At 53.7% G+C, this 225,665-nt stretch carries 238 protein-coding genes, 1 tRNA gene, 1 other RNA gene and 1 pseudogene (2 of these 241 only partly in view); 163 read left to right on the top strand and 78 right to left on the bottom strand.

Features of this window, described 5'->3' with window-relative positions; genetic code table 11:
- Both JMG82_RS08415 and JMG82_RS08420 read right to left on the bottom strand, forming a co-directional pair.
- Nucleotides 1-252, bottom strand: the 5' portion of a protein-coding gene (locus JMG82_RS08415) for an endonuclease III domain-containing protein (protein ID WP_201352307.1). 402 nt of this gene lie to the left of the window's left edge; the window shows 252 of its 654 coding nt (coding positions 1-252); its start codon is at nt 250-252; the stop codon falls past the left edge of the window.
- Between the two features lie 5 nt (nt 253-257).
- Nucleotides 258-1,754 carry a SulP family inorganic anion transporter gene (locus JMG82_RS08420; RefSeq protein ID WP_201352308.1) on the bottom strand — a complete coding sequence of 499 codons (1,497 nt, stop codon included), beginning with the start codon at nt 1,752-1,754 and terminating at the stop codon, nt 258-260.
- A 203-nt stretch (nt 1,755-1,957) separates the two neighbouring features.
- On the opposite strand from JMG82_RS08420, the gene JMG82_RS08425 reads away from it, so the two are divergent.
- A complete protein-coding gene (locus JMG82_RS08425; protein ID WP_201352309.1) occupies nt 1,958-3,145 on the top strand; it encodes a NifS family cysteine desulfurase in 1,188 nt (395 codons plus the stop codon).
- 16 nt (nt 3,146-3,161) lie between these two features.
- Nucleotides 3,162-4,145 carry an iron-sulfur cluster assembly scaffold protein gene (locus JMG82_RS08430; RefSeq protein ID WP_201352310.1) on the top strand — a complete coding sequence of 328 codons (984 nt, stop codon included), beginning with the start codon at nt 3,162-3,164 and terminating at the stop codon, nt 4,143-4,145.
- A gap of 216 nt (nt 4,146-4,361) precedes the next feature.
- Here the strand turns inward: JMG82_RS08430 and JMG82_RS08435 are convergent, their stop codons facing one another.
- The 7 genes from JMG82_RS08435 to rdgB form a co-directional block, all read right to left on the bottom strand.
- Entirely contained in the window at nt 4,362-5,474 is a 1,113-nt protein-coding gene (locus tag JMG82_RS08435) for a linear amide C-N hydrolase (protein WP_201352311.1), read from the bottom strand.
- Nucleotides 5,471-7,387 carry an amidohydrolase gene (locus JMG82_RS08440; protein ID WP_201352312.1) on the bottom strand — a complete coding sequence of 639 codons (1,917 nt, stop codon included), beginning with the start codon at nt 7,385-7,387 and terminating at the stop codon, nt 5,471-5,473. The genes JMG82_RS08435 and JMG82_RS08440 overlap by 4 nt, the downstream gene beginning before the upstream one ends.
- 46 nt (nt 7,388-7,433) lie before the next feature.
- Entirely contained in the window at nt 7,434-9,857 is a 2,424-nt protein-coding gene (locus JMG82_RS08445) for a mechanosensitive ion channel family protein (protein WP_201352313.1), read from the bottom strand.
- A gap of 61 nt (nt 9,858-9,918) precedes the next feature.
- On the bottom strand, nt 9,919-10,470 hold the full coding sequence (locus JMG82_RS08450; RefSeq protein ID WP_201352314.1) for a YceI family protein: 552 nt from the start codon (nt 10,468-10,470) through the stop codon (nt 9,919-9,921).
- 32 nt (nt 10,471-10,502) lie between these two features.
- Entirely contained in the window at nt 10,503-12,137 is a 1,635-nt protein-coding gene (locus tag JMG82_RS08455) for a hypothetical protein (RefSeq protein WP_201352315.1), read from the bottom strand.
- 85 nt (nt 12,138-12,222) lie between these two features.
- On the bottom strand, nt 12,223-14,085 hold the full coding sequence (ciaB, locus tag JMG82_RS08460) for an invasion protein CiaB (protein ID WP_236579120.1): 1,863 nt from the start codon (nt 14,083-14,085) through the stop codon (nt 12,223-12,225).
- Between the two features lie 131 nt (nt 14,086-14,216).
- Entirely contained in the window at nt 14,217-14,816 is a 600-nt protein-coding gene (gene rdgB / locus JMG82_RS08465) for an RdgB/HAM1 family non-canonical purine NTP pyrophosphatase (protein ID WP_201352316.1), read from the bottom strand.
- Between the two features lie 66 nt (nt 14,817-14,882).
- Here rdgB and JMG82_RS08470 point away from each other — a divergent pair, with 66 nt between their 5' ends.
- Nucleotides 14,883-16,214 carry an MFS transporter gene (locus JMG82_RS08470; RefSeq protein WP_346727039.1) on the top strand — a complete coding sequence of 444 codons (1,332 nt, stop codon included), beginning with the start codon at nt 14,883-14,885 and terminating at the stop codon, nt 16,212-16,214.
- A gap of 47 nt (nt 16,215-16,261) precedes the next feature.
- Here the strand turns inward: JMG82_RS08470 and JMG82_RS08475 are convergent, their stop codons facing one another.
- The 3 genes from JMG82_RS08475 to JMG82_RS08485 all read right to left on the bottom strand — a co-directional run bounded on the left by JMG82_RS08475 (nt 16,262) and on the right by JMG82_RS08485 (nt 18,272).
- The gene (locus tag JMG82_RS08475) at nt 16,262-17,470 is read right to left on the bottom strand and encodes a molybdopterin molybdotransferase MoeA (protein ID WP_201352317.1); all 1,209 of its coding nucleotides are present in this window, start codon (nt 17,468-17,470) and stop codon (nt 16,262-16,264) included.
- Between the two features lie 123 nt (nt 17,471-17,593).
- Nucleotides 17,594-18,040 carry a molybdopterin synthase catalytic subunit gene (locus JMG82_RS08480; RefSeq protein ID WP_201352318.1) on the bottom strand — a complete coding sequence of 149 codons (447 nt, stop codon included), beginning with the start codon at nt 18,038-18,040 and terminating at the stop codon, nt 17,594-17,596.
- A 4-nt stretch (nt 18,041-18,044) separates the two neighbouring features.
- Nucleotides 18,045-18,272: a MoaD/ThiS family protein gene (locus JMG82_RS08485; protein ID WP_201352319.1), complete on the bottom strand. Its 228-nt coding sequence runs from the start codon at nt 18,270-18,272 to the stop codon at nt 18,045-18,047.
- A gap of 152 nt (nt 18,273-18,424) precedes the next feature.
- Here JMG82_RS08485 and JMG82_RS08490 point away from each other — a divergent pair, with 152 nt between their 5' ends.
- The 4 genes from JMG82_RS08490 (at nt 18,425) to JMG82_RS08505 (ending at nt 25,414) form a co-directional block, all read left to right on the top strand.
- Complete coding sequence (locus JMG82_RS08490; protein WP_201352320.1) at nt 18,425-19,087, top strand: MqnA/MqnD/SBP family protein; 663 nt, start codon at nt 18,425-18,427, stop codon at nt 19,085-19,087.
- Nucleotides 19,088-19,149: 62 nt separating this feature from the next.
- Complete coding sequence (locus JMG82_RS08495) at nt 19,150-20,067, top strand: cytochrome-c peroxidase (RefSeq protein WP_236579121.1); 918 nt, start codon at nt 19,150-19,152, stop codon at nt 20,065-20,067.
- Nucleotide 20,068: 1 nt separating this feature from the next.
- The gene (locus JMG82_RS08500; protein ID WP_201352322.1) at nt 20,069-22,180 is read left to right on the top strand and encodes an EAL domain-containing protein; all 2,112 of its coding nucleotides are present in this window, start codon (nt 20,069-20,071) and stop codon (nt 22,178-22,180) included.
- 24 nt (nt 22,181-22,204) lie between these two features.
- Entirely contained in the window at nt 22,205-25,414 is a 3,210-nt protein-coding gene (locus JMG82_RS08505) for an NAD-glutamate dehydrogenase domain-containing protein (protein WP_201352323.1), read from the top strand.
- Between the two features lie 24 nt (nt 25,415-25,438).
- On the opposite strand, the gene gltX is transcribed toward JMG82_RS08505, so the two are convergent.
- The gene (gltX, locus tag JMG82_RS08510; RefSeq protein WP_201352324.1) at nt 25,439-26,830 is read right to left on the bottom strand and encodes a glutamate--tRNA ligase; all 1,392 of its coding nucleotides are present in this window, start codon (nt 26,828-26,830) and stop codon (nt 25,439-25,441) included.
- Nucleotides 26,831-26,951: 121 nt separating this feature from the next.
- Here gltX and JMG82_RS08515 point away from each other — a divergent pair, with 121 nt between their 5' ends.
- Complete coding sequence (locus JMG82_RS08515; RefSeq protein ID WP_201352325.1) at nt 26,952-27,794, top strand: peptidylprolyl isomerase; 843 nt, start codon at nt 26,952-26,954, stop codon at nt 27,792-27,794.
- A 96-nt stretch (nt 27,795-27,890) separates the two neighbouring features.
- Here JMG82_RS08515 and JMG82_RS08520 read toward each other — a convergent pair whose 3' ends face one another.
- Together JMG82_RS08520 and accB are read right to left on the bottom strand one after the other, a co-directional pair.
- Nucleotides 27,891-29,228, bottom strand: coding sequence for an acetyl-CoA carboxylase biotin carboxylase subunit (locus JMG82_RS08520; protein ID WP_201352326.1), 1,338 nt, complete (start codon nt 29,226-29,228; stop codon nt 27,891-27,893).
- Between the two features lies 1 nt (nt 29,229).
- Nucleotides 29,230-29,688 carry an acetyl-CoA carboxylase biotin carboxyl carrier protein gene (accB, locus tag JMG82_RS08525; RefSeq protein ID WP_201352327.1) on the bottom strand — a complete coding sequence of 153 codons (459 nt, stop codon included), beginning with the start codon at nt 29,686-29,688 and terminating at the stop codon, nt 29,230-29,232.
- Between the two features lie 64 nt (nt 29,689-29,752).
- Between accB and dcd the strand changes: the two genes are divergently transcribed.
- Both dcd and JMG82_RS08535 read left to right on the top strand, forming a co-directional pair.
- Nucleotides 29,753-30,319 (top strand): dCTP deaminase, encoded by a 567-nt coding sequence (gene dcd, locus JMG82_RS08530; RefSeq protein WP_201352328.1) that lies wholly within the window; start codon nt 29,753-29,755, stop codon nt 30,317-30,319.
- Nucleotides 30,316-30,822: a c-type cytochrome gene (locus tag JMG82_RS08535; protein ID WP_201352329.1), complete on the top strand. Its 507-nt coding sequence runs from the start codon at nt 30,316-30,318 to the stop codon at nt 30,820-30,822. The genes dcd and JMG82_RS08535 overlap by 4 nt, the downstream gene beginning before the upstream one ends.
- Here JMG82_RS08535 and JMG82_RS08540 read toward each other — a convergent pair.
- The 5 genes from JMG82_RS08540 to JMG82_RS08560 all read right to left on the bottom strand — a co-directional run bounded on the left by JMG82_RS08540 (nt 30,810) and on the right by JMG82_RS08560 (nt 36,851).
- The gene (locus JMG82_RS08540; protein WP_201352330.1) at nt 30,810-32,261 is read right to left on the bottom strand and encodes a PD40 domain-containing protein; all 1,452 of its coding nucleotides are present in this window, start codon (nt 32,259-32,261) and stop codon (nt 30,810-30,812) included. The genes JMG82_RS08535 and JMG82_RS08540 overlap by 13 nt on opposite strands.
- Before the next feature lie 38 nt (nt 32,262-32,299).
- Nucleotides 32,300-33,259, bottom strand: a complete 960-nt coding sequence (locus JMG82_RS08545) for a hypothetical protein (protein WP_201352331.1) — start codon at nt 33,257-33,259, stop codon at nt 32,300-32,302.
- Between the two features lie 13 nt (nt 33,260-33,272).
- On the bottom strand, nt 33,273-34,340 hold the full coding sequence (locus JMG82_RS08550) for an OmpA family protein (protein ID WP_201352332.1): 1,068 nt from the start codon (nt 34,338-34,340) through the stop codon (nt 33,273-33,275).
- Between the two features lie 155 nt (nt 34,341-34,495).
- A complete protein-coding gene (asnB, locus tag JMG82_RS08555) occupies nt 34,496-36,277 on the bottom strand; it encodes an asparagine synthase (glutamine-hydrolyzing) (RefSeq protein WP_201352333.1) in 1,782 nt (593 codons plus the stop codon).
- A 1-nt stretch (nt 36,278) separates the two neighbouring features.
- Nucleotides 36,279-36,851, bottom strand: coding sequence for a class I SAM-dependent methyltransferase (locus JMG82_RS08560; protein WP_201352334.1), 573 nt, complete (start codon nt 36,849-36,851; stop codon nt 36,279-36,281).
- Nucleotides 36,852-36,921: 70 nt separating this feature from the next.
- Between JMG82_RS08560 and JMG82_RS08565 the strand changes: the two genes are divergently transcribed.
- The 8 genes from JMG82_RS08565 to JMG82_RS08600 are packed head-to-tail and all read left to right on the top strand — an operon-like array spanning nt 36,922 to nt 45,789.
- Nucleotides 36,922-38,109 (top strand): UDP-N-acetylglucosamine 4,6-dehydratase, encoded by a 1,188-nt coding sequence (locus tag JMG82_RS08565; RefSeq protein WP_201352335.1) that lies wholly within the window; start codon nt 36,922-36,924, stop codon nt 38,107-38,109.
- Between the two features lie 3 nt (nt 38,110-38,112).
- Nucleotides 38,113-39,258 carry a LegC family aminotransferase gene (locus JMG82_RS08570; protein WP_201352336.1) on the top strand — a complete coding sequence of 382 codons (1,146 nt, stop codon included), beginning with the start codon at nt 38,113-38,115 and terminating at the stop codon, nt 39,256-39,258.
- On the top strand, nt 39,255-39,851 hold the full coding sequence (locus JMG82_RS08575) for a PglD-related sugar-binding protein (protein ID WP_201352337.1): 597 nt from the start codon (nt 39,255-39,257) through the stop codon (nt 39,849-39,851). The genes JMG82_RS08570 and JMG82_RS08575 overlap by 4 nt, the downstream gene beginning before the upstream one ends.
- Nucleotides 39,844-40,842 (top strand): N-acetylneuraminate synthase, encoded by a 999-nt coding sequence (neuB, locus tag JMG82_RS08580; protein WP_201352338.1) that lies wholly within the window; start codon nt 39,844-39,846, stop codon nt 40,840-40,842. Before JMG82_RS08575 ends, neuB begins: the two co-directional genes overlap by 8 nt.
- On the top strand, nt 40,839-41,996 hold the full coding sequence (gene neuC / locus JMG82_RS08585; RefSeq protein WP_201352339.1) for a UDP-N-acetylglucosamine 2-epimerase: 1,158 nt from the start codon (nt 40,839-40,841) through the stop codon (nt 41,994-41,996). The genes neuB and neuC overlap by 4 nt, the downstream gene beginning before the upstream one ends.
- Nucleotides 41,993-43,057 carry a nucleotidyltransferase family protein gene (locus tag JMG82_RS08590; protein ID WP_201352340.1) on the top strand — a complete coding sequence of 355 codons (1,065 nt, stop codon included), beginning with the start codon at nt 41,993-41,995 and terminating at the stop codon, nt 43,055-43,057. Before neuC ends, JMG82_RS08590 begins: the two co-directional genes overlap by 4 nt.
- Nucleotides 43,038-43,754 carry an acylneuraminate cytidylyltransferase family protein gene (locus tag JMG82_RS08595; RefSeq protein ID WP_201352341.1) on the top strand — a complete coding sequence of 239 codons (717 nt, stop codon included), beginning with the start codon at nt 43,038-43,040 and terminating at the stop codon, nt 43,752-43,754. Before JMG82_RS08590 ends, JMG82_RS08595 begins: the two co-directional genes overlap by 20 nt.
- Nucleotides 43,755-43,764: 10 nt before the next feature.
- Complete coding sequence (locus JMG82_RS08600; protein ID WP_201352342.1) at nt 43,765-45,789, top strand: motility associated factor glycosyltransferase family protein; 2,025 nt, start codon at nt 43,765-43,767, stop codon at nt 45,787-45,789.
- Nucleotides 45,790-45,880: 91 nt separating this feature from the next.
- Here JMG82_RS08600 and JMG82_RS08605 read toward each other — a convergent pair whose 3' ends face one another.
- Nucleotides 45,881-46,690, bottom strand: coding sequence for a flagellin N-terminal helical domain-containing protein (locus JMG82_RS08605; RefSeq protein WP_201352343.1), 810 nt, complete (start codon nt 46,688-46,690; stop codon nt 45,881-45,883).
- A gap of 125 nt (nt 46,691-46,815) precedes the next feature.
- Nucleotides 46,816-48,183 (bottom strand): flagellar filament capping protein FliD, encoded by a 1,368-nt coding sequence (gene fliD / locus JMG82_RS08610; RefSeq protein ID WP_201352344.1) that lies wholly within the window; start codon nt 48,181-48,183, stop codon nt 46,816-46,818.
- 127 nt (nt 48,184-48,310) lie between these two features.
- Between fliD and topA the strand changes: the two genes are divergently transcribed.
- From topA to JMG82_RS08630, 4 genes are all read left to right on the top strand, one after another.
- Nucleotides 48,311-50,530: a type I DNA topoisomerase gene (topA, locus tag JMG82_RS08615; protein WP_201352345.1), complete on the top strand. Its 2,220-nt coding sequence runs from the start codon at nt 48,311-48,313 to the stop codon at nt 50,528-50,530.
- A gap of 128 nt (nt 50,531-50,658) precedes the next feature.
- Nucleotides 50,659-51,192, top strand: a complete 534-nt coding sequence (locus JMG82_RS08620) for a metallophosphoesterase family protein (protein WP_201352346.1) — start codon at nt 50,659-50,661, stop codon at nt 51,190-51,192.
- Nucleotides 51,185-52,033, top strand: a complete 849-nt coding sequence (locus JMG82_RS08625; protein WP_201352347.1) for a biotin synthase — start codon at nt 51,185-51,187, stop codon at nt 52,031-52,033. Before JMG82_RS08620 ends, JMG82_RS08625 begins: the two co-directional genes overlap by 8 nt.
- On the top strand, nt 52,023-53,225 hold the full coding sequence (locus tag JMG82_RS08630) for a cation:proton antiporter (protein ID WP_201352348.1): 1,203 nt from the start codon (nt 52,023-52,025) through the stop codon (nt 53,223-53,225). The genes JMG82_RS08625 and JMG82_RS08630 overlap by 11 nt, the downstream gene beginning before the upstream one ends.
- A 37-nt stretch (nt 53,226-53,262) precedes the next feature.
- On the opposite strand, the gene JMG82_RS08635 is transcribed toward JMG82_RS08630, so the two are convergent.
- From JMG82_RS08635 to recA, 5 genes are read right to left on the bottom strand one after another with little or no spacing between them, the layout of a single operon-like run.
- Nucleotides 53,263-53,778: a shikimate kinase gene (locus JMG82_RS08635; protein WP_236579123.1), complete on the bottom strand. Its 516-nt coding sequence runs from the start codon at nt 53,776-53,778 to the stop codon at nt 53,263-53,265.
- Nucleotides 53,765-54,457, bottom strand: coding sequence for an AMIN domain-containing protein (locus JMG82_RS08640; protein ID WP_201352350.1), 693 nt, complete (start codon nt 54,455-54,457; stop codon nt 53,765-53,767). Before JMG82_RS08640 ends, JMG82_RS08635 begins: the two co-directional genes overlap by 14 nt.
- The gene (locus JMG82_RS08645; protein WP_201352351.1) at nt 54,454-54,726 is read right to left on the bottom strand and encodes a septum formation initiator; all 273 of its coding nucleotides are present in this window, start codon (nt 54,724-54,726) and stop codon (nt 54,454-54,456) included. Before JMG82_RS08645 ends, JMG82_RS08640 begins: the two co-directional genes overlap by 4 nt.
- Nucleotides 54,726-55,994, bottom strand: coding sequence for a phosphopyruvate hydratase (gene eno, locus JMG82_RS08650; protein WP_201352352.1), 1,269 nt, complete (start codon nt 55,992-55,994; stop codon nt 54,726-54,728). The genes JMG82_RS08645 and eno overlap by 1 nt, the downstream gene beginning before the upstream one ends.
- Before the next feature lie 46 nt (nt 55,995-56,040).
- Entirely contained in the window at nt 56,041-57,090 is a 1,050-nt protein-coding gene (recA, locus tag JMG82_RS08655) for a recombinase RecA (RefSeq protein ID WP_201352353.1), read from the bottom strand.
- Nucleotides 57,091-57,206: 116 nt separating this feature from the next.
- On the opposite strand from recA, the gene JMG82_RS08660 reads away from it, so the two are divergent.
- The 36 genes from JMG82_RS08660 (at nt 57,207) to amrA (ending at nt 85,187) form a co-directional block, all read left to right on the top strand.
- Nucleotides 57,207-58,088 (top strand): menaquinone biosynthesis family protein, encoded by an 882-nt coding sequence (locus JMG82_RS08660; protein ID WP_201352354.1) that lies wholly within the window; start codon nt 57,207-57,209, stop codon nt 58,086-58,088.
- A gap of 186 nt (nt 58,089-58,274) precedes the next feature.
- The gene (gene fliQ, locus JMG82_RS08665; RefSeq protein WP_201352355.1) at nt 58,275-58,541 is read left to right on the top strand and encodes a flagellar biosynthesis protein FliQ; all 267 of its coding nucleotides are present in this window, start codon (nt 58,275-58,277) and stop codon (nt 58,539-58,541) included.
- Nucleotides 58,538-59,320 (top strand): UDP-N-acetylmuramate dehydrogenase, encoded by a 783-nt coding sequence (locus tag JMG82_RS08670; RefSeq protein WP_201352356.1) that lies wholly within the window; start codon nt 58,538-58,540, stop codon nt 59,318-59,320. The genes fliQ and JMG82_RS08670 overlap by 4 nt, the downstream gene beginning before the upstream one ends.
- A gap of 75 nt (nt 59,321-59,395) precedes the next feature.
- On the top strand, nt 59,396-59,911 hold the full coding sequence (locus JMG82_RS08675) for a YeeE/YedE thiosulfate transporter family protein (RefSeq protein WP_201352357.1): 516 nt from the start codon (nt 59,396-59,398) through the stop codon (nt 59,909-59,911).
- Nucleotides 59,904-60,521, top strand: coding sequence for a YeeE/YedE thiosulfate transporter family protein (locus JMG82_RS08680; RefSeq protein WP_201352358.1), 618 nt, complete (start codon nt 59,904-59,906; stop codon nt 60,519-60,521). The genes JMG82_RS08675 and JMG82_RS08680 overlap by 8 nt, the downstream gene beginning before the upstream one ends.
- A 48-nt stretch (nt 60,522-60,569) precedes the next feature.
- On the top strand, nt 60,570-60,959 hold the full coding sequence (locus JMG82_RS08685) for a SpoIIAA family protein (protein WP_201352359.1): 390 nt from the start codon (nt 60,570-60,572) through the stop codon (nt 60,957-60,959).
- Nucleotides 60,935-61,237, top strand: coding sequence for a hypothetical protein (locus JMG82_RS08690; RefSeq protein ID WP_201352360.1), 303 nt, complete (start codon nt 60,935-60,937; stop codon nt 61,235-61,237). Before JMG82_RS08685 ends, JMG82_RS08690 begins: the two co-directional genes overlap by 25 nt.
- Nucleotides 61,238-61,289: 52 nt before the next feature.
- Nucleotides 61,290-62,402 carry a pyridoxal-phosphate-dependent aminotransferase family protein gene (locus tag JMG82_RS08695; protein ID WP_201352361.1) on the top strand — a complete coding sequence of 371 codons (1,113 nt, stop codon included), beginning with the start codon at nt 61,290-61,292 and terminating at the stop codon, nt 62,400-62,402.
- Complete coding sequence (locus JMG82_RS08700) at nt 62,399-63,253, top strand: ATP phosphoribosyltransferase regulatory subunit (RefSeq protein WP_201352362.1); 855 nt, start codon at nt 62,399-62,401, stop codon at nt 63,251-63,253. Before JMG82_RS08695 ends, JMG82_RS08700 begins: the two co-directional genes overlap by 4 nt.
- Before the next feature lie 11 nt (nt 63,254-63,264).
- Complete coding sequence (locus JMG82_RS08705; RefSeq protein ID WP_201354330.1) at nt 63,265-64,518, top strand: adenylosuccinate synthase; 1,254 nt, start codon at nt 63,265-63,267, stop codon at nt 64,516-64,518.
- A 124-nt stretch (nt 64,519-64,642) separates the two neighbouring features.
- Nucleotides 64,643-65,077 (top strand): flagellar FliJ family protein, encoded by a 435-nt coding sequence (locus JMG82_RS08710; protein WP_201352363.1) that lies wholly within the window; start codon nt 64,643-64,645, stop codon nt 65,075-65,077.
- On the top strand, nt 65,077-65,601 hold the full coding sequence (locus JMG82_RS08715; protein WP_201352364.1) for a MotE family protein: 525 nt from the start codon (nt 65,077-65,079) through the stop codon (nt 65,599-65,601). The genes JMG82_RS08710 and JMG82_RS08715 overlap by 1 nt, the downstream gene beginning before the upstream one ends.
- Nucleotides 65,602-65,706: 105 nt before the next feature.
- Entirely contained in the window at nt 65,707-66,258 is a 552-nt protein-coding gene (locus tag JMG82_RS08720; RefSeq protein WP_201352365.1) for a DUF507 family protein, read from the top strand.
- A complete protein-coding gene (gene carA, locus JMG82_RS08725; RefSeq protein WP_201352366.1) occupies nt 66,258-67,394 on the top strand; it encodes a glutamine-hydrolyzing carbamoyl-phosphate synthase small subunit in 1,137 nt (378 codons plus the stop codon). Before JMG82_RS08720 ends, carA begins: the two co-directional genes overlap by 1 nt.
- Before the next feature lie 121 nt (nt 67,395-67,515).
- Entirely contained in the window at nt 67,516-69,546 is a 2,031-nt protein-coding gene (locus JMG82_RS08730; protein WP_201352367.1) for a TonB-dependent receptor, read from the top strand.
- A 218-nt stretch (nt 69,547-69,764) separates the two neighbouring features.
- Nucleotides 69,765-71,228: a cytochrome-c oxidase, cbb3-type subunit I gene (ccoN, locus tag JMG82_RS08735; RefSeq protein WP_201352368.1), complete on the top strand. Its 1,464-nt coding sequence runs from the start codon at nt 69,765-69,767 to the stop codon at nt 71,226-71,228.
- Between the two features lie 11 nt (nt 71,229-71,239).
- Complete coding sequence (gene ccoO, locus JMG82_RS08740; protein WP_201352369.1) at nt 71,240-71,905, top strand: cytochrome-c oxidase, cbb3-type subunit II; 666 nt, start codon at nt 71,240-71,242, stop codon at nt 71,903-71,905.
- Between the two features lie 8 nt (nt 71,906-71,913).
- Nucleotides 71,914-72,141, top strand: a complete 228-nt coding sequence (locus JMG82_RS08745) for a cytochrome c oxidase, cbb3-type, CcoQ subunit (RefSeq protein WP_201352370.1) — start codon at nt 71,914-71,916, stop codon at nt 72,139-72,141.
- On the top strand, nt 72,138-72,962 hold the full coding sequence (locus tag JMG82_RS08750; protein WP_201352371.1) for a cbb3-type cytochrome c oxidase N-terminal domain-containing protein: 825 nt from the start codon (nt 72,138-72,140) through the stop codon (nt 72,960-72,962). The genes JMG82_RS08745 and JMG82_RS08750 overlap by 4 nt, the downstream gene beginning before the upstream one ends.
- Before the next feature lie 10 nt (nt 72,963-72,972).
- On the top strand, nt 72,973-73,233 hold the full coding sequence (locus tag JMG82_RS08755) for a DUF4006 family protein (protein WP_201352372.1): 261 nt from the start codon (nt 72,973-72,975) through the stop codon (nt 73,231-73,233).
- Between the two features lie 13 nt (nt 73,234-73,246).
- Nucleotides 73,247-74,698, top strand: coding sequence for a cytochrome c oxidase accessory protein CcoG (gene ccoG / locus JMG82_RS08760; protein WP_236579124.1), 1,452 nt, complete (start codon nt 73,247-73,249; stop codon nt 74,696-74,698).
- Between the two features lie 237 nt (nt 74,699-74,935).
- A complete protein-coding gene (locus JMG82_RS08765; RefSeq protein WP_201352373.1) occupies nt 74,936-75,448 on the top strand; it encodes a TPM domain-containing protein in 513 nt (170 codons plus the stop codon).
- Complete coding sequence (locus JMG82_RS08770; protein WP_201352374.1) at nt 75,435-75,932, top strand: FixH family protein; 498 nt, start codon at nt 75,435-75,437, stop codon at nt 75,930-75,932. Before JMG82_RS08765 ends, JMG82_RS08770 begins: the two co-directional genes overlap by 14 nt.
- 175 nt (nt 75,933-76,107) lie before the next feature.
- Nucleotides 76,108-76,533 (top strand): 50S ribosomal protein L13, encoded by a 426-nt coding sequence (gene rplM / locus JMG82_RS08775; protein ID WP_201354334.1) that lies wholly within the window; start codon nt 76,108-76,110, stop codon nt 76,531-76,533.
- A 1-nt stretch (nt 76,534) separates the two neighbouring features.
- Entirely contained in the window at nt 76,535-76,924 is a 390-nt protein-coding gene (gene rpsI / locus JMG82_RS08780) for a 30S ribosomal protein S9 (RefSeq protein WP_201352375.1), read from the top strand.
- 34 nt (nt 76,925-76,958) lie between these two features.
- Nucleotides 76,959-77,366 (top strand): rhodanese-like domain-containing protein, encoded by a 408-nt coding sequence (locus tag JMG82_RS08785; protein ID WP_201352376.1) that lies wholly within the window; start codon nt 76,959-76,961, stop codon nt 77,364-77,366.
- Complete coding sequence (locus tag JMG82_RS08790) at nt 77,366-78,865, top strand: peptide-binding protein (RefSeq protein ID WP_201352377.1); 1,500 nt, start codon at nt 77,366-77,368, stop codon at nt 78,863-78,865. Before JMG82_RS08785 ends, JMG82_RS08790 begins: the two co-directional genes overlap by 1 nt.
- Nucleotides 78,862-79,512: an HAD family hydrolase gene (locus JMG82_RS08795; protein ID WP_201352378.1), complete on the top strand. Its 651-nt coding sequence runs from the start codon at nt 78,862-78,864 to the stop codon at nt 79,510-79,512. The genes JMG82_RS08790 and JMG82_RS08795 overlap by 4 nt, the downstream gene beginning before the upstream one ends.
- Nucleotides 79,513-79,608: 96 nt before the next feature.
- Nucleotides 79,609-80,166 (top strand): pyruvate flavodoxin oxidoreductase subunit gamma, encoded by a 558-nt coding sequence (locus JMG82_RS08800; RefSeq protein ID WP_201352379.1) that lies wholly within the window; start codon nt 79,609-79,611, stop codon nt 80,164-80,166.
- A 10-nt stretch (nt 80,167-80,176) separates the two neighbouring features.
- Nucleotides 80,177-80,563: a 4Fe-4S dicluster-binding protein gene (locus tag JMG82_RS08805; RefSeq protein ID WP_201352380.1), complete on the top strand. Its 387-nt coding sequence runs from the start codon at nt 80,177-80,179 to the stop codon at nt 80,561-80,563.
- 12 nt (nt 80,564-80,575) lie between these two features.
- On the top strand, nt 80,576-81,799 hold the full coding sequence (locus JMG82_RS08810) for a 2-oxoacid:ferredoxin oxidoreductase subunit alpha (protein WP_201352381.1): 1,224 nt from the start codon (nt 80,576-80,578) through the stop codon (nt 81,797-81,799).
- Nucleotides 81,800-81,812: 13 nt separating this feature from the next.
- The gene (locus tag JMG82_RS08815) at nt 81,813-82,775 is read left to right on the top strand and encodes a thiamine pyrophosphate-dependent enzyme (protein WP_201352382.1); all 963 of its coding nucleotides are present in this window, start codon (nt 81,813-81,815) and stop codon (nt 82,773-82,775) included.
- 155 nt (nt 82,776-82,930) lie between these two features.
- Nucleotides 82,931-83,446: an S-ribosylhomocysteine lyase gene (gene luxS, locus JMG82_RS08820; RefSeq protein ID WP_201352383.1), complete on the top strand. Its 516-nt coding sequence runs from the start codon at nt 82,931-82,933 to the stop codon at nt 83,444-83,446.
- The gene (locus JMG82_RS08825; RefSeq protein WP_201352384.1) at nt 83,440-83,742 is read left to right on the top strand and encodes a hypothetical protein; all 303 of its coding nucleotides are present in this window, start codon (nt 83,440-83,442) and stop codon (nt 83,740-83,742) included. Before luxS ends, JMG82_RS08825 begins: the two co-directional genes overlap by 7 nt.
- A 60-nt stretch (nt 83,743-83,802) precedes the next feature.
- Nucleotides 83,803-84,576, top strand: coding sequence for a tRNA (5-methylaminomethyl-2-thiouridine)(34)-methyltransferase MnmD (locus tag JMG82_RS08830; protein WP_201352385.1), 774 nt, complete (start codon nt 83,803-83,805; stop codon nt 84,574-84,576).
- Between the two features lie 41 nt (nt 84,577-84,617).
- Nucleotides 84,618-85,187, top strand: a complete 570-nt coding sequence (gene amrA, locus JMG82_RS08835) for an AmmeMemoRadiSam system protein A (protein ID WP_201352386.1) — start codon at nt 84,618-84,620, stop codon at nt 85,185-85,187.
- Nucleotides 85,188-85,292: 105 nt separating this feature from the next.
- Here the strand turns inward: amrA and JMG82_RS08840 are convergent, their stop codons facing one another.
- The 5 genes from JMG82_RS08840 to JMG82_RS08860 all read right to left on the bottom strand — a co-directional run bounded on the left by JMG82_RS08840 (nt 85,293) and on the right by JMG82_RS08860 (nt 88,613).
- A complete protein-coding gene (locus tag JMG82_RS08840; RefSeq protein ID WP_201352387.1) occupies nt 85,293-85,562 on the bottom strand; it encodes an EscU/YscU/HrcU family type III secretion system export apparatus switch protein in 270 nt (89 codons plus the stop codon).
- On the bottom strand, nt 85,556-85,867 hold the full coding sequence (locus tag JMG82_RS08845) for a cupin domain-containing protein (RefSeq protein ID WP_201352388.1): 312 nt from the start codon (nt 85,865-85,867) through the stop codon (nt 85,556-85,558). Before JMG82_RS08845 ends, JMG82_RS08840 begins: the two co-directional genes overlap by 7 nt.
- 1 nt (nt 85,868) lies before the next feature.
- A complete protein-coding gene (thpR, locus tag JMG82_RS08850) occupies nt 85,869-86,369 on the bottom strand; it encodes an RNA 2',3'-cyclic phosphodiesterase (RefSeq protein ID WP_201352389.1) in 501 nt (166 codons plus the stop codon).
- Between the two features lie 90 nt (nt 86,370-86,459).
- Nucleotides 86,460-87,077, bottom strand: a complete 618-nt coding sequence (ribE, locus tag JMG82_RS08855) for a riboflavin synthase (RefSeq protein ID WP_201352390.1) — start codon at nt 87,075-87,077, stop codon at nt 86,460-86,462.
- 9 nt (nt 87,078-87,086) lie between these two features.
- Nucleotides 87,087-88,613 carry a DNA-binding transcriptional response regulator gene (locus tag JMG82_RS08860; RefSeq protein WP_201352391.1) on the bottom strand — a complete coding sequence of 509 codons (1,527 nt, stop codon included), beginning with the start codon at nt 88,611-88,613 and terminating at the stop codon, nt 87,087-87,089.
- 117 nt (nt 88,614-88,730) lie between these two features.
- Here JMG82_RS08860 and mnmG point away from each other — a divergent pair, with 117 nt between their 5' ends.
- From mnmG to JMG82_RS08905, 9 genes are all read left to right on the top strand, one after another.
- Nucleotides 88,731-90,596, top strand: a complete 1,866-nt coding sequence (mnmG, locus tag JMG82_RS08865) for a tRNA uridine-5-carboxymethylaminomethyl(34) synthesis enzyme MnmG (protein ID WP_201352392.1) — start codon at nt 88,731-88,733, stop codon at nt 90,594-90,596.
- 82 nt (nt 90,597-90,678) lie between these two features.
- Nucleotides 90,679-91,554 (top strand): hypothetical protein, encoded by an 876-nt coding sequence (locus JMG82_RS08870; protein WP_201352393.1) that lies wholly within the window; start codon nt 90,679-90,681, stop codon nt 91,552-91,554.
- Nucleotides 91,555-91,623: 69 nt separating this feature from the next.
- Nucleotides 91,624-92,148, top strand: a complete 525-nt coding sequence (gene petA / locus JMG82_RS08875; RefSeq protein ID WP_201352394.1) for a ubiquinol-cytochrome c reductase iron-sulfur subunit — start codon at nt 91,624-91,626, stop codon at nt 92,146-92,148.
- A gap of 12 nt (nt 92,149-92,160) precedes the next feature.
- A complete protein-coding gene (locus JMG82_RS08880; protein WP_201352395.1) occupies nt 92,161-93,375 on the top strand; it encodes a cytochrome b in 1,215 nt (404 codons plus the stop codon).
- Nucleotides 93,376-93,385: 10 nt separating this feature from the next.
- Nucleotides 93,386-94,321, top strand: coding sequence for a c-type cytochrome (locus tag JMG82_RS08885; protein ID WP_201352396.1), 936 nt, complete (start codon nt 93,386-93,388; stop codon nt 94,319-94,321).
- Nucleotides 94,322-94,434: 113 nt separating this feature from the next.
- Entirely contained in the window at nt 94,435-95,400 is a 966-nt protein-coding gene (gene moaA / locus JMG82_RS08890; RefSeq protein ID WP_201352397.1) for a GTP 3',8-cyclase MoaA, read from the top strand.
- A gap of 128 nt (nt 95,401-95,528) precedes the next feature.
- The gene (locus JMG82_RS08895) at nt 95,529-96,284 is read left to right on the top strand and encodes a 7-carboxy-7-deazaguanine synthase QueE (RefSeq protein ID WP_201352398.1); all 756 of its coding nucleotides are present in this window, start codon (nt 95,529-95,531) and stop codon (nt 96,282-96,284) included.
- Nucleotides 96,285-96,294: 10 nt separating this feature from the next.
- Nucleotides 96,295-96,876, top strand: a complete 582-nt coding sequence (locus tag JMG82_RS08900; RefSeq protein WP_201352399.1) for a 6-pyruvoyl trahydropterin synthase family protein — start codon at nt 96,295-96,297, stop codon at nt 96,874-96,876.
- Between the two features lie 70 nt (nt 96,877-96,946).
- Entirely contained in the window at nt 96,947-97,510 is a 564-nt protein-coding gene (locus tag JMG82_RS08905; RefSeq protein WP_236579125.1) for a c-type cytochrome, read from the top strand.
- Here the strand turns inward: JMG82_RS08905 and JMG82_RS08910 are convergent.
- Complete coding sequence (locus tag JMG82_RS08910) at nt 97,500-98,714, bottom strand: molybdopterin molybdotransferase MoeA (RefSeq protein WP_201352400.1); 1,215 nt, start codon at nt 98,712-98,714, stop codon at nt 97,500-97,502. The two genes, JMG82_RS08905 and JMG82_RS08910, sit on opposite strands and share 11 nt — an antisense overlap.
- Nucleotides 98,715-98,787: 73 nt before the next feature.
- Between JMG82_RS08910 and JMG82_RS08915 the strand changes: the two genes are divergently transcribed.
- From JMG82_RS08915 to JMG82_RS08985, 15 genes are read left to right on the top strand one after another with little or no spacing between them, the layout of a single operon-like run.
- Nucleotides 98,788-99,198 (top strand): hypothetical protein, encoded by a 411-nt coding sequence (locus JMG82_RS08915; protein WP_201352401.1) that lies wholly within the window; start codon nt 98,788-98,790, stop codon nt 99,196-99,198.
- Nucleotides 99,199-99,207: 9 nt separating this feature from the next.
- Nucleotides 99,208-99,876, top strand: coding sequence for a 16S rRNA (uracil(1498)-N(3))-methyltransferase (locus tag JMG82_RS08920; protein ID WP_201352402.1), 669 nt, complete (start codon nt 99,208-99,210; stop codon nt 99,874-99,876).
- A gap of 7 nt (nt 99,877-99,883) precedes the next feature.
- Complete coding sequence (locus JMG82_RS08925; RefSeq protein ID WP_201352403.1) at nt 99,884-104,788, top strand: LamG-like jellyroll fold domain-containing protein; 4,905 nt, start codon at nt 99,884-99,886, stop codon at nt 104,786-104,788.
- Nucleotides 104,785-105,426 carry a hypothetical protein gene (locus JMG82_RS08930; RefSeq protein ID WP_201352404.1) on the top strand — a complete coding sequence of 214 codons (642 nt, stop codon included), beginning with the start codon at nt 104,785-104,787 and terminating at the stop codon, nt 105,424-105,426. The genes JMG82_RS08925 and JMG82_RS08930 overlap by 4 nt, the downstream gene beginning before the upstream one ends.
- A complete protein-coding gene (locus JMG82_RS08935; protein WP_201352405.1) occupies nt 105,423-106,358 on the top strand; it encodes a type II secretion system protein in 936 nt (311 codons plus the stop codon). Before JMG82_RS08930 ends, JMG82_RS08935 begins: the two co-directional genes overlap by 4 nt.
- On the top strand, nt 106,358-106,909 hold the full coding sequence (locus JMG82_RS08940; protein WP_201352406.1) for a hypothetical protein: 552 nt from the start codon (nt 106,358-106,360) through the stop codon (nt 106,907-106,909). The genes JMG82_RS08935 and JMG82_RS08940 overlap by 1 nt, the downstream gene beginning before the upstream one ends.
- Nucleotides 106,906-107,376 carry a pilus assembly FimT family protein gene (locus tag JMG82_RS08945; RefSeq protein WP_201352407.1) on the top strand — a complete coding sequence of 157 codons (471 nt, stop codon included), beginning with the start codon at nt 106,906-106,908 and terminating at the stop codon, nt 107,374-107,376. Before JMG82_RS08940 ends, JMG82_RS08945 begins: the two co-directional genes overlap by 4 nt.
- A gap of 18 nt (nt 107,377-107,394) precedes the next feature.
- Complete coding sequence (locus tag JMG82_RS08950) at nt 107,395-108,879, top strand: hypothetical protein (protein ID WP_201352408.1); 1,485 nt, start codon at nt 107,395-107,397, stop codon at nt 108,877-108,879.
- A gap of 2 nt (nt 108,880-108,881) precedes the next feature.
- Complete coding sequence (locus JMG82_RS08955; protein ID WP_201352409.1) at nt 108,882-109,496, top strand: type II secretion system protein GspM; 615 nt, start codon at nt 108,882-108,884, stop codon at nt 109,494-109,496.
- Nucleotides 109,493-109,903 (top strand): hypothetical protein, encoded by a 411-nt coding sequence (locus tag JMG82_RS08960; RefSeq protein WP_201352410.1) that lies wholly within the window; start codon nt 109,493-109,495, stop codon nt 109,901-109,903. Before JMG82_RS08955 ends, JMG82_RS08960 begins: the two co-directional genes overlap by 4 nt.
- Nucleotides 109,900-111,453 carry a type II secretion system protein GspD gene (locus JMG82_RS08965; protein WP_201352411.1) on the top strand — a complete coding sequence of 518 codons (1,554 nt, stop codon included), beginning with the start codon at nt 109,900-109,902 and terminating at the stop codon, nt 111,451-111,453. Before JMG82_RS08960 ends, JMG82_RS08965 begins: the two co-directional genes overlap by 4 nt.
- Complete coding sequence (locus tag JMG82_RS08970; RefSeq protein WP_201352412.1) at nt 111,450-112,250, top strand: ATP-binding protein; 801 nt, start codon at nt 111,450-111,452, stop codon at nt 112,248-112,250. Before JMG82_RS08965 ends, JMG82_RS08970 begins: the two co-directional genes overlap by 4 nt.
- Nucleotides 112,243-113,160, top strand: a complete 918-nt coding sequence (locus JMG82_RS08975; RefSeq protein WP_201352413.1) for a tetratricopeptide repeat protein — start codon at nt 112,243-112,245, stop codon at nt 113,158-113,160. The genes JMG82_RS08970 and JMG82_RS08975 overlap by 8 nt, the downstream gene beginning before the upstream one ends.
- Complete coding sequence (locus JMG82_RS08980; RefSeq protein WP_201352414.1) at nt 113,157-114,827, top strand: GspE/PulE family protein; 1,671 nt, start codon at nt 113,157-113,159, stop codon at nt 114,825-114,827. Before JMG82_RS08975 ends, JMG82_RS08980 begins: the two co-directional genes overlap by 4 nt.
- A 2-nt stretch (nt 114,828-114,829) precedes the next feature.
- On the top strand, nt 114,830-116,071 hold the full coding sequence (locus JMG82_RS08985) for a type II secretion system F family protein (RefSeq protein ID WP_201352415.1): 1,242 nt from the start codon (nt 114,830-114,832) through the stop codon (nt 116,069-116,071).
- A gap of 111 nt (nt 116,072-116,182) precedes the next feature.
- Here the strand turns inward: JMG82_RS08985 and JMG82_RS11815 are convergent, their stop codons facing one another.
- From JMG82_RS11815 to JMG82_RS11825, 3 genes are read right to left on the bottom strand one after another with little or no spacing between them, the layout of a single operon-like run.
- Nucleotides 116,183-116,653 (bottom strand): type II secretion system protein, encoded by a 471-nt coding sequence (locus JMG82_RS11815; protein WP_201352416.1) that lies wholly within the window; start codon nt 116,651-116,653, stop codon nt 116,183-116,185.
- 4 nt (nt 116,654-116,657) lie between these two features.
- Nucleotides 116,658-117,134, bottom strand: a complete 477-nt coding sequence (locus JMG82_RS11820) for a type II secretion system protein (protein ID WP_201352417.1) — start codon at nt 117,132-117,134, stop codon at nt 116,658-116,660.
- A 33-nt stretch (nt 117,135-117,167) separates the two neighbouring features.
- The gene (locus JMG82_RS11825; protein WP_201352418.1) at nt 117,168-117,638 is read right to left on the bottom strand and encodes a type II secretion system protein; all 471 of its coding nucleotides are present in this window, start codon (nt 117,636-117,638) and stop codon (nt 117,168-117,170) included.
- A gap of 226 nt (nt 117,639-117,864) precedes the next feature.
- On the opposite strand from JMG82_RS11825, the gene rpmE reads away from it, so the two are divergent.
- The 15 genes from rpmE to mnmL all read left to right on the top strand — a co-directional run bounded on the left by rpmE (nt 117,865) and on the right by mnmL (nt 131,581).
- A complete protein-coding gene (gene rpmE / locus JMG82_RS09005; protein WP_201352419.1) occupies nt 117,865-118,068 on the top strand; it encodes a 50S ribosomal protein L31 in 204 nt (67 codons plus the stop codon).
- A gap of 93 nt (nt 118,069-118,161) precedes the next feature.
- Nucleotides 118,162-119,025, top strand: coding sequence for a 16S rRNA (cytidine(1402)-2'-O)-methyltransferase (gene rsmI, locus JMG82_RS09010; RefSeq protein ID WP_236579126.1), 864 nt, complete (start codon nt 118,162-118,164; stop codon nt 119,023-119,025).
- Between the two features lie 54 nt (nt 119,026-119,079).
- Nucleotides 119,080-119,763 (top strand): 23S rRNA (guanosine(2251)-2'-O)-methyltransferase RlmB, encoded by a 684-nt coding sequence (rlmB, locus tag JMG82_RS09015; protein ID WP_201352420.1) that lies wholly within the window; start codon nt 119,080-119,082, stop codon nt 119,761-119,763.
- Nucleotides 119,756-120,616 (top strand): hypothetical protein, encoded by an 861-nt coding sequence (locus JMG82_RS09020; protein ID WP_201352421.1) that lies wholly within the window; start codon nt 119,756-119,758, stop codon nt 120,614-120,616. Before rlmB ends, JMG82_RS09020 begins: the two co-directional genes overlap by 8 nt.
- Nucleotides 120,613-121,431, top strand: coding sequence for a hypothetical protein (locus JMG82_RS09025; RefSeq protein ID WP_201352422.1), 819 nt, complete (start codon nt 120,613-120,615; stop codon nt 121,429-121,431). The genes JMG82_RS09020 and JMG82_RS09025 overlap by 4 nt, the downstream gene beginning before the upstream one ends.
- A 25-nt stretch (nt 121,432-121,456) precedes the next feature.
- Nucleotides 121,457-122,674: an LL-diaminopimelate aminotransferase gene (locus JMG82_RS09030; protein ID WP_201352423.1), complete on the top strand. Its 1,218-nt coding sequence runs from the start codon at nt 121,457-121,459 to the stop codon at nt 122,672-122,674.
- A gap of 190 nt (nt 122,675-122,864) precedes the next feature.
- Nucleotides 122,865-124,127: a homoserine dehydrogenase gene (locus tag JMG82_RS09035; protein WP_201352424.1), complete on the top strand. Its 1,263-nt coding sequence runs from the start codon at nt 122,865-122,867 to the stop codon at nt 124,125-124,127.
- Nucleotides 124,128-124,221: 94 nt separating this feature from the next.
- Nucleotides 124,222-126,294 carry a molybdopterin oxidoreductase family protein gene (locus JMG82_RS09040; RefSeq protein ID WP_430408176.1) on the top strand — a complete coding sequence of 691 codons (2,073 nt, stop codon included), beginning with the start codon at nt 124,222-124,224 and terminating at the stop codon, nt 126,292-126,294.
- Nucleotides 126,291-126,617, top strand: a complete 327-nt coding sequence (locus JMG82_RS09045) for a YraN family protein (protein WP_201352425.1) — start codon at nt 126,291-126,293, stop codon at nt 126,615-126,617. The genes JMG82_RS09040 and JMG82_RS09045 overlap by 4 nt, the downstream gene beginning before the upstream one ends.
- Before the next feature lie 73 nt (nt 126,618-126,690).
- Nucleotides 126,691-127,011 (top strand): thioredoxin, encoded by a 321-nt coding sequence (gene trxA, locus JMG82_RS09050; RefSeq protein ID WP_201352426.1) that lies wholly within the window; start codon nt 126,691-126,693, stop codon nt 127,009-127,011.
- Nucleotides 127,012-127,024: 13 nt separating this feature from the next.
- Nucleotides 127,025-127,486, top strand: coding sequence for a hypothetical protein (locus JMG82_RS09055; RefSeq protein ID WP_201352427.1), 462 nt, complete (start codon nt 127,025-127,027; stop codon nt 127,484-127,486).
- A complete protein-coding gene (gene trxB, locus JMG82_RS09060; RefSeq protein ID WP_201354364.1) occupies nt 127,486-128,442 on the top strand; it encodes a thioredoxin-disulfide reductase in 957 nt (318 codons plus the stop codon). Before JMG82_RS09055 ends, trxB begins: the two co-directional genes overlap by 1 nt.
- The gene (gene dapB, locus JMG82_RS09065; protein WP_201352428.1) at nt 128,436-129,203 is read left to right on the top strand and encodes a 4-hydroxy-tetrahydrodipicolinate reductase; all 768 of its coding nucleotides are present in this window, start codon (nt 128,436-128,438) and stop codon (nt 129,201-129,203) included. Before trxB ends, dapB begins: the two co-directional genes overlap by 7 nt.
- A gap of 1 nt (nt 129,204) precedes the next feature.
- Nucleotides 129,205-130,554, top strand: a complete 1,350-nt coding sequence (purF, locus tag JMG82_RS09070; protein ID WP_201352429.1) for an amidophosphoribosyltransferase — start codon at nt 129,205-129,207, stop codon at nt 130,552-130,554.
- Nucleotides 130,555-130,627: 73 nt separating this feature from the next.
- Nucleotides 130,628-131,581: a tRNA modification radical SAM protein MnmL/YtqA gene (mnmL, locus tag JMG82_RS09075; protein ID WP_236579218.1), complete on the top strand. Its 954-nt coding sequence runs from the start codon at nt 130,628-130,630 to the stop codon at nt 131,579-131,581.
- 97 nt (nt 131,582-131,678) lie between these two features.
- Here the strand turns inward: mnmL and JMG82_RS09080 are convergent, their stop codons facing one another.
- The 5 genes from JMG82_RS09080 to JMG82_RS09100 are packed head-to-tail and all read right to left on the bottom strand — an operon-like array spanning nt 131,679 to nt 135,460.
- Nucleotides 131,679-132,224 carry a DUF2393 family protein gene (locus JMG82_RS09080; protein WP_201352431.1) on the bottom strand — a complete coding sequence of 182 codons (546 nt, stop codon included), beginning with the start codon at nt 132,222-132,224 and terminating at the stop codon, nt 131,679-131,681.
- Entirely contained in the window at nt 132,221-132,745 is a 525-nt protein-coding gene (locus JMG82_RS09085) for a DUF2393 family protein (protein WP_236579127.1), read from the bottom strand. Before JMG82_RS09085 ends, JMG82_RS09080 begins: the two co-directional genes overlap by 4 nt.
- Nucleotides 132,738-133,421: a bifunctional phosphoribosyl-AMP cyclohydrolase/phosphoribosyl-ATP diphosphatase HisIE gene (hisIE, locus tag JMG82_RS09090; RefSeq protein ID WP_201352433.1), complete on the bottom strand. Its 684-nt coding sequence runs from the start codon at nt 133,419-133,421 to the stop codon at nt 132,738-132,740. The genes JMG82_RS09085 and hisIE overlap by 8 nt, the downstream gene beginning before the upstream one ends.
- Before the next feature lie 9 nt (nt 133,422-133,430).
- Nucleotides 133,431-134,489 (bottom strand): prohibitin family protein, encoded by a 1,059-nt coding sequence (locus JMG82_RS09095; protein WP_201352434.1) that lies wholly within the window; start codon nt 134,487-134,489, stop codon nt 133,431-133,433.
- Nucleotides 134,490-134,542: 53 nt separating this feature from the next.
- Entirely contained in the window at nt 134,543-135,460 is a 918-nt protein-coding gene (locus tag JMG82_RS09100; protein WP_201352435.1) for a branched-chain amino acid transaminase, read from the bottom strand.
- A gap of 95 nt (nt 135,461-135,555) precedes the next feature.
- On the opposite strand from JMG82_RS09100, the gene JMG82_RS09105 reads away from it, so the two are divergent.
- Both JMG82_RS09105 and JMG82_RS09110 read left to right on the top strand, forming a co-directional pair.
- Entirely contained in the window at nt 135,556-136,974 is a 1,419-nt protein-coding gene (locus tag JMG82_RS09105; protein ID WP_201352436.1) for an aldehyde dehydrogenase family protein, read from the top strand.
- The gene (locus JMG82_RS09110) at nt 136,974-137,441 is read left to right on the top strand and encodes a 2-thiouracil desulfurase family protein (RefSeq protein ID WP_201352437.1); all 468 of its coding nucleotides are present in this window, start codon (nt 136,974-136,976) and stop codon (nt 137,439-137,441) included. Before JMG82_RS09105 ends, JMG82_RS09110 begins: the two co-directional genes overlap by 1 nt.
- Nucleotides 137,442-137,737: 296 nt before the next feature.
- Here the strand turns inward: JMG82_RS09110 and JMG82_RS09115 are convergent, their stop codons facing one another.
- Nucleotides 137,738-137,941 carry a hypothetical protein gene (locus JMG82_RS09115; RefSeq protein WP_201352438.1) on the bottom strand — a complete coding sequence of 68 codons (204 nt, stop codon included), beginning with the start codon at nt 137,939-137,941 and terminating at the stop codon, nt 137,738-137,740.
- A gap of 41 nt (nt 137,942-137,982) precedes the next feature.
- Between JMG82_RS09115 and bcp the strand changes: the two genes are divergently transcribed.
- The 5 genes from bcp to fliR all read left to right on the top strand — a co-directional run bounded on the left by bcp (nt 137,983) and on the right by fliR (nt 142,030).
- Nucleotides 137,983-138,459, top strand: coding sequence for a thioredoxin-dependent thiol peroxidase (bcp, locus tag JMG82_RS09120; RefSeq protein ID WP_201352439.1), 477 nt, complete (start codon nt 137,983-137,985; stop codon nt 138,457-138,459).
- Nucleotides 138,460-138,848: 389 nt separating this feature from the next.
- On the top strand, nt 138,849-139,649 hold the full coding sequence (gene rpsB / locus JMG82_RS09125) for a 30S ribosomal protein S2 (RefSeq protein ID WP_201352440.1): 801 nt from the start codon (nt 138,849-138,851) through the stop codon (nt 139,647-139,649).
- Between the two features lie 3 nt (nt 139,650-139,652).
- The gene (tsf, locus tag JMG82_RS09130; protein ID WP_201352441.1) at nt 139,653-140,576 is read left to right on the top strand and encodes a translation elongation factor Ts; all 924 of its coding nucleotides are present in this window, start codon (nt 139,653-139,655) and stop codon (nt 140,574-140,576) included.
- Nucleotides 140,577-140,582: 6 nt separating this feature from the next.
- A complete protein-coding gene (locus JMG82_RS09135) occupies nt 140,583-141,263 on the top strand; it encodes an ABC transporter ATP-binding protein (protein ID WP_201352442.1) in 681 nt (226 codons plus the stop codon).
- Entirely contained in the window at nt 141,260-142,030 is a 771-nt protein-coding gene (fliR, locus tag JMG82_RS09140) for a flagellar biosynthetic protein FliR (protein WP_201352443.1), read from the top strand. Before JMG82_RS09135 ends, fliR begins: the two co-directional genes overlap by 4 nt.
- Nucleotides 142,031-142,063: 33 nt before the next feature.
- Here the strand turns inward: fliR and JMG82_RS09145 are convergent, their stop codons facing one another.
- Nucleotides 142,064-142,606, bottom strand: coding sequence for a phospholipase D-like domain-containing protein (locus tag JMG82_RS09145; protein WP_201352444.1), 543 nt, complete (start codon nt 142,604-142,606; stop codon nt 142,064-142,066).
- An 84-nt stretch (nt 142,607-142,690) separates the two neighbouring features.
- On the opposite strand from JMG82_RS09145, the gene JMG82_RS09150 reads away from it, so the two are divergent.
- The 4 genes from JMG82_RS09150 to argS all read left to right on the top strand — a co-directional run bounded on the left by JMG82_RS09150 (nt 142,691) and on the right by argS (nt 146,691).
- Nucleotides 142,691-144,157, top strand: a complete 1,467-nt coding sequence (locus JMG82_RS09150) for a hypothetical protein (RefSeq protein ID WP_201352445.1) — start codon at nt 142,691-142,693, stop codon at nt 144,155-144,157.
- A gap of 3 nt (nt 144,158-144,160) precedes the next feature.
- Nucleotides 144,161-144,778: a guanylate kinase gene (gene gmk / locus JMG82_RS09155; RefSeq protein WP_201352446.1), complete on the top strand. Its 618-nt coding sequence runs from the start codon at nt 144,161-144,163 to the stop codon at nt 144,776-144,778.
- Nucleotides 144,779-144,858: 80 nt separating this feature from the next.
- A complete protein-coding gene (locus JMG82_RS09160) occupies nt 144,859-145,098 on the top strand; it encodes a twin-arginine translocase TatA/TatE family subunit (RefSeq protein ID WP_201352447.1) in 240 nt (79 codons plus the stop codon).
- Between the two features lie 6 nt (nt 145,099-145,104).
- The gene (gene argS, locus JMG82_RS09165; protein WP_201352448.1) at nt 145,105-146,691 is read left to right on the top strand and encodes an arginine--tRNA ligase; all 1,587 of its coding nucleotides are present in this window, start codon (nt 145,105-145,107) and stop codon (nt 146,689-146,691) included.
- 115 nt (nt 146,692-146,806) lie between these two features.
- Here the strand turns inward: argS and rsfS are convergent, their stop codons facing one another.
- Both rsfS and nadD read right to left on the bottom strand, forming a co-directional pair.
- Complete coding sequence (gene rsfS / locus JMG82_RS09170; RefSeq protein ID WP_201354377.1) at nt 146,807-147,139, bottom strand: ribosome silencing factor; 333 nt, start codon at nt 147,137-147,139, stop codon at nt 146,807-146,809.
- 27 nt (nt 147,140-147,166) lie between these two features.
- Nucleotides 147,167-147,724, bottom strand: coding sequence for a nicotinate (nicotinamide) nucleotide adenylyltransferase (gene nadD / locus JMG82_RS09175; protein ID WP_201352449.1), 558 nt, complete (start codon nt 147,722-147,724; stop codon nt 147,167-147,169).
- Between the two features lie 87 nt (nt 147,725-147,811).
- Between nadD and gap the strand changes: the two genes are divergently transcribed.
- The 8 genes from gap (at nt 147,812) to JMG82_RS09215 (ending at nt 155,287) form a co-directional block, all read left to right on the top strand.
- Nucleotides 147,812-148,807 (top strand): type I glyceraldehyde-3-phosphate dehydrogenase, encoded by a 996-nt coding sequence (gap, locus tag JMG82_RS09180; protein WP_201352450.1) that lies wholly within the window; start codon nt 147,812-147,814, stop codon nt 148,805-148,807.
- A gap of 67 nt (nt 148,808-148,874) precedes the next feature.
- On the top strand, nt 148,875-150,083 hold the full coding sequence (locus JMG82_RS09185; protein WP_201352451.1) for a phosphoglycerate kinase: 1,209 nt from the start codon (nt 148,875-148,877) through the stop codon (nt 150,081-150,083).
- Nucleotides 150,076-150,804 carry a triose-phosphate isomerase gene (locus tag JMG82_RS09190; protein ID WP_201352452.1) on the top strand — a complete coding sequence of 243 codons (729 nt, stop codon included), beginning with the start codon at nt 150,076-150,078 and terminating at the stop codon, nt 150,802-150,804. The genes JMG82_RS09185 and JMG82_RS09190 overlap by 8 nt, the downstream gene beginning before the upstream one ends.
- Before the next feature lie 34 nt (nt 150,805-150,838).
- Nucleotides 150,839-151,198, top strand: coding sequence for a four helix bundle protein (locus JMG82_RS09195; RefSeq protein ID WP_201352453.1), 360 nt, complete (start codon nt 150,839-150,841; stop codon nt 151,196-151,198).
- Between the two features lie 86 nt (nt 151,199-151,284).
- A complete protein-coding gene (gene fabI / locus JMG82_RS09200; protein WP_201352454.1) occupies nt 151,285-152,115 on the top strand; it encodes an enoyl-ACP reductase FabI in 831 nt (276 codons plus the stop codon).
- A gap of 248 nt (nt 152,116-152,363) precedes the next feature.
- Nucleotides 152,364-153,629, top strand: a complete 1,266-nt coding sequence (locus JMG82_RS09205) for a hypothetical protein (protein WP_201352455.1) — start codon at nt 152,364-152,366, stop codon at nt 153,627-153,629.
- A gap of 109 nt (nt 153,630-153,738) precedes the next feature.
- Entirely contained in the window at nt 153,739-154,281 is a 543-nt protein-coding gene (locus JMG82_RS09210) for a DUF3157 family protein (protein WP_201352456.1), read from the top strand.
- 46 nt (nt 154,282-154,327) lie between these two features.
- Nucleotides 154,328-155,287 carry an ABC transporter permease gene (locus JMG82_RS09215; protein ID WP_201352457.1) on the top strand — a complete coding sequence of 320 codons (960 nt, stop codon included), beginning with the start codon at nt 154,328-154,330 and terminating at the stop codon, nt 155,285-155,287.
- Nucleotides 155,288-155,454: 167 nt separating this feature from the next.
- Here JMG82_RS09215 and nusA read toward each other — a convergent pair whose 3' ends face one another.
- Nucleotides 155,455-156,582: a transcription termination factor NusA gene (nusA, locus tag JMG82_RS09220; protein ID WP_201352458.1), complete on the bottom strand. Its 1,128-nt coding sequence runs from the start codon at nt 156,580-156,582 to the stop codon at nt 155,455-155,457.
- 172 nt (nt 156,583-156,754) lie between these two features.
- On the opposite strand from nusA, the gene JMG82_RS09225 reads away from it, so the two are divergent.
- Genes JMG82_RS09225 through JMG82_RS09255 form a run of 7 tightly spaced genes read left to right on the top strand, consistent with a single transcriptional unit; the run spans nt 156,755 to nt 161,476 of the window.
- Complete coding sequence (locus JMG82_RS09225; RefSeq protein ID WP_201352459.1) at nt 156,755-157,000, top strand: HP0268 family nuclease; 246 nt, start codon at nt 156,755-156,757, stop codon at nt 156,998-157,000.
- Complete coding sequence (gene miaB, locus JMG82_RS09230; protein WP_201352460.1) at nt 157,000-158,307, top strand: tRNA (N6-isopentenyl adenosine(37)-C2)-methylthiotransferase MiaB; 1,308 nt, start codon at nt 157,000-157,002, stop codon at nt 158,305-158,307. Before JMG82_RS09225 ends, miaB begins: the two co-directional genes overlap by 1 nt.
- Nucleotides 158,300-158,926 (top strand): lysophospholipid acyltransferase family protein, encoded by a 627-nt coding sequence (locus JMG82_RS09235; protein WP_201352461.1) that lies wholly within the window; start codon nt 158,300-158,302, stop codon nt 158,924-158,926. Before miaB ends, JMG82_RS09235 begins: the two co-directional genes overlap by 8 nt.
- Entirely contained in the window at nt 158,913-159,377 is a 465-nt protein-coding gene (locus tag JMG82_RS09240; RefSeq protein WP_201352462.1) for a hypothetical protein, read from the top strand. The genes JMG82_RS09235 and JMG82_RS09240 overlap by 14 nt, the downstream gene beginning before the upstream one ends.
- A 38-nt stretch (nt 159,378-159,415) precedes the next feature.
- A complete protein-coding gene (locus JMG82_RS09245) occupies nt 159,416-160,384 on the top strand; it encodes a hypothetical protein (RefSeq protein ID WP_201352463.1) in 969 nt (322 codons plus the stop codon).
- Nucleotide 160,385: 1 nt separating this feature from the next.
- A complete protein-coding gene (locus tag JMG82_RS09250; protein ID WP_201352464.1) occupies nt 160,386-160,913 on the top strand; it encodes a hypothetical protein in 528 nt (175 codons plus the stop codon).
- A complete protein-coding gene (locus tag JMG82_RS09255; RefSeq protein WP_201352465.1) occupies nt 160,910-161,476 on the top strand; it encodes a hypothetical protein in 567 nt (188 codons plus the stop codon). Before JMG82_RS09250 ends, JMG82_RS09255 begins: the two co-directional genes overlap by 4 nt.
- Here the strand turns inward: JMG82_RS09255 and tilS are convergent.
- Together tilS and rimO are read right to left on the bottom strand one after the other, a co-directional pair.
- Nucleotides 161,413-162,420: a tRNA lysidine(34) synthetase TilS gene (gene tilS, locus JMG82_RS09260; RefSeq protein ID WP_201352466.1), complete on the bottom strand. Its 1,008-nt coding sequence runs from the start codon at nt 162,418-162,420 to the stop codon at nt 161,413-161,415. The genes JMG82_RS09255 and tilS overlap by 64 nt on opposite strands.
- Complete coding sequence (gene rimO, locus JMG82_RS09265) at nt 162,413-163,729, bottom strand: 30S ribosomal protein S12 methylthiotransferase RimO (protein ID WP_201352467.1); 1,317 nt, start codon at nt 163,727-163,729, stop codon at nt 162,413-162,415. The genes tilS and rimO overlap by 8 nt, the downstream gene beginning before the upstream one ends.
- Nucleotides 163,730-163,844: 115 nt before the next feature.
- Between rimO and JMG82_RS09270 the strand changes: the two genes are divergently transcribed.
- Both JMG82_RS09270 and JMG82_RS09275 read left to right on the top strand, forming a co-directional pair.
- Nucleotides 163,845-164,573, top strand: a complete 729-nt coding sequence (locus JMG82_RS09270) for a DUF481 domain-containing protein (protein WP_201352468.1) — start codon at nt 163,845-163,847, stop codon at nt 164,571-164,573.
- Nucleotides 164,574-164,583: 10 nt separating this feature from the next.
- Nucleotides 164,584-165,420 (top strand): mechanosensitive ion channel family protein, encoded by an 837-nt coding sequence (locus JMG82_RS09275; RefSeq protein WP_201352469.1) that lies wholly within the window; start codon nt 164,584-164,586, stop codon nt 165,418-165,420.
- A 125-nt stretch (nt 165,421-165,545) separates the two neighbouring features.
- Here the strand turns inward: JMG82_RS09275 and JMG82_RS09280 are convergent.
- The 3 genes from JMG82_RS09280 to mraY all read right to left on the bottom strand — a co-directional run bounded on the left by JMG82_RS09280 (nt 165,546) and on the right by mraY (nt 168,058).
- Nucleotides 165,546-165,621: transfer RNA gene (locus tag JMG82_RS09280), tRNA-Phe, on the bottom strand.
- A gap of 33 nt (nt 165,622-165,654) precedes the next feature.
- A complete protein-coding gene (locus JMG82_RS09285) occupies nt 165,655-166,902 on the bottom strand; it encodes a Mur ligase family protein (protein ID WP_201352470.1) in 1,248 nt (415 codons plus the stop codon).
- Nucleotides 166,903-166,993: 91 nt separating this feature from the next.
- The gene (gene mraY / locus JMG82_RS09290) at nt 166,994-168,058 is read right to left on the bottom strand and encodes a phospho-N-acetylmuramoyl-pentapeptide-transferase (protein ID WP_201352471.1); all 1,065 of its coding nucleotides are present in this window, start codon (nt 168,056-168,058) and stop codon (nt 166,994-166,996) included.
- 114 nt (nt 168,059-168,172) lie between these two features.
- Here mraY and gpmI point away from each other — a divergent pair, with 114 nt between their 5' ends.
- The 5 genes from gpmI to accA all read left to right on the top strand — a co-directional run bounded on the left by gpmI (nt 168,173) and on the right by accA (nt 173,360).
- Nucleotides 168,173-169,648, top strand: coding sequence for a 2,3-bisphosphoglycerate-independent phosphoglycerate mutase (gene gpmI, locus JMG82_RS09295; protein ID WP_201352472.1), 1,476 nt, complete (start codon nt 168,173-168,175; stop codon nt 169,646-169,648).
- 94 nt (nt 169,649-169,742) lie between these two features.
- Nucleotides 169,743-170,489, top strand: a complete 747-nt coding sequence (fabG, locus tag JMG82_RS09300; RefSeq protein ID WP_201352473.1) for a 3-oxoacyl-ACP reductase FabG — start codon at nt 169,743-169,745, stop codon at nt 170,487-170,489.
- A 351-nt stretch (nt 170,490-170,840) separates the two neighbouring features.
- Nucleotides 170,841-171,071, top strand: a complete 231-nt coding sequence (acpP, locus tag JMG82_RS09305) for an acyl carrier protein (RefSeq protein WP_201352474.1) — start codon at nt 170,841-170,843, stop codon at nt 171,069-171,071.
- Nucleotides 171,072-171,190: 119 nt separating this feature from the next.
- The gene (locus JMG82_RS09310) at nt 171,191-172,408 is read left to right on the top strand and encodes a beta-ketoacyl-ACP synthase II (RefSeq protein ID WP_201352475.1); all 1,218 of its coding nucleotides are present in this window, start codon (nt 171,191-171,193) and stop codon (nt 172,406-172,408) included.
- Nucleotide 172,409: 1 nt separating this feature from the next.
- Complete coding sequence (gene accA / locus JMG82_RS09315) at nt 172,410-173,360, top strand: acetyl-CoA carboxylase carboxyl transferase subunit alpha (RefSeq protein ID WP_201352476.1); 951 nt, start codon at nt 172,410-172,412, stop codon at nt 173,358-173,360.
- Between the two features lie 69 nt (nt 173,361-173,429).
- On the opposite strand, the gene JMG82_RS09320 is transcribed toward accA, so the two are convergent.
- From JMG82_RS09320 to rpmB, 3 genes are all read right to left on the bottom strand, one after another.
- Nucleotides 173,430-173,657, bottom strand: a complete 228-nt coding sequence (locus JMG82_RS09320) for an HP1242/YdcH family protein (RefSeq protein ID WP_201352477.1) — start codon at nt 173,655-173,657, stop codon at nt 173,430-173,432.
- Nucleotides 173,658-173,704: 47 nt separating this feature from the next.
- Complete coding sequence (argJ, locus tag JMG82_RS09325; RefSeq protein ID WP_201352478.1) at nt 173,705-174,892, bottom strand: bifunctional glutamate N-acetyltransferase/amino-acid acetyltransferase ArgJ; 1,188 nt, start codon at nt 174,890-174,892, stop codon at nt 173,705-173,707.
- Nucleotides 174,893-174,983: 91 nt separating this feature from the next.
- Nucleotides 174,984-175,175: a 50S ribosomal protein L28 gene (gene rpmB, locus JMG82_RS09330; RefSeq protein WP_201352479.1), complete on the bottom strand. Its 192-nt coding sequence runs from the start codon at nt 175,173-175,175 to the stop codon at nt 174,984-174,986.
- A 178-nt stretch (nt 175,176-175,353) separates the two neighbouring features.
- Here rpmB and JMG82_RS09335 point away from each other — a divergent pair, with 178 nt between their 5' ends.
- From JMG82_RS09335 to JMG82_RS09355, 5 genes are read left to right on the top strand one after another with little or no spacing between them, the layout of a single operon-like run.
- Complete coding sequence (locus JMG82_RS09335; protein ID WP_201352480.1) at nt 175,354-176,151, top strand: HDOD domain-containing protein; 798 nt, start codon at nt 175,354-175,356, stop codon at nt 176,149-176,151.
- Nucleotides 176,148-177,545: a chemotaxis protein CheX gene (locus tag JMG82_RS09340; RefSeq protein WP_201352481.1), complete on the top strand. Its 1,398-nt coding sequence runs from the start codon at nt 176,148-176,150 to the stop codon at nt 177,543-177,545. The genes JMG82_RS09335 and JMG82_RS09340 overlap by 4 nt, the downstream gene beginning before the upstream one ends.
- A 51-nt stretch (nt 177,546-177,596) precedes the next feature.
- Nucleotides 177,597-178,238: a ribulose-phosphate 3-epimerase gene (gene rpe, locus JMG82_RS09345; protein ID WP_201354381.1), complete on the top strand. Its 642-nt coding sequence runs from the start codon at nt 177,597-177,599 to the stop codon at nt 178,236-178,238.
- A 47-nt stretch (nt 178,239-178,285) separates the two neighbouring features.
- Complete coding sequence (locus tag JMG82_RS09350) at nt 178,286-178,909, top strand: phosphoribosylanthranilate isomerase (protein WP_201352482.1); 624 nt, start codon at nt 178,286-178,288, stop codon at nt 178,907-178,909.
- Nucleotides 178,897-179,688, top strand: a complete 792-nt coding sequence (locus tag JMG82_RS09355; protein WP_236579128.1) for a 3'-5' exonuclease — start codon at nt 178,897-178,899, stop codon at nt 179,686-179,688. Before JMG82_RS09350 ends, JMG82_RS09355 begins: the two co-directional genes overlap by 13 nt.
- Before the next feature lie 66 nt (nt 179,689-179,754).
- Here the strand turns inward: JMG82_RS09355 and JMG82_RS09360 are convergent, their stop codons facing one another.
- From JMG82_RS09360 to uvrB, 4 genes are all read right to left on the bottom strand, one after another.
- Nucleotides 179,755-180,939, bottom strand: coding sequence for a dicarboxylate/amino acid:cation symporter (locus JMG82_RS09360; protein ID WP_201352483.1), 1,185 nt, complete (start codon nt 180,937-180,939; stop codon nt 179,755-179,757).
- Nucleotides 180,936-181,553: a trimeric intracellular cation channel family protein gene (locus JMG82_RS09365; RefSeq protein ID WP_201352484.1), complete on the bottom strand. Its 618-nt coding sequence runs from the start codon at nt 181,551-181,553 to the stop codon at nt 180,936-180,938. Before JMG82_RS09365 ends, JMG82_RS09360 begins: the two co-directional genes overlap by 4 nt.
- Nucleotides 181,550-182,086, bottom strand: a complete 537-nt coding sequence (locus JMG82_RS09370) for a gamma carbonic anhydrase family protein (protein ID WP_201352485.1) — start codon at nt 182,084-182,086, stop codon at nt 181,550-181,552. Before JMG82_RS09370 ends, JMG82_RS09365 begins: the two co-directional genes overlap by 4 nt.
- Before the next feature lie 172 nt (nt 182,087-182,258).
- Nucleotides 182,259-184,229, bottom strand: a complete 1,971-nt coding sequence (gene uvrB, locus JMG82_RS09375) for an excinuclease ABC subunit UvrB (RefSeq protein ID WP_201352486.1) — start codon at nt 184,227-184,229, stop codon at nt 182,259-182,261.
- Between the two features lie 71 nt (nt 184,230-184,300).
- On the opposite strand from uvrB, the gene JMG82_RS09380 reads away from it, so the two are divergent.
- From JMG82_RS09380 to JMG82_RS09420, 9 genes are all read left to right on the top strand, one after another.
- Nucleotides 184,301-184,531, top strand: a complete 231-nt coding sequence (locus tag JMG82_RS09380; protein WP_201352487.1) for a hypothetical protein — start codon at nt 184,301-184,303, stop codon at nt 184,529-184,531.
- Nucleotides 184,532-184,539: 8 nt separating this feature from the next.
- Complete coding sequence (locus JMG82_RS09385; RefSeq protein ID WP_201352488.1) at nt 184,540-184,755, top strand: hypothetical protein; 216 nt, start codon at nt 184,540-184,542, stop codon at nt 184,753-184,755.
- An 84-nt stretch (nt 184,756-184,839) separates the two neighbouring features.
- Nucleotides 184,840-185,295, top strand: a complete 456-nt coding sequence (locus JMG82_RS11790) for a type II secretion system protein (RefSeq protein ID WP_269089343.1) — start codon at nt 184,840-184,842, stop codon at nt 185,293-185,295.
- Between the two features lie 119 nt (nt 185,296-185,414).
- A complete protein-coding gene (locus JMG82_RS09395) occupies nt 185,415-185,855 on the top strand; it encodes a type II secretion system protein (RefSeq protein ID WP_430408177.1) in 441 nt (146 codons plus the stop codon).
- Nucleotides 185,842-186,255 carry a prepilin-type N-terminal cleavage/methylation domain-containing protein gene (locus tag JMG82_RS09400; protein ID WP_269089345.1) on the top strand — a complete coding sequence of 138 codons (414 nt, stop codon included), beginning with the start codon at nt 185,842-185,844 and terminating at the stop codon, nt 186,253-186,255. The genes JMG82_RS09395 and JMG82_RS09400 overlap by 14 nt, the downstream gene beginning before the upstream one ends.
- A 20-nt stretch (nt 186,256-186,275) precedes the next feature.
- Complete coding sequence (locus JMG82_RS09405) at nt 186,276-188,111, top strand: primosomal protein N' (protein WP_201352490.1); 1,836 nt, start codon at nt 186,276-186,278, stop codon at nt 188,109-188,111.
- A gap of 20 nt (nt 188,112-188,131) precedes the next feature.
- Nucleotides 188,132-189,199, top strand: coding sequence for a flavodoxin-dependent (E)-4-hydroxy-3-methylbut-2-enyl-diphosphate synthase (gene ispG / locus JMG82_RS09410; protein ID WP_201352491.1), 1,068 nt, complete (start codon nt 188,132-188,134; stop codon nt 189,197-189,199).
- Between the two features lie 28 nt (nt 189,200-189,227).
- Nucleotides 189,228-191,687 (top strand): replicative DNA helicase, encoded by a 2,460-nt coding sequence (gene dnaB, locus JMG82_RS09415; protein ID WP_201352492.1) that lies wholly within the window; start codon nt 189,228-189,230, stop codon nt 191,685-191,687.
- Nucleotides 191,668-192,945, top strand: a complete 1,278-nt coding sequence (locus JMG82_RS09420) for a ComEC/Rec2 family competence protein (RefSeq protein ID WP_201352493.1) — start codon at nt 191,668-191,670, stop codon at nt 192,943-192,945. The genes dnaB and JMG82_RS09420 overlap by 20 nt, the downstream gene beginning before the upstream one ends.
- Here the strand turns inward: JMG82_RS09420 and JMG82_RS09425 are convergent.
- The 3 genes from JMG82_RS09425 to JMG82_RS09435 form a co-directional block, all read right to left on the bottom strand.
- On the bottom strand, nt 192,847-193,743 hold the full coding sequence (locus tag JMG82_RS09425) for a YihY/virulence factor BrkB family protein (RefSeq protein WP_201352494.1): 897 nt from the start codon (nt 193,741-193,743) through the stop codon (nt 192,847-192,849). The two genes, JMG82_RS09420 and JMG82_RS09425, sit on opposite strands and share 99 nt — an antisense overlap.
- A 62-nt stretch (nt 193,744-193,805) precedes the next feature.
- Entirely contained in the window at nt 193,806-195,188 is a 1,383-nt protein-coding gene (gene glcD, locus JMG82_RS09430; RefSeq protein ID WP_201352495.1) for a glycolate oxidase subunit GlcD, read from the bottom strand.
- The gene (locus tag JMG82_RS09435) at nt 195,185-195,907 is read right to left on the bottom strand and encodes a plasminogen-binding N-terminal domain-containing protein (protein WP_201352496.1); all 723 of its coding nucleotides are present in this window, start codon (nt 195,905-195,907) and stop codon (nt 195,185-195,187) included. Before JMG82_RS09435 ends, glcD begins: the two co-directional genes overlap by 4 nt.
- Nucleotides 195,908-196,029: 122 nt before the next feature.
- Between JMG82_RS09435 and JMG82_RS09440 the strand changes: the two genes are divergently transcribed.
- Both JMG82_RS09440 and JMG82_RS09445 read left to right on the top strand, forming a co-directional pair.
- Nucleotides 196,030-197,226 (top strand): peptidoglycan DD-metalloendopeptidase family protein, encoded by a 1,197-nt coding sequence (locus tag JMG82_RS09440; protein ID WP_201352497.1) that lies wholly within the window; start codon nt 196,030-196,032, stop codon nt 197,224-197,226.
- Nucleotides 197,223-197,780 (top strand): NUDIX domain-containing protein, encoded by a 558-nt coding sequence (locus tag JMG82_RS09445; RefSeq protein ID WP_201352498.1) that lies wholly within the window; start codon nt 197,223-197,225, stop codon nt 197,778-197,780. Before JMG82_RS09440 ends, JMG82_RS09445 begins: the two co-directional genes overlap by 4 nt.
- A gap of 48 nt (nt 197,781-197,828) precedes the next feature.
- Here the strand turns inward: JMG82_RS09445 and JMG82_RS09450 are convergent, their stop codons facing one another.
- Nucleotides 197,829-198,701 carry a carbon-nitrogen hydrolase gene (locus tag JMG82_RS09450; RefSeq protein WP_201352499.1) on the bottom strand — a complete coding sequence of 291 codons (873 nt, stop codon included), beginning with the start codon at nt 198,699-198,701 and terminating at the stop codon, nt 197,829-197,831.
- A 203-nt stretch (nt 198,702-198,904) separates the two neighbouring features.
- Here JMG82_RS09450 and JMG82_RS09455 point away from each other — a divergent pair, with 203 nt between their 5' ends.
- The gene (locus JMG82_RS09455) at nt 198,905-199,327 is read left to right on the top strand and encodes a hypothetical protein (protein WP_201352500.1); all 423 of its coding nucleotides are present in this window, start codon (nt 198,905-198,907) and stop codon (nt 199,325-199,327) included.
- Nucleotide 199,328: 1 nt separating this feature from the next.
- Here JMG82_RS09455 and JMG82_RS09460 read toward each other — a convergent pair whose 3' ends face one another.
- Nucleotides 199,329-200,339, bottom strand: coding sequence for an agmatine deiminase family protein (locus JMG82_RS09460; RefSeq protein ID WP_201352501.1), 1,011 nt, complete (start codon nt 200,337-200,339; stop codon nt 199,329-199,331).
- On the bottom strand, nt 200,320-200,535 hold the full coding sequence (locus JMG82_RS09465; RefSeq protein WP_201352502.1) for a hypothetical protein: 216 nt from the start codon (nt 200,533-200,535) through the stop codon (nt 200,320-200,322). Before JMG82_RS09465 ends, JMG82_RS09460 begins: the two co-directional genes overlap by 20 nt.
- Before the next feature lie 30 nt (nt 200,536-200,565).
- Here JMG82_RS09465 and JMG82_RS09470 point away from each other — a divergent pair, with 30 nt between their 5' ends.
- Nucleotides 200,566-201,576: an alanine racemase gene (locus JMG82_RS09470; RefSeq protein WP_201352503.1), complete on the top strand. Its 1,011-nt coding sequence runs from the start codon at nt 200,566-200,568 to the stop codon at nt 201,574-201,576.
- Entirely contained in the window at nt 201,573-202,427 is an 855-nt protein-coding gene (locus tag JMG82_RS09475) for an alpha/beta hydrolase (RefSeq protein ID WP_201352504.1), read from the top strand. Before JMG82_RS09470 ends, JMG82_RS09475 begins: the two co-directional genes overlap by 4 nt.
- Here JMG82_RS09475 and JMG82_RS09480 read toward each other — a convergent pair.
- From JMG82_RS09480 to ribA, 8 genes are all read right to left on the bottom strand, one after another.
- Nucleotides 202,407-203,567 carry a multiheme c-type cytochrome gene (locus tag JMG82_RS09480; protein WP_201352505.1) on the bottom strand — a complete coding sequence of 387 codons (1,161 nt, stop codon included), beginning with the start codon at nt 203,565-203,567 and terminating at the stop codon, nt 202,407-202,409. The genes JMG82_RS09475 and JMG82_RS09480 overlap by 21 nt on opposite strands.
- Nucleotides 203,568-203,694: 127 nt before the next feature.
- Entirely contained in the window at nt 203,695-204,909 is a 1,215-nt protein-coding gene (locus JMG82_RS09485) for an MFS transporter (RefSeq protein ID WP_201352506.1), read from the bottom strand.
- A 65-nt stretch (nt 204,910-204,974) separates the two neighbouring features.
- Nucleotides 204,975-205,880: an anthranilate phosphoribosyltransferase gene (locus tag JMG82_RS09490; RefSeq protein ID WP_201352507.1), complete on the bottom strand. Its 906-nt coding sequence runs from the start codon at nt 205,878-205,880 to the stop codon at nt 204,975-204,977.
- On the bottom strand, nt 205,880-206,737 hold the full coding sequence (gene htpX / locus JMG82_RS09495) for a zinc metalloprotease HtpX (protein WP_201352508.1): 858 nt from the start codon (nt 206,735-206,737) through the stop codon (nt 205,880-205,882). The genes JMG82_RS09490 and htpX overlap by 1 nt, the downstream gene beginning before the upstream one ends.
- A gap of 78 nt (nt 206,738-206,815) precedes the next feature.
- Nucleotides 206,816-207,208: a hypothetical protein gene (locus JMG82_RS09500; protein WP_201352509.1), complete on the bottom strand. Its 393-nt coding sequence runs from the start codon at nt 207,206-207,208 to the stop codon at nt 206,816-206,818.
- Complete coding sequence (locus JMG82_RS09505; RefSeq protein WP_201352510.1) at nt 207,209-207,442, bottom strand: PP0621 family protein; 234 nt, start codon at nt 207,440-207,442, stop codon at nt 207,209-207,211.
- On the bottom strand, nt 207,436-208,029 hold the full coding sequence (rsmG, locus tag JMG82_RS09510) for a 16S rRNA (guanine(527)-N(7))-methyltransferase RsmG (protein ID WP_201352511.1): 594 nt from the start codon (nt 208,027-208,029) through the stop codon (nt 207,436-207,438). Before rsmG ends, JMG82_RS09505 begins: the two co-directional genes overlap by 7 nt.
- Complete coding sequence (gene ribA / locus JMG82_RS09515) at nt 208,026-208,604, bottom strand: GTP cyclohydrolase II (RefSeq protein ID WP_201352512.1); 579 nt, start codon at nt 208,602-208,604, stop codon at nt 208,026-208,028. Before ribA ends, rsmG begins: the two co-directional genes overlap by 4 nt.
- A 105-nt stretch (nt 208,605-208,709) precedes the next feature.
- Between ribA and hemB the strand changes: the two genes are divergently transcribed.
- From hemB to lgt, 8 genes are all read left to right on the top strand, one after another.
- Nucleotides 208,710-209,678, top strand: a complete 969-nt coding sequence (hemB, locus tag JMG82_RS09520) for a porphobilinogen synthase (protein WP_201352513.1) — start codon at nt 208,710-208,712, stop codon at nt 209,676-209,678.
- A 36-nt stretch (nt 209,679-209,714) separates the two neighbouring features.
- Entirely contained in the window at nt 209,715-210,644 is a 930-nt protein-coding gene (gene argF / locus JMG82_RS09525; protein ID WP_201352514.1) for an ornithine carbamoyltransferase, read from the top strand.
- 11 nt (nt 210,645-210,655) lie between these two features.
- Nucleotides 210,656-211,150, top strand: coding sequence for a DUF2603 domain-containing protein (locus JMG82_RS09530; protein ID WP_201352515.1), 495 nt, complete (start codon nt 210,656-210,658; stop codon nt 211,148-211,150).
- A 412-nt stretch (nt 211,151-211,562) separates the two neighbouring features.
- A complete protein-coding gene (locus JMG82_RS09535; RefSeq protein ID WP_201352516.1) occupies nt 211,563-212,774 on the top strand; it encodes a multiheme c-type cytochrome in 1,212 nt (403 codons plus the stop codon).
- A gap of 319 nt (nt 212,775-213,093) precedes the next feature.
- A complete protein-coding gene (gene hemN, locus JMG82_RS09540) occupies nt 213,094-214,467 on the top strand; it encodes an oxygen-independent coproporphyrinogen III oxidase (RefSeq protein WP_201352517.1) in 1,374 nt (457 codons plus the stop codon).
- Between the two features lie 69 nt (nt 214,468-214,536).
- Nucleotides 214,537-215,808 (top strand): (Fe-S)-binding protein, encoded by a 1,272-nt coding sequence (locus JMG82_RS09545; protein WP_201352518.1) that lies wholly within the window; start codon nt 214,537-214,539, stop codon nt 215,806-215,808.
- Nucleotides 215,809-215,811: 3 nt separating this feature from the next.
- Nucleotides 215,812-216,240, top strand: coding sequence for an META domain-containing protein (locus tag JMG82_RS09550; RefSeq protein WP_201352519.1), 429 nt, complete (start codon nt 215,812-215,814; stop codon nt 216,238-216,240).
- Nucleotides 216,241-216,243: 3 nt separating this feature from the next.
- On the top strand, nt 216,244-217,077 hold the full coding sequence (gene lgt / locus JMG82_RS09555; protein WP_201352520.1) for a prolipoprotein diacylglyceryl transferase: 834 nt from the start codon (nt 216,244-216,246) through the stop codon (nt 217,075-217,077).
- On the opposite strand, the gene JMG82_RS09560 is transcribed toward lgt, so the two are convergent.
- From JMG82_RS09560 to panB, 4 genes are all read right to left on the bottom strand, one after another.
- Nucleotides 217,049-217,591: a TlpA family protein disulfide reductase gene (locus JMG82_RS09560; RefSeq protein ID WP_201352521.1), complete on the bottom strand. Its 543-nt coding sequence runs from the start codon at nt 217,589-217,591 to the stop codon at nt 217,049-217,051. The genes lgt and JMG82_RS09560 overlap by 29 nt on opposite strands.
- Nucleotides 217,588-218,673, bottom strand: coding sequence for an AI-2E family transporter (locus JMG82_RS09565; protein WP_201352522.1), 1,086 nt, complete (start codon nt 218,671-218,673; stop codon nt 217,588-217,590). Before JMG82_RS09565 ends, JMG82_RS09560 begins: the two co-directional genes overlap by 4 nt.
- A 16-nt stretch (nt 218,674-218,689) precedes the next feature.
- A complete protein-coding gene (ruvB, locus tag JMG82_RS09570; protein WP_201352523.1) occupies nt 218,690-219,697 on the bottom strand; it encodes a Holliday junction branch migration DNA helicase RuvB in 1,008 nt (335 codons plus the stop codon).
- Nucleotides 219,698-219,872: 175 nt separating this feature from the next.
- The gene (panB, locus tag JMG82_RS09575; protein ID WP_201352524.1) at nt 219,873-220,670 is read right to left on the bottom strand and encodes a 3-methyl-2-oxobutanoate hydroxymethyltransferase; all 798 of its coding nucleotides are present in this window, start codon (nt 220,668-220,670) and stop codon (nt 219,873-219,875) included.
- Nucleotides 220,671-220,751: 81 nt separating this feature from the next.
- Between panB and JMG82_RS09580 the strand changes: the two genes are divergently transcribed.
- The 6 genes and pseudogenes from JMG82_RS09580 (at nt 220,752) to JMG82_RS11890 (ending at nt 224,405) form a co-directional block, all read left to right on the top strand.
- Nucleotides 220,752-221,150, top strand: coding sequence for an Hpt domain-containing protein (locus JMG82_RS09580; protein WP_201352525.1), 399 nt, complete (start codon nt 220,752-220,754; stop codon nt 221,148-221,150).
- A gap of 1 nt (nt 221,151) precedes the next feature.
- Nucleotides 221,152-221,892: a tryptophan synthase subunit alpha gene (trpA, locus tag JMG82_RS09585; protein WP_201352526.1), complete on the top strand. Its 741-nt coding sequence runs from the start codon at nt 221,152-221,154 to the stop codon at nt 221,890-221,892.
- Between the two features lie 32 nt (nt 221,893-221,924).
- Nucleotides 221,925-222,296, top strand: a transfer-messenger RNA (tmRNA) gene (ssrA, locus tag JMG82_RS09590).
- A 309-nt stretch (nt 222,297-222,605) separates the two neighbouring features.
- The gene (gene upp / locus JMG82_RS09595; RefSeq protein WP_201352527.1) at nt 222,606-223,226 is read left to right on the top strand and encodes a uracil phosphoribosyltransferase; all 621 of its coding nucleotides are present in this window, start codon (nt 222,606-222,608) and stop codon (nt 223,224-223,226) included.
- A gap of 414 nt (nt 223,227-223,640) precedes the next feature.
- Nucleotides 223,641-224,000 (top strand): annotated as a pseudogene (locus tag JMG82_RS11885) (methyl-accepting chemotaxis protein); the annotation flags it as partial.
- Between the two features lie 96 nt (nt 224,001-224,096).
- Entirely contained in the window at nt 224,097-224,405 is a 309-nt protein-coding gene (locus tag JMG82_RS11890) for a CZB domain-containing protein (protein WP_430408184.1), read from the top strand.
- Here JMG82_RS11890 and JMG82_RS09605 read toward each other — a convergent pair.
- Together JMG82_RS09605 and JMG82_RS09610 are read right to left on the bottom strand one after the other, a co-directional pair.
- The gene (locus tag JMG82_RS09605; RefSeq protein WP_201352529.1) at nt 224,399-225,388 is read right to left on the bottom strand and encodes an aminodeoxychorismate synthase component I; all 990 of its coding nucleotides are present in this window, start codon (nt 225,386-225,388) and stop codon (nt 224,399-224,401) included. The genes JMG82_RS11890 and JMG82_RS09605 overlap by 7 nt on opposite strands.
- Nucleotides 225,381-225,665: the 3' end of an aspartate carbamoyltransferase catalytic subunit gene (locus tag JMG82_RS09610; RefSeq protein WP_201352530.1), read on the bottom strand. Its footprint extends 597 nt past the window's final position; only the last 285 of its 882 coding nucleotides appear in the window; its start codon lies off the right edge, out of view; its stop codon occupies nt 225,381-225,383. The genes JMG82_RS09605 and JMG82_RS09610 overlap by 8 nt, the downstream gene beginning before the upstream one ends.

The raw sequence follows: 225,665 nt of genomic DNA on the forward strand, positions 1-225,665 counted from the left end.
GGGGTAGATCGCTTTTTCGATCGTCTCTTGCGGGAGGGTGACCATCTTTTCGGGGGTGTCGGCCAAGGCAAAGAGCCGCTCACCGGCCGCCTGGGTCACTTCGTCTTTGGTGCGGAAACTGAGTGTCACCGAAACGGTGACGGTGTAGGGGGTGCGTCGGTAGCCGTAGGCCGTTTTCTTGGCCGGCGCGTCCCATTTGGGATACTCGGTTCTGAGAATTCGCAGAGCTTTGTCGAAATTGTCCCGTGTCATGCTTCTTACCTGCGGTACATTTCGTGGTCCACCGCCACTTTATAGGTGGGGTCGTCCTCTTCCCAGGTGCAGTATTTGCCCGCCGCTTTGAGGAGCTTTTTGCAGTCTTCGCTGAGGTGGCGGATGGTGAGCTTCTTGCCCGCCTCTTCGTAACGCTTCGTGATTTTGTCGATCGCCTCGACGCCGCTGGAATCCATGACGCGGGCCCGCTTGAAGTCCATGACCACCTCGTCCGGGTCGTTGGCTACGTCGAACTGGTCCAGAAATCCCTGGACCGAACCGAAGAAGAGAGGGCCATCGAATTCGTAGATCTTTCTGTCGCCTTCCACGTAGGTGCGGGTATAGACGCGGGCATGCTGCCACGCGAAGACCAGTGCGCTGATGATGACCCCGATGATGACCGCCATCGCCAAGTCGGTGAAGATCGTGACGATGGTGACCGTAATCAGGATGAAGGCATCGGTTTTTGGCATCTTCCGAAGGCGATCGAGACTCGCCCATTCGAAGGTCTCGACGCTGACCATGAACATGATCCCCACCAGCACGGCGATGGGAATCTGTCCGATGAGATCGCTCAGCGAAACGACGAAAAGGATGAGCAGAATGGCCGCCGTCACACCCGAAAGACGCCCCCGCCCGCCGGAGGTGAAGTTGATGATGCTCTGGCCGATCATCGCGCATCCTGCCATGCCGCCGAACATGCCGCAGGCGGCATTACCGGCGCCCAGGGCCACCGCCTCTTTGTTGGCGTTTCCTTTTTCGCCGCTCATTTCATCGAGCACCGAGAGGGTCAGCAGCGATTCGATGAGCCCCACCGCTGCCATAACCGCGGCATAGGGGAGGACAGTCTGAAAGGTTTCAAAGCCAAAGGGCACGTCGGGCCAGTGGAAAGAGGGGAGGTCACCGGCGATGGAGCCCAGGTCCGCCACCCGTTTCGTGTCGAGGTCGAAAATGACGGTCACGGCGCTCAAGACGACAATCGCCACCAACCCGGCCGGGACCGCTTTGGTAAAACGAGGCAGTATGACCATCGTGGCCATCGTGGCGAAGACGAGGATGTACATAATGGGCCCCTCGCCTTCGAACATCGGAAGTTGTGCTAGGGCGATGACGATGGCCAGGCCGTTGACGAAACCAAGGATTGCCGGCTGGGGAACGAGGCGAATGAATTTGGCCAGCCGCAAAAGGCCGAAAGCCACCTGTATGAGCCCTGTCAATATCGTGGCGAAAAAGAGGTACTCGACACCATGGGTCGCGACAAGGGAGACCATGACCACCGCCACACTTCCCGTAGCGCCGCTGATCATACCCGGCTTGCCGCCGAAAAGTGCCGTGACGAGGCCGAGAAGGAATGCCGTATACAGACCTACCAGCGGGGAAACGCCGGCAATGAGCGAAAAGGCGATCGCTTCGGGAACCAGCGCGATGGCGACGACAGCGCCGGAGAGAACGTCGTTTTTAGCGCTGTGCCCCGAATAGGCTTTGAGAAGTTGTGCGAACACGGAAATCCTTTGGGTTGAAAGCTGGGATTATAGGAAAAAGGGTCTTAAAAGTGATTAAGCTTTTTTGTATATAATGAAATCCTCCGAAACAATGTTCTGCGAGTACAATTTCAAATTCAGCAAACCTTAAACAAACTTTATTTAAGATGCAGCAAGTTAATTAAGACTAATTTTGTCCGATTTGGAAATTGGGAGTTATTATCATGATGAAAGTCTATCTCGACAACAATGCCACAACGATGGTGGACCCGGAAGTCAAAGCGGCGATGGACCCGTATTTCACCGAAATTTACGGAAACCCGAATTCATTGCACGATTTCGGTACGGCGTCGCATCCGGCGCTTCGCAGGGCGATGGACCAGATGTATGAAGCGATCGGCGCACGGGACGAGGATGACATCGTGGTCACCTCCTGTGCCACCGAGTCGAACAACTGGGTGCTCAAAGGTGTCTATTTCGATCTGATCAAAAACGGCGACAAGGACCATATCATCACGACCGAAGTGGAGCACCCCTCCATCACGGCCGTGTGCCGATGGCTGGAGGAGCAGGGTGTGCGGGTGACCTATCTGCCGGTCAACAACGACGGTATCGTCGAAGCGCATACGGTACGCGACTTCATTACCGACAAGACGGCGCTCGTTTCGATCATGTGGGCCAACAACGAAACGGGGGCCATCTTTCCTGTCGAACAGATCGCCGAAGTCTGCAAGGAGAAAGGGGTACTGTTCCACACCGACGGGGTTCAGGCGGTCGGCAAAATTCCGGTCGATGTCATCAGGTCGGGCGTCGATTTCATGAGTTTTTCGGCCCACAAGTTCCACGGGCCCAAAGGGGTCGGCGGGCTTTACATTCGCAACGGACACCCGTTGACATCGCTGCTGCATGGGGGAGAGCATATGGGCGGCCGCCGCTCGGGAACGCTGAATGTTCCCGGCATCGTCGGCATGGGCAAGGCGATCGAACTGGCCAACTACTATCTCAAATTCGAAGAGGAGCATGTAAGGCGTCTGCGAGACAAACTCGAAGATGCGATTCTGGAGATTCCCGACATCTACAGTGTGGGACCGCGGGACAACCGCACCCCCAACACGATACTCGTCTCCGTCCGCGGGGTCGAGGGGGAAGCGATGCTGTGGGATCTCAACCGGGCAGGCATCGCGGCGAGTACCGGTAGCGCGTGTGCCAGTGAAGACCTTGAGGCGAATCCGATCATGACGGCGGTGGGCGCCGACAGCGAGCTGGCCCATACGGCCGTGAGACTCAGCCTCAGCCGTTTTACGACCGAAGAGGAGATAGACTATACCATCGAACAGTTCAAAAAGGCGGTCGAGCGTCTGCGTGCCATTTCGAGCACCTACGCCTACATGCCAGAAAATATGAAAGTGTAAAAAAGAGGAGAAGATTATGGCAAAAACAGATTTGATTGGCGGCAGCATCTGGGAAGAGTACAGCCAGAAGGTGCAGGAGTTGATGAACAACCCCAAAAACCAGGGCGAACTGACCGAGGAGGATGCCAAGCGCCTGGGCGGCGAGCTGATCGTCGCCGATTTCGGTGCCGAGAGCTGCGGCGATGCCGTGCGCCTCTACTGGATCGTCGATCCGAAAACCGACAGAATCCTTGACGCGAAATTCAAGAGCTTCGGCTGCGGAACGGCGATCGCCAGTTCCGATACGATGGTGGAGCTCTGCAAAGGCAAGACGGTCGATGAGGCGGTCAAGATCACCAATATCGACGTGGAAAAGGCGATGCGCGACGAGCCGAATACCCCGGCCGTTCCACCGCAGAAGATGCACTGCTCGGTTATGGCCTACGACGTCATCAAGAAGGCGGCATCACTTTATAAAGGGGTGGATATGGAGAGTTTCGAAGACGAGATCATCGTCTGCGAATGTGCCAGGGTGAGCCTGAGCACCATCAAGGAAGTGATCAGACTCAACGACCTTAAAACCGTCGAAGAGATTACCGACTACACCAAAGCGGGAGCATTCTGCAAAAGCTGTATCAAGCCCGGCGGCCACGAAGAGCGTGAATACTATCTGGTGGATATTCTTGCCGACACACGACGCGAGATGGAAGAAGAGAAGCTCAAGGAAGCTGCCGAGAAACAGGCCAGCGGCGAAGAGATTCCTTTCAGCGACATGACGCTGGTTCAGAAGATCAAGGCGATCGACAGCGTCATCGACGAGAGCGTACGGCAGTACCTGATCATGGACGGAGGCAACATGGAAGTGCTCGATGTCAAACAAAACGGCGAGTACACCGATGTCTACATCCGCTATCTGGGAGCCTGCTCCGGATGCGCCAGCTCCACCACCGGTACGCTCTATGCCATCGAGTCTACACTCAAAGAGAAACTCGACCCCAATATCCGCGTTCTTCCCATCTGACGACCGGCAGCCGCTTCTTCGAAAAAAAAGGGGGCTTGTCCCTCCTTTTTCCTCTTTTTATCGAATCCGAACGAGATGTTTCCAAAACCCTTCAACCTTTCGCCGAAGGCGCGAGGCCGTTTTTGGATTGGATCGCGTCGGTTGCGATGCGGAGTCTTGCTGAAAATACCGCTGATACCGTTTCATTTTTTTCCGCATCATGATGGAATTCGCTTTCTATTCGATCGCTTCCGCCGGTGTGATCTCCCGAATCTCCTCTTGGCCGGACATTGGGAACTCGACGATCTTTTTGGCATCCAGATCCATCTTGTTCATATCCACCATGCGGATGCGCTGATCGCCGTAGGTACGGAAATAGAACTTTTTCGCCTTGAGATCGTTTGCGCTGGTCCAGGTGGTGAAATCCGCCATCGGATGCCCCTGTGCATCCGCCTCTTCCCCCTCGCGCATGGCGCCTTTGGGAATATCGAAATTGTTCAATATATGAAACGCTTCCAGTACGGCCTCTTTCCCGGTTTTGGGTTCATAGACTGCCTGGGAAAAAAGAACCGCCCGCACAAAACGCGAAGGCGGAGTGAAATCGCCGGGAATACCATGCAGGCCCGCCCCCATGCCGAAAGGTTTTAATACCACGCCACCCTTGAGTTTCAAAGGTTTCACCGATGTGAGAGAAATATTGATGTAATTGCGAAGATTGGTCATGTGCCAGTCGAAAGAGGGGGAGTTGGCCATCACGCCGAGCGGGTTGTCGTACACGACGACCTTGCCGTCGATAAATTCGATGACCAGGCTTTTGCCCGAAGCGTCATGAACCACGTAGTGGACCGGAGGAGTGAATCCCCAGGCTTTGAGGATGACATCGGAGACGACCACCTTGGCGACATTGTTCTTCACCTCGTCGACGGTGGCGAAATTTTCCAGCAGCCACGATCCAAACTCCCAGGGAGCCAGCGTTTTGGAGGCTTTGGAAGGGCTGTAGGGCATATACCGGACCGATCCCGGGAAATAGAAGGTGCCGACGGCCAGACCCCTTTCGTTGAAGCCGTCGAAAATGAAAGGAAGCCCGACCCCGTTGGCGCCCATGCTGGCATATTTCGTTTTCCATTCAAGCCCACCCTTTCCGTCGGGCGTGGTTCCGGTACGGGGGTAGTTTCTTGGAACGACGATGACATTGGAGTGCAGGTCCCGTGCGAACTCCAGTGTCCGTGCGTGGACCACCGTGCCATCTTTGGCGACCAGCCTGATACCCGTGCAGGCCTGTGCCGCCGTCATTCCCAAGATCAAAAGGGCCACGGCGATCCTTTTCAATGTTCGTGAGTCACGTTTCATCTTTCTTCCTTTTGTGAGATTTGGCGATGCGGTGCCGGTTCGTTGCAATATTTTTCGAAAGCTTCGGCCGTCGGCTTGAGGTGCGCCCGCTGGGCCAGCTCCCACGGTCTTTCGCATTTTTCTGTTTTGCCACACCATCTGTATCCGGCGGAGAGGATGCATCCGTGCGCATCGGCGTCAGCCCCTGTTTTTTGGTGCCCAACGGGCACCATTCTCCCTTTGTGTACCACGGCGTATACTCCAATCTCTTTGAGTTTCATCGGATCGACTTTGAAAGGATTTTGCTCCAGTATGGTGAAGTTGGCGATTTTTCCCACTTCGATGGAGCCCAGACTCTTTTCAAGGTTCAGTGTGCGTGCAGCATTGATCGTGATGGCTTTCATAGCGTCAAAAACGCTGATACGTTGATTTTGGGAGACTTTGCGACCTTCGTCTGTCACGCGGTTGACCGCCACCCACGCCAGGGTGAGCGGCTCAGCGGGTGCCATAGCGAAATCGGAGTGGAATGAGACCGGAATAGCTCTTTCGGTCAGCTCCCGGATGCGAACCAGATTTTCCGCCCGGGCTTTACCGAGACCGACTTTGGAATACTTCTCGGCCAGTGCCCAGAGATAGTAGGGATTGACGGAGGCTTTCACTCCCAAATCCTTTACCTGCTTCGCGATATCGGCATCGAAGTATCCCATATGGTGCAGGGTGAAACGGTGCTCTTTTCTCGGATGCCGTTTCTGGTCCTGGCGGTTGAAATCGAGGACTTTCTGAATGCCTTTGTCCCCGTTGGCGTGCATATGGATTTTGTATCCCCTATCCCAGTAGAAGCTCATCTGCTCCTTCAGCCGTTTGGGGGGTGTCATCCATTCACCCCTGAACGCTTCACTCGTGTAGGGCTGTTTCATCTGCATGGCGAGCGAATAGATGGCGCCGTCGGCAAAGAGTTTCACCTGTCGGGGAAGGAAGGTGATGTTTCGCGTATTGTATTTGGCGGGGAGCTCGCGTATCATCTTTTCGGCTTTTTCGTTGCTGTTGCCCGCCATCGAATAGAGCTGTGTGCCGTTGGGGATGAGATAGCAGTCGTAGGGAGGGTCTTTGGCCATCTCGCTTTTGAGCAGTGTGTACTCCATGTTGAAATCCGAACTGGGAAAGCCGGGCTCGCAGATGGTGGTGATGCCGTTGCGGAGCATCAGTTCGCTCATCATCGCCAGACCTTTTTTGTAGGTCTTGGGATTGAGCAGATGGGGAGCTATTTTGGGAAGGAGTGCCAGCCATCCCCCTTCGTAAAAGTGTCCTTTCTCCCAGTCGACCTGGGGGTTGCCGGCGTAATCGGAGCGTTTGAGACCCAAAAGCCCGATGGCGGCATCGTTGAGAAAGATCTCGTGGAATGAACGGTGGATAACCCCGATCGGCTTGTCGGCGGAGAGCTCGTTGAGCATCTGCCGGTCTATGGGACCATGCCAGAGCGGATGGTACCCCCATACAAAAAACATTTTGCCGCTTTTTGCCTCTTTGTCGACAGAGGACTTGAGCAGCCTGTAGAACGCCTCCGGCGTCTTCGCGGCGGGAGAGATTCCCTGGGGTTTTTTCCACGCGTGGGGGGCGATCGTTTCGTTGGGCAGCATGATGGCAGCGATGGAGGGGTGCAGATGGGGCTCGATGAATCCCGGCATCATCGTTCTGCCCTGCAGGTCGACCTTGTCGACCCTCTCGCCGAACCGTTTTTCCGCCCCGGCTTTTTCCCCGACATAGACGATTTTCCCCTCTTTTTCGACGACCGCCTCCGCGTATAGGGGGCCGCTCTGTGCCATCGTGACGATGTCACCGCCAAAATAGAGTGTGGCGGCTTCCGCGGAAAGAGCCAAGAAACCTGCACCCGACAGCAGGGCCAGTGCGACTTTTGTTTTGAGGGATTTGATCATGCCGATCCTTTTTGCAAATAAACGAACCCTTGCGAATGGTGCTTCATCAAGGCAGTTTCCGGGGGTTTTCGTAGGTGACGCGGCTGTAGGGCACCGGCATTTCGATACCGGCATTCGTTAATGCTTCATAGATGTCGATAGCGGTCTCGCTCTTGATGTCGAGCAGTTTTTCGTCGACCCAGAAATAGACCGTAAATTCCAGGTAGTAGTCGCCATATCCTTCGAAGAGGACCTTGGGTGCCGGCTCCTTGCGGATGCCCGGGTGTTTTTCGATGGCGGAACGGATGATGTCGATCACTCTTTTGGGGCTGTTTCCGAAGGCGACTTTGTAGTGCATTTTGACCCGGCGGCTTTTGGACGACAGCGTCCAGTTGATCACCTCCTTGGTGATGAAGTCGGCGTTGGGGACGATCACTTCCGAGCCGTCATAGGTTTTGATGGTCGTGGCGCGTACGCCAATCTTCTGGACATCGCCGAAAATGCCGTCCACCTCCACGACATCCCCCTGCTGAACGGGCCGCTCGAAGACGAGCAGCAGGCCCGAGACGAAGTTGGCCATGATGTTGCGCAGACCGAAGCCGATACCCACACCGAGCGCCCCGGCGATGATGCTCAGGTCGGTCAGCCGAACACCCAGCACCGTCAGGGCGAAGACGACGCCCGTGGTGATGATTAGGTAGCGGACGATCATCTGGATGGCCGCCGGCACGCCGCGGGGGAATTCGTACCGGCTGAAGAGCTCAAGGTCGAGGATGATGGTGATAAAGCGGGTGAAGAACCATGTGAGCACCAGGACCAGGACGAAGTCGACGATGGCACCCACCGAAACGACCACCTCGCCGATCTTCCACGATACCGACATGAGCTTCTGCCACCCGTTCTCCATGTAGTAGAGGAGGTCGAACTGCTTGAGGACGAGGAAAAGCCAATAGGCCATCAGGAAAAAGTTCGCGACGAATGTGAGGTAGTTTTGAATCTGGTGGGCATACTCCCGCAGCAGATGTTTCGATTCGATGGAGCGACGGCGCACGAACATGACAATCAACCCGCGGAAGATGCGGGCGAGGATTATGAAGACCATGAAGAGTATCAGCGACGTAATCAAAGAAGAGAGCAGTTTGACGGAGAGGTTGACCGCACCGACGATGTTGGCACCGGCGGAGAGAACGAGAATGAGAGGCAGGAGAGGCGCGAGACGGATGAAGAATCGGATCTCCGCACTGTAACCGGGGTGATGGAGAGGGCCGTTTTTTCGCATGAGACGCAGCGAAGCCGCAAGCATGATCAGTGCCATCAAAAGCCATACCAGCCGTGCTTCGTTCTGCGCTTCGACGATATGGGCCTGCACGACATTGAGCAAAAAGAGTGCTGTCAGCAGGTAGATATAGCGGCGTATTTCGGGAGTGACGATACGGTGGATGATCACCAGCAGGGCACTCAGTGCGACGATGGTGTTGAACTGCCCGACGGAGACAGGGCGTTCGGGATAGAAGAGCGGGACGATCAGGACCGCCAGAAGTACCGTCGCGGCGAGAGGATGTTCGACAAAGAACACCGATCCTTGTACCTTTTCGTCGTTGACGGGAAACAGCTTGCCACGTCTGTGCCGCACATAGAGGAAAAGCATCAAAAAGCCCAGCAGAAGCGTTGTGCCCATGTGGGCGTAGAGTGCGGAGGTGTTCGAAGTGTAGAAAAAACGTGCCTGTTTGACGATCTCGCGTACGGCGCCGGCACTCTCGAAAAGGTAGCTGACGGGGTGGATTTTCTCTTTCGAAAGCGATTCGAAGATGGGCGGATGGTCGAAAGTCAGCAATTCCATGCCCCGTTTGGCCAGCGCCTCTTCGAGGGCGGTTGTCATGGTTCCAAACTGCCGGCTCTCTCCTGAAATCATATCGATATAGGTGAGTGTTTTGTTGTAGGCTTTTTTGACGCGTTTTTGCATCGCCTCGATATGCGCCACGGTGTTGCTGGCTCGTTGAAGGATGGCCTCGGGGGCTTTTTGCTCTTTCGCGAAGGCTTTGGTCGCCTCCCACGACTCGTGCATCTCTTTGAGGGATTTGAGGATATCGGTGTAGATGTCGATCCGGTGTTTGAGTTTTTCGCCGTAGGTTTCGAGCTGTCTTTGATAGAGCATCGATGTTTCGTACCATTGACGCAGCTGTTTGATGTTTTGGCTGCTCAGGTCGTGACCGACGATCTCCTTGCGTATCTTTTCGATCGAGCGGATGAAATGGGGCAGGGAGGATTCGATTGCCTGAATCTCCCGGGGAGTTTCGAGACCTTTTTCCATCTCCGAAAGCCGGCTGGCCGCTTCGGTGGCCGCTTCGGGGATCTCGTCCAGTGCAAAGAAACGGGGTGTCTCCTGCGGGAGGGTGGAAACGGTATCGATGGGACGGGAAGAGGTTTTGGCATCGGAAGCCGCCAGAAGAGAGAACGATACCAGAAAAAGGAGGAACAGCTGTCGTATCATAATGTAAAATTATAGCCTTTTTCGTGAGGGCGGCGTTTGGGCATGCCTTTTTTCGGCGGATTTACTTGCACTTTTCCATCGTCTTGATCTCAAATTGCAGTCTGATATCCTGCCAGGTTTTGCCTTTGTGAAGATCGTAACAGGCTTTGTTGATGCTTCGCAGGGAAGGCAGCATCTCAAAATCGGCGAGGTCGATGTAGCCTTCCGCCTCAACATCGTCGCCGTCGAACTCGAGCTTCATCGGCACGGTTTTTGTTATGCCGTTCATTGTGATATCGACATTCGCGAAACTTTTGCCGAGACTCTTGATCTCTGCCGCAATGGTATGGACGCCCTGGACATTGAAAAAAGCTTTGATTAGTTTGGCGTCCCGGCTGCTGTTTTTCGAATTGACACTTCCCGTGTCGATGACCACTTTGGCGCCTTCAAGCAACCCTTTGACTGTTTTGTCGGGCATCGCGGATAGTTTGATGTTGCCGAACGTTCCGTCCACCCCGATTTTCGCGGGTGTTTTATAGGCCTCCCATCCGATTTCGAAGTCCATGACACGGTAGGTGCATTCGCCTGCGAAAAGTGAAATGGCGGCGATCATGGTTGCGATAAATCTTCTCATCTGTGGCCCCCTTTCCGTTTGGTTGACCTATCTTACCTTTTTGCCGCTGAAGAAACCTTATCGGCGTTTTCTTCACTGCCGGACAATCTTTTTGAGAGGATCTTTTTTCCGTCGTCGTACCAGATTCGTGAAATTGTCCGGTAGGACCAGGCATAACCCGAGTGGTCGATGCCGTAGGTTTCTTTCAGCAGAAGTCTTCCGTCAGCGAGCAGCACCTTCGTTTCATAGGGCATCTCCCGAATCCGTTTTTTCGCATCTTCTTTGGTCACGGAAACCACTTCGACCGTCTTGCCGTCGGGCAGGAAGTGGTTGGTGACGATACGAACCGGCGTGATGTGGTTGTTCTGGTAGACAAAATGCCTGTGGGTGCGCAGTCTTGCGTAATTTGAAAAGCGCCAGATATCCGATACGACACGGATGAAATGCCCTTTTCTGTACTCTATCATGCTGTAGCGTATGATGGAGGGTTCCGCGCCGAAAGAGTAAACCTCTATCGGGTAGAGCTTCGAACCGTCTGTCGCGTAAACGATACGCTCGGAAACCGTTTCGCTTCCTTTGAGGCGGAAACCGGCCGGGATATCTTTCGCCGAGGATACGTTCCGATCGGTTGCGAGAGGGAATCTGAGACCGTGAAGTTTTTCAAGTTGCAGTATCGCCACCTTCATCGGGGCGCTCAAAAGAGGCGGCCGGGTCTGACCACCCGCATCGTTTGAAAGATCTTTCAGTAATACACCGGAGCCTTTCTCTTTTTCTCCGAGTGAAGGAAGATGGGCCGAAATCTCTTCCGATACGAGCCTGGTAGCGAAGTCCACCTTCTGCTTCATGCCATACTCTTCGAGACTCTCCTGCATACGCTGACGTTCCACAACGAAGGGAAGCTCGAGTTCCTTTTTCTGAACAGCCGACACCGGTATCCCACCGATGCCGGATATGTTGCCCTCACTCCCGTGAAAGGCGGCACTTTTCGCCGGGATTGCGACAGTCGCGGCAGGACGGTTTTCGTAAATGAATTTGGCAGTGAAAAAGCCGCTTAGAAAGATTGCCGAAATCCCCAGCAAACCGCCGATGATATAGGAGTACCGTTTCAGTGCGCGATTCTTTTTCGTCTGGGGAACATACGCGTTCTGGGAGCTCTTCTTTTTTCTTGCGCGATACTCACTGTACCGTTCGAGGATAAAATTTTTTTCGGAAGAGAGGTCGTCTTTGCCGAAGTAACGCGCTGCGATATCATTGGGGATGTAGGCGGCGGAGAGAAGCGAATAGACTTTTTCGACGATTTTGATGTTGGAAGAGAGAGGAATGTTGTGCGTTACCAGATGGGCAACAAGATCGATGGCCCGCTTTTGGGAGGCATCCCACTCTCCCTGCTTGAGCACTCTCTGCAAATCTTCGTGGTTCGAAAAGAGCGCGATGATTCTTCTGATCTTCTCTTCCGTCGAGAGCGTTTTCTCTCTTTTTTCGGACCTCTTTTCTTTGATGAGTTTTAGAATCGCGTACGCCCACTCGATCAGCTGGGTATCCGGCGATGAGCTTTGGAGTGTCCGGGAGGCCTCAAGAAGCAGTTCCGTTTCGATGCCGCCCAAAAGATAGCGCCGTTTGAGCTCCAAAACCTCCTTTTCGGAGGGAATCGTCTCCATGAGAAACGTTGTTTTGTCATGCAGGTTCATCGGCTGGTTCCTTCCACTGGGAAATCGGGCAACAGTTTATCGGAAACAAACTAAAAAACACTTTTGAAAATATACTTCCCGATTTTCAATCGAAAGGCATCGTCTCCTGGCCGATTTCAAGATAACGGTTCCAGTAGTGCTCGACAAAGCGGCGTACCTTGTCATCTTTCGTAAACCAGACTCCCTCCTCTTTTGTCACATGGTTTGACAGAAAGATGCCGGCATCTTTTTTGGGCAGATAGAAGTCGTGTATCAGGGTGACGTATCGGGCGTGGTAAAGGGCTTTTTGCTTCCGGTAGGCCTCTGGCGAAAGATCGATGGCCAGCGTTTTCCCGTCGAATGCGAGGACACCCGCTTCAAAAAGGATGCTCAGATGCAGCAGCCCTTCCACGTAGTAGGGCTCGACTTCGGGTGTTTTGCGCCAGCTCATAAGGCCGACGGCGCGGGAGACGGTGTCGCGCAGCACCTCTTCGCGAAGGGCCTCTTCTTCGTGCATGAAGAATGCCATCAACCCGCCGACGGTCGCTTTGAACTCTTCGACATTCTTGTAGTTTCCGCTGCCGTTCATCGTCGTCTCCGTATCGTCGTCGACCCAGAGGATGTGGCCGTATTCGTGGCCGATGGTGGTGATTTCATAGACTTTGTGCCAAAGATCGGGCTGTTGGAACATCACATCGCGCTGATGCCGGACGAAATCGTCACCGAGAATTTCGCGGGCGATGCGCATGACGGGTCGCGATTTTTTGCTCTGCAGCACATTGTCCGCGAAAGCGAAGATCTTTTTGCCCAATTCACGGCTTACCTCCGTGTCGTTGGGAACGACCTGGGCCGAAAAGAGCCCCTGGAATTCCGCCCCGTAGAAGAGGGCGGGAATGCCGATGTAAAGCTGCGTGCGCCGCACCTGCTCGGCGCTCTTTTGCTGCAAGGCCTCCGCCGCTTCGCCGAACCCTTCGGCCAAAGAGGCGCTCATCGCTTCGATCTGATCGGGAATGTGGGTCTCTTGCATCAGTTTGGGAGAGGCGAGCCGCACATCCCACTCCAGCGCCACCGCTTTGCGGTAGTGATCTTCGTAATACTCCAGCGGATGGCCGATCTGGATGGGGGTGGTCACCGCCATCCATCTCCGGTCCACCTCGGCCCACTTTTTGATGAGCCCTTCGATCTCCATGTGTCCGAAAGCGTCGATGAGGGCGTCGAGATACGCAAGCCACGCTTGCTTTTGGCCGAAGACTTCATCCTCCATCCCCGCCAGGAGGTCGCGCATATTCTGGAGTTTGTTCAAAACCTCCTGTACCTCCATACGGAAGGCTTTGGCGTAGGGGACGCTTTTGAACCCTCTTTTCGTTCTTTTAAGTACAGAATAGCAGCGGTCTCCCACACATCCCTCTTCCCGCAGGTCGAGGAGGTTTTCGCTCTCCAACATTTCATAAATCTTCTCTTCGTCACCGTTGAAAAGCTCGAAAAGTTCCTGGTTGACGCCGTGGATGATGTGGGCGGTCCAGGCGCTCTGCCAGCTGCTCATCGCTTCGCCGACGCGGTGCGCTTCTTTGAGAATTTCCCGGTAAAACGGGGTCAGAAGTGCTTCATCCTCGATCCAGTCCAGTAGCTCCAGGTGGCGTTTGAGGTAGAAATCGGCTACCATCTTGTAGGCGGTCTCTTTCGCCTCGATGATTGCTTCTTCGTCGAACCCCTCCTTCTCCAGCACCTGCGTAAGCGCGTCGTCTCTTAGTCCGATGAGCCGTGTGAGCGCCGCCATGCGCGTCTCGGGCGTTTCGGGAAGCCCCAGCCGCCGCAGAAAGTCGCCGACCCACGCTTCCGCTTTGGCATGGCCGCCGCCAAGCAGGTCGTAGTAGCTTCCCAGCGCCTTTTGGCGCTTTAAAATTTCGTCGTAAATCGTCTGCAAGTCCTCCATGAAAATGGCGTAATAGGGGTTTTCGTTGTTTGTCATATATGTCCTCAACTTTTTGATAATAAAAGTGCCGATACGGATTCGCTTCGGATAACAGGTCGGCAAAGCGGGTCAGCTCCCCGCTTGTTTCACGATATGATTTTGTAGGCCGTGAAGCGGTTTTAGCCCAATTACTCTCTGTTTCTCAACATATCGATAATCGGTTTTGCCAGCCGCAACGCCTTGCTGCGGTGCGAAAGGCGCTTTTTCACCTCCGGCTCCAGCTCCCCCAGCGTTTTGTCGAACCCTTCGGGAATGAAGATCGGGTCGTACCCGAACCCCCCTTCGCCGCGGGGTGTGTCGATCACTTTGCCATGCATCCAGCCGTGCATCACATATTCCGCGCCGGGGGCGACGATGGCAATGGCGGCGGTGTAGTAGGCGGGGGCTTCGGAGAGCCCTTTTTCTTTGAGTCTGCGAACCAGTTTTTCCAGATTCTCCCGGTCACTTGCCCCCTCACCGGCGTACCGGGCGCTGTAGATACCCGGCTCGTTGTTCAGTGCCGCAACGGTGATACCGCTGTCGTCGCTGACGACGACAACGTCGTCGCGACCCAGGGCATCGAAGACCGCGCCGGCCTTGATGAGGGCGTTTTGGGCGAAAGTGTCGCCATTCTCCTCGATGGCCATGGGCCCCAGAAATTCACTGAAAGGTAAGATTTCGTCCTCTTCGAAAAGGGCTTGGATCTCTTTTACTTTACCCCTGTTTGAAGTGGCCAGTATAATTTGCATTCTTTTCAATCCTTTTTTCATCAGAGGAGTATAATTTTTGCAAAATTCTACCATAAGGAAAAATGGATGAAAGAGATCGTCAAAAAGACGCTGCCTCTCAGTCTGATTGTGGCGTTGCGGTTCTTTGGCCTATTTATCGTGTTGTCGGTACTTTCGCAGTACGCCGTGGAGCTGCCGGGAGGCACCGCATTCCTCGCAGGTGTCGCAGTCGGTGGTTACGCACTGACGCAGGCGGTGCTTCAGGTCCCTTTCGGTGTTCTCAGTGACCGTATCGGGCGCAGGAAGACGCTGCTGATCGGGCTGTTGATTTTCGCGGCCGGTTCGGTCGTCGCGGCGATCGCCGACAATATCTGGGTGCTGCTGCTGGGCCGTTTTCTGCAGGGGGCGGGCGCCATCGGTTCGGTGGTCACGGCGATGATCGCCGATCATGTCCGCGAGGACCAGCGGGCCCATGCCATGGCAGTCATGGGGATGACGATCGCCATGAGCTTTGCCGCGGCGATGATCATCGGGCCTGTCATCGGGGGTCTCTGGAGTGTCAGCGCCCTCTTCTGGCTGACGGCGATACTGGCGCTCATGGCACTGGCCATTCTCTTCACCGCCGTGCCGGAGCCGCCGAAGATCGTCCACAGCTATACCGAAGAGGAGGCGAAGATCAAGCATGTCTTCAAGGACAGAGATCTGGTGCGTATGTACATCACTTTTCTCTTTCACTCTTCGACGATGGCGATCGCCTTCTTCCTGATTCCGCTGGTGATGAAGCAGAAGTTCGGCATGGGCCCCGAAAACTACTGGAAGATCTATCTTCCCGCCGTCTTTTTCGGAATTATCGCCATGGGGCCCGCGGCGGTCTTTGGTGAAAAATACGGCAAAGGCAAAGAGGTCTTTTTGGCTTCCATTGCTTTCATTGCCGCCTCTTTCGCCCTGATGGGATGGAGCGATTCGGTTCTCTGGTTCGGCGTGGGTGCGACGCTCTTTTTCATCGGGTTCAACATGTTCGAGCCGCTGCTGCAAAGCTTTGTGAGCAAATTCGCCAAGGTGCACCAGAAGGGCGCGGCGCTGGGCGTGGCCAACACCTTCGCCTATGTGGGTATCTTTCTTGGCGGCGCCATCGGCGGCTGGCTCTATCAAACATTCGGAGCTTCCGGGGTTGCGGCCTTCGTTCTTGTCGTCTGTCTCTTCTGGGCGGCATGGGTCGCTACGATGCGAAGTCCGGGTGTGCGGGACAATCTTTTTCTCCCTTTCGCCGAGTTCGACAAGGCCAAAATCGATGGTCTGAAAATGATCAACGGCGTGACAGATTTCTACCTGAACGAAACAGAGGAGATCATCGTCGTCAAATTCGACAACGAGATCGTCAAAGCGGAGGTCATTGAGACCTTCATGAAAAAATCGTAAGAGAGGGAAACGCCCTGCCAATCGCCGGGTAGGCGCGGCAGGCATTCTTATTTCAGCAGCACGACACGCGCCAGGTCGCCGGGCTCTTTGTCTCCCTCGCCGGCATCGAGCCACAGCAGACCCGTATGGCCCAGCATATTGGTCAGGATGGCACTGCTGCCGCTGCGCTTGCCTTCGAAGTCGCAGAGATATTCGCCGTTTTCGAGGCGGATGTTGCAGGCGGCGAACTCCGTTTTGTTTTTCGTCTTTTTGCCGTAGCCATCAAGCACCCGTGCCGTGACGACAGGCAGCGTGTACTCCCGACCCTGAAGCCTGTAGAGAAGGGGAAGCACGTAGAGAATGAAGGTCACAGTGGAGGAGTAGGCAAAGCCCGGAAGAGCGACGATGAATTTGTTGCCCTTTTGGGCGACCATGACGTGCTGACCCGGCTTGATGAGTACCCCTTTGAAAGCGACGTCGCATCCCAGTTCGTCACGGACGACATCTTTGACGAAATCGAAATCTCCGACGCTCACCCCGCCGGTAGTGACCACGATGTCGGCACTGCGTAGTGCCTCTTTCATGGCGAATGTGATGGCGGCGCGCTCGTCATGGACGCTGCCCATCTGCACCGGTTCGCCGCCATGCTGTTTTACGAGGGCCTCGAGGGTGTAGTTGTTGGAACTGCGGATCTGTGCCGGGTTGTCGCTGCACTCGCCAAGTTCAAGCACTTCACTGCCGGTGGCCAGAATAGCCACTTTCGGTTTCTGGACAACCATCGGCGCGACGATGTTGAGGCTCGCCATGACGCCGATTTCGGCGAAACCGATTGTCGTGCCCCGGGGGACAAGCACCTCTCCCTTTTTGTAGTTTTCACCGACAGGACGGACCGAAAAACCCGTCGGGACCGGTTCGTCGATGCGGATGGTACTCCCCTCGACCGTGACATTCTCGATGGGGATCAGCGTATCGGCACCTTCGGGCATCAGGGAACCGGTAAAGGTTTTGATGGCCGTGCCCGGCACGACGCGGAGTCCTTCGGTGTCGTTGCCTGCGGGATTGATCTCGATGATTTCCAGTGTCCCGAGAGCCTGCTCGCTCCCGATAATCGCGTAGCCGTCCATCGCGGAGGTGGGATAGGCGGGTGAGTTTTCCGTCGCGACAATGTTTTCCGCCAGCACACGCCCCAGTGTTTCGGTCAGGAACAGCTTTTCGATACCCACCCCCTCAACGACGAGATCGTTCAGGCGTTCCATGGATTCTTCGAAACTCAACATTTTTGTCCTTTGGTCGTTTGACGTTTGATATGCGTTGATAATGGTTTTCAAATCGTTATTGACACGCGAGAAAGACCCATGCCATGTTTTGTCCAAACTCCGGGCCCGGCGGCCTTCGCCTCGCTATCTGCTGTTTGCCAGAAGCCCGCTGCCCTCCATCGGGGTGGAGCGGTCGGCAGCGTAGATGCGTTTGCTATCCACGACATCGTATTTCCATATCGGCGCGTTGGCTTTGAAGTCTTCCACGAAAGCTTCGAGCATCTCCAAAGCGACGCGGCGTTTGGGGCTGAAGATGGCGCAGGCGAAGGAGGAGGTGTGCACCGGCACATCCCCTTCACTGTGGGCCATCATCAGCAAAGCACCCTGTTTCGCGAGCCGTTCTTTCCAGCCATCGAACCATTGTCGAAGAAGGGGCAGGTAGATGTCGAAACTGAGTGCCTCGATCCCTCCCTCCTTGCGAACGGTACCGACGAAATTGACCATGGCGCCGTAGTTTTCGTCGGTATGGGCGCCATACCATCCCTCAAGCAGATCGGCGACGGGAAGGGGGCCTTGGTAGATCTTCAACATGGCCTCATCCTCCACACACAGGCGGCAGGAGGGAGACTCTGTCGCCCTCCTTGAGGGGAACGTCGAGAGAATCGACCATCGCGTCGTTGACGGCGACGGCGCACTGCCTGAGCCACTCCGCGACTTCGGGATCTTTGTTGAGCGCTTCCGCTACATCGGCGAGCGTCTCGGCCTCGATCTCCACCGGCTTCCTGCCGATCGGACCAAGAAACTCCACTTTGACTTTGGACATATGCGAATCCTCGTACTTTTTGAAGCGATTATAACATAGCACAAAGAGGCCGTGCCGTTTTAAATGCCATCTGATGTGGGCTTGAAAGGAGCGTCAAACCCTCTTGCCGCTCAATCAGAACCCCGAAGGCCATACTTCGTTATAATGGCGCCATGATTTTCGGAAAAATAGAGTATCTCAATCTGCTGCCGTTCCATCTCTTTCTCAAACGTTATCTTCGCTACAGTATCGAAAAGAAGGCGTGGCAGAAGCGGGGATCGGTACCGGCGAGCATCAACCGCGCTTTTCGGGCCCGTCGTATCGATGCCGCCGTAATATCGAGTATCCGCAGCCGCGGGTGTCGCTGCACCGATTTCGGCATCGTGGCCGACGGGGAGGTTCAGAGCGTTCTGCTTCTTCCGGGTGTTTTAAAAAACGATGCCGAATCGGACAGCTCCAATATTCTCGCCAGAGTTCTGGGCATGGAGGGGGAGGTGATTATCGGCGACAAGGCATTGCGCTACTTCCTTGCGCATCCTGGGGAGGCGGTGGACCTGGCGGCCGCGTGGCGAAAAAGAGAATCGCTCCCGTTCGTTTTCGCCCGGCTGTGCGCACATCCTCCCCATATCCGCCGACTCGAACGGATAACGAAACATTTCTTCGCCCATCCGCAGAAGATTCCCTACCGGACCCTGAAGGAACAGGCGGTGCGCCGCGGCATCGAGGTGGATCAGCTCAAAGCCTATCTGGGAAAGATCCACTACCGGATCGGCTGGCGCGAAAAGCGCGCACTCAAGCGTTTCTTCCGGCTGGCGCGAGGCGATCGTCCGCGTTGAGGGGGTATGATATAATATCCACCATGCATCCGAAAAAGACAATAAATAAGATAATTTTATTTTTGCTGGCTCTGTTCGTGCCGATGGTCGCGATGGCCGAAGAGCCGATTTTGCCGATTCCTCTGAAAGTGCCCTACGACCGGGTCAAGGCCAAGCTCGGGAAAATCCTTTTTTTCGATCCGAAAATCTCCTCCGACGGGACGGTCAGCTGCCACAGCTGTCACGATTTCAACCACGGAGGAGCCGATCCGAGACCCGTCTCGATCGGTGTGCACGGCAAACGCGGCAATGCCAATGCCCCCACGGTCTTCAACAGCTACTTCAATTTCAGGCAGTTCTGGAACGGCCGGGCGAAAGATCTCAAAGACCAGGCCAACGGTCCCATTCATAATCCCGTCGAAATGGATATGGTGCCCGCCGAAATCGAAAAGTATCTCCTGTCAAACGATCTTTATGCGGACAGCTTTCAGAAGATTTACAAACGCCCGCCCCGATACGACGATATGCTCGATGCGATCGCGGAGTTTGAAAAGGCGCTCTATACGCCCAACTGCAAATTCGACCGCTATCTGAGGAAGGAGAAGGGGGCCCGGCTCACAGACCATGAAGCGCGCGGATATCGCCTCTTCAAAACACTGGGTTGTGTGACGTGCCATAACGGTATCAACGTCGGGGGCAACAGCTTTCAGAAATTCGGCCTGATCATTCCCTATCGCTGGAGTGAAAAATTTCCGGATAGGTACGATATTACCCATGATCCGAAAGACAAAAATGTCTACAAGGTGCCGACGCTGCGCAACATCGCGCTGACGGCGCCCTATTTCCACGACGGGAGTGCTCCGACATTGAAAAAGGCATTGCAGAAGATGGCCTACCACAATCTCGGTTTCGAGTTGAGCAAAAAGGAGATTGATGCCATCGAGGCGTTTTTGCGGACACTGACCGGTGAAAAACCGGCGATTCTCCGCGAAGGCGACTGACGTGAAGCGGCTGCTTTTCAAGGTATTTGTCGCACTGTTCGCAGCGGCTCTGGGGGTGGGGCTGATGCTCTATCAGCAGAGCAGGATGAAAGAGGGATTCGAGCAGATCGAGCGTGTCAATACGGGTCTGCAGAGACTGCACGCGAATCTGATCGATCTTCAAAGAACGATTCTTGAGGCCAACTATCTGGTCTATTACAACAACGACCTTTTCTACAAAAAAATCGAAACTATCCGTTCCCAAATCGAAGCGCTTCTGCAAACGCGCAATTTCAACAACGTAGAGCATAAGCGGACCTATCGGTCGCTGTTGCGACTCGAAAAGCGTTTCGACCGGCTCGCCGAGACGATCAACAATTTTCTGACCCTCAACGCTTCATTGAAAAACAGCAGTATCTACCTGCCGACGCTCGCTCTCAAAGCTTACGACCTTTTCGATATCAACGATCCCGAAGAGCGCCGGATTATTTTGACACTCTCGCGCATCAACGCGAGCCTCTTTCTTGCCAAAAACGCGATGGACGAATCTCTTGTCAGCGAACTTTCGCAATACAAAAAAAAGCTCGAGAAGATGATGGAGAGCGTGGATGAGGGAGCGAAAAAGGGGCTTTTGCGGGTGTCGATTCTTCATTTGGGTCTCTTCGTCGATCTCTTTCCGCGGTTCAGCAAAGCTTTCGCATCCATACGGGATGAATCGCTCCAGGAAGAGATTGCAAAAACGATGGAGACCTTTGCGAACGAGTCTTCCAGTGAGATAGAAAAGATCAACCGTATCGGCGAACTCCTTCTGGTGCTCTACCAGATTACGATCGGCATCGTGCTCTACTTCGTCTTTCATTCGGAAAAGGAGACTATCCGTCTCAAAAAGACACAGGAGCGTCTGCAGCGTTCGCTCATCACCGACCATTTGACGGGTCTTGGCAATCGGGAAGCCTTTGTGCAGGATTTCGGAAAGATGCGCCATCCCGCCCTCATTCTGGTCAACATTGACCGTTTCAAGCATATCAATGAGTTTTACGGTACGGCGGTCGGAGACCACCTGCTGCAGGTTGTCGCCCAGATTCTCGAAGAGGTTGTGCCCAGGGATCTTCATGCCCGTTTCTATCGGCTTGGCGGGGACGATTTCGGCATTCTTTTCGAATGCGAGGATGGCGAACTTCTCAAAAGTGTCATCGAAAAGGTTCTCAAGCGGTTCGAAGAGGACAACTTCGATATAGACAGTCTCACGCTCGATATCTCGGTTTCGATCGGAGCAAGCATGGCGGAGAAGCTTTTCGAGACGGCCGACATGGCGCTCAAGACGGTCAAAAGCTCGAGGCGGAAGCGGTATGCAATTTACGATCCCTCTCTGGACGTTTCGGAGACGATCGCCCGCAATATCTTTGCGCTGAAACAGCTTAAAACAGCTATCTCCCAGGATGCTGTCATCCCCTTCTTTCAACCCATTATCGATCTAAAAGGCGAACGCCCCCCGAAATATGAAGCGCTGGCGCGCCTTCGCATCCGTCACGGGGAGACGATTGCCCCCTACCACTTCATGGAAGCGGCGAAACAGGCGAAACTGAGCGGTCTTATCACAACGCGGATTCTTAGGCAGACTCTCGAAGTCGCGAAAAAAACCGGTGCATTCTGCAGTGTCAACCTTTCGGCGGAGGATATCGCGAGCCGGTACGACCGGGAGCGGATCTTTGCGCTTTTGAGCGACCACAAAGAGGTGGCTTCCCTGATTACATTCGAAATTCTGGAGACGGAAGAGATCGAAGACTACGAAATCATCGCCGAATTCATCCGTCGGGCGAAACATTTCGGATGCTCCGTCTCGATCGACGATTTCGGCAGCGGCTACTCCAACTTCGAAAAACTTCTCCAGCTCGATATCGATCTCATCAAAATCGACGGGTCGTTGATCAAGGAGGTCGATCACAATACCCATGCCGAGCTGGTGGTACGTACGATCGTCGATTTCGCCGAGGGAGCGCGACTGAAGACGGTCGCCGAGTTCGTCCACTCCAAAGCAGTGCTTGAAAAGGTCGAAAAAATGGGAATCGACTATGCCCAGGGCTTCTATCTCGGGGAGCCCAAACCGGCCGACTTCTATTTCAAGGAGTGGTAAAAAGGCCATTCAAAAGGAGCGAACATGGACCTTGAACAGCGTTATGCCCAGGCGTGTCTTCAGATTTTGCGGGACGATGACCTGGTTTTACCCAAGAAGATCGCCAAAGAGCTCTCCTCCCACCCTTTCGCTTCGGAATTCATCGAAGATGAAAAAGGGACACTCTATCTGAAAATTTACGGCAGAGAGCATTTCATGCTCACCCAGATCGTGCCGCTTCTAAAGAACATCGGTCTGACGGTCCACAGTGAAATCTCCTACGACATCCCTTTCGAAAAGGAAAAGGTGTACGTCAGCCGCTACCGCATCGGCAACGAACAGGTCGCCGACATCAAACGCACGAAAGCCAACATTCTCGATCTTCTTAAGCGGATGCTCTGCCATCCAACCCTCCCAAACACACCCCTGCTGAAACTGACGCTGCTGGAGAACCTTTCGCCTAGAGAGCTCGAACTTCTCAACGCCATGATCGATTTCGAGAACCAGCTGGTCCTTTCGTTCAACCGGGTCACCATTACCGATGTGCTCATCAAATACCATGAAGTGACCAAAGCGCTGCTGACCTATTTCTATCTGAAGTTCAATCCGGCTCTCAAGCGGCGCAAAAGCGAGATCGCCAAAAGCGAAGAGAAGATCGAGGCGCTTTTGCACCCGATTACCCATATAACCGAAGACCTCGTGATCAGGATGTTCTACGAAATTGTCAAGCGGATGGTCCGTACCAATTTCTTTCTGGAAAAAGAGACGATCGCTTTCAAAATACATACCGATGAAATCCAGAGCAGGATCGACGGTATTCAGCCTCGCATCGAGGCGTTTGTGCACCATTACCGTCTCAGCGGCGTGCACATGCGTATGGGGCCCGTCAGCCGAGGGGGCATCCGCTGGAGCGACCGTTTCGAGGATTTCAGGGTCGAAGTGCGCTCTTTGATGCTGACACAGGAGGGGAAGAACGCGATCATCGTTCCAAGCGGAGCCAAAGGAGGATTCGTCATCCGCCTTCCGAAAGAGGAGATAACCAGAGAGAAATTTGCCGCTTTCTATGAGCTTTATATCGACGCGCTGCTCGATCTCGTGGACAACAAAGAGAATGAGCGGACCCTCGTCAATCCCAAAATCGTCCGATACGATAACGACGACACCTATTTCGTCGTAGCCGCCGACAAGGGAACCGCCCATATGAGCGATAGGGCCAACGCCATCGCGCTCAAACGGGGCTTCTGGCTGGGCGACGCCTTCGCCAGCGGCGGAAGTCACGGCTACAGCCACAAGGAACTCGGCATAACGGCCAAGGGCGCTTTGCGCTCCGTTGAGCGCTGTTTTATCGAAAGTGGCGTCAACTTCTATGAAGCACCCGTGACTGTCGTGGGCATCGGGTCGATGAACGGGGATGTCTTCGGCAACGGCATGCTTCAGAGCCGCCACTTCAAGCTACTGGCCGCTTTCAGCCACAATGAAATTTTCATCGATCCCAATCCCGATCCCGAAAAAGCCTACAAAGAGCGTGCGCGGCTCTTTAAGGCGAGCCCCAAAGGCGGCTGGGAGTATTACGACCCCAAAAAGATAAGTGACGGGGGCGGTGTCTTCCAGCGGGACGCCAAAGAGATTCCCCTCTCGCCCCAGATGCAGAAAATGTTTCGTACGACCCGACAGAGCATGAGCGGCGAGGAGATGGTTCAGGCGATTTTGCGCATGAAAGCCGATCTGCTTTTCAACGGAGGGGTCGGCACCTATGTCAAGGCGAGTTTCGAGAGCAATCTCGACGTCGGAGACAAGGCGAACGAAAATGTCAGGATCGATGCGTCGGAGCTGCGGGTGCGGGCCGTCTGCGAAGGGGGCAATCTCGGATTCACGCTGCCGGCGCGCATCGAATATGCGAAGGCGGGCGGTTTTATCAATCTCGACGCCATCGACAATTCGGCCGGTGTCAATACCAGCGACTACGAAGTGAACCTCAAAATCACGCTTGGGGCCCTCGTAAAAAAGGGGCAGCTTGACGAGGAGAGCCGCCTGGAAGCGCTGAAGCGTCAGGCCGACATGGTGGTCAACAGGGTGCTTTGGACCAACTACCACCAATCGCTGGCGATCTCCCTCGACTACCGCCGCAGCCAGACCGACATCGTCCCTTTTCTTCAGGCGATCTCTCTGCTGGAGCGCGAACTTCCCGTCTTCAGCAGAAAACAGTTCTACATCCCCAAAGATGAAAAGATCGAGACGGTACTCGATGACAACGAGGGGTTGGTGCGCCCGATTCTGGGCACACTGCTCTCCTATACCAAAATCTTCGTCAAACGCCTACTGCTCCAGAGCGATATGCTCGACGACCCCTTCGCCCAGGAGTACCTGCTCAAATATTTCCCGAAAACCTTTACGACGATTTACGAAGACGAGATTCTGGAGCATCCTCTCCGTCATGAGATCGCCGCGACGGTCATGGCCAACAGGGTCATCAACAATGCGGGCATAACGTTTGTCAGCGATTACGACGAGCTGGGCCCCGAACGGTTCGTTTCGAAAATCAAGAGCTATCTCATCTGCAACCAGCTTTTCGGTTCCAACGATATTCGCTACGAGATATTCCGCCACGACTACGAGCTGGATGCCAAGACGCAGTACGCACTGCTTTTTGAAATCGAATCGACACTGGATTTCAGTGTGAGCTGGATGATGCGTCATCTCTCGCCCGATCAGATCCACGCTCCGACACTGTTGCGCTACCGGAGCGAAATGGCCAGACTGATGGAGATGACACCCGAAGAGAATATCAAGCCCATTCTCAATACGAAGAGCCCGGTCAACCGCTTTTTCCATCACCTGCCCTATATGAAATTCACGGTGGCCGCCATCATTCTCCATGAACGCAACCACCGGCGTTTCGACGAGACGGCACGGCTGATTTACGCCATTATCAAGAAACTCCATATCAACGAGATTATGGATGCGCTTGAAAATTACCGTCCGAAAAACGCGGAGGAGCATACGATCAAAAAGCAGCTGGAGGAGTTCATCGAGTTCGCCGTGACGTCACTGAGCGAAAAGGTGATCCACTATCAGCGCAAGGGGGAGACGATGGAAAAGGCGCTGGAGAGTTATCTGCACGATTGCGAGGAGCGGTACGGGGCGCTGGAGGAGGGATTTGAAACGTTCATGCGGCGGCCGGTCGTGGAGAAACTCGAGGATATCGCGATTCTTGTCAACAACCTGATGCAGATTACACTGGAAAATCCGATTTGAAAAAAGAGGGGGCAGGTGCCCCTTTTATTCTTCGCGAAGGTGCTCCAGGAGTTTTTGGATGCGGGCGATCGTCTCCCGCTTTCCGATGATGCTCATGACGTCGCTCAGGTCCGGCCCTCCAAGCCGGCCGATCAGGGCGACGCGCAGGGGCATGCCGATCTTGCCGAAACCGATCGCCTTCTCTTCGACGAAACGCTCCATCAGGGCGTGGTAGTCGGTGGGAAGGTGGAGTTCGCCCCCCTCTTCGACTCTTTGCACAAAGGCTTGCAGAATCTCCGCCGCATCGCCTTTCATCGCTTTTTTGATCGCCTTTTCGTCGTAGTTTTCCGGTGTTTCGAGGACCTCTTTGATCTGTTCGGCGATCTCTTTGACGGTTTTGCAGCGCTCTTTGAAAATATCGAGAAGAATCTCCCGTTTGTCGTGGCTGAGCAGGTAGAGACCGAAATCCTCCAACAGCCTCGCCAGCCGCTCGTTGGAGCTGTTCTTGATGTAGTGGGCGTTGAGCCATAGCAGTTTGTCGGGATTGTACTGGCTGGCGCTCGCGTTGATGTCGCCCGGGTCGAAATGTTCGAGCATCTCGTCGAGGGTAAAAATCTCCTGGTCTCCGTGGCTCCAGCCCAGACGCACCAGGAAATTGAGCAGCGCTTCGGGCAGGAATCCCTGTGCTTTGTACTCCATCACGTCGGTGGCCCCGTGTCGTTTGGAGAGTTTTTTGCCATCGGGGCCCAGAATCATCGGCACGTGATAGAAGCGGGGCAGCTTGAAGCCCAGCGCTTCGTAGACGATGATCTGCTTGGGCGTGTTGTAGAGATGGTCGTCGCCCCGGATGACGTCGGTGATGCCCATCAGCGCGTCGTCGATGGCGACAACGAAGTTGTAGGTTGGGGTCCCATCGCTGCGGGCGATGATGAAGTCGTCCACCTCGCTCGCACCGATCGTGATGGTGCCCTTGATGCCGTCCTCGAAGACGATCTCCCCTTCCAGGGGCGCTTTGATGCGGATGACGGGTTCCACCCCTTGCGGGGGGGTGCCGGTGAAGTCGCGGTATCGTCCATCGTAGCGGGGACGCTCCTTGCGGGCCATCTGCTCTTCGCGCAGTTTGTCCAGCTCCTCTTTGCTCATGTAGCATTTGTAGGCTTTTCCCTCATCGAGGAGTTTGATGATGTAGCTTTTGTAAAGATCGAAACGGTCGGACTGGTAGATTGGTTCGCCGTCGTAGTCGAGCCCCACCCAGTCGAAGGCTTCGATGATCTTTTTCGTCGCTTCGGCGGAGTTTCTGCTAAGATCGGTATCTTCGATGCGGAGTTTGAATTGGCCGCCGTTTTTGCGTGCCCACAGATAGTTGTAGAGGGCGGTACGCAGTCCGCCGATATGTAGGTATCCCGTCGGGGAGGGTGCAAAACGTGTCACAACCATGGTTATAGCCTTGATATGAAAATTGTGGGTATTATACCAAAGAAGGGGTTCTGCCATTTCTCCCTTTCGCATCTTTTCGATAAAATAACCGGACAATATCATCAGAAGGCAGCAGCTGACAATGAGATCGAAACTGAAAATCCTTTTTTTGACGGCTCTTTTGGGCGCCATGAGTCTGCAAGCGGGCCTTGTCGATGCGATCAGCATCATCGTCGACGACGAACCGATCACGCTTTATGAAATCTACAAGGCCCAAAAGCAGCTGGGACTCTCCAAGAAGAAAGCGGTCGAATATCTGATCAAGCAGAAGCTTAAAGAAGAGGAGCTCAAACGGCTCGGTATCCAGGTAGACGAGTTCGATGTCAATCAGGAGATCGAGAAGATTGCCCAAAAAAACGGGATCGACTCACTGAAACTACGCGAAATCATGGCAAAAAGAGGCATGGATTGGAATGCCTACAAGAAGCAGATGAAGGAGAAGCTGCTGCAGGAGAAACTCTACAAGCGCATTTTGAGCACGAAGATCCAGCCGCCGAGTGACGAGACGCTGCAGGAGTACTACCGGCTCCATCTGAGCCGGTTCTCGATCCCGGAAGAGATTCAGGCCATCCAATATTCGGCCCCCGATCGCCGTTCGCTCGCGGAGGCGATCAAAAACCCGATGGCGGCCATCCCCGGTGTCACGCGCGAAGCCAAGAGAATCCGATCCAGCCAGCTCAACCGGCAGCTGCTCTTTCTTCTGACCCAGACACCCAAAGGAAAATTCACACAGGTTATCCCGGTGAATGGGCAGTACGTGACATTCTATATCCAGGATTTTGTCAATCCCCACCCCATACCCTACGAGCAGGCCAAGCAGCAGGTCTATATGCAGTGGATGGAAGAGAAGCGCCAGGAGGCGATCAAAAGCCATTTCGAAAAACTGCGGGCCACGGCGAATGTGAAGGTGTTGCGGGCGCCTTAACGGCGAATGTGGCGCAGGGTCAAAGCGACAGCACGTTCAAACCGGGGCCCGCTCATGCGAGCCACTGGACGATATTTTTCTCCCTCTGCCAGCGTTTCAAAGGTGCTCTTCCAAGTATTTCGTGTCGAATCTGTTTTCGATGAAGTCGGGGTTGCGCATCATTCTGCGATGGAAGTCGATGACGGTTTTGATGCCTCCCACTTCGAATTCGTCCATGGCGCGCTGCATCTTTTTGATGGCGCGCTCCCTGTTCTCTCCCCAGACGATCACTTTGCCGATCATCGAATCGTAGTGCTGCGGGATGATATAGCCGGCATGGGCATGAGAGTCGATGCGCACATCCTTGCCGCCGGGTGCGATCCATTTGCTGATCTTGCCGGGGCAGGGCATGAAGTTGACCGGATCCTCGGCGGTGATGCGGCACTCGATGGCGTGCCCTTTGAGCTGTACGGCACTCTGCTCAAACAGCTCTTCGCCTTCGGCGATGCGTATCATCCATTCGATGATGTCGATGCCGCTGACCATTTCGCTCACGCAGTGCTCCACCTGCAGCCGGGTGTTCATCTCCATGAAGTAGAAGTTTCTATGCTTGTCGACGAGGAATTCGAAAGTTCCGGCACTTTCGTAACCGATGTGCTTGGTCGCTTTGACGGCCGCTTCGTGAAGGCGCGAGCGCGTCTCGTCATCGAGGAAGAGAGCGGGAGACTCCTCGATCAACTTCTGGTGACGACGCTGCATCGAGCAGTCCCGCTCACCGATGTGCACGGCATTGCCGTGGCTGTCGGCGAGCACCTGTACTTCGATGTGGCGGGGGTTTTCGATGAACTTCTCCATGTAGATGGTGCCGTCGCCGAATGCCGTGATCGCTTCACTTTCTGCGGCAAGGTAGGCGTTTTCGATGTAGCTTTCGTCTTCCACGACACGCATGCCGCGTCCGCCGCCGCCCGCGGCGGCTTTGAGGATGACGGGAAACCCCATCTCCTTGGCGAGTCTTCTAGCCTCCTCGACATCCCTGATGGCGCCGTCGCTGCCGGGAATGACCGGCACGCCGGCCTCTTTCATCACCTGCTTGGCTTTGCTTTTATCGCTCATAAGAGCCATCACTTCGACACTGGGTCCGATGAATTTGATGCCGTGGAATTTGCAGATTTCGACAAAGTTCTGGTTTTCGCTCAAAAACCCGTAGCCGGGGAAGATGGCGTCGCACTCGCTCACTTCCGCCGCCGCGATGATGGCGGGAATGTGCAGATAGCTTTCGCCGCTTTTGGGGCCGCCAATGCAGATGCTCGCGTCGGCCAGGCGCAGGTAGCTTGCCTCTTTGTCGGCGGTGGAGTAGACGGCGACCGCCTCTTTGCCCATCTCTTTGATCGTTCGGATGGCCCGCAGTGCGATTTCGCCCCGGTTGGCGATCAGAATGCGTTTGATTTCAGCCATATCAGAGTTTCTCCACCAAAAAGAGGGGCATGTCGTACTCGACGGGCTGGCCGTCTTCGACGAGAATGTCGAGGATTTTGCAGTCGAACTCCGCCTCGATTTCGTTCATGATCTTCATCGCTTCGAGGATGCAGAGGGTCTGACCTTTCTTGACCGTGTCGCCCACCTTCACGAAAGGCGGCGAGTCGGGTGACGGAGACCGGTAGAAGGTGCCGACCATAGGAGAAGTGATATAGACGGCGTTTTCGGGCAGCGATTTCTCCTCTTTCGCCGCTGCGGGAGCCGCGGGAGCCGGTGCCGGTGCCGCAGCTGCGGGGGCGGCCGACTGCTGGATCGCTGCGGAAGCCGGCGCAGCACCCTTTTCAAGCGTGAGTCCGAAGTCGCCGTTTTCGACTTTGAGCTTGCTCAGATTGCTGTTGTTAAATACTTTTATCAGGTCTTTTATCTCTTTCAGATTCATTCTTTTCTCCAGATGTAAGTGTGAGTGTATTATAATATCACAACTTTAATTTACAGGATATTTGATGGGTCTCAAAAGCGACAGCTGGATACGCGAAAAAGCGCTCAAAGAGAAGATGATCGAACCATTCTGCGAAGATCAGGTGGGCAAAGGGGTGGTCAGCTACGGCCTGAGCAGCTACGGCTACGACATCCGTGTCAGCGACGAATTCAAGATTTTCACCAATGTCAATGCCGAAGTGGTCGATCCGAAACATTTCGACGAGCGCAACGTGGTCGATTTCCGGGGCGATGTCTGCATCGTCCCGCCCAACTCCTTCGCGCTGGCGAGAACCGTGGAGTATTTCCGCATACCGCGCAACGTTCTGGCCATCTGTCTGGGCAAAAGCACCTACGCACGCTGCGGGATCATCGTCAACGTCACCCCCTTCGAGCCGGAGTTCGAGGGCCATATTACGATCGAAATCTCCAACACGACGCCGCTTCCGGCCAAAATCTACGCCAACGAGGGGATCGCCCAGGTCCTCTTTCTGGAAGGGGACGAGCCGTGTGAGGTGAGCTACAAGGACAAAGCGGGCAAATACCAGGCCCAGACCGGCATCACTTTGCCGCGGATTCTGGACAGGGATTGAGAGATTTTCTGATTATTCTGGCTATCGCATTTTTTGTCGGAGTCGCCTTTTTTGTCAATCAGTCACGCCATCAACACTCCAAAGCGCCCCATCGTCACGAAACGAAAGAGGCGGCTTCGAAATGTGCAGGCTGCCGCGAAAAGGAGGCGAAAAGATCGATCGACGAACTGCGTTCCATCCACTATCTGGAGCGATACGTCGAGGATGTCATCAACCATGGCTCCAGTCAGAATCTGGGGTTCAAGTACGGCGATATGCCCGCTCACATGGCCGATGAGAGGGCGGCCCCGAAAATAGCGGCCTACGTGGTGACCCTCTCGGGAAAGAAGCCGACCCATCCCGAATGGGCCAGAGAGGGGCACACCTTCTACATCAGCAACTGCGGCGGCTGTCACGGCGAAGACGGCAGGGGGATCCACGGCACGTTCCCCGATCTGACCCGCGATCCGCTGCTGGGCATCGAAAGGCGTATCAGAAGGCTGATGGTTACTCAGCGGCGATAGAGATAAAGCGCCTCGAAATCGCCCACAAAAAGGCTCTCCCCTGCAACCGCCGCGTCGATGACGGTGCTGCCTGGCAGGTCGATGGTCTGCAGCAGCCGCAGGGTGCGGGCATCGAAGATGTTCAGGTCCATTTTGCGGCGTCGTAGGGGGCCGTAATGGACTATTTCGTTGCCTTTGGCCGGATAGAGGGCGAAAGCGTACCGTTCGTCAGGAGAGACGAAGAAGGGCCCTCCTTTGTGGCGGGAGCGGGCGTCTCCCGTCTGGATGCGGCCGGAGCGGGTGTCGATGCGTTGAAGACGGCGGGTATGGTCGACGGCCAGCACCGTCCGGTCCCCTTCGATGAAACTGGCGGCGGTGTAGTTGAACATGAAGCCGTGGGGGCGGCGCACCTTCAGGTGCAGACGTTCGCGGCGGCAGTCCCAAAGCCTCCCGTTGTCGTCGAAAAGCCACGGGTGGGCTTTGGCGACGGCGAAAGCCCCGCCTCCGCCCCGGACGGTGAAGGGAGGGTTGTTGCCCTTTATGGGTCTGCAGCCGATGGAGTTGCCTTTGAGCAGCAAAGCGATGCTTTCACCCCCCGGCAGGAAGAGGAAATAGGGAGAGTGCCGCTTCATGCGGAATCCTTTGCCGGTGTGCTGGACGGATGTGAAGGGGATCGTCTCTTTCTCTATTTTCCACCTGGCGGTGTCGATGAAGCGAAGGGCTTTTTCGTAAGGGGCACCCGGTTTGACGACCAGAAAAGCCAGGCGCCGCCCGTCGGGGGAGAAGCGGACCTGGTCGGCCACATTGGCGAGCACCCATTCATGGGCCACCTTTTTTCGGGAGAGGTCGATGACCGAAATGTGCCCGACGATGTGGATTTTGCCGTTTTTCTCTTCGCTGCTCATATTGCTGAGAACCGCGAGCCATCTGCCGTCGGGCGAAAAATCGAGAGATACGACCGGCTGGTCGATGCCGATGGGAACCTGTGTCGCTTCCCCCTCGCCACCCAGCAGAACGACCCCCGTTTTTCCCAGATTGCCGAAAGGCTCCGACTGCGCTTCGGGGTGGGCCATGACCCACATCAGCGCCCCCTTGAGAAAGAGGGGGACCGCCTCTTTCACCAGGGAGGGGGGCATCAGTTTCTGCGTCCAGGCCGACGCCTCTTCACGCTCTTTTTCGGCTGCCTTCTCTCCGGTTTTTTTCATCGCTTCTTCATACTTTTCCCAGCTTCCGTACTCCCGTTTGATGCTCCCGTCGATGATTGAGCGGATCCGTTTTCGCTCCGCTTCGATCTCGGCGGGCGTGGGTTTGGCCTTGCTGATGTAACCGAAGGCGGCGTAGTTTCCGCCGGAGAGCGCCGGTGTGAAGAAGAAGGCGCCCGGCAATCGGAGTGTCTTCACCCGGTGCCAAGGGCCGCCCGCCCATACCGTCACGGTTAGCAGAAGGAGGAGAATTTTCATCCAATTCGGTATCTTTTTGGTCAACATGGGTGTCCCTTTCATCGCAAAACTTCGATATGGGGACAGCGGTGGCGGTCGAACCGCAGAGCGTTGCCGTTGGAGGTGGCGTGCCACCCCGGCTTCGTCGCTTCCGCGCACCAGCTGCCCGGCTTGAAACCTCCACCCAGACGCTGCGCCTCCGCGCATTCGGGGACCGCTTTGGCTGCGGGGCAGCGGGGCGGAAGGTAGAAAACTGTTTTGCCGCCCGCCGTCAACTTCCCGATGGTCCCGATATCCCGGTCGGAAATTCCCTTCAGGTAGTGGGCCTTTTCGAGTTTCGTCAGCAGTTTGACCGCTTTGGGGCCGAAATCCCTGGGGACGATCCGCACGCTGTTTTCGGTGTAGATTTCGTACTCGCTTCGGCCCTCGCCGTAGTTTTCGGGAAACCTCGCCCCGTAGAGCACCTTTTTCAGCAACGCGTTGACGGCCCCGAGGCTCTTTTTCGCGTCGGCGACACTTTCGAAGGCGCCGTCGCCACCGATCGGTGCCTGGAGGGTGATGTACCAGGGCGCGCGCCAATGCAGTTCCCATTTGACGAAGTCGGGGTTTTCGCAGGGGTTCCCCTCTTCGCAGAGGATTTTGGAGACGAACTCCCTGTCCAGCCTCCTGTAGAGCGCTTCGTCGGCGCCGTTTCGCTTTTCGTTCATGCACCGGTGGAAGCTCTCCCAGTTTTTCGCACACGCTTTGTCGGTGAACCAGGGTCTGAGGTCGACGGCGGTGGCGATGCGGTCTATGCGCTCTTTAACCTTCTGTTTCAGCACGATATGGACGATGCCCATGTTCTTCTCGATGCGTATCTCTTCGAGCCCCAGCGATTTTCGCAACCTCTCCAGCCGCGATACCGGAACCTCTTTGAGCCGCACATCCGGTTTGTTGAGGTAGATATCCGCCAGGCCCGGCAGCGGCGGCATGCAGAAGGCCCCGCTCAGCCATACGGCCAGAAGGAGAAGGCGGCGCATCGGACAGGACTTCCTATTTGATCAGCCGTATTTCGACGCGGCGGTTTTTGGCCCGTCCCTCTTCGGTGGCGTTGGACGCGACCGGATTGGCCTTTCCTTTTCCCTCGATCTTGAAGAGTTCGGGGTTCACCTTTTCGCAGTAGATCAGATAGTCCGCGACCGACTGAGCCCGCTGAAGCGAGAGCTTGAGGTTGTAGGTGTCGCTGCCCACATTGTCGGTATAGCCGGTCACGACGATCTTTTTGGCGGGATTCTCACGAATAATGTCTCCCAGCAGGGAAAGGGCCTTTTTCGCTTCGGGTTTGAGGATGAACTTGTTGAAATCGAAAAGCACTTTGGCGGGCACCGTCAGCTTCATGCCCTCTTTGGTCTTCTGGACCGATATTCCCAGTTTTTCGGGTGTCGGCTTCGCCTCTTTTTTCGTATATTTGGCCACTTTGATGTCGGTTATGAGCGTATCGTAGGGTTTTGGGGCGTATCCGCCTCTGCGGGAGAGGAGAAATCCCTGAACGGTCTCATTCTCTTTCACCTTCCACGGTATGGAGGTGAGGCGTTTGCCGTTGAGGTAGAGGCGCATCTGGTGGCGCCTGACCTGTATGGCAAAGTGCATCGGCTTCTTTTCGCAGGGGCGTATCATCGCCAGTTGGCCGATCCCTTTCAGATGGATTTCGCAATACTGCATCGCATAATAGAGCTTGGGGCCCACGCTCTTCATTTTGTCTTTATCCTTCGTCAACATTTCGAAATAGAAGTCCCCGCCTCCCTGATAGCGCATGACGGTAAATTCGATGGAAAAGTCTTCTCGGCCCAGATCGATCTTTTTCAAGAGAGAAAACGGGGCTTGTGCCGAGGGGGCCACCCAGATATGGTCGTTGTATTTCACACACTCGACCGCCCCTTTGATTTCGTCGAACCCTTCCGGTATCTCCCCCACCGGGCATTGGCGGAAATCGGTCCGGAAAAGAATCTTGTCGCCGCTTTCGAATTTGGCGTACTTCTCAGCCCCCGTCACCAGGCCGCCGGCCATTGTTACTAGCGGCAATAGCACCAAGAAAATGGCCCATAATTTCAAATATTTCATAACTAAACTCCCTTTCTTAATCAAATCGTTTTTGTTTGATTTTATCACATTTGGAAAATCGTTTTTCCTATGATGTCGGTCAAAAAGATTGCCCATTATCAGTTCGGATCCAAAACGATAAATAATGTCTTTGTTCGTGTGGAGGTGCAGGGGCTTTAATATTCGTGCGACTCGATCCAGCGCATCAGATGCCACAAGGCGTAGAAATGATGCTTGAAGCGCTTTTTGCGTGAGGCTTCGACGATGAATCGCAACGCGTCGGGTTTGAAGAGCTTGTGTCTGGCGTTGGCTTCCATGAGCCACACCCCCTCTTTTTCTTCGTGGAGCCACTCGGCGTAGGGGTAGGAGAACCCCTTTTTCTTCCGCGTCAGAATGTCCGGGGGCAGATATTTTTGGGCGATCTTTTTAAGAAGCCATTTGGGGCTTTGCCCCATGCGCCATAGCGGGTTGCACCGAAGAAGGGTTTGGACAAGCTTGCGGTCGAGAAAGGGGGTGCGGGCCTCGATGCCGTGGGCCATCGTCACCCGATCGAGTTTTTTCAAAAAGACCTCGGCAAGCTGGATTTTGAAGTCGATGTAGGTGAACCACCGGGGGCCTTCGGGGTTTTCGAAACGTTTAACGTAGTGGTCGATCCATTCAAGCGACGTATCGTCCCTGACGTTTTGTCTAAGCAGCATGTTTTGCTGCAGGTCGGTGAAGATTTCGGCGTAGCTTCGGTAGAGCACCGAACCCTCGAAGATCCGTTTGTACCACTCCCACTCCCGGTTGGGGGAGTAGTGGGCGCGGAAGTAGTTGCGCAGCCAGTTTTTGAATGTGAGGTTTGAAGTCTTTTCGATATCGGCCATTTCGAAGTAGGGGCGGTACCCGAAAAAGAGTTCGTCGGCACCGTCGCCACTCAGTAGCACTTTGATGCCCCGTTTTGCGATATGGCGGCCCAAAAACCAGAGCGGCACCGCCGCCGGGTCCCCCAGGGGTTCGTCTGCGTGGCGTACCCATGCCTCGTGGCAGGCGAAAAAGTCCGCTTTGTTCATGACGATCGCCTCATGGTCGCTGCCGATATGCGCCGCCACCTTGTCGGCATAGAGGCGTTCGTCATATTTTTCGTACCCCTCGTACCCGACGGTGAAAGTGGGCAGCGGTGTTTGTAAAGTACGCTGCGCCATGGCCGCCACCAAAGAGCTGTCGACGCCGCCGCTAAGCAGCGCCCCCAGTGCCACGTCGGAGACCAGGCGGTAGCTTACGCTCTCTTGCAAAAGCGCTTCCACCTTTTCTTCCGAAACGCTTTCATCTCCCGGTCCGACAAGCACCGCATCTTCCACCTTTATGCTGACCTCGCCTTTTTCGTAACGCAACGTGCCCCCCGGCTCCAACTGGTAAATAGCGGGGTAGAGGGTGTGGGGCGAGATGAAAGATTGGTAGGAGAGATAGGATTTAAGAGCGTGGGTATCGGGTTTTAGATTGGGAAAGAGGGTCAAAATCGCCTTGATTTCGGAGGCGAAGACGAAGGTGTCGCCCTGCTTCGTCCAAAAAAGCGGCTTTTTGCCGAAAGGGTCGCGAAAAAGGTGGAGGCTCTCATTTTTCCAGATCGCCATGGCGTACATGCCCCGAAGATGGCGGGGTATCCGTTCGCCCCATCTCTCAAACGCTCTTACCGCCACTTCCGTGTCGCTGTCGGTCGCGAAGGAGCCGCCCAGCGTGTCGCGCAACTGTTTGTAGTTGTAGATTTCGCCGTTAAGAAGCATGAGGGCATCGCCCACACTCATCGGCTGGTTGGCTTTGGGCAGCGGGTCGATGACGCTGAGACGGTGGTGCCCCAGAAAAAGGTCGGGCTCGGTGATGACCCCGTGCGCGTCGGGTCCGCGGTGGGAAAGGGTTTGGAACGCTTCGAAAGCCTTCTTTTCGTCATAGGGACCGACGATTCCGAAAATGGCGCACATATCAAACCTTGATCTTCACCGTGAAATCTCCCTCCAGGTACCCTTCGTAAATACGCACTTTTCCCAGGTTCCGGCAGGCTTTTTCCATCTCTTTGGGCAGCCAATAGTTGTAGGTGCCGCTTCTGTCGCTTCCTCTAAGAAGGTTGAAGACGATGCCCCGGTCGGCCGCGTCGAAACAGCGTTTGACGGCGAGCAGGGTTTCGAAGCGGGTGAGGAGATTGAAGCTGCCGCTAACAAGATACCAGTCGGCTTCGGGCAAAGGGTCGGTGAGCAGGTCGCGACGGAGGATGGATTGCCCCGTGCGTCTTTGCGCCTCCTGGACCATCGGTTCCATCATGTCCAGCCCGATATAGCGTTTGGGCAGACGGCCGCTTTGCTGCATATAGAGATAGAGGTCGCCGAATCCGCAGCCTGCGTCGACGACGCTGCAGGAAGCGATATCGGGAATCTGTTTCAAAAGCGCGTCGAAGCGCCGCCGCTGCCGTTTTTCGTCGTTCCAGGCGACGCCTTTGGCATTTTTCCCATGTTTTGCGACAGTATTGGTGTAAAAAAGTTTCTGATCGATTCTTGGCATGGTAAAATTATAGATAAATAGGTATGAAATTTGCTTAACTTTATTAAAGAATGGGTACAAAAGGGATGGGATGAATCTGCTGGGCTTGATAGGAAGGGAGAAAGAGCTTTTTCAGGAAGATATGGAAACCCATGCAAACAGACTGAAAGAGACTGTTTCCTCTTCGAGCTTTCTGGTGATCGGTGGTGCCGGTTCTATCGGGCAGGCGGTGACAAAGGAGATATTCAAACGCAATCCGAAAAAACTCCACGTTGTCGATATCAGCGAAAACAATCTGGTGGAACTGGTGCGTGATATTCGCAGCTCTTTGGGATATATCGAAGGTGAATTCAAAACGTTCGCCCTTGATATCGGCTCCGACATTTATGACGCATTTATCGAAAACGGCGGAGATTATGACTATGTTTTGAATCTTTCGGCGCTCAAACATGTACGCAGCGAGAAAGACCCCTATACCCTGATGCGGATGATCGATGTCAATATTTTCAATACCGACAAAACCCTCCGCCAGGCTATTGCAAAAAAAACGAAAAAGTATTTTTGCGTCTCGACGGACAAAGCGGCCAACCCGGTCAATATGATGGGAGCGAGTAAACGGATTATGGAGATGTTTCTGATGCGCAGGAGTCTTGATATCGAAATTTCTACCGCTCGTTTCGCCAATGTCGCTTTTTCTGACGGTTCACTCCTTTATGGTTTCAATCAGCGTATTCAGAAGCGTCAGCCCATCGTGGCACCCAACGATATCAAACGATATTTCGTCACCCCGAAGGAATCGGGAGAGTTGTGCCTGATGAGCACAGTGTTTGGCGAAAACCGGGATATCTTTTTCCCCAAACTCTCTGAAGCCCTCCATCTGATTACCTTTGCACAGATCGCGGTCAGATATCTCGAAAATCTTGGGTACGAACCCTGGCTCTGCCAAAGCGAAGAAGAGGCCAGAGAGTTGACGAAAACACTGCCCGAGCAGGGGAAATGGCCCTGTCTTTTCACCCGAAGCGATACGACGGGAGAAAAAGATTTCGAAGAATTTTTTACCGAAAACGAGGTCCTTGACATGGAACGCTTCGAAAATATCGGCGTGATTAAAAACGAGCCGGTTTATGATGAAGCTTTGCTTGAAGAGTTCGAAAAGAGCATTGGCGGAATGCGCCGAAAGGGATCCTGGAGCAAAGAGGAGATTGTCGCGCTCTTTCACAGAATGATTCCAGGATTCGCCCATAAAGAGACGGGTCGATACCTCGATGAAAAGATGTGATCCATGAAGCTGCGGGAAACTATCGATTTTATCCGCTCTCTTTACGGAAAGGAAGCGTTCATTCCGCTGCACGCTCCCGTATTCGCGGGAAACGAAAAAATCTATCTTCAGGAGTGTATCGATAGCACATTCGTTTCGAGTGTCGGCAGGTTCGTCGATCGTTTCGAGGCGATGGTGGCCGAGTTTACCGGTGCTGCATATGCCATCGCCACTGTCAATGGAACGGCGGCTCTTCATGTCGCCTTGAAGCTGGTTGGGGTGGATGAAGGAAGTGAAGTAATCACACAGCCATTGACCTTTGTCGCTACCTGCAATGCGATCAGCTATTGCAGAGCGCGGCCGGTTTTCGTGGATGTGGACAAAGATACATTGGGAATGAGCCCCGATAGTCTGGAGGCTTTTTTGCAAAAACATGCGATGGTGCAAGGCGGTGTCTGTATCAACAAAACGACAGGCAGACGTATCTCCGCCGTTGTACCGATGCACACGTTTGGCCATCCATGCCGTATAGACCGTATCGCCGAACTTTGTGAACGTTATGCCATCCCGTTCGTCGAAGATGCTGCCGAAAGTCTCGGAAGCTATTTCAAAGGGCGTCATACAGGAACGTACGGAAGGGTGGGAGTCTTCAGCTTCAATGGCAACAAAACGATTACCACCGGCGGTGGCGGAATGCTGGTGACGGACGATGAAGCCCTGGCCGCAAGGGCCAAGCACATCACCACTACGGCGAAAATTCCCCACTCTTACGAATATATTCACGATGAAATCGGCTACAACTACCGTCTGCCCAACCTTAATGCCGCTCTTGGATGCGCCCAGATGGAGCGGCTCGAAGAGATGCTCGAAAACAAGCGGGCTACGGCCACGGCTTATCGGCACTATTTTGAGGGCGTAAACGACATTACATTCGTCGAGGAGCCTGTGGACGCGCGTAGCAACTACTGGCTCAACGCCATTATCCTGGATAGTCGCGAAGAAAGAGACCGTTTTTTGATGGAGAGTAACGGAGCCGGTGTCATGGTGCGCCCAATATGGCGTTTGATGAATCGGCTGACGATTTATGAAACATGCCAATCGATGCCGTTGGATAACGCTCTGTGGCTGGAAGAGAGGGTCGTGAATATTCCCAGTGGAGTACGCCTATGACACGGCGGTTGATACTGGTTGGCGGAGGAGGTCACTGCAAAGCGGTTATCGACGTCGTGGAAAAGCAGGGACTTTATACGATCGCCGGGATTCTCGATCGTCCTGAAAACGTTGGAGGTTCCGTTTTGGGATATGAAATCATCGGAACGGACGAGGATATCAAGAGATTGGCGAAGAAGGGATATACTTTTCTCGTGACGGTCGGTCAGATCGATACACCCCGTACGCGCATAAATATTTACGAACGCATTTTGGAAGTGTCGAAGAATCTCGCGACAGTAGTTTCTCCTTTGGCCCATGTCTCTGCATATGCGCGAATCGGGCGCGGGAGTGTCGTCATGCATCATGCTCTTGTGAACGCCGGCGCCGTAATAGGAGAGAACTGCATTGTCAATTCCAAAGCGCTCATAGAGCACGATGCCGTGGTTGAAGCACATTCGCATATCTCCACAGGTGCCATACTCAACGGCGGAACGGTCGTGCGAGAGGGGACTTTTTTTGGCAGCGGTGCTGTCAGCAGGGAGTATGCAAAGACAAAACCTTTCGATTTCATCAAAGCGGGGACGCTTTTTAAAGGAGATCTTCGTGGATAGGGTCTTTATCATTGCCGAAGCGGGTGTCAACCACAACGGGTCGGTGGAATTGGCCGAAAAAATGGTCGATGCGGCGGCGGAAGCGGGAGCCGACGCCGTGAAGTTTCAGACATTCAGGGCAGAAAAGCTTGTCACGCCAAAGGCCCAAAAAGCGGCGTATCAGCAGAAAAATACCGAAACATCGGAATTTCAGTTGACGATGCTCAAAAAGTTGGAGTTCGATGAAATTGCGCACCGGCAGCTTATCGGGCGTTGTCGAAAAAAAGGTATCATGTTTCTATCGACCCCTTTCGATCATGAGAGCATCGATATGCTCAACAATCTGGGTCTTGAAATATTCAAAATTCCAAGCGGAGAGATCACCAACCTTCCCTATTTACGACATATCGGCTCACTGAAAAAAAGAGTGATTCTCTCTACCGGAATGGCCGATATCGGCGAGATCGAGGATGCGCTTGATATACTCGAATCGGCCGGAACGTCCAGGGAAAACATTACGGTTTTGCATGCCAATACGATGTATCCGACCCCGATGGAGGATGTCAATCTCAAGGCGATGCAGACCATTGCCTGTACATTCGGATGCGAGATGGGATACAGTGATCATACACTGGGTATTGAAGTACCCATTGCCGCGGTTGCGATGGGGGCCAAAGTGATCGAAAAGCACTTCACCCTCGACAGGTCGATGGAAGGGCCCGACCATAGAGCGTCGCTGGAACCCCAGGAGCTTGAAGCGATGATAAAAGCGATTCGGAATATCGAGAAGGCATTGGGGAGCGGTATCAAAAAACCGAGCCCCAGTGAAAGACCCAATATAGAGGCGGCAAGAAAGTCGATCGTCGCAGCGAGGCCGATCGACAAAGGAGAGCGATTCAGCGAAGAGAATCTTGCCGTGAAGCGCCCGGGCTCAGGGATGAACCCCATGCGGTGGGATGAAATCATCGGAACGATCGCCCAAAAAGATTACCGAACGGACGAGACGCTATGAAAAAGAGAAAAGTGTGTGTCGTAACCGGTACACGGGCCGAGTATGGGCTTTTCTATCCTGTCATGAAAGCGATCAGGGCTTCTAGAAAACTTTCACTTCAGTTGGTAGCCACGACGATGCACCTCTCCCCCGAATTCGGTCTGACATATCGAGAGATAGAAGAGGATGGGTTCAAAGTTGACGCGACCGTAGAAAATCTGCTTTGTGCCGATACTAGATCGTCCGTTGCCAAATCGACAGCTCTTGCGACGATGCAACTTTCGGACATTTTTCGCAGATTGGAACCGGATATCGTTTTGCTTCTGGGTGACCGTTACGAAACACTCGGTGCAGCGACAGCCGCTCTGCTGATGAACATACCGATCGCCCATATCCATGGCGGTGAAATAACCGAAGGCGCAGTGGATGAGCAGATACGTCACGCCATAACGAAAATGAGTTATCTGCACTTTGCAGCGACCGAAGTGTATCGGAAGCGTATCATTCAAATGGGAGAGAACCCCAAGAGGGTTTTCAACGTCGGTGCACCCGGTATCGACAACATCGTTACGATGGATCTTCCGACAAAAGATGAACTGGAAAAGGAGCTTCAATGGCGATTTGCATACCCGAGCGCTCTTTTTACCTATCACCCCGTCACATTAGAGTGTGATTCTGCAGAGGAGCAGATAGATACGATATTGCAACAGTTGGAACGAGTCGGCCTGTCTGTTTTGTTTACCTATGCCAATGCCGACGCGCAAGGGAGTATCATCAATCGCAAAATTGAGACCTTCTGCCAAAAGGACCCTGTTCGCTACAAGGTGGTTAAAAATCTTGGACAACGTCGCTATCTCGCCGCTATGAACTATGCAGATGTCGTGGTCGGCAACAGTTCCAGTGGTATCATTGAAGCTGCAAGTTTCAAAAAACCGGTGGTCAATATCGGTGAACGACAGAAGGGACGTATACAAAGTGGCAATGTTGTCAACTGCAAAATAGAAAATCTCGAATCGGCCCTTCGAAAGGCACTCTCTGAAGAGCACGTGAAAAAATGCCAGACATTATCGAATCGCTACGGGGACGGAAATACGGCCCAACGCATCGTTTCAACTCTCGAATCGGCCGAATTTTCCACGCGGAAAACATTTTACGAAACAAAGGGACTCCGATGAAAAATGTAGAATCTGTTAAACTCTCTCCTGATGCGACGATACGTGATGCACTCGAGATTATCGACCGTGGTGCCATGAAGATCGCCGTGGTTGTTGACGAAGAGGGATACCTTCTGGGTACAATTACCGACGGAGATATCCGTCGCGCCATACTGTCCGGAAGCAATCTCGACGACACGATCGAGTATATCTACTTCAAAAGTCCCACTGTCATCCGTCCCGATACGAGCCGTGATGCCATCATCAACCTGTGTGCGATCAATAAAATCTATCAGATTCCGATCGTCGATGAAACGGGGAGGGTGATCGGAATCGAAATTCTTGACAGACTTCTGATGCCCAGGCAATATCCCAACAAAGTTATATTGATGGTGGGAGGCCTGGGGACGCGGTTGCGCCCTTTGACGGAGAATACACCCAAACCGATGCTCCATGTGGGAGGCAAACCCATCCTTCACACGATTGTGGAACGTTTCGCCTCTTACGGGTTTACCGATATCGTCATGTGCGTCAACTACAAATCGAGAATGATCAAAGAGTATTTCGGCGATGGTCATCGCTTCGGTGTGCATATCGAGTATGTAGAAGAGAAGGAGCGTATGGGAACGGCCGGGGCGCTGAGTCTTCTTCCCGAGCGTCCGAAAGATTCGTTTTTTGTGATGAACGGGGATCTGCTCACCAGTGTCAATTTCGAACACATGCTCGAGTTTCACCAGGCCAATCGGGCAACGGCGACCATGTGCGTCAGGGAGTACGATTTCCAGGTCCCTTTCGGGGTCGTCAACATCGAAGGAGCGCAAATCCGTTCCATTGTCGAAAAACCCGTCCAACGTTTTTTCGTCAATGCCGGCATCTATCTGCTGGAGCCCTCCTGTCTTGATCTGGTTCCAAAAGGTCAATTTTACGATATGCCCACCCTTTTTGAAACATTGATAGAAAAAGATGAAAAAGTGGTATCTTTTCCATTGAGGGAGTATTGGCTCGACATCGGTCGCATCGAAGAATATGAAAGGGCCAATCAGGAATATGATGAGGTTTTCGATGAATCGGAAGAAAAATAGATACGTGGCCGTGATACCGGCAAGAAAAGGGAGTCGGCGGCTTTATGGAAAAAATATGCTGAAAATCGCCGGCAAACCGATGGTGCAGTGGAGTATCGAAGCGGCTTTAGAATCGAAATCGATAGACCGAATCGTCGTGAGCAGTGACGACAAAAAGGTGCTAGAGCTTGCAAAACGGCTCGGTGCAGAAACAATCGAAAGGCCTGCACACCTCGCCACGGACACCGCCACAACGTTCGATACGGTAGCCCATGCGATTCGATCCTTGGAAGAACTCCCCGAATATACGGTACTTCTTCAGCCTACGTCACCTCTAAGGAGCGCCCGCCATGTGGACGAAGCCATCGCACTGCTCGAAGAGAGGGAAGCCGATGGTGTCATATCGGTCTGTGAAACGGAACATTCCCCCCTGTGGAGCAATATACTGCCCGAAGACGGTTCGATGCAGGGATTTTTGAAAGAAGAGATTCTGAACAAACGTGGTCAGGATCTTCCTGCCTATTACAGGCTCAACGGTGCTATCTATGTGATTCAGAGTCGAAAACTGCTGGAAACCGGAAGTTTCTTTCTCAAAGAGCATCTTTATGCATATATTATGGAACGGGAATCCTCTGTCGACGTCGATTCAAGAGTCGATTTTCTCGTAGCCGACTACCTGCTGAAAAACAGGACAGTTTCACCCCATGAGCAATTTTGAAAGGAGCGGTATGCAATCTGTCGAACAGGAAGCGATGACGAGATTCATGAAAAATCTAAGCTTTTTTCAGGCCCGTCATCCGGATCTCTACCAAAAGCTGGCAGCGTTTGACAATGCCGTTGAGCATGGCCACTATGTGACCCGATATGAACTTGAATACAAAGAAGAGGGTTATTTCGATGTTTTCGAAAAAGAGAGTGGCAATTGGCTGTATGGGATGGATAGCAACAAACATGCTGACGTGATAGCTGACAGCATCGATTATTCCAAAGAGGGTAACCTCTTCGAAACCTTCAGAGAGATTCCGCTTGATGAAGAGAAAGTCAAATTTTACGAATCGCTTCCTTTGACCGATACAGCGCTTTCTACGATCGCTCCTGTTGTCTATTATGCCAATCAGATAGCGGGAAAAGATACGACAATGAAAAAGATCTACAAATTCATCTTTTTCGGAACGGGACTCGGTCTACATTTGAGAAAAATCCACGAAAAAATCGATGCGACAGTCTATCTGATTGTGGAAGATGATCTCGAGCTTTTTAGGCTATCGCTTTTTGTGACCGATTATGAAGCGTTGACAAGTCATAATGCCGTTCTTTTTTTCTCGATTTTCGACGACGATGAGACGTTTCGCTACAAATCCTATGCCTTTTTGCGGGAGATGTTTCCCTACAATCATTACATCAAGTATTTTCTGCTTTTGAGTCATGATACTGAAAAAGTGAAAATCTTTCACAGTGCTGTCATTTCACAGGATTATCTCAAATTCCCCCACTCTGCAGTGATGGAAGTATACCTGCGCCCATACAGGTATCTGGCGGAGGATTACCGTTTTATCGATATAGGCAGGGTCAGTGAATGTGCCTTGTTCGAAAACAAACCGGTGCTGATACTGGGAGCCGGACCTTCGCTGGAGAGAAATATCGATTGGGTGAGAACCAATCAGGAACGTTTCGTTATCGTTTCTGTGACGGCAGTGATGGCTTTGCTTGAAAGACATAATGTCAAGCCTGATATTTTGGTTCATGTTGACGGTTTCGAAGCAAGTATGAAGCATTTAGAGAAGGTGCAGTCGATGAACTTTTTCTCCGATACCATATTGCTGTTTGCTTCGTTTGCCTATCCTCCTTTCACAAAAGCTTTCAAAAAGGAGAATATCTATATTTTCCAGGCGGCTGCGAAGGTCAAGGAGGAGTTTTCACAATTGACCGCTTCCAATGTAGGCATCATGACCTATGCGCTGGGGCTGATGTTCGGAACACATGAAATGTACACACTGGGTCTCGACCTAGCGCTCGATTCCGAGTCGGGAGCCACGCATACCACAGACCACGTTCATGCCAAAAAACTCGATATAGACCATGCGATGGAGCTGGAAGAGTCCGTGAAATACCATGAAAGTGTCGTGTGGACAAAAGGAAACTTCGAAGAAGAGGTTCCAAGCGTTCCGGCGTTTGTAAGTGCGTTGATGGAACTCAGGGGGATAGCCGCCCAGCTTCAAAAGAGTGGGCAAAAGATTTACAATCTCTCTTGCGGTGCATATATCCAGGGCAGTGAGCCGATGCCCATAGAAAATGTTCATGTCGATTCGCTGGGGAAAATGGACAAATCAGAGCTTAAAAACGAGATTGTGAAGTGTTTTGACGCAAATTCTTCCATCAGATTGACGGAAAACGAAATCGAAATGATAAAAAAACGCATCGAACACGGAAAGAATATTCTTGCGCTTCTTGAGGCATTCAAATTGAAAAAATTCAGTTCCATCGACATCTATCATTACGAATTGCTGGGATTGATGATCGATATTCTTGCAGAAGAGAGCAAGGAGGAAGCGGTCGATACGAACGGGGTTATATCGGTCTATATTCAGATGGTCGGCAGCTACGTGTTCGATTTTATCAATACGCGGGAAGTGGACAATCCTAAAAAACATGTCAAGAAACTCAACAGACTTTTTATGACCCAATTTATAAGGCTGGTTGAATATTATGTCGATTTTTTGGAGAATTTTTTGAAGAACTATTTACGGCATTGAATTGTATATGCCCTGCAAATCCCGTTGAGTCACAAGCCGCGATCTGAAGAAGGATCGCGGCGAAAAGGGAGTAGAAACGGTATTACCTGACCTACTGCAGGAGCCTCAAGACATTCTGCTGTACGGCATTGGCCTGACTCATGGCGTAACTGCCTGACTGGGCGAGAATGTTGTATTTGTTGAAGTTCGCAGACTCTTGAGCGAAATCGACATCGCGAATCTGGGATTCTGCAGCGGTTACGTTGACCTGCGCAACGGAAATATTGCGAATGGTCGATTCAACCTGGTTTTGTGCCGCACCGAGTTTCGCACGGAGTGTATCGATTGTCTTCAATGCACTGTCCATGGCCGAAATGGTGGCTTCCGCAGCGGACTGTGTGCTGACGCCGGCTGTACCGATGACATTGCTTGCTGTCATACTGTCGATGGTCGTTTTGGTCGTTTCATTGGCATATGCACCGATATGGAACGTGAAAGAGCTATCGGTGAAGAGAGTTTTGCCGTTGAATTTTGTCTGAGAGTTGATGAAACTCGCCGAACTGATCAAACGGTTGACTTCGGTTTGAATGTAGCTTCTGGAAGCGCTGTCTTGCGTGTCGTTCGCAGCTTCGACGGCAAGCGTACGGATTCGCTGTACGATTTGCGTATATTCCTGAAGGGCACCGTCGGCAGTCTGGATAAGACCAATTGCGTCGTTTCCGTTTCGAATGGCCTGACCGAGACCGTTGCTCTGCGCTTTCAGTTTGTCGGCGATCGCCAATCCGGCAGAATCGTCCGCTGCCTTGTTGATACGCAGACCCGAACTCAATCGTGCCAGGGAATTGTCCAGATTCCTGTTATTGAATGTGGAGTACATGTGTGCATTCATCGCACCTACGTTCGTGTTGATTCGAAATCCCATAATATCCTCCTTGGATGGGTAGTGTTATTCAAGAGCTTCCCTGCTCTTGAAACTATAATCGGTCAAAGGAAAAAAAGATTTAGCATTTTCGCGGAAAAAGTGCGAAAATGCCAAAAAGTGTAGATCTATTTTTTCGCCGCCGCGGCCTGGGCCTCGATCATCGTGGCAAGATTGTTGAAAGAGGCGTTCATTTTTGCGATCATGGCATCGTAGGCCATAAACTGTTTGGCCATGATTTCATATTTGTTGTCGAGGCGCTCGATGGCTTTCTCTTTCCGTTCTTCGAGTTCGGAGATGCCGTTTTTGAGAAATTCGTCATATTTACTCAAAAGTCCGCCGTATTTTGTAACGTCGTCAAGATAGTTTTTCAGATGGGCCATCACCCCAGCGTCATCTGTTGTGCCCGCGAAAGTCTCCTGAATGGTGTCGGGATCTTTTTGCAGGGCGTCGATGAACGTACTTCTGTCGAAACTCATCTTTCCGTATCGGTCCACGTCGATGCCGAACTCATTGAGAGCTTTGCCGTTGGGTGCGATTTCCATTACGATTGTACTGATCTGCCGCTTCAAAGCGCCCACGGTGCTGTCACCCTGGAATACGCCGGCTTCTTCGGAATCGGCGTCATATTTGGTGACATTTTTCAGATTGGTCATGATTTCATTGTATTTGTCGACGAAATCCTGCACTTTGTCGGCCACGGCGTCGTTGTCCTGGGTGACCGAAATCCGGTTGGTTGCCGTGCTGACCTGATTGAGCGTGAATGTGACACCCGAAATGGCGTCGGTGATGGAGTTGCCCGAACGTGTCACATCGACGCCGTCGATATTGACGATCGCATCCTGCGCATCCTGCAAAGAGGCATTGGACGATGTCAGATCGAGAAAGTCGTTGCCTCCGCCAAACGAAAACGCCATGGCATTGGCCGAACCCGTCTCCCTTGTTTTGAGAATCAACTCATAGGGGGTGTCTCCGGCACCCGTATTCAGCAGGGTGACAGTGAGTTTTCCATCCATTTCACCGGCGATTTGCGCTTTCAATTCTTTGAGAGTCGTTCCGGCCGAAACGGTAAATGTCGTATCTTCGCCATCAATGGAGATGGTCATGTCGGTATCCGTATCCGTCACGACAGAGTCTTCCGAAGCGAATCCTTTGGTTTGCTTGATATCTGCTGTGGCAAGCTGTTTGACCATGATATTGACATCCTGCACGGGCGCACCGTCTGTTACGGTCGCTTCGATATCGCTGCCGGTTATATCTATTTTTCGACTGCCGTAGAGAGTGGGACCGGCGATATCAAACAGTGTGTTCTGCAAATCGTGAAGTTTGCTCAGGATATCCTGAAAAACCTGCTCTTTGTTCTGTCCGCTTTCGATTTTTTTGTCCAGCGGCTCGATGATCGCCTTTTCGTCGACTTCCCGGAGTTTGTCGATAATATCATAGCTGAGCGCTCCACCGCTTCCGAGACCGATGAAACTGGTCGTTCCAAGCGCCATGGTACAATCCTTTGTGTGGCTTATCTGCTTTTATATCGGCTGATCCTTAAAATAGTTTAAGATCGCTTTATGCTATGATTGCAGCCATCGAATTATTTTTTCTGCATACATTATATAGGAAACAGCATTGAAAAATCTCATTATCGTCGAATCGCCCGCCAAAGCACGAACCATCAAGAACTTTCTGGGCAAGGATTACGAAGTGATCGCTTCCAAGGGGCATATCCGCGACCTGCCCAAGCACAGTTTCGGCATCAAGATCGAAGGTGACCGGTTCGAGCCGCAGTACCGAGTCGACAGGGACCACAGCGCCATCGTCAAGCAGATCAAAGATCTGGCCCAAAAAAGCGAGCGGGTCTACATCGCGACCGACGAGGACCGCGAAGGGGAGGCGATCGGCTACCATATCGCCAAGGCAATCGGCAAAGACCCCGAAACACTGCCGCGTATCGTCTTTCACGAGATTACAAAAAGCGCCATCGAGCACGCGCTGGAGAATCCGCGAAAGATCGACATGGACCAGGTCAATGCCCAGCAGGCCAGACGCCTTCTGGACCGCATCGTCGGCTACAAACTCTCTCCTCTGCTGGCCAGCAAGATCCAAAAGGGCCTGAGCGCCGGGCGCGTGCAGTCGGCGGCGCTGAAGATTGTCGTCGACCGGGAGCGGGAGATCCAGGCCTTCCAACCGGTGGAGTACTGGAGCATCGACGCGATTTTCAAGCCCGAAATCGAAGCGGGACTGGTGGAGTATGGCGGCAAGAAGATCGAAAAGATGACGATCAAAACGGGCGAGGAAGCCCACGCTATCGAAGCGACGCTCAAAAAGGAGACGTACAGGGTCAAAAGCATCGAAAAGAAGCAGCGCAAGAGCTCCGCACCGCCCCCTTTCATGACCTCCACGCTGCAGCAGAGCGCGTCGGGACGGCTTGGCTTCAGCCCCAAAAAGACGATGATGATCGCCCAGAAGCTCTACGAAGGGGTGAAGACCGACAAGGGTCAGATGGGTGTCATCACCTACATGCGGACCGACTCGCTCAACATCGCCAAAGAGGCCCAAGACGCCGCGCGGGAAACCATCGTGAAAGCCTATGGCGAAAAATACCTGCCGCCCAAGCCCAAAATCTACAGCTCGAAAGCCAAAGGGGCGCAGGAGGCCCACGAGGCGATTCGCCCCACACGGCTCGATTTTAGCCCCGACATCGCCGCCAAATACCTGGCGCCCGACGAACTGAAGCTTTATCGGCTTATCTACAACCGGTTCCTGGCCAGCCAGATGCATGACGCGCTGCTGGAGTCGCAGACCATCCTTTTCGCATCCGAGCACGGCGTCTTCAAGGCGACCGGCCGCAAGCTGGTTTTCGACGGCTTCTACCGGGTCATGGGATACGACGACAAGGACAAACTGCTGCCTGAACTCAAGGAGGGCGAAGAGGTGCCGCTGCAGAAGCTGACGGCCAACCAGCACTTCACCGAACCGCCGCCACGCTATACGGAAGCGAGCCTTATCAAGAAGCTCGAAAGCCTGGGTATCGGCCGACCCAGCACCTACGCGCCGACCATTTCGCTGCTGGTATCAAGAGAGTACCTCAAGATCGAGAAGCGCCAGCTTATCCCGACACCCATCGCCTTTACCGTCATCGAGATTCTGGAGAAGCATTTCCCCGAAATCGTCGACTCCAACTTCACGGCCGAGATGGAAGAGAAGCTCGACGAGGTGGCGGAGAGGAGGGTGGACTGGCAGAAACTGCTGCTGGAGTTCTACAAACCTTTCATCGAGAAAGTGGAAGAGGGCAAGAAGGCGATCAAAAGCCTGAAAAAGGCCGAACCTATCGGGCGTGAGTGCCCCCAGTGCGGCAGCGAACTTCTTCTAAGAAGCGGACGGTACGGCGACTTCATCGCCTGCAGCAACTATCCCAAGTGCAAATACACCGAAAACATCGCCAAAGAGGGAGAAGAGGAGAAACCGCAAGCCCAGGCGAGCGACGAAGTGTGCGAAAAGTGCGGCGCGCCGATGGTCGTCAAAACCGGCCGGCGCGGGCCTTTCCTGGCTTGCAGCGCCTACCCCAAATGCAAAAACACGCGGCCGCTGGAAAAGCCCAAAGCACTGGCTGTCAAATGCCCCGAATGCGGCGGCGACATCATCGAGCGCTCGTCGCGGCGCGGCAAGTTTTTCGGTTGCTCCAACTACCCCAAGTGCACGTTTGTGAGCAAATTCGAACCGACCGAAAAGAGGTGCCCGGCATGTGGTTACCCGATGGCCAAACGCACTTTCCGGGGCAAAGAAGTGTATGAGTGCATCAAGTGCAAGCACAGAGAAGAGGCGGGAGCCTCTTTTGGTGAAAAGTGAAAAACCAAAAGTGAAAAGTTACGGATGGTCGCTTCGCTCCCTTTTATTCAAATAGATGGAAGCCGACAAAGTCGGCATCCTAAACTTTTCACCATTCACTATTCACTTTTCACCAAAAAGTTTCGCTCATGAAACTCGGCATCCTCTCCGATACCCACAAAAAATTGGGACGCGCCCGCAGGGCGATCGACATGCTGGTCGAAAACGGTGCGGAGTTTCTGATCCATGCCGGGGACATTGGCAGGGAAGAGACGCTGGCCTATATGGAGTCGATCGGTCTTGCCTATGTGGCGGTGCTTGGTAACAACGATGAAAAGCTGGCCCACCTGGAAGACCGCTACGCACTTTTCAGGGAACCCCACTATTTCGACATTGGCGGTCTGCGTGTCAAACTGATGCACCATCCATGGTTTCTCTCGCCCGATGCCGACCTGATCGTTTTCGGCCATACCCACAAGTTTTCGCTGGAGTGCCGCCTCAGCGGCGAGCTTTTTATCAATCCCGGGGAGGTGTGCGCGAGGAACAAGCCGGTCAGCGAGGCGGTTCTGCTTGAGCTTCGGGAGGATGCATGGCATATCGTCCATTGCGAACGCCGCATCAAAGAGAGCGAATGGCGGTATAATAGACATATCTGTTCCCGAAAGGTTCCGGCGGATGTCTAGAAAAATCTTTCTGTGTGCCATCAGCAACATCTCCAGCGGCCACTGCCTCGAGGATTGCAGATTCTGTACCCAGAGTGTCCGATACGGGGCCGACATCTCCCGTTACTACCACAAGCCGATCGAAACGATTGTCGAAGAGGCGAAACGGGCGCGGGAGCGCAAAGCAGCCGGTTTCTGCCTTGTTACGGCCGGTAGGGGAATCGACGAGAAGACGCTGCGCTTCGTCTGCGAAACGGCCGAAGCGGTCAAAAAAGAGGTGGCGGGACTCGCTCTTATCGCCTGCAACGGTACGGCGAGCGTGGAACAACTCACGATTTTGAAAGAGCACGGCATCGACAGTTACAACCACAACCTGGAGACATCCGAAACGTTCTACCCCCAAATATGCACCACCCACAGCTGGAAAGAGCGCTACGAAACCTGCGAAAATGTCAAAAAGGCGGGGCTAAAGCTCTGCACAGGCGGCATTTTCGGCCTTGGCGAGAGCATGGAAGATCGTCTTTTGTTGCTCGAAAGTATCCGCTCTCTTGATCCGGCATCGGTGCCGATCAATTTCTACCATCCAAATACCGCCCTGCCTCTGGAGAAGAAGACGGTTCCGGCCAAAGAGGCGCTGAAGATGATACGGATCGCCAGGGAGGTGCTGGGTGAGCGGCGTATCATGGTCGCGGGAGGCCGCGAAATCACCTTCGGGGACGAGGATTACAGAATCTTCGAGGCGGGCGCGGATGCCATCGTGATCGGCGATTACCTGACCACGCGGGGGAAGGAGCCGACGCGTGACCATAGGATGCTGCAAGCACACGGATACGAGATCGCCGGGAGCTGCCATGAGCAGTGACGTTCTGATCATCGTGACCCTGTCGCTGCTGATCTGGGTGAGCCCCTTCATCGCGAAGCTCGTCAGGCTGCCTACGACGCCGGTCGAGATCATTCTGGGTTCCATCGCCGGAGGCATCGGACTTTTCGGGGAGGGAGACAACGAGATTTTCTCCATCGTCGCGGAGTTCGGGTTTCTCTACCTGATGTTCGTGGCGGGCCTGGAGGTCAACGTCAAGAAACTGCTTCGCACCGACATGGAGATTCTGAAGACAGGATTCGCCTATCTGGGCATCCTCTACGCGCTATCCGTGCTAATCGCCTACCAGCTTGGGATGAGTTTCGTTTTCATGGTGATTTTTCCTCTCATCTCCGTCGGGCTTATCGCCACCCTTTCGAAAGAGTACGGCAAGGAGACTCCCTGGGTCAAACTCTCGATCACCATCGGTATCCTGGGTGAGCTGATCAGTATCATCGTCCTGACACTCGCGAGTGCCGGCATCCATTACGGTCTGGGGCTCGACTTCTTTTTCAAGATATCGGTTCTTGCCACGTTCATCGCGTCGATGGCGCTGGTCTATTACCTGTTGCATCTGCTTTTTTGGTGGTATCCGGAGATACGCAGTGTCATGATGCCCTATTTCGATACGAAGGAGCAAGATATTCGGCTGAGCATGGCGACCCTTTTCATCATGCTGGCGATCATGCTCTATCTCGGGCTTGAACTCGCCTTCGGCGCCTTCATCGCCGGTGTATTCATCGCGACCTTCTTCTCCCACAAGGAGGATTTGGAGGCGAAACTCTCCAGTTTCGGCTTCGGGTTTTTGATCCCGATCTTTTTCATCTATGTGGGAAGTTCCCTCCCCTACGAAGCGCTTCAGAAAGAGGGACTCATCCTCTTCTCCCTGATTATCGCGGTTATCATGATTTTCATACGTATGCTGGCCTCGTCGGCATTCGTCCGTCTTTGCGGCTTCAGGAACGCGACGCTGATCGCCTTTTCGCATGCGATGCCCCTGACGCTTCTCATCGCCGTCGCGACGCTGGCGTTTCATGCGCGAAGCATCGACGAGTTTCACTACGAGGCATTCATTCTCGCCAGTATCGTGGAGGTGGTCGTTTCGATGGCGGCCATCAAGCTGCTGAACCGGAGAAAACCCGTGGAAGAGTGCGTTTTGGCCCCAGGCGGCAAAACCAAAAAGCAGAATGGTTAGTCTCTTAAAAGCTTCGAAACCGTCGGTTTTAAAAAGCCTATGCGTTTTGTTTCTCTTCGATTTTTGAAAGAATCTCTTCGACAATGGCGTCGGGATCTCTGTCGGCGTCGACGGTAATCTGCGCCCGCTTTTCGTAAATCCTCTCCCTGGCTTCAAACAGCATCCGTGTCTTGGCTGTATCGTTGAAAAGGGGGCGCTTTTTGCGCTCTTCGGGCCGGATGCGCTGTAGAATCTTTTCGAAGGAGATTTTCAGGTAGACCACTGTTCCGATATCACGAAGTTTTTCGACAACCATCGGCATGCCGCCGCCGGTGGAGACGATGCTGCCGCGAACACACTCGGCGAGCCAACGGGCGCTCTGTTGTTCCAACTGGCGAAAATAGGCCTCCCCCTTTTCATCGAAGATGGAGGGAATCGCTTTGCCCTGGGCCGATTCGATCAGGGCGTCGGCATCGAGGAAGTAGCGTCCGCTGCGCTGGGCGAGCCGGCGTCCTACCGTACTTTTCCCCGCCCCCATGAAGCCTATGAGAACGATATTCTCAGCGCACCTCAAGGAGGTATCCATCGTCCGTTTTCTTGATGTCGTACCGGTAGGGGGCATCGAATGTGACAACGACGCGGTAATACCCTTCATGGTTGCCGATATCGACGGCGGTGAACGGGGGTGTATCCAAATCTTTGTGTTTGGTAAGAAAGCCCGCCTTTCGCCGGAAGTCTATCGCCACTTTGAAGGGATGGGTCAGATGGAATGCGCGGATTTTCTCATCTTTCGTGAGAATTTTGATACGGTTCTTTTCGATCTTCAGCGATACAAAGGGAAGGGGAGCGTATTTGATCGCCGGCTCTGCGTGGCCGACCGCGGTGGAGGGTTTCGGTTTGGCTGCGGCTTTTTTCTTTTCGCGCCGCAGAGGTGTCCTGGTTTTTGGGGGCACCGCCGGCGGTGTCACCTCCTCCTGGGAGATGATGAGGGGTTTGTGCCAATCGATTGACCGATCGATGGCGACGATCTCTTTTTTGATCGATCCGTCAATGGATTGGTAGTAGATGGCGACGGAGGTGAGAATGCGTGCATCCACGGGAAGCTGGACTCGGGTCTTTTCAAAAGGGGGTGCCTTTTCGACCTTGTTGGATGTCACGGGCAAAACGGTGTTGTCGATGATGGGTTTGAAAGGGTTCTCTCTTGCCTCGGAGGCCAGTAGCGCCATGCAAAGTAAAAACAGATATTTTCTCATTGGTCCGGCTCCAGTTGTTTCAGTTCGAAGTACTCTTTCTGCAGGGCCGCATTTTCCTTTTTGAGAAGCCTGATGTGGTGTTCATAGGTGGTTCGCTGCTCCTCAAGACCAAGCAGAACGGTCAGCGAGTTGGGACCGAAAAGCAGAACACCGGCATAGATGCCCAGCCCAACGACGGCGATCAGTGCGGCAAGAATACGCTGAAGAGGTATGCCGAAGATGGCGATCGACCGGCTTCCGCCGGTCGGGACTACCTCGATATCGGGCATTAACTAAAAAGTTCCTTCCCGAGGTATTCGCTGTAGCCGAGTTCACGCTCGATGGCAAGAAGCCGGTTGTACTTGGCGATGCGTTCCGAACGCGCCGTCGATCCGGTTTTGATCTGTCCGGTATTGAGCGCCACGGCGAAATCGGCGATGAACGGATCTTCGCTCTCCCCGCTTCTGTGGCTCATGACGCAGGTGTATCCGTTGCGCTGGGCGAGGCGGACGGTCTGCATTGTTTCCGAAACCGATCCGATCTGGTTGGGTTTGATCAGGATCGAGTTGGCGATACCTTTTCCGATCCCTTCGGCGAGAATGCCGACATTGGTGACGAAGAGGTCGTCGCCAACCAGCTGCACTTTGCAGCCCAGCCGCTCCGTCAATGTTTTCCATCCGTCCCAGTCATCTTCGCTGAGGCCGTCTTCGATGCTGACGATCGGGTATTTTCCGATCAGCTCTTCGTAATATGCGATCAGCTCCTCGCTGCTGACGGTGCGGTTTTCGCTCTCGAGGCGATAGCCCCCCTCCGCGACCAGTTCGCTGCTGGCAACATCGAGGGCGATGGCAATCTGCTCGCCCGGTTTGTAGCCCGCTTTCTCGATCGCCTGCATAATCACCTGAATCGGCTCTTCGTTGCTGCTGAGGTTAGGCGCGAAGCCGCCCTCGTCGCCGAGCGCCGTGGAGTGTCCCATGTCGTGCAGTATCTTTTTGAGGTTATGGTACACCTCCGCGCTGGCCCTGAGCGCTTCCGCGAATTCGTCGAAGCCCGTGGGCATGATCATGTACTCCTGGAAGTCGACACTGTTGTCGGCATGGCTGCCGCCGTTGATGATGTTGAGCATCGGGGTCGGCATGACCAGGGCATTGGCACCGCCAAGATAGCGGTATAGGGGCATGTGGAGGCTCTTTGCAGCGGCACGCGCGACGGCCATGGAGACGCCAAGAACCGCATTGGCTCCGATGTTTTCGTAATTGTCCGTTCCGTCGATCTCTTTCATGATGATGTCGATCTCCGCCTGGTTGTAGGGGCTCAGGCCGATCAGTTCGTCGGCGATTTTGATGTTGACGTTTTCGCAGGCCGTCAGGACCCCTTTGCCCATGTAACGCTCTCCGCCGTCACGAAGTTCGAGGGCTTCGCGCTTGCCCGTGCTGGCGCCGCTGGGGACGATCGCGTCGGCACTGGTGCCGTCGCTCAGACGCACCGTCGCGCGAACAGTGGGATTGCCCCGGCTGTCCATCACTTCGTCGGCCTGGATATTGTCGATAAAAACCATGATTGATCTCCTTTTTAAATAGTGTGTCTATGTTTGGGTGCCGTTTTTATTCGGTACCGGCTGCCTTGATATCGTCTTCGCTCATTTCGAGCATGGTGCTTCCGATGCCCAGCGCCTCTTTGATCTCCTCTTCGATTCTGGCGGCGAGTTCCGGGTTGTCCTTGAGGGTCTGCTTGGCGTTTTCGCGTCCCTGGCCCAGTTTCGTCTCTTTGTAACTGAACCAGGCTCCCGATTTGTCGATAATGTCGAGTTTGACCCCGTAATCGATGATCTCGCCCTCCTTGCTGATCCCCTCTCCGAACATGATGTCGAATTCGGCGATGCGGAAAGGCGGCGCGACTTTGTTTTTGACCACTTTCGCTTTGACCCGGTTGCCGATCTGGTTTTCGCCCTGTTTCAGGGTCGCTATGCGGCGTACGTCGATGCGGACGGACGCGTAGAATTTAAGGGCGTTTCCGCCGGTTGTCGTCTCGGGGCTGCCGTAACCCATTGTACCAATTTTCATACGAATCTGGTTGATGAATATGACTGTGGTCTCCATTTTGTGCAGAACGCCTGTAAGCTTTCGTAACGCCTGGCTCATCAAGCGCGCCTGCAGCCCGACATGGGTGTCTCCCATATCCCCTTCGATCTCCGCCTTGGGGGTGAGTGCCGCCACGGAGTCCACGACGATCACATCCACCGCCCCGCTTCGGGCGATGGTTTCGACGATGTCGAGTGCCTGTTCGCCGAAATCGGGCTGGCTCACCAGCAGATTTTCCACATCGACGCCGAGATTTTTGGCGTAGCGCACATCAAGCGCGTGTTCCGCGTCGATGAAGGCGCAGATGCTGCCATCCTTCTGCGCTTCCGAGATGATCTGCAGCGCGAGCGTCGTCTTGCCCGAACTTTCCGGCCCGTAGATTTCGATAATGCGCCCACGCGGCACTCCGCCGATTCCCAGCGCCATATCGAGTCCCAGCGATCCTGTGCTGATCGCTTCGATCGGCTCGATCTCCCTGTCACCCAGGCGCACCAGCGCTCCCTTGCCGAATGCCTTGTCGATCTGTTTGATCGCGACATCCAGCGCCTTCTGTTTATTCGGATCTATGTTCATCCAAACCCTTTGAAAAGAAATTAGTGATATTTTATCACCAATTCGATAAAATCTTGCAAAAAGATGATGATCACCGGTTATCGACCATTGCTCATCTAAAAGGCGCTTCGCGTTTCATGAAGGATTATGCCATCAAACCCAGCACTCTCTTGGTTGCCCATTCGCCCGATGCGGACGATATTTTCATGTACTACGCCATCAAATTCGGCTGGGTGAGCCCGCCTGTTCCTTTCGACAATATCGCTCTGGATATCGAAACACTCAATGAAGCGGCACTGGCAGGCACCTACGATGTGACCGCGATCAGCTTCGCCCTCTACCCGAAAATACGAAACGATTACGCCCTGTTGCGCACCGCCGTCAGTTTCGGGGAGGGGTATGGCCCCAAGCTGATCAAAAGAAAGGGAACCCGGCTGCGCAGAAATTTCAAGGTGGCGCTTTCGGGCAGGCATACGACCAACGCTATGCTTTTTCGCATCGCCTATCCCGAGGCCCGCATCGTCTACAAAAATTTTCTCGATATCGAAAAGGCGGTACTGGAGGGAGAGGTGCACGCGGGGGTGCTGATTCACGAAAGCATTCTCGATTTCGACGAGAGCCTGGAGGTGGAACGGGAAATATGGGATATCTGGCGGGAACTCGCGGGCAGGGAGCTGCCGCTTCCTTTGGGCGGTATGGCCCTGCGCCGCTCCATCCCGCTGACCCGGGCGATCGCCGTCGAGAACGCCCTCATCCGAGCCGTTGACGTGGCCGACCGCCACCGCCACCTCCTGGCCAGAATGCTTTTGGAACGCCACCTTGTCCGCATCGATGCCGACACCCTCGATACCTATCTGGATCTTTACGCCAACGACAAGAGCGTCACGATGGATGCCGCTCAGCTCGAAGCGCTGAACAGGCTCTTTCAGATAGGGTACGAGCACGGGTTTTACGAATGTCCGATAGATGCGGAAGATTTTATGATACCCACAGAGTATTTGTCGGAGCGGTTTTCGTGAAACCGCTCCGACGCAGTGAAAAGTTCGCGGTGAAAAGTGAAAAGTTTCAGAAGGGTCGCTTGGCTTGCTTTTACTTTTATATAAAAGAAAACAGGTTCGCAAAGCGAACGAAGTATCATCGATACGCGGTGCGAAGCATCGCCCATACACTTTTCACTTTTCATCATTTTGCCGGAGTCAAGATAGATGGAAGCCCAGTTCGTCGCGCTCGGAGTGGAGACACTGAAACTGGCGCTGATACTCTCTTTGCCGATGCTCTTGGCAGGGTTGATCGCCGGACTGGCCATCAGCATTTTCCAGGCGACGACCCAGATCAACGAGATGACGCTTAGCTTCATACCCAAGATCATCATCGTCGCGCTTGTCATGATTATTACGATGCCGTGGATGATGAATGAGATGATAGACTTCACGACCCGCATTTACGATATGATCAAAGGTTTCGCTTTTTGACCTTCCGCCGTATCGATTTCTCGAAATTTTCCAGTATCAAAATCGGCCCCGCCATCGATGTGATGGTTCTGGAAAAAGGAGACAGCCCGCCGAGTGGGCGATTTTTGATAGGCCACGCCAACAATCTCCTCATCTCTTGCGCCCCGCCACCCCTGATGATGCTCGGCAAGGATTTCGACTACATCGCAATCGAAGAGGATGCGTTGGTCATTGGCGCGTCGACACCCACGGGGAAAATCCTCTCTTTCTGCAAAAAACACGATATCGGCGGGTTCGAGTATGTGGCGAAACTTCCCGGTACGCTGGGCGGGATGCTGGCGATGAATGCGGGAGTCAAATCCCATGAGACTTTCGATGCGCTTTTGGGTGTTGTCACCGACCGGGGACGTTTCCGCAAAGAGGAGATTCCCCACGGCTACCGCTACGCACAGCTTCCCGGTATCGCCTACGAGGCGTCGTTTATGCTCAAAAGGGGGTTCGACCGGCATCTGGCCGAAGCGTTGGTGGCGCTGCGTGCCCACCAGCCCAGGGAACCGAGCGCGGGGAGTGTTTTCAAGAACCCGCCGGGCGATTACGCCGGCCGGCTCATCGAGGAAGCCGGGCTGAAGGGGCATCGCATCGGCGCAATGGCATGGAGCCGGATGCACGCCAACTTTCTGGTCAATCTCGGGGGCGGCAGTTTCGAAGATGCGATGGCACTCATCGACCTGGCCCGTCGGAGGGTATGGAAGCAGTTTGGTGTCGAGCTCTCCTTGGAAATCAAAATCGTTGATAAATAAATCAAAAATCATTTATTTTGCAAAACGAACAACCTTTTGTATAATCCGCTCGAATTCAATAGATAAGGATACACTATGGCAAGAAAGATCTCCTGGCTGACAGGCGGCCTGATGATGGCGCTGCTGATTCTTTTCACCTTTTCGATATGGGGTGCGGACCGGCCGATCGGAGCATCCACCTACGTTCCCTATTTCGCCGGCCTTCTGTTCGGACTCGATCCCGAGCAGTACGAATATATGAGAGAGATCGAAAAGGCGGGTGCCTGGGAGGGCGTCATGCTGCTCGGCGCCTTTTTGGGCGGTCTGTTCATGTCCGTTTTCGTGACGAAAACCTTCCGTTTCAGCGTATTGCCCTCTCTTTGGAAAGAGCGGAAGAACCGATCCGTGGCCTCGCGCCTTTTCTGGAGCTTTGTATCGGGGTTCATAATGATCGTCGGCGCGCGTCTGGCGGGCGGATGCACGAGCGGCCATTTTCTCTCCGGCGCCAGCCAGATCGCGGTGAGCGGACTGATTTTCGGGGGCATCGTCATGGTGACGCTTCTTGTCACAGGTCGACTTTTCTACAAGAAGAGAGGAGCCCAGGATGTTTGACGAGTTGCTGCAGCGCTTTATGCATATGTTCGAGGTCGTGGCCGCCGAGGGGCACGGAAGTGTCTGGATGGTGCTTTTTATCGGCTTCGTATTCGGCGCGATCATTCAGTGGTCGCGGGTGGACAAGTTTGAAAAAATCGCCGGTTTCGCGATGCTGGAGGATATGACCGTACCCAAGATGCTCTTCTTCGCGATCGGTTTCGCGAGCATCTTTCTTTATGTTTTCATCGAAATTGGACTGGCACACTACCATGTCAAGCCGATCATGCTCGGAGGCCTCGTGATCGGCGCGATCCTTTTCGGCGTGGCGATGGCGATATTCGGAAAGTGCCCGGGAACGGGGCCCATCTCCGTGGCAGAGGGGCGGATCGACGTACTTGTCGGCGCGATCGGGGGCATTTTCGGCGGTCTCTTCTTTACGTGGGCCTATCCGTGGCTCAAGCCGATCATGGGGCCCGACTACGGCAAACTGACGCTGCCGCAGTTTTTCGAGGGCCAGGAGCATCTGGTCGTCCTCATCTACGGACTGGCTCTGATCGCCGTGGCGTTCGTGATCCCGGACATCGAATATCTCGATCCGGAAGATCACGAAAAGAAGGCGGAACTCTAACCCCTTGGGGCCGCTCCTTTTGCTATAATTCGGGCAAAAGGAGCGCCCATGCATATTCATCCCCACGGTATCAGGATCGATCTTCACAGGATCGGTGGCGAAGTCTACGCGGAACTCGCCCTGCGGGGCAGACTGACCCATGAAGATTACGAAACGTTTGTTCCCGTTATCGAAAACGCGATGCGGGGGCTTCCGTCCGGGTCACTGAATCTGATCATCGATATGCGCCGTTTCGAAGGGTGGACGCCCCGCGCGGCATGGGACGATTTCAGGTTCGGCCTCGAGTGGCGTAAGGATATCCGCAAAATGGCGGTCGTCGGAGAGAGAAAATGGGAGGCGCTTTTCGCGAAGATGGCAGACTGGATGATCAGTGGCGAAGCGAAATACTTCGAGACGATGGAGGAGGCGCGCCATTGGCTGCTGAACCGCAAAAGCTGAGCGAGAAGATTGCCAGGCAGATCGCGCAGATCGCGAAGGAGTCGGTCAGGATCGATATAGAGATTCTGCGATTTCTCAAAGAGGATTTCGAGGAAATCCGGCGCATCGCCAAGGAACAGGGGATCTCTCCGGCGAAACTCGCGGTGACGATCCTGGAGGGAATCAAAAAGGGACTGGTCGAAGGGGGCGTGGAGAGCCTCGAACTGGTCCGGGATATTCTCGACAGATCACGAGATGAACTTGTCGATCTCGAAAAGAGATGGCGCGATAAAACGTAGAAAAGCTTACATTTGATATAATCACCCCAAATTCAGATAGTAAAGGTAGGGAATGCTGCTGTTTACCCCGGGGCCCACACCTGTGCCCGAAGAGGTCCGTATGGCGATGGCCGGACCGACGATCCATCATAGAACCCCCGAATTCGAAGCGATTTTCAAAAAGGCCCGCGAAAGGCTGATGCGGCTTTTTGGGATGGATGAGTGTGTCGTGCTGGCATCCAGCGGAACGGGCGCGATGGAGGCGTGCGTGACCAATCTGTGCCGCCGAAAGGCGCTGACTGTCAATGCGGGAAAATTCGGCGAGCGGTTCGGAAAGATCGTCGAAGCGTTCGGACTCGGGCATGTCGAACTCAAATACGCATGGGATACCCCGGCCGATGTGGAAGACATCAAGGCGGCGCTCGCCGATGATCCGGATATCGACGCGCTCTGCATACAGATAAGCGAGAGCGCCGGCGGCCTCCGCCATCCGGTGGAAGAGATCGCGGCGGTGGTCAAAGCGGTCAACCCCGATATCATGGTTATCGCCGACGGCATCACGGCCGTGGGCGTGGAACCGATCGATGTCACCCATATCGACGCCCTGGTCGCAGGCAGCCAGAAAGCGCTGATGCTGCCGCCGGGAATGGCGATGATCGGCCTCAGTGACGCAGCCGTCAAAAAGATCGGCGAAGGGAACGGCTACTACTTCAATCTCGCCGATGAAATCAAAAAACAGCAGAAAAACACCACCGCCTATACGGCGCCGACCACCCTCATCATCGGGCTTGAGAAGGTGCTCGAGATGATCGAGAAGCAGGGGTACGAAGAGTTCTACCGAAAGACGCGGGCGAGGGCCCTTGCGACCCGTGCCGCGTTGGAGGCGATTGGGTGTCAGCTCTATCCGAAAGCGCCGGCTCTCTCCATGAGCGCCGTCTTCGACGAAGAGGCCAACATGGTGCGATTGATCCTCAAAACGGAATTCGGTGTCAATATCGCGGGCGGGCAGGAGCACCTGAAGGGAAAACTCTTCCGCATCAACCAGATGGGGCTCATTCCCGTCTACGAGAGCGCGTGGGTCGTCAACGCCGTCGAATGGGCTTTCGACAGGATGGACCGCCGTCCCTATGACGGCATGGCGTCGAAAGTCTTCAACGAAGTCTACTACGCAAACGAGAACGCATGATTTTCGAGCATGAGATACCGGCGGGGAGCCGGCTCTATTTCGCGGAGAGCGCAAAAGAGAAGCGGCGAATCGAGCGTGTTGCCAGCGAACTGTTGGAAAAAGAGGGATTCGAAGAGATCGCGACGCCGCTCTTTTCGTACCATCAGCATCAAGGCGTCCGTGACAGGATGGAGCTGCTCAGGTTCAGCGACCCGCAGAACAGGGAGGTGACTCTGCGGGCCGACAGTACGATCGATGTGGTGCGCCTCGTGACCAAACGCCTCGGGCGTTCGACCCGTCAGAAAAAGTGGTTCTATATCCAGCCGGTCTACCGCTACCCGACCCTGGAGATCAACCAGATCGGCGCCGAATGGCTCGACGGAAGACTCGCCGATGTGCTCGATGTGACGATGTCGCTTTTCGAAGCGCTTGAAGTCGATCCGATTCTGCAGATTTCCAATATCCAGATTCCCGTGATCATTTCATTCGAGTTCGATATCCCGCTGGAATGGTTCGCATCGATGCAGCTCGAGAAGCTTTTGGGTACGCAATATGCCTGGCTCGGCGATCTGGCGCGGGTCCAGCATCTGGAGCAGCTGGATGCGGTGATGCCGAGGGTGCCCGAGATTCTGCGGCCGGAGCTTGAGAAGATGAAGGAGCTGATGGAGGCGTGCCGCTGCAAACAGTGTGTGCTGGCACCGCTTTATTACGCGAAGATGCGCTACTACGACGGCCTCTTCTTTCAATGCTTCACAGGCAACAGCCCGCTGGCTTCCGGCGGGCACTTCATCAACGACGACATCTCCGCCGCGGGATTTGCGCTCTACACCGATGCGCTGATCGAGGTGCGGACCAAAGGAAACGAACAATGAAGCAGTCAGATTTGCACAAAGCCGACCTGATCGTCGGGTTGCAATGGGGTGACGAAGGCAAAGGCAAGATCGTGGACATGATGGCGCAGGATTACGAGGTTGTCGCACGATTCGCCGGGGGCCACAACGCCGGCCACACGATCGTCACCAACGGAAAGAAATACGCGCTTCACCTGATCCCTTCGGGCATACTCAATCCCGACGCCGTCAATATCATCGGCAACGGTGTCGTCGTCTGCCCTGCCAATCTGATGAAAGAGATGTCCCAGTTCGACAATCTCGAGGGGCGTCTCTGGCTCAGCGACAAAGCCCATCTGATTCTTCCCTACCACCAGATGATCGACCAGGCCAAAGAGCGGATGCGGGGCGACAAGGCGATCGGGACGACGGGGCGGGGCATCGGACCCGCCTATGCCGACAAGATCTCCCGTTCCGGCCATCGGGTCGGTGAACTGAAGGATGTCGAGACGCTTTTTGTCAAGATTGTCGAGTATCTGAATCAGAACAGGCCGGTTTTCGAGGCGATGGGTGTCGATGTGCCTTCCGAAAACTCTTTGAAAGAGGATCTTGAGCGGTATCGTGACGGATTGCTGCCCTACATCACCGATACGACCCAGATGATCTGGAGAGAGCTCAGGGAGGGCAGAAAGATTCTGCTTGAAGGAGCCCAGGGCACGATGCTCGACATCGACCATGGCACCTATCCCTATGTCACGAGCTCCAACACGATCGCCGGCGGAGCCTGTACGGGAATGGGGCTCTCGCCCAAGCAGATCGGCAGGGTCACCGGCATTGCCAAGGCTTACTGCACCCGTGTCGGCAACGGTCCGTTCCCCAGCGAAGATTTCGGGCCCGACGGCGACCGTCTCAGGGAGCAGGGGCACGAGTTCGGTACGACGACGGGCCGTCCGAGGCGCTGCGGGTGGTTCGACGCGGTGGCGATTCGCCATGCCTGCGCGCTCAACGGGTGCGATCAGATATCCCTGATGAAATTGGATGTGCTGGACGGTTTCGAGAAGATCAAGATCTGTGTGGGGTACGAGTTCGAAGGAGAGCGCATCGACTACGTCCCATACGATCTGGAGCATGTCACGCCGATCTACGAAACCTTCCCGGGCTGGGAGAAAGTCGAGGGCATCGACGACTACGATGCGCTGCCCGATTCGGCGAAAGCCTATATCGAAACGATCGAACGGGTCAGCGGCGTGAAGGTGGGCATCATCTCCACGAGCCCCGACAGAAACGATACGATAGTGAGGCCATGATGGTCCATGGTCGATGGCCGATGGTGACGTATCCTTGCCTCCCGCTCATTGGCCATCGGGACAGACGCACCAAAACTGCCCGCTTCCCGTTTCCGGCATTTCGCTTTCCCGAAAGGGGCAACCCGTGAAAAACTACAAGGCCCTCACGAAGCTTCGCAAGCGACAGTTCGAGCAGGCGGAGCAGGCGATGGCGTCGGCCAATGCCGCACTGCAGAAACTCCTGGAGAAAAAAGAGGCATTGCGGGCCGACGCGCGGGCCGTGGAACCCCCGAAAGAGGGGCTTGGAACGCAGCTGAACGCCATGCTTTCCCAGAAAAAGGCCATCAAACGGGCACTCGAAGCCCTCGAGTACGAGATCGATGCCGCCATGCGGGCCAAAAAGGAGAAGGAGCGTCTGCTCAAAGCCGCCCATATCGCGTACGAACAGGCCAAAAGCATCGAATCCCAGGCTGAGAAGATCGTACTGGAAAAGGCGGCGAGAGCCAATCGGAACAGGCTTGATGAGATCGCATCCCAGCGCTTCTGGCGCGATCGAAACGAGTGGAAAGGGAGGGAGTGATGAAGTCTCTTGCGGTGATCGTGCTGCCGATGCTGCTTTTGGCGGAGACGACGAAGCCGCTTGAGTGCAACAAGATCTTCGAGGAGCGGAAACAGGAGCTGGTGCTCAAACTCGAAGAGATCGACGAGGCGCGACAGGCGTACGAGGCGCTCAAGGCCGCCACCGAAGAGATGTTTCGAAAAAAAGAGGCGCTCCTGGCGAAAAAGGAGGCCGATCTCAACGCGACGCGCCTGAAACTCGAAGCGGAGCGAAAAGAGATCGAAAAGCTGATCGCCCGAAACGAAGAGCTGCTCAAAGCGATCAAGGAGGCCAAAGCCGACAAAGTTTCCAAGACGTATGCGAAGATGAAAGCCTCCGCGGCGGCGCAGATTCTCGAGCGGATGAGGGCACAGGAGGCCGCTTCGATTCTGGCGACACTCAAACCCAAAAGCGTGGGGCAGATTCTTTCGAAAATGGATCCGGCCAAAGCGTCGAAGATCACCCTACTGCTCCAGGATCGGCTGCCCAGCGGAAAGAAAAAATAGAAACAGAAATTCCGGTTTTTAACTCCTTTCTTACATATCTTTCGATAAACTATCCCCATCCAATTCAAAACCATGCCCGCAACGGCGGGCTGCCAAAGGCGCGTTATGAAGTTAAGTTTAGCCCATGCACCCTATATAGCCAACAAGATCGGAATCGATCTGGCGAACGCACCTTTTGTCGAGATCAAGCGGGGTCTTGAACCGGTTATCGAAAAGGCGAGAGAGGTCATCGAAAAAGATATCAAGAACGAACGGGCGCTCGAAGAGCGGGTCAACGAACTGCTGGAAGAGAAAGAGGACGAGATCGAGTTCATGCGGGCGGATGTCCGCCAGCTGTTTTGGATGATAAAAAAGAAACTGGCGCCGGAATATGGCGTCATCTTGAACAACGAGGAGCGCTACAGCGATCTGAGCCACAAGATTCTCAACGAACTGTGGGAAGAGGACCTGATCGACTATTCGGTCAACGAGAACCAGGTGCGCGGAGTCATCTTCAAGGCGATCGAAGAGTATATGAAATCTTTCGAGCAGATCGAGGACGCCGTATTGGAAAAGATCTCCCACTACAAACGCAAGCTCATACCCGGAACCGAAGAGTACGATCTCATTTTCGAACGGCTCTACGAAGAAGAACTGCGGAAGCGGGGGATGATGTAATGGTCCCACTCAAACCTATCTATATCTATCTTGAGAACGGCCTGCTTCTTGAAGGGAAGAGTTTCGGTGCCGAGGGAACGCGGGTCGGCGAGATTGTTTTCAACACCTCCATGACGGGATATCAGGAGATCGTGACCGACCCCAGCTATGCCGGCCAGTTTGTCACGTTTACAATGCCAGAGATAGGAAATGTCGGCTGCAACAGGCAAGATATGGAATCCAAAGCGGCGTGGTGCAAAGGAATCATCGTCCGGCAGTACCAGGCCGAGCCCTCCAATTTCCGCAGCGAAGAGCCACTGCACGAACTTCTGAAGCGCTTCGACGTTTTGGGCATCTGCGATGTCGATACCCGCTTTCTGACCAAAACGCTTCGGGAAGAGGGCGCGATGATGATGATAGCCTCCACGGAGATATGCGAGAAGGAGGAGCTGGCGAGGCTGCTTGCCGACGCTCCCCACATCAGCGAAGTCAACTATATCGAAGCGGTCAGCACGAAAGAGCCATACGAGCACACGACGGGCCGATACGATCCCCGTGCCTTCCGCTACAACGACGCGCCGAAACCGAAGGCGAACATCGTGGCACTCGATTTTGGCGTCAAACGGAACATTCTCAACGAGTTGACCGAAGCGGGGATGCATGTGGAGGTCGTTCCCAACTCGGTGGAGGCGGAAACGCTGATCGAGCGCTATGAAAAGGGCGATATCGACGGTGTCTTCCTCTCCAACGGTCCGGGCGATCCGCTCATCCTCAAAAAGGAGCGGGAGAAGATCGCAAAACTGATCGAGGCGAAGGTGCCGATGTTCGGTATCTGTCTTGGCCATCAACTCCTTTCCATCGCCCATGGCTACGACACGTACAAGCTGAAATTCGGCCATCACGGCGGCAACCACCCTGTCAAGAATGTCGGGACGGGTGCGGTGGAAATCACGGCGCAGAACCACAACTACAACGTGCCGGATACCATCACGGAGATTGCGGAAGTGACCCATACGAACCTTTTTGATGGCACCATCGAAGGGGTACGCTACAAAGAGAGTCCCATTCTGTCGGTGCAACACCATCCGGAGGCTTCTCCGGGGCCTCACGAAAGCCGTTACGTCTTTGGCGAATTTCTGAAAATGATCGAACGTTAACATCGCCCCTCCGGGGGCGCCTCCAACTTTCCACTCCCCACTTTTTGAACTTAACACAAAGTTAACACCCCTGTTTTATAATTCCTTTTCAAATTTCATATAAGAAATGAAGGAAACGGCAATGAAGAAAGTTATCCATCTAGGCCTGTCGATCGCGGCCGCTTCAATGTTGTATGCCGAAGAGATGCAACTTGAGACGATCGAAGTGGAAGAGACGGGAACATCCATCGTCGTCAAAGACGTGGCGGGAGAAGAGGTCCGTTCGGCGGACCTGGCGGATGCGCTCTACAGACTCGATCCCAATGTCCAGCTGGTGCGCCGAAGCGGGATAGCCAACGACATCATCGTGCGGGGGATGCGCAAAGACAACATCAACGTCTTGATCGACGGCGGAAAACTCTACGGCGGCTGCCCCAACCGGATGGACCCGCCGATTTCCCACGTCCTTGCCAACAATGTGGACAATATCGTCATCAAGGAGGGGCCCTACGATGTGGAGCATTTCGGTACGCTGACCGGACTGGTGGAGGTCAATACCCTCAAGCCCTCCCAAGAGAAACAGGGCGAAATCAACCTGAATGCCGGAAGCTGGGACTACTACAAACTGGGTGCACGATTCAGCGGCGGCAACGAATGGCTGCGGATGATGGTCGGCGGATCGACCGAAAGCAGCGGGCAGTACAAAGACGGGGACGGCAATACGCTGGCGGACCAGGTGAAAAATTTTGCGGCGGCTTCGAACAGTCCAAAGGTCAAAGGCGCTCAATATGCTCCGGAACATTACCATATGGATGCATACGAGAAGAAGACGGGGATGATCAAACTTTTTGCGGATGTGGCGGACAACCAGGAGCTTAGGCTGAGCTACACCGTCAACCAGAGCGACGACGTGATGTACCCCAGCACGCCGATGGACGCCAAAGAGGACAACTCCAATCTCTTCAACGCCGAATACATCGTCCGCAACCTCGGAGAGTGGTCGAAAAAACTTAAGCTGAAATTCTACAACTCCTGGGTCTACCATCCGATGGGGAACTATTACAGACGATCGGCCGTCGCGAAAGGTATCATCGAAAACATAATGCATTCACGTATCTATGGCGGCGTCGTCAAGAACAGCATGGACCTCTACGGGGGGACTCTGAAAATTGGTGTCGATGCGAGCCGCCGTACGTGGGATGGCGAGTATCGCTCATCGAAAGGTCTTCCTTTTGACGGCAAGGCGAGCATCGACAACTCGAAAACCAAGGATGTCGGAGTGTTCGCCAACTATACCAAAACGATCGGCGCTTTCGACCTCGACGCGGGTGTGCGCTACGACATGGCCCGTGTCGAATCCGATGTGCCCGAAACGGAGACCAACGATTACAACGCATTCGGAGGATATCTCTTCGGCACCTATCGTCTTGATGAACAGATGAGGTTATTCGGAGGCGTAGGGACATCCATCCGTGTGCCGGATGGCAAAGAGCTCTATTTCCAGGACAAGGTGGGTGGCGCTTTACACGGCAATCCTGACCTGAACGAGGTGCGCAATACGCAGGTGGATATCGGGATGGAAGCGGAGGCGTTCGAAAGCGCGACGGTGCGCATCAAAGGATTTTATTCAAAATTGAAGGATTTCATATTCTACAACAACACCTATCCCATTGCTCCCGATGTCAAAGGAAGATACGAAAACCAGGATGCCACACTCTATGGGATATCGGTCGACGGCACATACGCTTTGAACGACGAAATCTATTTCGATGGCGGCATCGCCTGGCTGCGCGGAAAAAAAGATGATCCGCTGACCGGTCAGAGTGACAAAGATATGCCCAATATAGCGCCGCTGAAGGGAACGCTGGGCGCCAACTGGGATTTCGACGAAACAGCGACGGCACGCCTTGCGATGGTAGCGGCCGGCGGATGGAGAGATTACGACGGTGACAATGGCGAGCAGCGCCTCCCCGGGTATGCCGTCTTCAATTTCAAGCTGAAAAAAGATTTCCTCAATCGCTACGAAGTGACACTGGGCGTCGACAATATTTTCGACAAAACCTACGCCATCACCAACACCTACGCCGACATGACCCTGGTCACCGGCGGCCAACCGATGCTTCTGAACGAACCGGGACGCTATATCTACGGCAATCTGACATGGCACTTTTGATTGCAATCGCCGGGGTTTTCTTACCCGGCGAAGATATTGCAATATAAAATCCTCCTTAATAAAATAGTTAATTCCCGATCAACAGATTTTAAGCCTATATTCATAAAAATGTCACTATGATGTCACTGTCATATTCTCTTGTATGGTGGAGACTTATGCAAAAACGGGTTTTTTGCATGGTTGACAGATGACAGGACAATAAATCAAAGGAGGTTTGCATGCAAAATGCAGCGTTGGAATACGATTATTCCGTTGCGAAATGGTTTACCTATCTGGCCATTATCTTCGGTATCGTAGGTATGGTGATAGGTACGTATATCGCATTTGAGTTGGCGTATCCGGAGCTGAACAATCTGTTCGGACAGTATGGAACGTTTAGCCGACTGCGACCGCTTCATACGAACGTCGTCGCGTTCGGTTTCACCCTGAGCGGTATCTGGGCGGCATTCTATTATATCGCGCAGAGGACTCTCAAGGTCTCTTTGAAAGAGAGCGGATTTGTCAGTGGACTCGCCAAATTGCACTTTTGGCTTTATCTCATTTTGGCAGCCCTGCTTGTCGTGACCGAACTGCTCGGTATCACCACATCCAAAGAGTATGCCGAAATGGAGTGGCCTCTGGATATTCTGACCGTCGTTGTCTGGGTCATTTTCGGAATGGCGATGTTCGGCCTTATCGGTATGCGCCGTGAAAAGACGCTCTATATTTCCATGTGGTATTTCATCGCGTTCTTCCTCGGTGTTGCGATGCTCTACCTTTTCAACAACATGGAAGTTCCGACCTACCTCGTTGCCGGCATGGGCAAATGGTATCACTCCGTCTCCATGTATGCCGGAACCAACGATGCGCTGGTACAGTGGTGGTACGGCCACAACGCGGTTGCCTTCGTCTTTACCGTGCCGATTATCGCGATGATCTACTACTTCCTTCCCAAAGAGTCCGGTCAACCGGTCTTCTCTTACAAACTCTCTCTCCTTTCGTTCTGGGGATTGATGTTTGTCTACCTCTGGGCGGGCGGACACCACCTGATCTACTCCACCGTTCCTGACTGGATGCAGACGATGGGTTCAGTTTTCTCGGTCGTCCTGATCCTTCCTTCGTGGGGTTCTGCGATCAACATGCTGCTGACGATGAAAGGGGAATGGAACCAGCTCAAAGAGTCTCCGCTGATCAAATTCATGGTTCTGGCATCGACTTTCTATATGCTCTCTACACTCGAAGGTCCGATTCAGTCCATCAAATCCGTCAACGCGCTGGCACACTTTACCGACTGGATTCCGGGCCACGTTCACGACGGTACACTCGGATGGGTCGCCTTTATGGTCATTGCCGCTACGCTGCACATGGCACCCCGCTTCTATAAGCGTGAAATCTACAGCAAAAAGCTGATGGAGATGCAGTTCTGGATTCAGACAACCGGTATCGTGCTCTACTTCTCCAGTATGTGGATTGCAGGTATCACCCAGGGTATGATGTGGCGTGCGGTCGATCAGTACGGCAACCTCGCCTATTCGTTCATCGATACGGTAACCGTTCTGCATCCGTATTACACAATTCGTGCGCTCGGTGGCGTTCTGTTTGTTATCGGCCTCTTTATGTGGGCCTACAACTTCGTCAAAACGATGTCCAATGCCAAAGTGCTCGAAAAAGAGCCCGCATTTGCATCGCCGATGGGCGCATAAGGAGGTTCTGAATGTTTCATTGGTTAGAAAAACAACCGTTTCTTTTCGCCGTAGGTGTCTTTCTTGTCATCGCGTTCGCGGGTCTGATCGAAATCGTACCCGATTTCGCCCAGGCGTCCCGTCCGATAGCCGGCAAACAGCCCTATACCGTTCTGCAGTTGGCAGGACGCCATGTCTATATCAAAGACAGCTGTAATGCGTGCCATTCACAGCTTATCCGTCCGTTCAAGTCCGAAACAGACCGCTACGGTCCCTACAGTCTGAGCGGTGAGTATGCCTATGACCGCCCGTTCCTCTGGGGTTCCAAGCGAACCGGTCCCGATCTCCATCGTGTCGGCGAATACCGAACGACCGATTGGCACGAAAACCATATGTGGGAACCGACTTCGGTCGTTCCGGGATCGATCATGCCGGCTTACAAACATATGTTTAAACAGAATGCCGATCTGGAGACAGCATACGCCGAAGCGGTGACTGTCAAAAAAGTTTTCAACGTTCCCTACGACAAAGAGGGCTTTACCAAGCTCGGAAGCTGGGAAGAGGCGAAAAAGGCCGCACTCGAAGAGGCCAAAGCAATCGCTGCCGACATGAAGAACCAGGATGTCAAAGACGCGGTCGCCCGTGGCGAAATTCCTGAAATCGTCGCATTGATCGCCTATTTGAACAGTCTGCATTAAGGTTTGACGTGGAAAACATCAGAGAGTGGCAGGCATTCGGCTATTTCTTCTTTACGGTCTTTTTGACCGTGATTTTGTATGCCTATATCCTGCATCTCTACCGTGCCGAGAAAAAAGGCACACGAAATTACGAGAAGTACGGGAAACTGGCGCTGGATGACGAACTGGATTCCACGCCGATCGAACCGCATGAAGATAGAAAAGAAGAGACGAAAGAAAACAAGGAGCAGTCATGAACAGCAACATTTTGCAGGACAACATTAACCAGCTCGCCCTGCTTGCTGCGGTCATCATCGTCGCCTTGACAGTCTATGTCGCTGGTAAATATATCAAGCAGATGAAGACTGAAAAGTCAGAAGGTGTACTCGCGGAAGAGAACTGGGACGGCATCGGTGAATACAAAAACGAGTTGCCCTCGGGTTGGGCCTATACATTTCTTGGAACGATGATATGGGCACTCTGGTACTGGACGGCGGGATACCCTGTCAATGCCTACTCACAGATCGGTGAGTACAACGAAGAGGTGGCTGCCCATACGAAGCAGTTTGAGAGTAAATGGGCGAGTGCCGACAAAGATACGCTTCTTGCGATGGGCGAAGGGGTGTTTCTCGTCCAGTGCGCACCCTGTCACGGTATCGCCGGAGACGGCATGGGGGGCAAAGCGGCCGACCTGAGCGTATGGGGTTCGGCGGCAGGCGTTCTGGAAACGATCAAAAACGGATCGAAAGGCCTGGGCTACCCGATGGGCGAGATGCCGGCAGGACTCGTGAGCGGTGACGACGCCAAAGCGATTGCCGAATATGTAGCCAACGGCATGAAGGGCGAGCAGCCCGCAGCCTTCGCAACGTGTGCCGGATGCCACGGGCCGGATGGAAAAGGGCAGGGCGGCATGGCTCCCGACTTGACAAAATACGGATCGCCCGCATTTGTCGCGGATGTTCTTGAACGCGGCAAAAAAGGGTTTATCGGTACGATGGTCAGCTTCAAGGGCCGTCTGACACCGATTCAGGAAAAAGCTGTCGGAACCTATATCCTCAGCCTTTCACAGGGTGAATAAGGAGTAATTCATGGAAAAACAAGGAAGCGCTTTCGGAATTCACGGCATCACCGGTATGCTGATCGCAACGGTCCTGCTGCTCGCGATTCTCGCAGGGCTGACGACCGCAGCTATTGCCACCCAGCAGGCGACTGCTCAGCAGTCCTACGAGATCAAAGATTCTTTGACGATTCAACGCATCGGACCGAATCTCGCCAACGAATCGCATGTCGTGGTGCATGGTTCACCGGTTGGCGGCGACACGAAACACAAATATCAGTTCGAGCAGTAGGGTATAGAACGAAATGACGGCAGAGATGGCGACAGCACCGAAAAAGAACCGGGCCAAAGAGTACCTGAAGGGGTGGGTACCGTACCGGTACAAGCGGTACTGGCTGTTTGGTATCGTGACGGTGATATCGCTGGTGCTGCCGTTTATACGGATCAACGGCAACCACTTCTTCCTGCTCAATTTCGACCACAAGCAGCTGCATTTCCTGTTCGTGCGGTTCGATATGCAAGAGCTCTACCTGATGCCCTTTCTGCTGATGCTGCTCTTTCTGGGGATCTTCTTCATGACGACCCTGGGCGGAAGAGTGTGGTGCGGCTGGGCCTGCCCGCAGACAATCTTTCGGGTCATCTACAGAGACCTGTTCGAGACCAAACTGCTGCATTTAAGAAAGCGGATCACGAACAAACAGCAAGAGCCCGACTTCTCCAAGGCCGAGAACAAAGCCAAAGAGGGGATCGCCATCGCCCTGTGGACCGTGCTGGCCCTCATCGCCGCCGCCGACTTCCTGTGGTACTTCGTGCCGCCGGAGGATTTCTTCCAGTATATCCAAAATCCCGGTGAGCACCCCGTGCTCATCGGCTTCTGGCTCGGCGTGACCCTCTTCCTCGTCGTCGATGTGGTGTGGCTCAAAGAGAACTTCTGCATCTACATCTGCCCCTACAGCCGCGTGCAGTCGGTCATGTACGACGACGATACGGTCATGGCGATCTACGATGTCAGACGGGGCGGGCACATCTACGACCACGAAGGCCAGGACAGCAAAAAACTGATCCACAGCGTCAAAGAGCTCCACGAAAGAGAGCCCGAAGCCGAATGCACCGCCTGCGAAAGCTGCGTCAAAGTCTGCCCGACCCATATCGATATACGACAGGGAATGCAGTTGGAGTGCATCAACTGCCTCGAGTGCGTCGACGCCTGCACCAAAGTGATGGGGGCGCTGGGTAAAGAGAGCCTCGTGCGCTGGACCAGCCCCCGAGAGATCGAAAAGGGAGAGAAGACCCACTGGCTCAGGCCCCGTACCATCGCCTACGCCGTGGCCCTGACCATCGTTTTCGTGGCGCTGCTGGTCATGGGGACCAAAAAAGAGCATATGCTGCTCAACATCAACAAAACGGCCCAGCTCTACCGGTTCACCCACGACGGACGGATCGTCAACGATTACACCTTCCTGTTCCAAAACACCGACAGCAAGGATCACAGCTACTACTTCAAAGTGGTGGACAACGATAAAATACGGATCGTCAAGCCGCGCAAGCCCTTCAAACTGCTGGCCGGCAAAAAGGCCAAGAAGATCGTCCAGCTCGAAGCGGTCGAGCCGCTGGCCAAAGACACGCGCAAAGACACCCCGGTGCCGATCACGATCAAAGCTTTCGCGGTCGACGACCCCGAAAAGATCGTTGTCGAACGGCATACCGTCTTCGTCTATCCCCGGTGGGATATCGCTCAGAAAAAATTGAAAAAGTAAAAGGAGGATCGCATGATTCAGATTATGGATAAAGTACTTGGATGGGGCATGGTGATTCTGGCAGCCTATACATTGTGGGCTGTTGTGACTGCAAACCATGCATATGTCGGTTGATCATTGTATCCGATGATTGACCTTTTCAAAAGGGCTTCGCGCCCTTTTCTTCTTTTTTTGGCCCTTTTTTCCCCTTTAATTCTCTTTGCACAAACGTCATTCGTTCTTGCCAACGACGGGATCATGCCCCAAAAAGAGGTGGAAAAGATCGAGCAGATGGGCAGGGAACTTTATGACAAGACAAAAGTGCCTGTCTTTGTCGCGGCGGTTTCGGACCTTAACAGCAGCAAACCCTCGAAATTCATCGAGAGCGTAAAAAGAGACCATGGAACATACATCCTGCTCTATATCGCCATCAATCCCCCGGCTGTCAACATCTTCGCTTCCGAAGACGCGAAAAAGCTGATCGATATCGACCAGATACTCAGTCCGCTGCCGTGGCGCGGGACGATACGACCCGTGATGAGCCCCGCTTTCAGCAAAAGCGACAGTGTCAAGCAGGAGGTTGCCATCTTCAACGGCTATGCCGACATAGTCGATCAGGTTGCCGCAAGCAAAGGGGTAAAACTTACGACAAGCGTAGGAAGCGAGAGTAAAACGAGTTTTCAAATTGTACGTGCCATATTTTATGCCATACTCGCATTCGTAATTGCGCAATTTATCGTATCAAGGAAAAGAAGACGTGCAAAAGAGTAGTCAAAACCAGATCAATTATTGGCCCTACGCCATCGTCGGCATGATTCTGACGGTTGTAGTCCTTGGTATATGGACGATCAAGGTAGCCGTGAACAATCCGGTCCAGGAAGAGCGGACCTATATGATGAAGTATCAGGACGTGGATGCCAATATCAACGAAATACTGGCGAGGCAAAAGGCATTTGAGTCCAAATACCGCGTCGATCTTGGGATGAATCGTTTGCGGGTGGGAGAAAACCGTATCAAAGTCGCGGTTGCCGACAAAGCCGGAAATCCTCTCGTCGGAGCGAAAATTTTCGTCATCGTCACACGTCCCACCACATCGAAGGAGAATATCGAGCTCAAATCGTTCGCAGTCCGTGACGGGATATACGTCAGCGAGCCTTTCACCATCAAGCGTGGCGGACGCTGGAATATCGAGGTCAAAATAGAAATCGGCACAGATATCGGCTTTGAAACCTACAAAACATTCGTGAAAATCTGACGGAAAAGCTTCCGTTCCGCAACGATGCTGCCCTCAGGCAGCCTGCCCGCTCCGCTTAGACGCTTCAGGGCAGCGGCCCATAAACTTATAAAAGACTGAAATTAAGCATAAATTAATCTATAATAGCCTACAATCCCAACGTTCAAATCTTTTTAAAGGTCAAGCTGCCATGAAAATGACGAAGATGGTAAACAGCGCTCAGGTCGAGCGTGACTGGATCGTACTCGATGCAGAAGGAAAAACTTTCGGACGACTGGTGACGGAAATCGCAACCTATCTCCGCGGAAAACACAAACCCTATTTTACTCCGCATGTCGACTGCGGCGATCATGTTGTGGTGATCAATGCATCGAAAGTGAAATTCACGGGGGGCAACAAACTCGAGGATAAGCAGTATCACAGACACAGCGGATACTTCGGCAGTGTCAAAAGCGAAAAGCTCGGAGAACTTGTCGAGAAAAACCCTGAGAAACTTTTCAAACTTGCCACGCGCGGCATGCTTCCCAAAACGAAACTTGGCCGACAGATGCTGAAAAAACTTCGCGTCTATGCAGGCAGCGAGCATCCGCACACAGCACAAGTCAAAGCAAAGGAAAACTAAGATGGCAAACGTTTATGCAACCGGAAAACGAAAAACGTCCGTCGCGAAAGTATGGCTTAAACCAGGCACGGGCAAAATGACGATCAACGGCATGGGCCTTGACGAGTGGCTTGGCGGACATGAGGCGATCAAACGCAAAGTGATGCAGCCTCTTCTTCTGACGAAACAGGAAGCCTCCGTCGACATCGTGGCGCAGACGCTCGGCGGCGGATACTCCGCCCAGGCGGACGCCCTGAAACACGGAATTTCCAAAGCTCTTGTCGCCTTCGATGAGGAGTTTAGAAAAATTCTCAAACCCCACGGACTTCTGACACGCGACAGCCGTGTTGTCGAGCGTAAGAAATATGGTAAACACAAAGCACGCCGAAGTCCCCAATTCTCCAAACGTTAATATTTTTCCCGGGTTCTCCCGGGGGAGCACCATTATGAAAAAATTCTCCCTCCTGCTTCTTCTTTTCGGATCGTTTCTTTTCGCGGAAGTCCGTGATCTTGATATCGCCTCTTTCGAAAAATTGAGAAGCAACGGGATTTCGGTCATCGATATCCGCACACCGAAAGAGTGGAAAACAACCGGCCTGATAGAAGGAAGTCATCCCATCATGTTTTTCGATGCCAAAGGGAAATACGATCTTCAGGCGTTTTTGGAAAAACTGAGGGGCCTTGGCATCGACAAGCAGAAGCCTTTTATTCTTGTCTGCCGGTCAGCCAGCAGAACCCGGATGCTCGGCAACTACCTCTCCGACGAAATGGGGTATAGATATGTCTATCAACTTGCCGGTGGAATTTTGAACTGGAAACGGCACAATAAACCGCTCATACCCTTCATGCCCTGATGCGCCGCGCTCTCTTTTTTCTTCTGTCGCCTTTTTTGCTTTTTTCCTCGACCCTGCATCTTTCTCTTGGGGCCAATCCCAGCCGCATCAATCCGCTTCTGGCGACCGACAGTGCCAGCGGGGAGATCAGCGGCTGGATTTTCAACGGACTCGTCAAATTCGACAAAGAGGCGAAAATCGTGGGGGACCTGGCGGAGTCGTGGGAGTTTAAGACGCCGACGCGGCTCGTTTTCCATCTTCGGCATGGCGTGACATGGCACGACGGCAAGCCGTTTACGGCACACGATGTCGCATACACTTTCAAACTTACGCGTTCCGCCAAGCTCATCACCCCCTACACGAGCGATTTCCGCTTTGTCGAATCGGTGACGGCCCGTGACGACTATACGGTGGAAGTGGTCTACAAAGAGCCCTATTACAAGGCGCTTTCGATCTGGATGATGGGTATTCTGCCCAAACACCTGTGGGAGAAGGTGGAAGATCCGATGACGTCCGAACTCAACCGCCATCCTGTAGGAACCGGTCCCTACAGGCTCGAATCGCTGGAAAATTCCGGCGATGCCATACTGGTCGCCAATCGTGACTATTTCGAACACGCTCCCCGAATCGAATCGATCCATTACCATTTCATGCCCGATCCCACGACACAGTTTTTGATGCTCAAAGCGCGCAAACTCGATCTCGGATCCTTGACACCGTTGCAGATCAAGAAGCAGATCGACGCTTCTTTCAAAGAGTACTACCGCATCATCCGGCTGCCGGGCCGGGGGTACACCTATTTGGGTTTCAATCTGAAACTCGACAAGTTCAAAGATCCGAAAGTGCGCGAAGCGATCGACCTCGCCATCGACAAAGAAGAGTTGATCAAAATCCTCTTTTTCTCTTACGCAAAAGTGTGCCGCGGTCCCTTCATGCCGCATACGTTCGCCTATCCTGACCGTCTGCCGCCCACCTCATACGATCCCAAGCGGGCGAAGAGGCTTTTGAAGGATGCGGGCTACGATGACAAACACCCTCTTGAATTTACGATATCCACCAACGCCAACAATACTACCCGGCTCTATGCGGCGCAGATTATCCAGTATCAGCTTGGAAAGGTGGGTATCAAAGTGAAAATACGCGCAATGGAGTGGCAGGCTTTTTTGAATACCGTCGTTACGCCGCGACGTTTCGAAGTGATACTGCTTGGCTGGAGCCTGGGGCTCATTCCCGATGCTTACGCCCTGTGGCACTCCGATTCTGACAAACTTGGCGGATTCAACCTCGTCGGGTTCAAAAATGCGGAAGTGGATCGGCTTATCGAGGAGGCGGAACGGACAACCGATATGGAGAAAGTCGGCCGTCTCTATCGAAAAATGTTCGTTGAAATCGCCCAAGAGAGGCCCTATATCTTTCTTTATATTCCCGATTCCCTGACGGTGGTGAATCGGCAGATCACCCCCATCGTTCCTTCCATTATCGGGATCATGCACAACCAGATCGACTGGATCAAGCCGTGAAGTCTCCGGTGATTCTTTTCGACCTCGACGGTACGTTGATCGATTCCACGGAAGCGATACTGGAGAGTTTCGGCGAGGCGTTTGGGGCGCATGCTCTTCCTTGTCCGGAAGCGGCCGTGATCACGAAGATGATCGGTATGCCCCTTCGGGAGATGTTTTTACGTCTTGGTGTCGACAACGAAAGGGCGGACGCCTTCGTGGCGGCCTACAAAGCGCACTACCGAAAGATCAGCCGTGAAAAGACAGTGCTTTTGCCCGGAGCGAAGGAGGCGGTCGAAACGGCGGCCGAATTCGCCCGTTTGGGGATCGTGACGACGAAAACTGGACGCTACTCCATCGATCTGCTGGAGCATCTGGAGCTGATGCATTTTTTCGAAACTCTTGTCGGAAGCGAAGATGTCCGTCGGCACAAACCGCATCCGGAACCGGTTTTCAAAGCGCTCGAGAGAATGGGCGTTTCCACCAAATCCGTCTGGTTGATCGGAGATACACCGATGGATGTGGAGGCCGCCTTGGCGGCGGGTGTGAATCCTTTCGCCGTGACGTGCGGATACGGACAATGCGAGGCATTCGCAACGAGGTGTAGACATATCGCACCCGATGCCAAAACGGCCGTGGCGAACATCCGGTCAAAAAGCTTGCTTTAAGAGCCCCTTGACTACAATAAGCATACCTTAGTAGTTCAATCAAAGCGCTGATCGAAACTATCGCTTGAGATTTGCGTTTTAAAAAGGGAGAAACTCATGTTGGAAATTCGCTGGCACTCTCGTGCAGGGCAGGGTGCGGTAACAGGCGCCAAAGGACTTGGCGATGTTGTCGCCCGAACCGGAAAATATGTGCAGGCTTTCGCCTTTTACGGATCAGCAAAACGCGGGGCGGCGATGACGGCATACAACCGTATCGACGATGAATATATATTCAACCATCAAAAATTCATGCATCCGGACTATGTACTGGTCATCGACCCGGCGTTGACCTATACGGCCGATATCACCGCCAACGAAAAAGAGTCGACGAAATATATCATTACAACACACCTGAGCAAAGAGGAATTGATCGAAAGCCAGCCGAAGCTGAAAGGCCGAGACGTCCATGTGGTCGACTGCATGCAGATATCACTCGACACGATCGGCCGTGCAATTCCCAACACCCCGATGCTGGGTGCATTGATGAAGGTTTCCGGCATGTTCGATCTGGACTACTTTCAGAATGCGATGAAGAGTGTATTGTCCAAGTTTCCGCAAAAGATCATCGATGCCAACATGGCAGCGATCGAGCGTGCATACAATTCAGTGAAGTAAGGGAGAAACGATGAAATATCTTGGATGGGATGAACTGCTCCCGGGAGCGATTCTCTTCTCTTTTAAAGAGGATCTCGACAAAGACGCAAGCTATATTCTGCCGGAAGAGCGACCCTACGCGGAGACGAACTCGCATGAAGCGTATGTCGGCGACTGGCGGGTCATGAAACCGGTCTACAACAGAGACCTGTGTATCGACTGCCAGTTCTGCTGGGTCTATTGCCCCGATGTGTCGATCATCTCCCGCGACAAGAAGATGATCGGCGTCGACTACGACCATTGCAAAGGGTGCGGCATCTGCGTCGAAGTGTGCCCGACCAATCCGAAATCGCTCTTGATGTTCGAAGAGCGCATTCCCAACGAAGAAGCTCTGGCCAAATGGCCCGAGAAAGAATGACAGGAGAATTTGATGGCTGAAAAAATGGAATTGAACGAAGTAGAGGTCTGGGACGGCAATATGGCGGCGAGCCAGGCGCTGCGCCAGGCACAGATTGACGTGGTCGCGGCGTATCCGATTACACCGTCGACCCCGGTGGTGCAGAATTACGGATCGTTTCTGGCAAACGGCTATATCGACGGCGAATTTGTCATGGTTGAAAGCGAACATGCCGCGATGAGTGGATGTGTCGGCGCGGCGGCCGCCGGCGGACGTGTCGCTACGGCGACAAGTTCCCAGGGATTCGCGCTGATGGCGGAGGTTCTCTATCAGGCAAGCGGTATGCGGCTTCCGATCGTCCTGGTTGTCGTCAACCGTGCCCTTGCGGCCCCCCTGAACGTCAATGGCGACCACTCCGACATGTACATGGGGCGCGACAGCGGATGGATTCAGCTCGATGCTTTCAATGCGCAGGAAGCGTACGATTTGACACTGATGGCTTTCAAAATCGGAGAAGATCCTGAAATCCGACTGCCGGTCATGTCGCATCAGGACGGCTTTATCACATCGCATACCGCCGAGAACGTTCGTCCGCTCAGCGACGACGAAGCCTACGAGTTTATTGGCGAATACCCGATGGTCAACGCCATGCTCGACCTTGCCAAGCCGGTTACCTACGGTGTGCAAACGGAAGAGGACTGGCACTTCGAACACAAAGCGCGTCAGCATCACGACCTGATGACCAAAGTTTTCGGGAAGGTCGACGAGGTCTTTGATGCTTTCGAAAAGAAAACCGGGCGCAAGTACAACATTGTCGAAAAATATGACATGGATGACGCGGAAGTAGCCATTGTGGCACTGGGCACCACCGTGGATACAGCGAAATATGTCGCAGACAATCTTCGTAAAACGAAGGGCATCAAAGCGGGTGTGGTCGCTCCCCGCCTCTTCCGCCCCTGGCCGCATGAGCAGATGATGGAGGCGCTTTCGGGCGTCAAGGCGGTCGCGTGCCTCGACCGCAGCAGTCCCAATGGGGCCTTTGGCATGCTGTTTAACGAAGTGAGTGCCACGATGTACCAAAGCGACAATCATCCGGTCATCACCAACTATATCTACGGACTTGGCGGACGTGACTTTACCGTCGAGCATGCCGAAGAGATTTACAGCGAGTTGGTTGCCAACGCCGAGGCGGGCAAACCGACGACACCACTGCAGCAGTTCATCGGCCTTCGCGGTCCGAAACTGTCGTTTTATTGATTAGGAGTGCACGATGAGTGAAATCAAAAAAATAAAAAACCTCAAAGAGTTTTCTACCTCTGCGGACCGTTTCGAGGGTGCGAACCTGCTGTGCCCGGGATGTGCACACTCGATCATCGTCCGCGAAATTCTCAACGCGACCCACGATCCGTTGATTCTGGGTTCTGCGACCGGCTGTCTGGAAGTCTGTACAGCGGTCTACCCCTATACCTCGTGGGACAACAGCTGGATTCATATCGGTTTTGAAAACGCTTCGACGGCGGTTGCCGGTGCGGAGGCGATGTACAAGGCGCGCAAGCGCAAAGGGAAACTGCCCGCATCCTGCGAGGGCAAAACACCCAAATTCGTCGCATTCGGCGGTGACGGCGCGACTTATGATATCGGATTCCAGTGGATCTCTGGCTGTTTCGAACGCGGCCACGACATGATGTATGTCTGTTTGGACAACGAAGTGTACGCCAATACAGGCGGACAGAGAAGCTCTTCCACACCGATTGGCGCGAGCACTGTTACCACTCCCGCTGGCCGTGTCAGCTACGGCGAAAAGATGATGAAAAAAGATATTGTCGGTATCATGGCGGCCCATGGCGCCCCCTATGTGGCACAGGTGGCTCCGAACAAATGGAAAGATATGGTCAAAAAGATCCAAAAAGGTTTCCAGACCGAAGGTCCGGTCTTCATCAACGCGATGAGCGCGTGTACGACCGAGTGGAAATTCGCGCCGGACGATACGATCGCCATTTCCGACCTGGCGACCGATTCTCTGGTGTTCCCGCTTTATGAAATCGAAAACGGCACCAAACTCACCATTACCTACCGACCCAAAAACAAAGTACCGGTACGTGACTATCTGGGTGCTCAGGGACGTTTCAAACACCTCTTCAAGCCCCAGTACGAATATCTCATCGACGAATGGCAGAAGATGGTCGACGAGCGCTGGGAGTACCTCCAGCGCCGGGAAGAGGCGAGCGTCTAAGCAAAAGCCCTTTGGGCTTTTGCGGTGAAAAACTAAAAACTAAAATTTTTTCTTTCTATACAATACAATATCAATCATCAGATATACCATGCAATTATCACACGTCGGCAAATACCGAAATTTTAGTTTTTAGTTTTTAGTTCAAAAGGATTGCCATGCCGCTGCTTGAAAGCTTTACCGTCGACCATACCATCATGCCCGCACCCGCCGTGCGCAAGGCCAAAACCATGAAGACGCCCTGCGGCGATACGATTACTGTTTTCGATCTGCGGTTTTGCAAACCCAACAAAGAGATGATGGGAGAAAAAGGGATCCATACGCTCGAACACCTATTCGCCGGATTCATGCGCGAGCATCTCAACGGCGACGATGTGGAAGTGATCGACATTTCCCCGATGGGATGCAGAACGGGATTTTATATGAGCGTCATCGGGGCGCCGTCGGAAGAACGCGTTGCGAAGGCGTGGGAAGCTTCGATGAAAGATGTACTGAATGTCAAAAGCATGGAGGATATTCCGGAACTTAACATCTACCAGTGCGGCAGTTGCAAAATGCACTCGCTTGAGGAAGCCAAAGAGATCGCCGAAGGGGTGCTAAAAAGGGGCATCGGCATCATGCACAACGAAGATTTGAAGCTGGATCCCGAAAAACTCAAGGGCGCCAAATGTTGATTCTTCTTCCGCTCGACTCCAAAGATTCCGACACGGCGAAGCTGGTCTTGATGGAGGAAGCGAAGGCGTGGGGGCTTATCACTTTCGACGCCGGAGAGATCCAACAAATCGATTTTTACGAAAGCCGCGAAGAGATTGATGAGTTCATCGATTATGCCATCGTGGCACGCCAGGGTGAGCCGATTTGGCCTTTCATGGAGGAGAACATTTTTGTTCTGGTCGCAAGAGAGGGTGCCGATATCGATGAGGTGATCGAAGGATTCAAGTTCAAAGAACTGCATGAAGCGACGTTTTGACAGTGAAAAGTGAAAAACGTAAAGTGAAAAGTTTTGGAAAAACGTTCCGTTTCATTTGAAATGAAACATTTGACGCTTGTCGAAACGCAGGACGGCACATTCACCGCCCGTTCCGACCTGTTTGACGAATGTTACCATTCCACCCGGGACGGGGCACTCAAAGAGTCGCTGAAAAAGCATGTGGAACCGGCTTTTTCGCTGATCGGTTCAAACAGAGACCGGATTACCGTTTTGGATATCTGTTTCGGGCTGGGGTACAACACTTTAAGTACCCTGTACTATCTGAAAAAGAACGCACTTGCCAAAAAGCTTCGTATCGTATCGCCCGAATTCGACGAGGCGCTGGTGCGCTCTTTGTCCGACTTTCCTTATCCCGAAGCGCTGAAACCTTTCAAAGAAGCGATCGATTCGATTGCCAAAACCGGGAAATACGAAAATGGCGGGATTTCAATCGAAGTGATTTTCGGTGATGCACGGGAGTTTCTTCGGTCGACCGACGAAACCTTCGACATCGTCTACCAGGACGCCTTCAGCCCCAAAAAGAATCCGATGCTATGGACCAAAGAGTATTTTGCCGACCTGACGGCGCATCTGGCGGAGGATGGCATCGTCACCACCTATTCGTCGGCGACACCGGTTCGGATGGGTATGGCCGAAAACGGTCTGCATCTTTATCTTCCGCCCTCTCGGGAAGTCAGAAGCGGTACCATCGCCTCGCTGCGTGACGATCTGCCTCTTGTGCCGATCGATATGAGGCCTAAAAAAGAGCGTAATCCTCTGGCCGCTCCACTTTGCGATAAAGATATAGTCGCATCAACATTAAATAATGCTTAAGTTATGGTATACTTCTTAAAAATAATTTAAGAGGTATGCAGATGAATGGTGAACTTCTTTTAAAAATCGCCCGACAATCGATCGCCTCCGCGTTCGGCCTGGCCCCGGAGGTGGACAAAGAAGCGCTGGTCGCCCGATATCCCGAGCTTGCCAGAGAGCAGGCCACTTTCGTGACGTTGACCATCAATGGAGGGTTGCGGGGCTGCATCGGCTCCATTGTCCCCCATCGGCGGCTCATCGACGACCTGGTGGCCAATGCCCGTGCTGCCGCCTTCGAAGATCCCCGCTTTTCGCCTCTGAAGGCAGAAGAGTTTGAGAATGTGGATATCGAAGTTTCGCTGCTGAGTGTACCCCAGCCGCTGGAGTACACCGATATCGAAGATTTGCGACAAAAAATCCGTCCCGAAGTAGATGGCGTCATTTTGCAGTTGGATGGAAGGCAGGCGACTTTTTTACCTCAGGTGTGGGAAGATCTTAACGATTTCGATCTGTTCTTCGCGCATCTTTGCCTCAAAGCGGGCCTGCCGCAAAACTGCCTGGCCTATCATCCGACCATCTTTACCTACCAGGTGGAGAAGTTCAAAGAGTGCGACAGCGCAGGATGCCGGTAGTCATTTGTCGTTGGTCATTTTTCATTGAGAGCAGTGCAAATTGATCAAAACACTTGACACATGGATACTGAATCGGTTTCGCTGAAACTGCTTACCGCTCACTTTTTATTTCGACATCTGCACCGACGCTTCGGCCCTCATCAGCCAGACAAAGACTTCCGCCACCGCCTGGAATAGCCGAGGGTCGATTTCGGTTCCGAGATTCTGTTTCAACAGAGCGTCGGCCAGCACTTCGTTTTGAAAAAGAGGGACGTCGAAGGTTTTGGCCTTTTCGATGATTTTGAGCGCGATCTCCCCTCGCCCAGCCGCAAGGAGTTTGGGGGCGTTGTCTTTCTCCATCGTATATTTGAGCGCGGCGGCCTTGGGGGTCAGCACAGCGGCGCCTTTGTATGGATCGCAAGCCACCGGGTGCCACAGGAGGTTTCCAGGACCTTGTGGGGTGTTTTGGCAGGTATGTGCAAAAAATCGCCCGATTTCAACGTGATATGCCTGCCGTCGATCCAGAGGGTCGCTTCTCCCTCAAGAAGCAGGACCGCTTCGTCATTTGGCTGATGATAGAGAATGGGTTCAGGCTGGTCACTGCTGACGATGAGCTCTATCGTGACATCGTCGTTTTTCAGGAGTGTTTCGTAACTCTCTCCGGTAGCCGGTACCGCTTTGTCAAACAGGTTTTTTACCATTTCAAAACTCCTCGATGGGGATATAGATAGGCCCGGAGGGTGTCAGGCGGCTTTCGATGAGATAGATCGGTGCCTCCACGAGACCCAGCGGTTCGCTCATCCATGGACGCTCCAGATGTTCGTATCCGTTGGAATGGAATTTTTTGATTCGGGCGAGAGTGATATGCGCTTTGAACTTTTCATCGGGCTCCTCTTGCAGCAGTTCGGCTATCTTCCGATGCAGTATCCCGGTTGTGACCGAAGAGGTTTTGAGATAGAAAACCTTCGGATGGGGCCTGCCGAACGTGCCGAACCCCTGGATGGAGAGGGGCAGCCGGGGCAGCCTCTTCAACGGCTGCAGCCGGTCGATGATTGGGGCCGCGGAGGGCTGCTCTCCGAGAAAGAACCAGGTGAAGTGAAGATTTTTTTTCTCGACCCATTTGCCCTCGAAAAAGGGGTGCATGTCCCGTCGGATCTCCTCGTAAAACTCGATATTCGCATAACTACCCAGAAACAGCCGCATGGTTTTTCCTTGGTCGTTGGTCGTTGGAACGGGGCTTTCGCCCCTCTTTGTCGTTTGGGATGCGTTGATAATGATTTGCGTTCACTGCTCTCAATAGAGTGCCTCAAAACGTTCTATCCTCTCCCATCCGCTCTTTTTCGCCGCTTCCCGCTTCTCGAGGATGTTGGCGACATACCGGGCGAAGAGATCAGTTTCTATGTTGACACGGGTGCCGATACGGTAGGTGCCAAAAAGCGTCTCTTTGAGGGTATGGGGAATGATGGTGAGCCGGAATCCCTCCTCGCTCACCCCGTTGACGGTAAGGCTGACCCCATCGACAGTGACCGATCCTTTCGGAATGATATATTGCAGATACTCCCGGGGAATGCGGATGAAAAAATCGGTCCCGTTGGTGCGTTTGTGGATGGCTGTGACAGTGCCGATCGTATCGATATGCCCCTGTACGATATGCCCTTCGAAACGCTCACCCATCTGCATGGCCGGTTCGATATGGACTTTGCCTTTGAGGTTTTCCATCGCGATCACCTCCCGCGTCTCGTCGGCTAGCTCGACGACAAAACGTCCCTCCCTCACCTCGATGACCGTCAGACAGGCACCGTTGACAGCGATCGAATCGCCGATTTTCGGCCGGTATTTGGCCTTTAGGGTCAGACGATTGTTCTGGTAGGAGACGACTTCCGCCATCTCCCGGATAAGTCCCGTAAACATCTTACTCCTCTAATCGATGTATTGTTTGAACTGCTCCAGCAGTTCCTGCTTGTGCACCGTCTTGGGAATGATGGCCGCCACGTTGAAACGTTTGGCCCGCACAAGAAGTTCCCGATTGATCCGTTTGGCGAAAAAGGCCGTCTCGATGTCGGGAACGATCTTTCTGGCATATCCGAAGACCGCTTCCGGGTCGATGGCGTGCATATCGGGATTGATGATGAGCACGTTGGGCTGCAGGTTTTTCAGCTCCGGCAGCACCTTTTCGGGGCGGGTACCCAGTGTCACTTTGATATCCCGGTCGATTTCTCCGAAGATGGTGCGCACAAGCGTCAGAAACTCCGTATCGTCGTCGATACAGACAATTCTTTTTTTCGTCTGCTTCTCCAGATAGTGCAACAGCTCCATCAACTCCTGGTTCTGCTGGTTCAGTTTCGAAGCGTCGAGTGTTTTGAGATAGTATTTCAGGTAGGTGATGGCGCTGAATTCGTCGGTGATGCCAGCCTTGGTGAAAAAGTTCTGGATCGGTTTTGAGCGGTTCGCCTTTTTCCACATCATCGCATCGAATTTGTAGGCCAGCACATCCTGGATTTTTCGAAGCAGCGCATCGTGCGTCTCGACGAATTCGCCGAAAAGCTCTTTGAATCGGTCGTAGTGCATCTTGTAGAAGTTGTCGAGCATTTCGCTATAGAGCCGGTTCTCTTCGGTCAGTTTCGCCACTTCGTGAATCGCGTCTACCATCGCCCGCTTGAGAATCTTTATTTCGTTGTAAAGGTAGATGTACTCTTCGCTCTGGGGAGCGAGATGTTTGAGCCGTTCGCTCTTCTCTTTGATCTCGACTTCCCGGCTTTTGGCACTTTCGTTGAGTTTGCCGATCTGGGTTCTGTTGAGTTCGAGTTTGGCACGGAGCTCCTTGTAACGGATCTGTTTGCTCAAAAAGACCTGTTCGTAGGCGTTCTGGACAAAGTCGGTTTTTTTCCTGAATTCCCGGTAGATGCCATAGGCTTCCTGAAGCTGCTGCTTGATTTCGGTAAGCTCGTAGTTCTCGAAACTGTGGTCGATTTCGATGAGGTTGTTGTAGGCGGTGGTGAGAAAACGGTTCATCCGAATGAAATCAAGACGCCGGTTCTCCCGAATCAGCTCCTGGTTGTCGGCAACTCTTTTTAGGATGTCGGAAAAATGCATCTGGATGGAGGCATCGACATCCATGCTCGATTCGAGTGCGTAGGGGTTCTTGGCCTTCGCCTCTTTTTCTTTCTCTTCGCTTCCGACCGCGTTTTTGAAAACCGCTTTTTTCCGCTGCGGTTTTTCACTCTTTGCGGTCCTCCCGGGCGCGGAGTTTTTTATGGAGGGAGCTCCTGTCGGCAAGACATTGCAGGCGTTGATGCCCTCCGGTTCGAAGGAGACGATGGCGCCAACTTCCGGCATGGCATCATAATCGTTCCACTCGTCGACCGAAAAGTTGTACTTTTTATGATCGGGGGTAATGATTTTCCCCAATCCCGTCTGATCGGAATAGACGACGATTTTTCCCTGCACACGCACCCTTTCTTTTAGATTGACAATATCATAACTTTTTTAATCTCAAAAAGATATAATCCGCGATTATATGGTATATATATCGGCAGAAAATCTTTTTACCAGGAATGAAAACGGATGAAATACGATGTTATCGTCGTGGGCGGCGGGCATGCGGGCATCGAGGCGTCACTCGCCCCCGCGCGAATGGGAATGAAAACACTTATGATCACGATTTTAGCCGAGCAGATCGGCGCGGCAAGCTGCAATCCCGCCATCGGGGGGCTGGCGAAGGGGCATCTGGTCAAGGAACTCGACGCGTTGGGTGGAGAGATGGGCCTTTTGACCGACAAGGCCGGAATCCAGTATCGCATACTCAACGAAACGAAAGGGCCGGCGGTTCGGGGAAGCCGGGCACAGATCGATATGGACCGCTACCGCATCGAAGCCCGAACGGTCTGCCTGGGTACCCAAAACCTCGATATCCTGCAGGGTATGGTCGAGGAGCTGGTTGTGGAGAATGGCGAAGTGGCGGGTGTCAAAACGGAGCTGGGCGAGGTTTTTCATGCCAAAAAGGTGATCCTGACGACAGGAACCTTTCTCAACGGTGTCATCCATATCGGGGAGACGACCCGTGAAGCGGGCAGAGCCGGCGAATTCGCTTCTACCGCACTGGCGGACAACCTGAAGGCGCTGGGATTTCGTGTAGGAAGGCTCAAAACCGGCACATGCGCACGCATCGACGGCACGAGTATCGATTTTTCGAAGATGGAACCGCAGCCGGGGGACGAGCCGCCGAAGCCTTTCAGCTTCCGGACCGACCGAGCCGCGTTCAACCCGAAGCAGCTTCCCTGTTTCATTGCCTACACCAACGAGCAGACCCACCGCATCATCGAGGAGAATTTTCACAGGGCGCCTCTCTTTTCGGGCCAGATCGAGGGAGTGGGACCCCGCTACTGCCCCAGCATCGAGGACAAGATCAACCGTTTCCGCGACAAGGAGCGGCACCATATTTTCGTCGAGCCGCAGACGCTGGAGGCGACCGAGTATTACATCAACGGCATGAGCACGTCGCTTCCTACCGATGTGCAGCTGGCAATGATCCGCTCGGTCAAAGGGATGGAAAACGCCAAAATCGTACGCTACGGCTACGCCATCGAGTACGATTATGTCGATCCCACCGAACTGAAACATACGCTGGAGACGAAAAAGATCGGGGGGCTTTATCTGGCGGGGCAGATCAACGGCACCACAGGTTACGAAGAGGCGGCTGCCCAGGGATTGATGGCCGGCATCAATGCCGCGTTGGCGGTCCAAGGGAAAGAGCCTTTCATCCTGGGACGTGACGAAGCCTACATCGGTGTGTTGATCGACGATTTGGTGACGAAGGGGACCAAAGAGCCCTACCGCATGTTCACCAGCCGGGCGGAGTACCGGTTGATGCTTCGGGAGGACAATGCCGATCTGCGACTGATGAAATATGGCCACGCTTTCGGGTTGATCGACGAGTCTACCTATGCGAAGATGCTGCGAAAGAAGGAGATGATCGAGGAGGGAATCGGGCTGATGGAGAAGCGTTTCCTCACACCCAGCAGGGAGGGGTTGAGGATTCTCGAGGAGATCGGTGTGGAGAAGATCACCGACAAGACGCCCCTCAAACTGATCGTCGGCCGCGCCGATTTCACGATGGAGAAACTGGGAAAGCTGATTCCCGAAACGGCCGAATGGCCCGACGAGGTCAAAGAGCAGTTGATGATTCATGCCAAATACGACAAATATATCCAGAAGCAAAGGGATCAGATCGAAAAGATGCACGAGATGCTGGAGGTGAAAATTCCGGAAGATATGGATTTTTCGCGTATTTCGGGTCTGAGCAACGAGATCAAAGAGAAGCTGGCACAGTTTCGGCCGCCCACGCTCTTTGCGGCCAGCCAGATCAGCGGCGTCACGCCGGCCGCGATCGAAATCCTCTATGTCTATATCAAGATGATGCAACGGCGGTGACGGTCTTGGCCCATGAGAGGGGCCAATCTATGGGATCGTGCACTTTTTTGACATGTCTGGAATTTTCGAAGGATAAAAAACAATGAAGCTCTATTATTACATCAATACCGGCCACCGTGTCGGCCTCGACAGGCTGCGCCGCAGCGCCCCCGTAATCAGCGCACTCCGGCAGATCGGTGTCGATGTGACGATGCTGACCAACGATTTCCGTGCGGGAGAGTATGCCAAGGAGCATTTGGGCATAGAGAAATATGTGAGTGTCGATGTGGTGCGCAACATCGCCAACATCGCCACACCCGAGGATACACTGGTCTTCGATTCGCAGGAGGAGAACCGTGCGATGTGGGATGCGATGGCCGCCTATTTCCGGGGTTTCGTGCGTGTCAGTGATGATCCGGAGGATTTCATCTCGGCCGGCGAGGGATTGATTTCAAGCATGAAAAGCGGTGAGGGCATTCTTACGGTGGATATCGTCAATCCCCGCTATTTCGAATCGGGCGAATACGATGGCGGCACATGGTATTTTTGGGGAGATGACGATTATGAGCGGCGCCTTCTTGCTCTCGCGGATGCCTTCTGCGGTCTCGACGTCTCTTTGCTGGAGGGGTACTACTTTTTCTTACAGTATGGCGATGAGCTTGGGAACAAGTTCAAACGCGTCGAAGATTCGGAAAGATACGATGAAATCCTGATGCGGGCGGAATGTTTCCTCTCCTCCTCTCCCCAGAGCGTACTCGAGGCCATGGCCGCCGGGGCCCGTCCCGTTTATATCCAAAAACCCGGTATTGCCTTGGCATGGAAACGGAAAATGCAATCTGTGGGTGTACCCGTCGTCGAAGACTTCTCGGCAGAGGCGATAGCGCAAGCCATGGCCGAAACATTCGTTATCAATCGGAAAGTGCTACGAAAAGATGCAGCCCTCGAAGCCGCCCACTATATTAAAGATAAGCTCAGCTAATTTTTATTGAGAATTAACCTTTTGGCTCCTATAATATGTTGATTTAAAATCTCTATAAAAGGATCAGCTATGGCAAATAACGGCCGACGCGACTTTATGGGTAAAGTCTTTGGCGGTTGGGCTGCCCTGGGCGGAATCGCCGCGCTCTATGCGGCGAAAAAAACCTGGGATCCCCTTCCGAGCGTTAAAGCGGCAGGCTTTACGAAAGTGGATCTTTCCGCTGCGGAACCCAATGTCCTCAACATCGAAAAATGGCGAGGCAAGCCCGTTTTCATTCTCAAAAAAACTCCGGAAATGGTTGCCAAGCAGACCGAAGAGGAGACGGCACGCGATGTCATTGTCGGGAAGGACCATTTCCTCGTCTGTATTGGCCTTTGTACACACCTTGGTTGTATTCCCGCCTACCGACCCGACAGACACGATTTCAAATGTGCGTGTCACGGGGGTGAATTCGATGCCAGCGGTATCAACACAGCGCCGCCTCCTCCGAGTCCGATGGTAATTCCTCCTTTCAAAATCGATGGAACGACCATTGTTCTGGGAGAAGAAGGCCCTGAGTACAAAAAGATGAAAGAAGCCGGCGTTATCGCCTAAAGGAGCAGGTAAATGGCACATTTTGAAAAAGCACACAGTCTGGAAGAGTGGCTCGACCAGCGCCTTGCGATCAAGACGCTGCGCCGGGTTCTGGCAGAAGAGTACTGGATTCCGAAAAACATCAATTTCCTCTGGGCGATGGGCATGGTTCTCGCCGTTACATTCGGAATATTGGTAATTTCCGGAATTTTCCTGTTGATGTATTATCAGCCGAATGTCAACACGGCGTTTGATAGCGTCAACTATACGATCATGAAAGAGGTGGAGTTCGGATGGCTTTGGCGCCATATGCACGCGGTGGCGGCATCGGTCGTCTTTTTGATTATCTACATCCACATGTTCACAGGCATCTATTACGGATCCTACAAAAAGGGGCGTGAACTGATTTGGCTTTCGGGTATGTTGCTGTTTGTCACCTTCTCCGCCGAGGCCTTCAGCGGTTACATGCTTCCGTGGGGCCAGATGAGCTACTGGGCCGGTATGGTTATCACCAACCTCTTCAGCCTCGGATCTTTGGAACTCAACGGCCTGGTCGAGTGGATTCGCGGTGACTACGTTCCGGGACAGGCTTTCCTCGATCGATTCTTCATGCTGCATGTTTTCCTGCTTCCGCTGGTCATCATGGCGCTGATCGGCCTGCACTTCGGTACGCTGCGCATTCCGCACGTCAACAATCAGGATGGCGAAGAGGTCGATTTTGACGAAGAGGCCAAAAAGTACCTGGCAGGCAAGACCAAAGAGGCGAAAGTGATCCGCTTCCAGCCCGACTTCCTCTCCAAAGATATGTTTGTCGTGTCGATCTTCCTGATCTTCTATTTCTATCTGGTTTTCTGGCACTTCGATTTTGCGATGGATCCGATCAACTTCGATCCGGCCGACGGTCTGAAGACCCCGCCGCACATCTATCCTGAGTGGTACTTCCTCTGGAGTTACGAAATCCTCCGGCCGTTCCCGAAAGACCCGGGTCTTGTCGCCTTCGGATTCGCGCAGGTGATCTTCTTCCTGCTGCCTTTCCTGGACAAGAGTCCGAACGTGGCGCCCGCCAATCGTCGTGGGCCCTTCAAGTATTGGTTCTGGATTCTGCTGGTCGATATGATCGTCCTGACAATGATGGGTAAATTGCCGCCGCAGGGCATTTACAGTACGATTGGTCTGGTTGCGGCTTGGGTATTCATCATTTTGTGGATTGTGCTGCCAATCGTAACCAAAAAAGAAAAAGCAGTGTGAGGAGGCTGAAATGAAAGAATTGAAAATTTTAGCGGTAGTCGTATTCTTTACACTGCTGACCTACTGGGGTATCGAACCGTATGCGCACTCCGTCATGCACAAGCATGTCGAGAGTGAAGGATTTGCCTACAACGATCTTAAACCGTTAACGAAAAAAGGTGATGCGGCCAAAGGTGCCGAAACCTTCATGAATGCCGGCTGTATCGGCTGCCACGGTGTCAAAGCCGCGGGAATGCCGGCCCCGATGGATCCGAACGCCGCGGTAGCCAGTTTCGGTGTCAATCCGCCCGATCTGAGCAATGCCGGCGTCATCTTTGATGAAAAGTTCCTTGCCGATCTGATCGCCAGCCCCGAGCACGCACTGATGGTCGAGCATAAATTTTCAAAAGCCGGCCGAACCTTCCCGATGTCTGCATTCTTCGGACTGGGAGGAGACAAGGAGCAGGAGATTGCCGATATTGTCGCCTATCTGAAATCGATCGCGAAAAAGCCCGAAGAGATTACACCGAAAGAGACATTCGAAACGGCGTGCGGCCGATGTCATGCGATGCATTACGACAAGTGGACTCAAATCGGCGAGCGTCCCAAATTTAAGCATAAGATCGACGAAATCAAGTTCGAAGAGAAAGTGGTCGATTATCAGGATAAACTGACCAAATACCTGGGTAAACTTCCGCCGGATCTTTCGATGTATATCCGAAGCCGCGGTGAGCACTTCCTCAGCACCTTCATGGAAAATCCGCAAAACCTTCTTCCTGGTACGGCGATGCCGCGTGTCGGTGTAAGCAAAGAGAGTGCGGAAAAAGTTATCGAGTACATGGCGGATGTCGGAGACGCGAAACGTCACGAGCGTGACAGTGTCGGCGTCAAAACGATGATCTATCTGCTGATCTTCGCTGTTTTGGCATATCTGTGGAAACAGAGCATCTGGAGAGAACTCCACTAATCACTTCTTCAGGGCACCTTTTGGGGCCCTGAAATCTTCATCGACCCGTTTATTTATCTTCTTTTTTCCTTTTTGATGTAAAATAAGAGCAAAAATCTCCGATTGGAAACAGAATGCTCATAGACGGACATGGACGAACGGTCAATTATCTACGTATTTCGGTCACGGAGCGGTGCAATTTCCGCTGCCAGTACTGCATGCCAGAAAAACCCTTTTCCTGGGTGCCACGGGAGAATCTGCTCAGTTTCGAGGAGCTTTTCAGTTTCGTCCGTGTTGCGATCGATGAAGGGATCGAAAAAATCCGGATCACCGGAGGCGAACCGCTGCTTCGGGAGGACCTCGACCGCTTCGTCTCGATGATTCACGACTACAAACCCGATATCGATCTGGCCCTGACGACCAACGGCTATCTGCTGGCCGATGTGGCCGAGAGGCTCAAGGACGCGGGCCTTAGACGAATCAACGTCTCCATCGATTCGCTCAAACCCCATGTGGCTTACCGGATCGCCCAGAAAGATGTGCTGCAGAAGGTGCTAAGAGGGGTCGAAAAATCGCTCGAGGCCGGATTGAAAGTGAAGGTCAACATGGTGCCTCTTAAAGGGATCAACGAAGATGAAATCGTTGACGTGATGGAGTACGCAAAAGCCCGGGGCATGACGATCCGCTATATCGAGTATATGGAAAATGTCCATGCCAAAGCCGGTCTCAAGGGTCTCAGCGGCAAAGAGATACTCTCGAAAGTAAAAGAGAGATACACGATTCACAAAGTGGGTCGCGAAGGGAGCAGTCCGGCCTTCAACTACCTGACCGATGACGGCTACAAATTCGGTATCATCGACCCCCACAAACACGATTTCTGCGAAAGCTGCAATCGGATACGCCTGACGGCAGAGGGGTTTTTGATACCCTGCCTCTATTTCGACGAGGCGATGAGTATACGTGATGCCGTGAAAGCGGGAAATATTGATGAAGCCAACGAAATATTGAGGGAAGTGCTTCGGAACAAACCGGAGAAAAACCGATGGGACGAGGAAGAGGGCGAGGAGTCTTCCCGCGCCTTTTATGAAACGGGGGGGTGATTTTTCGTGAAACGGAAAACAGGTCGTCGGTCGGGGGTCATTTGGCATGGGAAGAAGCCGGTGTTATGCCTTTTTTTCTTTTCATCTCTTTTTGAAAAACCCAATGCCCAACATCAAAGGGTTCTTTTTTGATCTATCTGGTCGAACACTTTTTCTCCATCCAGGGAGAAGGCCGATATGCCGGCGTGCCGTCCGTTTTTCTCCGTTTCGGGGGGTGCAATCTTCGATGCCCCGGATACGGAAGCTATGAGGTGGACGGCAAAATCCTCTTTGGGTGCGATACGGTTCGGGCCGTGCATGAGAAGTATTTCGCGTCGGCATGGCAGCAAATAGGCGAGGCCGAAAGCGTGATAGAGATTCTCGACAGATATGTGGAGGAGGCCGGTTATGTGCCCGATCTTGTTTTAACAGGCGGAGAGCCGATGCTCTATGCCGAAAATCCGATCTTTTATGAAATCGTCTCCCATGCCCTTGAAAAAGGGATGCGCGTAACCATGGAGACCAATGCGACATTGGCTCCGGACTTTGAAAAATTCCCGGCTTACAGGCGAATCGTTTTCGCGATGGCTGTCAAGCTTTCCGACAGCAAAGAACCCGAAAAGAGACGAATCGTACCCGAAGCGATCGATGCGCTCGCGAGAAACGGCCGTGAGTCGTTTTTCAAATTCACAATAAGCGCCCGGTTGGCGAATCGGGAAGGGATGGAGGAGATCGAGGCGATAGCCGGCCGGTACGAGAACGAGATATTCTGCATGCCCCGGGGAGAGAATATCGCTCTGCTTCGCGAACATGCCGAAAAGGTGGCGCTTTTTTGCATGAAATACGGTTATCGGTATACCGACCGTCTTCACATTCGGCTCTGGAACACCGAAGAGAGACGCTGACGGAGGAAAAATGACAATACGCAAACTTTACAAATTCGAAAACGCCCATATCGTGCGCGGATGTTCGACTCGCAGATGCAGCCGCAGCATCCACGGCCACTCCTACAAAGTGGAGATCTTTTTTACGGCATCGTCGCTTGACAGGGGCCAGATGATCTACGATTTCGGTCTGGCAAAAGGGATGATCGGGGATTTTGTCGATGCGTTCGACCATGCGATCACCTTGTGGAGCGAAGACGATCCGGCCTATATCGCCGACATGAAAAAGTGGAGCGAGCGGTGGGTGGAACTGCCGCTCAACCCTTCTGTCGAGCAGTTCGCCCGCATCTTCTTTCTCGTGGCCGACAGAATGCTAAAGCAGACGAAGATGGTCAACGGGGAGGGAGATGTCACGATCGAAAGCGTGATCGTGCACGAAACCGACACCGGTTATGCCCGAGCTGTCAGAGAGGATGTCTACGACTCCACAATGGGTCCCATTCCGCTCGATAGAATCAAATTCTCGGACAGGGTCAGAGAGGAGTGGTCCGATCCTGCGATGTACGAAAAACTTTTGGCAGGGAAAACATTCGTCAATCCCGACATTGTTTAACGAGATTTAACGTGAAGTCCTTTTTAAGGGAGGAAGGAATATGATGTCAAAAATTTCCAAGGAGAGCAACATGAAAAAGAGAGCATTGGCTATTGCCGTGACCGCACTGGTTCTGATGAGCGGATGCGGTGAGAAGAAGAGCGAAACAAAGAGCCATGAGGCGGCACCGGTCGCAAAAAGCGAAACCACGACCGTAAAGCCCGAAAAAAAGGAAGAGTCCGCCAAACCGGAAAAGAAAGGGGCTGAAACTGCGGCCACACCGGCCGATGAAGCTGCCGCCGCAGCCAAAGAGAGCGCACAAAAAGAGGTCGCGAATGTAGCCGAGAGTGTAGCGCAGGGCGAGGCGGAAGCGAAAGAGAGCATCGAAAAAAAGGCCGAAGAGGTGAAGTCGCAAATCGACGTGGCGACACTTTTTACGAAATGCGCCGGATGCCACGGCATGAAGGGTGAAAAACATGCGCTCGGCAAGAGCAATATCATCGCGGGCCAGCCCAAAGAGGAGCTCGTCAAGAAGATCAAGGGGTATCAGGACGGCTCCTACGGCGGAGCCATGAAAGCGATGATGGCGGGACAGGTCAAAGGTTTGAACGCCGACCAGATCGACGCATTGGCCGACTACATCTCTAAGATGTAAAAAGGTCGACCGCTTCCGCGCCGGTCTGATTCCAGCGCAGCGGAACCATTTTGACAGGTTTTCCCTCCGAAATCCTGTCGACTTCGGGCAAGGTGACGATGAAACCGTCCGCTTCTTTGAGAGGCTTCACCATGCCCGGTCCCTGTCTCTGCAGTATCGTGAACTTTTTCCCATCATATTTTCCAAGAAGGAGAGTGTGCCTGCCCGGCTTTAGGCTGTAATCTTTTGCGTTGAATGCCGTGATGGGTGCCAGCCACGGGTGTTTCATCCCTCGCAGACGGTTGATGATCGAACGGGCAAAGAGTTCGAAATTGACCGCCGCCGCTGTCGGGTTGCCGGGAAGGTTGACGATCCATGTCTTCCCGATGCGTCCCACCGTCGTCGGTTTGCCCGGTTTGATGTCGACTTTGTGGAAAAGCTGTTCCATGCCGAGTTCGGCGAAAGCGTCCAGGGTGAAATCGGCATCTCCGACACTCACACCTCCGCTTGTGACGATGAGGTCCGAATCGAGCGCCGAGGCGATATGCGACTTGATCGAGGCCATCGTATCGGCGGTCGCACCGGTGAATTTGGCGTCACATCCCAGCTCCGTGGCACGGGCGATGAACATCGGGGCGTTGGAGTTGTAGATCTGGTGCGGTTCGATTGTTTCGTAATGCATGCGCAGTTCGTGTCCGGTAGCGAAGACGGTGACACGGGGCTTCTGATAGATTCGAAGATGGGTGATGCCCTGACTTGCCAGGAGGCTGATCGTGTAGGCTGTAATGCTTTCGCCCGCCTCGACGATTCTCTCGCCTTTTGAGACATCCTCCCCCCGTTTTCTGATATTGGCTCCCCGTTTGATCGTATCGGGCAGGCGTATGCCTTCGGAGGTCTCTTCCGTATTCTCCACCGGTATGACGGCATCGGCGCCTTTGGGCATGACGGCTCCCGTCATGATTCGGATACCGTGTCCCTTGACGACGACCGCATCGCTACTGTCTCCCGCGAAAATAGTCGGCTGCGACTGAATCACAGCGCCGGCATCGGCCATCGTGACGGCGTATCCATCCATCGCGGAGTTGTCGAAACGGGGCAGATCGTATCCGGCGTGCAGGTGTTCGGCGCTGATACGTCCGAGGGCCGATTCGATCGGGACGATTTCCGTTTTTGTAGGGGTGACATGTTCGTGAATACGGGCCAGCGCTTCGGTGATCGATACCATGGGAATCCTCCTCTTCCTTTGCCGAGAGATCGGAAAAGGTCACTTTTCATGGGATTATAGTACAATCGCACTTATGGAATCTATGGAACATACGATGCTGCAACTTCATATCTGGCCTGTCGTGGGCCTTGGGCTGCTGGTGCTGATGAACATCGCCGTCATCCGGATGCAGAAGGATGACAGGAGAGTGAAAAAATATCTGCGCATCCAGGCGACGGCGTGGACGACGCTGATGAGCATGATCGTTTTTACCGGTGCCGCGATCATGGCGTATATGCATCTTGATTTTTCGGTGAAAATTGTTCTGATGATCGTTGCGGCTGTCGCGCTATCCTCACTCGAACTGCGCCGCCATTTTCTGGTGAAAGAGGCCAGGCCCGGCCATGAATGTTTTGATAAAGTGCGGGAAAAGGCATTGCGCTACTATCTTTTCCAGCTTCTTTGGATCGTGATGATCGGAGGTTTCGCCCCGCAATTGTCCTAAGGAGAGCCGATGCAATTTCTCTACCACCCCGATGCGGGTCTGCCCGATATCACGATCGAGGGGGAGCCCTACCGTTATCTCTTCAAAGTACGCCGCCATAAAGAGAGCGAGCGTATCGCCCTGCGCAATCTTCAAAACGACTATCTCTACTTTTACCGTATCGACCAGGTGAGTCGGCGGGAAGCGGAACTGGTGCTTCTGGATAAAGAGGAGCGCGTCGTCATGCCCGAGAAATTTTTGCACATCGGTTGGTGTGTCGTCGATATCAAAACGATCGAAAAGACCCTCCCGATGCTCAACGAACTGGGTGTGGCGAAGATCTCCTTTGTCTACTGCGACCGGAGCCAGAAAAACTTCAAAATCGACCTGGAGCGACTGAAACGCATCCTGGTCAACTCTTCCCAGCAGTGCGGAAGGAGCCGGTTGATGGCGCTCGAAACGGTTGAATCCACCGAAAAGTACCTAGAAACCTACCCCCAAAGCGCGATACTCGATTTCGGCGGGGCCCCTTTTCCCTGCAAAACAGCCATCTCTTCCATTCTGATCGGCTGTGAAGGGGGATTCAGCGAGGCGGAGCGGAAAAATTTTGAAAATCGGACGATTTATGGAATAGATACCCCATTGATTTTACGAAGTGAAAGTGCGGCAATCGGTGTAGCGTCGCGCCGGATACTGTAAGGAATGCATGAAAAGTCTCTTTTTTTTGATTGTATCGGTTTTTTTGGTCCATCTCTCTCTTTTCGCCGCTGCGATTCCCGAAGCGGAATGGAGGATGGATGCCTGTGGCTGGGGCGGTTCAACCGGCGAGGTGAGGGACAGCAGCGGCAACGGGTACGACGGGACGGCCCACGCTGCGACGACCCGGGAGGCCAAACTGTGTCGCGGGGGCGATTTCAGCGCGGACGGGATAAAGGATTACGTGGCGTTGGATCATCGGGCGATGGACGGGTTGGATGATTTTTCGGTATCGGTGTGGATCAAAACGTCCCAAAGCGGGAATTTCGGCATCATATCGGGGGCCAACGATTCATACGATAACGAGATGCTGATGTGGTTCATGAAAGACGGGAAGACATTTTACCCATTTCTTCATGGGCATTACAAAGGAGTTTCGATTTCCGATGTATCCGACGGCCAATGGCACCATCTGGTCTGGACACGTCACAGCACGACGAACTGCCTTTATGTCGACGGGTCGAAAGAGGGGTGCGTGGATATAGACCACGGAGACGGCCCCATAAGAATCGATCCGGGTGGTCTCATCGTGGCCCAGGAGCAGGACAGTGTGGGAGGCCGTTTCGATGCCAAACAGGATTTCGAAGGGGTGATGGACGAACTGAAAATATTTTCGACCACGTTGAGCGACACTCAGATTCAAACGATCTATGAAAACGAAAAGAGTGGAAAGAATTATGAAGGAAGCGCAAGGGAGTGCCCCTGCCGTTTCGATCTCGCCGCGGAGTACAGGCTCGATGCCTGCCGATGGAGCGGAACCGGTGCCGATGTGATCGACGATTCCGGTCGGGGTTACGATCTTGTAGCGGAAAACGGTGCCTTTACGACGGAGGGAGAAGTGTGCCGAAGCGGCCATTTCAACGGCTCTGACGCCAAACTCAAAGGAGCGTGGCAATACGAGTTTCACAACGCCGTGACACTGACCGCCTGGATCAAAACCACGGGAGGGCATGGGCATTATGCACGAATCGTCGAATTTTCAAGCCACGGTGGTAATTATAAATACGGCACGGCATTGGCGTACGATAAAAATGGAAAAGTTTTGAGGGGTTGGACAGCCAACGCCGACGGCGAACGATCGGAAGAGGTGGCATACGATATGGAAGCCAACGGATACCACGACGGCCGATGGCATCATGTCGCCTATGTTTACGACGGTACCCGTGCCACCCTCTATATAGACGGCAAGAACGTGAACGAGGTGTCGACGGATATCAAGAACATCGAGGATCCTACGACACTGGCCATCGGTGGCTACTATCCTGCCGATGGGTACAGTTTCAAAGGAGAGATAGACGAAGTCAAAATCTTCTCCAACGCTTTGAGTCCCAAGCAGATCGATATGGTCTATCGCAACGAATCTTCCGGGAAAAACTACAATGGTTCGAGGCGGGTATGCGGTTGTCTCATACCACGGGCCGCCTACCGGATGGACGAGTGCATGTGGGAGGGCGGTTCAACCGGCGAGGTGAGGGACAGCAGCGGCAACGGGTACGACGGGACGGCCCACGCTGCGACGACCCGGGAGGCCAAACTGTGTCGCGGGGGCGATTTCAGCGCGGACGGGATAAAGGATTACGTGGCGTTGGATCATCGGGCGATGGACGGGTTGGATGATTTTTCGGTATCGGTGTGGATCAAAACGTCCCAAAGCGGGAATTTCGGCATCATATCGGGGGCCAACGATTCATACGATAACGAGATGCTGATGTGGTTCATGAAAGACGGGAAGACATTTTACCCATTTCTTCATGGGCATTACAAAGGAGTTTCGATTTCCGATGTATCCGACGGCCAATGGCACCATCTGGTCTGGACACGTCACAGCACGACGAACTGCCTTTATGTCGACGGGTCGAAAGAGGGGTGCGTGGATATAGACCACGGAGACGGCCCCATAAGAATCGATCCGGGTGGTCTCATCGTGGCCCAGGAGCAGGACAGTGTGGGAGGCCGTTTCGATGCCAAACAGGATTTCGAAGGGGTGATGGACGAACTGAAGGTATACGATGCCGTGCTCGAGGGGAGGCAGATTGAAAAGATATACGAAAACGAGCGCAACCATTTCAATGTAGACGGAACCCAACGTCTCTGTCTATGCTGTGTGGCAAAATCCTATCGCGGGGCGTTGGCACCGCTTCAGTTCGAAGGGGAGGAGGTGGTGCTTCACAACACACTGGAGGACCCGACATGGACCCATATCTCCTTCAAACAGCCCTTCCGAACCGTTCCCGTCGTTTTCATACTGCCAACGACAAGAGGCGATCACCCGGCTGCGACGCGCATCAAAAATGTCACAACGGAGGGGTTCGACGCCATCATGGCGGAGCCACAGGGGGAAGACGGTCCCCACTACGATCAGCATGTGAATTATCTGGCCATTACACCGGGAATTCACAAAGTGGGCAATACCATTTTCGAAGTCGGGAGCATCACGACGAAAAAACGGCAGCAGGCATCCCAGGGAACGACGGTAGTCGATGAATGGGCAGAAGTTCCATCGATCTTTCAGGATTGTCAGCCGGCTGTCGTCGCCCAGATTCAGTCGCTTAGGAATGAAAAAGGTCTTGACCAAACAGGGCAAGACGCCATTGTACGGTCCAAACCCTGGATAAGTGTGGCCGTCGAGACCAATACGACAGGAGTTCATGTAGCCCTCGAGCGCAGTGAAACCGATGAAGGAGCCATCGACAGGGCCGAAACGATCGGCTATATGCTGGCGGAAGGAAATATACAGGACAGCTTTTCTGATGATCTGAATCATACGATCACTTTCGAGACATTGTTGGCGGATCGTTATTTCATCGGGTGGGAGGATGAATGCCGGATTATCGGCTTCAAAGGGCAGTATGCCAAAATCCCGTTGATCGCCGCGACGAAAAATTCCCGCTATGAAAAAGATGGGGGATGGCTGCGCCGTTGCGCATTGGACAGCAAGGGGATCGGTCTGCAGATCGACGAAGACGGTTCGGCCTATTCAAAAAGCGATTACGGATACAAAGCGCCGCCTCAGGACAGAGAACGGCATCACGCTCCCGAAAAAGCGGCGATTTTCGTTTTTTCCGGAAATTTCGTCATCAGGGAGAGTGAAAACCCCCACGGCTATTTCGATGCCTGGGACAGGGACCGTCCTTTCGGTGACAGGAATATCTCTACGAAAATCGCGGGCGGGGTCTTTCCCCTCAAAGTCGTTTCGTTGACGGAAGAGGGGAAGGATGTCCAGGATTTCAACGGCACTGTCTGTTTGCGCTTGGTAAGAAAAGATGACAGATTTCCACTGAGCGGATGGCGCAGAGTACGCTTTTTGGAAGAGAATACAACGGTCGTGACGTTCGAAACGGCTCATGCGGCGAGAAATGCCGCGGTGCATATCGTCTGGAAACGGAATGTGGATGCCGACTGTCCTCTGTCTGATGAGGACAATGCTACCGATTCGACGGATATTTTTGCCATACGGCCTGAAAAATTTCTCTTCATCGATCCGCAGGAAGAGGCGAACCTGACGGCGGAGCATTCCTATGACTATCCCGGAGGCGTGAAAGCGGTGGGGCAGAGTGGCCAGTCCGTGATAGACTACAATACCACCGTGGTGTTGAAGCCGGTCAAAACCATGAGAAATGGGGAGATTAACGATTCGTTGGCCGGAATCTTTACCCGATCACTCTCTGCCTTTACTAATGGAGAGGCGAATCTTTCGTTCTCCTACGACGATGTCGGAATCATTGTAATGGAACTCAACGACACCACCTGGGCTTCGGTGGATACGGACGATACCCCGGAAATCAACCGGACGGTTTACGGGGAGCGCAAAGTCGTTTTCATTCCACACCGTTTCGAACTGCTTTTCCCCGCGCAGCTGAAAATGGAAGACAACGACACCGCGAACGGTTTCACCTATCTCTCCGGCGATCTCGCCATGAGTGCCTGGCTTCGGGGATTGACTATCGACGTGAAAGCGTTGGGCGAGCAAGGCGGTTTGATGCGCAATTTCTCCGATCCGATGGACCGGCTTTTCGCCGACCCTGTCGATATTACGCCCATTCTGCAACTTCCGGCCAGGCACTCGCCTGCCCGTACGCTCGGCGAGCCCCAGCCCCAAAGCGGTGTCGATCTCGGTTTTGAGTCGGGCAAAGCGGTTTTGAGCTATTCGGATATCGCTTTCAACTACGACCGTCATTACGATGTGCCTCTCGATCCCTTCCGGGTGCCAGGTAGCGAGGGGAACCTTTCGGTGACGCTTCAAGACGCCGCCTATCCGTCGGTAGCGGGCAGTCTGTTTTCCGCTTTTGACGGCGGGGCGACCTTCTATTACGGAAGGGTGCGCGCGGAGGATATCCGCACCACCGAATTGGGCGTGGCGCATCGTGTCGAACTGGAGGTGTACGACGCCCACGCGTCTCCCTTTGTTGCCGGTTTCCGCCAAAATTCGCTCCACTGGTACCGAAACGGGAAACATCGCGGCGCGGAAAACGGCGGCATCAGGGATGCCAACGCGACAGTCGATCTCTCCCTGGGGAGTGCGAGGGATGCAAATATCCTGATAGATATAGGCCGATACGACAGCGGAACGGTGACGGTGGAGATCAATACGACCTCCCCGCTTTCACGAAAACGGATCATCCATCTTGATATCGACAGATGGCTGTGGTACGTGCCCAAAGGGTTTGGAAGGGCCTACGCCTACGATGCCGGCAGTGACTGCACGCAGCATCCCTGTTTTACCTACACCCTCACGCGGACAGGTGCGGCCGGAGGGGTGCAAAGCGGCGAGATCAACGGTTCCGATTTCGATACGGGAGCGCTGGATGCCAACGCCACGTACCGGCGCAGAGAGGGAGTGAAACTTTTCCGATGAGACGGGCACTGACGATGGTGGAGCTGATTTTCACGATGGTGATCATCGGACTTGTCTTCATGGTGATCCCGAAAATCATTTTCGTGACCAACAAGAGTCTCGAAACGAGTGTCAAAGAGGATGCGCTCTACAACGCGATGGCGCTGATGGGCATTATCGTCCGTCTGCCATGGGACGAGGAGAATACGAAATATGACCAGATACTGACCCCTTCCGCGGGAAGAAACGACTACCGCTGCGACAGTTCCACAGGATTCTACCGCGTCGGGGGATTCAGGGGATCGCGCAACTGTATCGACAACAGCGTGACCCCGATGAACGCCTCCATGAGCCTCGGCAGGGAAGACGCCCTCTTCAACGATCTCGATGACTACGACGGCTACACGATCGAGACGACCACCCCCTACGGTTCGAAATACCGGCTCGATGTGACGGTGCGCTATCTTCAGGACCCGCCGGCCGGAAGAGACGTCGATCTCTCGACACTGACATCCGCCTCCGGATCGACCGACATCAAGGAGGTTAGAGTGACGGTGTCGAACGCTGCGGCGAGGAAGAAAGCTCCTTTTTCGGCATCGCTGTACTATCATGCCGTCAATCTCGGGCAGATCCGCATCAACAAAAGGGCGTGGCGATGAGACGGGCTTTTACGCTGATCGAGATTATCATGGTGATCGTCATAACCGGTATTCTCGCCATCGGGACCTTCAAAGCGCTCAACGCCCTTTTTATCCGCAGTGTCAAAGCGCGGGCCGTGACGGAACTCTCACTCAACACTCAGGCGGTGCTCGATCAGCTCAGTATGCTTCTGTATAACCGCATTCCCGCTTCGGTCATCGGTTACGATCCTTCGGACGGGAGCGTCCAGCCGCTGGGGAGCATACTTTCGGCCAAACCGGTTCTCGAATGGCTGGGGACCGCCGAAGAGGCTTTGACATTTCGAAAGTACAGCGGATTTATAGATATGAACAGAAGTTCATATGCCACCCGGACGCTTTTCTCGCCTGATAGCGACGGGTTTGCGCTCAACAGGAGTGAGCAGCTGAAATTCGGCCATTCGGAGGATATATACGGCAAGGACCTGATCCGCCTGGTCTTTGCCGGGACTTTCGACGAGGGGGATGTGGCCGCGGGCGATCCCGTCAACGCCTTTGCATGGCACGGGGGGAGAGCCGACGGAATCTTCGCGATCCGGATGCGGCAGAATGGCGAAATCGTACTGAGCGGTTCGCCTGCCTACATTTACGAAAAGTACTATCTCGCCGACAGCGCCTACGCCGTGGCACGGGCGAAGGAGATCGACAAGAACGCCGCCTGCATCAAAAATCTGCCGACGAAAGTGGCCGATGAAACGCTGCTGCTCTTTTACGACTACCGGCCGTGGAAGGGGGAGAGTTTCTGCGCCGATCCGAAAGGCGCACAGGCGGGCAAAGTGACCGTGCTGGCGGAGGATGTGTCGGGATTCCGCGCCGAGACGGTCAACCGCACGATCCGTCTTGGCATCGACATGTTGCGAGCCGTCCGTGGTGCCTCGCCGGTGCATATCTCCAAGCAGAAGGTGGTGTTTTGATGTTCAAAAAACGGGAAACGGACAACGGAAAACGACAATGCGGAAGTGTCGCCGGGCATTTATGGCACCTTCGATTTTTGGTTTCTGCTGCCCGATTCCCGACTACCCGCCGTCCCGCTTTCGGCATATGGCAGGCTCTCATCATCATTCTGATCGTCAGCGGTCTGATGGTGGTAGCGATGCGCTACGCGAAGATCGGGGCGGTCCATACCGCAGACAGCTACACAAGGGAGCAGGCGGAACTCTTCTTGCAAAGCGCCGTGGAGATCGCGTTGCTGCAGATCGCCGGGCACAAGAGGAGTTCGGAGTGTCTCGACCGCGTGCATCTGGTCTCCCGGGACGGAAAATTCACGGCCGATATCGCCATCACCCGGTACTATCTTCTTGCAGGAAGCGCCGATCTGTCCGTCTGCGGAACGCTCGGATACCCTGTCGAAACGGAAGAGTCGCACGGCATGGTGATGATGGAAGCCGTGGTCCAGAGCGTCCCGGGGCACCCAAAGGTGATTCATCCGGTGCGGCTCGTCAGAAGGATGGTGCAGCGGCCATGAAAAACAGAGCCTTTACCCTGATCGAACTGATTTTCGTCCTGATTCTCGTAGGAATACTCGGGAGCACTGCTGCCGCACTGTTCCGTCCGGACCGGCTGCTGAACGACACCAAATTCATCCTCGCCAAAATCATGAAAACCCGGTACGAGGCGATCGGCTACGACCACAGAAACTTCGACGGATCGATGACGCATGCCCCAATCGGCTGCCTGAGGCTTCAAAAGGGTGCGCTCGAAGACAACCGCTCCATCGCGGGCAGCTACCGGATGAAAGAGAGTACGGCCATCACCTTCGGGGGCATCGGCGGGAACACAATTTGCTTTGACTCCCTAGGACGGCCTCACGACGGGGACTTCAGTCTCGCTTCACTTCTCCATCGGCCGGTCGATATTAATGTAAGCAACGGAAAAAAAACCTATTCGATCATCGTCTATCCGGTGAGCGGATATGTTACAATGAAATATTAAAATGACGAATGGATACAGATGTTGACAGAGGCTATTTTTATCTGTTCGGGCGAAGAGAAGGAGCTGCTGAAATTCGATGGTTCCGCTTTTGAGAAAGCGTCGCCCAAACAAGCGAAAAAGGGGTATTGCGGAAGTGTCGTACCCATCGACCTGATCCAGTCGCACACATTCAAAATCCCCCTGGGGACCGGTGAAGAGAGAGTCTCCACGATCGTGGAGATCACGATGTTCGAAGAGGGGGGTCTCGATCTGGAGACGGAATACGCGATCACCTACGTGAAGCATCCTCTCGATTACGAATCCTCCTGGCTGATCGAAGCCTTCGCCGTATCGCACGAACGGCTGCACGAATACTACGATGCCGCCGTCGAAACAACAGGACACATCGATCTGCTCGCCGTGCCCTATCTTGTCTACGAAGCGCTCTACGCCTACGACAAGGCCGACGCCGCGTCGGTGGAGCTTTTTCTCTATCTCGGGGAGGATGCCTCCTACGGGGTTCTTTGCAAAGAGGGGCGCTATATCGCCCATCGAAGACTCCCCTCCCTCGCATCGATCGCGCTCAAGGCCCAGGTGAGTGTGGAGGCGCTCAAAGAGAGCCTGCGCCAGCGGGGACTGGAGAAGGAGAAGTACGGACCGGACGAAACGCTTCTTGTCACCGTGATTCAGGACGCTTTCGCCAACATCGTCGAGCGGGTGGCCCAGACGGTCAATCACAAACGGGGGATTTTCGGTATCGGCAAGGTCGATACGATTCTCCTCGATTTCGAGCAGGAGACGATTCCGGGTCTTTGGGAGCTTTTCGACAGCTACGGTTTCGAGGAGAGCCGCAAAGGGGCATTGAGCTGCTGTGAAGCGCTGGAGGCGCCCCTGCAGCACCGGGGTGTCGAAGCGCTCTACCTTCTTGCCTCGGCCCAGGGAAAGCTCGAGGCGCCCAATCTGACGATTTTTGAAAAACGTCCCGGTTTTTTGGGGAGTCATACGGGAAAATTCGTCATGGCCGCGGGTGTCGCGGCGTTGATGACGGCAGGCTGGGGATTGTTCGAGCAGATGGAGCTTGACGGACTGCGGACGAAACAGGACGCGCTGCAGGTACGTCTGTTGAGCGTGGAAGAGAAGAGCCGCTATTTCAGAAAGAAGCTGCTCGAAGAGCGTGCCCGGCGTGATAGGGTGGCGCAGAAGCTGAAAAAAGAGAAGCAGACGATAATGGCGATCGACGAGGCGGCCGATGCGATGATGCTGATCAAAGCATCGAAAGCCAAACGCCAGAAGATGATGAAAGATGTCCTGGAGGCGATGCGTCGCTACAGACTCTCCGCGACGTCGATGGAGCAGAACGGTTCACGGACGATGCGGGTTGATATCGTCACTAGCTACGCGAGGCGCGACAGAATCGCGAAATTCATGAAGGATCTGGTGGACCGGGGGTACGAAAGCGTCGGGACCGACGCGATCAGACTCGACGAGGATGTCTATCAGAGCCGTGTGGAGATCGTACGATGAGGATGCTCCGGGAGACCGAAAGCCAGCTGGAAGCGTTCCCTCCGGCCAAAAGGATGGCCCTCACGGCCGGGACGGCACTGATGATCGTGGCGCTCGGATGGTACGGATGGATCGAACCATTAGGGGAGCAGATCGACGCGGCGCGGATGGAGTGCCGGCAGCTCGAGCAGAAGATCGCCGCGGTCGATCTGCGCCGAATCGAAAGAAAGCTGGAAGAGGTCAAAAAGAGGCGAATGGAACTTGAAGAAAAAGTTCAGGAGACAGCGGCGGCGAAACGCTACCTTCAGAGTCGGGCGAAACGGCTCGATTTCATCTGGTTCGAGCAGAAGAGTTTCCTGGAGATGCTTGACCGGGTGCTCAAACGCTCGGTCGAACTCGGCCTGCGCATCGATCTGATCGAAAGCTCCGACGATAAAGGCGGGGTCTCGCCGATGATCGAAAGAAGAAAGCGTGTCCGTATCGACGGTGCGGGAGATTTTCCGGATATCGTGAGACTGATCCACTATATCGAAAGCTTCAATGCTCTTCTCAAAGTCGAAGGGGTGAAAATTGGGCTCGACAAGAAGAACGAGACCCTTTTCCATCTCGATCTAGTGAGTTACGGAGCGAAACTGTGAAATTTTTCGCCGCTCTTCTTTTCGCCTCGGCGCTCTCCCTTTGTGCCGCAAGCGGGATCGATGTCGGAACCATTGTGAAAAAGTTCGAGAAGGTGGGGGCTTGGCGCCTGCCTCCGACGCCCGACTACGAAGTGTACGACCCTTTCAAACGTGCCGAACCGCTGATGAAAAAGAGTGGCCCAAGGGTGCCGCCGAAAGTGCGCAGGACAACGATCCGGGTAACCGCCGTCATGAACGACAAGGCATTCGTCAACGGCCGATGGGTAGGAAAAGGAAGCCGTGTGGGTTCATACCGAATCATCGATGTCCGCGCCGACGGCATTGTGGTCAAAGAGGGGAACAAAAGGCTTTTGCTTCCTTTGAAACGTGAAAGAAAACTCTTGCAGATCAAGGATAAACAACCATGAAACGGATCTTCGCCGCGCTGATGCTTTCGGCACTTGTGCTTTTCGGGTCGGTCGATTGTCAGAACAAACTCTTCTCGTTTTCCACCGGCGCGCAGAACGGCCCCATCACCATTTTCGACATCGTCCGGAATCTGGCGGACACCTGCGAATTCAGCGTCATGTTCTCCGACGAGGAGGCCAAAAGAGTCGTACGAACGCCTTTGGAAATGGTCCATATCCATGACTATACACTCGACGAAATGTTCTCCTTTCTTTTCGACGAACACAATATGTTCTACCGTTACGACCCGCAACGGAGGATCCTCACCATCTCCTACATCGAGACCAAGTCGTTCCATATCGACTACGTCAACCTGAGCGAACTCAAAACGGAGTCGATCAAGTCGATCACGGTGGGCGCTTCGAACAACAACGACAACTACAACACCTACGGGGGGGGTGGCGGCTACGGCAACACCGGAAGCGGCGGGTACGGATCGGGGTACGGCAACGAAAACGGCGGCGACAATTCCGACTACACCACGATCAAAACGGTGACGGAGTTCAAATTCTGGGACAATTTCAAGGAGCAGATCGACGCCATTTTGCAGAGGGACGAAGACAGCCACAGGGTCCGGAGCAAATCGCTGATCAACAAGGAGGCAGGTATCGTCACCGTCACGGGCACGAAGCGGCAGATCGAACGTGTGCAGGAGTATATCAATCATGTCACAGGACGCCTCCACAAGCAGATCATGCTGGAAGCCAATCTGATCGAGCTGCGGTACGCCGACAAAAATACGACGGGAGTGGATTGGAGCCGGTTCGACCTGAAGCTCCGCGGACTGGCCCGCAAAGGGGATGCCTTCCTGCTTCCCGAGGGGTACAAGCTCGGGTACCAGTTTACGATGGACGGGCTTCTTAGTTTTCTGCAGCGCTACGGGGATGTCCACACGATCTCCAATCCCAAGGTGATGACCTTGAACAACCAGCCGGCGGTCATCAATGTGGGAGACCAGATCAACTACAAATACCAAACCGGCGCCATTACGACGACCACTACCGGCAATCCTGTGGGCACCAACACCTATACGATCGGTTCGGTGTTCGTCGGTCTGACGCTCAATATCGTCCCGGAAGTGACGGACGACGGATTCATCATCCTCAAAATCAATCCTGTCGTCAGCGAACCGATTCGTCGGAACGAGGGACTTGACTACAACCCTCAGCCCGAAGAGGGGGACTTCCCGAGCAGTCCTCTCAATACGGACGAAGACTCCTCGGTGCGCCAGATGCCGCCGGATGTGAAAATCAAGCAGCTCACATCCATCGTCAAGGTCAAAAACGGCCACAAGGTCGTAATCGGCGGACTCATCAGCAAACGGGTGATCAACTCGAACACGAAGGTGCCGCTGCTTGGAGACATACCGCTGCTTGGCCGGGCTTTTCACCATACCGGCACCGAAATGCAGAAGGTGGAGCTGATCGTCATTATCACACCCCGTATCGTCGACGGCACGGAAGTGCCTTCCATTGACGAGGCGCTTCAGATGGAGGGAGAAGAGAGATGAACGATTTTCAAAAAGCCTCCAGACTTTTTGAAGATCGCGTCGACCGGGACGACTATTTTGAAGCGGCCAGTTCCGAACTTTCGAAAATGACACTTCTGGGACTGATAAACGAGAGCGAAAGGAAACCGGTCTTTTTGCTGGGTGACCCCGGAGTGGGCAAGACGAAAATGCTCCATACGATCAAAAACGCTCTTTGGGAATCGGGCGATGATCGGATCGTGATTCATCTGAACGAGCCTTTTTCCGATCCTGTATCCTTTTTACGGCATCTTCTCAAGGCGAGCGGAGTCGACGAAAGGGGAGAGCCCGAAGAACTCAAAAAGCGGGCAGCGGACCATTTTCGGGAACATGAACATCTGATCATGATCGACGAGGCGCAGCTGATGGACGAATCTTCTTTTGAGTTTCTGCGTATTCTGTCGGACACCAAAGCGTTTCGTCTGCTTCTTTCGATGCACAAGGAGGAGGGGGAGGCCATTCTTGAAAAACCCCACTTCAAATCCCGAAGCCACAGGGTGGTGGAGATCGGCAGGCTGGATGCGGTCGAGGTGGGTGAATATCTTACGACCACTCTTCTTAAAGAGGGGCTGGGCGAGATCGCCACGATGATCGACAAAAAGAGCGCCAAACGCATTCACCGCTACAGTGCCGGCAATTTCAGGCATGTCAAACGGATGGCGCAGGTACTGTTCGAACTGATGGGCTATGCAAAGAGCAACGGAATGAAGCGGTATCGGACTCTCAACCGCTGCCTGCTCGACATGGCCGCGATCGATCTGGGGCTTATCGATGCATAACCGCTTCGAAACTCTCAGGGCCAAATGCGCAAGGCGTCGAAGAAAGAGCTGGTTGAAATGGAGCGGGGGCGTCGTGTTTTTGCTGCTTCTTGCGGGGGCAGGATGGCTCTATCTGTATAAATCGGGCGACACATTTTTGTCCGTCGGAAGGGATGCGATGCAAGAAAAAGAGGGTGCGGCGGTGCCGCATCCTTTCTTAAAACCTATGAAAAAAGCGGAGAAAACGGAACAAAAGAGGGTGAAAAGGGCGAAAGTGTCCAACCCGGAACCCTCTCTTTGGCAACGAGAGGGCGAGGGTAGGCTGGTGAAAGGGGAGATGCGCACGCTGACCAAGGCGGAGAAAACCGCTTCCCCCTCTCCCCGGAATCTGCCGGCGGCAAAAAGCGCCCCTACCGCAGTCTCGGCCCCTGCCGTCTCCTCTGAAAAAAAAGCCGCTTTGAGCGAAAAACGGGCGGAGCCGGCCCATCGGCGGCATGTGAAAAAGGGTGCCGCGAAAAATCCTGCGGCAGCGGCGCCTTTGGAAAGCGCAACGACCAAACCGTTACTGCAGGTACGGGAAGTGCAGGACCTGGATGCGCTGATCCGCCAGCACGAAAAATTTCCGAAGTATGCCACGGCGTTGAAAATAGCGACGATCTACTACGCCGGAAACGACTTCGAAAATGCCGCGCTCTGGGCACGCAAAGCCAACCTGATAGACCGTGACGATGAAGAGGCGTGGATTCTTTATGCCAAATCGGAGTACGCCTTGGGGAACAGGGCTCGGGCGATCAGGATACTGAGGCTCTATCTCGACTACAGGGATTCCATCAAAGCCAAATCCCTTCTGCTTTCGTGGCGCAAAGAGGAAAAGAGATCCGAAGAGTCGAAAAAGAGAGGTCCGCTGAACGGGGAGAAGAGAGAAAAATGATACGACAGAAGATCCGACTCGGTGACCTGCTGGTCGAAAAGGGGCTTGTAACGGAAAGCCAGTTGCAGCACGCGCTTGCGGTTCAAAAAACAAGCAATTTCACGAAAAGACTGGGAGAGATACTGGTCGATGAAGGATTCGTAACCGAGAGGGAGATTGCCGAGCAGCTGGCGGAGCAGCTGCATCTGGAATTCATCGATCTTTATGGCATCGAGCTCGATTTCAAACTGCTGGGGCGCTTTCCGATACAGGTACTCAAAAATGCCTGGGCGATTCCTTTTAAAGAGGATGAAGAGTATATCTATGTCGCGACGTCCGATCCGTTGAATTACGATGCGCTGGAGGTGCTCGAACGCTCCGTCGTGACCAAGCCTCTGAAACTCTATATGGCGATGAAGGGGGATATCCTCCATATCTTCCAGCGTCTGGAGATCATCCACAATACCAAGTCGATCGTGGAGGAGGTGAAACGGGAGATCAAGCATCACGGCATCAAAAACGAGAGCGAGGAGAGTGCGGTACTCAAGCTGATCCGTCTGATCATTCGCGATGCGACACTGCGCAATGCCAGCGATCTTCATATCGAGCCGGACGATCATGATGTCTCCATCCGCGCGCGGGTGGACGGGGTCCTTCACGAGACTTTCATCTTCGACCTGGAGGTCTATACGGCCCTTGCGTCACGCATCAAGATTCTGGGCAATCTCGACATTTCGGAACGCCGGCGTTCCCAGGATGGCCGTTTCATGCTGGTCATTGACGGCAAAGAGTACGACTTCAGACTTTCGACGACGCCGACGCTGCATGGGGAGTCGATCGTCATGCGAATTCTGGACCAGCAGAAGGTCCTGCTCAAAATGTCGGAACTCGGTTTTGAAGATGAAAACCTCAAGACGTTCCAGGATGTGATCCATCAGCCTTATGGTATCGTGCTGCTGACAGGTCCCACAGGAAGCGGCAAAACGACGACCCTCTACGCCGCGCTCAACGAGGTCAAGAGCATAGAGAACAAAGTGCTGACCATCGAAGACCCTGTGGAATACCAGCTGCCGCTTATCCAGCAGGTTCAGGTCAACGAGAAGATCGGATTCACTTTCGCCGAAGCGCTCAAATCGTTTCTTCGGCAGGATCCCGATATCATCATGGTCGGGGAGATTCGCGATATCGAGACCCTCAACGCGGCCGCCCAGGCGTCGCTGACGGGACATCTTGTCTTCTCCACGCTCCATACCAACGATGCGCCGAGTGCCATCAGCCGAATGGTTCAGATGGGTCTGGAACCCTATCTGATCGCCGACGCCCTGATCGCCATCGTCGCTCAGCGGCTCGTGCGGAAAATATGCCCCTATTGCAAAACCGAAGTGAAACCGCATCGCGACCTTTTGCAGAAAGTGGAGAGATGGTTGCCGGAAAATCCCACGTTCTACAAAGGGACGGGGTGCCCGCAATGCGAAATGACAGGCTATATGGGCCGGACGCTCATCGTCGAGATCCTTCGGGTCGACGAAGAGGTGGCCCAGAAGATATCGGAAGGTGCGACGAAACTCGAGATCGCCAGGATCGCGCAGGAACGCGGGGTCTACCAGCCAATGATAGAAAACGGCATCGAGAAGGCGGCAAAGGGCGTTACGACGCTCGATGAGATTTTGAGGGTCACACGGAGCTGAGAATGCGTTATTTCCGTATCGAGTACCGCCGGAGCCGACAAAAAGAGGCGATCGTTCTGGAGTCCGAATCGAAGATCGACGCGATTCGGCGGTTTCAGCAGATGACGCTGGGCGTCATGCTTTCGGTCAGGGAGGTCTCCAAGCCCCTTTCGCTGACGATCCGGCAGAAGATCGATGAGCTTCGTTCCCCCCTGCGGAACAAACGGGTGGTGCAGGAGCCCTATATCGCCTCGCTGCGCCAGATCCATGTCATGCTCGATGCCGGGATGCCGATCAACCAGTGTATCGAAGAGGCGGTCCGATCAACCGACAACGAGATGCTCCGGGCGATACTGACATCGATGCTGCGGGATATCGAAAGCGGTGTAAGCCTGAGCGACGCTGTCAAACCTTTCAAAAGGCAGCTCGGCAATCTCTCCCTTTCCATGTTCCATCTGGGCGAGCAGACCGGGACGCTTTCGGAATCGATCGCCAAGCTGGCCGACATACTGGAGCGGATTCTGCAGAACCGCCGGCAGCTCGTCAAGGCGACCCGCTACCCCCTCTTTACGATCACCGCCATGATGATCGCTTTCGTCGTCGTCATCGTGATGGTGGTTCCGCAGTTTCAGGAGGTCTTTTCCGACAGTGGGGCGGAGCTTCCCTATCCAACACAGCTGCTGCTGTGGATCGAGCATGCGGTGACCCGCTACGGTCCCTATATCCTGGGAGGAGCGGTACTGCTCGTGATGCTCTTCTCCCATATGTACAGAAAGTATCCCGCCGTGCGTCTGGAGGCTGACCGCTGGCTGCTGAAAGTCTATATCGTCGGAAAAGTCACCCACTACGCGATGATCGGGCGATTCATCTATATTTTCAACGTGCTGATGCATGCGGGAATCCCGATTACCGATGCGCTCGACGCGGCGATCGGTGTCGTGGACAACGCCTATATGCGGCAGAGACTCGCGTCGATCCGGCGTGCCATCGAGGAGGGGCGTCCCCTCTTCAGCGGGTTCGAGGAGAGCGGCATGTTCGCCAACATGATCAACCAGATGGTCAAAGCGGGAGAACAGGGGGGTGCGCTGACGACGATGCTCGAGAAGGTCACCAAATACTATCAGGAGAAGTACCAATACCTCGTCGACAACGTCGCCTCGATGATCGAACCGATTCTCATTTCGGCGATCGCGGGGTTCGTTCTCCTGCTCGCTCTGGGAATCTTTCTTCCGATGTGGAGCATGGCCGAAGCGATGGGAATGTAGGAGAGGAGCATGGAGAGCGAAATCGGTACGATCACGATAGCGGTTATGAGTACGCTGATACTGGCGTTTGGATTTTGGGTGATCAAGAAGATCACGGAGATGTGAGAAGGATCAGTTGTCGATCAGGCGGAACTCCCCGGAGGCCGCATTGTATTCCCAGTAGTCGTTGCCGTCCGGTTTGCCCGCCACATCGGGGTTTTTCGGTTTGACGCCATTGTTCGAGGCGGGCCCTCTGTAATGCCCCGCGCTGTCTCTGACCCATTTGATATTGTCGGCGTTTTTCAGAATACGGTTGAGAGGATGGGTGTCGTCGCTTCCCAGGACGAGGGGAAATCCGTTGCTCTGGTCGAACTGGGTGCTGTCCGAAGGATCGATATCTTTGCCGCATACGAAAGCTCCTTCGTTGATGATCCATTCGCCGTGGCAGGCGTCGATGGCGGTCTGCACGGACGCGGCGGTCGAGAGTTCGGAGGCGATCTTTGCGTTGTCGCGCATTCCGGTGAAGCGCGGCAGCGCCACGACGCTCAGTATGCCGATCAGGACGATGACGAAAATCAGTTCGATCAGTGTGAAAGCGCGCATGGTGCTACTGCAGCTCTATCGTAACCGTGTAGTGGCCGTCGAACGTGTTGTCAAACGGCGCGACGAGCCGTTTCATCTTCTGGTACTTGGGATTGTTCGCATTGTATTCCACATCGATCCGTGTGAAAAGCACCGGGGGATTTAGGCTGTGGTCGATGGTGATCGTGGCGTTGAGATCACCCTGCGGGCTGATATAGAGCCACGCGTCGGAGGAGGCGTTGTAGTTTCTGTCGATACGCCAGTAGGGAGAACCTTTGATTTCGTAGATTTCGCTGATTCTGGCTTCCGTGCCGTTGAGATCCATCAGGTTGATGTAGGCGGGCGGGACGGAAGAGAGGGCATCCTGCACGATCTTGAAGACGCTGGTCACTTCCGCGTTCTGCTTCATGTGCTGCAGTTTCGGCAGGGCGACGCCTGCTAAAATTCCGATGACGATGATCACGAAGATCAGTTCGATGAGTGTAAACCCGCGTTTCATCATTGATAGTCCTTTGCGCTTTTAAAAAAGTGGCCCCTACTCCGTTGTCAAATCGATGGTTGTCGTGTTTCTCTCGTTACTGAATGTCAGGCCCAGTTTCTTGTTCAGGGCGTTTTGGTACACGTCTTTGTTGGCACCATTTATGTAGGTATAAATCTGAACCTGTCCATTGTTCATATATCTGAACTGCATATATTTGGAAGGATCGATGTAGTATCGGAAATAGTCTTCGTTGTATCGCCACCAACCTTTGCCGGTGTTGGGGTTGATCGGGGAGATTTTCATCAACGTCTCCATGCTCACCTCTGCGGGTGTCATACCATTGAGTTCGGTCGCGTTCAGGTAGGCGGACGACCCGCTCGTCGAAAGTGCTGTATAGGCTTTGACCATATTGGAGACTTCGGCATTCTGTTTGAGATGGGTGAATCTCGGAAGTGCGACGGCGGAGAGAATGCCGATCACCACGATGACGAAAATCAGTTCGATAAGGGTAAAACCTTTGCGCATCTGTAAACTCCTGTGCAGATTTCTTTTACAAGAAACCATATCGGCCATTCGATCGAAGATGTTAAGAGGTTCATGCACTTTCGCCGATGTGGTGGACCAATGGAGCTATTTGCAATTTTTTCATCTTTCGAGTATAATTTCATCCCTCCCCCTATGTAGCAGCGGTCTCGTACATTGTCGAGCCGCTGTTGTATACGACGCCAAATCTATACATGAAGGAACCAACATGAAAAAAGGGATCCATCCCGAGTATATGGAATGCCATGTAAGCTGTGCCTGCGGCAACAGTTTTACGGTACTCTCCAACAAACCCGAAATGCGCGTGGACATCTGCAACGCGTGCCACCCGTTCTTCACAGGATCTGAGAAGATCGTCGACGCGACCGGTCGTGTCGAGAAGTTCAAAAACAAATACAAACTGGGAAAATAACGAGATGGCGTAGCTTTTGCGCCATATCCTAAAATCGGAAATCGTGAATCGCAAAACGGAAAGGGCGGAAAAGAATCTGCTTGCGATCTTCCGTTGCCGATTGACGATTTCGGGCAGCGGCTTGCCGTTGTGCTGACTCTTCTTCCCACTCCCATCGGCAATATCGAAGACATCTCGCTTCGCGCGCTCCGTGTCCTGGAAGAGGCGGAGATTCTTCTTTGCGAAGATACCCGCGTCGCCAAAAGACTCCTGCATCTTCTATCCGAACGGTTCGGGCTCAAGCACCGGATCGAAAAGTTCATTTCGCTCCACAGCCACAACGAAAAAGAGAGGCTCGCCGCTCTCTCTCCCGACTTTTTCGACCGCCGTGTGGTCTATGTCAGCGATGCGGGCATGCCCTGTATCAGCGATCCCGGCGCGATGCTGGTGGCCTGGTGCCAGGAGCATGGAGTCGACTACACCGTTCTGCCGGGTCCCTCGGCTTTCGCGACGGCCTACGCGGCCAGCGGCTTTCCTTTTGCGCAATTTATCTTCTACGGGTTTCTCCCCCACAAAGAGAAGGCGCGGGAGAGCGAGCTGACCCATTTGGTGAAAGCGCGCTATCCGGTCATTCTCTACGAGGCTCCGCACCGGATGGAAAAACTTCTGGACGCGCTGGATGCCATGGTGCCTTCGCGTACGGTTTTTGTCGCCAAGGAGATTACCAAGAGACACGAGCGTTTTTTCAAGGGCAGACCGGCCGAACTGAAAAAGGCGATCACCGGCTCTTTGCTCAAAGGAGAGTGGGTCGTCATCCTCTCCCCGGATGAAGCCCGGCAGGAAGGGGCGGGCATCGACACCGCCGACATCGAGGCGATGGATATTCCGCCCAAACAGAAGGCGAAATTGCTGGCCAGGGCGACGGGACGGAGTGTAAGGGAGTGCTACGAAGAGATTGTCAGAAAGCGGGGGTCGTGAATCCGAAAACGGGCTCTAACACCCCCCTAATATTATTTTCGATAAAATCTCTCCATGATAGTCTACGGCAAACAGATTTGTAAATTTCTGATCGAACGTCATCCCGAACTGATCAACCGTTTTCTGCTGGCCAAAGAGATCGACAAAAAGGATTTCGGAAAAATTTCCGGAATCGGGAAGCCGATCGAACGCGTCGATGCCAAAAAGGCGCAGGCGCTGGCCAGAGGCGGCAACCACCAGGGGTGGCTGTGCGATATCAAACCCTATCGATACAGCGGGATCGCTCCTTTAAAGAAGATGGCGTTTCTCGTGGTGCTCGCCGGATTGACCGATGTGGGAAACATCGGAGCGATCATCCGCACCGCCTACGCCCTGGGTGCCGACGGGGTGGTGGCGGCCGGGGTCGGGCAGCTGCAGAGCGAAGCGGTGGTCCGGGCGAGCGCCGGTGCGATGTTCGACCTGCCGGTGGCGATCGCGCCCAATCTGCTCGACCTTCTCAACGAGTTGAAACAGTCGGGCTTCACGCTCTACGGAGCGGGCCTTGGCGGCCAATCCATCGAAACCGTCGAAGTGGCTCCCCGCCGCGTTCTCGTTCTCGGAAGCGAAGGGAGCGGCATACCGAAAAGGGCGTTGGAGAAGATGGACAAGATAGTGACGATCGAAATGGCCCGGCCATTCGATTCGTTGAATGTAAGTGCCGCTGCGGCGATACTGATCTACAGGATGGGACATGCTTGAGACGATATTGGAAAAATACAGCATCGAAGTGGTCGTCAACCGAACGAAAATTTCGAGAAAAAATCTCGAAAAGCTGAGAGAGAAGAATTTCGAAGGATTGACACGGCCGCAGGCGTATGGGTTCGTGCGGATTCTTGAAAGAGAGTTCGGCGAAAACTTCGACGATCTGAAAGCGGAGGTCGATGCATGGTTCAAAGACCTGCCTTCCAATCCCGAACCGATTTTCCTGAAAGAGGAGAAGATCGAGGAGGGCACATCGAAAAAGTGGATTCTCCTTGGGCTCGTGATCGCCGTTTTGCTTCTGGGCGGATACGTTTTGAAAAAAGAGTTTCTCTCCCATCCCGACGAGAACCGGACGGTTGAAAAAAAGAGCCTCCAAACACCCGCTGCGCCGGCATCCGCTGCCGATGTTCGGGCCCCCGTGCCGGTAGAGAAGAAGCAAGAGGCCGCGGCGGAAGCCTTCGTGCCGCCGGCGGAGGAAAACCCCGCGGCCACGGAACCTGCGGCGGCAGAAGAGAACGTGACGCAGGCAGCTGAGGAAACGGAGGAACAAGAAGCGTTCGTGCCGTTGGAAAATGTCGCCCTCACACCCGTGGTGAAACTCTGGTTCGGGACGATCGACCTCAAAACGAAAAAGAGAAGAGCCAAAGTGACGGCATCTCCCTACGAAATCGAATCGCGGGGGAAAAAACTGCTGGTGACGGGCCATGGACGGTTCGAGATCAGTGACGCGTTCGGCAATCTGTTCAAATTCAACGATGCGAAAAAGCACTACTTTCTGATCGACGACGGCATGGTCAAAGAGATCTCCTCCGAGGAGTTCAGGCGTCTGAACGGAGGCAAAGGCTGGTGAAAAAGTTCTTTTTGATCGCACTGACGGCTCTGTGGCTTTTTGCCGATTCGGCAGTGGAGCGCGCGGCACTGCTTCTTGACGATGCGACTGTCCGCTCCCACAAACGGCTCATCGCACTCCTTTTCGAGGACGATGGCCGCTTCCGGCACGGTTCGGGCTACGACATGGTGAAAATCGCGTCGGTTCTGAAAGAGAACGGCCTGCTTCATCTGAAGCTTCCGCGATTCGAAACCGTCGAACTCACTTTCGAAAGCGGGGCCGGGAATCCTCTTTTTTTCATGAAGGCGGTGGATGAGGTGCTTCGGAGTCTGGGCATGGCATCTTTTATGAGCCGCCATGCGCGTCTTGATGGCAACGGTTTTATCTGGCGCGTGGCTTTCAGGACCGATGCTGTTCCCGATCCGGTTCTGATGGCGAAACGGTTCGCGAAAAGAGGAGCGGAAGTGGTGGATATGCAGCGTCTTGAGGGCGGGCAGTGGCGCTATCGCATCGATATGAGCCGGGCCCGCATCGAGGCGGTCTTGGTACATGCGGGGGATATCAGGAAAATCGTCCGGCCTGTCCGCCCCGTCTGGGTCGATGTTTCGAAAATCAAAAATCTGACGATCCAGGAACTTCCCGGCTCCCACTGGTATGCCGACGTGGTCGTTTATGATAAAATGCTGCGGATTTTATCGATAAAACAGAACGACACGAGAACCCGCTACGTGCGGCTGCGACTGCCGTCGGATGCGGCATACGTGAAGATAGGCGACCGATTCACGCTGGAGAATCTGCGCAGTGGCGTGAAACTGAGCGCCCGGGGTGAGAGATAGGAGTCGAAAAAGGTAATGGAAAATCATGTTTGACGAAATAGAGTTCGAAAAGCTCAAACGACTGCCGAAATATGTCTTTGCCGAAGTGAACGAGCTGAAGATGGCGGCGCGGCGCGCCGGCGAGGATGTGATCGATTTCAGCATGGGCAATCCCGACGGCCCCCCTTCGGAAAAGATTATCGAAAAACTCATCGAATCGGCGAAGAAGCCGAAAACGCACGGCTATTCGGCGAGCAAAGGGATCTACAAGCTGCGGCTGGCCATCTGCAACTGGTACGAACGCCGCTACGGGGTCGCGCTCGATCCCGAAACGGAAGCGGTGGCGACGATGGGAAGCAAAGAAGGATACGTCCATCTCGTCCAGGCGATCACCAATCCGGGGGATACGGCGGTGGTGCCCGATCCGACCTACCCGATCCACTCCTATGCCTTCATGCTGGCCGGGGGAGCGGTACGGAAGATGGAGCTGGTTTTCAACGAGCATTACGAAGTGGACGAGGATCTCTTTTTCATCAATCTCAAAAAAGCCCTGGTCGAATCGGTGCCGCGACCGAAATTCGTCGTGGTCAACTTTCCGCACAACCCGACGACGGCGACGGTGATGCCGTCGTTTTACGAGCGGCTGGTGGATATGGCGAAACGGGAGCGGTTCTACATTATCAGCGACATCGCCTATGCCGATATCACCTTCGACGACTACGATACCCCGTCGATTCTGAGTGTGGAGGGTGCCAAAGATGTGGCGGTGGAGAGCTATACACTCTCCAAAAGCTACAATATGGCGGGATGGCGAGTCGGCTTTGTCGTCGGCAATGCCAAAATGGTAGGGGCTTTGCAGAAGATCAAAAGCTGGCTCGACTACGGCATGTTCACCCCGGTTCAGGTGGCGGCGACCATCGCCATCAACGAACTCGGGGACGAAGTGCAGAATACGATCGAAAAGTATCGCAGACGGCGAGATGTGCTCTGTGACGCCTTCAACAAAGCGGGATGGCCCATCGAAAAACCGAGGGCCAGCATGTTCGTCTGGGCGAAAATCCCCAAAGAGGCACTGCATCTGGGCAGCCTGGAGTTTTCGAAGAAGCTGCTGACCGAAGCGAAAGTGGCGGTCAGCCCGGGCATCGGCTTCGGCGAATACGGCGATCAGTATGTCCGCATCGCTCTGATCGAAAACGAAAAACGCATCCGTCAGGCGGCACGCAACATCAAGCGATTTCTCAAAACGTTGAAGGAGGCCCGCTAGAACGAACTTTTCGTTCAAACCGCACCGATGCGGCGGGTCCCGTTGCGTGTAAACCGAAAACCAAAAGTTAACAACTAAAAATTGTCAACCGCCGCACCGTTTCCTTACCGAATGGGAAAATTGTCTGCGTCAGAGGATGACCGGAATTTTTAGTTGTCAACTTTCAGTTTTTAGTCAAAAGGCATTGAAAATGGTACAAATAGGCATTATCGGAGTCGGCACGGTGGGTGCCAGTGTCGCGCAGATTCTCGAAAACAACCGGGATATCATCTCGGCCCGGGCGGGAAAAGAGATCGTGGTCAAAAAGGGTGTGGTCAGAAATCTTTCACGCGCCAGGGATGTGAACATTCCCCTCACGGACCGGGTCGAAGAGGTGCTGGAGGACCCTAAGATCGATATCGTCGTGGAACTGATGGGAGGGGTCGAAGAGCCCTACAGGGTGGTTCGAAAAGCTCTTGAGAACGGCAAGGCGGTGGTGACGGCCAACAAGGCGCTGCTGGCGTATCATCGTTACGAACTGCAGGAGGTGGCCCGCGACCTCCCTTTCGAATACGAAGCCAGCGTCGCCGGGGGCATCCCGATCATCAAAGCGCTTCGGGAGGGGCTCAGTGCCAACCATATCGAGTCGATCAAGGGCATCATCAACGGCACGGCCAACTACATTCTGACCAAAATGATGACGGAAGGGGCCGATTTCGCTCCGACACTGAAAGAGGCCCAGGAACTAGGATACGCCGAGGCCGACCCGACATTCGACATCGGCGGTTTCGATGCGGCGCACAAACTGCTGATTCTCGCGTCGATCGCCTACGGTATCGATGCGAAACCCGAAGATATTCTGATCGAGGGAATCGAGTCGGTCACACAGGAGGACATCGGATTCGCCAAGGAGTTCGGATATACCATCAAACTCCTGGGTATCGCCAAGAAGGTGGGCGAGTTCGTGGAGCTAAGGGTCCATCCCGCTCTCGTTCCCCAGCGGGAAATGATCGCCAAGGTCGAAGGTGTGATGAACGGTATCAGCGTCATAGGCGACAAAGTGGGCGAAACGATGTACTACGGTCCCGGTGCGGGCGGTGACGCCACGGCGAGCGCGGTCATCAGCGACATCATCGCCATCGCCCGCGGCGGCAAATCCTCCCCGATGCTCGGGTTCAAACGGCCGCTGGAGAGCGGGTTGAAACTTCTTGCAAAAGAGGCTGTCGTCAGCAAGTACTACCTGCGCCTCGAGGTGGCCGACCGGCCGGGCGTACTCGCGAAGGTGAGCCAGGTGATGGGCGAGGAGAGAATATCCATCGAGACGATGCTTCAGCGACCCGGAAGCGGGGAATCGGCGTCCCTTCTTCTAGCGACGCATGCCTGCGAAGAGCGGGCGATGCAGGAGGCGCTCAAACGGCTTTTCGAGCTCGAAAGCGTCAAAGAGCGTCCCGTGATGATACGCATCGAAAACTGACAAATAGGCTCAAAAAACGAAAACCAAAAAGCGAAAGTTCAGAAAAACGCTCCATTTTTTACTATAATTGCCCTAACTCAAGAGCGGAGCCGGGATGATGGATTATACGGAAATTGAAAGCGTCTGTACCTATTGCGGTGTCGGCTGCGATATTGTCGCCCAGGTTGATGGGAACAGGATAGAAAGAATCTATGCCGAGAAAGATGGCTATGTCAGTCAGGGGAAGCTCTGCGTCAAAGGGAAGTACGGATTCGATTTCGTCCACGCGGGCGATCGACTAAAAGCCCCGCGTATCTCCCGAAGATTCCTGGAAAAAAACCCTCACATCGAAGCGCGCGTGCGGAGCGCTTTGAAGAAGCTCGATGAGACCTGGTTCGAAACCGATCTTGAGACCGCCGTGGAGGCGGCGGCCATGAAACTGACCGAAATACGGAAAGAGTACGGGGATGAAAGCTTCTGCGCCATCGGCGGGGCCCGCACCAGCTGCGAGAGCGCCTACCTGTTCCAGAAATTCTGCCGCGATTCGATGAACTCCCCCCACGTGGACAACTGTGCCCGGGTCTGCCACTCCCCCAGCCTCAAGGGGATGCGGGCCACGATCGGCGAGGGGGCGGCCACCAATCCCTACAACGATATCTACGAGAGCGAATTCATCCTGATCATCGGCTCCAACACCACCGAGGCGCATCCCATCGTCGCCAACCGCATCATCGACGCCGCGCGGCTGCACGACAATGTGGCGGTGATCGACGTACGGGAGATCAAGATGATGAAATACGCCAAACACAGGGCGATCATCCCTCATGAAGCGAATCTGCTGGTTCTTAACATGATGGCGCGTGTCATCATCGAGGAGGAGCTCTACAACAGAAAGTTCGTCGAGACGCGGACGAGGGGTTTTGACGCCTTTCGGGAGGCGATCATGAACGATCCCTACGCCGATCCGCTCTTTTTCCGCTCCATCCCCGGATACGAACACCTCGCGACGAAGATTCCCGTCATCGCCCGGGAGTACGCCCTGAAAAAATCGATGATCTTCTGGGGGTTGGGTGTCACCGAACACATCGACGGCAGTTACGCCGTCATGGCGATCACCCACCTGGCGCTGCTGACAGGCAACATTGGCAAAACGGGCGCGGGTCTGATGCCGCTTCGGGGACAGAACAACGTCCAGGGGGCCTGTGACATGGGATGCCTGCCCTACTACGCCCCCGATTACCAGCAGCCCGAAAAGGTGGGGCTGATGACTCCCCAGCTTGTCGACGCGATGCTGGAGGGAAAAATCAAGGCGCTGCTCAATATGGGCGAGGATATCGCCCACATCCACCCCAATCAGAACAAGATCGACCGGGCGCTGGGGGAACTCGATTTCATCATGGTGCAGGAGCTCTTCATGACCGAAATCGCCAAACGGGCCGACATCGTCGTCGGGGTCAAATCGGCCTACGAAAAAGAGGGCGTCTACGTCAACGCGATGCGGCGGCTCCATCTTTCGCAGCCGCTGGTCGAATCGGACCTTCCCGATGACTGGGAGGTCATAAAGATGCTCGACAACGCGATGGGAGGCGACTACGACTACAAAAGCAGCGAAGATGTCTGGAACGAGGTGCGGGAGGTGGCGCACCGCCGTTTCAGCGGTGCCAGCTATCTGCGGTTGAGACGGCACCGCAAAAGGGGATTGCAGTGGCCTGTCTACATCGAAGATACGCCGGTGCTCCATCTGCTCGACTTCAGAACCGAGGACGGACTGGGACGGTACGTTTACCATCAGTACGAACCAAGAGGGATGGTCGAGGAGCTCGTCGAGTCGGGGGAGGTGAAAGAGGGTTTCTATCTGACGACGGGCCGGACGCTGCCACAGTACAACAATGCGGCCCAGAGCGGCCGCAGCGGGAAACTCAACGGCCGCTACGAAGAGGATATTTTGCTCGCATGCGAAGGGGATCGTGACCGTTTTCCGCAGACAGAGTACGTGGTGCTTCGAAGCCGTTACGGAAAGAGCGCTCCGCTGCGGGTGAAATTCAGCGAAAAGATAGAGCCCGATACGCTTTTTGTCACGTTCCATCACGCCCGCTCCCGTATCAACTCCCTTTTTGGCGACGAGAGCGACGAGCTGATCCTCACAGCCGCCTTCAAATCGGTCAAGGTCGAGGTGCTTCCCGCATGAGCCGGGCGGTCGGAAACCGGGCCGAGACGATCGCTACCGAATTTCTGATGCGGCAGGGGTGCCGTATCGTCGACCGCAATGTCTATTCGCGGTTCGGGGAGATCGACATCGTGGCGGAAAAGGCCGGCGTACTCCGTTTCGTGGAAGTCAAGAGCGGCACGACCTTCGAGCCGATCTACAACATCACACCCGCCAAACTCGGCAGGCTGATACGCTCCATCGAAGCCTACCTCAAAAAAAACCGTCTCGACCTGCCCTTTCAGCTGGATGCGGTGATCGTCAGGGGCACGGCCTGCGAATGGGTGGAGAATATAACGATTTAATCTCCGATAACAAATTTTTTTAAAGATTTAACCGGTATAATCAGTCCACAAACTTTCTCAAGGAGAACCTGATATGGGTAAATATATCGAGCTTAACAGCGGAAATTTCGACGAAACGGTGAAAGAGGGTGTGACACTGGTCGATTTCTGGGCACCCTGGTGCGGACCGTGCCGAATGATCGCACCGGTCATCGAAGAGCTGGCCGAAGAGTACGAAGGAAAAGCGAAAATCGCGAAAGTGAATACGGACGAAGAGCAGGATCTGGCGATCAAATTCGGTATCCGCTCTATTCCGAGCATCCTGTTTTTCAAGGATGGTCAGGTTGTCGATCAGATGGTCGGTGCCGCTTCCAAGCAGGCATTCGCCGAAAAACTCGACGCACTTCTGAAATAATTTCGCACCGCAGATGAAACGGGAGAGGAGAAGGTCCCTTTTCTCCTTCTCCTATGTCTTCGCCTCCTTTTTCGGGGCGGCGATGATCGCTCTCGCTTTCGGCTATTTCAACTACAAATACTCCCAATACAAATTTATCAATTTCAAAGAGACGATACTCTATACTAAATCCAAACTCTTCGAACCGAAAAAAGAACGCTATATCGTCGTGATTTACAGTTCGCACATGGGGGATATCGACAGGGCGCTGGCGCCTTTGAAAAGGAAGAACAGTGTATTGGCGATCGATCTCTATCAGCAGCGCAGAGAGAGTGAACCCGGTGTTGTCTACCTGACGGCGGGAACGAACACCCTGCTGAAAATCATCCACCGATTCCATATCCGGGAAGTACCGAGCTACTTCATGATCGAAAAGCAGAACGAAAAGGGCCTTTACAAACAGGCAAGCAAGATTTATCTACTGGAGGTACAATGATGTTGGATCTGGCGATAGTCGGCGGAGGGCCTGCGGGTCTTACCGCCGGTCTCTATGCGACCCGCGGTGGTCTCGAAAATGTCGTGATGTACGAAAAGGGGATGCCCGGCGGGGCGATCACCCAAAGCAGCGAGGTCGAAAACTACCCGGGCATCACCGAGGTGGTGACGGGAATGGAGCTAATGCAGGATTGGCCCAAACAGTGCATGCGTTTTGGTCTCAAGCACGAGATGGCCGAGGTCTCCCGTGTGAGCCGGCCCCAGGGACGCTGCTTCACCATCGAATTGAGCGACGGGACATCGGTGAGCGCCAAGAGCGTCATCGTCTGCACGGGAAGCACGCCCCGGCGCGCGGGTTTTAAGGGCGAGAACGAGTTTTTCGGCCGGGGAGTCAGTACCTGCGCCACCTGCGATGGCTTTTTCTACAGAGAAAAAGAGGTCGCCGTCATCGGCGGCGGGGATACCGCGCTGGAAGAGGCGCTCTACCTGGCCAACATATGCTCCAAAGTCTACCTGGTGCATCGGCGTGACGAGTTTCGTGCCGCCCCCTCGACCGTACGCCGCGTTCTTGAAAACGAAAAGATCGTTCCAATCCTCAAGGCCGTGCCCGAAGAGGTCTATGGTGACGCGATGGGTGTTCAGGGACTGAGAGTCAAAAAGAAAGAGAGCGGCGAAATCGTCGACATCCCCGTGCCGGGTGTTTTCGTGTTCGTCGGCAACGATGTCAACAATCAGGTGCTCAAACAGGCCGACGGCTCTTTTCTCTGCGACGTGAACGAATGGGGCGAAGTCGTGGTCGATCTGGCGATGAGAACGAGCGAAGAAGGGCTTTTCGCCGCGGGCGACGTGCGCATGATGGCCCCCAAGCAGGTGGTCTGCGCCGCGGGTGACGGAGCCAATGCGGCGATCGGCGCGATCGCCTATGTCGAATATCTACATCGGGAGAACTTATGCTAAGAGTCGGAGTTTACGGAGCGAACGGCCGAGTGGGGCAGCTCCTTGTAAAAAATCTTTCGGAAGATCCGCAAACCGAAGTCGCCGCCTTGTGCGAACGTGACCGTATCGATTTTCATGCGCCAGAGGGTTCGGTCGTGACCAACGACGCGAAGATCTTTCTTGACAGTTGCGATGCCGCCATCGATTTTACGGTGCCGGAAGCGACCGAAGCGCTTCTTAAAGCGGCGATCGAGCGCCCGCGTCCGCTGGTGATCGGTACAACGGGACTGAATGATGCGCAGCGGGCGCTGCTGGAAGAGGCGAGCGAAATCATGCCGGTCCTATACGCCACCAACATGTCCGCAGGCATCGCTTTGCTGAAAAAACTGGTGCAGATGACGGCGGAAAAGCTTGGGGATTTCGACATCGAAATCGTCGAGCAGCATCACCGGTACAAGAAGGATGCGCCGAGCGGAACGGCTTTGACCCTTGCCGAATACGCTGCCAAAGGGCGGGGTCTCGATCTCGAGAATGTCCGTGTCAGCTGTCGGGACGGCATGACGGGTGAAAGAAAAAAAGAGGAGATCGGTGTCATGGCGATTCGCGGCGGCGACGTGGTGGGGCGCCATACGGTCGGATTCTACAACGATGGAGAGTTCATCGAGCTCAACCATACGGCCACGAGCCGGGAAACCTTCTCGAAAGGGGCGGTGCGTGCCTGCAAATGGCTGGTGAACCAGCCGGCAGGTCTTTACGATATCAGCGATTGTCTGGGACTTTGATATGGAACGGTTTTTGAACGAAAAGTGTGCGGTTGTCGGGGTTTTCGACGTCAAGGGTGCGGCACAGATCGCCTTTTTCGGCCTTTTCGCCCTGCAGCACAGAGGTCAGGAGGCGGCGGGTATCTGCTCCAACAAGGATGGCAAATTCAAAATGATCAAAGACCGTGGACTCGTGACACGGGTTTTCACTGAAAAGAAGATCAAGAAACTCAAGGGCGACATGGCCATCGGCCACACCCGCTACTCCACGGCGGGAGACGACTCGATTCTGGATGCCCAGCCCGTTTTCGCCCGCTACGATCTGGGCGAGATTGCCATCGTTCACAACGGCAATCTGACCAATGCCCAGGAGGTCCGTGACCAGCTCATCAAACGCGGCGCCATCTTCCAGACCTTCATGGATACGGAAAACATGATCCACCTGGTCGCCAAAAGCGAGAAAGATCGGTTGATAGACCGCATCATCGACGCCCTGCACAAAATCGAAGGAGCCTACAGTTTCGTGATCCAGAGCCGAAGCAAAATGTACGCCATCCGCGATCGTTTCGGTTTCCGACCTCTCTCCATCGCAAGGCTCGGTGACGGGTACATGATCGCCAGCGAAACCTGTGCCTTCGACCTGGTCGGCGCGGAGTTCATCCGCGATGTGAAGCCTGGCGAGATGATCATTTTCGAAAAAGGGAAACCTCCGAAATCGATTCAGGTGTTCGAACCCAATCCGCACAAATGTGTTTTCGAATATATCTATTTCGCGCGGCCTGACAGCATCGTTTTTGGCAAAAATGTCTATTCGCTTCGAAAAAGGATGGGCAACGAACTGGCAAAGGAGCTTCCCGTCGAGGCCGACATGGTGGTACCGGTCCCCGACAGCGGCGTAGCGGCGGCACTGGGTTACTCCCAGCAAAGCGGTATCCCTTTCGAGCTCGGGATTATGAGAAATCACTATGTGGGCCGCACCTTCATCGAACCGACCCAGGAACTTCGCAACCTGAAAGTCAAGATGAAACTCAGCCCGATTCGGGAGGTGATCGAGGGCAAGCGCCTTATCGTGATCGATGACTCCATCGTTCGGGGAACCACCAGCAAGCAGATCGTCTCGATGCTCAAGGAGGCGGGAGCCAAAGAGGTGCACATGCGCATCTCTTCTCCTCCGACGACGGGACCCTGCTATTACGGAGTCGATACCCCGGACAAAGACAAATTGATCAGTGCCCAGATGAGTACCGAAGAGGTATGCGACTATATCGGCGCCGACTCCCTGGCATTCATCTCCATCAACGGCATGATGCGGGCGGTGGGTGATGATCAGAACTACTGCAAAGCCTGCTTCGACGGAAATTATATCGTCTAAATAGATGTCCGATATCAACCTGTTGAAAAAACGTCTGGATATAATCCGATCGACACAGCAACAAAGGGAGAGTGTGAAAAAAGTATTCACGATCGGACGCTATTTTCGCAGGAAATTCGGCGAAGATGTCTACAAAGTTCCCCTCAGCATCCAGGGATTTACCTGCCCCAATATCGACGGAACCGTCGCCAAAGGGGGATGCACATTCTGCCTGAACGAATCGTTCAGTCCCAATCTCGCCAAAGCCTCCCGAAAATTCTATCTGCACCCCGACTCCAAAGAAAACCCTTTGCTGGAAAAACAGCTCGAGCAGGTGCGCATTCAGTACCGTGCGACCAGTCAGAGATTGGCCGGCAAGTACGGTGTACGGAAATTTCTCGCCTATTTCCAGTCGTTCACCAACACATACGCCCCGATCGAAACGCTCAAAGCGCTCTATGAAGAGGCTCTACGCCAGCCCGGTTGCATCGGCCTTTCCATCGGCACCCGAAGCGACAGCGTGACGGAGGAGATTCTCGACTATCTCGCCGAACTCTCCCGCGATCACGAAATCTGGATCGAATACGGCATCCAGTCGATCTACGACGAAACGCTCGAAGCGATCAACCGGGGACACGACAGCGCCAATGTCAGGGAGTGGATTAAAAAGAGCAAGGCACGGGGACTGCGGGTATGCGGCCATGTCATTTTCGGTCTGCCGAACGAAACGGATGAGATGATGCTCGATACCGTCCGGGAATCGATCGCATGGGGCATCGACTCCATCAAAATCCATCCCCTCTACGTCGTGAAAAATACCGCCCTGGCCATCGACTTTCTCAAAGAGCGCTTCACTCCCATCGACGAGGAGAGATACATCAGACTCCTGGTCGAATCGATCAAAATGCTGCCACCTCACATTTCCATCCAGCGCGTTACCGCCGGCATCGACGACGACACCCTCCTGGCTCCCGAATGGTGCCGCAACAAACATCGGCAGATGAAGCGTATCCGCCGAGCCCTCAAAGAGGCGGGGTATATCTACTGAGACCGGATTGTCTCCCGCACTCCTGCAACGCGCGTTGAAAACCAAAACATTGCAAAAGATTGCAAAACGGCCTTCTGTCTGCCATGAGGGCAGGCTTTCAATGGCAGTGCAGCTTGTAGATCAGGCGTGTTTTGGAGAAGTAGGGCGGATAGTGCATCCGTACCGTAAAGGGCCGCACCTCGTTGGGTTCGAGGTATTTGGCGACGATAAACTCTCTTTTGACTGTATTGGGACGTGATTTGTTCTCTTTTCGTGATTTGAAGAAATCACCGAAGCCGGAGGGCTGATAGATCTGGCTTCCGCTCAGTTTGCCCGATTCGACCGGATTGTTGATCATCTTGATCGTCAGCCGGCACTCTCCGATCTCGAATTTTCCGACATTCTGGACGCGCCCTTTGAAAACGATCTCTTCCGATCTAAGAATCCTGTGGTTTTCGATCGCAAGAAGCTTCCCTTTTTTCGTATATTTGTCGAGAACGAACATACTGAAGACGGCCGCCGTCGTCGTGACGAGAAAGGAGGCGAAAACCATGGACCAGAAGACGTTGCGGCGCGTCTCCTTTTTCGAGATGACCACAAGGAGAATAAAAAGGGCCAGGAAGAAGATCAATACCAGCCAATGGACAATGGTCAAATGGATCATGGATAGCACCTCGCCTGTACGGTCACGTTGAAATCATCACTCTTCCTGAAATGATCGACGATTATCCTGAAGGGTTTAGAAGCGCCCCTTTCCAAAAAGGTGCCGAAGTGCTCCGCATGAACTTTCAGGGGTTTGAGGTAGGCGGCCCAGCGGCCCAGCGGTTTTGTCGGACGATAGACCAAAACAAGCAGGTCGCAGGAGCTGAAGTCGATTTTGCCACTGTTTTTTACGGTGCCCTCCACGACAAGCGAATGGCTGTAGTTGAGGGTTTTGATCCGCTCAATCGTCACATCCGCGGCGCGCATGTAGCCATCCATGGCAAATTTGATCGCGGGAGGACCAATGAAAAGAAGCAGAAGCCCCAGAAAAAGTAGAAAATAGGAAAAACTTCTCTTTTTGGTGAATATGGCGAGAATCACAAGCAATAGCGCGAGAAAAAGTATCCACCCGATGGCCATGACATCAAATTTGGTCATCGAGTGAAAAGTGTAAAAAAGGTAGTGTTTAAGAAGCTCAGTCATCTGCCCGGCTGTTTTTCTCTTCGATGCCGCTCATGCCGAAACGCCGCGCGAGCTCCTGTCTGATGCGATCAGGCGAGATCTCCTTCTTGCCCAGTGCCACGAGAACATGGTAGACAAGGTCGGCACACTCGTAGATGATCTCTTTTTCGTCGTCGTCTTTGACCGCGAAACAGAACTCACCGGCCTCTTCGACGATCTTTTTGAGCATCGAATTCTCTTTTCCCTGAAGCAGTTTGGCGGTGTAGGAAGCATCGGGGTCGGCACCTTTTCGCTCGAGGATCGTATGATAGAGGGTATCGATGACGCCGTAGGCTGCGGCAGTGTCCACCTCGGGTTCGGTGAGGGTGGCGTTTTTTTCGATGTCGGTGAAGAAGCAGCTTTTTCGCCCCGTATGGCACGCGACCCCTTTTTGGTGCACCCGCAGCAAAAGGGTGTCGGCGTCGCAGTCCAGCAGCATCTGGACAATCTCTTGGGTATGCCCGCTGCTCTCTCCTTTTTTCCAGAGCCGTTTGCGGCTTCTGGAGTAGTAGTGGGCATAGCCGGTATCGCGGCTCAGGTTGAAGGCCTCCTCGTTCATGTAGGCCAGCATCAGAACATCTTTGCTCTCAGCATCCTGCACGATGACCGGGATTAAAGGGGTTTTCTCCCAGTCGATCTTCAATGCCGTCTCACCCATGTCGCTCTCTTATTCCGAAACAGCGGAGCTTCGCCGCTTATCTTTGGTATCGATCCATATGTTGGGCACGGCACCGCCGGGTGTCAGGAATATCTTGGCGTCCCTGTTGGTTTTGAGCGCTTCGTTGAATTGGCCCTGCACTTCGATCTGGCGCAGTTGAAGCAGTTCGGGTGTCAGCGAGTCGCTGATCAGTTTGTTGGCTTTGGCCTGGGCCTGGGCTTCGATGCGGATGCGATCGGCCTCGCCCTGTGCCTGGATCTTTTTCGCTTCCGCTGTACCTTTGGCCAGTGCCGCTTTTTTCTCCGCTTCCTGCTTGGCCCGGAGTACTTCGTACTTGACCCGTTCCGCTTCCTGCTTGGCTATCTGCACCCGCTCGATCTGCTCTTTGATCTTTTTGGGCAGAATGATGGCCCGAAGCTGCACCGCCACCAGTTCCACCGGCTTGTGTTCGAGTTTGTCGATCTCCTTGGCGATGTCGTTTTGTATCTTGATCGCGATTTCGTTCCGCTTGACCGGCAACTCCTCGGCTTTGTACTGGCCGATGACGTTGCGTACCACATCGCGTACGACCGGGTTGATGATCTTCTCCTCCCAATTAAGTCCCCACTCGGCGATGGTCTGGGGAGCCCTCATCGGGTTGAGGCGGTACTGCACCGTCAGTTCGATGTTGACCGGAAGGCCCCGGGCGTCGAGCACCTCGATGGCCGGTTTGATCAACACCCCGCCCCGGCGGTCAAAATCGCCTTCGCTCGCGGTGGTTTTGTAGTTGACGATTCGCACCCGGGTATCGACGACGATGACATCCTGAATGGCCGGGATGAAGAAATGCAGTCCCGGCTGCAGTGGCTCGGGGTCGAATTTGCCGGCCGTTTTCAAAATGCCCACTTCACCGGAGTTGATAACAACGAAGGGTTTGAAAAAGACGAGCAGCGCCGCGACGATGACGAGCACGTAGAGCACCGTCGCCTTCTTGCTGAAATCCTGGATGAACTGCGGCGGCTTGGGGGGCTTGTTTCCGCCCCCTTCACCCCGCTGTTTGTTGAAATAGTCGTTCATGTCTGCTGGCATATTTGATTCCTTAAATCTAAAAGATAAAAACTAAAAAATTTCTGTTCACGGGTTTATGAAACATAGGTCAGGTAGTGTTCGAAATCTTTGTCGCGTCCGTAGACCACGTCGAAATAGGCCTTCTGGAGCGCTTCGGTGATGGGGCCGCGGTGCCCTTCGCCAATGATGCGGGCATCCACTTCACGGACCGGTGTCACTTCGGCGGCCGTGCCGGTGAAAAAGGCTTCGTCGGCGATGTAAACTTCGTCACGGGTGATGCGGCGATGTTCTACGGTGTATCCCAGTTTTTCCGCCAGTTCGATGACGGTGGCCTGGGTGATACTCTCGAGACTGTTGTCGTTGGGGGGCGTGATGATCTTTCCGTCGCGGACGATGAAGAAACATTCGCCGCTTCCTTCGGCGATGAACCCCTCGTCATCCAGCAGCAGCGCCTCTTCGTAACCCGCTTCGAGGGCTTCGAATTTGGCCATCTGGCTGTTGAGGTAGTTGGCGACCGCTTTGGCTTTGCCCATCGTGGATTTGACCGAGTTGCGTGCGAAAGAGGCGATCTTGACGCGGATTCCCTTTTCGAGACCCTCTTCACCGAGATAGCTGCCCCACTCCCAGGCGGCGATGGCCACCTCGACCGGAGCGTTGACATGATAGAGGCCCATAACGCCGTATCCAAGGTAGATGAGCGGACGGATGTAGACATTGCCACCGAAATGGTTCTCCCGCAGCAGTTCCAGCTGGGCGGCTTCGAGCTCTTCGAGAGTGTAGGGGCTTTTGATCATCGTGATTTTCGCCGAGTCGAGAAGACGTTTCGTGTGGTCGCGCAGACGGAAAATCGCCAGTCCTTTGTCGGTTTTGTAGGCGCGGGTGCCTTCGAAGACCCCGTTGCCGTAATGCAGTGTATGGGTCAAAACATGCACCTTCGCCTCGTTCCATGGGATCAGTTTGCCGTTCATCCAGATGGTATCAGCCTGTTTCATTCACTACTCCAAATATGTCGATTCATAGAAAAATTGGTTGATTTTATCTTATAATAGATTAAAACCAGTTTTTGAAAAAGTGATAGGAGATGCAGATGGTTGAAGCGAAAGTATTGATGGGCTCCAAGATGGTGGAAGAGAAGAGGATATCGGAGCGTCGTTCGCCCTATAACGGGGAGGTGGTCTCGACCGCCCCGGTATGCGATGCCGACGATGCCAGGGCCGCTTTGAAAATCGCCAAGCAGGCTTTCGAGAGAAACAGGCAGATTCCGCTTTCGCGCAGGATTGCCTGGCTCAGGGATGTGGCGAAGCGGATACGGGATGAGCGGGAACTTTTCGCGAAAACGATCACGGACGAGATCGGAAAACCGATCATGTTCAGCCGCATCGAGGTGGACCGCTGCATCGAGACGGTCGAGCTCACCGCCGATGCCCTGACCCATGTGCGGGGAGAGACGATTCCCGTGGACGCGACGCCGAGCGGCAGAAAAGCGACCGCATTCTGGCGGCGGGTTCCTGCCGGTGTGGTCGTGGCGATCACCCCCTTCAACTTCCCTCTGAATCTCGCGGCCCACAAACTGGCGCCGGCGCTGGGGGCCGGATGCAGCGTTGTGCTCAAACCGACACCGGAGGCGCCCGGCACCGCCTATCTTTTCGCCCGCGCTTTTATCGAAAGCGAGTATGCGGTGGAGGATATGCTCAGCCTCGTCTATGGCGATGCGGAAGTGGGAAGTGCGCTGGTTGGCAGCGACATCCCGCGGGTTATCAGTTTCACGGGCAGCGTGCCGGTAGGCCACATCATCACCAAAACGGCCGGAATCAAGAAAATAAGTCTCGAGCTTGGAGGCAACGCCGCCACGTTCGTCGAAAGGAGCGCCGATATCGCCCATGCCGCCGCCCGGTGCGCCTTTGGCGCCTTCGTCAACAGCGGGCAGGTCTGTATCTCTTTGCAGCGCATCTACGTCGATGCCGCCATCTACGACCGCTTCGCCGAAGCGATCGCCCAAGAGACGAAAAAGCTCAAGGTCGGAAGCCCCTACGACGACGATACCTTCATGGGGCCGCTCATCAACGAGGAGGCGAAAAAGCGGGCGATGAAATGGGTCGAAAGCGCCAAAAAAGAGGGCGCACGAGTCATCGCCGGCGGCGAACTGGTCGAGGGCATCTTCGCCCCTACGGTCATGGCCGACGTCACCGAGGAGATGGCCATCGTCTGCGAAGAGGTTTTCGCCCCGATCGTCAGCCTCGTCAAAGTCGAAAGTTTCGATGAAGCGGTGCAAAAGATGAACGACTCCCCCTACGGCCTGCAGTTTTCGATCTTCACCAACGACCTGCAGATGACGCAAAGGGCGTTGGATCGTTTCGAGTGCGGCGGCATCGTCGTCAACGATGTCCCCACCGTGCGCTTCGACATCCAGCCCTACGGGGGCATGAAACTCTCCGGTGTCGGCCGTGAAGGCCCGCAGTTTGCCCTGGAAGAGTTTACGGAGATCCAGTCGGTGGTGATTTTCTGATGGCGAAAAAAGTGGCCGTCAGCGCCTGTCTTGCCGGGAAGAACTGCCGCTACAACGGGGAGCCCAAAGGCAACCCGGCGCTGATCGAAAAACTTGAAAAGCAAGGGTGCGAGATCGTCTATTTCTGTCCCGAAGACACCTGCTTCGGCACACCCAGGGAGGCGATGGACCTCACCGTCACCGACGAAGGCGTCAAAGTCCTGACCAAGTTCACCAAAATCGACCGCACCGGCCCCATCGCCGACTACGCCCAAAAATTTTTCGACGAACACGAAGATTTCGACCTTTTCATCGGCAAGGCCCGAAGCCCCAGCTGCGGCGTGGCCACCGGCAAGCTCTATGACGAAGAGGGAAATCTCATCAGCGAAAAAGAGTCGGGCATCATGGCCGCCGAAGCCAAAGCCCGCGGGATCAAGGCGGTGGATGACGAAAGTTTGATTGAGAAAAAATCTGATGACAAGATGTGATGGCTGAATCAACGATTGTTCGAATGTATAAAACAGTTTCGAAGAGAGTAAAGAAAATTCAAAAAAACGACATCAGGATGTTTTGTCATCTCAAACTCTTTGATTTTGAAGTTTTGGTCAGAATGCAGAGGAATTTTGTATCCATAAATTATGGCCTCTCATCTATTGCGTAACAAAAGAGGGTTTTGATTGCATAGAATATATGTACAAGTTAATAAACGAGATACTCAATCTTCTATTCATTTCAGCGTATCGGAAGCTGTTGCCCGAATCGGGTCGTTTTGAAGAGAAAGTTTTTATCTCTTTTTGAACTGCTGCATCCACTCCAGGTTCTCTTCGACCATGTTGTCATATTTTCGTTCGAGCTCTTTTTTGATGGAGGCGAGCTCTTCGCGGGTGAAGTAAGCGAGGTAGTCGGGGTTGATCGTCGTGTCGTTGCCGTCGAAGCTGAGCAGTTTTTCGATCTCTTTTAAAAGATCTTCTTTTTCCGTGTTTTGCATAAATGCTATACTACCAAAAATTTTACATTGGGAGGAAAGCGATGGTTGAAGTGGGTCAGAAAGCACCGGAATTTTGCCTGCTAAATCAGGATAACGTCGAAATCTGTCTGCGCGATCTGAAAGGCAAATGGGTCGTGCTCTATTTCTATCCGAAAGATCTTACGCCCGGATGCACGACCGAGGCGTGTGAATTTACCGAGGCGATGCCCGATTTCGAGGCGCTCGATGCGGTGATTTTGGGCGTGAGCCCCGACTCGCCCGAAAAGCATCAAAAATTCATCGAGAAGAAGGGGCTTAAGATCACGCTGCTCAGCGAAGAGAGCAAAGATGTGCTCAAGGCCTATGGCGCGTGGGGCCTCAAGAAGCTCTACGGCAAGGAGTACGAAGGGGTGATCCGCTCCACATTTCTCATCGACCCCGAAGGGAGGATAGCGGCGGTCTGGCCGAAGGTGCGGGTGAAAGGGCACGTGGAAGCGGTGAAGGCGAAGCTTGAAGAGCTTGAAAATGGTGAAAAGTAAAAAGTGTCGGCATGGCCGCTTTGCGGCCCTCCATGTAAAGATAGCGTTGCTTTGAGCGGCGTTCGTCTATACACTTTTGAAAAGCTTAATTTCAGGTCTGTTTTAGTAAAATTGCACTCCATTTTCTTGTGTACCCGACGATAACACGATTTTTAACGCTGTGTCGTCCCGTCTTGAAAACGCCAATGTTTTCGAAGCTTCGGAAGGGTACAGGGAGCGATGAGTCCCTGCCAAAAAGGCAAGCTTTTTTGGTACGGAAAAATGGAAACCTCACATGTGTCAATCCTTGACAGGTTGCGCATTTTTCGCGTTGATGGGCACAGAGGAACGTCTTTTGACGTAAAAACCTGGCCATATGGCACAGTACAAATTTATCTCAAGGAGAACCCATGGTCACCATGAAGGACCTGCTCGAGTGCGGTATGCACTTTGGACACCAGACACGTCGTTGGAATCCGAAAATGAAGAAATTCATCTTCGGCGTACGAAAAAACATCCACATTATCGACCTGCAGAAGACGCTTCGCTACTTCCGTTACACCTACAACGTCGTTCGCGACGCGGCGGCGGAAGGCAAGACCGTCATGTTCGTAGGCACCAAAAAACAGGCGCGCAACGCGATCGTCGAGCATGCGCAGCGCTGCGGCATGCCTTACGTTCAGACCCGCTGGCTCGGCGGTATGCTCACCAACTACCAGACCATCCGCAAATCGATCCGCAAACTCGAAGTAATCGAAGAGATGCAAGAGAGCGGAAAGATGGACCTTCTGACCAAAAAAGAGGCCCTGATGCTCCAGCGCAAAAAAGAGAAACTCGAAAATTATCTCGGCGGTATCCGCAACATGAAAAAACTTCCCGACTACCTCTTTGTGATCGACGCGGTCAAAGAGCGCATCGCGATCAAAGAGGCGCGCCGTCTCGGTATCCCGGTCATCGCGCCGCTGGATACCAACTGCGATCCCGATGTCATCGACTACCCGATTCCGGGCAACGACGACGCGATCCGCTCTATCCAGCTTTTTTGCCGTGAAATGGCGGACGCAATCATCGAAGGACGCGAGCTTGCGGCTCAGGAAGCCGAAGAGGAGGAAGCCGTCACGGAAGAGGAGATGGCGGCCGTGACAGAAGAAGCGGTGGCGGAAGGCGAAGCGGAAGCTGCCGAAGCGACCGAAGAAACCGAAGGAGAGTAACCGATGGCAGCAGTAACAGCAGCAATGGTCAAAGAACTCCGCCAGATGACCAACGCGGGGATGATGGACTGTAAAAAAGCGCTCACCGAAACAAACGGTGACATGGAGGCCGCCGTTGAGTGGCTTCGCAAAAAAGGGCTCAGCAACGCCGCGAAAAAGGCGGGGCGCGTGGCCAGCGAGGGTGCGATCAGCATCGAAATCAGCGACGATCACCGCAAGGGAACGATCGCCGAGATCAACTCCGAAACCGATTTTGTGGCCCAGAACGACAACTTCAAATCGCTCGTGAAAAAAGCGACACGCCACGTTCACTGCTCGACGGCGACGACGGTTGAAGACCTGCTGCAGACAGAGATTGACGGCACCACCTTCGAAGAGTATCTCAAAGGCGAGATCGCCAAAATCGGCGAAAACATCGTCATGCGCCGATTCGTTACCGTAGATGCGGGCGAAAACGGAACCGTCGAAGGCTACATCCACGGCAACGGAAAAGTGGGGGTCCTCGTCGCCGCCAAGTGCGACAGCGACAAAACCTGCGAAGCGATCCGCCCCACACTCAAAAACATCGCTATGCACATCGCCGCGATGAATCCTGCCTACCTCGACGAAGAGGCCGTGCCCGCCGAAGTGATCGAGAAGGAGAAGGAGATCGCGGTCGAACAGCTTAAAAAAGAGGGCAAACCCGAAAAGATCTGGGACAAAATCATCCCAGGCAAAATCAAGCGGTTCCTCAAAGACAACACGCTCGTCAACCAACCTTTCGTCATGGATGACAAGAAAACGGTCGGCCAGGTGCTCGACGAAGCGGCCAAAGAGGCGGGCGGAACGGCGAAAATCGTCGAATTCATCCGTTTCGAACTTGGCGAAGGCATCGAAAAGAAAGAGGAAGATTTCGCAGCGGAAGTTGCGGCGCAAATGGGCAAATAACATCCCATGCCTCTTTCTGACCCTGCCGGGGCGTCCGACGCTCCGGTGCTCCTCGAAGCCCACGGGCTTACCCATGCATTCGACTATACCCTTTTTGAAAACATCGATCTGACCATTCGTGAGAATGAGAGAGTCGCGGTTGTCGGTGTCAGCGGCAGCGGCAAATCGACGCTGCTGCACATTCTTGCGACACTGTTGAAACCGCAGCGCGGCGATGTTCGCCTGCTGGGGTCGGACATCTACTCCCTCACTGCCCGCGAGCAGCTTGCGATACGGCGGTACGAGATAGGTATCATCTTTCAGTTCCACTACCTTTTCAAGGGGATGAGTGCCGCCGAAAATATCGAAATCGCCACATTACTTGGCGGAACGGAGCCGGACGGGGAACTGCTTGAACGACTCGGCATCGAGAAAGTTATCGAGCAGAGGGTGACGGAACTTTCGGGAGGGCAGCAGCAGCGTGTTTCCATCGCGAGGGTCCTGGCCAAAAATCCGCGCCTCATTTTCGCCGACGAGCCCACCGGCAACCTGGATGACGAGACGGCCCATATCGTCATGGATGCGATCTTCGACCATGTGGAGAGAGTCAAGGGCATGCTTTTTCTGGTCACGCACGACAGACGCATCGCAGAAAGCTGTGACCGGATCTATCGGCTTGAACATACGAGACTGGAGCCGATTCGGTGAGCTGGTACAGCCTGCTCCAGCCCGATCACATCTACACCTTTTTGCTCCTCTTCGTCCGGCTTTCGACACTCTTTGTCTTTCTTCCCTTCTTCAGTCACATGTCGGTCTCCCCTTCGATCAAAGCGGCATTCGCCTTCTATCTTACCCTCGTGCTCTACCCCATCGTTCAGACAACGCCGGAACCCGCAAGCGTCGGGCTCTTTTTCGCCGCCCTCTTTTCGGAAATCGTCATGGGGCTGATTGCCGGTGTGGTCTTGAATATCGTTTTCGGGATTTTCGCCTATGCCGGCGAACAGATCGCTTTTGTCATGGGGTTTTCGCTGGCGAGCGTCATCGATCCGCAAAGCCAGATACAGTCCCCGCTCGTCAGCCAGTTTCTCACGATGATGGCCCTGCTGATTCTGCTGGCATTCGACGGGCACCACATGATGCTGATCTGGATGGTGAAGGCTCTGAAAGGGGCGCCTTTGGGGGGACTGGTGCTCGATCCGAAGATGTTCGACTATGTCATGGGCGCGATGGGCAATCTTTTTATGCTCGGATTCTCCGTCGCCTTTCCGATCGTGGCGCTCTCGCTGCTTTCTGATATCATTTTCGGAATGCTGATGAAGACGATGCCCCAGTTCAACCTGCTCGTTGTCGGTTTCCCCATCAAAATCGCCCTTTCGCTTATGGTCTGGATGGCCGTACTGGGTTCGATGATGCTTCTTTTCAAGAGGGAGTTCGTAGATGCGGTCGGTGTTTTGATGAAGTGGATAGGAGGATGACGCCCGAAGGGGGAATGGAAACCGCCAAGGGCGTCAGTAGGGTGTTGCCGAGCGCATCATTCTTTCGAAGGAGCGCTCCAGGCGTTTTGCCGCAGCGTAATCGTCGATGAAAAGGATGACTTCGTAATTCTTCCCAAAAGCGGAATAGGTCCAATTGGCCGATCCAAGGACGACATGGCGACTGTCGACCACCATCATTTTCATGTGCATCAGCGCCCGGTCGCCGTCGGGATCGCGGTAGGGCTTGCCCGCCAGAAGCATTGTTTCGATGTTTCTGTATTTCGCGAGGTAGCCGAGCTGGCTTTTGCGGTTGCGCAGGTTGGCCGACCTGTCGAAAATAATGCGTATCTTTACTCCCCTGCGGGCCGCATTTTTCAGATGTTTCGCAATGGTTTTGTGGGTGAAGCTGTAGATGGCGGCGTCGATACGGTCGTGAGCGTTGTCGATCGTTTTGGTGAGTGTTCTCAGGGCGTCGCGCGCTTCGTAGGGAAGAGTGAAAAGACGGCTTTTGGCAGGCTGGGCCGAAGCGGCGGCCAGGAGTGCCAGGAGTATGATGAGCGGCCGGAAGATACGCATGTATGATCCTAAAGGAAAAATAAATGATGTTGATTATACAATAAAACCAGTGTCTGAAACTATCCATATACAAAGGCTTCGAGAATGCGTATACTGTTAATCAATCAGAATCCGATCGTCTCCAAACTGGCAGGACTCAGCGCCCAGAAGTCGGGTTACGAGATCGTGGAAGAGTTTTCTCTCGATGAGATGGAAAGAGGAGACTACGATGTTCTTTTCATCGACAGTGCGAAACTTGACGCAGAGACCCCCGAGACGCTAAAAAGGCGCACGGGTGTCAAACGGACCTGCCTGATCTATGCGGAAGACGAGGAGAAGATACCGGGTTTTGACTACTACATCAAAAAACCCTTCCTGCCGACGGAGATGGTGGATTTGATGGGTGAAATCAACGACGACCTGCTGTTCCCGGAGATGGAAGCGCAGGAGGAAAAGAGCATGGAAGAGACAGCGCCCTCGGAACCGTCGGTGGAGGCGGGGTCGGAACCGGTGGGCGAAGAGCTCGAAAAGGAAGCGGCGTCGGAGGAGGAGAAGATCGTCGGGGCCGAAGATTTCGATATGCTGCTAGAAGAGCTCGAAGCGGAAACGCACGAAGCAGAGAAAGAGGAGGAAGCAGAAGCGGCCGAAGAGGATTTCGAGGCCTTGATGGCTTCACTCGAAGCACAAGAGGGAGCACAAGAGGCCACTCCGGCACCTTCCGCCGCCGAAGAGGAGCCCATTTTCGAAGCGGAGGAAGAGACGAAAGAAGAGGCGGAGGCTATGCCCGAAAAAGCGGAGGCGACCGAAGAGGCCGGTGAAGCGTTTGATTTCGACAAACTGCTCGAGGAGGTCGAGGTTACGGAGGAGACGGAAACGGCAGAGGGTGCCGAAGAGGATTTCGAGGCGCTTTTGGAGGGCTTGGACCTTGAGATAGCGGAAAAAGAGACGGTCGAGGAGGAGCGTGCCGAAACACCGCAGGAGGAGATCGGCGAGGAGGAAGAACCCATCAGTCTGCCCGAGCCGGAAGAGCCGGCGGGCGGTGTGCTTGATGAAGAACTCGTCACCGAAGTGAAAGAGCTTCTCGGAGAAGAGCCCCAAAGCGGCACCGAAGAGGAAGAGGAGCTCACAGAACCCGAATGGCTCGAAGCGGCTCTTTCGGAAGAGAGGGAAGGCGAACCCGAAGAGGCACAGGAGACAGTCGGCGAAAAGGCGGCGGAAGAGGAGATGCCAGAAGAGATATCGCTGGAGGAGATCGAGGGCCTGGAGATGTTGGAGGATGAGACGCCGCAGCTTCCGCAAAGCGATGAGTTCGCCCAGATTTCAGAAGAAGAGCTCGGTGCCGTTCTTGGTGAGGAGATTGCCGAAGAAAGCGGTGTTCTGAGCGAGCCCGCGGCAGAGAAGCAGATCGAAAAAGAGGAGCTTCAGGCGGCAGAGAAAGAGGAGAGGCCGGCCGCGACGGGAGCGGAGGGTGTACTCATATCCCGACTGCTCGGCACCGATCCCGAAGCGCTGCGCAAACTCCTCGCCGGTGCAGAGATCACTATCAACATCAGCTTTCCGAAGGATGTGTGATAGATGAGTAACTTTGGATCGATTCTGATCATATCGGGCCCCAGCGGTGCGGGAAAGAGTTCGCTGATCAAGGCGGCCGGCGACAAAATAGGCGACTACTACTTCTCCATCTCCACCACCACCCGTGCGCCCCGCGAGGGAGAGCGTGACGGCATCGACTATTTTTTCGTCGACAAGGAGACTTTCGAAGCCGACATCAGGGCCGGAGAATTTCTGGAGTATGCGCAGGTGCATGGCAACTACTACGGAACCTCTCTCAAACCGGTCCGCGAAGCACTGGAAGCGGGGAAGCTGGTCATCTTCGATATCGATGTGCAAGGACACGCCATCGCCCGGGAGCGGATGGGAGACCTGATCACCTCTGTTTTCGTGACGACGCCGACACTCGAAGAGCTAAAACGGCGGTTGAAACACCGCGGGACGGATAATGAGACGATCATACAAAACCGTATCGAAAACGCCCTGATAGAGATCGAGTACATCACCGCCTACGATTTCCTGATCGTCAACGACGATTTCGAAAAGGCTCTCGACTCCTTCATCGCCGTCGCCAAGGCCGCCCGCCTCAAAAAAGGCCGCAAACAGGCCCTGCAGTTCATCAACAAATGGCGGGGCCAATGAAAGAGACGACATAAGGCCTGCAACAGGCAACGATCGATATAATAAATCGAAATTTTTCAATAACGAAAGAGGAGAAAAATATGGGTATGCCATCAATGCCGGAACTGCTAGTCATTCTTGCGATCGTCGTATTGCTTTTCGGAGCCAAAAAGATCCCGGAACTCGCCAAGGGAATGGGCAGCGGCATCCGAAACTTCAAAAAAGCGATGAAAGAGGATGAAGAGGAGGAGCTTGCAGCTTCCGCAAAGGCCGAAAAGCAGGTTGAACAGAAGGCCGAAACGGCTGAAACCTCCAAAGCAGAAGAGAAGAAAGAGGCCTGATTCGCTTTGAAAAAACGCGTCTACGAAGTTCTTCGAAAACATATCGACCATCCGGTTGTCCTGGAAAAACCGAAAGACAAAAAGTTTGGCCATTACGCCACGCCAATCGCTTTCTCTCTCGCGAAAACCCTTCGCAGAAACCCGATGCAGATCGCCGAAGAGCTGGCGGAAAAGCTTCGGGAAGAGGAGATGTTCGAAAAGGTCGATGCACTCAAAGGCTACGTCAATATCAAACTCAGCCACGCCTTTTTGAACGAGTATGCTGTCTGGGCGCTTGAGCATGAAGAGGATTTCGGAAAGGGCGAAAACGGCCATTCCATCCTTCTGGAATTCGTGAGCGCCAATCCGACGGGTCCCCTGCATATCGGGCACGCCCGCGGGGCGGTATGGGGCGATGTTCTGGCGCGCATCGGAACGCATGTGGGGCATCGCATCGAGCGTGAGTACTATGTCAACGATGCGGGCAACCAGATCTATCTTCTGGGGCTTTCGGTCTATCTGGCAGGACGCGAGGCGGTTCTCGGCCTGGATGTGACATGGCCGCAAGAGTATTACCGCGGAGAGTATATCGTTGATCTTGCCCAAAAAGCCGTCGATGCGCTCGGCGAAGAGAAGTTCATGGACGAAAGTTACATTCCCGAGATTTCCGAGTGGGCGAAAGAGAGGATGCTCGAACTGATCAACAGCAATCTCGCGGAGGTGGGCATCTTTTTCGACCATTATGTGAGCGAAAAGTCGCTTTACGAAAGATGGGACGAGATTTTGACGAAACTGGCCGACGCGGGGGCCGTGTACGAAAAAGACGGAAAATGGTGGCTCAAATCGACCGAACACGGGGACGAAAAAGACCGTGTCGTGGTCCGTGAAGACGGGCGGCCCACCTACTTGGCCGGTGACATCATCTACCATTATCTCAAATTCGAGCGCGGGTACGACCACTACATCAATATCTGGGGTGCCGACCATCACGGCTACATCGCCCGCGTCAAAGCGGCCATCGCCTTTTTCGGGTACGACCCCCAGCGACTTGAAATCATTCTTTCACAGATGGTTTCGCTGCTCAAAGGGGGCGAACCCTACAAGATGTCCAAACGAGCCGGCAACTTCATTCTGATGCAGGATATCGTCAGGGAGATCGGTCCCGATGCCCTGCGTTTCATCTTTCTGACCAAAAAGAGCGATACCCATCTGGAATTCGATGTGGAGGATCTCAAGAAAAAGGACAATTCCAATCCCATCTACTACATCAACTACGCCCATGCACGGGTCTTCTCTCTTTTCGAGAAGGCGGGCAGAAGCCAGGAAGAGGTTTTTAATGCGCCGCTTGAAGGTCTGAACGAGGATGCGTACGATCTGCTCTTTACGGCGCTCATCCTGCCGGAGGTGCTGGAAGACGCTTTCGAAAGCCGCCAGCTTCAGAAAGTGACCGATTATCTGAAGTATCTCGCCGGCAAATACCACAAATTCTACTATGACAACAAAGTCCTCGGTACGCCGAACGAAGACAAACTGCTCAAGCTGTCGGCAATGGTCGCACTCTCTTTGCGTGTCGGTCTTAGAATGCTGGGCATCACCGCGATGAAGAGGATGTGACAAGCCTTTTTACGGGGTGTTTGAGTAAATCTGGAACACTCTTTGCTTCAAAAGTGTTCCAAGAGCCCCGACGAGTTAGCTTGCAACTGTTCCGGTCCAGTCGGGGCTCTGTCGATCAATCGTTCGACTCCTTTTTCCCCAGCGAATCGAGAAACTCTTCCAGGTTGTATTTGGCACGGTATTCGGGAACCATAAGGTGGATCATGATGTCCCCCAGGTCGACGACGGTCCACTGCTCGCCCTCTTCGGTGGCGACGAAGGTTTCCCCCGCCGGCTTGAGCTCCTCCTTGAGGTAATCGAGCAGCGCCAGGGTGTGCTTGTCTCCCAGTGTCGTGGCGATAATGACGGCCTGGGTCAGGTACTCTTTGTCATGCAGATCGAAAACCTGGATATCTTCCGCTTTTTTCCGGTCAAGAAGATCGACGATTCTGTCGATACGCTCCTGCATCTGTTTATTCAAATAGACTCCCTTTGTTCAGTTTTTGACTTTCTGTTTATAAAATTCCGTGACTTCCTCCCGGATCGCTTCGGGAATCCATGCCGGATCGATCTTTTCCCGCAGTGCTGTCGAACTGATCGGCATATCGATGTCGAGCCGGATGAAGCCTTCGGGTATCGGTTCGTCGTTTCGTGTCGCCACCACCCATCTCACTTTTTCGTTCAATTCGTCGAAACGGTGCCATTTGTGGAGATCTTTCAGGTTGTCGGCTCCGATAATGAAATAGATTGTATCAAAAAAGCGGGCAAAATGGTTGACCGTGTCGATCGAGTAGGAGGGTCCCTCTTTTTTTATTTCGAAGTCGCTTATCTCGATACGCGGATCGAAAGCCGCGATCTTTCCAAGCCATTTGAGACGAAGCTTCGGCGGCGCCCTGTGCCCTTTTTTAAAAGGACTGATGAAAGCCGGTACGACGATGAGCTTGTCGATATCCAGCTTTTCCAGCGCTTTTTTCATGATTTCGAGGTGCCCAAGATGCGGGGGATCGAAACTGCCTCCAAAGATCGCGACGCTCTTTTTTTTCTCTCTTTTCACTTCCGCTGCCCGATATCCCTGTTTTAATGATGATTATACACTTCATTTGATAAAATCGTCGTAATTTTCTTGACAAAGGATGCGGCATTGGCTTTGAGAATCGCGATCAACGGATACGGACGCATCGGGCGGAGTGTCGCACGCATCATCTCCAAGCGTGACGATGTGGAGCTGGTTGCGATCAACGACCTCGCCGATCCGAAGACGCTGACATATCTGACGAATTTCGACAGTGTCCACGGTCCGCTCGACGAAGAGGCGGTACTGGAGGGTGATCGGCTCATAATCGGCGGACAGAGCGTGCGGGTCTTCAGGCATCCCGATCCTGCCGATCTGCGCTTCGCCGAAGCGGGGGCGGAAGTGGTGCTCGAGTGCAGCGGACGTTTTCTCAGAAGCGATATCGTGCAGACACATATCCGCCACGGGGCCAGGCGGGTCATCATCTCCGCGCCCGCCGAGGATGATACACCCACCTATGTCTTCGGCGTCAATGCGGATGCCTACAAAGGGGAACCGGTCGTCTCCAATGCCAGCTGCACCACCAACTGCCTGGGGCCCATCGCCAAAACGATCGATGAAATCTACGGCATCCGGACCGGTCTGATGACGACGATTCATGCCTACACCGGCGGACAGAACCTGATGGATGCACCGACCTCCCGGGATTTGCGCCGCTGCCGCGCCGCCGCCGTGAATCTCGTTCCCACGACGACGCATGCGGCCGAGGCGATCTACAAAGTGCTTCCGAATCTCAAAGGCAAACTCCACGGTCAGAGTGTCCGGGTCCCGACACCGGATGTCTCTTTGATGGATCTTGATCTGGTTTTGGAAAAAGAGACGAGCGCGGAAGAGGTCAATCTTCTGTTTCTGGAAAAATCAAAAGGGGAGTTGCGGGGAATTCTGGGTGTGGACGAGAAATACGGTGTCAGCCAGGATTTCTGCGGCGATACCCGAAGCGCCATCGTCTCGGCCGACCTGACACAGGTGATCGGAGGGAATATGCTCAAAATCATGGCATGGTACGACAACGAATGGGGGTATGCTAACCGACTGGTCGATATGGCACTGCACATTACCCAGTAGGTGGGCCTTTTTTCAACCAAAATATGGCACAATTGATATATAAAACAATTCAAAACAAAGGACAACGATGAAGCTTCTTACGATAAAAGATCTTGAACTCGCCGGAAAAAAAGTCTTTATACGATGCGACTTCAACGTGCCGCTGGATGAGTATGGCAACATCACGGACGATCGCCGCATCCGCGCGGCGCTTCAGACGATCCGTTACTGCCTCGACCATGAATGCGCCATCATTCTCGCCAGCCACATGGGGCGGCCGAAGGGAGAATTCAACGAGAAATACTCACTCAAACCTGTGGCGAAACGTCTGCAGGCGCTGCTGCATCATGACGTTGTCCTCGCAAAAGACGTGGTAGGCCCCGATGCCACGGCCAAAGCCAGAGATCTCAAAGAGGGGGAGATACTGCTTCTTGAGAATGTCCGTTTCGAACCGGGCGAGACGAAAAACGACATGGAACTGGCGAAGAGATTCGCTTCGATGGCGGAGTATTACGTCAACGACGCCTTCGGTGTCAGCCACCGGGCCCACGCTTCCGTGGAGGCGATCACCCACTTTTTCGACAGCCGGCACAAAGGGGCCGGATTCCTCCTGCAAAAGGAGATCAAATATTTCCACAAACTCCTGAAGAAACCGACACGGCCCTTCATGGCGATCGTCGGCGGTTCGAAAGTTTCCGGCAAGCTCGAGGCGCTCGTCAATCTGCTGCCCAAAGTCGACAAGATGGTGATCGGCGGGGCGATGGCCTTTACGTTCTGGAAAGCCCGCGGCTACGAGGTGGGCAAATCGCTTGTCGAGGATGACCTGCTCGAGGATGCGCGCCACATCATGGACGAAGCGAAGCGGCTGGGGGTCAAATTCTACCTGCCGGTCGATTTTGTCGTCGCCCCGGAGTTCAAGGAGGATGCGCCGGTCAAGTACGTCACCTTTCAGGAGATTCCCGAAGAGTGGATAGGGCTCGATATCGGTCTTTCATCCACACGCCTTTTCCGAGAGGCGCTCGGAGACTGCCAGACGATTCTGTGGAACGGCCCGATGGGAGTCTACGAGATGGACAAATTCGCGCGCGGCAGCTTCAAACTGGCCAACTACGTGGCGGAGTCCTACGCCACCAAGATTATCGGCGGCGGTGACACGGCCGACCTGATCCAGCGGGTGGGCGTCGATGACGAAATGACCTTCATCTCCACCGGTGGCGGCGCAAGCCTCGAACTGATGGAAGGCAAAAATCTGCCGGGTATCGCGGCACTGCAGGTGGAAGGGTCCGAGGATGAGTAGAAAGATACTCGCCGCCAACTTCAAGACCAACCATACCCGCGCTTCGACACGGGAGTATGTCGCGGCGCTCGATGCCGCGATGGAAAAGATGGGTTACGGGGGTGAAACCTACATCTTCCCGCCGGCCACCGCACTCGATCGTTTCGAAACGAAAAACGACATTCGCGTCGGCGCTCAGAATGCGTACCCGACGGTCAAAGGCTCCTTCACAGGGGAGATTGGTCTTGAACAGCTGGGTGAATTCGGTATCGAAACGGTGCTGGTGGGCCACAGCGAACGGCGCCATATTCTTGGCGAATCCCAGGCTTTCATCGCGCAGAAATACGCCTGGTTCAAGGAGCAGGGCTTCACCATCTTCTACTGTATTGGCGAGCCGCTGGAAGTGAGAGAAGCGGGTGACGAAGCGGTCCGCCGCTATCTGGTGGAGCAGTTGGAAGGCATCGATACCGCCTACAGCAAACTGATTCTCGCCTACGAACCGGTCTGGGCCATCGGAACAGGAAAAACCGCCACCCCCGACCTGATCGAAACGACCCACGCGATGATCAAACGGTTCAGCGACCGCCCGCTTCTGTACGGAGGCAGCGTCAAACCGGCCAACATCGAAGAAATTTTGAGTGTGGAGGGCTGCGACGGCGCACTGATCGGCACGGCGAGCTGGGAAATCTCCAGCATGGTCTCCATGTTGGAAATCAGTGAAAAACTAAAAACTAAAAACTAAAAGTTGGGGTGAACCGCTTCGCGGACGATTTTCGATGAGAGAGAACGAAAGTCTGGTCAGGGGCAAAAGTTACAAATTTGCATTACGAATCATCAAGCTTTGCCGCTGGCTTCAGGCCGAGCGAAGTGAATATATCTTAACCAAGCAACTTATGCGAAGCGGCACGGCGATAGGTGCTTTGATCTATGAAGCGGAGTTCGCCCAATCGAAAGCCGATTTCGTCAACAAACTCAACATAGCACTCAAAGAGGCCAATGAAACGAACTACTGGTTGATGCTTTTACATGATGCTGAATACATTAATGATAAAATGTTTCAAAGCATCGAACCGGACAACAAAGAACTGATAAAACTTCTGGTCTCGAGCATTAAAACGTTGAAGACATCAGGTTGAAAACCAAAGATTAAAAATAGAAGCGGCAAAGCCGCATCCTGAGTTTTTAGTTTTTAGTTTTTAACTTTTAGTTTGAAAGGTTTTCTATGATCATGAAAGGCAAACGCGGTCTCATCGTCGGGGTCGCCAACAACAAATCCATCGCCTACGGCATCGCCAAGGCGTGCCATGCGCAGGGTGCCGAGCTGGCTTTTACCTATCTCAACGACGCGCTCAAAAAGCGGGTCGAGCCGATCGCGGCGGAGTTTGGCAGCGACATGGTCTATCCGCTCGATGTAAGCAAGCCCGAAGAGTTCGAGGCATTGGCGGAGGCGCTGAAAGAGAGGTGGGGAACCTTCGATTTTGTCGTCCATGCCGTCGCCTTCGCGCCCAAAGAGGCGCTGAGCAACCCTTTCGTCGAAACGACGCGGGAGGCTTTCAACATCGCCATGGAGATTTCGGTCTACAGTCTCATCGAACTGAGCCGCTATATGCTGCCGATGCTCAATGAAGGCGCTTCCATTCTGACGCTCAGCTATCTTGGAGCCGAGAAATACGTTCCCAACTACAACGTGATGGGCGTCGCGAAAGCCGCGCTGGAGGCGTCGGTGCGCTATCTGGCGGCGGACCTTGGCCCCCACAGGAAGATTCGGGTCAACGCCATCAGCGCCGGGCCCATCAAGACCCTGGCCGCCAGCGGCATCGGCGACTTCAGGTTCATTCTCAAATGGAACGAAGCCAACGCGCCCCTGCGTGAAAACGTCACCATCGACGAAGTGGGCAACAGCGCGATGTACCTGTTGAGCCCCCTGGCCAGCGGTGTGACAGGCGAAGTGCTCTACGTCGATGGCGGCTACCATATTATGGGTATGGCGGCCGTCGACGAGGATGAAGAAGGCAAAGCGGTTTTAAATTGGGACAAAATGTACAATCAATAGCCCAGTACCCCTCGGGTATGGGCTCTCGGGTTTTGAAAGAGACATCGATAACGATTTTCAACCAAACGGAAAATTGGAAAAATGGGCCCATTTACTTGACACATGCCCGCTACCCAATGCCATAGGTAAACAATTCTTACAAAAAGTTAACAAAAAGTAAACAAATAAGAAATTCTAACAGTCTCTTAAGCGTTCACTGTTATAATGCCGCCTGCAAGCTAACAAACTCAAAATCCTAAGGAGTAGGAATGAAATTTGCAAAACTGAGCCTCGCGGCTATCATGGCAATGGGCATCAGCGCGTTCGCGACTGATATCAAAGTGGACGGCGACGTCAAAGTGTTCTACGGTACTAACGATGCCGATGAGTGGGCTGGTGCACTGGCCGGTCACGCACCTGAAGATTCAGGTCTTTTCAAGCAGGATAACTCGTATGCCAACGCCGCTTTCCGAATCGGTATGACGGCAAACGACATGCCGGCCGGTTTGACAGGACGCATCAGCCTGACACTGCTGGAAACGTTGGGTCTTGAAAGCAGCATCGTTTCCGATGTTTGGGCCGGCAATCATGTTGGCAGCCAAATCTGGTTTGACGAAGCGAACATCAAAGGTACGGTTTTCGACAAAACGACTGTTATCGCAGGTCGCCAATACCTCGATACCCCGATGGTTTTCTCCGAAAAATGGAACATCGCAAGCAACAGCTACGATGCGGCGGTCGTTGTTGACCAGCACATCGAGAAGACCGCTTTGGTCGCTGCATGGGTTATGCGAAGCAACGTCAACGGTATCAATACCGTATCGACTGAAGAGCGATTCGGTGGTCAGACTTTCGATACTTTCCCCGGCGCTTTCGGTAGTGATGCCAACGGAGCGTATGCATTTGGTGCCGTCACAAGCCTGATTCCCTACACAACCGCACAAGCCTGGTACTACAGTGTCGATTCCATCGCCGATGCCTATTGGCTGCAGGCAGATGTCAAACCGGCTATCGGCGAAGACATGAATCTTGAAATCGGTGGTCAGTTCGCCGGTACTATGCTCGGTGACGGCATGGCGAAAAAACTGGGTCTGAATGACACTGATGATGCGACCGTCTGGGCTGTAAAAGTCGGTCTTGACATTGCCGGAGCACGAATTTCCGGAGCTTACTCTTCTGTTGACAAAGGTGATGTCGGATTTGCCAACGTCGGTGGTGCGCAGTCCAAGCTCTATACCGAAGCATGGTGGAACTACGGCTATGTATCTGCGACAGATACAGATGCTTACAACATCACTGCTGAATACAGCTGGGCGGACGTTGCCGATTTCGGTGCTTATTACACTTACAGCGAGCAGGATAAAAAGACTGCCGGTACTGCAGATGACAAAGAAATGACCGAGTTCGCATTGACTGCAAGCAAATCTTTCGGTGCATTTGATACATCACTGGCTTATATCTATACAGATGCCGATGATCAAAATGACGGTGACAGCTACAACACGCTGCAAGTCTACCTGACTTACAACTTCTAATTCAGGCGTTACCGCATTTTTTCAGGCCGCTCTTCGGAGCGGCCTTTTTTTATGCCCTGTTTTTACCTCTTTTGGTTATAATGCATCCAAAAAGATCGAGGTACAAACCATGAAAAAGACTCTTCTGCTCTCTCTGCTTGTCATCGCGCTTTCTGCCGGCCAATACGCCAGACTCAAGGATGGTACTGTTATCATTCTCAAAGACGACGGCACATGGGAAAAGGTCGAAACAAGACTGCCGAACGAAAAAGCCGAACCGCTCCCAGCTTCTGCGGCTACACCTGCAACTGCGGGCCACACTCCCGAAACCACCGCAACCCCAATCTCTTCTCGACAAAATCAAAATCCACTGGTTCTCGATTATATGAACAAACTTGAAGGTGTATGGGAAAGTGCCGACGGTAAACTGAAATATATCATCGAAAAAGATAAGGCAACATTCGTTGATGGCCGGAAAAAACGTTCGGGCAGCTATAAGATACAGAATATCAAACCAAATGAAAGGGAATTTGTTTTGAATATTGCGGAATTTGGTTCAGCAGGCTACTTTTCTTTCGGAGGCATTTTGCGGAAACTCGCCTTTTCACCCGATTTCAGCTCGTTGACGGACTATTCGGCCACCATCCCGACCGAATTGAAAAAGGTCAGATAAGTTGAAAAATTTTTCACTTTTCACTTTTCGCTTTTCCCTCTGAAAGATGCCTCTTTTTTTGCGAAAACTGCTCTACATTGGCGGGATGCTGCTGCTCATCTCGCTCATCTCCTTTCTTGTGATTCACGCCGCACCCAACAGTTTTTTTGCGGCGGGCGAACTCAACCCCAACATCACGAAAGAGTCCATCGAGCATCTCAAGGCGGTTTACGGGCTGGACAAATCGCTGTGGGAGCAGTACCTTCGCTGGATTTGGGCGATGTTGCATCTTGATTTCGGCCTCTCCTTCGCCAGCGGCAAGGGGGTGACGGAGGAGATCGCTTCGCGCCTTCCCATCACGCTGACGATGAACCTGCTTTCGATGGTTTTTGTCTTTTTCATCTCCCTGCGTCTGGGCATCAAAGCGGCATTGAAACAGCAGTCACCGACTGACCGGAGCATCAAGCAGCTTTCGCTGGTCAGTTTTGCGATGCCGTCGTTCTACCTGGCTCTTATTCTTATTCTCGTCTTCGGTTTGCACCTGGGGTGGTTTCCCATCAGCGGACTACAGAGCATCGAACCCAAAACGGGGATGATGAAATGGGTCGACTACGCCTGGCATCTGGCCATCCCCGTTTTTGTCATGGTATTCGGCGGTATCGGAGGGTTGACGATGTATGTTCGCTCGCTGACGCTCGAAATTCTCAAAAGCGATTACATCTTTTTCGCCAAAGCACGGGGCATCGACGAGCAGACGATTCGCAAACGTTTCATCATGCCAAATCTGATGCCTTCCATCATCACGATTCTTGGCCTCTCGTTGCCCGGCCTCATCGGCGGCAGCGTCATCATCGAGTCGATCTTCTCCATCAACGGCATGGGGCTGCTTTTTTACCAGTCGGCACTCAGCCGTGACTATCCGGTTATCATGGGCATTCTGATCATTACGGCCTTTTTGACGTTGCTTGGGAACGTTTTGGCAGATCTGACTCTTTTGAAATTGAATCCTTATGCGGCAAGAGAGTGAATACTCGGCTGCTCGCTATTTCTTCTCACCCGGTTTTGCATTGATTTCGATTCTTTTTGGATAGGCATTGGGTGTGCGGTATTGGAAGGAGTGGATGCAGATAATATACAAATCAAAAAGGAAGTGAAAAATATGGGGGGTAAGCCCGCTTGGAAGCGGGCGTAAGATCACTCTCCAAAAAGCGCTTTGAGGGCGTCGGGGTTGAGAGGTTTTTCCTCTTCGATGCCCCCTTCGGTCGTGGTGCAGGTGGCGGTCGATGCGATCTCGGCGAGTTCGATCTGGTAGCCTGTGAGCATGGAGGCAAGACGAATGTTGATGCCGCTTCGTCCGATCGCTTTGCTCTTCTGGTCGCTCGGGAGGGTGACAACCGCTTTCTCCCCTTCTATTTTCACACTGCTGATGATGGCGGGGCTGAGGGCGCGTGCCACGAAGATCTCCGGGATCGGGGAGTATTCGATGCAGTCGATGTTTTCCCCGTGAAGCTCCTGGCTGACGGCATTGATGCGTACGCCGCGCACCCCGACCGTGGCGCCGACCGGATCGACGCTGGGGCTTGTGGCGGTCAGTGCCACTTTGGCCCGCTCACCGGGAATCCGCGCCGATTTTTCGATGATGACGAGCCCGTCCGCGATTTCGGGCACCTCCTGACGCAGAAGCTCTTCGAGGAATTTCGGCATGGTTCGCGAAATCTCCAGGTGGATGCCGAACTTCTTGTCGATGCCGACGTAGCGCAATATCCCCTTGATCGTCTCACCCACCCTGAAGGATTCTCCTTTGATGCGATTGCGTTTGGGCAGGACGGCCCTGACTTCGTCGATTTCGATGTAGGTATTCTCTTCGCTGTCGACGCGGGTGACCGGTCCGCTGACGATCGTGCCGATCATCGCTTTGTATTTGTTGAACATCTGCTCTTCGACGAAGCGCTGGATATGGTATTCGATTTCGTGGTAGAGCGCCGCCGCCGCGCTGCGCCCGTACTTTTCGAGGTTGATGGGTTCGCCCGTAAGTTCGTCGTCGATTTCGGCATCGGGATCGATCTCGCGGGCCTCTTCGAGCGCGATATACTTTTCCGGTTCGTCCACGAGCCGCGGATCGTCCGCCTCGACGACGGTGATCTTCTGGCGGAGGATATAGGTTTTGTTCACCTCGTCGATTTCGGCATCGTAGTCGCATGTTTCGCAGATGACCCGTTTGGCTGTCTGGACGAGCGCTGTTTTGAAAGCCTCTTTCGCGGATTCGGGCGGCAGCCCTTTTTCGTGGGCAATAGAGTCGATAATATCTATGATTTTTTCCATCCCTTTGACATTTCCTTTTTCTTTTTTTGATTGATTGTTTCTTCTTGCAGCGGTCTATGCAGTCTGTTGAGACGCCAATTATACTGAAAGCAATCTTTAACATTTATAAAAAGTTTACCTTCATTTCGATATAATCGGGCAGTTATTATGCAAAATTTGTGAGGAAACGCGAATGGAACTTAAAGCAGCCAGAACGGAACTGAATGCGAAACCCAAGTCAATCAGTGTCGAGAAGATCGAAAAAGAGCTTGAAAAAGAGGGGCAGAAGATTTTCTATTTCGACAGGGAGAACTCCCACAAGGATTTGATGGAAATGGTCGAGCATTTCGAGCAGAAAGGTTACAGCGTCTATTTTCGGGAGATCCGTTTCGGTCTTGACGAAAACGACTATCTTTACGAGGTGCATATCCTAATCTGATGGCGATGCGTAAAAAATTCTATATCGAGACGCTCGGCTGCGCGATGAACGTCCGCGACAGCGAGCATATCGTGGCGGAGCTGACCCAGAAAGAGGGGTACGAGCCCACCGAGACCCTGGAAGAGGCGGACTTGATTCTCATCAATACCTGCAGCGTGCGGGAGAAGCCCGTCAACAAACTCTTCAGTGAAATCGGCGTCTTCAACAAGCGCAAGAAGGAGGGGGCCAAAATCGGCGTGTGCGGGTGCACCGCCAGTCATCTGGGTGAGGAGATCATCAAACGCGCCCCTTTCGTCGACTTTGTGCTGGGGGCTCGGAACGTCAGCAAGATCACGAAAGTGCTCCATACGCCCAAGGCGGTGGAAGTGGATATCGACTACGACGAGAGCCAGTACGCGTTCGCCGATTTCAGGAGCTCCCCCTACAAAGCCTACGTGAACATCTCGATAGGGTGCGACAAGCAGTGCACCTTCTGCATCGTGCCCCATACCCGGGGCGAAGAGGTGTCGATTCCCGCGGAGCTGATCGTCTCCGAAGCGCGCAGGGCGGCGCGAAGGGGCGCGAAAGAGATCTTTCTGCTTGGCCAGAACGTCAACAACTACGGCCGGCGTTTCAGCGGGGAGCATCCTAGAATGAACTTTACCGATCTTCTCAAAGCGGTGAGCGAGATCGAAGAGGTGGAGCGCATCCGGTTTACCTCTCCCCATCCGCTCCATATGGACGATGCATTCTTGCAGGAGTTCGCCACCAACCCGAAAATCTGCAAATCGATGCATATGCCGCTGCAGAGCGGTTCCACCCGCATTTTGAAGGCGATGAAACGGGGCTACACGAAAGAGTGGTTCCTGGACCGTGCCGCCAAATTGCGGGAGATGGTGCCCGATGTGAGCATCAGTACCGACATCATCGTCGCCTTTCCGGGAGAGACGGATGAAGATTTCGAAGATACGATGGACGTGCTGGAGAGAGTCCGTTTCGAGCAGGTTTTCAGTTTCAAATACTCGCCCCGCCCTCTGACGCCGGCGCAAAATTACGCCGACCAGATTCCCGACGAGATCGGTTCCGAACGGTTGAGTCGTCTTCAGGCGCGGCACGGGGAGATTCTGGACGAGATGAAGGCCGATCGGATCGGGCAGGTGCACGAGGTCTACTTCGAAGAGCTTCGCCCAGGCGGTATGGTGGCCGGACGCTCCGACAACAATATGCTGATCCAGGTGGAAGGGAGCGAAGAGCTGCTCGGAAAAACCGTGCCGGTGAAAATTACGGAAGCGGGGAGGACGAGCCACAGGGGAGCCGTGGTTGCGTAAAAAGTGGCTGCGCCGTCTTGCCGTATGGCTCGTTCCTCCCATCGTCGTGGCGGTGATGTGGCTGCTTTTTTTCACCAACAGAAAACGATGGCATTTCGGTGGGAAGATACCCGAAACGCCTTTTGTCGTCCTTTTTTGGCACGGCGAACTGCTGATGGCTCCCTTCATCTTTCGCAAAGCCGCCCCCAAAAGCCGTGTCAATGTCATGATCAGCGAACATTTCGATGGAGAGATCATCGCCAAAACCATCGGCGCGTTCGGTCTGGCGACGATACGGGGGTCCAGCCGCAAAGGGGCGGCCCGGGTCCTGATGGCGGCACTCAGGAAGATCAAAGAGGGCGAGAGCATAGGGATTACGCCGGACGGGCCGAAAGGGCCCAGGCACACGGTATCCGACGGGGCTATCGTCATCGCGCAGAAAGCGCATGTGCCGATCGTCATACTCAACTGCCTTCCTTCCCGTTACTGGCAGGCGGGAAGCTGGGACCGCTTTGTCATTCCAAAACCCTTCGGTACAATAGAGTATTACGTTTCCGAACCGATCGATATCGCAGGAATGGAGAAAGAGGCGGCGCGGGAACTCATTCGCAAAAGGATGCTGGAACATGCAGTCGAGTAGAATAGTCTACGCTTTGCTGGCTTTGCTGCTGTTGGCGTCGATGGCGGTTTTTGCGTGGATCAATCCCTCCTACCAGAAAGCGTTCGAAGCGAAATGGTACTACTTCATGGGCGATTACGACGAAGCCTACGCGCTGGCGAAAGAGGCCTACGCCCTGGACCCGTACAATCGTATGGCGCTGACGGTGATGACCCAGACGGAAGTGGCGGAGCGCTATCTCGGCTATATCCGGGAGGGTGCCGCGTTTTTGAGGCAGATCGAGGAGATCGCAAACCGGCAGCCCATCAGCAATGCGGACAGAATACGGGTCAAGATGATGTGCGAAGTGATGATCGAACGGTACGAAAAACTGATCGCGACACCCCTGACGGACGAAGAACTCATCGAACGGGCGCGCAATATCTACGAAAAATTCAAAAATCTCTATACGTCGTTGTTTAAGCAAAAATAGTTTAAGATATTGAGATTCAGATCTTAAAAAGGCTTGATGTGGGGAAACTGCAGCGCTATTTCTGGCCGAAAACGGCCTTTCTTTTCTATTTGAACGAAGAGAAGATAGAAGCTGCATTCGGATATATCGAAAAAGACGAGATCGATCTGCAGGAGCGGCGCACCATTCCTTTTGAAAAGAGGTCGGAACTGATCGCCTGGTACGAGGAGATCCGCCGCACCTATCCGAAGACCTACGTCGCCGCGATGCTCGATACGGTCAACCAGGGCGCCCTGCCGCAGTGCAACAAATCGGCCTACGAGCGTTTCGGCGTGGATGCGGCGCTGGTCCATTCGCTCTGTGTCGACGACAAGTGGCTCGCCTATACTTCGCTGGTCGAGATGAAGTGGTTCGAGCAGAAATTCAAAGAGATCGAATTCGACTTTCTCTATTCTCCTTTTGTGCTTCTCTACCGACGGAGCCAGTCGCTCTTCGAAAACGAACCGGCCCTTTATATGCTTCACCAAAAAGGGGTTGTTTTCATGGCGGTCTTTTCGAAAGAGCGCATGTGGTACGCCAACGTGCTGATCGTTTCGGAGACCAGAGCGGAGAGCGAGAGCCTGGGCACGGAAACGGAAGCGGAGGAAGAGGGGTTGGCATTCAATCTCGACATGCTTGGCGAAGAGGATGAGGAGGGAATCGAACCGATCAGCGACATCGATATCCTGGGGGAGTTCAAGGAAGATGTCGGCGAGAATGGGACCGAAATCGGGGATGAGTCGGCCCTCGAGCTTCTCGAGTACAATCTCAATCTCTTCGAGGAGATGAAGGATGCCATCGCGAAGTTCTATCATGACGACCGCTATCCCCACGCTTTTGTGGAGAAGGTCACGATATTCGACATGGATGACCTGGGGAGCGATTTCGTCCGGTATATCGAGGATGAGCTCTTTATGCAGGCGAGTCTCCTTCGTTTCGATCCGATCGATGTGATGACGCTGCTTGTACCCGAAGAGGTAGGAAAATAGGATGCGCTACAGCTTTATACACCCCAAACCGAAAAAACGGCTTGACCAGGAGAGCAGGATTCTTGCGATATTCCTGCTGATCACCCTTCTTCTCGTTCTCGGATTTTCGGCTTTTGTCTATCTGAAGAAGCGTTCGATGGCCGAGGAGATCGTTTCGATGAAGGAGCAGACCCGAATGCTCAAAAAGAAGAGCGAACGCTTCAAAAACGAGATCGCCCGAATCGAACGTATCGCACAGAAGTACGAGATGATCAACACCAACAACACCCTTTTGAAAGAGAGCATCCAGAATCTTTTCGATCTCGTGCCCGACCAGATCACCTTGACCAAAGCAATTCTCGACAGGGAGGGGTTGGTGCTTTATGGTGTGACTCCCTCCAAGGACGTCTACAACTATCTGCTTCTCGCGCCGCTGAAGTCGGTTTTCCAGCGCAATGTCACCACCTTCTATCCTCTTGAAAACGGATGGTGGAGATTCGTGTCGGTCAACGAGGGAAGCATCGAAGCGGGCAGCGAGGTGGAGGAATGAGTCTCAAAGAGATCCGGCTCATACGCCTTCTTGGGTGGGTGCTTTTCTATCTGCTGGTCCTTTTCCTGCTTATTTTCGTTCTCGTGATTCCGGTGGTGAAATCCTACAAAAGTGTCAATAAGGAGTATGCCGAGCAGAAGGCGTACTATCTGGCCGCAAAAGACGAGCACGATACGATTTTCGACCGCCTCAAAAGCCTTCAGGCGAAAAACCGCAAGATCATCGAGGCGTTCGAAAACCGCTGGGACGAAAAGAAATTCATCGCCCAGGCGAGACGCTACTTCCTGAAAGTCGATGTCAAGCCCATCGACGTCAATACCAGCGAAAAGTATTTCAAAATCTACGAGATCAATGCGATGACAAAGATGAAGTCTCCCCAGAACTTCTATAAATTTCTCGATGCGCTTCCATCGCTTCCATTCGTGATCCAGGCCGATTTTCCCATCGCTTTCAGAGCGCACGGCGGGGATGAGATCGAGGGCATTTTCCGCATCCGGGTCTACGAAGAGAGGGTGGGCATTTCGGACAACAATCTCTCCAGGCCGCTTGTCATAAAAAGGTAGGGACGGATCTTTTCCGGGATTTCCGCCCGCCTGCAGCGTTCCCTGAAAATTTTCGGCATCGCTGCCTTAACGTAGGGTGCGATCCATATCGTGCGCTCTGCGATCCAAACGACCCATTTGCCTCCGACGACCACATAACGGTGTTTTAAAATCTCTTCTTTCTGGGCTTTTGAAAGAAGATAGCCGTGCTCTTTCAGCACCCTGTCGATTTGGCGAATCGCGATATCGTCGATCGCCGGCCTTTCGATGATGGTCAGCTCTTTGTGACGAAAGAGGACCACGGGTCTAGGCTGCAGAAGCTTTTTGTCCGCGAGCATGTATCGGAAACTGCGGGCGATCCCTTCGCTGCACTCTCGCATCAAAAATGCGGCGGCCTGATGTCTGAAACGGTTGCGGGTATATCGTTCCTCGAGATTCGACCGATCCACGAAATAGGGGATTTTTCTGCTTTCAAGATATGCCCTGAGGGCCTTTTTGGGCGTAAACAGGAGCGGCCGCACAAGAGTATAGCTCTCCCGCCGCTCTACGGGCTGCATGCCCACGAATTCGGCGCTGCCGCACCCTTTGCACAACTGCATGAGACTCCATTCGAGCATATCGTCGAGCTGATGGGCCGTGATGAGGTTCTCATACCCCTCCGCGGCGACGAGCGATTCGAAAAAATCGTAACGGATCTGCCGCGCCTTTTTTTCGAAACCCCTGCTTTCGGGATCGAGAGGAGCTTCACGGACAAATGCCCTTTTGCCGTCTTTTTCGGCCAGCTTTGTGGCGAAATGGGCCTCTTCGTCGCTTTGTGGACGGGTTTTGTAGTTGAGAAGCGCGATATCGAAAGGGATGTTTCTGTCTTTGAGCAGATGGTAGAGTGCCGTGGAGTCTATGCCGGCCGAAAAGGCCAGAAGATTCTTTCCGGTTTGAAGCTGGCGAAGGGCTTCGGGATCAAGCATCGCTTCGAATGCGCCCCAGAAGCTGTAGGCCGACCCGCTCAGTCACTTCGACCCGGTAGGTTTTTCCATAGAGGATGTTTTCGATGTCGCTGTCGTTGACAAGCACCTCTCCGTCGATTTCTGGTGCCCACAGAAGGGGGCGGGCCGAGAGGAGGAATTCGTGCTCTTCGCTGGGACCTTCGACAATCATGTCGCAGGTGTGGCCCACCATCTTCTCAAGCGAGGCGACGGTGGTGCGCTCCACAATCTCGCCCAGCCGTTCGGCCCGTGCACGGATCGTTTCGGGGTCGATCTTCGGCGAAAGGTTGTAGGCGCTTGTTCCCTCCTCGTCAGAGTATTCGAAAATGTTGACCCTGTCGAAACCGAACGTTTCAACGAAGCCGCAGAGCTCTTCGAACTCCTCGTCGGTTTCGGTGGGAAAACCGACGATGACGCTGGTTCGTACGAAACTGCCGGGAATTTCGCGCATATGCTCCAGCAGCGATTTGATCGTATCGGCACCGATGCCCCGTTTCATCGTTTTGAGAATCCGGGGATTGATGTGCTGGATCGGCATGTCGAAGTAGTTTTCGAAGATGGACGACGACGCGATGCGCTCGACGAGGCGCGGCGACGTGGTACTGGGGTAGAGATAGAGAATGCGCGCGCTTTTGACCCCTTCGATCGTTTCGACCACCCGGATCAGTTCGATGAGACCATCTTCTATGCCCTGGTCACGCAGATAGCTGCTCGAATCCTGGGAGATGAAACTGAAATCGTAAAATCCCCGATCCACCAGCCGTCTCACCTCCTTGACGACGCTTTCGAGCGTTCTGGAATGGAGTTTGCCCTTGAATCCCGGAATGGCGCAGAAACTGCAGGTCTGGTTGCACCCTTCGGCGAGCTTCACGTAGGCATGGGAGCCCGATCCGGTGACGATTCGCTCATGCTCTTCGCTGACCAGGAATACATGGGGCGTAAAACGGCTCTCTTTTTTGGCGATCAGCTCGTCGATCCTGTCGTAGTCTCCGACACCGGTAAAGATGTCGACCTCCGGCATCTCCTTTTTGAGTTCCGCTTTGTACCGTTCGCTCAGACACCCTGCCATGACAAGAAGAGAGTCCTTTCTTCTTGTTTCGTGCAGGTTCAAAACGGTCTGGACGCTCTCCTCCTTGGCTGCGTCGATGAAGCCGCAAGTGTTGACAATGATGACGTCGGCCTTTTCCGGTTCGTCCGTGAGCGTGAAGTTTTTCAGCCGGCCCAGCATGACTTCGGTATCGACCAGGTTTTTTGTGCAGCCGAGAGATACGATATGGAGTTTTTTCTTCATAATCCGCCTAAGATTGAAATGATAATTTTTCCGAATTTTACCATAATGGTCTATTCACAATTGATTCATGTTTAATATGTTAGAATCGGCTATTTTTTATGAAGGAGATGTGCCGATGAGAAAAGTTGCAACGATGCTTCTTTGCGGTGCGGCCCTGTTCGCCGCGGATATAAAAGTGGGAGAGCTCAAACAGCATATCGAGCTGGGTTATCTGGGCTCCTCGGGTAACTCCGACAGTCAGACGCTCAGCGCGGTCTACAGCAACGACTACCAATGGAGTGAGATGACCGATATGCACTTCAAAGCCGATGCCTACTACGGCGAAAAAGAGGGAGACAAGACCGACGAACGCTACCGGGCATACGGCATCGTCAACCACCACTATTCGCCCAAATGGTACTCCTACGTGGAAGCCGGCTTTCTGAGAAATCCTTTTGAAGGGTACGAACAGCAGTACAACGGAGGCCTGGGTATGGGTTATCTCTTCATCGACGACAAGACCCAACTTTTCAAGGTCCGCGGCGGTTACCAGTACCGGTGGGCCAATTTCACCGACGGGAGTGACGACGATTTCCACTATCTGAAACTGGGTGCGAACTACAATTACTATTTCAGCGAAACCAGCACGCTCGAATCGGAACTCAATTTCCTTGAAGATCTGGAGAGTGCCGATGACTTCGAGACGGTATTCAGAATCGGTGTGAAGGTGCTGATGGTCGAAAATCTTTCGTTGAGAGTGGGCTTTGAAGTGAAATATGACAACACGCCGGCACTCAACGATGACGGCAGTGAAAAAGATACGACCGACACCACGACAACTGTCGGCATCGTTTACGATTTCTAGGAGATAGAAGATGAATTTTGAATTTTTACAGCATATCGAGTGGAGCAAACTCGTCGATCTGGGCATCGTCTATGGATTGAAAGTGATCGGCGCGCTGGCGATCTTCGTTTTCGGAAAGTGGATTGCCAAGGCGCTGACACGTGTCACCAAAAAGGCGATGGAGCATGCCAAGGTGGAGGCGACGCTAGTTTCGTTCGTGGGGAGCATGGTCTATATCCTGTTGATGGTGGTCGTCATCCTGGCGGCACTCAACAATCTCGGCGTCAACACGACCTCTTTCGTGGCAATCCTCGGTGCCGCGGGTCTGGCTGTCGGCCTGGCCCTGCAGGGAACGCTCTCAAACGTGGGCGCGGCCGTGCTGCTTATCATGTTTCGTCCCTTCAAGGTGGGCGATTTTGTCGAAGCGGGTGGCACGGCCGGTGTGGTGGAAGAGATCAATATGTTCTCCACCATTTTCAAAACGGGTGACAACAAAGTGGTAATCGTCCCCAACAGTTCGGTCATAGGCGGCAATATCGTCAACTACTCGGCCAAAGAGACCCGCCGTGTCGACTGGACCTTCGGCATCGGATACGACGACGACCTGAAACTGGCCAAAAAGACGCTCGAAGAGATTCTGAAGGCCGATGAACGCATCCACGCCGACCCCGCCCCCTTCGTGGCGGTCTCCGAATTGGCCGACAGCAGTGTCAATTTTGTTTGCCGCGCCTGGGTCGACACGCCCGCGTACTGGGCGGTCTATTTCGATACGGTCGAAAAGGTCAAGCTGGTCTTCGATGAAAAAGGGATATCCATTCCCTATCCCCGGATGGATGTGCATCTGGACAAAGAAGAGCACCCGGCATGATTTTTTGTCATCCGGAGAAAACTCCTGTTTTCCGGGTGGCATCCATCCCGCTGTTTCAATATGCCAAGGCGGTCGGAACCGAATGAGTTTTCAAAAAGGATTGGATTGCAGATTATGAAAAAGAGTGGTGGCCAGAGGCAGAATCGAACTGCCGACACGCAGATTTTCAGTCTGCTGCTCTACCGACTGAGCTATCTGGCCGGTTGGTAGGTCGGAATTATAGAGCTTTTCATCTTAAAAACTGCTGACAATTTTTTTGAAAAGTTCGCCCCGTTGTGCATAGGAGGCAAACTGGTCGAGGCTTGCGGCCGCAGGCGAAAGAATGGCCACGCTTTTTTGCGTATGCCGTTTGTCGATGGCTTCGACGGCGCGTTCCAATGTTTCGTCGACTTCACAGCCAATGCGGTAGCGTTGTGCCAGTTTTGCGATCTTTTCTCGGTTGCTTCCGATGGCATAGATAAAAAGATCGTACTCCTTGAGCTTCTCAAACAGCGGTGAGAGATCAACGCCCTTGTCGTCTCCGCCCAGAATGAGATGAACGGTACGCTCTTTCCACGGCACGAGTGCCTGCGCCGTCGCATCGATATTGGTTGCTTTGGTATCGTTGATCCACAGACGCCCCCGACTGTCGATTATCTTCTCCTGCCGATGCGGCTCAAGTTTGAATTTGTTGATTTTTTCGTAGTCGATCTCGTCGAAAAGAATCTTCGCCACTCCCAGCGCCAGGACCGCATCGAGCGCAAAAGCCCCTTCGAATTCCACCTTTTTGGGATCGATACCGAAATAGGCACAGATGTCGTCGGTTCCCTCGTAGGGTATGAGGAAACCGTCGGTGGCACACCTTTCAAAAAGGTGGGGAAGCAGGACGGCTTCGCCTTCTTGCATGAAACCCAGAGGCTTGAGTTTGTCGGCAGTGTACGCCTCTTCTCCCCCGTGCCAGCTGAGGTGATCGGGTGTTACGGGAAGAAGCAGATAGAGATCGGGTTTGGCAAAACGGGTGTAATGGAGGGTAAACGAACTGGTCTCAAGGACCCAGATGGGCGCTTTGGCATCCATCCTGGCCAGTGGCGTGCCGATGTTGCCGCCGCTGACAGCCCCGCGATCTTCAAGCAGATGGGTGAGCATCTGGGTCGTCGTCGTTTTGCCGTTGGTCCCGGAAATCCAGATCGTAAAGGGGCGAGGGGAGAAAGAAGATATTCCGATGCGAGATTCCCGGATTTGCCGGCCGTAGTCGGAGAGGAAAAGGTCGTATTCGCTGATGAGGTTTTTGGCCTCTCGGATCAGCGGATGTGTCGGCGGAAATCCGGGACTGGGAATCTCCACATCGCTTTTTTCGGGGTCAAAGAGCGAGGGGGGAAGCAGCCGATTGCCTTTGTCGTCTTTGTGCGGGACCGTAACATGATCGTCGTAGAAATCGCATGGCCCCAGTTTTTCGGCGATGGCCCGTGTCGTTTTACCGTAACCAAAAAGCGAGACGATCATAACGCTCCCCCGGTACAAAGCGAAGAGCCGGAAGTGGGACGCGGGTGCCGGAAGCTCATGTCTGCCCTCAGTGACCTGTGATTTGCGAGCATCATCGTATCTTCAGTGTGATGAGGGCCAGGAGGTTGGCAATGAAGGCGATGATCCAGAATCGCACGATGATCTTGTTCTCGGCCCACTGTTTCATTTCGAAATGGTGGTGGATGGGAGCCATCAGGAAGATGCGCTTGCCCCTCAGTTTGTAGCTGCCCACCTGGGCGATGACAGAGACGGTTTCGATGACGAAGATGGCGCCGATGAGAATCAGCAGAATCTCACTTTTGCCAAGAATCGCCATGTATCCCAGGAAAGCGCCCACCGCCAGACTTCCGCTGTCTCCCATGAAGACCTCGGCCGGGTTGCAGTTGTACCAGAGAAAACCGATGAGGGCGCCTATGAGTGCCGATGCGACGACAGTCACCTCTCCAACACCGATGACTTTGGGCCAGAGGAGATAGTTGCTCAAAATGGCGTTGCCGGTAATGTAGACGATGACGCCCAGTGAGAAGAGGCCGAAAATGGAAGGGACCGTCGCCAGACCGTCCAGACCGTCCGTGAGGTTGACCGCGTTGCTCGCCGCGACGATGACCAGCGGCCAGAAAAGGAGAGAACCCCACATCATGTCAAAGAGTGGGAATTTGACAAACGGAATATAAAACTGCGTGTCGAATCCGGCATAGTAGACGAGAAAGGCGCTGATACAAAAAGCGATGAGAATCTGAAGCCCGAGTTTCGCACGGGCGCTCAATCCGTGGAGATTGTTGCCGGAAACCACTTTCCCGAGGTCGTCGGTATAGCCGATGGTGCAGAATCCTATCAGCGTGATGAGGGCGCCCATGACATAGGGATTGTTGAGTTTGGCACTGAGCAGGCTTGCTACGAGGGTGGAGAAAATGAAAACCACACCGCCCATGGTCGGAGTGTCCCGTTTTTTCAGGTGTGCCTTGGGGGCGAACTTGTTGATGGGCTGGCTCGCTTTTTTCGCTTTCGCCCAACGGATGAAGAGGGGCATGAGCCAGATGGTCAGGATAAAGGCGAGAAAAAAAGCGAATCCGGAACGGACGGTGATGTACTGGAAAAGGTTGATGTCGAGATGGCGGTAGAACCAATAGAGCATATGTCAAATACCTGTCGTAAAAAATGTTTTTTAGGAGGTTAAAAGCGGTATTTTAATATAGTTGGGCATAAAACAGTATAAATTCTCTGTAGTTTGAAGTGAAGGAATATGAACGTGGCGAAAAAGACCATTCTCATCATCACGGACGGTATCGGTTACAAGCCCCATTCCAGGGCCAATGCGTTCGAAGCGGCGAAAAAACCTACCTACGACAGGCTTTTCAAAGAGGTTCCCTATTCGCTCATCCATACCTATGGACTCCATGTGGGTCTGCCCGAAGGGCAGATGGGCAACTCGGAGGTGGGGCATATGACGATAGGAAGCGGGCGTGTGCTCTATCAGGACCTGGTCAAAATCTCCCTGGCGCTCAAAGACGGTTCTCTCAAAACCAACAAAGTGTTTCGTGAACTTCTTGACAAAAGCGATCGGCTTCATCTGATCGGCTTGATGAGCGACGGTGGGGTGCATTCGCATATCGAACACACGATAGGACTGGCGAAAATGGCGGCGGAAGCCGGGAAAAAGGTCTTTTTGCACCTGATTACGGACGGACGCGACGTCTCGCCCACGTCGGCCCCCCTCTATCTCAAACAGATCGAAGAGATAGTGAGTGAAAACATTCTCATCGCGACGCTCGGCGGACGTTTTTACACGATGGACCGTGATCAGCGCTGGGAACGTGTGGAAAAGGGGTACCGTGCCATTGTCGAAGCGTCACCGAAAACCGACCTTTCGCCCATCGACTATGTCCAAAAGTGCTATGCCGAAGATATGACGGACGAGTTCATCCTGCCGACGGCGTTTGCGGGGCATGAGGGCATGGAGGAAGGAGACGGTGTGCTTTTCATCAATTTCCGAAGCGACCGGATGCGGGAGATCGTCACGGCGATCGGGGACCCGAAGTTCGACAAATTCGAGCGCAAGCCGATCCATGTCCATATCGCGACGATGACCGAGTACGACAAGTCGTTTCCCTACCCGGTGCTTTTCAGAAAAGAGGTGCCGAAAAACACACTGGCGGAAGTGATCGCCGATGCGGGCCTGACGCAGCTGCATACGGCGGAAACGGAAAAGTATGCCCATGTCACCTTCTTCTTCAACGGGGGGGTCGAAGAGCCGGTGCTCAACGAGTCGCGCGTGCTGATTCCGAGTCCGAAGGTGAAAACCTACGACATGAAGCCGCAGATGAGCGCGCCGGAGGTGGGCGATGCGGTGCTGACCGCGATGGAGGAGGCATACGACTTCATCGTCGTCAACTTCGCCAACGGCGACATGGTGGGCCATACGGGCAATTTTGAAGCGGCTGTCAAGGCGGTCGAGGCGGTCGATGCGCAGCTTGGGCGCATTTTCGACAAAGCGGAAGAGAAGGATTACAGGGTCGTGCTCACCTCCGACCACGGCAACTGCGAAGAGATGATGGACGAAGAGGGGCACATTCTGACCAACCACACTGTCGGCGATGTATGGTGTTTTATCAAGGCGCCGGGCGTCAAAGAGGTCAAACCGGGTGCGCTCAACAACATCGCTCCGACGGTGTTGAAGCTGATGGAGCTTCCGATACCCAAAGAGATGGATGAACCTTTGATTTGAAAGGAGAAACGGCCTTTCAAATCAAAGCTAAAAACCAAAAAACGTGGATTGATATTTTTGATTTTTCATTGATCACAAGTAGAGGAGAAAAAGGATGAGATTTTCGGGTAAAAACGTTTTAGTGACAGGGGCTAGCCGCGGTATCGGGGCGGAAATCGCCAAGACACTGGCGGGGTACGGCCTGAAAGTGTGGATCAACTACCGAAGCGGCGCCGAGGCGGCGGATGCGGTGAAAGCCCAGATCGAAACGGACGGCGGCGAAGCGGCGGTGATCGGATTTGATGTCAGTGACGAAGCGGCCTATGTGGATGCGGTCAAAACCATCGTGGATGCCGACGGGGAACTCAGCTACATCGTCAACAACGCCGGTATCACAAAAGACAAGCTGGCGATGCGGATGAAGGTGGAGGAGTTCGAAGCGGTGCTCAAAGCCAACCTCACCTCTGCCTTCGTCGGCTGCCGCGAGGCGATCAAGGTGATGGGAAAAAAACGATTCGGAGCCGTCGTCAATGTCGCCTCCATCGTCGGGGAGACAGGCAATGCGGGCCAGACCAACTACAGCGCTTCCAAAGGTGGTCTCATCGCCATGACGAAGAGCTTCGCATTGGAGGGTGCGCCCCGAAACATCCGTTTCAACAGCGTCACTCCCGGTTTCATCAAAACCGACATGACCGACGAACTGAAAGAGGAGATCCGGCAGAGTTTCATCGACCGTATACCCCTCTCCCGTTTCGGAGACCCCAGGGAAGTTGCCGAAGCGATCGCTTTTTTGCTCAGTGACCACGCCTCCTACATCACAGGAGAAACCCTCAAAGTCAACGGCGGCATGAATATGGCTTGAGCCGTGTAGAAAACGACACCTGCGTGTCGTTTTCAGGCTCAAGCGGGTTTTGGCATCTGCGCCTGCGCAGCCCAAAACCCCGGACGGCATGAGCCGGGCAGGAAGCACCAAGTAAGCAGGAATTGACTCGGCAAGGCAACCCTGTTTTGTAACATTGGCCGTGTAGAAAACGACACCTGCGTGTCGTTTTCAGGCTCAAGCGGGTTTTGGCATCTGCGCCTGCGCACCGCCGGAGAAGGGAGACCTCATGAGCCGATGCTCGACACCCGGTACTCAATTCTCGACAGTGCAAGAGTTATTTTAAACTTTTTTTTGCTACCATTATGCAATTCATTAAAAAAGGAGATTGGTATGGCAATTTTTGACGACGTAAAAGAGGTAGTTGTAGAGCAGCTCAACGTCAATCCGGACGAAGTGAAGTTGGAGTCCAAATTTGTTGAGGATCTCGGTGCGGACAGCCTCGATGTTGTTGAACTCGTCATGGCGCTTGAAGAGAAGTTCGGGATCGAAATTCCGGACGATCAGGCTGAAAAGATCCAGACTGTCGGCGATGCGGTCAAGTATATCGAAGAGAACAAGTAACGTTTTTCCTGTTGTGGCGGAGGAGATGTTTTTTCCTTCGCCGGTCTTCATAAGGAAAGAGATTTTTTCACGAAAAAGTTGTGAAAACAGGATATTGCAGGTGAATTAAAGGAGATTGTGTGAGGCGAGTGGTAGTCACCGGGCTTGGGATGATAAACGCAGTAGGTCATGATAAAGAGAGTTCTTTTAAAGCCATACTTGAGGGACAATGTGGCATTGAAAGAATTACTTTGTTCGATGCGAGCAGCTTCAGTGTGCAGATTGCCGCGGAGGTAAAGAATTTCGACCCGAAAACCGTGATGGATCCCAAAGAGGTGAAAAAAGCCGACCGGTTCATACAACTGGGTCTCAAAGCGGCGGCCGAAGCGATCGAAGATGCAGGCATCGACGAATCGGTGGAGCGGGAAAGCTTCGGCGTGAGCTGCGCTTCGGGAATCGGCGGACTGCCGACCATCGAAAAAAACTCCATCGTTCTTCATGAAAGAGGCCCCCGGCGCATCTCTCCCTTTTTCATTCCTTCGGCGCTCGCCAACATGCTGGGGGGATTCGTTTCGATCGCCCATACACTCAAAGGGCCGAATCTCGGGTCTGTCACGGCTTGCGCCGCCGGCACCCATGCCATCAGCGAGGCAGCAAAGACGATACTTCTCGGCGGTGCCGACAGAATGCTCGTCGTTGGCGGAGAAGCCGCCATTACAGGTATCGGAGTCGGCGGATTTGCCGCCATGAAAGCGCTCAGTACGAGAAACGACGATCCCAAGCACGCTTCGCGGCCGTTCGACAAGGAGCGCGACGGTTTCATTATGGGCGAAGGGGCCGGAGCTTTGGTGCTCGAAGAGTACGAAGCGGCCAAAGCGCGCGGCGCGAACATCTATGCCGAACTGATCGGTTTCGGTGAGAGCGGAGATGCGAACCATATTACGACGCCGACGATGGACGGACCGCTGCGTGCCATGAAAGCGGCCATGAAAATGGCAGGCAATCCCCGTGTCGACTACGTCAATGCCCACGGCACCTCTACGCCCATCAACGACAGGAACGAAACAGCCGCACTGAAAGAGCTTTTCGGAGGCAAGGAGAAGTGTCCTGCGGTGAGTTCGACCAAAGGGCAGATCGGCCACTGTCTGGGCGCCGCCGGCGCGATCGAAGCGGTGATTACGCTGATGGCGATACGTGAGGGGACCATTCCTCCGACGATCAACTACGAAAACCCGGATCCGGACTGCGATCTCGACTATGTCCCCAACGAAGCGAGAAAAGCGGATATCGAAGTGGCCATGAGCAACTCCTTTGGATTCGGCGGCACCAACGGCGTCGTCATCTTCAAAAAGGTCTGATGTGGCAACCTATCTTCCGTTTGAGGAGAAACTCAAGGAGATTGAGGATGAAATCGCCGCGGCGAAGGTACGAGGCGATACGGAAGCGGTTGTTATACTGGAAAAAGATCTCGAAAAAGAGCTGACGAAAGTCTACAAAAACCTCTCGGATTATCAAAAACTTCAGCTCGCACGGCATCCCGACCGCCCCTACGCGCTCGACTATGTCCGCACTTTGATGCATGACGCCATCGAAATCCATGGCGACAGGACGTACCGCGACGATCCGGCCATTATCTGCTACCTGGGATATATCGGCGAAGAGAAGTGTCTTGTCATCGGCGAACAGAAGGGCCGGGGAACGAAAAACAAGCTCAAACGCAATTTCGGCATGCCCCATCCGGAGGGATACCGCAAGGCGCTGAGGGCTGCAAAACTCGCCGAAAAATTCGACATCCCGATTCTGATGCTGATCGATACGCCGGGGGCCTATCCCGGCCTCGGCGCGGAAGAGCGCGGGCAGAGCGAAGCGATCGCCCGCAATCTACTGGAACTGAGCCGACTTGATACGATTACCGTATCGGTGGTCATCGGCGAAGGGGGCAGCGGAGGAGCGCTGGCCATCGGCGTCGCCGACAGATTGGCGATGATGCGCTACTCCATCTTCAGTGTCATATCGCCGGAGGGGTGTGCCGCGATTCTCTGGAACGACCCGGCGAAAGTGGAGCAGGCGACCAAGGCGTTGAAGATCACCCCCGACGAACTTCTGAAAATGGATCTGATCGACCAGATAATCGACGAGCCGCTGATCGGTGCCCATCGGGACAAAGAGGGCGCCGCCAAAGCGGTGGGGGACTATTTCCTCGCACAGCTTGCGGAGCTCAAAGGTCTCGACCGCGACGAGCGTCTGAAAAAAAGGTACGAGAAGATGATGGGGTATGGCGCTTTTGCCGAACCCCAGAAAAAGGAGTAGGAGAAAAGGGCATAAAAAAAGCCGGCCCCGACATTTCGCCGGGACCGGCCTTCTGGTTGAAAAGCTCTTTTAGAGTCCGTGCTCTTTTTTGTATTCGAGAATCATGCGATAGGCTTCGTCTTTGAGTCGGAGTTTCTCTTTTTTCAGTTTTTCGAGCTCAAGGTCGTCCATGTGCTGGCGTCCCTCTTCCACTTCCGTAACTGTATCGTCGAGCTCGTTGTGGCGCTCGAAAATTTTGGCGAAATGTGCGTTTTCGACTTTCAGCTTGCTGATGATATCGCGATATTCATGAAGCATTTTTGTCTCCTGTGGAAATTTTTCTGATTATATTCAATTCTTACTTATTATGTCCTGTAATCCGCATTGATTTTGACATATTCATGTCCGAGGTCGCATCCGTAGGCAGTGAAAGCGCCCGGTCCCATACCGAGGTCGCAATGGATGGCAAAGGCCTTTTTTCGCATGATGCGGGCCGCTTTTTCTTCTGTTTCGCTGTCGAAAAGAATCGCCCCCCTCTCGTAGACCGTGACGTTTCCGAACGTTATGGTCAGTTTCTCGGGGGCGCATTTTACGCCGCTCGCTCCGATGGTGGACGCGATACGTCCCCAATTGGGGTCTTCGCCGAAGAGTGCTGTTTTGACCAGGAGGGAATTGGTCAGGGCCTTCGCCGCCACAGCCGCCTCTTCGCGGTTGGCGGCACCGGTAATTTTGAATGCGACGCACTTGGTGGCGCCTTCCCCGTCGGAAACGATTTTCAAAGCGAGTTCGTGCATCGCTTTTTCAAGAGCGAACAGGAAAGCTTCCCGATCGTAGACACCGGATTTCCCGTTGGAAAGAAGCATGACGGTGTCGTTGGTGGATGTGTCGCCGTCGACGCTGATGGCATTGAAGGTCGTGGCGACCGACGCTCTTAGCAGGGCGGGCATTTCGTCTGCAGGAAGAGCGGCATCGGTGGTGATGAAACAGAGCATCGTCGCCATGGCGGGATTGATCATCCCCGCGCCTTTGGCCATGGCTCCGATACGGAAAGAATCGCCGTTTTCCAGTCGCACTTCGAATGCCACACTCTTTTCATAGCTGTCGGTCGTCATGATGGCCCGGGCCGCAGCCATCGGGTCTTTGCGGGAGAGATCGAACCTTTCGAGCCCCCGCATGATCTTCTCTTTCGGGAGAGGGACGCCGATGACACCCGTGGAACTCATGACGGGATGGATCGGTTTCTTTAGGAGGGCTTTGGCATGTTCGAGTACGAGTTCGACATCTTCGACGCCGGCGGAGCCTGTCATGGCATTGGCGTTTTTGGCATTGATCAGAACGAAGTTTGTCTGCTCGATCCCCTCTTTTTTGAAATGGAGGATGGGGGCCGCCTGAAAACGGTTCGTGGTGAAAACGGCCCGTATATCGCACAGGGTATCCGAATAGATAAAAGCGAGATCTTTCTGGTCGTCGGGTTTGAGACCGCAGGCGATGCCGTCTGCGAAAAAACCATCCGGGGCGCAGACGCCGCCTTCAACGGAAATGACTGTATACATGGCTTTCTCCTGGAAGAGATCGAAGTGTTAGGGGATGGAGGAAAAAAGTGTGGGTGCAAGGGGCCAAAGGAATACCTTTGGCAAGGGGGGCTCAGGCGCCCCGTTTTTTCATGGTGCGTAGCGTCGAAGCCGCAACACGGATTTTTTTACGGGTGCCGTCTTCGAGCGTGATGCGGACCGTACGGAGGTTGGGAAGAAAACGCCGTTTCGTCTTGTTGTGGGCGTGACTGACGTTGTTGCCGGTCATTGGACCTTTTCCTGTGATTGCGCATTTTCGTGCCATAATTTCTACCTTTGAAAATTTAGGAATAAAAAGTTGGCTAATTCTATTGAAACAAACCAAAGATTTTGCTTAAATTAAGAAACAATTCAGAATCTCAAGGCGCTTTTCCCCAAACGTGCGGGAAGTTTCAAAACTTTTACGATAAAATTGTACCAAAAACCGAAGGTCTATCCGTACGATGGTGACACCCAAGCAAATCGCAGAGTATATTCGACAAATTCCGCCCCTTCCCGAATCGCTCAAAAAGACGATCGACGCCCTGGAAGAGGGTGAACTCGCGAAAGCGGCGAAAGCGGCAGAAGCCGATCCCGCATTGATTCAGTATCTCAAACAGGTGGTCAACAGTGCCGCCTACGGATTCCGCAACGAGCTGAAGGATGCTTCGCAGATCTTCTCGGCTTTGGGTGTCGAACGTGCCAAACAGCTTCTGTATGCCTATATGGTTACACTGATCGCACCGAAAGAGTGGGCCTTCTTCACGATCGACAACCAAGGGTTCAGACAGTTTCAGACGGACTTGATGCGCCAATGGGAGCGGATTGTCAGGCACGAGGGAGCCAAGGAGAAGTACCTGAGTGCCGCGGCCATTATGAGTGCGGGACTCGTTGTCGCCGATGCGATATTCGCGGACCACGCCTCCGACGTAGCGCTTCTGAGGGAATCGGGAGACTACGATCTCGATACGATTCTGGAGCGGGTAAGCCGGCTTACGTTCGACCGCCTCGTGGCGACCATCGCCAAGAAGTGGGAGGTGGACAAAGATGTGACGGAATTGGTCGCTCTGGCTTTCGGAAGAGAGGAGTGTGCACCTCAAATTCGGTTTTGCAAGCTGGCACGTATGCTTCATCTGCTTCTCTTCTTTGAGTTGAGTCGGCCTGCGATGATGGATGCCGGAGCCAATGCGTTCATCAGTTTCAATCCCGAATTTTCTGAACCGGTGCTCGAAGAGTTCCAGGAGATTGCGGGGATCGAATGAGACCGACCATCAAAAAACAGAAGATCGCCTATTTTTCGCCCCAGGGATTTCTCGATGGCAACAATGCGTCGCAGTTGATAACGATGCAGGATATGCAGGCGGTCAGGGTATCCAATGTTTCGATGGTGCTTGTTTCGCTGAAAAAGGTGGTCTTTTTCAACAAAAACGGCATCTCCATCGTACTCGATGCTCTTGAGAAGATACAAAAAGAGCTGAAAGTCACGATCGGTTTTTGCGACTACACGAGAAAACAGTACGAGGCATTCTTCAAATTTTTCGAGGGCGATATCGGTTTTTCCCTTTTCAAAACCCTCGATGTCGCCATGCTTTTTGCCGGAGTAAACGAGGCACAGGAGGGAGACGAGAGTGTTTTGATTTACAACGAGGATCCCACCCAGCGAAGCATGCAGGCGATCGAAGTTTTCGACAAGGGGTACAATCCGGTCGTGGTCCAGACACTCGACGATTTCACGGTGCGGGCCGAAGACAAAGAGAAGTTTGTGGCAATCGTGGAGCGGACCTACCTGGGACTGATGTCCAACCGCATCGCCGCAAAAACCCGGGGCAACTGCGTCATCTACTATCTAAAAGGTTTTCTGGACGGCTCGGTGACGGAGCAGTTCGATGTGATCTACCATCAAAACTGCCTGAAAGTCGGTTTCCAACTCTTCATGTTCGATGCCACCCGAGTCAGTTCTCTCAACATCCATGCCGCCAACTTCTTCTCCCGGCTTTCGACGGCGGGTGCGGAGTACGGGGCGCTGATCGCCATCGTCGGCCTCGATATGGAAAAGACGCCCAAGAGATTCGTGGAGGAACTCGAAGATGCCGGTATCATGTTTTTCGAGAACGAGACCGACTTCTTTACCGACGAGGTGGTGCAGTCGATGAGCGGCGGCGGGGCAGCGGTCAAAAAGGAGAGGCACAAACTCACCAAGCCCATGGTCGCACGCCTGCCGGTGCTGGTCTCCGCGACGATGGACACTCTGCAGATGATGACCGGCATGATGGCTTTGAAGGAGGATATGAACATTCAGCCGTTCAAGCACAAAGGAAAGGAGCTGATGGCCAGCTCCATCGCCTTTTTCGGAGACATCGAGGGTATGATAACGCTTGTGATGCCCCGCGAACTGGTCCGGAAATCGTGCGCCCTGCTGGTTGGGGAGGAGAGTGACGACACCGTCGTGCTGGCGGATGCTTTAAGCGAACTGGTGAATATCGTGGCGGGGAAATCGAAGACGCAGCTGCAGGAGCAGGGTGTCAATATCGATATCACCCTGCCCCGCAGCTACACTTCCATCGACGATCTGGAAAGGACCCTCGAAGGGGTACAGGGCGTACAGGTAAATTTCAGTTTTGAAGAGTACCCTTTCACTTTCTATTTGAGCCCGTAGCGGTTTGGCAAATAAGAAAGAGTGAACGCAAAGGAGAATGAAGGGATGAGTATGTTGGTGGCGCCGAGTATCCTTTCGGCCGATTTCGGCCATCTGGCGAGAGATGTGAAAGCAATTTGCGACGGCGGATGCGATTTCGTCCATGTCGACGTGATGGACGGCCATTTCGTCCCCAATCTCACCATCGGGCCCGTGGTGGTTGAGGCGGTGGCCGAAGCGGCAACGAAGCCGCTGGATGTGCACTTGATGGTGGAGAACAACACTTTCTTCGTCGATCTTTTCGCGCCGCAGATGCCCGAGTTCATTTCGTTCCATATCGAAGAGGAGAAGCATCCCCATCGACTGATTCAGAAGATCCGCGGTCTGGGCATCCGTCCCGCGATCGTACTCAATCCCCATTCGCGTCCCGAAAGCGTGGAGTATCTGCTCGAAGATCTCGATATGGTGCTTTTGATGAGTGTCAATCCCGGTTTCGGCGGGCAGAAGTTCATTCCGAATGTTCTGCAGAAGGCACAACGGATGAAAGAGCTGATCGAAAGACGCAATCCCAAATGCCTGATTGAAGTCGACGGCGGTGTCAATGACAGAAACGTTCACGACCTCAAGGCAGCAGGTGTGGACGTGGTCGTAGCGGGCAGCTATGTCTTCAAGCACGAAAATATCCGTCGTGCCATCGAGAGTCTGAAGGTATGAATTTGGTCGTGGGCCGTGGGGCGCCGGTCGTCGGAGGAGAGTCATAGATGGCCGATTCCCGTCCTATCCCCCGTGTCAAGATTTGCGGCATCACTTCGTTGGAGGATGCGATGGTCGCCATCGGAGCCGGAGCGGATGCCCTGGGTTTCGTCTTTTACGAAAAATCTCCCCGTTATGTGAGCGTTGAGGAGGCGAAGGCCATCGTGGCTCAGCTTCCCCCCTTTGTGGAAAGGGTGGGGCTTTTTGTCGACAAAACCCCGATGGAGGTGGACCTTGCCTGTGCCGAGAGCGGCATGAGCCTGGCGCAGATCCATTTCGAGGTGGACGAGAGCTACCTGCACGCCCTGCATACCAAAGCGTTGCCGGTGGTGCGGGCCAAAGCACCGGAAGATGTGATGAATTTCGCAGGACGTTACCGTCTGGTGGATGCCTATTGCGAAAGCTACGGCGGTGCGGGCAAGCGGCTCAACCTGGAGTGGTTCAAGGGTGTCGACTGCTCGAAAATTATTCTCGCCGGCGGCTTGACGCCCGAAAACGTAACAGAAACACTCTCGTACGGATTTTACGGTGTGGATGTCAGCAGCGGTGTGGAGTTTGCCAAGGGGAAAAAAGACCGTACGAAAGTCGAGACCTTTATCCGCCGGGCGAAAGGCGATGCGTGCGCCCACTGATCGACAATATCGTCTCCGTCATCAAAAAACGGGGCGGAAAGATGGAGCTCGAAGAGTTCCGAAAACTCATTCTCAAGACCCGGGATTCGCTCTTTGAGAGTGTCGATACATTGATGGAACTGGTCATCGCTTCGGGGCTTCCCATCGATATCGAAGGGGAGGAGGTTATACTCAAAACCTGTTTCTGCCCCTGGCGGGAAGAGACGTTTTGTGTGGTGGATATCGAAACCAACGGAAGTGTCCCCAACCGTTCCCAGATCATCGAAATCGGGGCGATCAAATGGCGAAACGGCGAGATCATCGACCGGTTCGAATCTTTCGCCGCATGCAGTTATCTTCCTTACCAGATCAGCGAAATCACCGGTATCAACCCCGAAGACCTCGAAGGGGCGCCGCCCCTGGAAAAGATGCTCCCGCGTTTCAAAACCTTCCTCGGCGACGCCCTTTTCGTTGCCCATAACGTCTCTTTCGATTACAACTTCATCTCCCATTCGTTCGAACGCTTCGGGCTCGGTGTGCTGGGCAACCGAAGGCTCTGCACCATCGAACTGGCCCGGCGCACCATCGAAGCGGAGCGTTACGGCCTGGGGCATTTGAATATCGCTCTGGACATCAATACCCTCGTTCACCACCGCGCCTTCGCCGACGCGATTACGGCGACGAAAGTCCTTGAAATCGGTCTGAAAAACGTGCCGGAAACGATCGTGACGACCGAAGAGCTGATCGACTTTACGAAGATGCCGGTCAAAAAAGCGAAACTTTTGGCACGCAGCGGTTAGCAAGCGGCTCGCCGCACGCGTGCAGCCGGCACAGACGTTTCCAGCCAAACCCCTCTGTGATTGCGTTTAAACGAAGCGGTTGAGAATTTTCGCCGCCAACAGATCCCCCCAGACATTGATCGAGGTGCGGAACATATCAAGAATCCTGTCGACGGCGGCGATGAGGCCGATGGCCTCCAGCGGCAGGCCGACGGTCGAGAGGATCATCGTCATCATGACCAGGCCCGCACCGGGGATGCCGGCGGCTCCGACCGACGCGAAGGTGGCGGTGAGGAATATGACGATCTGCTGTGAAAAGCCCAGGTCGACACCGTAGCTGTTGGCGATGAACATGACGGCGATCGCTTCGTAGAGGGCGGTGCCGTCCATATTGACCGTGGCGCCCAGCGGCAGGATGAAACCGGCGCTCTCCCGCCGCACTCCTCCCTTTTCGCCCGCCACTTCGATCGAAACAGGGAGCGTGGCGGAACTCGATGCCGTCGAAAACGCGATCAGCACCGCTTCCCGCACTTTCGTGAAGTACTCAAGCGGATTGAACCGCCCGATCCATGCGGCGAGGAGGGGAAGAATGAAAACGGCATGGATGGCAAGCGCGAGCGTGACGGCCAGAACGTAATCTTTCAGATCCCAAAGGGTCTGCAGCCCCTCTTTCGCGACGACGTAGCCGATGAGCGAGAAAACCCCCAGCGGCGTCAGCTTGATGATCCAGGCTGCGATCGTGCCCATCGCGTCGTTGACCGCTTCGAAAAAAAGCTGCAGCGTTTCGCGTTTCGTGGGTTCGATATGGAGCACCGCCACGGCGAAAAAGATGACGAAAACGAGTATCTGGACGATCTTCCCCTGGCTCAGCGATGTGAAGATGTTGCTTGGAACGAAAGAGAGCAGCAGTGACGCGAAGGTATGCTCTTTTGGCGGTGTGATGGCGGCGGACCCCGCCAGATGATGCGCGGTTCCCGGTTCGATCAGGTTGACGATGACAAGTCCCGTCGTCACTGCGAGGGCCGTGGTCAGAAAGTAGTAGCCGAAGGCCTTGAGACCAAGGTTTTTCAGGGCTTCGCCACTGCCAAGAGAGACGATGGCGACGAAAACCGAAGCGAAGACGAGCGGGATGATCAGCATCTTAAGAAGCATCAGGAAAAGATCGCCGATCCATTTGACTCCCAGCATGAAGTCGGGAAAAACGGTCCCCGCGAGAATGCCCAGGAGGATGGCGAGTATCGTGAGTGTTTCCGTGGAAAGGAGTCTTTTCATGGTTTTTCTCCAAGTTTGGGCAAATGCCAGTTTCGTCGGTAGGCGACCAGGCGAAGAATCAGCGCCGAGACGCCCACGAGGAAAAGTGTCCAGCTGCCAAGACACCCCATGCGTTCGCACAGGTATATCAAAAATGCGACGAGCAGGGCGATCGTGCCGTAGAAATCGCTTGTCAGCACAATGGGAATGTCACCGAGCATCATATCGCGAAGCATGCCTCCGCCGACGGCCGTGACGAAGGAGAGGAGCATGACGCCAAACAGATTGAAGCCCGACTCAATGCCGACCAACGCACCCGTCAGCGCGAAAGCGACGAGGCCGATGCTGTCCATGAGGATGAAAATGGCGTATCTTTCCGGCCTCTCTTTTGCGTGCAGTCTGAGCAGCAGTGCGAGGAGTATACCCGCGATCACGTAAAGGAGGGTGGCGCTCTGTTCGAAGACCAGCGGCGTGCGTCCGACTATGACGTCGCGTATGACACCACCGCCCAGAGCCGTCAGAAAGGCGGTGATGAGAATACCGAGCAGGTCAAGCCCCTTGCGCATCCCCATCAGCAGACCGCTGATCGAGAAGGTTGCCAGTCCAATGGCGTCGGCTGCGGCGAAGAGCGTCATGCCAGATGGTGGATATAGTCGTTTTTGAATGCGACGTAACGGCGGGCCGAAGCGTAGAGTTCCTCGACCTCCTTGTCCGTCAATTCCCTCACCGCTTTGGCCGGAGAGCCGATGATGAGGCTGCGCGGTGGAAAAGTTTTGCCGCCCGTCACCAGCGCTCCCGCACCGACGATCGACTCTTTTGCGATGACGGCGCCGTCGAGAATCGTGCTGTTCATGCCGATGAGGCAGCCATCTTCGATCGTGCATCCGTGCAGCATGACCCGGTGCCCCACCGTGACGTCGTTGCCGATGATTGTGGGATGGCCGTCGCTCATGTCGGGTTTTTTGTAGTGGGTGACATGGATCATCGTCAGATCCTGGATATTGGTACGCTCGCCGATACGGATTTTGTGCACGTCGCCGCGTATGACGCACCCGAACCAGACGGAGCACTCCTCGCCCATTTCCACATTGCCGATAACAGTGCTGTCAGGAGCGATCCAGGTGTTGTTGCCCAATTTCGGAAACCACTCTTTGTAACGAAGCAGCATGGCGATTCTCTCCTCTTTTTTGCCAAGATTATACTACAATGGCGTATGGATATGTTCAAGTTTGTCGCCCGGTCGGACTGGAGTGACCCCGTCAACTGGATTCCGGTCATCATTGTGGTTTATATCGCCATCTATATGATAGGGATCTTTTTCGGGGAAGAATAAAAAGGTGTCAGAGCTTTTTGATCTTCTCGATCTCGTCCCGCAGCCTCGCCGCTTCTTCGAACTCCAGCTTTTTGGCCGCTTCATGCATCTTTTTGGTCAGTTCCTTGACGATTTTCTGCCGCTCTTTGGCCGGCATTCTCTCTATTTTGCCCCTTTTTTCGTACAAAATACCGTGCTCTTCGAGTTTCAGGTTTTCATCGAGCCGCCGTCCGACCGACTTGGGGGTGATGCCGTGCTCTTCGTTCCACTTTTTCTGCCGTTCACGGCGATGAAGGGTGATGTCGATGGCTTTTTTCATCGAATCGGTCATGGTTTTGGCGTACATCAAAACCCGGCCGTTTAGGTTCCGTGCGGCGCGTCCCATCGTCTGAATCAGTGCCGTTTCGCTCCGCAGGAACCCTTCCTTGTCGGCATCGAGAATGGCCACAAGGCTCACTTCGGGAAGGTCGAGGCCCTCCCTGAGCAGGTTGATGCCCACCAGCACGTCGAATTCTCCCATCCGCAGGCTTCGGATGATCTGGTTGCGTTCGATGGCGTCGATATCAGAATGCATGTACTTGACTCTCAACCCCAGGTCGTTGTAGTAGGTGGTCAACTCTTCGGCCATTTTCTTTGTCAGAACCGTCACCAGCACCCGCTCGCCCCGTTGGACCACCTTTTTGATTTCATCGAAGAGGTGCTCGACCTGGTACTCACTGTCGATTACCTCCACCTCAGGATCCAGCAGCCCCGTGGGACGGATGATCTGTTCGGCGACAACGGCGGAAAGCTCGATCTCCAGATCGGCCGGCGTGGCGGAGACGAAGAGGTAGTGGGGCGCTTTGTCGATGAACTCCTCGAAACGAAGGGGCCGGTTGTCCAGAGCGCTGGGAAGCCGAAAGCCGTACTCCACCAGCACCTCCTTGCGGCTCCGATCCCCTGCGTACATGCCTCGAAACTGCGGCAGACTCACATGGGATTCGTCGACGATGATGAGGTAGGGCCTGCCCTTCATCTCGAAATAGTCAAGAAGGGAATAGGGGGTTTCGCCGGGTTTTTTGCCCGTCAGGTGCCGGGCGTAGTTTTCGATCCCCTTGCACATGCCTGTGGTCTCCAGCATCTCCAGGTCGAATTCGGTGCGCTGTTTGAGGCGCTGGTATTCGAGCAGTTTGCCCTCTTTTTTGAACCAGGCCAGTCTCTCGGCCAGCTCTTCTTCGATGCTCTTGATCGCCTCCTGGAGCTTGGTGCCCCCGACGATGAAGTTGCTCGCGGCGTAGACCGTGGTGGTCGTAAGATCGGTGATCTTGCGGTTGGTGAGCGGATCGAAGGTATAGAGCGCCTCGATCTCATCGCCGAAAAACTCCACCCGCAGGGCCTCCTCCTCCGCGTAGGCAGGGTAGATGTCGACCACGTCGCCGCTTAGGCGGAAATCGCCCCGGTCGAAGAAGTTGTCGTTGCGCTTGTAGCCCATCTCCACCAGCTTCAAAAGCAGCGACCGCTGGTCTATTTCGTCGCCCACTTCCAGTTTCTGCACCATTTTTTTATATTCGATCGGGTTGCCCAGGCCGTAGTTGGCGGAAACGGAAGCGACGACGATGACGTCGTCGTAGGTCAGCAGGCTCGCGGTGGCGCTCAGGCGCAGGCGTTCAAGTTCCTCGTTGATGGCGCTGTCCTTTTCGATGAAAAGGTCCTGCCGTGGAATGTAGGCTTCGGGCTGGTAGTAGTCGTAGTAGCTGATGAAGTATTCGACATGGTTGTTTGGGAAAAACCCCTTGAATTCGCTGTAAAGCTGCGCGGCCAGCGTCTTGTTGTGGGTCATGATGAGTGTTGGCATCTGCAACTTCTGGATGATCTGCGCCATCGTGAAGGTTTTGCCGCTGCCCGTGACGCCCAGCAGTGTCTGATAGCGGTGGCCCGCTTCGATGGAGTTTGTCAACAGTCTGATCGCTTCCGGCTGATCGCCGGAGGGTTGAAAATCGCTTTTGAGTTCAAAAAGCACGCATTGCCTTCTAATCTTTAAATTTATTAGTCTATAATTATATCAGCAAACATTACCATGAAGGATTTCGGATGGAAAACGTCCCGGTCATCGAACAGCTCGCCAAAAAGATCGACGAAGTTCTGGCCCGACTCAAAACGCTGGAAGAGGAAAACGGCAGGCTTCGAAACGAACTGGTCTCCGTCAAAGCGCAGAACGAGGCGAAAGATGTACAGATCAACAAACTCAATGAAGAGTTGACGATGAAAGATCTCGAAATCGAAGAGGTGATTGGAAAAATCGAGGCGATTCTCGGCGAATAGCGGTCGTTATGAAAAAAATCTCTCTTGTCATCGGTGGAAAACGGTATACGATCACATTGGAAGAACCTTTCGCCGATGCTGTGGAAAAAGAGCTGCTCGAGCTCTTTGACCCGGGCAGGGACAACGAGATGAAAATTCTTCTGCAGGCATTCCTCTCCAAACAGATCGAGTACCTCGAACTCGAGCAGAAATTGAAAGAACTTCTGAAAAAATTTCCAGGTTAAGTAAACTTTTACTCCGGTTGGTCGATAATAGTCCTGAGCCTTTGTAGCGACAAAGGACAATTACTACTTTATAAAGGAGTAACCATGCGACGTGGTTTTACAATGATTGAGTTGATCTTCGTGATCGTGATTCTGGGTATTCTGGCAGCAGTCGCCATTCCGAAGCTCGCAGCAACGCGTGATGATGCGAAAATTTCGAAAATGGCAAGCAATATTCAGACCGCGAAAAACGAAATCGCTTCCTACGTGGTATCCCAGGGCGGGACCGATACGAACTGGACGCTCGCGACTTACAAGAAGGCTTCCAACGTCATCAGTGAAATGGCCGCTACCGGTGAAATCAATACGACATCCAACAACGGACATGATGTCATCCAGTTTGTCGACACAGACAACGGCGCGGTATGTATTACACTCGAATACAACGGAACCGATATTCTTATTGCCCAAAAAGATGAAGACAGCCGAATTTGTGACGGTGTCAAAAGTATGGTCAAAGAGGTCAACGTAACTGTCGCAGGACAGGGTGTCAAGTACTAATCGACGTTATAATTTTTCCATCATATTAAAAGGGGAGGAGTGGAATACTCCTCTCCGTTGACAGAATGAGATTTGATAAAATGAAATTGAAGAAAAAATCGATGTCCCGCGCTTTTACAATGATTGAATTGATTTTTGTTATAGTGATTCTCGGCATTCTTGCCAGTGTCGCTGTAATGAAACTCAATGCCACGAGAGAGGATGCGCAGATCTCTTCCATCAGCGGAAGGGTATCGGCCATTTTGGGTGAAATCTCCTCGCATGCCGTTGCCAGTGCCACCTTGGACGGCAACGTGACACACTATTCCAACATCGCCCAGGAGATGGTGGCCAATGGTGAGGCCACCGTCGAAAATACAGCGGATACGACTCGTCTGAAGATCAGGGCAGGGGAGGTTCCCGAATGTCTCGTTCTGAAGATCATTCACAGCGTGACGGAGGAGAACCTCTCACTCGAAATGAATTCGGATGAGAACGATTATGTATGCCGTGGTGTGCAGCGGCAGCTGGCCGACAGGAATGTTACGTTGCGTATAAGGGGAAGAATTGCAAAATACTAAACGTGCCTTTACCATGATCGAACTGATTTTCGTCATCGTGGTTATCGGTATACTCGCTTCCATCGCCATGCCGAAACTCTGGGTAACGCGGACCGATGCGATCATTTCGAAGGGGCGTGCGGAAGTTTCGACCATACGAAGCGCCATTGCGACGGCCCATCAAAAAAATATGATGGAAGGAAACAACAGTTACCTTTCAACGCTCGACGACGGCACGACACTTTTTGGAAAAATACTGGATTACGGCATGCCTTCCGATACATCGCCGGGACATTGGAGCAAAAGCGGAAGCCACTATGTCTATCATATTGACTACGATACCAATGCCACTTTCGAATACAACGCCACGACAGGACGTTTTGACTGTATCAGCGGAAGCTGCACGACTCTGACGCATTAGAGCCTGTCATAAAAAAGGCGATGTTTTATTACGAAGTTTGCCTGGTGGGCAGACGGACACCTGTCCTGACATTCCATTCGTCCGAACGACTGCCGGTGCACACCCTTGTGGAAGTGGAAGTGCGCGGCAAAAAATACACCGCTCTGGTTCAAAAAAGTGTCGCAAAACCCGAATTCGATACCAAACCAATTTTGCGGAAACTTCCCTTTTTGTATCGGGATTACCAGATAGAGACAGCTCGCTTCATAGCCTCCTACTATACCTCGCATTTTGCGGAAGCGATCGGCCTTTTCAGCCCTTTTTTGAATAGACAGGCCAATCTGCCTCCTTGCGGCTGCGTTTGCGATGTCGCTCTCTCCAAAGCGCAGCAGGAGGCTTACGAGGCATTGAAAAGAAACGAGACGGCCCTTCTTTTCGCTCCCACCGGAAGCGGCAAAACGGAAATTTACATCAAGCTTTTCGCACAGATGCTGAGCGAAGGCAAAAGCGCCATATTCCTGATGCCGGAAATCAGCCTGACGCCGCAGATGGAAAAACGGCTGAAAATACACTTCGCGGATACCGTGGCGATCTGGCACTCGAGACTGACGAAAAAACGCCGAAGCGAAACACTCGAAGCGATTCGCGAGGGAAAAGTACGCATCGTCGCGGGTCCGCGCTCGGCCCTCTTTCTACCGCTTCACGATATCGGCCTGATCGTCGTGGACGAGGAGCATGATGACAGTTACAAAGCACACAACAGACCGCGGTACCATGCCAGGGACCTGGCGCTTTTTATGGGGAAAAAGCTGGGGGCCAAGGTGGTGCTCGGCAGCGCGACGCCGAGCGTGGCGACCTACGCCAGACAGCCTGTTGTCAAGATCGAAAAACCTTTCATCGAAACGAAGAAGCGGTTCGTTTTCGAAAAGGGGGGCTGCCGCCTGACGCCGACGATGATCGAAGCGGTGGCGCGCCATACGAAAGAGGGCGGCCAGGTACTGGTGTTCCTTCCCACCCGCGCCAATTTCAAATATCTCTACTGCGAAAACTGCGGCTATACGGTGGAGTGTCCGTTCTGTTCGGTGGGCATGAGCCTTCACCGGCACCGCAAAGTGGTTCAGTGCCACTATTGCGGCTACGCCGAAAGAATCCCCTCCGCGTGTCCTACGTGCGGGTCGGTTATCCGTTCGGACCGCATCGGAACGGCGGAGGTGGTGGAGCAGCTGAGAGAGCGTTTCTCTGACCTTGTCATACAGCAGTTCGACAAAGACACGATCACCACGGCGAACAAACTGCAAAAAGCCCTTGATAGATTCGAAAAAAAAGAGACCGATGTGCTGGTAGGGACCCAGATGCTGGCCAAAGGGCACGACTATGCCGATATCACTCTGGCGATCATACTGGGGCTCGACTACATTCTGGCGCTGCCGGACTACCGGGCCAGGGAGAGGGCGCAGGCGCTTTTCGTGCAGATATCCGGCCGTGCGGGGCGCGCTCGGGAGGCGGAGGTGATCGTCCAGACGAACCAGCCGGAATTTTTCATGGAATATCTGGGAGATTACGAGAAATTTCTCAAAGAGGAATCGCAGATGCGCGAAGGGCTCTACCCGCCCACAATGCATCTGTGCCGGCTTCTTTTTTCGGACAAAGAGGAAGCCAGAGGCGCCGCCAACGTGGAGCGGATCAAGGAGGCGATCGAGCGTTTCGGCAAAGTCGAAGTGGTCGGGGCCGGCAAAGCGCCCATCGAAAAGATTGCCGGCAAATTCCGATTCAATATCCTTCTGCGAAGCGCGAGCCGGCGGGATATGATGCGGGTCGTCAAGGCGGTCGAGGACGGCAGCTTCGAAGTGGATATGGATCCGGTCGATTTCGCATAGATTTCGATATAATCCTTTTTATGATTCAACGCTATCCTACCAGACAGATTTATGTCGGCAATGTACCGGTGGGCGGTGGGGCACCGATATCGGTCCAATCGATGACCTATTCGCGCACCGCTGACGTGGAAGCGACGGTGGAGCAGATCAACCGTCTCCATTTCGCCGGGGCGGACATCGTCCGTGTCGCGGTACCCGACTACGAAGATGCCGAAGCGCTCAGGCAGATACGGGCGAAAACCTCTCTGCCTCTGGTGGCCGACATCCATTTCAATTACCGTCTTGCATTGATTGCCGCGGAATATGTGGATTGCATCCGCATCAATCCGGGCAATATCGGTGAGAAATCGCGGGTCAAAGAGGTGGTCAGGGCGTGCACGGAACGCAACATTCCCATTCGCATCGGTGTCAACTGCGGAAGTCTCGAAAAAGAGTTCGAAGAGCGGTACGGTCAGACGGCCAAAGGGATGGTCGAATCGGCCCTCTACAATATCAAATTCCTTGAAGACCTGGGATTTACCGATATCAAAGTTTCCCTCAAGGCCAGTGATGTGGAACGCACGGTGGAAGCCTACCGGACGCTGCGTCCTCTGGTCGACTATCCGTTTCATCTGGGTGTGACCGAAGCGGGCACCGTCTTTCATGCGACGATCAAAAGCGCCATAGGACTGGGAACGCTGCTGCTGGAAGGGATCGGCGATACGCTGCGTGTCTCCATCACCGGCGAGTTGGAAAAAGAGATCGAAGTGGGACGGGCGATCCTAAAAGACAGCGGTGCGGCCAAAGAGGGGCTCAACATCATCTCCTGCCCCACATGCGGGCGTATCGAGGCCGACCTTGTCAAAGCGGTGGCCGAAGTGGAAGAGAGGACCAAACACATCAAGACACCTCTCAATGTCTCGGTGATGGGATGTGTCGTCAATGCCATCGGAGAAGCCAAAAGCGCCGACGTGGCGATCGCCTACGGCAAAGGGAGCGGGCTCGTGATGGTCAAGGGAGAGGTGGTGGCCAAACTGCCCGAAGAAAAGCTTGTGGATCGCTTTTTGGAAGAGGTGGAGAAAGTTGCCCATGAAATTGGGAATGGATAATGCAAACTGAGAAGAATGAAGCGGGACAATGGAAGAACATCTTTATAATCTGAATATCGAACGGGCGGTGCTAAGCACGATCGTTTTCGACCCGGTGCAGTATGAAGAGATCGCGGCGCAGCTCAAACCGGAAGATTTCTACCACCCTTTCCATCAACATCTTTTCGCGGCGATGGAGGAACTTTTTAGGGCCGACCAGCCGATCGACGAGGAGTTTTTGAAGGAGAGGCTGCTGCACAAAAACCAGTTCGACGAAGTGGCGTTTCTCGATATTCTCAGCGCCAACCCCCTCTCCAACACCCATGCCTACATCAAAGAGATCAAAGCCAAAGCGCAGAAACGCGCGCTGGTGACGCTGGCGACGGAGATCAAAAAGCTCACCATCGAAGACGACCTGCCGGCCGATGACGTGATGGATGCGGTGGAGGCGAAACTTTATGCCATCACATCCGAAGCGTCCACCCAGGATTTTCGCGAAAGCCAGGAGATGGCGCTCAGTACGCTGGAACATATCAAAAAGATGAAAGAGCGGGGCAACTCCATGCTCATCGGTGTCGATACCGGCTTCAAGGAGCTCAACCGCATGACATCGGGATTCGGGGAAGGAGACCTGGTGATCGTCGCGGCGCGGCCGGCGATGGGAAAATGCCTGGGGAAGGGAACGCGCGTCCTGATGTACGACGGAAGCCTCAAGAGGGTCGAAGATGTGAAGGTGGGTGACCTGTTGATGGGTGACGACTCGACCCCCAGGCGGGTTTTGTCCCTGGCGCGGGGACGGGAGATGATGTATTGGGTGCGTCAGAACAGGGGTATCGATTACCGGGTCAACGAAAGTCACATTCTCTCACTCAAACGCAGCCGAAACGAGGGTGGCCACAAGCATGGCGAAATATTGAACATATCCGTCAGGGAGTACCTGCAAAAGAGCGACAAGTTCAAAAGCAATTACAAAGGCTACAAAGTCGCGGTGGAATTTCCTGCAAAAGAGGTTCCGGTAGATCCCTATTTTCTGGGAATCTGGCTGGGAGACGGACGTTGTGATGACGTCCGGATCGCTACGGAAGACCCCGAAATCGTCGAATACCTGAAAGCCTATGCGGTGAAACTCGGATTGTCGCTACAGCTCTATACGGCAAAAGGCAAATGCCCCATGTATGCCATCACAAACGGCCGGCATGTAGACCCTCACGGCTCTTTTCCCATTCAGAAAGAGCTTCGGCTCCTGGGTCTCTTGGAGCGGAAACATATTCCACAGGCGTATCTGGCCAATGCGGAGAAGATCCGGCTGCAACTGCTGGCGGGATTGATCGATAGTGACGGTTATTATGATGACCACTATCATGTGATGGAGATTACCCAGAAAAACCGGCGGTTGGCCGAAGAGATCAAACTTCTGGCCGATACGTTGGGATTCCAAACCTCTCTGGTCGCCAAAAAGGCATCGATTCGGGAGCGGGGTTTTGAGAGTGAAGTGTATCGGGTGCGTATCGTCGGGGATCTGGACCGTATTCCGACAAAAGTGCCGCGCAAGCGGGCGCGGCCGAGAAAGGCGATAAGAGATGTGCGGCATACGGGCATTCGCATCGAACCCGACAGGGTCGATGACTACTACGGATTCGTGCTGGACGGAAACCATCTCTTTCTGCTGGAAGATATGACGGTGACACACAATACGGCACTGACGCTCAACATGGCGCTCAAAGCCCTCGAAAACGGGGACGGGGTCGCCTTTTTCTCCCTGGAGATGCCGGCGGAGCAGCTGGTGCTGCGGATGCTGAGCGCCAAAACATCCATCGCCCTGCAGGATCTTCGGGTGGGAAATCTGACCGACGACGAATGGTCGAGGCTCTCCGAAGCGGTGGATTGGCTGGGGAACCAGAAACTTTTCGTCGACGACGAAGGGTCGCTCAACATTCATCAGGTGCGCGCCAAACTGCGCAAACTCAAATCGCACCATTCCGAAATCAAGATCGCCTTCATCGACTACCTGCAGTTGATGACGGGTGCCTCCAACAAAGACCGCCACCAGGAGGTCAGCGACATCTCCCGGGGGCTGAAGATGCTGGCCAGGGAGCTCAACATGCCCATCGTCGCCCTTTCGCAGCTCAACCGCTCTCTGGAGTCGAGGGCCGACAAGCGGCCGATGCTCTCGGACCTTCGCGAATCGGGGGCGATCGAGCAGGATGCCGACATCATCCTCTTCGTCTACCGCGACGATGTCTACCGAATCCGGGAAGAGAAGGAAAAAGAGATGAAGGCCCGGGCGGAAGGGAAAGAGTATAAATCCACTTTCCATGAAAAAGAGGAGGAGGATGCCGAAATCATCATCGGCAAACAGCGAAACGGCCCGACCGGTATCGTCGAACTGAAGTTCCAGAAGCGGTTTACCCGGTTCGTCGATGCGGGATATGTCCCGGTCGAAGTCGTCTACGAGCAGAGCAACATCGATACGGGCGCCGAAACGAAAATTGAGCTTCCGCCTATCTAAACCGACCCTCCTTGAGGGGCGCCGTGAATGGCATGCCTTTTTCGGGCTCGCACTGGCGCTTCTGCTCCTCTCCACAGGGTGGCACTTTCATCGCTACACGCAGTTTGTTTCCCAAAAGAAGATGTGGACAGAGGCCGATGTGCTGGTGCAGTACACCAAAAGAGCGAAAGGGCGAAGCTATGAAGTTTTAAAACTTGAGACGAAAGAGGGCCTGCGGCTCTATACCACTTCGAGAGAAGATCTTAAAAACCTGCAGGGGCGCAGCGTCTCTGTTCTTCTTTTTCCCGCAAAAGTGACTTTTTTCGACTATCTTTCGATTCCTTACATCCCCTCCGTCATCGTTCGCGTCAACGCCGGGAAGTCTGCTCGTATGAAACTCTACGAGCGCATCGGGAGCCAGCATGAATCGAAATGGATGAAAGAGCTCTACGGGGCGCTTTTTCTGGCCGTTCCCATCTCCAAAACGCTTCGTGAAAGAGTGACGATGCTGGGGGTCAACCATCTTCTGGCCCTCAGCGGTTTTCATATGGGACTTTTGTGGTTCATTCTCTACGGGCTGCTTTCGGCACTTTACAGGCCGCTGCAGCAACGTCTCTTCCCGTGGCGCCACAGACTGCTCGATGTCGGCGCCGTGACGGTCATACTGTTGGGATGCTATCTGCTTCTGACCGATATGCCGCCCTCTCTTCTACGCGCCTATGCCATGGTGGTGGTGGGGTGGCTGGCGCTGCTTTTTGGTATCGAACTTCTCTCTTTCACCTTTCTGGCAGTCTGTGTTGTGATGCTTGCCGCGCTTTTTCCGTCACTTCTTCTCTCGGTCGGATTCTGGCTCTCCGTTTTTGGTGTTTTTTTCATCTACCTTTTTCTGAAATGGACGGAGGAGTGGCCGAAATGGCTCGTTTTTTCGGTTTTGAATATCTGGGTCTATCTGGCGATGCTTCCGATTGTCCATCTCTTTTTCGGCACTTTTGCGCTCTCCCAGCTTTTGTCGCCTCTTTGGACGATACTCTTTACACTCTTCTATCCTCTCGCGATGGGACTTCATCTGCTGGGCCTGGGCGGCATGGCGGATGGAATGCTTCTTTCGCTTCTGCACTGGGCGCAGGGGGCATCCGCGGTGTCGGTGCAGACCCCTCTGTGGTTCGCACTTCTTTTCGTTCTACTCTCTTTCGCCGCCCTTCGGTGGCGGTTCGCACTCTATCTTCAGATGGGTTCCGCGGGGCTCTTTTTTGTATATCTCGTTGAGCAGGTAGCATAGCTTCTGACCATAGAGGAAGATGATCCATGAGACATAGATCCAGAGCATGAAAAAAAGAAGGACGCTGAACGAACCGTAGACGGTCGTATAGGTCTTGGTGTGAAGTGTGTAGTAGATGAAGATGTTTTTGCCGACATACCAGATAAGGGAGGCGAAAAAAGAGGAGACAAGGGCCGCTTTGAACCGGATGTTGACCGTCGTCGAGATTTTGTAGGTGACAAAAAAGAGCATCCAGATGATAAGGAAAGGAAAAAGCGCCAGAAAATCGATGCCGCTGGTATATTGGGAACTGTTGAGCAGGTTCTGGACCTTGACCGAAAGGTAGATCGACGCGGCCAGCGCCATGGGGCCCAGTGTGATGAGTGTCCAGTAGGTGGTCAGAGCGCTCCAGAAGCTTTTTTGCTTCGAATGGAAAATTTTTCCGACGATATATTCATAGTTCTGAAAGAACATGATCGATGCGAAAAGGATGAAGATAAAACCGATCGTGCCCAGTTTCGATGTATTGGCCAAAAAGGTATCGATGTACTGGGAGACCGTCTCCTGGGAGGCGGGCATGATGTTGGAGAAGATGAAGCTTTTGATTTTTTCGTACTGGTCGGAAAAGTTGGGGAGCCGGACGATGATCGAAAAACTGACCAGCAGAAGAGGTATGATCGTGAAAATCGTATAGAAGCTGAGGCTGGCGGCGTAATAGGGAATGTCGGGATCGTAAAAATTTTTGAGGGAACAGTAGATGTTTTTGAGTGAAAAGTGAAAAGTGGGAAGTGAGAAGTGATTTTTACCATTTTCGGACATGGCTTTACCCACCGTTCCAATCGGAAAAACCGACGACCGACGACCAGCGAGCAACGACCATATTAAAGCGCCATCTTTCCCGGGTTGAGGATGTTGTTGGGGTCGAAGGCCCGTTTGATGTCGCGAAAAAGGTTCATCTCCTCTTCGGTGTAGGCCAGGTGCATGAAGGGGGCCTTGGAGAGGCCGATGCCGTGTTCGCCGCTGAGTGTGCCGCCCAGGTCGACGGTGATACGGAAGATTTCTTCGATCGCTTCATGGCCGATCTTCAGCTGTTCGGGGTCGTTGCCGTCGACCATGACGTTGGTATGGACGTTGCCGTCGCCCGTGTGGCCGAAACAGGGGATTTTGACTTTGTATTTCAAAGCGACGTCGTTGATGCGCCGAAGCAGTTCGGGCAGCACGGAACGGGGCACGGTGATATCTTCGTTGATCTTTTTGGAGCCGTAGATCGTGATGGACTGGCTGGCGTTGCGCCGGGCGAACCACAAATCGGCCGACTCCGCGTCGTCTTTTGCCTTTCTGAAGTCGCTGCAGCCGTTTTCGAGGAAGACCTTTTCGATTACGTCCATCTGGTAGTCGATCTCCTCGCTCAGATTGCCGTCGACGTCGGTGATGAGAATGGCGCCGGCATCCACCGGAAGCCCTTTGTGGTATTTCTCCTCCACAGCGCGGATGGTGAGGTTGTCCAGAAACTCCATCGCCACCGGGGTCACGCCGCTGGCCATGGTTTTGTAGACCGCCTCCATCGCCTCTTCGACGCTGGGGAAGATGCCCATGGCGGTCTTTTTGAGTTTCGGTTTGGCGATCAGCTTGAGGGTAATTTCGGTGATGACCGCCAACGTCCCTTCGCTGGCGATGAGGATGCCCGCGATGTTGTAGCCCGCCACATCCTTGATGGTCTTTTTCCCGGCGCGGATGATGTCGCCGTTGGGGCGTACGGCGCGGATGGCCATGACGTAATCTTTGGTGATGCCGTATTTGGCCGCCCGCATGCCGCCGGCGTTTTCGCTGACGTTGCCGCCGATGGTGCTGTACTCCTGGCTGGCCGGGTCGGGGGGGTAGAAGAGCCCTTTGGCCTCCACCGCCTTCTGCAGCTCCATGTTGATGACCCCCGGCTGCACCACGGCGACCATGTTGTCCATATCGATTTCCAAAATCTTGTTCATATGCTTTTCCAGAGCCAGGACGATGCCCCCATTAGCCGGCAGCGCGCCGCCGGTGAAGCCGCTGCCCGCACCGCGGGGGACGATGGCGATGCGATGCTCGTTGCAGTAGCGCAAAATGGCGCTGACATCCTCTTCGTGGCGGGGAAAGACCACGGCGTCGGGTTCGTACCGTTCTCTGGTCGCGTCATAGCTGTAGGCGATCATATGAGCTTTGTCGCGATAGAGATTCTCCTCTCCGACAATCTTTTTCAAAGCGTCGATATGGGTCTGCTCAATCATTTTTCACTCTCCATTTTCCGGTAAAAACGGTCGAAATCCCCGATTTTGTACTCCGTCCAGTCATAGAAAGGAGAGGGAATCTCCTCGAAACGGTTGAAAAAGGGCTGCTTGAAATGGTTCGCATCCACCGATGTCACGTGAGCATCGCCCACTTTGACCCAGCTGACGCAGTCGATAAAGTCGGTACCGTCTTTGAACATGAACATGACGATACCCAGATGCATCTTTTCGCAGATTCTTTTGAAATGTTTTTTGGAGGGGAGCGGTGATTTGTCCTTGGCAAGTTCGGCGGCGAAGAGGTCGGGGTGGATGAGGTGCAGTTTTGGGAAACTCTCTTTCGCCTTTTCTAGGGATTTCTGGTTGGGAACGATCGGCAGGGCACGGTCGTAGAGGTAACCCAGAATGACCATGTCGCCGTTTTGCGGTTTTGTCTTGATCGTGGGAAGGTTGGGCTGTCGCAGCCCTCGATAGGGCAGCAGTTTCAGGGTTGCCGAATTTTTGTCGCCGGCGGTGACAATGACCGATGCCAGAATCGCCTTGTGGGTCTGGTCGTAAGCGTGAATGACGATACCGCTTACGCCGACGGGGATGTTGCCGACCGGCACCGTTGCGCTGTCGTCTTTGACATTTTCCAGAGCCGCTGTAACGGTACGGGGCTCTCCTGCGGCCATCAGGGAAAGGGTGCAGGCGAGAAAGAGAAACAAAAGGGTGCGTATCATCGATGAATGTCCTCAATTGACGTAGTATCGGTGATTATACTCAAAGGATCTTTTAAAGCGACTTTAACGCGCCATGGAGTAAAATACAGGCTATTTTAAAAAAAACGGTTATCACAACTAATATGCGAAACACTCTTGTCATCCTTGTTTTTGCCATCACGCTCCTGCACGCTTCCGTCGTTGAGAAAAAAGCATGGCCCCAGGGGGAGAGCTTCCTCCATTTTCTCGACCATCACGGCATGCCCCAGTCGATCTACTGGAATCTGGACAAAGAGGACAAGGAGCTTTGCGAAGAGATCCGTGCGGGCGTCTCCTACTACGTGATGAGCGACGACAACGGATCCGCGATCGAGCAGGTTCTCATTCCGATCAACGAAGAGCTTCAGATCCATCTGGCAAAAGATGGCGAAAGCTACCGGTTCGAACTGATTCCTGTCGCCTATCAGGAGATTACCGATCTGTTTTCTCTCGCGATCGAGCGTTCGCCCTACCAGGATATCATCTCGGCGACCAACAACAGGCCGCTGGCCCACGCCTTCGTCGACGCTTTCAAGAACAGCTTCGATTTCACGAGACTCCGCAAAGGTGACAGACTGGCGGTCGTCTACAAAGAGAAGCTGCGGCTCGGCCGTCCTTTCGGGCTGCCGAAAATCGAAGCGGCGATGATCGAAAAACGGAAAAAACCGTACTACCTTTTTCGTTTCAAAGACCGCTACTACGATGAGAAGGGACGGGAAGTCGAGGGATTTCTCTTCAGGAAGCCCGTCAACCACGTCCGCATCACTTCCCGTTTCACTTTGCGCCGGTGGCATCCGGTGCTGCACCGATACCGGGCCCATCTGGGAGTCGATTTCGGCGGACGAACCGGTACGCCGATTTATGCGGCGGCGGATGGCCGTATCATCTTCGCCGGACGGCTCGGCGGATACGGCAATGTGATCAAAATCCGCCACCGTGACGGCTTCATGACGCTTTATGCCCATATGCACAGGTTTCGGCGCGGAATGCGGCGGGGAAAATATGTCAAAAAGGGGCAGGTGATCGGCTATATCGGTTCAACGGGCATGAGCACCGGTCCGCACCTGCATTTCGGTCTTTACAAAAACGGTCGGCCCATCAATCCGCTCGGCGTGATCAAGGTGACGAAAAAGAGTCTCTACGGCAAAAGACGCAAAGAGTTTCTCAACTACGCGGCGATTATGAAAGAGAAACTGCAAAATGCGGTGGCATCAAACGCGTGCCCGGTGCGTTTGGACGATCTATCACGGTCAAAATACTGCATCGACGAGATCGATATCAACGGAAGTGTCGGCGGATGATCGAAGAGTTCCGCATCGAGCCGCTTGAGACATCACATTTCGTCCGCCCCGCCCTGGTGCGATACCGGCAGAACGGCACAATGAAGAGCTGGGAGATCATCCGCGCCCACGACAGTGTGGCGATTCTGATCTTCGACAAAGAGAAAGAGGCGTTCGTTCTGGTCAGACAGTTCAGGCCCGCCGTCTATCTTCAAAACTCGGATGGATATACATTCGAACTGTGTGCCGGCATCGTGGACAAGGAGAGTTCGCTTCTGCAGATCGCCAAAGAGGAGATCTACGAGGAGTGCGGCTACGATGTCCCTCTGGAGCGGATCGAAAAGATTACGTCGTTTTACACCTCCGTCGGATTCGCCGGGTCAAAACAGACCCTTTACTATGCCGAAGTGGATTCGACGATGAAAGCTCATGCCGGCGGAGGTATCGAAATGGAGGAGATCGAGGTGATCGAACTTCCGGTCGCAAAGGCGCGGGATTTCATGTTCGACGAATCGCTGGTCAAAACGCCGGGCCTGCTTTTCGCTTTCATGTGGTTTTTTTCAACTAAAAGTTAAAAACTAAAAACTAAAAATTGCGGAAAATGGTTTTACTTTTAACGATTCTCAATCAATAAATCGCTTCAACAACCCTTCATAGGCGTCGATGCGCCGGTCTCTTAGAAAAGGCCACCAGCGACGCACCTCTTCGCTTCTTTTCAGGTCGATGTCGCAGTAGAGAATCTCCTCCTTATCGTTGGACGCGGTGGCCAGCATCTCTCCCTGGGGGCCGCAGGCGAAGCTGTTGCCCCAGAACCGGATGCCGTCCAGTGCGCCGCTTGGATCGTTTTCGAACCCGACTCTGTTCACGGCGACCAGCGGGAGTCCGTTGGCCACGGCATGTCCCCGCTGTACCATGACCCAGGCATCCAGCTGGCGGCGCTTCTCCTCTTCGCAATCGCTGTCGAACCAGCCAATGGCGGTGGGATAGAGAAGCAACTGCGCCCCTTTGAGCGCCATGAGCCTAGCCGCTTCGGGGTACCATTGGTCCCAGCAGACCAAAACGCCGAGCCGTCCGACGGAGGTGTCGACGGGTTCGAAACCGAGATCGCCCGGCGTGAAGTAGAATTTTTCATAAAAACCCGGATCGTCGGGAATGTGCATCTTTCTGTATTTTCCCGCAATGGTTCCGTCTTTTTCGAAAACGACGGCCGTGTTGTGGTAGAGGCCGGCTGTGCGTTTTTCGAAGAGTGAAGTGACCAGCACGACGCCGTTTTTTTGTGCTACTCTGCTCCAGAATGCCGTATCTTCCCCAAAGCTTTCGGCCAGATCAAAAAGCGCCGTATCTTCGTGCTGGCAGAAGTAGCGCCCCTGGTGAAGCTCCTGAAGGACAACCAGTTGGGCCCCATGTTTCGCCGCCTCGGCGATCCGGGCCGCCGTCTCTTCCACCATGGCGGATTTGTCTGCGCGCCAGCACTGCTGGATCAGAGCCGTCTTCATCCGAATCCTTTGTGCGAATCTTGGAAAAGTATAGCAAAATTCCCCTTTTTTGCGACGGAACCGGTCGGCTGGAGAGGATCTTTTTTCAATTCAGCATAATCTTATACCGAAAGAGTGATAATGAATCAGAAACCGGTACATTCTGGCATGATCGGTTTGATATGAATTCATAACGACAGCGTTGTGGACCGAAAGGATTGACAATGAAAAAAATGACCGCAGTCTGTTTGTTGTCGGCTGCCACATTCTGCTTTGCAGGTCCTGCGGGAATGTTCGGTGTGAGCTATACATGGGGCGGTTCCATCGGAAACGGGGAGGTGGGGCTGAGTGCCAAAGTGATCTCCGATAACAAGGAAGACAAGGTGATCGCTGCGGCGGGGGTGAGCTACTATCCGTGGGCTCCAGTGAATAAATTCGGGGCGGATGTGAGTGCCGGTTATCTCTTTGACGGGGTGGCTTTGACGGCGGGATGGGATTTCATCCAGAGCGACTGGCAGGTAGCTGCCGGTTATGTCAACACCGTGGATGATGACAATGATCACGAGAATGCTTCGGCGCCGCCGGCAGAAGAACCCGCAGAAGAGGAACCGTCCTCTAAAACGCCTCCGGGCGAAGGAGAAACCTGATCTATTCGGAAAAGTAGTAGGCAGGAATCTGCATCGTGGAGCAGTGAAGGCTTCCTCCCTGCTCGATCAGTTTGAGGCAGTTGATCGGGATGACCTCGCGGTGTGGGTAGAGCGTTTTGAAAAGGGCGATCATCGCCTTGTCCTTCGGATCGTCGTAGGTGGGCAGAAGCAGAGCGTGATTGGTGACGAGAAAATTGGCATAGGTGGCGGGCAGACGGTTTCCGTCGCGGTCGTGTTTGGGTGAGGGAAGAGGGAGGGGAACGAGGTGGTAGGGTTTGCCTTTGAGGGTCCGAAACTCCCTGAGCTGCGCTTCCATCATCTTCAGATTTTCGTAATGCGGGTCTGCGGGATCGTCGCAGGTGACGTAGGCGATGGTCTCTTCGTCGATAAAACGGGCAAGGGTGTCGATGTGGGCATCGGTGTCGTCTCCCAGGAGCTCTCCGTGATCGAGCCACAGAACCCGTTGGAGGCAGAGCTTCTTAGTCAGAAACGATTCGATCTTCTGCCGATCCATACCCGGATTGCGGTTGGGGTTGAGCAGGCACCGGGAGGTTGTAAGCAGTGTTCCTTTGCCGTCGCATTCGATCGAGCCCCCCTCCAGAACGAAATCGACCTTTTCGTAATCCCCGTAGAGATATCCCCGTTCAACCAGCGTACGGGTGACGGCATTGTCCAGCGTACTTTCGAACTTGTTGCCCCACCCGTTGAAAGTGAAATCGAGAAATTTCCGTATGCCGTTCTCGTAGAGGGTAATGGGGCCGTAGTCGCGTGTCCAGGTGTCATTGGTCTCGATCTCGATGAATGTGATGTTCCTGGTGTCGCAGAAATAGTGTCCGGCTGCTTTCGCATCACGGCAGAGAAGAAGGACCGGTTCGCTGTAGGCGATGGCACTGGCGATGCGGATAAAAGGGGTCAGGGCACTTTTTAGATCCCCGGCCCAGTCGGTTCCCTCGTGGGGAAGGGCCATCAGGACCGCATCCTGCTTTTGCCACTCAGTCGGGAAGATGCACATGGTCGTCTTCGTCGTGCTTGATTACTTTGATGCTTTTGATGACCCAGTAGATGACGAAAACGGCCGTGGCGGTCATCCCGGCGATTTTGACGGCGGCCACGATCGGGTGGGCCTGGGCACCGCTTTGGGGTACGAACACCGGTTCTGCGGCCGCCCAGGATATCAAGAGAGAAAAAACCATGGCAAAACGTGACATTTTTAATCCTTAATGCGCTAAAATCTGTTCATGTCCTATATCGAAATTTCACGTAAAAATTTTCTTTACAATATTAGCCAAATCGCCCGAAAAACTCAATCGGTCGAAAAGATCGCGCTGGTGCTCAAGGACAACGCCTACGGCCACGATCTGGGTATCATGGCAGAGTTGGCGAAAGAGGCCGGAATCCGCCACGCCGTGGTCAGGACGATGGCGGAAGCCTTCGCAATACAGGAGCGCTTCGAGAGCGTCCTGGTGCTCGCCGATATCCCCAATGAGAGACCCGAGGAGAGGATCCATATCGCCGTCAACGACCGAAGGGACCTGGAGAGGATTCCGGCGGGAACGCGGGTGGAACTGAAAGTCGACACTGGCATGCACCGCAACGGCATCGGGGCCAAGGAGCTTTTCGAGACACTCGAACGAATCGAAAAGAGGGGCCTTTCTCTCGCGGGCATTATGACCCATTACCGAAGTGCAGACGAGATGGGAAGCGATTTTTTCTGGCAGAAAAAACGTTTTGAGCAAATCAGAAACGCTGCGGTCCAAGCCGGCGTGAAAAAGATCCGCTGGCACAGTTGCAATTCGGCGGCGCTCTTTCGCTCCGCATCGTTCGATGAGGATATCGCCCGTGTGGGCATCGCCGCCTATGGCTGCCTCGCGATGCCGGTGCCTTTTAGGATACCCCCGCTCAAACCTGTCATGTCGCTCTGGGCGGAGCGCGTCGCCGTCCGCCGTCTCAATCGTGGTGAAAGGGTCGGTTATGGCGGGGAGGGGAGACTTTTGCAAGAGGGGCTGCTTTCGACTTACGACATAGGATACGGAGACGGATGGCTCAGGGGGGATGCCTCGAACCCCTATCGGCTGCCCGACGGCCGCTGCGTCGTCGGAAGGGTTTCGATGGATCTTGTCAGTCTCGAGGGCGACGATTCGGCTGTCTGTCTTTTCAACGATGCCAACGAGGCGGGCCGGCAGTTCGGAACCATCGGATACGACATTCTCGTCAAGCTCAACCCCCGGATTCCCCGTATCGTGGTATGACGGCGCTTTTTCTGCTTTTTCTTTTCGCGCTTTTTCTTGTGCTCTATCCTTTTTATGTCGTCTCGAAGCAGATATCAGGCTACAGGGAACCGATCGAGAAAACTCCCGCCCAATGGGGTGCCTCTTTTGAAAATATCGACTTCGTGACCGACGACGGTCTGGTTTTGAAAGGTTGGTGGATACCGGGCAAAGGTCGGAAGGCTGTCATGCTTCTGCACGGCAAATCGGGGAGCCGCAATGGATACCACAGCGGCATCTTCGACCTTGGACAATGGTATCACAGCCGGGGATACCACGTGATGATGGCCGATATGCGTGCCCATGGAGAGAGTGGGGGAAAATACGTCTATTTCGGTGTCAGGGAGTCTTGCGACATGCTCGGATGGCTGCGAAAGATCGATCCTTTGGGAGAATACCGGTGGGTGTTGCACGGCTTTTCCCTGGGGGCCGTGACAGCGATGATGATGCTAGAACGCGAACCCGCACTTTTTGGGAAGGTCGTGGCCGATGCACCGTGGATCGATTTCGAGATGCTCGTAAAGAGCGAACTCAAAAAGCGCGCTCATCTGCCCCCTTTCACCTACCCCTATGTGGCGTGGATCGCGCAGAATTTTTTTGGACAGGATTTCAGGGCCGCGGACAACAGGGGGCGTTGCCGCAGGCTGTGCGGCCGGCCGATTCTCTATATCCGCGAAGAGGAGGATGCGCTGCTTCCGCCGTGGCACTGGAGGCTGCTGGAGAGGGCGTGTCCGCAAGCGAAAGTGGCGCTTTTTGAAGGGGTGGGGCATGTGGAGGCTTTCACGGAGTGTCCCCGGCGCTATACGAAACTTCTAGAAGCGGAAGGTCTGTGACGTCAGCGGTTTGAATCCCGTCACTTTTTTTTCGGTGATGCCGAGCTTTTTTGCCGCCTTGGGGTTGACGATGTACAAACCGAGAGTCACCTTCACTTCATCCCCTTTTTTTACCCGAATGCCCGTGTCGAACGTTTTTGTCGAGGAGGCATCGATGCCCTTGCTCTTGAGCACGGTGTCGGCGATCCACGGCATCGCCGGTTTTCCCTCTTTTCCAAGCACCGTGTAGAAGTTGATCGGTTTGGGTCTGATAATCTTTCCGTCGCGACGGATCGTGACGCGCAACTGTCCCAGCCTGAGCGGATGGGTGAAAAGTTTGTGGATGGAGTGGTTGACGACCGTCACGTTCAGATGACTACGCTTTGCGGATGCTTTGAGCGTCACGGCTTTTTTCAGAAGATTCAGGTGATGATGGGGGCCTGCGAATCCATGGTAGGTATGGGTTTTGCTCTTTTGGATCGTCGAATACGAACCCGGGACTTGAGGCATATGGCAGGCGATGCAGTTGTGTTTTTTCGGATCGTTTTCCCTGATGTTCATCGAACAGATGGTAAAACCGTGACTGTTTTGTTTGTGGTCGTGGCATCCGAGGCAGATATGGCCCGTAGAGAAGAGTCTGTTGCCGTAGTCGATCGTGTGAAACGGTGAGCCGGCGGTCGTTCTGCTCAGTCCGAAAAACGAACTCGTTTCATGAAACTTGACCCGTTTTTCGATGGTTTTCCCCTCTTTGGCGGCATAAAAGTACTTTGGTGTCGGGTTGATGATGTTGCGATTCTGTTTGGCGTGGGTTTGGACAGAGCGTATACGGTGGCAGTAGGCGCAACCGATGGGCTCCTCTTTTTGGATGAGACTGCCGGAAGGCATCGCGGATTCGCCTTTTTCAAGCGCTTCGATAACTTTCGTGTCGGAAGGGGTGTGGCAGACGGCGCAGTTGTATCTCTTTTTGGCTTTTAAGGGGTGTTTTTCCCAGATCTTCCGGTGAATGGGATCGTTGGCGACAGAAGCGTTGCGGTGCATCGATTCGCTGTACTCTTTGTAGATGAGAGGGTGGCATTTTGCACAGACTTTCGATGCGACGAACGTTTGATTCGCCCAGGCGGCGCAGGTGAGAAAAAGGGCGAGAAAAAGGGGGCGGATCATGGTGCTGTCCTCGTTTTTTGGATGAATTCTATCCGATTACGCTTTCATCTTTCTTTGATCGACATCAAACACCGACACCGCGCAAATCAAGAATGCCGTTCATCCTCTCGGCATTCGGAGTTTTTTGTCAATCGGTCTGGTCTTTCAACCTGAAAGAGGTCGTGAAAGCGATTAGAAGCGTAAGTGCGGTGACGCCGTAGAGGAGGGTGTAGCCGCCGAAATGGAGCAAAAATCCGCCGAGAATCGAGAAAAACATCCCGAGGGAGACGATATTCATCTGCACCGCCACATAGAGGGGTCGTTTCGCTTCGGGAGCGAGAATGAGGATAAGGTTGGAACTGGCGATACGGCTACCGTCTCCGGCGGCGCCGAAGAGGAAGAAAATAATCCCGTATGCGATGAGCGTATCGGCGAAAAAAGCCAGTCCCACGGCAACAAGTTTGAGAAAGATGCTGAACGTCGCGATGAAGCGGTAGCGTCCGAGACTTCCCAGTCTGCCCCACAGCACGTTGCTGATCATGGCGCCGACCATCTGGACGGTGATGAGAATACCCACCTCTTTGCCACCCAGATGAATGGTCTCCTTGGCGTCGAGAATGACAAAAGGCATGGCGATGAGGTACCCGTAGGCGAGCAGAAAGGTCACTATCTGCACCTGAAGCTGCCTATCCACTTTCACAAGCGAAAACGCATGGCGCAGAAAGCCCGTGAACGACTCTATTTTCGTCTCGAAACGGGTTTTGACCGGTTCGTCGACGGTGGCGAAAGCGAGGAGACCTATCCCCATCAAAAGGGCGCTGAGAATGAAGAGGTAGCCGAAATCGTAGGGGGCTTCGAACCGCTCCAGAACCCACGCCGCCACGGCGCCGCTGATAAGGGCTCCCAGGCCCGAGAAGAACTGCCGCCACGCCATCGTCTTGCCGCGGAACCGGTGGGAAAAGATCTTGGCGACGATCTCTCTGAAATAGATCGCGCCGAAACCGGCGCTGAAGGAGAAGAGAAAGAGTCCGATGCCGATGCACCAAAGCGTCAGGGTCGGATGGCTCTTTCCGAAAAGAAGGATCGCTACGCCGATCATGAACCACGAAAGGAAACGGAAAGCGAAGACACGCCGCAGGTAGGGAAGCATGCGGGCGTAGTGCTGGGCTTTGTAGGCGGCGAAAAGCTGCATGAGCACCGCTCCCCCGCGCAGCAGACCGCTGAAGAAGCCGATCAGTACGGAGGAGCCCCCGAAATAGTTGATCATCAGCGGCAGAATGGTGGCGGGTTCGGCGATGGTGGTGCCGACGGAGAGAAAGAAGCCGTGGAGAATGTTTTTGATATGGTTGGAAAATTTATCCATGGCGGCTCGCTGAGATGGGCAATGTGGGGAAGAAACGAATGTCAAAGGCGCCAAGGGAACGGGAGCTAACGATCATTGAGCATCTCCCATCCCTCTTCGATTGTTTGGGCCACTCCTTTGCAAAACAGCCAGAGTCCCGCATTGAGTTTCGCGATATCCATCAGTGTATCCGAGGGAGAAGCGAGGTGCGAGAGGCTTTCGCTTTTTGTTATCGGATCGAAGGATTTTGTGTAGTCGATGCCGAAACGCTTCGGGTCGACGATTCGCTCTTCGCATCTATCTCCTTCGCAGACCCAGACGCGGCATTTGCCGAAAATTTCGGGTGTCCCCTCATTCCCTTTGGCGATGACAAGCCGTCTGTAGCGGTGAGCGAACACCTCCCGGTACTTTTTGACGTAGGGTTTGTGAAAAACGCCGATCAGTGCCGTATCGCAGCCGCCGGCATCGGGCAGCCGCTCCAGAGTGTTAAGACCGGTCCGAAGCCCCAGCTTTTGGCGAATGGGCGAGAGATCGGCCAGGGGTTTGCAGTAGTTTTTTTGGTCGAAATATCTGATGTTTTCGGGCAGTGGCACACTTTCGCAAACCTCCCGAACGGTCAACCCTTTTTTGGAGGGCTGCAGGGCGCCGCCGTTGACGATCACCCGGATACCGAAGGGCGCGACCATCGGTGCGGCGAGGGTGAAAATATAGGGGTTGTCCGCCTTCCCGTCGAAAGGGTAACCCAGTTCGATGCCGTTATCTACGGGTTTTCTTACGCAATTTTCATCCAGTACATCCAGCGCGGCCCGAAACTCTGTGGCCGTTTCGGGCTTGAGGCGCCATCCCAGCAGAAAGGCGGCGCACTGTTCGGGCGATGCACGGCCGTCGAGCATCTGCTCCATCGCGTCGCGCATCTCTTCGTATGTCAGATCGCGGTTGTGTTTGGCGCCCGTTCCGACGCATTTGATATATCGGATAAACGCGTCGGACATTACTGCCGCGTCATTTCCCGGCGGATCTCTTCGAGGCGCTCAATCCGTTGTTCTGTGGTCGGGTGGGTTCTAAAGAGGTTGGCGAAACTGATATCCTTGCCCGTGAAGGGGTTGACGATGAACATATGGGCCGTTTCGGGTGTCGCTTCGGGCAACATGCCCTGCCTGTTATAGTTTTCAAGCTTGATTAGAGCGCTTGCCAGCCATTCGGGATGGCCCGTGAGCCGGGCGGCGCCCGCGTCGGCTTCGAACTCCCGGCTGCGGCTCACCGCCATCTGGATGATTCCCGCTGCGATCGGCAGAATGATCGACATGACCAGCATCAGAATCGGGTTGGGGCTCTCTTCGTCCCGTCCACCGAAAAATGCGCCAAACTGCATGATGTTGGCGATTGTGGCGATGGCACCGGCAATCGTCGCGGCGACCGTGCCGATCAGGATGTCGTAGTGTCGCACGTGGCTCAGTTCGTGGGCCAGTACCGCTTCGATCTCCTCTTCATTGAGCAGGTCCAAGAGACCTTCGGTCACCGCGACCGCCGCATGTTTCGGATTGCGGCCTGTCGCGAAGGCGTTGGGAACCCTTTCGGGAATGATGTAGACTTTCGGCATCGGCAATCCCGCCTTCTGTGTCAGTCTGCGGACGATGGCGATCAGGCCTGGGGCGCTCCGCTCGTCCACTTCGACGGCATGGTAGTGGGCCAGTACCATCCTGTCGGAGAAGTAGTAGGCGTAGAAGTTCATCGCGCCGGCGAAAAGCAGGGCGATGAGCATGCCGGTGGTTCCTCCGAACATGCCGCCGATCCAGACCATCAGTAGGGTCATCAGCGTCAGAAGTACAACCGTTTTTACCGCTTCCATCTCTTTCGATCCTTTTTTAAATATAAAGTTATAATTGAGTCGTATGGGCTAAATAATACTATATGAGATTATTCAATGTCAAGAGGCCGGAAGCTCAATGGCCCCCTGAAAGATGACACCGTCGATTCCATCCCTCGCCGCCGATTCCATCTCCTTCTCCTCCGATACCGGCAGAAGGATTTTGGCATCGAAGAGATAGGTTTCGGCGGTTTTTTGTATCTGCGGCGCGAGGGAAGCATCCGCCAGAATGTACTTTGCATGCAGTGCGTTGGCCAAAAGAGCCTCGGTGAGCGATGCGGCCATCACGGCATAGGGAATCTCGTTTTCGAAGCAGTGCTTCGCAACTTCTTTCGTTTCGGCGTAGGGACCGAGCCAGAGTGTGGCGTTTGCCGGTGTCATGGCGATCTCTTCGATCGATTCGATATAGTAGAGCGGTTCATAGGGAATGTCGGGATGGCCGAGAATGATCATCTATCTGACTCCTGCGCATGTTTTCGAACAGTAATACTTTCCGTCGACAATGATCGCTTCGTGGCTGCTGACGAATGTACCGCACTTTTCGCACTCGACCATGATCTCTTCGTCGCGCTTGGGTTTGCGTTTTTCCGCGGCGCGGGTTTGACGATGCTGTGTCACTTTCGGTTTCTTGATCAGGAAGAAGTAGACGGCGGAGATGACAGCGAGGGTGAGTACGATTTTCAGCATTTGTAGGCATCCTTTATCCACAGGTAGTTGCGTTTGTCGCGGGTGATCAGTTCGTAGTCGCATCGGGCGAGCTCCGTCACTTCACCGAAGACATGTTCGCCCTTGTAGAAGAGCAGTTGGGTCTTTTCCCCGATGAAGGGTCTGCACCATGCAATCAGCGTCGAGGTCTCCGTCACGGCACGGGAAGTGATCAGATCGCAAAAAAAAGGGGGCAGATCCTCGATGCGCCTGGCCTCGACCGTGACATTTTCCAGCCCCAGCTCCCTGGCGATGAAACCCAGAAAAGAGGCGCGTTTTGCGAGGGGTTCACAAAGGGTGCAGGCTGTATCGGGCATGACGATGGCCAGGACCATGCCGGGGAAACCGGCACCCGTGCCGATATCCAGCAGCGTTTCGGGGGAAGGGAGAAAAAGGATGGGGTAGAGGGAATCGAAGATCTGCTCTTCGATCGCTTCGAGGGTCCTGGCGCCCGTGAGATTGTGGATGCGGTTCCACTTCATCAGGTGTTTGGCAAAGGCTTCGAGCCGTTCGATCGTTTCGGAGGAGAGTTCGATTCCTTCCCTTTCGATGCGGTGTTTCAGGCTCACAGCATATGCCCCATTTTCTCTTTTTTCGTCTGCAGATACTCTTCATTGTGGGGATTGGCCTCCACGATGATCGGCAGACGTTCGACGATTTCGATCCCTTCGAGGCTTTCGATCTTTCGGGGGTTGTTCGTCAGAAGTCTTATTTTTTTGATGGCAAAGTGCCCCAGGATCGTTTCGACCATTTCGTAGGTGCGTTCGTCGGCGCTGAAGCCAAGCTGGTGGTTGGCGGCGACGGTGTCCAACCCCCTGTCCTGCAGCGCGTAGGCGTTGACCTTGTTGAACAGTCCGATGTTTCGTCCCTCCTGTCGCAGGTAGATCACCATGCCCCCCTGGCTCTGAATGAAATGAAGGGCGAATGCCAGCTGTTCTCCGCAGTCGCATTTGAGACTCCCGAGCGCATCGCCGGTAAGGCACTCCGAATGAACCCGCACGACCGGTGTCTTGGGAAGGGGATCGGTAAAAATGGCGAGGTGCTCTTTGAAGCAGCCGTTTGCCAGAATCTCTTTGAATGCCTGGATTTTGAACGTTCCGAAACGGGTCGGGAGATTGGCGACTTCGGAGATTTCAGTGTTCATTCGTTCTTTTTCCTAATGTTTTGGTAAAATAGGCGTTTTCATAAGCTCATCGCGCCCTGCAGGATGAGTTGAATCAGCGCGATTATACCATATAAAGGTTCTGTCATGTTCGCACGTTTCCGACGCAAACGACTCCATCCCGTCCTCCGTGATCTCGTCCGTGAGACGGTTCTGACACCGGACGATTTTATCTACCCTCTCTTCATTCGAAGCGGCGAGGTAATCAGAAACGAAGTGGCTTCGATGCCGGGGGTCTACCAGATGAGCATCGATTCGGCGATCGCGGAGTGCGAAACGCTCAAGTCCCTTGGCATCCGAAGTGTCATCCTTTTCGGAATACCGGATATCAAGGACTCGGTGGGCAGCGATGCCCTCTGCGAGCACGGGATCATCGCCACCGCGCTGCGAGCGCTGAAATCGGCCCATCCGGACATGCTTTTTATAACAGACCTCTGCTTTTGTGAATATACCGATCACGGCCACTGCGGTGTGCTCAACCCCGAGCTCGAAACGGTCGATAATGACGTCACGCTTCAAAACCTTGCCCGTCAGGCGATAATCCACGCCAAGGCGGGGGCCGACATGATCGCGCCAAGCGGCATGATGGACGGGATGATCACGGCCATCCGCGAAGGGCTCGACAGTGCCGGGTTCACCCATACACCGATCATGAGCTATTCAACGAAGTTCGCCAGCGCCTACTACGGGCCTTTCCGCGATGTGGCGGAGAGCGCCCCGAGTTTCGGCGACAGGCGAAGCTACCAGATGGACCCGGCCAACCGCAGGGAGGCGATCCTCGAGAGTCTCGAGGATGAGCGGGAGGGGGCCGACATTCTGATGGTCAAACCCGCACTTGCCTACATGGACATTATCCGCGACATCCGCGAAGCCAGCGACCTGCCGCTGGCGGTCTACAATGTCAGCGGCGAGTACAGCATGCTCAAGATGGCGGCCAAGGCGGGCGTCATCGACTACGAACGGGTCATGATGGAGACGCTTCTTGGATTCAAGCGCGCCGGTGCGGACATCATCATCACCTATCATGCGAAAGAGGCGGCAGCACTGCTGGATTAAAAGAAGGCGGACACTCTATAAACCAGGACATTGATTATGAGACACTTTTTGACACTGAAAGACTATACGAAAGAAGAGATACTTGAGATTATCGAACTGGGGCTTCGCATCAAAGCCGAAACGAAAGCGAAACGCTTCACCCCCTATCTGGAGAAACAGACACTGGCGATGATTTTCGAAAAGAGCAGCACGCGAACCCGCGTCAGTTTCGAAACGGGCATCTACCAGCTGGGGGGAATGGGGCTCTTCCTCTCCTCCCGCGACATACAGCTGGGACGGGGAGAACCGATGAAGGACACGGCGCGTGTCATCGGCCGCATGTGCGACATGGTGATGATCCGCACCTACAGCCAGAAGAAGCTGGAAGAGTTCGCCGGTTTTTCCGACGTGCCGGTGATCAACGGTCTGACCGACGACTATCACCCGGTGCAGCTGATGGCCGATTATATGACGATGATCGAACACGGCAAAGACCAAAACCCCGTGGTGGCCTATATCGGAGACGGCAACAACATGGCCCACAGCTGGCTGATGCTGGCGGCCAAACTCGGATTCGAACTGCGTGTCGCGACGCCGAAGGGATACGAGTGCGATCCGGATATCGTCGAAGACGCCGTGGAGTTTGCCAAAAAGAGCGGTGCAACGATTCTTTTTACCGACGATCCCAAAGATGCCGTGATAGGTGTCGATGTCGTCACGACCGATACCTGGGTTTCGATGGGGGATGAGGAAGAGAAGGAGAAGCGGCTCAAGGATTTTGCCGGTTATACCGTCGACGCCGCTTTGATGAAGCGGGCGAAAGCGGATGCCATATTTCTTCATTGTCTTCCCGCCTACCGGGGACTCGAAGTGACCGAAGAGGTGCTGGAAGGGCCGCAGAGCGTCGTATTCGACGAAGCGGAGAATCGGCTTCACGCGCAAAAAGGGGTCATGGTCTGGCTCGACGGAAAAAGGAACGAAGCTTGATGGAGGTCGATATGAAGAGTCTGAAGAATCTGCCGGTGGAACAGCAGCTCAAGGAGATCGATCTGGTGGCCAAACGTCTTGGAATGCCGAAACCGACGGAGCGGCCGGTGCTTGAGATCAAACCCGCGGGAGACGAGAAACACAAACTTCTGGAACTCAAACGGGGTGACTGGGGCGACGAACAGCCCTGGTTCGTGATCGACGAAGACGGGAAATTGCTGATTCTCTCGACCGCCGAAGCGATGATGGGCATCATGAATTCGCTACAGCATATGGGCGAGGAGGTGTTCAAGGCCCGCCTTGAGAGGGCGATCGCCAAAGAGCTACCGATCGATTTCCACGATGTCTGGACGGTCGCGATGCACGAACTGCAGCAGCGGCTCAAAGAGGGCGGGCAAAAGGCGGCGAGTGTCGATCTGGAAAATCTCGTCAAAAGCATCAAACGCCAACATCCCAATCTCTTCTATTCGCTTAAAGATCTTCAGCTCGACAGTGAGGAGATGTAGGTTTTCGTTTTCGTGCAGAGGTGCGGAATCGGCGAAATCGCGTGATTGCGTACCCTCCGATCGAGCTTGCGAAGGGGATGGTGCATTCCGCAGAGTGTTGGGCGGACGAAAAAAAGCTTCTTTGATCGAAAACGATTCGCATATGCAAGCATCGGAATGGATTTACCATGACACGGGCCCTTCCGATTTTTTTCAACAATTTCCAAACCTGAAACAAACCGCCGCAAAACGGTATTCGCTTGAAACTGTGAAGCGGCGCGACTATCTCTCCGTTTTTTTCAAAAAAGATGCCAAAAAAGTTTATGTTCTCCGAAATTTTGCCGATTTTTCTAACAATCTGGAAAACAGAAACAGATTTCGCAAATTCAGGAAGAAATATACTTTTTTGAAGAACGAAACAGACGGAGAGACAATGAAACGCAGGATCGTATTTGCGGTGAAACCGTTGATCGTTTTGTCGCTGCTCTCGTCAATATCGTCGATCCATGCCGATATTGAGGCAAGATATTCCGACAGTACCAAATGTAAACCGTGCCACAAAACGATTACACAGGAGTGGCAGAGCTCTTTGCATGCAAAATCGCACTTTTCCAAAAACGAACTTTACGCCAAACTACTTGGATATACCGCCAAAAAGAAGCATCAACCCGAATCGTGGATGGAAGTACGATGTGCCCAATGCCACAACCCCCGGGTTCTTGATGCGGTGAATCAGAAAAATATCGACATGGCGGGATTCGGATTCGATGAGGGGATCATCAGAAAAAAGATGGGATCCTCTTTTATCAAAGACGGTGTCAACTGTATCGTATGTCACAACATCCAGACCGTCCACGACTCCGTAAATGCGGGAAAACGGGGCAAGGACACCGTGGTCTGGGGAGCCAATGACACGATGGTGGGTCCATTCCCCGATGCCCGCTCCCCCTATCACAAAACCGCCTACTCCTCCATTTTCAAGGAGGAATCGAACAGGCTCTGCTTCGTCTGCCATTACAATGAGCGCAGTGCCTACGGGGTCGAAATCGGATCCACTGGCAAAGAGTATGAAAGCAGCGGCGACAAAACCCGGTGCGTGGAGTGCCATATGGGGCCTTCGGTGAAAAAACGGGCCGTTCAGGTGGATCTGCAGCGGTCGACATCACGAAAGGTGCGGACGCTTCGCCGCCATCTTTTTGCCGGAGTGAGAAACAGCGATATCGTCTCGGAAGCCATCGACATCGATTACAGGAGAGTGGGACGCAAAATAACGGTACGGTTGAAAAATCTGATTCCCCACAAACTTCCCACGGGTTTTGGAGGACGGCTTTTGCGCATTTATCTGGTCTACAGGGACCAATCGGGTACAAAAATCGGAGAGGATATGTACGATATCGGGGCGAAATATGCCGATAAAAAAGGAAAGGAGACGATCCCCCACCTCGCTGCCCGCATCCTTTCGGACAACCGGCTCAAACCCTTCTCTTCCCGGGACATCGTTTTCAGGGCACCCGAAAATTCCAAAAGTGCCGAAATTTTTCTCCAGTACTATCTGATGGCACCCGAGTGGCTGGAAAAACTCGAGGTTACCGATCCTCTGTTTCGAAAAAAATACGATATCGCCTCGATGAGGGTGAAGTTTTGATCGCCAAAAAAGATGCCCGAAACTCCGGTCCGAAAAGTTCTGTGCGAAGGAATTTCATGCCCTTCGTTTCAGCTTTCGGAAAAACCGGCAAACCGTTTCGGGAGCAGTACGGCTCTGCTTGTCATCTTGTCTTGGCAGAGTGAATGGTTTGCGTGAGTGTGGGGTTTGCCGCAAAGATTTTCTTCGCCCCGACTGTTGCTTTCGTACGCTTTTTCTTAGATGTAAAATTCCGATTCCGGTTTTATCACTTATTTATTGAAATTGTGGGAAAATAGGGGCAATTTTGTGCGGCGTGTCGCCAATTCGGAGTCTCTCTTTCATGAACACAATCGATTTCAAGCAATTTGTCAAATATTCCCAACCTGGCCCCCGTTATACGAGCTATCCGACGGCCCTGGAGTTTTCCGAAGCATTCACGTATGAGAAGTATGTCGGCAAACTCCGATCGCGGGATTTTAGAAAACCGCTCTCTATCTATATCCACCTTCCCTTTTGCCGGAGCGCCTGCTACTTCTGCGGTTGCAACGTCGTCTTTACCTCCAAAGAGGAGAAGAAAGAGCGCTACATCGACTACCTGACCCGGGAGCTGCGGATTTTGTCGGAGACGATGGAGACTTCCAGCGATGTGATTCAGTTTCATTTCGGAGGCGGAACCCCCACCTTTTTCAGTGCCGAACAGCTCGATCGCATCATGGAGACGGTCAAAAAGCATTTTCCCAATTTCGTCGAAGATGCCGAAATAAGCTGCGAGATCGACCCCCGTTTTTTCAACGAAGAGCAGATGAAGGTTCTCAAAAAACACGGCTTCAACCGTATCAGCTTCGGGGTACAGGATTTCGAACCGGTGGTTCAGCAGGCGGTGCACCGCATCCAGCCCTACGACATTACGAAGGCGGCGGTCGATCTGGCGCGAAAATATGGCATCGAGAGCATCAACATCGATCTGATCTACGGGCTTCCCTTTCAGACGCTCGAGAGTTTCAAAAAGACGCTCGAACTCGCCTATTCTCTCGATCCTGACCGTCTGGCCGTCTTCAACTACGCCCATGTGCCGTGGCTCAAAAAGACGATGCGTAAACTCGATGAGACGACGATCCCATCTCCTGATGTCAAACTGGCTATTTTGCAGTATACGATCGATTTCTTCACGAATCACGGCTACAGGATGATCGGAATGGACCACTTCGCCAAACCCGACGACGAACTTTTCAGGGCGATCGAAAAGGGCGAACTGCACCGCAACTTTCAGGGCTATACCACAAAAGGCGGTGTCGATCTGCTTGGCATCGGACTCACCAGTATCGGCGAAGGCGAAGACTACTATGCGCAGAACTTCAAAGAACTTCCCGAATACGAAGCGGCGATCGACGCGGGGAAACTGCCCTTCTGGCGCGGCGTGGAACTGACCCTTGACGACCGCATCCGCAAAGCGGTGATCATGGATCTGATGAGCAATTTCAAGCTCGATATCGGAAAGATCGAAAAGCGGTTTGGTATCGACTTCAAAAACTATTTCGCCGACGCGCTGAAGCAGCTCGAACCGATGGTTGAAGAGGGACTCGTGAAGATAGACGACAAAGAGATTGCCGTGTCGCAGACGGGTACGCTGCTCATCCGCAATATCGCCATGCCTTTTGACGCCTATATGCAAAAGCATGCATCGAGCAAGAAAACCTTCAGCAAGACAGTTTGAGAGTCACCGGTCAACACAAAAGGGTGGACGAAATCTCTTTCGCTGTTCACCCTGCGAAAAAGGGGAAGAATGTTCAATTACACGTCAGTCAGCGACGCTTGTATCAAGTGCGGCAAATGCATCCCGGTCTGCACCATTCACAATGTCAATGCGGATGAGGTGACGAGCCCGCGAGGCTTCATCGATCTTCTCGGCGCCCATGAGCGGGGCGAACTCGAGCTCGACAGGACGGCCAAGGATATTTTCGAAAGCTGTTTTCTCTGCACCAACTGCGTCGATGTCTGTCCCAACGACCTGCCCACCGATATGGTGATCGAGGAGGTGCGCAAAGAGATTGCCGATACATACGGCATCGCCTGGTACAAACGGCTTTTCTTCTTTCTGCTGCGTCACCGCACGATCATGGATATCGCCAGCAAGCTGGGGTACGTTTTCAAGACCTGTGCCGTGCAGAGCAACGAAAAGTACGGCGGCCTGACGCCCCGATTCAACCTGCCCATCATCAAAAAAGAGCGTCTGCTGCCCAGCATGGCGAGCAGGAGTGTCCTCAACTCCTACAAAGAGAAACTCGATCACGGCGGCAAAGGGCGCGTGGCCATCTTTATCGGCTGCCTGGCCAATTACAATTATACCGGCATCGGCCACTCTCTCGTGAAGATTCTCAAAACGCTGGAGATCGACATCTTTTTCGCCAAGGAGCAGAAATGCTGCGCCGCGCCCGCCTACTTTACGGGCGATTTCGATACCGTCGAAGTCCTGAGCAAGAAGAATATCGAATATTTCGAAAGTTTCATCGACGAGGTGGATGCCATCCTCGTACCCGAAGCGACCTGCTCGGCGATGATCAAACACGACTGGGCCGTATTTTTTCGCAACCGCGGTATGGAGGAGTGGGCCCAAAGGGCCGAGAGGCTCAACGAAAAGATATTTATGGCGACCGAGTGGCTCGCCAATCACACCGATCTTCCGGCACTCCTGGAGGAAAAAGGGTGCCACAAAGAGATGCTCGTTACCTACCATGACCCTTGCCACGCCCGAAAAGTTCAGGGAATCTACAAAGAGCCCCGCAGTCTGATAAAGGCCAACTACCGCTTTGCCGAAATGAGCGACCCCAACCGCTGCTGCGGTTTCGGCGGCGTAACGATACAGACAGAGAAGTTTCATCTCGCCGAAGCGGCGGGCAAGCCCAAGGCGGCGATGATCGATGCCACGGGCGCCGATGTCGTCGCCGCCGAATGCAGTGCCTGCCGCATGCAACTGAGCAATGCGCTCTTTCAGGCCGACAGCAAAGCCGTCTTCAAAAATCCGATCGAACTGATCGCCGATGCACTGGAGGGATAGAGAATGGGAAACATTTTCTGGAGCCTGTTGGCGACCGCACTCTTTTTTCTCGAAGGGTGCGCCGTCAACGGCATGGCGAACACACATCAGCCCTGCAGCGAAAAACTTTACGGTACGACATGGAACCTGCGGATGATCGACAACGACAGAATAGATCTGAAACATCCCGCGACGATCCATTTCGACGATGATGGGAAGATTTCCGGTTACAGCGGATGCAACCACTATTTCGCGAAGGCGGAACTGACTGCCACGACGATCACGTTCGGGCCGGTCGGTTCGACGAGACGATACTGCATGGGGGAGGCGGGAAAGGTCGAGCAACGCCTGTTTTCGCTCTTCAAAGGAAAGAAATGGTGGAATTTCGATGAGAAAAAGCGTTTGCAGATCTTCGATGACGAGCATCGGCTTGTATTCGAACGTGCCGAGTAGCCGATGAGATTCTGGCAGCATATTTACGAGCATTTCGATCCGATCGCCTTCACGTTGGGACCTTTCAAGGTCCACTGGTACGGCATTATGTATGTTCTGGCACTCGTCACGGCCCTCTACGCCGCCAAATGGTATGTCAGGCACGACCGGTATCCGGTCAATGAAAAGATGCTGGATAGTTTTTTCATCTATGTGGAGATCGGTGTGATACTTGGGGCGAGGCTGGGGTACATTCTTTTCTACGATCCCCATACCGGCTACTATCTGACCCATCCGTGGCAGATTTTCAACCCGTTCCAGGGAGGTACCTTCACGGGCATCATGGGGATGAGCTACCATGGCGCCGTTGTTGGTTTCATTCTGGCGACGTGGATTTTCGTGAGAAAAACCAAAACCTCTTTTTGGATGTGGATGGATCTTGTGGCACTCAGCGTACCGGTCGGATACGTTTTCGGGCGTATCGGGAATTTTCTCAACCAGGAACTGGTTGGACGTGTGACAGAAGTGCCGTGGGGTATCTATGTGCATCAGACGCTCAGGCACCCTTCGCAGCTCTACGAAGCCTTTCTGGAAGGGGTGGTGATCGCACTGATACTCTTCTTCTACCGAAAAAAAGAGCGGTTCGAGGGGGAGCTTATCGCGCTTTATGCCATTCTCTATGGTGCTGCGCGTTTTATCGTCGAGTTCTGGCGGCAGCCTGATATTCAGATCGGTTTTGTGTGCTGCGGATGGATGACGATGGGGCAGATTCTTTCACTGGTAATGGTCGCAGTGGGCCTCGTCATCTACATCCTGCTTGGAAAAAGGGCTACTCCGGTTTCGCCAAAACCTCGATGATCTTTTCCAGATCCTCCTCGGGTGCGTACCCCGGAATGATCTTGACCGCACTGCCGTTCTGATCGAACACGATGGAGAAGGGCAGACCTCCCTCCCACTGGGCCCTGTGAGCGATATACTGGACAAAATCGGGATTGTTCGAATATTCGTAGATCGGATAGTTGAAACCGAATTTTTTCTCAAGCATATGCCGTTCGCCGGGTGTCATGGGCTGCTGGGCGTGAATTGCTATGACCTGAAAGATTTTCGGATGTTTTTTCTGGAGGCTGACGAGGTGGGGAATCTCTTTCATACACCATTTGCAGTGTTTGCCGAAAAAGTTGAGCAGGACGATCTTTCCTTTGTATTCGTCGATGACGATGCCGTTGGGCGCCTCCGTGATATGGATCGTCGGTGCGCCTTTCTCCTTGAGCTCGAAAGTGAGAGTGACCTCGTTTTTCCGGTTTTCGGCCGCCGAAAGAGGCAGAAGCGACAATATGCCGAAGGCAAGAAGAAGGGTGAAGAGTTTTTTCATTTGAATTCCTTTAAAGGGGTTTGGGATCCTGTCTGGAACTGGACATAGAGTTTCAATATGGCGATGAAGACCGTCGTGATCGCCGGACCGATAATCATACCCCAGAAGCCGTAAGTCGTCAAGCCCGCGATAATCGAGAAAAAGACCAGCATTTCGTTGCGTGTGTTGTTCTCTTTGAGCATTTTTTGGTCGATCTCCTTGATAATGACCGGTTTGACGAAAGTATCCGCGATAATCGAGATGACCACAATCGAATAGATGACGACCACGAGTGCCGGCGTGGCGCCCTGAGTGACCCAGAGATAGATCGATGTGGGGACCCACATCAACGCTCCGCCAATGACGGGGACGAGGGAAGCGAATCCGTAGAGAATTCCCAGCAAGATGGCATCAAGACCGAAAAAGAGGACGACGATGGCAAAAAGCGTTCCCTCCAGAATCGCCGTGGCCAGGATCGAGAAGAAGACCACCCCCATGGAGTTGGAGAGTTCATTGAAAAGAAGCTGCGTCTGCGCCGTGTCGAGCGGAAGAATCCGTTTGATGAAAGGCCCCACCTTTTCTCCGTAGTAGTAGGCGAAAAAGTAGAAGATGAGGATCAGAACCATATCCTTGAAAAAGACGGCACTCTGGGCCGCCATGGTGCCAAGAAAAGAGATGGCGTGTTTGAGGTATTTGCGGATACTCTCTTCACTGAAGACGTTGGCGAGGACTTTGTGGATCGATGCGGTATCGATGTTGAAGCGTTCGAGCAGTTCGGGAGGAAGCGATATCGACTGGAGATAGTTGGCGGTTTTGACGACCAGTTCGTGAATGGCGATGGGATCGATATGGGTGACCATGACCGCGATGGCGTTGATCATGTAGACCAGAGGAGCGAAAAACATGATACCCAGCAGCAGCGACATGACGGTGCTGATGACCCACCGTTTCTCGACCCGTCGGCCGATGTGTCTGGCGATACCCAGTGTGGCGAACATCAGCAAAATGGCGATGGCGATATCCTGCATGAAAGGCATGAAGACCCGGTAGAGAAAATAGCCCGAAACGAGAAGCAGAAGGGTTATGAAATATTGGGGCTTCATGCGGTTTTCACCGTTCTCAAAAGAGTCCTCCCTGGGCATTGGGAGAGAGTTTGAAATGTTCGAAGGTTTTGGGAGTGGCGATGCGCCCCCTGGCCGTGCGTTCGATGTAGCCGTTGGCCAGAAGATAGGGTTCGATCACATCCTCGATCGTCCCTTCATCCTCACTGAGTGCGGCCCCGATGGTGCCAAGACCCAAAGGTTTTCCGCGAGCTTCGATCAGGAGTCTCAGAAGTTTGAGATCGAGTTCGTCAAATCCCTCTTCGTTGACACCGAGCTGGTCGAGGGCGTATTTTGTGCGTGTCAGAGCGATGGTCGCTTCGTTTTCGACTTCGGCAAAATCCCGTACCCTGCGAAGCAGCCGAAGGGCGATTCGCGGCGTGCCGCGGCTTCGTCTGGCGATTTCGAGTGCCGCATCGGCGTCGCACGGCTTTTCGAGTTTGACAGCGGCCTGTTGAATGATTTTGGCCAGTTCCCTGCTTTCGTAAAACTGCATTCTAAAATGCATGCCGAAGCGTTCCCGCAGGGGATTGGAGATCATGCCGGCGCGTGTCGTGGCGCCGATGAGGGTGAAACGGGGAAGGTCGAGCTTGATCGTCTGGGCAGCCGGACCGCTGCCGATAATGATATCGAGCCGGTAATCCTCCATCGCGGGATACAGAATCTCCTCGATGGCGGGACTCATGCGGTGAATCTCGTCGATAAAGAGAATATCTCCCTCTTCGAGATTGGTCAGGATCGCCGCCAGATCGCCGCTTTTTTCGATCATCGGCGCCGCTGTTACTTTGATCTGGCTTCCCATCTCCGAGGCGATGAGGTAGGCGAGTGTCGTTTTGCCAAGACCCGGAGGTCCGAAGAATAGGACATGGTCGAGCGCCTCGTTCCTTTTTTTGCTCGCTGCAATGAAAACCTGCAGGTTCTTTTTGATCTTCTCCTGTCCGATATACTCGTCCCACTGCGACGGTCGCAGGGAGGCTTCGTAACTGTTTTCGTAATCGAATTTTTCGATTTCGACCATCCGTTCCATCTATTGTGTCTCCGGCAATATGGTGAATAGTGAATAGGGAATGGTGAATGGTGTCGGGGCGGTGCTTCGCATCGCGATTTGATTGAATTTCGTTCGCTTTGCGAACGCTGTCATTCCCAAATAAAAAGGAGCGTAGCGACCTTTCCCGCGCTTTTCACTTTTCACTATTAACTTTTCACTTTCCATAGGTGTGCTCATCGTTCGGAAACAATCCGTCCCGTACCTCTTTGGCGTATTGGGCGGCAGCCTCTTTGACCAATTCGGCGCCGTTGAGGTAGCGCTTGACAAATCGGGGTTTGAAAGCTTCGAAAAATCCGAGCATGTCGGACCAGACGAGAACCTGTCCGTCGGTGGCGTTCCCGGCACCGATACCGATCACCGGAATGTCGACCGCTTCGGTCACGGCGGCACCCAGATCGGAAGTGACGCCTTCGACCACCAGGGCGAACGCACCCGCCGCTTCGATCGCTTTGGCATCTTCGATCACTTGGGCAAAGCTCGCCTCATCCCGTCCCTGGACCTTGTAACCTCCTTCGGACCGAACCGACTGGGGAAGCAGGCCCACATGCCCCATCACGGCGATGGCATTGTCGCACAGATGTCTTACCAGTTCCGCCCGCTCGATGCCTCCTTCGATCTTGACGGCGTCGGCGCGGGTCTGCTGGAACACTTTGACGCTGTTTCGCAACGCTTCGTCGAGGGTGTTGGTGGAGCCGAAGGGCATGTCGCAGATGACGAAACTTTTCGGTGCGCCGCTGCAGACGGCGCGGGTATGGTAGATCATCTGATCGAGGGTTGCGGAGAGAGTGTCGGGTTCACCGAGAAAACTCATATTGAGGCTGTCGCCTACGAGAATCATGTCGGCCGACTCTTCGAAAAGGGATGCGAAAAGAGCATCGTATGCGGTAATCATCACCAGTTTTCTTTGGCCTCTGGCCTGCTGAAGCGATGTGATCGTCTCCTTTTTCTGCATGGCTTCCCCCTTTACAATTGGTAGTGATTCTATCCAAAAATTGGTAAAAATGGTATAATTGCGGACAGACAAGGGGCTTTCATGGGCATCCGTACGGAGCTGGAACAGCAGTTTGAATACGATATCGTCGACGAGTTCGCCGACCATTTCGATATCATGACGGAGAGCATGGAGCCGGCCATTATCGCTCTTGAACACGAAACCGGACGCATCGACAAAATCAACGAGCTTTTTCGTATTTTTCACAATATCAAATCGGCGGCATCTTTTTTGAAGATCGAAAGAATCCATTTGCTGGCGGAGCTGGCGGAAGAGATGATGGAGAGGATGCGGGCGAACGAAGAAGAGATCGACGAGAGAGTGGTCGACTGGCTTTTGCTGGTGAGCGATCAGATGCGACTGTGGTCTAGCGAGCTTCTCGAAGACGGGACGCTGGGCGATATCGATCCCGAAATTTTGAATGTACCAAAGAGAGACTGAATTGAAAAAACTGGTGGCTTATATCACGACCGGATATCCGGACAAAGACTTTACGGTTGATTTGGCGCTTTCGCTTAAAGAATCCGGTGTCGACTCGCTTGAACTCGGCATTCCCTTTTCCGATCCCGTGGCTGACGGACCGGTTATCGAAGCGGCGAATCTTTTCGCCCTGCGCAACGGTTTCAGGATGGAGCATCTGCTGGAGGTGAGCGAAAAGATCGCCCCGGAGATCGACACGCTGTGGATGGGCTATTTCAATCCTTTCTACCACAGGGGAATCGACTTCTTTCTCGAGAAAGCGAAGCGGTACGGGGTGAGCGGCTTCATCATACCCGACCTGCCCCACGAGGAGGGCGCAGCCTATCGGCCGCAGTTCGACGAAAAAGATGTGGCGCTGATCGAATTCGTCGCGCCGACCGATTCCCGTGAACGGATCGCCAAAATTGTAAAAGATGCCCGAAAGTTCATCTACATGGTCGCCTACGCGGGGATCACCGGTGCCGAAAAGAGCGAATCGCTCGAGCCTGTCATCGCCGCCGTGCGGGAGCATACCGATACGCCGCTTTATATCGGGTTCGGCGTCAACGAAAAGACGGCGAAAGAGAAGGCTAAAGGGGTGGACGGCGTGATCGTCGGCAGCGCCTTCGTGAGAATTCTGCTTAAAGAAAACTTGACAAACACCCAAAAGATTGATAAGATATCTACACTCGCACGTACGATCAAAGAGATGATCAACGAGTAAAAAGTGCATTAAATGTTGTTTGCTTTCTAGAAGGGGTTGACTTGGCTTCGACAGGAGCAGGCGATTCCTGGCTGCATGTCGGGTTGAACATCCCGTTACCACTGTTCACAATGCAATAAACGCAAACAACACAAATTACCGCCCCGCTTACGCATACGCTGCGTAAGTTAACCCTTATCGGGGCTGCTCTCTCCGCCGACGCCATATAGGCGGTTTTTGAGAGTATCACACTTTTATGGCTATATCGGCAGGGTGCCTCGCCTGCCGACGAATCTTCGAGGCTCGCACAGCGTAGCTTTGGACATTGCGCGAAGCTGTGTCAAACGAAGCAATGTCGTCTAAGCATGTAGACGCCAGGAGTTGCTTGTTTCTGGACAGGGGTTCGATTCCCCTCAACTCCACCAATAACTTCCACAATCCAATCCATAAAATTCCAACACAAAGCCACTTAAGCCATTCAATACAAGAGAGCGAAATGGCGCCAATTCTCTCTTTTTGCCCCTCCGATGCCGATCGATAACTTTTTTCGAATCTGCCGAGAAGTTCGAGCGTGCAGGCTTTTTTGACCTTTCTCTTCCGGTTTGGGTACAATCGTCTCTACAGGCAGCTTTTTCTGCCGATGCCGTGACAATTCAGTCGGTAGTCCGGCGCTTTCGTTTGGTTGGACAGAAGCTGGATCGGGAAGTCGCAGATTTTGAAACAGGAGAGTCCGAATGGTAAAAGAGAGCACGTCGCCCCTTGTGAAACATATGGTCAATCAGCTTCGGGATGCCCATTGTGACGCTTTCAGATTCCGCTGGATACTCAAAGAGCTTGCAAAGCAGCTGTTGGCGGAATGTTGTGGCGTTCTGCCGCTCATGGAGAGGAAAATACCGACGTGGCAGGGGAATTTCGTGGGATCTTTCGTCGACGAAAGCCGCATCACCTGTGTCTGTATTCTTCGCGCCGCCCTACCGATGCAAGATGGCGTGCTGGAAGTGCTTGGCGAAGCCGAAGGGGGCTTTCTTGCCATGAAAAGAGACGAGCAGACCCATGAAAGCCGACTCTATTACGATCGGATTCCCGATATTTCGGGAAAAACTGTCATTGTCGTTGATCCGATGGTGGCCACGGGTGGGTCGCTGCACGATGCGTTGGCACTGTTGAAAGAGCGCCAACCGAAACAGATCATCTCTTTGAATGCGATCGGTGCTCGGGAAGGGGTCGAACGGATAGAAAAGGCTTTTCCCGATGTCGATCTACATATCGCCCAAATCGATCCAACACTCAACAAAGACGCCTATATCGTTCCGGGACTCGGAGATGCGGGAGACCGTGCCTACAACACCATTTAAAAAAATAGAAACAAACCGATTTATCCATAACTGATCCTGTTCGAATGAGATGGAGGGTGACATCAGTAATCAAAACAAGGAGTGTTCCGGATGGGATGGCTAAAAAAGAGTGGGGAAGAGAAAGAGAAAATCGAGAAACTCGAATCCGAGAACAGACGTCTGAACGAGGAGCTGTCTGAAGCGAAAAAAGCACTGGAGTCGATGCGTCGGGAAAGAAATGACAGAGAGGATGTCGAAACTTCGCGAATCAAAGATGAAGTGATCGACATGCTGATAAACTCCTACGAGAGTGGGGTCGCCTTTACGCGGACCATCATGGAGAACAACAGCGAAATGCTGGATGAGGCGGACGATTTAAACACCAGGACGGCCAATCGCATCGAAAACGTTGAAAAAGAGCGGGATGCCGTGAACATGACGGTCGATGAGATTGGAGAGGAAACGAACAATCTCGAAACCGGTGCCAATACATTGACAGAAAGCGTGGATTCGATCAGTGAAATTATCGGGCTGATCAAGGATATAAGCGATCAGACCAATCTGCTGGCCCTCAATGCCGCCATCGAAGCGGCCCGGGCCGGAGAACACGGCAGGGGATTCGCCGTCGTGGCCGACGAGGTGCGAAAACTGGCCGAACGCACCCAAAAAGCGACCCAGGAAGTGGAGATCAATATCGGTCAGCTCAAGCAGAACGCTTCGGAGATTATGGATGTGGCGGACCGTTTCAGACGCAGCGGTGAATCGATTCAGCAAAAACTGGCTGCTTTTTTCGAAGAGCTCGAATATGTCATCAGCAATTCTGCCCGCATTCGGGCCATTACCGAAAACATCACCAATGAGATCGGGGTTGGTGTCGGAAAACTGGACCATATTCTATTCAAACTGCTGGCCTACAAAGCGTTCATTCGCGGGGAACGGCCCGAATTGATCGATGAGCATGGCTGTCGTTTCGGCAAATGGTTCAAAACCAATCAACATAAAATCGACGATGATCAGAAGACGCTCAACGATGTGGCACATTACCATGTCGAGGTGCACCAGGGAGTCAAAGAGGCTGTGCGAAAATGGCTCGACGAGAAGGCTTACCGTGAAGCGATCGAGCGGATGAAAGAGGTCGAAGAGGCCAGTGAAAAGGGCTTTGAAGAGCTTTACGAGAGTTTTGTCTCCCATCGTCAATAAAGAGGCAGATAGATTTTATCAATCATCTCCCGGTATTCTGCGGCGGCGTCACTGTCGATCGTGATGCCTCCACCGCTTTTGTAAACAAATCCATCGGCTCTTTTTTCGATAAAACGTATCATGACGGCGCTGTCGACGTTTTTCCCGTCGAAAACTCCGAAAATCCCGGTGAAGAATCCTCTTTTGTGGGTTTCGATTCTTTCGATGATTTCACAGGTCTTTTTTTTGGGCGTACCGGAAATGGAACCGGCCGGCAGCATCTTTTTTAAAATCTCTCCCAGCCTTTCGGGCCAATCTCTTTGCAGTTTCGCTTCGATGTGCGAACTCACCTGCAGCAGTGTTTTGTCGGCCGTTACGATCTTCTCGATGTAACGAAACCGCTTGACCCGTACTTTCGATCCCACGATTCCCAAATCGTTGCGAAGGAGATCAACGACCATGATATGCTCCGCCATCTCCTTTTTGTCGGCAAGTATTTTGGCTTTCGCATCGTAAACGGAGGCGTCGATCGTTCCTTTCATCGGGTAGGTCGAGATGGTGTCCTCCTCGATGCGGATGAAGGGTTCGGGTGTAAAACAGACGAACTTTCCGGGTACCAGCAGTTTGTACGGGGCAAAGACGGTATCGAAAACCTCTTCGAGATTGAAGGAGATGTCGATAGGTGTGGAAAAAGAGAGGTTGAGCAGGTAGGTGTTACCTCTTTCGATCTCTTCGATGACACGGTCGAATGCCTTTTTGTATGTCGCAAAAGGCACGGGTTTTTTCTTGAGTGTGACGCGTGAAGCAGGGAGTGGGGCGTTTTTTTTCTTCCCGCTTCTTTTTTTTAGATTTCCGATTCCCGTCATTCCTTTTATCGAAAAGCGTATGCCGTTTAGCTCGTCAAGTCGTTTGACGATAATCTCGCTCTTGTCATACGAGACGATGAAAAGAAACGGCGTGCCCTCTGCGGCGAGGCGGGAAATTTCGGCGAAGCCGTCAGTCATTGGCAAGAATAAGTTTCTTGAGCGCCGCCATACGGACAACGACACCGTTTTTGACCTGTTCGAGCACTTTGCAGCGCGGATCGGCCAGCATGGCATCGTCGATGTCGATGTTGCGGTGTACGGGCCCCGGATGAAGCAGGAGAATCTTTCGGTCGCCTATGCGCTCTTTGGTAATGCAGTAGTCGCTGGCGTAATCCTTGAGGCTGCCGTAGATAGGGTGAGCGTGGCGCTCCGTCTGGGTTCTCAGGCTCATGATAATGTCGACATCGTCAAGAAT

This window comes from Hydrogenimonas urashimensis, assembly GCF_016593255.1.
In the GTDB taxonomy this organism is placed as follows: domain Bacteria; phylum Campylobacterota; class Campylobacteria; order Campylobacterales; family Hydrogenimonadaceae; genus Hydrogenimonas; species Hydrogenimonas urashimensis.

What these genes read in the sequence shown, in the direction of transcription:
- JMG82_RS08425 (WP_201352309.1), top strand. Translation starts at nt 1,958, where the DNA reads ATGATGAAAGTCTATCTCGACAACAATGCCACAACGATGGTGGACCCG.
- JMG82_RS08430 (WP_201352310.1), top strand. Translation starts at nt 3,162, where the DNA reads ATGGCAAAAACAGATTTGATTGGCGGCAGCATCTGGGAAGAGTACAGC.
- JMG82_RS08435 (WP_201352311.1), bottom strand. Translation starts at nt 5,474, where the DNA reads ATGAAACGTGACTCACGAACATTGAAAAGGATCGCCGTGGCCCTTTTG.
- JMG82_RS08440 (WP_201352312.1), bottom strand. Translation starts at nt 7,387, where the DNA reads ATGATCAAATCCCTCAAAACAAAAGTCGCACTGGCCCTGCTGTCGGGT.
- JMG82_RS08445 (WP_201352313.1), bottom strand. Translation starts at nt 9,857, where the DNA reads ATGATACGACAGCTGTTCCTCCTTTTTCTGGTATCGTTCTCTCTTCTG.
- JMG82_RS08450 (WP_201352314.1), bottom strand. Translation starts at nt 10,470, where the DNA reads ATGAGAAGATTTATCGCAACCATGATCGCCGCCATTTCACTTTTCGCA.
- JMG82_RS08455 (WP_201352315.1), bottom strand. Translation starts at nt 12,137, where the DNA reads ATGAACCTGCATGACAAAACAACGTTTCTCATGGAGACGATTCCCTCC.
- ciaB (WP_236579120.1), bottom strand. Translation starts at nt 14,085, where the DNA reads ATGACAAACAACGAAAACCCCTATTACGCCATTTTCATGGAGGACTTG.
- rdgB (WP_201352316.1), bottom strand. Translation starts at nt 14,816, where the DNA reads ATGCAAATTATACTGGCCACTTCAAACAGGGGTAAAGTAAAAGAGATC.
- JMG82_RS08470 (WP_346727039.1), top strand. Translation starts at nt 14,883, where the DNA reads ATGAAAGAGATCGTCAAAAAGACGCTGCCTCTCAGTCTGATTGTGGCG.
- JMG82_RS08475 (WP_201352317.1), bottom strand. Translation starts at nt 17,470, where the DNA reads ATGTTGAGTTTCGAAGAATCCATGGAACGCCTGAACGATCTCGTCGTT.
- JMG82_RS08480 (WP_201352318.1), bottom strand. Translation starts at nt 18,040, where the DNA reads ATGTTGAAGATCTACCAAGGCCCCCTTCCCGTCGCCGATCTGCTTGAG.
- JMG82_RS08485 (WP_201352319.1), bottom strand. Translation starts at nt 18,272, where the DNA reads ATGTCCAAAGTCAAAGTGGAGTTTCTTGGTCCGATCGGCAGGAAGCCG.
- JMG82_RS08490 (WP_201352320.1), top strand. Translation starts at nt 18,425, where the DNA reads ATGATTTTCGGAAAAATAGAGTATCTCAATCTGCTGCCGTTCCATCTC.
- JMG82_RS08505 (WP_201352323.1), top strand. Translation starts at nt 22,205, where the DNA reads ATGGACCTTGAACAGCGTTATGCCCAGGCGTGTCTTCAGATTTTGCGG.
- gltX (WP_201352324.1), bottom strand. Translation starts at nt 26,830, where the DNA reads ATGGTTGTGACACGTTTTGCACCCTCCCCGACGGGATACCTACATATC.
- JMG82_RS08515 (WP_201352325.1), top strand. Translation starts at nt 26,952, where the DNA reads ATGAGATCGAAACTGAAAATCCTTTTTTTGACGGCTCTTTTGGGCGCC.
- JMG82_RS08520 (WP_201352326.1), bottom strand. Translation starts at nt 29,228, where the DNA reads ATGGCTGAAATCAAACGCATTCTGATCGCCAACCGGGGCGAAATCGCA.
- accB (WP_201352327.1), bottom strand. Translation starts at nt 29,688, where the DNA reads ATGAATCTGAAAGAGATAAAAGACCTGATAAAAGTATTTAACAACAGC.
- dcd (WP_201352328.1), top strand. Translation starts at nt 29,753, where the DNA reads ATGGGTCTCAAAAGCGACAGCTGGATACGCGAAAAAGCGCTCAAAGAG.
- JMG82_RS08540 (WP_201352330.1), bottom strand. Translation starts at nt 32,261, where the DNA reads ATGAAAATTCTCCTCCTTCTGCTAACCGTGACGGTATGGGCGGGCGGC.
- JMG82_RS08545 (WP_201352331.1), bottom strand. Translation starts at nt 33,259, where the DNA reads ATGCGCCGCCTTCTCCTTCTGGCCGTATGGCTGAGCGGGGCCTTCTGC.
- JMG82_RS08550 (WP_201352332.1), bottom strand. Translation starts at nt 34,340, where the DNA reads ATGAAATATTTGAAATTATGGGCCATTTTCTTGGTGCTATTGCCGCTA.
- asnB (WP_201352333.1), bottom strand. Translation starts at nt 36,277, where the DNA reads ATGTGCGCCATTTTCGGAATCGTCGGTCCCTATGACGAAAAGAAGGCT.
- JMG82_RS08560 (WP_201352334.1), bottom strand. Translation starts at nt 36,851, where the DNA reads ATGCCAAGAATCGATCAGAAACTTTTTTACACCAATACTGTCGCAAAA.
- JMG82_RS08565 (WP_201352335.1), top strand. Translation starts at nt 36,922, where the DNA reads ATGAATCTGCTGGGCTTGATAGGAAGGGAGAAAGAGCTTTTTCAGGAA.
- JMG82_RS08570 (WP_201352336.1), top strand. Translation starts at nt 38,113, where the DNA reads ATGAAGCTGCGGGAAACTATCGATTTTATCCGCTCTCTTTACGGAAAG.
- JMG82_RS08575 (WP_201352337.1), top strand. Translation starts at nt 39,255, where the DNA reads ATGACACGGCGGTTGATACTGGTTGGCGGAGGAGGTCACTGCAAAGCG.
- neuC (WP_201352339.1), top strand. Translation starts at nt 40,839, where the DNA reads ATGAAAAAGAGAAAAGTGTGTGTCGTAACCGGTACACGGGCCGAGTAT.
- JMG82_RS08590 (WP_201352340.1), top strand. Translation starts at nt 41,993, where the DNA reads ATGAAAAATGTAGAATCTGTTAAACTCTCTCCTGATGCGACGATACGT.
- JMG82_RS08595 (WP_201352341.1), top strand. Translation starts at nt 43,038, where the DNA reads ATGAATCGGAAGAAAAATAGATACGTGGCCGTGATACCGGCAAGAAAA.
- JMG82_RS08600 (WP_201352342.1), top strand. Translation starts at nt 43,765, where the DNA reads ATGCAATCTGTCGAACAGGAAGCGATGACGAGATTCATGAAAAATCTA.
- JMG82_RS08605 (WP_201352343.1), bottom strand. Translation starts at nt 46,690, where the DNA reads ATGGGATTTCGAATCAACACGAACGTAGGTGCGATGAATGCACACATG.
- fliD (WP_201352344.1), bottom strand. Translation starts at nt 48,183, where the DNA reads ATGGCGCTTGGAACGACCAGTTTCATCGGTCTCGGAAGCGGTGGAGCG.
- JMG82_RS08620 (WP_201352346.1), top strand. Translation starts at nt 50,659, where the DNA reads ATGAAACTCGGCATCCTCTCCGATACCCACAAAAAATTGGGACGCGCC.
- JMG82_RS08625 (WP_201352347.1), top strand. Translation starts at nt 51,185, where the DNA reads ATGTCTAGAAAAATCTTTCTGTGTGCCATCAGCAACATCTCCAGCGGC.
- JMG82_RS08630 (WP_201352348.1), top strand. Translation starts at nt 52,023, where the DNA reads ATGAGCAGTGACGTTCTGATCATCGTGACCCTGTCGCTGCTGATCTGG.
- JMG82_RS08640 (WP_201352350.1), bottom strand. Translation starts at nt 54,457, where the DNA reads ATGAGAAAATATCTGTTTTTACTTTGCATGGCGCTACTGGCCTCCGAG.
- JMG82_RS08645 (WP_201352351.1), bottom strand. Translation starts at nt 54,726, where the DNA reads ATGCCCGATATCGAGGTAGTCCCGACCGGCGGAAGCCGGTCGATCGCC.
- eno (WP_201352352.1), bottom strand. Translation starts at nt 55,994, where the DNA reads ATGGTTTTTATCGACAATATCCAGGCCGACGAAGTGATGGACAGCCGG.
- recA (WP_201352353.1), bottom strand. Translation starts at nt 57,090, where the DNA reads ATGAACATAGATCCGAATAAACAGAAGGCGCTGGATGTCGCGATCAAA.
- JMG82_RS08660 (WP_201352354.1), top strand. Translation starts at nt 57,207, where the DNA reads ATGAAGGATTATGCCATCAAACCCAGCACTCTCTTGGTTGCCCATTCG.
- fliQ (WP_201352355.1), top strand. Translation starts at nt 58,275, where the DNA reads ATGGAAGCCCAGTTCGTCGCGCTCGGAGTGGAGACACTGAAACTGGCG.
- JMG82_RS08675 (WP_201352357.1), top strand. Translation starts at nt 59,396, where the DNA reads ATGGCAAGAAAGATCTCCTGGCTGACAGGCGGCCTGATGATGGCGCTG.
- JMG82_RS08680 (WP_201352358.1), top strand. Translation starts at nt 59,904, where the DNA reads ATGTTTGACGAGTTGCTGCAGCGCTTTATGCATATGTTCGAGGTCGTG.
- JMG82_RS08685 (WP_201352359.1), top strand. Translation starts at nt 60,570, where the DNA reads ATGCATATTCATCCCCACGGTATCAGGATCGATCTTCACAGGATCGGT.
- JMG82_RS08695 (WP_201352361.1), top strand. Translation starts at nt 61,290, where the DNA reads ATGCTGCTGTTTACCCCGGGGCCCACACCTGTGCCCGAAGAGGTCCGT.
- JMG82_RS08700 (WP_201352362.1), top strand. Translation starts at nt 62,399, where the DNA reads ATGATTTTCGAGCATGAGATACCGGCGGGGAGCCGGCTCTATTTCGCG.
- JMG82_RS08715 (WP_201352364.1), top strand. Translation starts at nt 65,077, where the DNA reads ATGAAGTCTCTTGCGGTGATCGTGCTGCCGATGCTGCTTTTGGCGGAG.
- JMG82_RS08720 (WP_201352365.1), top strand. Translation starts at nt 65,707, where the DNA reads ATGAAGTTAAGTTTAGCCCATGCACCCTATATAGCCAACAAGATCGGA.
- carA (WP_201352366.1), top strand. Translation starts at nt 66,258, where the DNA reads ATGGTCCCACTCAAACCTATCTATATCTATCTTGAGAACGGCCTGCTT.
- JMG82_RS08730 (WP_201352367.1), top strand. Translation starts at nt 67,516, where the DNA reads ATGAAGAAAGTTATCCATCTAGGCCTGTCGATCGCGGCCGCTTCAATG.
- ccoN (WP_201352368.1), top strand. Translation starts at nt 69,765, where the DNA reads ATGCAAAATGCAGCGTTGGAATACGATTATTCCGTTGCGAAATGGTTT.
- ccoO (WP_201352369.1), top strand. Translation starts at nt 71,240, where the DNA reads ATGTTTCATTGGTTAGAAAAACAACCGTTTCTTTTCGCCGTAGGTGTC.
- JMG82_RS08750 (WP_201352371.1), top strand. Translation starts at nt 72,138, where the DNA reads ATGAACAGCAACATTTTGCAGGACAACATTAACCAGCTCGCCCTGCTT.
- JMG82_RS08755 (WP_201352372.1), top strand. Translation starts at nt 72,973, where the DNA reads ATGGAAAAACAAGGAAGCGCTTTCGGAATTCACGGCATCACCGGTATG.
- ccoG (WP_236579124.1), top strand. Translation starts at nt 73,247, where the DNA reads ATGACGGCAGAGATGGCGACAGCACCGAAAAAGAACCGGGCCAAAGAG.
- JMG82_RS08765 (WP_201352373.1), top strand. Translation starts at nt 74,936, where the DNA reads ATGCCCCAAAAAGAGGTGGAAAAGATCGAGCAGATGGGCAGGGAACTT.
- rplM (WP_201354334.1), top strand. Translation starts at nt 76,108, where the DNA reads ATGACGAAGATGGTAAACAGCGCTCAGGTCGAGCGTGACTGGATCGTA.
- rpsI (WP_201352375.1), top strand. Translation starts at nt 76,535, where the DNA reads ATGGCAAACGTTTATGCAACCGGAAAACGAAAAACGTCCGTCGCGAAA.
- JMG82_RS08785 (WP_201352376.1), top strand. Translation starts at nt 76,959, where the DNA reads ATGAAAAAATTCTCCCTCCTGCTTCTTCTTTTCGGATCGTTTCTTTTC.
- JMG82_RS08790 (WP_201352377.1), top strand. Translation starts at nt 77,366, where the DNA reads ATGCGCCGCGCTCTCTTTTTTCTTCTGTCGCCTTTTTTGCTTTTTTCC.
- JMG82_RS08800 (WP_201352379.1), top strand. Translation starts at nt 79,609, where the DNA reads ATGTTGGAAATTCGCTGGCACTCTCGTGCAGGGCAGGGTGCGGTAACA.
- JMG82_RS08805 (WP_201352380.1), top strand. Translation starts at nt 80,177, where the DNA reads ATGAAATATCTTGGATGGGATGAACTGCTCCCGGGAGCGATTCTCTTC.
- JMG82_RS08810 (WP_201352381.1), top strand. Translation starts at nt 80,576, where the DNA reads ATGGCTGAAAAAATGGAATTGAACGAAGTAGAGGTCTGGGACGGCAAT.
- JMG82_RS08815 (WP_201352382.1), top strand. Translation starts at nt 81,813, where the DNA reads ATGAGTGAAATCAAAAAAATAAAAAACCTCAAAGAGTTTTCTACCTCT.
- luxS (WP_201352383.1), top strand. Translation starts at nt 82,931, where the DNA reads ATGCCGCTGCTTGAAAGCTTTACCGTCGACCATACCATCATGCCCGCA.
- JMG82_RS08825 (WP_201352384.1), top strand. Translation starts at nt 83,440, where the DNA reads ATGTTGATTCTTCTTCCGCTCGACTCCAAAGATTCCGACACGGCGAAG.
- JMG82_RS08830 (WP_201352385.1), top strand. Translation starts at nt 83,803, where the DNA reads ATGAAACATTTGACGCTTGTCGAAACGCAGGACGGCACATTCACCGCC.
- amrA (WP_201352386.1), top strand. Translation starts at nt 84,618, where the DNA reads ATGAATGGTGAACTTCTTTTAAAAATCGCCCGACAATCGATCGCCTCC.
- JMG82_RS08845 (WP_201352388.1), bottom strand. Translation starts at nt 85,867, where the DNA reads ATGGTAAAAAACCTGTTTGACAAAGCGGTACCGGCTACCGGAGAGAGT.
- thpR (WP_201352389.1), bottom strand. Translation starts at nt 86,369, where the DNA reads ATGCGGCTGTTTCTGGGTAGTTATGCGAATATCGAGTTTTACGAGGAG.
- ribE (WP_201352390.1), bottom strand. Translation starts at nt 87,077, where the DNA reads ATGTTTACGGGACTTATCCGGGAGATGGCGGAAGTCGTCTCCTACCAG.
- mnmG (WP_201352392.1), top strand. Translation starts at nt 88,731, where the DNA reads ATGAAATACGATGTTATCGTCGTGGGCGGCGGGCATGCGGGCATCGAG.
- JMG82_RS08870 (WP_201352393.1), top strand. Translation starts at nt 90,679, where the DNA reads ATGAAGCTCTATTATTACATCAATACCGGCCACCGTGTCGGCCTCGAC.
- petA (WP_201352394.1), top strand. Translation starts at nt 91,624, where the DNA reads ATGGCAAATAACGGCCGACGCGACTTTATGGGTAAAGTCTTTGGCGGT.
- JMG82_RS08880 (WP_201352395.1), top strand. Translation starts at nt 92,161, where the DNA reads ATGGCACATTTTGAAAAAGCACACAGTCTGGAAGAGTGGCTCGACCAG.
- JMG82_RS08885 (WP_201352396.1), top strand. Translation starts at nt 93,386, where the DNA reads ATGAAAGAATTGAAAATTTTAGCGGTAGTCGTATTCTTTACACTGCTG.
- moaA (WP_201352397.1), top strand. Translation starts at nt 94,435, where the DNA reads ATGCTCATAGACGGACATGGACGAACGGTCAATTATCTACGTATTTCG.
- JMG82_RS08900 (WP_201352399.1), top strand. Translation starts at nt 96,295, where the DNA reads ATGACAATACGCAAACTTTACAAATTCGAAAACGCCCATATCGTGCGC.
- JMG82_RS08905 (WP_236579125.1), top strand. Translation starts at nt 96,947, where the DNA reads ATGAAAAAGAGAGCATTGGCTATTGCCGTGACCGCACTGGTTCTGATG.
- JMG82_RS08910 (WP_201352400.1), bottom strand. Translation starts at nt 98,714, where the DNA reads ATGGTATCGATCACCGAAGCGCTGGCCCGTATTCACGAACATGTCACC.
- JMG82_RS08915 (WP_201352401.1), top strand. Translation starts at nt 98,788, where the DNA reads ATGGAATCTATGGAACATACGATGCTGCAACTTCATATCTGGCCTGTC.
- JMG82_RS08920 (WP_201352402.1), top strand. Translation starts at nt 99,208, where the DNA reads ATGCAATTTCTCTACCACCCCGATGCGGGTCTGCCCGATATCACGATC.
- JMG82_RS08925 (WP_201352403.1), top strand. Translation starts at nt 99,884, where the DNA reads ATGAAAAGTCTCTTTTTTTTGATTGTATCGGTTTTTTTGGTCCATCTC.
- JMG82_RS08930 (WP_201352404.1), top strand. Translation starts at nt 104,785, where the DNA reads ATGAGACGGGCACTGACGATGGTGGAGCTGATTTTCACGATGGTGATC.
- JMG82_RS08935 (WP_201352405.1), top strand. Translation starts at nt 105,423, where the DNA reads ATGAGACGGGCTTTTACGCTGATCGAGATTATCATGGTGATCGTCATA.
- JMG82_RS08940 (WP_201352406.1), top strand. Translation starts at nt 106,358, where the DNA reads ATGTTCAAAAAACGGGAAACGGACAACGGAAAACGACAATGCGGAAGT.
- JMG82_RS08945 (WP_201352407.1), top strand. Translation starts at nt 106,906, where the DNA reads ATGAAAAACAGAGCCTTTACCCTGATCGAACTGATTTTCGTCCTGATT.
- JMG82_RS08950 (WP_201352408.1), top strand. Translation starts at nt 107,395, where the DNA reads ATGTTGACAGAGGCTATTTTTATCTGTTCGGGCGAAGAGAAGGAGCTG.
- JMG82_RS08955 (WP_201352409.1), top strand. Translation starts at nt 108,882, where the DNA reads ATGCTCCGGGAGACCGAAAGCCAGCTGGAAGCGTTCCCTCCGGCCAAA.
- JMG82_RS08965 (WP_201352411.1), top strand. Translation starts at nt 109,900, where the DNA reads ATGAAACGGATCTTCGCCGCGCTGATGCTTTCGGCACTTGTGCTTTTC.
- JMG82_RS08970 (WP_201352412.1), top strand. Translation starts at nt 111,450, where the DNA reads ATGAACGATTTTCAAAAAGCCTCCAGACTTTTTGAAGATCGCGTCGAC.
- JMG82_RS08975 (WP_201352413.1), top strand. Translation starts at nt 112,243, where the DNA reads ATGCATAACCGCTTCGAAACTCTCAGGGCCAAATGCGCAAGGCGTCGA.
- JMG82_RS08980 (WP_201352414.1), top strand. Translation starts at nt 113,157, where the DNA reads ATGATACGACAGAAGATCCGACTCGGTGACCTGCTGGTCGAAAAGGGG.
- JMG82_RS08985 (WP_201352415.1), top strand. Translation starts at nt 114,830, where the DNA reads ATGCGTTATTTCCGTATCGAGTACCGCCGGAGCCGACAAAAAGAGGCG.
- JMG82_RS11815 (WP_201352416.1), bottom strand. Translation starts at nt 116,653, where the DNA reads ATGCGCGCTTTCACACTGATCGAACTGATTTTCGTCATCGTCCTGATC.
- JMG82_RS11820 (WP_201352417.1), bottom strand. Translation starts at nt 117,134, where the DNA reads ATGATGAAACGCGGGTTTACACTCATCGAACTGATCTTCGTGATCATC.
- JMG82_RS11825 (WP_201352418.1), bottom strand. Translation starts at nt 117,638, where the DNA reads ATGCGCAAAGGTTTTACCCTTATCGAACTGATTTTCGTCATCGTGGTG.
- rpmE (WP_201352419.1), top strand. Translation starts at nt 117,865, where the DNA reads ATGAAAAAAGGGATCCATCCCGAGTATATGGAATGCCATGTAAGCTGT.
- rlmB (WP_201352420.1), top strand. Translation starts at nt 119,080, where the DNA reads ATGATAGTCTACGGCAAACAGATTTGTAAATTTCTGATCGAACGTCAT.
- JMG82_RS09020 (WP_201352421.1), top strand. Translation starts at nt 119,756, where the DNA reads ATGCTTGAGACGATATTGGAAAAATACAGCATCGAAGTGGTCGTCAAC.
- JMG82_RS09030 (WP_201352423.1), top strand. Translation starts at nt 121,457, where the DNA reads ATGTTTGACGAAATAGAGTTCGAAAAGCTCAAACGACTGCCGAAATAT.
- JMG82_RS09035 (WP_201352424.1), top strand. Translation starts at nt 122,865, where the DNA reads ATGGTACAAATAGGCATTATCGGAGTCGGCACGGTGGGTGCCAGTGTC.
- JMG82_RS09040 (WP_430408176.1), top strand. Translation starts at nt 124,222, where the DNA reads ATGATGGATTATACGGAAATTGAAAGCGTCTGTACCTATTGCGGTGTC.
- JMG82_RS09045 (WP_201352425.1), top strand. Translation starts at nt 126,291, where the DNA reads ATGAGCCGGGCGGTCGGAAACCGGGCCGAGACGATCGCTACCGAATTT.
- trxA (WP_201352426.1), top strand. Translation starts at nt 126,691, where the DNA reads ATGGGTAAATATATCGAGCTTAACAGCGGAAATTTCGACGAAACGGTG.
- JMG82_RS09055 (WP_201352427.1), top strand. Translation starts at nt 127,025, where the DNA reads ATGAAACGGGAGAGGAGAAGGTCCCTTTTCTCCTTCTCCTATGTCTTC.
- trxB (WP_201354364.1), top strand. Translation starts at nt 127,486, where the DNA reads ATGTTGGATCTGGCGATAGTCGGCGGAGGGCCTGCGGGTCTTACCGCC.
- dapB (WP_201352428.1), top strand. Translation starts at nt 128,436, where the DNA reads ATGCTAAGAGTCGGAGTTTACGGAGCGAACGGCCGAGTGGGGCAGCTC.
- purF (WP_201352429.1), top strand. Translation starts at nt 129,205, where the DNA reads ATGGAACGGTTTTTGAACGAAAAGTGTGCGGTTGTCGGGGTTTTCGAC.
- JMG82_RS09080 (WP_201352431.1), bottom strand. Translation starts at nt 132,224, where the DNA reads ATGATCCATTTGACCATTGTCCATTGGCTGGTATTGATCTTCTTCCTG.
- JMG82_RS09085 (WP_236579127.1), bottom strand. Translation starts at nt 132,745, where the DNA reads ATGACTGAGCTTCTTAAACACTACCTTTTTTACACTTTTCACTCGATG.
- hisIE (WP_201352433.1), bottom strand. Translation starts at nt 133,421, where the DNA reads ATGGGTGAGACGGCATTGAAGATCGACTGGGAGAAAACCCCTTTAATC.
- JMG82_RS09095 (WP_201352434.1), bottom strand. Translation starts at nt 134,489, where the DNA reads ATGCCAGCAGACATGAACGACTATTTCAACAAACAGCGGGGTGAAGGG.
- JMG82_RS09100 (WP_201352435.1), bottom strand. Translation starts at nt 135,460, where the DNA reads ATGAAACAGGCTGATACCATCTGGATGAACGGCAAACTGATCCCATGG.
- JMG82_RS09105 (WP_201352436.1), top strand. Translation starts at nt 135,556, where the DNA reads ATGGTTGAAGCGAAAGTATTGATGGGCTCCAAGATGGTGGAAGAGAAG.
- JMG82_RS09110 (WP_201352437.1), top strand. Translation starts at nt 136,974, where the DNA reads ATGGCGAAAAAAGTGGCCGTCAGCGCCTGTCTTGCCGGGAAGAACTGC.
- JMG82_RS09115 (WP_201352438.1), bottom strand. Translation starts at nt 137,941, where the DNA reads ATGCAAAACACGGAAAAAGAAGATCTTTTAAAAGAGATCGAAAAACTG.
- bcp (WP_201352439.1), top strand. Translation starts at nt 137,983, where the DNA reads ATGGTTGAAGTGGGTCAGAAAGCACCGGAATTTTGCCTGCTAAATCAG.
- rpsB (WP_201352440.1), top strand. Translation starts at nt 138,849, where the DNA reads ATGGTCACCATGAAGGACCTGCTCGAGTGCGGTATGCACTTTGGACAC.
- tsf (WP_201352441.1), top strand. Translation starts at nt 139,653, where the DNA reads ATGGCAGCAGTAACAGCAGCAATGGTCAAAGAACTCCGCCAGATGACC.
- JMG82_RS09135 (WP_201352442.1), top strand. Translation starts at nt 140,583, where the DNA reads ATGCCTCTTTCTGACCCTGCCGGGGCGTCCGACGCTCCGGTGCTCCTC.
- JMG82_RS09145 (WP_201352444.1), bottom strand. Translation starts at nt 142,606, where the DNA reads ATGCGTATCTTCCGGCCGCTCATCATACTCCTGGCACTCCTGGCCGCC.
- JMG82_RS09150 (WP_201352445.1), top strand. Translation starts at nt 142,691, where the DNA reads ATGCGTATACTGTTAATCAATCAGAATCCGATCGTCTCCAAACTGGCA.
- gmk (WP_201352446.1), top strand. Translation starts at nt 144,161, where the DNA reads ATGAGTAACTTTGGATCGATTCTGATCATATCGGGCCCCAGCGGTGCG.
- JMG82_RS09160 (WP_201352447.1), top strand. Translation starts at nt 144,859, where the DNA reads ATGGGTATGCCATCAATGCCGGAACTGCTAGTCATTCTTGCGATCGTC.
- rsfS (WP_201354377.1), bottom strand. Translation starts at nt 147,139, where the DNA reads ATGCAGGAGCGTATCGACAGAATCGTCGATCTTCTTGACCGGAAAAAA.
- JMG82_RS09185 (WP_201352451.1), top strand. Translation starts at nt 148,875, where the DNA reads ATGAAGCTTCTTACGATAAAAGATCTTGAACTCGCCGGAAAAAAAGTC.
- JMG82_RS09190 (WP_201352452.1), top strand. Translation starts at nt 150,076, where the DNA reads ATGAGTAGAAAGATACTCGCCGCCAACTTCAAGACCAACCATACCCGC.
- JMG82_RS09195 (WP_201352453.1), top strand. Translation starts at nt 150,839, where the DNA reads ATGAGAGAGAACGAAAGTCTGGTCAGGGGCAAAAGTTACAAATTTGCA.
- fabI (WP_201352454.1), top strand. Translation starts at nt 151,285, where the DNA reads ATGATCATGAAAGGCAAACGCGGTCTCATCGTCGGGGTCGCCAACAAC.
- JMG82_RS09205 (WP_201352455.1), top strand. Translation starts at nt 152,364, where the DNA reads ATGAAATTTGCAAAACTGAGCCTCGCGGCTATCATGGCAATGGGCATC.
- JMG82_RS09210 (WP_201352456.1), top strand. Translation starts at nt 153,739, where the DNA reads ATGAAAAAGACTCTTCTGCTCTCTCTGCTTGTCATCGCGCTTTCTGCC.
- JMG82_RS09215 (WP_201352457.1), top strand. Translation starts at nt 154,328, where the DNA reads ATGCCTCTTTTTTTGCGAAAACTGCTCTACATTGGCGGGATGCTGCTG.
- nusA (WP_201352458.1), bottom strand. Translation starts at nt 156,582, where the DNA reads ATGGAAAAAATCATAGATATTATCGACTCTATTGCCCACGAAAAAGGG.
- JMG82_RS09225 (WP_201352459.1), top strand. Translation starts at nt 156,755, where the DNA reads ATGGAACTTAAAGCAGCCAGAACGGAACTGAATGCGAAACCCAAGTCA.
- miaB (WP_201352460.1), top strand. Translation starts at nt 157,000, where the DNA reads ATGGCGATGCGTAAAAAATTCTATATCGAGACGCTCGGCTGCGCGATG.
- JMG82_RS09240 (WP_201352462.1), top strand. Translation starts at nt 158,913, where the DNA reads ATGCAGTCGAGTAGAATAGTCTACGCTTTGCTGGCTTTGCTGCTGTTG.
- JMG82_RS09250 (WP_201352464.1), top strand. Translation starts at nt 160,386, where the DNA reads ATGCGCTACAGCTTTATACACCCCAAACCGAAAAAACGGCTTGACCAG.
- JMG82_RS09255 (WP_201352465.1), top strand. Translation starts at nt 160,910, where the DNA reads ATGAGTCTCAAAGAGATCCGGCTCATACGCCTTCTTGGGTGGGTGCTT.
- tilS (WP_201352466.1), bottom strand. Translation starts at nt 162,420, where the DNA reads ATGCTTGATCCCGAAGCCCTTCGCCAGCTTCAAACCGGAAAGAATCTT.
- rimO (WP_201352467.1), bottom strand. Translation starts at nt 163,729, where the DNA reads ATGAAGAAAAAACTCCATATCGTATCTCTCGGCTGCACAAAAAACCTG.
- JMG82_RS09270 (WP_201352468.1), top strand. Translation starts at nt 163,845, where the DNA reads ATGAGAAAAGTTGCAACGATGCTTCTTTGCGGTGCGGCCCTGTTCGCC.
- JMG82_RS09275 (WP_201352469.1), top strand. Translation starts at nt 164,584, where the DNA reads ATGAATTTTGAATTTTTACAGCATATCGAGTGGAGCAAACTCGTCGAT.
- JMG82_RS09285 (WP_201352470.1), bottom strand. Translation starts at nt 166,902, where the DNA reads ATGATCGTCTCGCTTTTTGGTTACGGTAAAACGACACGGGCCATCGCC.
- mraY (WP_201352471.1), bottom strand. Translation starts at nt 168,058, where the DNA reads ATGCTCTATTGGTTCTACCGCCATCTCGACATCAACCTTTTCCAGTAC.
- fabG (WP_201352473.1), top strand. Translation starts at nt 169,743, where the DNA reads ATGAGATTTTCGGGTAAAAACGTTTTAGTGACAGGGGCTAGCCGCGGT.
- acpP (WP_201352474.1), top strand. Translation starts at nt 170,841, where the DNA reads ATGGCAATTTTTGACGACGTAAAAGAGGTAGTTGTAGAGCAGCTCAAC.
- JMG82_RS09320 (WP_201352477.1), bottom strand. Translation starts at nt 173,657, where the DNA reads ATGCTTCATGAATATCGCGATATCATCAGCAAGCTGAAAGTCGAAAAC.
- argJ (WP_201352478.1), bottom strand. Translation starts at nt 174,892, where the DNA reads ATGTATACAGTCATTTCCGTTGAAGGCGGCGTCTGCGCCCCGGATGGT.
- rpmB (WP_201352479.1), bottom strand. Translation starts at nt 175,175, where the DNA reads ATGGCACGAAAATGCGCAATCACAGGAAAAGGTCCAATGACCGGCAAC.
- JMG82_RS09335 (WP_201352480.1), top strand. Translation starts at nt 175,354, where the DNA reads ATGGTGACACCCAAGCAAATCGCAGAGTATATTCGACAAATTCCGCCC.
- JMG82_RS09340 (WP_201352481.1), top strand. Translation starts at nt 176,148, where the DNA reads ATGAGACCGACCATCAAAAAACAGAAGATCGCCTATTTTTCGCCCCAG.
- rpe (WP_201354381.1), top strand. Translation starts at nt 177,597, where the DNA reads ATGTTGGTGGCGCCGAGTATCCTTTCGGCCGATTTCGGCCATCTGGCG.
- JMG82_RS09350 (WP_201352482.1), top strand. Translation starts at nt 178,286, where the DNA reads ATGGCCGATTCCCGTCCTATCCCCCGTGTCAAGATTTGCGGCATCACT.
- JMG82_RS09360 (WP_201352483.1), bottom strand. Translation starts at nt 180,939, where the DNA reads ATGAAAAGACTCCTTTCCACGGAAACACTCACGATACTCGCCATCCTC.
- JMG82_RS09365 (WP_201352484.1), bottom strand. Translation starts at nt 181,553, where the DNA reads ATGACGCTCTTCGCCGCAGCCGACGCCATTGGACTGGCAACCTTCTCG.
- JMG82_RS09370 (WP_201352485.1), bottom strand. Translation starts at nt 182,086, where the DNA reads ATGCTGCTTCGTTACAAAGAGTGGTTTCCGAAATTGGGCAACAACACC.
- JMG82_RS09380 (WP_201352487.1), top strand. Translation starts at nt 184,301, where the DNA reads ATGGAAAACGTCCCGGTCATCGAACAGCTCGCCAAAAAGATCGACGAA.
- JMG82_RS09385 (WP_201352488.1), top strand. Translation starts at nt 184,540, where the DNA reads ATGAAAAAAATCTCTCTTGTCATCGGTGGAAAACGGTATACGATCACA.
- JMG82_RS11790 (WP_269089343.1), top strand. Translation starts at nt 184,840, where the DNA reads ATGCGACGTGGTTTTACAATGATTGAGTTGATCTTCGTGATCGTGATT.
- JMG82_RS09395 (WP_430408177.1), top strand. Translation starts at nt 185,415, where the DNA reads ATGATTGAATTGATTTTTGTTATAGTGATTCTCGGCATTCTTGCCAGT.
- JMG82_RS09405 (WP_201352490.1), top strand. Translation starts at nt 186,276, where the DNA reads ATGTTTTATTACGAAGTTTGCCTGGTGGGCAGACGGACACCTGTCCTG.
- ispG (WP_201352491.1), top strand. Translation starts at nt 188,132, where the DNA reads ATGATTCAACGCTATCCTACCAGACAGATTTATGTCGGCAATGTACCG.
- dnaB (WP_201352492.1), top strand. Translation starts at nt 189,228, where the DNA reads ATGGAAGAACATCTTTATAATCTGAATATCGAACGGGCGGTGCTAAGC.
- JMG82_RS09425 (WP_201352494.1), bottom strand. Translation starts at nt 193,743, where the DNA reads ATGTCCGAAAATGGTAAAAATCACTTCTCACTTCCCACTTTTCACTTT.
- glcD (WP_201352495.1), bottom strand. Translation starts at nt 195,188, where the DNA reads ATGATTGAGCAGACCCATATCGACGCTTTGAAAAAGATTGTCGGAGAG.
- JMG82_RS09435 (WP_201352496.1), bottom strand. Translation starts at nt 195,907, where the DNA reads ATGATACGCACCCTTTTGTTTCTCTTTCTCGCCTGCACCCTTTCCCTG.
- JMG82_RS09440 (WP_201352497.1), top strand. Translation starts at nt 196,030, where the DNA reads ATGCGAAACACTCTTGTCATCCTTGTTTTTGCCATCACGCTCCTGCAC.
- JMG82_RS09445 (WP_201352498.1), top strand. Translation starts at nt 197,223, where the DNA reads ATGATCGAAGAGTTCCGCATCGAGCCGCTTGAGACATCACATTTCGTC.
- JMG82_RS09450 (WP_201352499.1), bottom strand. Translation starts at nt 198,701, where the DNA reads ATGAAGACGGCTCTGATCCAGCAGTGCTGGCGCGCAGACAAATCCGCC.
- JMG82_RS09455 (WP_201352500.1), top strand. Translation starts at nt 198,905, where the DNA reads ATGAAAAAAATGACCGCAGTCTGTTTGTTGTCGGCTGCCACATTCTGC.
- JMG82_RS09460 (WP_201352501.1), bottom strand. Translation starts at nt 200,339, where the DNA reads ATGTGCATCTTCCCGACTGAGTGGCAAAAGCAGGATGCGGTCCTGATG.
- JMG82_RS09465 (WP_201352502.1), bottom strand. Translation starts at nt 200,535, where the DNA reads ATGTCACGTTTTGCCATGGTTTTTTCTCTCTTGATATCCTGGGCGGCC.
- JMG82_RS09470 (WP_201352503.1), top strand. Translation starts at nt 200,566, where the DNA reads ATGTCCTATATCGAAATTTCACGTAAAAATTTTCTTTACAATATTAGC.
- JMG82_RS09475 (WP_201352504.1), top strand. Translation starts at nt 201,573, where the DNA reads ATGACGGCGCTTTTTCTGCTTTTTCTTTTCGCGCTTTTTCTTGTGCTC.
- JMG82_RS09480 (WP_201352505.1), bottom strand. Translation starts at nt 203,567, where the DNA reads ATGATCCGCCCCCTTTTTCTCGCCCTTTTTCTCACCTGCGCCGCCTGG.
- JMG82_RS09485 (WP_201352506.1), bottom strand. Translation starts at nt 204,909, where the DNA reads ATGGATAAATTTTCCAACCATATCAAAAACATTCTCCACGGCTTCTTT.
- JMG82_RS09490 (WP_201352507.1), bottom strand. Translation starts at nt 205,880, where the DNA reads ATGTCCGACGCGTTTATCCGATATATCAAATGCGTCGGAACGGGCGCC.
- htpX (WP_201352508.1), bottom strand. Translation starts at nt 206,737, where the DNA reads ATGGAAGCGGTAAAAACGGTTGTACTTCTGACGCTGATGACCCTACTG.
- JMG82_RS09500 (WP_201352509.1), bottom strand. Translation starts at nt 207,208, where the DNA reads ATGATCATTCTCGGCCATCCCGACATTCCCTATGAACCGCTCTACTAT.
- JMG82_RS09505 (WP_201352510.1), bottom strand. Translation starts at nt 207,442, where the DNA reads ATGCTGAAAATCGTACTCACCCTCGCTGTCATCTCCGCCGTCTACTTC.
- ribA (WP_201352512.1), bottom strand. Translation starts at nt 208,604, where the DNA reads ATGAACACTGAAATCTCCGAAGTCGCCAATCTCCCGACCCGTTTCGGA.
- hemB (WP_201352513.1), top strand. Translation starts at nt 208,710, where the DNA reads ATGTTCGCACGTTTCCGACGCAAACGACTCCATCCCGTCCTCCGTGAT.
- argF (WP_201352514.1), top strand. Translation starts at nt 209,715, where the DNA reads ATGAGACACTTTTTGACACTGAAAGACTATACGAAAGAAGAGATACTT.
- JMG82_RS09530 (WP_201352515.1), top strand. Translation starts at nt 210,656, where the DNA reads ATGAAGAGTCTGAAGAATCTGCCGGTGGAACAGCAGCTCAAGGAGATC.
- JMG82_RS09535 (WP_201352516.1), top strand. Translation starts at nt 211,563, where the DNA reads ATGAAACGCAGGATCGTATTTGCGGTGAAACCGTTGATCGTTTTGTCG.
- hemN (WP_201352517.1), top strand. Translation starts at nt 213,094, where the DNA reads ATGAACACAATCGATTTCAAGCAATTTGTCAAATATTCCCAACCTGGC.
- JMG82_RS09545 (WP_201352518.1), top strand. Translation starts at nt 214,537, where the DNA reads ATGTTCAATTACACGTCAGTCAGCGACGCTTGTATCAAGTGCGGCAAA.
- JMG82_RS09550 (WP_201352519.1), top strand. Translation starts at nt 215,812, where the DNA reads ATGGGAAACATTTTCTGGAGCCTGTTGGCGACCGCACTCTTTTTTCTC.
- lgt (WP_201352520.1), top strand. Translation starts at nt 216,244, where the DNA reads ATGAGATTCTGGCAGCATATTTACGAGCATTTCGATCCGATCGCCTTC.
- JMG82_RS09560 (WP_201352521.1), bottom strand. Translation starts at nt 217,591, where the DNA reads ATGAAAAAACTCTTCACCCTTCTTCTTGCCTTCGGCATATTGTCGCTT.
- JMG82_RS09565 (WP_201352522.1), bottom strand. Translation starts at nt 218,673, where the DNA reads ATGAAGCCCCAATATTTCATAACCCTTCTGCTTCTCGTTTCGGGCTAT.
- ruvB (WP_201352523.1), bottom strand. Translation starts at nt 219,697, where the DNA reads ATGGAACGGATGGTCGAAATCGAAAAATTCGATTACGAAAACAGTTAC.
- panB (WP_201352524.1), bottom strand. Translation starts at nt 220,670, where the DNA reads ATGCAGAAAAAGGAGACGATCACATCGCTTCAGCAGGCCAGAGGCCAA.
- JMG82_RS09580 (WP_201352525.1), top strand. Translation starts at nt 220,752, where the DNA reads ATGGGCATCCGTACGGAGCTGGAACAGCAGTTTGAATACGATATCGTC.
- upp (WP_201352527.1), top strand. Translation starts at nt 222,606, where the DNA reads ATGGTAAAAGAGAGCACGTCGCCCCTTGTGAAACATATGGTCAATCAG.
- JMG82_RS09605 (WP_201352529.1), bottom strand. Translation starts at nt 225,388, where the DNA reads ATGACTGACGGCTTCGCCGAAATTTCCCGCCTCGCCGCAGAGGGCACG.